This is a genomic window from Vibrio casei (assembly GCF_002218025.2).
In the GTDB taxonomy this organism is placed as follows: domain Bacteria; phylum Pseudomonadota; class Gammaproteobacteria; order Enterobacterales; family Vibrionaceae; genus Vibrio; species Vibrio casei.
In genome coordinates this window covers 1,326,442-1,557,127 of the sequence record NZ_AP018680.1, presented here as the reverse complement: position 1 = coordinate 1,557,127, position 230,686 = coordinate 1,326,442, and the positions used below count along the sequence as shown (strand labels likewise).

The following is a 230,686-nucleotide window of genomic DNA, read 5'->3' as shown; positions in this document are numbered from 1 at the left end:
CCGCAATTCTTGATTGTGAATTACGTCTGAGCGTTTACCCGTGGCCATATTGTGAAGTGACAATCACTTTATCTGATGCTCTTACTAAGGGATTAGACTTATCTGGGTATCAATCGGTGTACTTAGATTTGGATTATCAAGGACCAGATGAGGGGGCTCAGAGAGTAAGGGTGTATATTCGAAATTTTGAACCTAATGTTTATAATCCCAAAGACGATAACACCTTAAAATATAATGGCATTGAGTATAAGCCTGGCTACGGAAAAGGTGGTCGAGAAGTGGGTTTTGATAAGTTTCAAGTATTAACATGGTGGTTATTTGATTATCACGTTGAGTTAGAGAATTCGGGCGTAAATGTTAATAATGTTCCTATGATCCAGATTGCTAGTGACTCCGGTTCAACGCTTGGGCATCATCAAATTAGAGTGAATAGCATTATCTTTAAAGGAAACTATATCCAGCCAGTATGGTTTGCTGCTTCATTACTGTTTATTTGGGTGTTTGCTGCGATTATATATCTGCTTTTACAATTGATTGGCTATCGTAAGCGGGTAAATAAAATGGAAAAACACACTAAGCACTTAGATAAGTTAAATGAAACATTGGCAAATAAATACAGTCAAGCTGCGCAAATTGCTTTAAAAGATGAATTAACAGGGGCAAGTAATCGACATGCCATCCGTGAATGGCTTGATAAGATGGCGAGAAAAGTACGTTGGAAGATTTCAAGTCTTTCGATTATTTACTTAGATATTGATCACTTTAAAGCGGTGAATGACCATTTTGGGCACCAAGTTGGTGACCATATTTTGCGTGAGTTCGTTGAATTAGTAGGATCGCAACTGAGGGACGGGGACCACCTTGTCCGCTGGGGTGGGGAGGAGTTTATTATATTTTGCCCTGATGTCACTTTGGATGTTGCAATTAATATTGCGGAAAGAGTATGCAAAGCGATTGAAGTACATCAATGGCAAGAAGTCGGAAGCGTGACGTGCAGTCTAGGTGTGGTTGAGATGTCGCCGTCAGAACGAATTACAGAGGTAATTGCAAGAGCAGATGAAGCGCTTTATAACGCTAAAAATAATGGTCGGAATCGAGTAGAAGTATCTGTTAAATTAGACTAGTTACTGGGACTGGATATCTAGCAACTTTTCGTTAAAAGCATGAATTAACGGGACGATTCAAAATAAATTATTGGTTTAATTGGGCCTAAAAACTTAGGCTTAGAATCTAAAATGTAAAGGTCGAGAAAAGCTTTAGCACGGGCAAATACTTCTCTTAAGCGAATTTGAAAGCCTGAATCATTTTCCGGCCCAGGAACCGCTAAGCATTGAGCATTAATGTGGTTATATTGAGCAATATATAAAGCACGTTCACAATGAAAATCTTGTGTAATAATAAGAAAGTTATCGGCGAGAAAGATTTCTCTTGCTCGAATAATCGAATCCAATGTACGAAATCCTGCGTAGTCTAAATAAATGGCGCTTTCATCCACCCCTGCTTTTAACAAATCACGTTTCATTGTCCATGGTTCATTATAAGAACGATGTGCGTTATCTCCACTTAAAAGGAAAGATTTTACTTTACCCATTTGATGTAGTTCTATTGCGGCGTCTATACGGTGAGAGTAATAAGTATTAAGTGTGTGACCAATGTACTTGCTAGTACCTAATACCATCGCAACGTCGTACTTAGGCACATTAGCTACATCATGGTAGATGGCGTCCTGAGTTTTCCAGCTGATGATTCTGTCGATACAAAGAATGACAAGTAAACACAGCAGAAATAGAAATAATAAAGCGATAAGGCTTCTAGTAAACCATTTTATCAGTGGGTGTTTGATTTTAGGGGGCAATATCATGGCTTCCATTGATTAATCTATAAATCTTTCAAGCCAGAAAGAACAATGGCCATTTCCCATTGGTTGTGTGTTATTAATCATTGAATTCCCCAAAATCCTTTATGTAAGTGACATTTGATAATACCAGTCAACCGATAAGGTGAAAAACAAAAAAGCCTTCTTTAATGCAAATATTAAAGAAGGCTTACTGTGTCTTGTCAAAACTGTACGTTTTCTAACCTAGAAAGCGGTTCGTTTATAACGACGATATTCTGGTTGCCAAAAACCATTCTCAATCGCAGCTTCAATCGCTTCATCGGTAATTGACAGTGCAACGCCTTGTTCAATCGCTTTTTTTGCAACAGCAAAGGCTATTTTCTTCGATACGGAATGAATTTCTTCTAAAGGTGGCAACAATGCACCTTTGCCTTTTATTGCCAGTGGTGAGCATTCCGCTAACGCACGACTAGATTCCATTAACATCTCGTCTGTAACTCGTGAAGCTGAAACCGCTAAGACACCTAAACCTATACCCGGGAAAATGTAGCTATTATTACATTGCGCAATAGGGTAATCCTTACCTTCAAACTTCACTGGAGCAAACGGGCTACCTGTTGCAATCAACGCTTTTCCATTTGTCCATTCGAAAATGTCTTGAGGTGTTCCTTCAACGCGGCTTGTTGGATTAGATAGGGGGAAAATAATTGGGCGTTCACAGTTTGCATGCATCGCTTCAATAACTTCTTGGCTAAATAATCCTGGAACACCTGATACACCGATAAGAACGGTTGGTTTGGCATTGTGCATAACATCTAACAATGAGAATCCTTGTTCTTCGCCTTTCCAGCCAGCAATGTGCTTATTCTTTTGAACGAGCCTTTGTTGGAAATCGAGTAAGTTTTTCATGCCCTCTTGTAATAGTCCCCATCGGTCTACCATGTATACTTGAGAGCGAGCTTTCTCTTCACTTAAGCCTTCAGAAATCATTTGAGCAATTATAGCTTCAGCAATACCACAACCTGCAGAACCAGCACCAACAAAAGTGATACGTTGTGCCGATAACTGACTTCCCGCAGCGTGACAAGCGGCAATCAGTGAACCAACAGTAACCGCTGCTGTTCCTTGAATATCGTCGTTAAAGCAACAGACTTTATTTTTGTAGCGCTCTAATAAAGGCATTGCATTTTTTTGTGCGAAATCTTCAAATTGAATTAATGCGTCAGGCCAGCGGCGTTTAATACCTTGCATAAAATCATCGACAAATTTGTCATACTCGGCACCAGTAATACGAGGATGACGCCAACCCATATACATAGGATCGGCAAGGCGTTGAGGGTTATTCGTTCCCACATCTAAAACAATAGGAAGAGTATAAGCAGGGCTAATACCACCACAAGCAGTATATAGGGCTAACTTTCCGATTGGGATTCCCATACCACCGATGCCTTGATCACCAAGGCCTAAAATACGTTCACCATCGGTTACTACGATGACTTTGACATTTTGGCTAGTGGCATTGTTGACTAGATCATCAATGCGGTCACGGTTTGGATAAGATATAAATAAGCCACGACCGCGGCGATAAATATTGGAGAAGTTCTCACAAGCTGCACCTACCGTAGGAGTGTAAATGATAGGCATCATTTCTGAGATGTGGTTTTGTACAAGACGGTAGAATAGCGTTTCATTTGTGTCTTGAATATTACGAAGATAAATGTGCTTATCCATATCGCTTTCGAAAGCTTTATATTGTAGATAAGCACGTTCAACTTGTTCTTGTATTGTCTCTGAGGCTTCTGGCAATAAGCCTTCTAAATTGAATTCTTTTCTTTCTTCAAAGGTAAAGCCACTACCTTTGTTGAGAAGAGGGGTAGCCATTAAAACTGGGCCAGCATAGGTGATGTATAAAGGACGTTTATCGTTATTCATTTTCGGACTCTTTTTCTTCGGCGAGCAAGATATCATTTATAGAGGATTTCTATTTGAGTATAGGTATATCATAAAATTATCACTAATATTGTAAACAATTTTGATTTAATGTTTGGCTTTAGCGCACAAAAAAATACCTAAGTTTAAACGACATAAATTGAAAATGTTATAATTACTATTATTTCAACTTTAAAATCAATTGTTTATATTTTTTCTTGTTATTATGTCGAATAATAAATTTGATATTAAATCGATTGTTATTGTATACAATATTGGTGTTTATAGTGTTTATAGATGAAATGATTTTAATCAATAAATAGTGTGAGATAAATCATAACTTTGAATTTTTTTGATAATATAGGGGAGACTCAGGAAATTTCTGTGATTTTAATCTAATAAAAATACAAAAAGCCAGATATTATCTGGCTTTTTGAGGGAGCTGATGACTAAACGATCAAGTCATATTCATTTCGTAGTACATCAATAATTTCTTGTTTAGGATTATTGCTTAAAATGACTTTTTTTCCGGTCACTTTTTCTGCAATATTGAGATAGGTTTTAGAAATCTTCATTATCTCTTCTTGAGGCAGAGAATTGTGTTTGGCAAGTGCAAAACGTTCATCCATACGGTTCTTGTTTAAAAGAATATCAGGATCAGGAAAATAGTTTAGTAAGAATTGACGAAAACCTTCTTTTGAGTTTTCAACGATATTACCAGCTTGGTATTCTGTCTTGTCCCAGATACGAGAAGAGTCTGGTGTCCCAACTTCATCCATATAAATCAGTCTTTCATTACCAGTTGCATCGTTAACGTATCCAAATTCAAACTTGGTATCGACAAAAATTTGATCAACTCTATCTAGAGCTTCACTAATCACTTTAAAGCCATCCTTTAAGAGTTTCTCATAATGAGTAATATCTTCTACTTTTGAAAAGTTAAACGCTTGAAAGCTTGCTTCAATATTATCTCTAGACACATTTACATCATCAGCTTCAGGGACATTGGGAATACCTTTCAAAATGCCTTTTGTTGATGGTGTAATAAGAAGTTCAGGTAATTTTTTATCTTTTTCTAATCCTTCGGGAAGATTAATGCCACAAAACTTACGTTCGCCTTTTTCATAAGCGCGCCACATTGAACCAGTAATATATTGGCGACAGATTGCCTCAATCATGATAGGTCTAGCTTTTTGAACGATCCAAATAAATGGATGAGGAATATCGAGAATATGACTATCTGCAAGTTGGTTGTCTTTGAATAATTGAAACCAATGATTTGAAATTGCATTTAATGCAGCACCTTTTCCTGGTACCCCATTTAACCCACCTTCACCATGCCAAATACAATCAAACGCCGAAATGCGATCACTGATTACCATAATGGCTAATGGTGCATTGTCAGCAACATTGTAACCCTTTTGTTTTATAAGGCGATGGCTGTCTTCTTCGGTTAGCCAATAGACAGAACGCACTTTTCCGCTATGCACAGGTTTATCAGTACGAATGGGAAGGTCGTCATTCACGGCTAGTACTTGGTTAGCAATGCTCATTTCCATATTCCTAATTGAGGCTAGGCTTAAAAACAGGTATGAAGGTTACATACCAGAAAGCGGCATAATAACAGAACACGGCTTATTTCTTCCAGTTAAAAAGCAAACGTTTGCTCTCTATTTTTATGAATCGAATTATTTACGTAATTTCACCATAACAATGGATCTACTTTGAAACGATTAATGCAGATTTCGTGTCAAGGTTTGGCGAATATGTTGATCCATAAAAAAGATTTCACAACTCACTTGTTTTGCTTTGAGCGTTAACTCATTTTTTTCTTCCTCTGTGAAATTATCACCAGAGACGATAGCACTAGCATTCTGTGCCTTGAGGGCTTTTAAAATGATGTCTTTCTCTGACATTGAAGTGGACGCTTTAATTTTAATTACTTTATTCGTATCAATACCAAAGGCTATGAGTTCAGAGGTAGTTGGCAGAGTTGCTTCTGAAGTAAAGAGTAACCAACTCGGGCGTTTAGAAAGCATAGATAAACGAGATAATAGTGGGCTGCTGGCTGAGAACATATCTTCATTGGAAGCAAGCGTAGCTGATGAATGATTAAGTAAAGCTGTATTGTGAGTAAACATAATTAACTGTCCATATATCCATACTGTATAAATAAACAGTATATCTAGTTTGGTGTTAGATCAAGTCATTTATTGAGCGATTTATGATTAACTGTGATTAATGTCACTTTTAATTTATGGTTTTTAAAAACTGATGTAATAATTGATTACTTATAAATCATTAAAAATTAATAGTTTATAAAAAATGCAGCATAAGATGTCTTGTTTTTCCATATATGACTACTTATTTTGTGCTGTTTTAATTATGCGTAGTTCTCAATTACACACTATTGTTATTTTGGGATTAAATTCATAGGAATAAAAAATGAATAAATATTTAGCAGAATGTTTTGGTACGTTTTGGCTAGTACTTGGTGGGTGCGGTACTGGCTGCAGCATTTCCTGATTTAGGTATTGGTTTTGTCGGTGTTTCACTTGCATTTGGTCTAACGGTCTTGACGATGGCTTTTGCTATTGGTCATATTTCAGGTTGTCACCTAAATCCAGCAGTATCTATTGGTTTATGGGCCGGTGGTCGCTTCCCAGCAAATCAACTTTTACCTTACATTATTGCTCAAGTTGTTGGTGGTATTATTGCCGGTGGCGTACTTTACGTGATTGCATCAGGCCAAGCTGGCTTTGATCTTGCGGCAGGTTTTGCATCAAACGGCTATGGTGAGCATTCACCTGGTGGTTTCTCAATGATGTCTGCACTTGTGACTGAAGTTGTGATGACTATGATGTTCTTGATTGTTATCCTTGGCTCAACCGATAAACGTGCTCCTGCCGGTTTTGCTCCAATCGCAATTGGTCTATGTTTGACTCTAATTCACTTGATCTCTATTCCTGTAACGAATACGTCAGTAAACCCTGCACGTAGTACAGCAGTAGCTATCTACGTTGGTGACTGGGCTACTGCTCAGCTTTGGTTGTTCTGGGTTGCACCGATTGTTGGTGCAATTTTAGGTGCTATAGCGTATCGCTTTATTGGTTGTGAAAAAGCTGAGAATGCCTAACACTATATACATCTATCGTTAAAATACGTTGACGATATATATTAAGCCAGTAGCGATAGCCGCTGGCTTTTTTGTGCTTATCTTTCTGGTTATTTTGTTAGCCTTAGACATTATTGAGTACGAATGTATCAATTACTATCCTCATGCCTTCCAACAATAGCGGTTATCTGCATTTAAAACATCGTTGTCTATAAAAATAAAATACATTAAGTGAATTTACACATAATGTTGGTTTTATTATGAAGTGGATTTAGGGTATTTAAGGGGGGTAAATAAGTATAAAAAAAGCCTGAAGATAAAACTTCAGGCTTTAGCAGTATTGAATCAATAAATAAACTTAATCGCGGTTTGTAATGCCAAGAATGCTTAGCAAGCTGATAAAGATATTATAAATAGAAACATAAAGCGTAATCGTTGCCGATATGTAGTTTGTTTCTCCACCGCGAATAATGCTTTGGGTTGTTAGCAGAATTGCACCTGTTGAGAATAGGATAAACATTCCGCTTAATGCTAGGTGGAACATCGGAATTTGAATAAAGAAGCTTGCAACCATCCCAATGATCAATACAACAGCACCAGCCATCATAACACCGTTTAAAACGGATAAATCACGCTTAGTGGTCAGTGCATAAGCAGAAGCCGCCATAAAAGATAGTGCTGTGCCACCAAGAGCGGTAATAATCACATCCCCCATGCCTTCCGCTACATACATACTTAGAATTGGGCCTAAGCTGTAACCTAAGAAGCCTGTGAATAAGAAAGTGAAAACGAGACCTAAGCTTGAGTTACGGTTTTTCTCTGTTAAATAAAGCAAGCCATAGAAACCTACTAGCATCAGAATCAGTCCCGGGCGAGGCAAGTTTAATGCCATGGATACACCGGCAACAACCGCAGACCAAAGCAAAGTCATAGACAATAAAAAGTAAGTGTTGCGTAACACTCGGTTTGTTTGTACAACGCTTTCGCTTCTTGCTGAGCGTGATGTTAATGGACTATTCATAGTTTCCCTCGTTAATAACACTTTACTTAAGGATACATAAATTACTTAAGTTATTCTTACTAAGTACATAAATTGAGTCAAAAGTTCACTTTTTCAAGAGGCACTTAAAAAATATGTTAGTAATGATTCTACTTAATTGTAGCCTGACTACGACGGTTAAGTTGTAACATCATATGTGTGCGATTGATGGCCCAGTTAAGAAAGTAAAGATCTTTGAAATAACAGATATTATTCTTTCATGGTAACCCAGTCTAAATTGATGCTGCTATCCATTGATTGGAGGAATGGTAGCATTCTTTCAAGTGCTTCGAGTTGGGATGCATCTTCGCAATAATCACGAAGTACATGGTTAATTTGCTCTACGTCATGATAGGCCGAGGTGATTTCTTGAACTTGTGAGTAGGGGACTCGTGCAAACAAAAATGCTTCACCTAATTTTTGTTTCCATTGCAGGTTAATTGGTTTGTTATTGCCGTCGACCTCAAACGCGAGATATTGAGTTTCTTCATTAACCAACCTTGATACCGAATAACATAACTGTGTTTCTTTTCTTTGAGTTAATTTCTTGCAGCTGGATTCTATCCAAGCCTTGCTGTTAAAGCGTGACGCAATTTTCGATTGCCCAAATAGTGGTAAGCCAAACAAGTCGATAATGTATTTTCCTTTTGACTCGTTGAGCAGTTTTTCTAAAGATTGTTGCCAAAATAGAGCTTGATGATGAGGGTTTGATACATCGACATTTAAGTATTCCATTAGCATAGTTTCATTTAATGCATCTGGAATAGATTGCAAAATGGCCACGATATTATCACCAATTTCAAGAGTAGAAGAGGGTTCAAGTACGTCAAATTTTGAAAGATGGCGTGTTTCTTTGGCGTTTAAAATGGCAAAACAGTGCTCTTTTAAAGCCTGTGGTAATAAATAATCTAGAGACTCATCGATATATGCATACAACTTGCTCGGGGTTACAGGGACGTCACAAGCCACTTTGAAAAATCCAGTTTCTTCATCGTAGCATTTGCTAGAAAGAAGGTACTGAATAAAAGCATCATCTTTAATTGTGCAAACATTAAGTATTAAAGTAATACGTTTTGTTTTTAATTTCATCCGTTTATAACCTATCCCTATTTTAAAGAGGCGTCATTTTAGGTGTTAGTAAAATGACTGACTAGGAAGTAACTGAAAAAGAAAGTAAAAATGAGAGGGATGTTTTGTTATAGCGGTTAGGATTTCATCATGGTTTCACTATATTGAATCAATAAGAGGGTAATTTTATAGGGTGATAAATGTCTGCTTATTCACACTTTTATTTTTTATATTCGCAATACTACATTGTGGTAATGCGATTACTCGCAAAATAGATGAATGAGTAAACTTATCTCTGTATATAGATATCAACAAAACTATTCTCTAGATGTTAATTAAACACATAAGGAAATATTCTATGTTTAAGTTAAAACATCTGGCGATTGTCATTGGTGCATTCTCTTCAGCTCATGCAATGGCGGAGATGAATATTCAGCCAGATCCAACAAACCCAATCGGTTATGTGGTTTCAAAAGCGGATATACTCGCTTCTGAGCAAGCGAAAACATCTGACCCAATGTATGATACTTGGGCGAAAGCCTTACAAACGCGGTTAAATTCTGTTGTTGAGGCAATTGTACCGGGGTCATCATCTAATCCTGAAAATGTAAAACGAGTTGAACGTGTTTTTTCTCAGTCTGACTGGGACTACATGACTCAAATGGCCGCGCCAGAGTACACATATACTCGCTTTTTAAGAGCGATAGGTAAATTTTCTGCTTTTTGTGGTGAGTACACAGATGGACGTGATTCTGACGCAATATGCAAAAAATCGATTGTGACCGCATTTGCTCATTTCTCTCAAGAAACGGGTGGTCATATTTCGAAAGAAAATACATCAGACAACCCATTAGCACTTGAAGAATGGCAGCAGGCCTTAGTTCATGTCCGTGAAATGGGGTGGGTAGAAGGACAAGCGGGTTATACGACAGGTTGTGGGCAAGATGATTGGCAAAATAAACGTTGGCCATGTGCGGTTGGCGAGGGTTATTTCGGTCGTGGTGCAAAACAACTTTCTTACCATTTTAACTACGGTGCTTTTTCTGAAGTCATGTATGACGGAGATGCGACCGTCTTACTTAATAATCCGGGATTGGTCGCTGATTCTTGGTTAAATCTTGCTTCTGCAATCTGGTTCTTCTTGACACCACAAGCGCCGAAGCCTGCGATGTTGCACGTAATTGATCGCACTTGGGTACCGTCTCAACGTGAATTAGATGCTGGTATTGGATACGGTTTTGGTACGACAATCAATATTATCAATGGTGGTATTGAATGTGGTGAACAGAATAAAAATAAAGGCCAACCAGTTAATCGCATACGTTACTGGGAAGGTTTAGCGGCTCATTTTCAAATTCCGATTGAAAACGATGAAACAAATACTTGTTGGCAGCAGACACCTTATGGCAGTTTAAATCTTAATGGTGCTACTAATGTGCTGTACACCAACTGGGACGGTAACTGGAAATATTATGCCGATCGCCCTGGTGGTTATTCCTTTGAATGTGAATTAGTTGGTTTTCAAACAGCTTATTCAGCTTTGGTTGAAGGTGATTACGAAAAATGTGTGACCAATTTTTATGGATCCCACGCAGGGTGGCCAGAAGTGAGAGTGGTGGATAATTTAGATCCGATCAATCCAGATCCTGTAGACCCACCAGTCGGCGGTATTGCTTCTTGGGAATCTAATAAAGTTTATACGGCTGGTAATCAAGTTGGTTATGAAGGTGGCATTTATGAGGCTCAATGGTGGACTCAGGGTGACTTACCGACGGCTGGCGGAGCATGGAAACCTGTTTCGATAACCACTCCTACTGAGCCCGTACCTGCACCAGAACCGCTTTCTGAACCAACACCAGATCCTATAACGAACCCAAGTGATTTCATTGAATGGGTAGCAGGGCAAACTCAAGCTGGTGTTGGTGATAAAGTGACCTATAACGGTAAATGTTTTATGGCTAAAAATGCTCCCGGTATATGGGAAACTCCAGTCGAATCGAATTGGTTTTGGGATGAGATTAGCTGTCAATAATGTGGTGAATAGATAGCGGTTAAGTGGTCAATCCTATTTGCTATAAAAAATAACCCCAAGGTTAATTATTTAACGATTGGGGGTTATTTCAATAGATTATATACGGTGTCTAATTGAATTAGAAGTTTGCACTGCGTGGAGTACGAGGGAATGGGATCACGTCACGAACGTTGCCCATGCCTGTTACGTAAGAAACCAACCGCTCGAAACCTAAGCCAAAACCAGCATGAGGCACAGTGCCGTAACGACGTAAGTCGCGATACCAAGACATATGTTCAGGATCGATGCCCATTGCAATCATACGAGCATCAAGCACATCTAAACGCTCTTCACGTTGAGCACCACCGATAATTTCACCAATACCTGGAGCCAGTACATCCATAGCTGCAACCGTTTTACCATCATCGTTTAAGCGCATGTAAAATGCTTTAATGTCTTTAGGGTAGTTTTTCACGATAACAGGCGCTTTGAAATGCTCTTCAGCAAGGTAACGTTCATGCTCAGAAGACATATCGATTCCCCATTCCACATCAAATTCAAACTTACGGCCTGAATCTTTTAGAATTTGGATAGCATCGGTGTAGTCTACTTGCGCAAAATCAGCGTTAACGAATTGCTCTAGACGAGTGATCGCTTCTTTATCAATGCGAGAAGCAAAGAATTCAAGGTCATCACGACGCTCTTCAAGAACTGCAGCAAATACGTATTTCAACATGTCTTCGGCTAATTTAGCTGCATCATCAAGATCCGCGAAAGCGATTTCTGGCTCAACCATCCAAAACTCTGCAAGGTGACGACTGGTGTTTGAATTTTCTGCGCGGAAAGTAGGGCCGAATGTATACACTTTGCTTAGTGCACAAGCATAAGCTTCTGCGTTAAGTTGACCAGATACCGTAAGGAATGTTTCCTTACCGAAGAAATCTTCATTGTAATCAACGTTGCCTTTGTCATCCAAAGGGAGGTTGTTATGGTCCAATGTTGATACTCGGAACATTTCACCAGCACCTTCAGCATCGGATGCGGTAATCAATGGAGCCGATGTCCAGAAGAAGCCTTGTTCATGATAAAAACGGTGAATCGCTTGAGATAAACAGTTACGAACACGGGCAACCGCGCCAATCACGTTAGTACGTGGGCGAAGGTGCGCCACTTCACGTAAATATTCAATAGAGTGGCGAGTTTTGGCCATCGGATAAGTATCAGCATCTTCAACCCAACCGACGACTTTTACAGCGGTAGCCGCCAGTTCAAAATCTTGGCCTTTTGCTGGCGATTCAACGATGATTCCTGTGACTTCAACAGAGCAACCTGTAGTCAGTTTTAGAACTTCATCATTATAATTATTTAACTCATTAGGGACCACGGCCTGAATCGGGTCGAAACAAGAGCCGTCATAAATGGCAAGGAAAGAGATTCCAGCTTTGGAATCACGACGTGAACGGATCCAGCCGCGTACAGTTACTTCACTGTCTACGGGTAATTTTCCGTTTAATACGTCTGTTACAGGCGCGTAAGTCATGTTATGTGTATTCTCCATTAAATGCTCTTTAGATTCAGAAGGGTAATTAGGCTTCTAGCCACCATTTCATAAGAAATTCCTGAAAATGGGATGAGCAAACTATTTTATAATTTACCTAGTTTTATTATTCGTCTAGCACTATGTGATGAAAAAATATTCAATGTATTTCATAGTGACAGGTAATGACATATTACCTGTCATAGTTTCTGCTTCAACCTTTATTGTGTGTTTCATGGCATTTTTAATCGATTGAATTTGAATTGATGTGATAGAAAGTAAAAATAATAGGAAAAGGAAAAGAAATGAACGTTTTGTGGGGTTACAATAACTCTAAATGACGCCATCTAATGAAACCAAAAGCTTAACGTTGAGAACATCGTATGAAAACCTATTCTACAGTATTGGCTTTATCTATTACCTCTTTGCTAATGGGGTGCTCAAGTATCGGCGGGGATCAAGTCTCAGTAGGATCCGCGACTGATGTGAATGAAAATATAACGTATCAAATTGATCCAATCACGAAAAGTCGAGATTTACAAACGGCTTCTTATTGGGCTAAGTGTGATGAAAAACTTGATGGTGTAGGTTACCGTTACCGAACCTCGGTTTATCAAGATGGTCGCGAGCAAACAGAATTATATGTTCGCTTGAAATCATCAAGAGGAACATATGGCATCCATAAAGCGTTTAATCAACAAGGTCAAAGTTATAAGGTTAAGACTTATCAACCTGAAATAAAATCGGACTCGGTGGTGTATGAGCATATTGGTATTATTTTTTCACCTGAACAACTTCATCAAGCAAGCCAAACACCGATAAATTTGCATCTAATTGGAAACAACAATAATTGTACGATTATTGTTGAACAACCGGTTAGCTTCGCTTTTGAAGAAAATTTAAAAGCATTACTTGCACAAAAATAACACTTTATTTTCAACAATAAGATTTACCTCGGTATTTATTCATAATTAGGAGATAACATGGGGATCACCCGTATTAACCCATGCGAACGTTGGTCTGATGTAACGGTTTATAATGGCATTGCTCATTTTGTTGAAGTGGCTGATTCAGACACAAAGGCTGATATTCGTGGTCAAGCGCAACAAATTTTTTCTCAAGCCGAATCAATGTTAGCCAGTATTGGGAGTGATAAAAGTCGAGTGTTATCTTGCACTATTTATATAACTAACTTTGCAAATTTTGATGCATTTAATGACGAATGGGAAGCTTGGTTTCCTGAAGGCTGTGCACCAAGTCGAGCTTGTGTAAAAGCGGAGTTAGTGAATCCTGAATTGTTGGTGGAAATTGCTTTTGTTGCCGCCGCGGGGGAGTAATAGCTGAACATATTGTAAATCTTCGATGTTACCAGCTTCATCGCGTGAATATCGAGCAACAAAAAGGGCACACTGGTTTAGTCCGGTGCACCCTTTTTAGGCGAGCTTGTTCTTGATTAGAAGCTAGTGCATATAGAATCTAAACGGTATAAAAAACAAGTCTAGTTTCTAATTTTTTATTATTAACAGATGACTTTAATCGCTAATCCACCTTGAGAGGTTTCTCGGTATTTCGCGTTCATATCTTTTCCAGTTTCAAGCATGGTTTCGATGACTTTATCTAAAGAAACTCGAGGTTCCGATGAACGACGCATTGCCATGCGAGTGGAGTTGATCGCTTTAACTGCAGCAATACCGTTACGTTCGATGCAAGGAACTTGAACTTGTCCTGCTACTGGATCGCAGGTTAAGCCTAAATTATGTTCCATGCCGATTTCTGCAGCCATGCAAACTTGTTCAGGACTACCACCAAGTAGTTCCGCAAGACCAGCCGCAGCCATTGAACATGCCACCCCAACTTCACCTTGGCAACCAACTTCAGCGCCAGAAATAGAAGCGTTTTGCTTATAGAGGCCACCAATAGCACCAGAAGCCGCAAAATAACGAATATAATCTTTTTCTGTCACCGTTTGGATGAACTTATCGTAATAGGCTAAAACGGCAGGAATAATGCCACAAGCACCATTGGTTGGTGCTGTCACAACGCGACCACCTGCTGCATTTTCTTCATTTACGGCAAACGCATACATGTTAACCCAATCGATAACCGCCATTGGATCGGTAGAGGTATTTGATGAAGTTAATAACTGTTGGCGTAAAGCTGAAGCGCGACGAGGTACACGTAGTGGGCCCGGTAAGATCCCTTCAGTATTCATGCCTTTTTCCATGCAGTCACGCATGGTTTTCCAGATATTAGCGAAATAAGTACGAACTTCATCTTGTGAATGTTGGGCTGCTTCATTTTTCATTACTAATGTGCTGATTGATAAACCATGTTCTTTACATAGGTTAACCAGCTCACTGGCTGAATTAAATGGGTAAGGAACTTGAATCGCTGATTCTACTTTCTTACCAAACTGTTCTTCATCGACAATGAAACCACCACCGATAGAATAGTAGGTTTTAGATACCACTACTTCCTCACCAATCCACGCATGAATAGTCATGCCATTTTCATGCAAAGAAAGATTGGTTTTTTGGAAGTTCATTCCGCCTTCTTTTGGGAAATCTACTGTATGGCAATGCATGCCTACAGGTAAGCGTTCTGTTTCTTCCACACGAGCAATAAAGCTCGGAATGGCGTCAATATCTACGTGTTCTGGCGTGTTTCCTGCCAGCCCCATAATGATTGCAATATCAGTATGGTGACCTTTCCCTGTCAGTGATAATGAACCGTAAACATCGACAGTAATTTTTGTAATATCACGTAATTTACCTTGACCTCGAAGGTCATCAATAAATTGTTTACCGGCTTTCATTGGTCCAACGGTATGAGAACTGGAAGGACCAACACCAATTTTGTAGATATCAAAAACACTGATCATGTTATTACCTCTGATAAGCCTCTTTCAATTAAGAGGCTTTGATTTTTGCTGTTACAACGTACGCCCATTTTCTTGATATTGTGCGTTTAGAGCATAACATCAATGCTTGGGGCATAGGTATAACAGCTTTATTATATTGTTTCTGAGATTTTGTAATGATTAGCTAAATTATAGTTTAAAAATCTATATAGACAGCGTCATATATCAAAAGGAGGCGTAGATTACAGAAGTAATCGCTGCAACACCACAAATTGCTGTAAAGATTTGTGCAAAAGCGCTTGTTTTGAACTTCGACATAGCTGGCACTTTACGCATTGCATAAATTGGCATGATAAATAGGATTGCCGCAATCATTGGCGCGCCCATTGATTCGATCATACCTAAGATGCTTGGGTTGATGATTGAAATGACCCAAGTTGTTAGCACAATAAACAATAATGAAACTTTGTTAACTTTTGTTTCAGTCATGTTTGAGCGTGATTTTACTAATCCAACAAGGCCTTCATGCGCCCCGAGGAAGTGACCAAAGTAACTTGAAGTGATTGCAGCGAAAGCAACAATTGGACCTAAGTAAGAAATCATTGGAGACGAGTGAATGTTCGCTAGGTAAGACAATACACTGATATTTTGGGCTTGTGCTTGGCCTAATTGTTCTGGTGTTAAAGACAAAACCACTGAGAATACGAAGAACATAACAAATGCCATTAGCATGGTTGCTGCGCCACCCGTAATCATATCGGTTTTTTTCACCGCGTTTTCACCATAAACACGACGTTGCTCTTTCGCGAACTGGCTAATAATAGGGCTATGGTTAAATGAGAACACGATAATAGGAATAGCAAGCCAGATGATTTTTGGCATTTCACCCCAGTTTGGCGTGACTTCTGTCATGGATGTGTTCCATTCAGGTATAAGGAAGATGGAAAGTGCAAGTAGAATGAAAACAAGAGGGTAAACCATCAGAGAGGTTACTTTTAACATCAATTCTTTACCAAAAATTACACCACAGGTCATTGCAGTGATTAAAGCACCAGATAATAACCAGCGAGGAATCGTTTCCAATCCAAGTTGATTAACTAGAAAAGAATCGACGGTATTGGTAATGCCGACACCGTAAATTAACACAATAGGGTAAATAGCAAAGAAATAAGCAAAAGTAATGATGGTTGCTCCTGTTTTGCCAAAGTGTTCTTCAACCGTATCTGTAATATCGGCATTAGGATTTTTTGCAGACAGAACGAAACGTGCTAACCCTTTATGCGCCAACCAAATCATAGGCATAGCGATGATTGCGAGGATAACGAGTGGCCAAAAGCCGCCAGCGCCAGCCTTAATTGGAAGAAAAAGAACACCAGCACCAACGGCTGTACCGAATAGTGATAGTACCCACGAAAAATCTTTATAATTCCATTTGCTTGAGGTCGCGGTCGCGCCTTGAGCAGTATTTAGTGTGTTAGTTTGCATTATTAAATTCTCTTAATTTTGGGAACAGGAAGAATTGTGGAGGATTATCCTTATTTCGCGTCACAAAAACAGGATCAAAATCAATTAATATCGCTAACTTTGCAGAGTTGTTGCATAACTTGCGCTGCGTCACGAAAATGAAACGAGTCAGATAAGAAAAACTAATTAAAATTAGTAATAAAACTATTCCGATTGATGGTTATTCAATCACTGTACTTTTATTGGACGTAATTTGGATACAGGGGAGTAGATAATTGGTTTGCATTGATGGGGTGATGTTAAAATGATGGTTTGTTTTTTGTTAACGTATGAACAAAAGAGTAAGCGGCATAACAAAGGATATACTCGAGTCACTTTAAGGTGCTGAAATGGGCACCTTGAAGTGACTTGGGTATAAACATTATTCATAATAAAAATTATCTAGGTGATATTAGGTCTCGCTGGTTATCTATAGTGTTTTTAGTGATAGCAGAGCAATGCAGTTGGATTTGTAATGCTTGAATAATTTGAGCGGTAACTCCCCAAATAAAATGCTTTTGATAGTTAATGGCAAAGATGTGATGTTGTATGCCTTTAATGCACATTTTTTTTGTGAAAAGGTTGGTGGGGTCAAATAGGTAAGAGGCAGGCACTTCAAATAGATAGTCAACTTCATTAGGATCAATTTGGTATTCATATCGTTCATCCACGATGGCAACGAAAGGCGTAATGTTAAAGCGGCTTATTGTTGTAAGCGCTGGTAGTTGCCCAATGACTTGTACTTGAGAAGGAGGTAAACCGATTTCTTCTTGCGCTTCCCGTAGAGCGGTGTGCGTTAAACTTAGGTCTAATGCTTCAAATTTTCCTCCAGGGAAACTGATTTGCCCTGGGTGATTTTTCAAATGAGATGCACGTTTTGTTAGGATAACCGATAACCCCTCTTTTCGATCAACGCATGGGATCAATACCGCGGCTTTCTTTAACGACTTAGTTTGCAGGTGCGCCACGCGACTTAAGCTTTCTGGCTGATAATAACTTGGAATATTCAATGAAAACTGCCGTAATAAATCTTGTTTATTCATGCACATTCCTTAACTATTCGGTTAACTACTAATACTCGAAAGTACAGGTAGGATTCGGCTGACTTTATCGAGAGTTTCTTGGTATTCAGATTCTGCATTACTGTCAGCCACAATACCGCCACCGGCCCATGCATACAAATTTTGTTGATATGAGATCAGTGTTCGAATTGTAATGTTGCTGTCCATATTTCCACAACGACTAGAGTAAACAATACTGCCACAGTAGAGATTACGACGATGAGGTTCGAGCTCTTCAATAATGGCCATCGCGCGAACTTTTGGAGCACCAGTGATGGAGCCTCCTGGAAAGCATGCTCGTAATAAGTCACTAGAGTTTTGATCTTTATTGAGTATAGCACGTATGGTGCTGACTAAATGATGTACAGCAGGGAAGCTTTCGACTTCAAATAAAGCTGGAACGGAGACACTGCCTGGTTTGGCAACGCGACCAATATCATTTCTTAGTAAATCAACAATCATTAAATTTTCTGCCTGATCTTTTTCGGCGTGCTTGAGTTCGTGAGCCAGGTGTTGATCTTCTGCTTTAGATTTTGATCTAGGGCGTGTTCCTTTAATGGGTTTTGTTTCAATCTTATTATGATTGAGTTGTAAAAAACGTTCTGGAGAAATACTAATAACTGCTAATTCATCTGTACGAAGAAAAGCGGAAAAAGGAGCATGATTAGCCGATTCTAATGCTTGATAAGCTTGCCATTCACTTCCTTGATAATGTGCTTTGAATCGTTGGGCTAAGTTTATTTGGTAGCAGTCACCTGATCGTAAATACTCTTGAATTACATTGAATTTTTCAATGTAACTGTCTTTTGACATGTTAGCCTGCCAATTAGACGTGAGCGAGAACTTTGATTCTGTAAGTTTAGAATGAATCCTAATCTGTTCATCCAACCATGCTTTATGTTGTTCAATATTGTTCCCAACAAAATGTGCTTGTTTTTTTTGATGATCAACGATTAATGCCCATTCATATATACCAAATGCCATGTCTGCTGTTGGAATATCTTGCTGAGCGGTGGTTGGTAAAAATTCTATTCTACGGCCTAAATCATAACTAAGATAACCGAGCGCTCCGCCAATAAAAGGCATGTCTTCAATGGAGTCTAAAGTCGGTAATAGCGTTTGTTGATAATGATGTAATAAAGAAAAAGGGTCATCTTGCGAGGTGATATTGATCGATTCAGGGCCGTCTATCGAGATGATTGTCGTATCACCATGAGTGACTAATCGGGCAATTGGTTTAGCGACCAATATATCAAAACGGTTATTGGGGTGCCCTTCAGCGGCTGAGCGCAATAACATAGACCAAGGTAGTTGGTGTATTGATGTAAAAAAGTGTTTAGCTAGATCATGAGAATAAGGGTGAGACTCAATTGAAAGTTCATTTTGATGAAAAGTAGTCTGTTTTTGAGTCATAAGAGAAATATTTTTATTATTCATTCTGTAATTTGTGACAAAGGTTCAATAGTTACGTGGCATCCATTGGGGAGCAAGAGTATCATAAATCACAATTAAGCAATGAAATAGTATAAGTAAAGTGAGTCGATAACAGATTGGTTTATTCAAATCCTGCTTCCCAAAAGGATTTGCTGATGACTTAAGGTGACAATGTCACGTATTAAGTTATTCCAACCTGTGTCCTAATTATTATAATGTATAGAGGCATGTATGACCGTCATTCGTAAGCAAGATGTGATCAGCAGTGTTGCTGACGCCCTTCAATATATTTCTTACTATCACCCACTGGATTTTATTCAAGCGCTTGAAAAGGCCTACCATAAAGAAGAAAGCCAAGCGGCTAAAGATGCAATCGCTCAAATTTTAATTAATTCACGTATGGCAGCAGAAGGGCATCGACCAATCTGCCAAGATACTGGGATTGTAACTTGTTTTGTGAATATTGGTATGGAAGTGAGTTGGGATGAAACCGATATGACGGTCCAGCAGATGGTCGATGAAGGTATTCGTCAAGCTTACACGAATCCAGAGAATCCATTGCGTGCCTCCGTATTGTCCGATCCTGCTGGCAAACGTATTAATACCAAAGATAATACTCCTGGTGTTGTTCATATCAATATGGTTCCGGGCAACAAAGTTGATATTCAAATCGCAGCTAAAGGTGGCGGCTCAGAAAATAAAACGAAAATGGTGATGCTAAATCCATCCGATGATGTCGCTGAGTGGGTTGAAAAAACGTTGCCATTGATGGGCGCGGGTTGGTGTCCTCCAGGTATGCTTGGTATCGGTATTGGTGGTACGGCAGAAAAAGCAGCGGTGTTAGCGAAAGAATCGTTAATGGAACACATTGATATTGCAGAGTTAATTGAACGTGGCCCTGAAACAACAGAAGAAAAATTGCGTGTTGATATTTTTAATCGAGTTAACCGCTTAGGTATTGGTGCACAAGGTCTTGGCGGCTTAACTACTGTGGTTGATGTAAAAATCAAGACCGCGCCAACGCATGCGGCTTCTAAGCCGGTGTGCTTAATTCCAAACTGTGCGGCGACTCGTCACGTTCATTTTACATTAGATGGCTCTGGCCCTGCAGATCTTACACCACCTAAACTCGAAGATTGGCCACAAATTACTTGGGAAGCTGGCGCGAATACTCGTCGAGTGAATCTTGATACTGTGACAAAAGAAGAAGTTCAAGAGTGGAAAACTGGTGATACGGTTTTATTAACAGGTAAAATTTTAACAGGTCGTGATGCGGCACATAAGCGTCTTCAAGGCATGCTTCAAAGCGGAGACGGATTACCTGAAGGAGTTGATCTAAAAGGTAAGTTTATTTATTACGTTGGTCCAGTGGATGCTGTTGGTGATGAAGTTGTAGGGCCCGCGGGGCCAACCACTTCGACTCGTATGGATAAGTTTACCGACATGATGCTTGATGAAACGGGCATTATGGGCATGATCGGTAAGGCTGAACGTGGACCAGACACCGTGGAATCAATTAGAAAGCACAAAGCTGTTTATTTGATGGCAGTGGGTGGTGCTGCTTACTTAGTAGCAAAAGCGATTAAAAAAGCGCGTGTTGTCGCTTTTGAAGATCTGGGGATGGAAGCCATCTACGAATTTGAAGTGGAAGATATGCCTGTAACGGTTGCCGTCGATTCAACAGGGGCAAATGCTCATCAAATTGGCCCTGATACTTGGAAAGTGAAAATTGCTGAGATGGAAGGGTAAGCAATCCGCAATATAAATGGATCTGTTTTAAGGGAGCCTATTTGGCTCCCTTTTTCATGATCTTCTTTAAATAAACCAAGTGATACGAAAGGTTACTTGGTACTAACATAGATATTTATGTGAATAAATCCCTGACTAATGGCGTGAAATTGATTATAGTTTGATGAGTAGAATAGATAACAGGCTGAATATTTAGGAGATTTTATGCCACGTTTTGTACAGATTTTGCAGATACTTATTGCTGTAATTGTCGGTGGTTATGTTGGTGTGCAAATGATTCTGCACGGTATTGCTATCTTCAACACCAGTAACAATTGGTTTGCAGTAATGACGGTTGTACTTGGTTTATTACTAGAACTATCATTATTCATTATTTATAAGTTGATAGAAGAAGATTAAAGCAATTTATACAATAAAAAATGTAATTTAAAGGCTTGTACCCATATGGTGATACAAGCCTTTTTGCTTTTTTGATGATCGGTATATGATTGATTACTTAGTTGAAGTGACTTAGCAGAACCCTGATTAATCTCAAATATGGTATTCTAAGGGCGATGTATTGTCGCTTGGAATGAGCATTATGGAGTGATAAATGAAAATTCAGCAAGAAGTAAATGATTTGGTCAAACGCAGTTTAGATCGCCACTTACGGTTAGCCGTAACGGGGCTTTCTCGTGCGGGTAAGACTGCCTTTATTACGTCATTAGTGAATCAACTTCTTAACAGCTCCACTCAAGAGAATCTTCCTTTATTTGAACCGAGCCGTAACAAACAACTGCTTGGCGCAAAACGCATCCCTCAAACCAATTTAATGGTTCCTAGATTCGATTATGATATTGCAATTGAACAGCTTTATTCTAACCCACCTCGTTGGCCTGAACCGACAAAAGATGTGAGTGAAATACGTCTTGCGATTCGCTTTAAGCCCAAAAGAGGTGCTCGACGTTTGCTAAAAAGCACTTCTACTTTGTATTTGGATATTGTTGACTATCCCGGGGAATGGTTGCTTGATTTACCTTTACTAGGCATGAGCTTTGAGCAATGGTCACAAAATCAAATGGAATTGCTTAAAGGCGAGAAAGCTGGCAGCCAATTACGTTCTCAACTTGCTAAAGATTGGTTGGTGAAACTCAATCACTTTAATTGTTTTGATGTTGCCAATGAAAACCGTGTTGCAGAGCTTGCTAAAGCGTATACGCAATATCTTCATGCGTGCAAAGAAAATGGATTGCATTGGGTTCAACCAGGTAGGTTTGTTTTACCCGGTGAACTAGAGGGAGCGCCTGTTTTACAATTTTTTCCGGTTGATTTAGAGCTAGGTGAACATGGAAAACTGACCAAAGAGGTTAAACGCGATTCGGGTTATGCTATGTTGCGGTCACGTTTTAATGAGTACAAAAAGAAAATTGTAAAAGCTTTCTATCAGGAACACTTTGCAACGTTTGATCGCCAAATTGTGTTAGTCGACTGCTTGCAACCGCTCAATTCTGGTCATGATTCTTTCATGGATATGAGCGGGGCGATCAACCAGTTGATGCAGAGTTTCAAATATGGGCGTAATTCTATTTTGAAGCGTTTGTTTTCGGCAAAAATTGATAAAGTGTTATTTGCTGCGACTAAGGCTGACCATGTTACGCCGGATCAACACGTTAACTTAGTGTCCTTATTGCAGCAGTTAGTGCATGAAGCGTGGCAGCATGTGTCATATGAAGGGATTGAAATGGAGTGTATGAGTTTGGCTTCTATCCAAGCAACGATGCCAGGGTTTGCTTCTGCCGGTGATACTACATTGCAAGCCATTAAAGGCACCACTTTAGAAGAAGAAACTATCACGTTATTTCCTGGTGAAGTGCCGCCTAAGTTACCTCTACAAGAGTACTGGCAGCAGCATGGCTTTGAGTTTTATCAATTTAGGCCATTAAAGATTCCACACGATCAAGCGTTGCCGCATATACGAATGGATAAAGCCTTGCAATTTTTATTGGGGGATAAATTACGATGAGTGAATATAAAAACAAAGTCATATTCTCGAGTGATAAACCTGAAACCCGTGACGATAAATTAAAGCAACAGCAAGATAGCCAGAAGAAACAAACTGGCCCTGAGTATGATAGAGAACAACAAGACACATTGAACACACTAGGCGCTAAAATTACGTTTGATTCTCAAGCTGAATTTGTGCCAATGACACAAGCCCAACAGATTGATGCCAATGACTCGAATACGTTAGAAGATGGTATGGTGAAGATCATTCGCCCAAAATCAAAAGCTCGGTGGTGGCTGGTAGGCGGTGTCGCATCATTTACCGGTTTATTAGGCTGGCAGAGTGTTCATAATGTGGTGCTTGCATACCAACAAGGTGATTGGTTGTCGTTAGGCTGGACGGGTTTTATTGCGGCCTTAGCCAGTATCGGTATTGTTTTTACGGTCAAAGAATTATGGAAATTACGCCGCTTACGTCGACAATTGAGCAGCCAAGAACAAGCTATAGACCTAATACATTCACACGGCACAGGGAAAGGCGTTCCTTTTTGTGAAAACCTTGCCGAACAAGCAGGCGTAACTTTAGAGCATGTTGGGTTTGATCGCTGGAAAAAAACAGTCAATGCCAACCATAACGATGCCGATGTGATCGAACTGTACGATTCCATGGTGATTGCTCAGCAAGACAAACAAGCAAAGAAAATAGTCGCAACATACTCTACAGAAGCCGCGGTGCTGGTGGCGGTGAGTCCATTAGCGATAGCCGACATGTTCTTAGTTGCTTGGCGTAATTTTAAAATGATAGATGAACTGGGTAAAATATACGGTGTTGAACTTGGGTATTGGTCACGGATTCGTTTATTGAAATTAGTGTTTATTAATATGGCGGCTGCCGGGGCAAGTGAATTGATAGCGGATGTCGGTATGAATGTCATGTCAATGAATGTGGCCGGTAAAATTTCCACGCGTGCGGCCCAAGGCATTGGCATAGGAATGTTAACAGGGCGTTTAGGGATTAAAGCGATGGCGTTGCTAAGGCCATTACCTTGGCGTAAAGAACAGGCAGTACGTTTGAGTGAAATCCGTAAGTTAATTGTTGGTCGTGTGGTTGGGAAATCAGAAGGTAAAGAACTCTAGAGGTTGTTGCTCCTTAATTTACGGATCATTGTAATTCCCCTTAAACCTTTATAAAAGTGGAGCTTATGTCATTTCCTCCTTGCCCAAACTGTCAATCTGAATTTATTTATCAAGATCAAGCCTATTTGGTGTGCCCTGAGTGCGCTTATGAATGGAACCCTGAAGAGGTTGAAGAAGATTTCGTTGTAACAGATGCGAATGGGGCATTATTAAGCCAAGGTGATAAAGTCACGATGATAAAAGATTTGAAAGTGAAAGGCAGCTCTCTTAACATTAAAATTGGCACTAAAGCCGTGATTAAACGCATTATTGAGGGTAAAGATCATCAGCTAGACTGTAAAGTAGACGGAGCTGGCGAAATATTAGTGACGGCAAAATATGTCAAGCGAACCTGAGTGTATACCCAAGAAAACTGGGAGGATATAGTGCTGTAACTGGAATTTTCTTGACGAAAGATCTCCCTTCGGACACACTACTGTCAACTTTTCGTGACACTTAAGGATGCATTGTGCGCTTAGAAGTCCTTTGCCAAGATCGACTCGGTCTTACTCGGGAATTATTGGATATTCTCGTTTCAAAAAATATTGATTTACGCGGCATTGAATTAAGCAGTCGTGGTATTGAAGCGGGTGATATGGGCGTAATTTACCTTAATTGTCCAGATGTCGAATTTGAAACGTTTAGCCGTTTAATGGCGCAGATTCGCCTTATCAATGGTGTTGCGGATGTTCGAAAAATTCCGTTTATGCCAAGTGAACGCGAAAGCACGGAATTGAATGCGATTTTAGATACTCTACCAGACCCCGTTATTTCAATTAACCTGAAAGGGGATATTGAAATGGCAAACTTCTGTTCGTTGGCTTTGTTTAAAGTTACGGTTAAAGAAATCCAGTCGTATAGCATTTTTCACTACATTCCTAAACTTCAATCCGCCCCTTGGTTTAAAGCACTCGCGAATGGTGATGTCAAACCGAAGCAAGGTAAGTTTGATGAAGGGCTATTGCGCTTTCGAGATAAAGTCACCATTGAAGGTTTGAATTATTTAATGGATGTTATGCCCGTTATTATTTATAGCGACGCAGGCGAACCCATTTTAGCCAGTGCGGTGATCATGCTCAAACCTATTGTGCATTCAGAAACCAAACTAACGGCGATACCTGATTATAATCCACTTGGTTTTGAGCATTTCGTTGGGGTGTCGAATCATCATCAACGTTTGATCTCACAAGCAAAAAAGCTGGCCATGTTAGACCAACCTTTATTAATTGAAGGGGAAACCGGCACTGGCAAAGAAATGTTAGCAAGAGCTTGTCATAACCGCTCCTTACGCTCTAATGAACCCTTCTTGGTATTAAGTTGTGCATCGATGCCTGATGATGTCGCAGAAACTGAATTATTTGGTAATGCACCGGGGGCATTCAACAACGATGTTGGACATAAAGGCATTTTCGAGCAAGCGGATAAAGGCACGGTTTTCTTAGATGAAATTGGTGAGATGAGTTCACACCTTCAGATTAAATTGCTGCGTTTCTTACAAGATGGATCATTTCGTCGTGTAGGTGAAGAAAATGAAATGCATGTTAATGTTCGTGTGATTGCTTCAACCAAGCAAACCTTGTCTCAATTGACACAAGAAGGCAGCTTTCGAGAAGATCTGTATTATCGCTTAAACGTACTAAACTTGAGTATTCCAGCGTTACGTGAAAGAAGCAGTGACATACTTCCTTTGGTCGATATGTTTGTTGCGAAATACGCACAGCAACTTGGATTAAAGGTGCCTAGTTACGGTCAAAACTTGATAGAGCAACTTACTCTTTACCCTTGGCCAGGTAATATTCGACAGCTTGAAAATTCGGTATTGCGTGCCATGACTCAGTTGGATGACGATGTTTTGACCTTCGAGCATTTTCAACTGCCAACATTGCAAGCAAGCCGTTCGGCATTTGATTCGCCAATCGATAACTTAAGCTTGGATGGCTCACTTGACGAGATGATGCATAAATACGAAGCTCAAATACTTGAGCGTTTATACCAGTCATTTCCATCAAGTCGTAAATTAGCCAAACGTTTAGAAGTGTCACATACGTCGATTGCCAATAAGCTGCGCGATTATGGAATTAGAAAGTCTTAGGAGCTTGTAATAGACATCAACGGTGCATCTCGATACATTCTTAATGGTGGTCATTTTGATATTCATGACCACCGAGTTCGCTTGATTAGAAAAGGTGATGACTTGTTACTGTCGAATTTCTATCAGGTAAATAAACGGCATTTAACGCCTTGGGAGCCCGTTCGTTCACCTTCTTTTTATACTCAATCTGGTTGGTTTGATCGTATCGAGAACATCGTAACCATGCATGTAAAACAAACGGGATTCAGTTTTATTATCCTTAACCGTCATGAAACCCAAGTGTTAGGGACGGTGAACTTTTCCAATGTATCTCGTTATCCGTTATATGCTTGTTATCTTGGTTATGCCTTAGCAGAAGATTCCCAGAAACAAGGTATTATGCAAACTACATTACCGGTATTAATACAATGGATGTTTCAGAATCAGAATATGCATAGAGTCATGGCTGCTTATATTCCCGATAATATTTCCAGCGAGAAAGTATTGTTGAAGCAAGGGTTTGTTCAAGAGGGGACGGCAAAAGATTATTTGTTGATTAATGGGAAGTGGCAAACACATCACCTTATGTCTTTTACTAACCCTCACTGGAAATCCGAATAAGGATGTCGTAATGGATAGGTTAAACAAACAACTCGCATTGCTTATAGAGTTAGATAAATTAAAAACCGTGTTACGTCGTACACGAGTTAAATCGGCAGATGGTCGTTTAGAAAATACAGCGGAACACAGCTGGCATGTGGCTTTAATGGCGTTATTAATGGAAGAGCATGCGAATAAACCCGTTGATATTAGTAAAGTGGTAAAAATGCTGCTGTTACATGACATTGTCGAGATTGATGCCGGAGATACCTTTGTTTACGATACAGAGGCTTCTCAAGTGCAAGAAGAAAATGAATTGAAAGCTGCGGAACGTTTGTTTGGCATGCTACCAGAAGAACAAGGGCAAGAACTGATGGGGATATGGCTTGAATTTGAAGCCGCGCAAAGCCCAGAGGCGAAATTTGCCAAAGCATTAGATCGGATTATTCCAATGCTTCTAAACTATTATAACCATGGGCAAAGTTGGCAAGAACATGGCGTAACAAAAACACAAGCCTTAACCATTAATGCTCGAATTGAATATGGCTCGGAAGCGTTATGGGATAAAGCCCAACAAATGGTGGCAGACGCCGTTGAAAAGGGCTGGTTGAAAGATCAATAAAATCCATAGCCTCTTATTTTTATACCCAATATTTATACCCGGCGTGAAGGGTATTATCACTACTTAAAGCGGGACACTATGTCGTATATACCTTTGGACGAATACCAAAGAAAGTGGATTTTCACTCATCAGTCTTTACCTATTCCAGAAGAAGACTTGGTACATATTAAACCTATTTCTCAACAACGTGCCGCGCATTTGTGGATCGAAAATATCAGCAAACAAAGCCCAGACTCCGAACGTTTAAGCCCGTCAGATTGGCCCAGCAAAGTGGGTTGTTGGAAAGATGAAGTGGATTGGTCTGTAGCATGGGAGGCCGATGAATCTGAATTACCACAAGACATCCTAGAACATCTTGATTGGCAAGATGATGTGACGGTGTATTTTTGTTATGAAAAATACAACATCATTGAAACCAAATGGGCGATCTTCAAAAAGCATTGGAAGAACTTTTTATTTTTTGATGATGGCCCTATTTTGATTGGTCGTAGACGCTCAGAAGTTCTGTGGTTCAATACCAACGGAACGGTAAAATTAGGGCATCGTACTTAATCAAAAAATAGCTAATACACGATCGCCACAAACTTATTTTTGAAGATAGTTTGTGGCGTTTTTGTATGCTTGTTCATCATAAATCACGGCCAATATTCGCCAAATACATTAGAGCCAACTAAAGTTATAAAACTTGAAATACCGTTAGTGTATCTTATTACAAAAGGAGAATAGATATGGCTACTAATCCAGTATGTTGGTTTGAGATTTACGTTAATAATCTGCAAAGAGCGAAAACATTTTATCAAGCTGTGTTGGATGTTGAACTTACACTTTTAAGTGATCCAACAGAAAACCAAGATATAGAGATGTTAGCTTTTCCATCGAATATGGAAGAATATGGTGCTACCGGAGCTTTAGTTAAAATGGTGGGCGTTTCTGCTGGTGGAAACAGTTCGTTAGTTTATTTTTCTTGCCAAGATTGTGCGATTGAAGGCGCGAGAATTGAAGGTGCTGGTGGAAAAATTGAGCAAGAAAAAATGCCAATAGGTGAGCATGGCTTTATTGTGGTTGCGATGGATAGCGAAGGTAATATGTTTGGATTGCATTCATTAAAATAGTGTAATTAAAATATAGTATGGATGCAGGTCTCAGAGTATTTTTATAAGTATTGTGTACGGTAATAGAAATCGTTAATTTGTGTAATTCAAGATAGTTGGTTTACTTCGACCAAATAACGAATGGGTAATTATGCACAATATTAAAATTCATCAACAAAATGATACCGAACAACTAAAAAATATTATTCGTTATTATCCATTCGCCACTTTAGTGATGGAGACAAAATCTGGTCTTGAAATTGATCATTTTCCAGTGATTATTAAACATCAAGATGGTGTGGATGTGCTGCAAGGGCATATTGCTAAAGCCAATTATCTTTGGAAGCACATTGAAGAAAATCATCAAGCTACTCTGATTTTTCACGGCCCTAATTGTTATATTTCCCCTAACTATTATCCAACCAAAAAAGAAAATGGCAAAGCCGTTCCTACTTGGAATTATGTTGTTGTTCATGTGAAAGGAACCATCAAGGCGATTCATGATAATGAATGGAAGCTGAGCTTGCTTGAATGCCTAACCACCCAGCATGAAGCCGAGCAAAGTGAACCGTGGTCGATGCATGATGCACCAACGGAATATATTGAAAAAATGCTTCCCGCTATTGTCGGTTTAGATATTCAGATTGAATCCATTCAGGGGAAATGGAAAGTTAGCCAAGATAAGCCAGAAGTAAATCAACAGGGCGTGATTGAAGGATTAAGTCATAGTGCTGACACTCAGTTACTTCAAATGGCTGAATTGGTTAAAAAGTTCAGTATTAAGTAAATGCTATATTTTATCTCTGCATAACTGAAATCAACTAGACTTATGATCTGCAAGACATTTTTTAAAACCTTTAGTGATAAGGTTTTATGACATCCTAAAAAGGATCATGCTATGGATTTTCAGCTCTATCAAAAGATTCTTAACGATAGCAGCCAACAAGTGATGAATGTGATGCTGCAAAGTGCCACCTATATTCAGTTATTGTTGGTTTTACTAGTCTTTGGTTTTTCCTTTCTTATCGCAAATATGATTCGTAAAAACATTCCAACCCTAGATAAGCTACCTAAAAATGAAACGGTTAATCCATTAAGAAATATGACGGGTAAAGTAGGCAATTTGATTTACCCATTACTTGCCATCTTTATCATGAATTTTACGGTAGAGATCAGTCAAAAATTATTGGGACATTCATGGTTGGTTAGCACGGCTTTAACCGTGGCATTGTTACTAGTTTGCAATCGAGTTATTCATGATAACGTTAAATCACGTTTTATTGCTGTTGTGTTTCGTTGGATTGGTTTACCACTATTATTCCTTCATCTGGTTAATTTACTTAACCCTTTAGTCAGTATTTTGGATTCGATTGAGGTCGTTCTCGGAGATATTTCAATCTCTATTTATGATGTGATAAGCGTGCTTTTATTTGGTTCAATTTTATTTTGGCTTGGTCGCTTATCCAATATTACGGGGAAAGAGTTAATTCGACGCCAAGAACATCTGGATTTTAGAACCAAAGAGGTTGCCGCAAAGTTATTTGAAGTCACTGTTTTTATCCTTATCTTTTTATTATTACTTCGAATCATGGGAATAAATCTAACAGCTCTTGCGGTATTTGGCGGTGCGCTTGGTGTTGGGTTAGGTTTTGGCTTACAAGCTATAGCATCTAATTTTATCTCGGGCATTATTATCCTGCTTGATAGATCCATTTCGGTGGATGACTACATTGAGTTAGAGGATGGCCGAACTGGGGTGGTCCGTGAACTGACTTTACGCTCAACGACATTAGAAACCTTCGATGGTAAGGACATCATGGTACCGAATGAAAAGTTCGTTACCGAAAGCTTTACTAACTGGACGCATAAGAATAAGAAGCAACGTTACCGTGTCGATTTTTCTGTGGCGTATGATTCTGATATTCGAAAACTAGTGGAGATCATTAAAGTTACTGTCGCTTCTCATGAACAAGTAATCAGTGGAGAAGGTGTGCCATTTGAGGAACAACCAGATTGTGAAATCGACAGCTTTGGCGATTCAGGTGTAAACATGTTTGTCGAGTTTTGGATGGATGGTATTGATGACGGTAAAAATCGAGTCGGTGGCGATCTTCTTTTAATGATTTTTGAAGCCATGCGTGACAATGGGTTTACTATTCCGTTCCCACAAAGGGAAGTAAGGATTATTCATCGAGAAGATTTGGGAACACAAAGTGATGGTTAATTAAAATCGTTCTTAATTCCTCTAAATTCTCGCCACTGTTTATAAATGCCTTATCGTTATTGATTAGGTTCTTGGGCTTCTAGGGGGGAGCTTTTAATGCTTATATTATGGTGTTTGTATTCATTTAGTTTATTCATCATAAAATCTATAAAACGTTGGCTGGCTAAACTAATAAAGCGTCTTGAGGGATAAACAAGAAAATATTTTAGCTCGTAGGGACCAACTTCTTTAAATAGCATCTCTAATTTTCCATTATTGATACTTTCTTGTGCGAAATGTAGAGGTATCATGGATATTCCACGCCCCATTAATGTTGCTTCTAAGCAAGTTTCAGGGTTGTTCACACATAAATTACCTTTGAGTGATAATATTTTTCCTTCTTCAAAAGGAACTTTGTTAAAAACACGACCGTTGGGATAACGAAATAATATGGAATTATGATTAGGTAATTCGTCGATCGTGATGGGGATAGCTGTATTTTCAATGTATTTGGGGCTCGCGAAAAAATGGACCTTCTCATTGAAAATATGCCTCGCAACCATTTCATTTTCGTTAAAGGCATCTTCAAGCATAAAGGCGAGATCAATATTATTTCGGATCATATTTTGTGGTTCAGCACTGACTATAATCTCGACGGTAATTTCAGGATTTTGATCCATAAAGTCAAAGATGATATGAGTGATCCAAATCAGTTCAGGAATGGGGAAAATTAATATCCCTCTCTGTCAGACTAGTTGTCGCGCTTAATATTCAACCATTAAACAGAGGGCGTGGAGTAACAATGAAACATTATTCAGCGCAAAGCAAAGAGTCGGCTCTTCAGAAGATGATGCCTCCAAATAATATAGCAATAGCCCAATTATCAATCGAGATGGGGATTGGTGAATCAACCTTGTATAATTGGCGAAAACAAGCAATTGATAAGGGGCATTTAGTGCCAGGTGATGGAAAGAATGCTGAGCAGTGGTCATCAGCAAATAAATTCTCAGTCGTGTTGGAAACAGCCTCTTTAAATCAAGCTGAGTTAGCGGAATATTGCCGAGGCAAAGGTCTTTATGTGGAACAAGTATCGGCTTGGCGAAATGCGTGTATAGATGCAAACGCTAACGTTAAAGAGCAAGAAAAAGCCTTCTCCACCGAAACAAAGAAAGATAAAAAACAGATCAATCAATTAGAAAAGGAGCTACGTCGAAAAGATAAGGCACTCGCTGAAACCGCAGCACTATTGGTGTTAAGAAAAAAAGCAAATGCGATCTGGGGGGAAGCCGAGGACGAATGATCCTCGACTCAGCTCGCATTCAAGCAGTTAAACTAGTTAATGAAGCTGTGAGTTCTGGTGCGCCAAAGTTTAAAGCTTGCCGTGAACTTGGGATCAGTGTCCGGACGTATCAACGTTGGACTGTTGACGGGAACATAAAAACAGATGGTAGACCAATATCTCAGCGCCCTGAGCCAAAAAATAAGCTATCAAAAGCAGAGAGAGATAACATATTAGCCATCGTTAATAGCGATGATTTTAAGAGCTTACCACCAAGCCAAATCGTCCCTACATTAGCAGATGAGGGTATTTATCTTGCTTCTGAATCAACATATTATCGTGTTCTTCATGAAGAAAAACAGCAAAACGCTCGCGGACGTAGTCAGATAAAAGAGAGAAAAGTACCGACGACACACTGTGCTACAGGGCCAAACCAAGTGTGGTGTTGGGATATTACTTGGTTACCAGGCCCCGCTAAAGGGCTGCATTTTTATTTATATTTGATACTCGATATATTTAGTCGAAAGATTGTTGGATGGGAAATTCATGATGACGAATCAGCAGAAAATGCATCAATATTAATTAAGAAAGCTCATTTAAAAGAAGGAGTTAAAGATAATCCTCTGGTACTGCATTCGGATAATGGAAGCCCAATGAAAGGCTCATCAATGCTTGAAACACTTTATAGTTTAGGTGTCGTGTCGTCTTTTAATCGTCCTAGGGTGAGCAATGATAATGCTTATGCTGAGTCGATATTTAAAACGTGTAAATATCGCCCTGACTATCCGTATAAAGGGTTTTCAACAATTGATGAGGCGCGTAGTTGGGTGTTGAAATTTAGCCACTGGTATAATTTTAACCACAAACATAGTGGCATCAAATACGTCAGCCCACATCAAAGGCATTCAGGATTAGCGGGTGACATATTGGCTAATAGAAAAGAAGTTTATCAAGGTGCTAAAGATGCTCACCCTGAGCGCTGGAGCGGTAATATCCGTAATTGGGATTTACCAAAAGAAGTGTACTTAAACCCTGAACAAAATAGTGTCAAGGCTGAGAGTGCATAACGTAGTGATCGCGACAACTAGTTTGACAAACACCGATATCCTTAAATGCCCTGAAACTTCAGATTCTTGTCCCGTTAACTCTGACATGGTTTGCTCAAGAGTGGCTAACATTTTGGTTGTTTTAATATAAAAATGATTACCAGAAGCAGTTAGAGTCATCGTTCTGCTTTGGCGATGAAACAGTTTAACTTTCAATTCATTTTCTAATGTTTGTAAACGGCGACTTAAGGTTGACTTTGGTAGGTTGAGTATATCGGCAGCTTCCACCAAACTACCTGTTTCCACAATACGGTGGAACAGCGCGATATCTTCCGTTTTCATAACATCCCTTAAAAATTGATCAGATTTTTTTATATTGATAGTTTTACATAAAAATCCCATCTATCAAGTTAAATTGGTTTCATTATATGGAACTAACAGTTCCTAATCATTCCGTATTTATCGACCAATATGATTGCTATCTTTGACTCATTCACCATTCGTATTTAAATTGATATATGGAATTAAGTTTATGACTTTATTGTCAAAGACCGTTTCACTTATTGTGTTTGCTATTACCTTGATGGGGTGTGGCGTTGAATCAATAGAAGTGATCACACCAACCGTTCGTCCCGTAAAACTCGTTGAGATTACTGATGTTAATGAGGATTGGATTCGTATGTTTCCAGCTAAAGTTGCAGCCACTAAACGAGCTGACCTCGCTTTTAGACTGTCTGGCCATCTTGTTGATTTCTCTCTATCCGAAGGTGATAAGGTAAAAAAGGACACAGTTTTAGCTCGGCTCGATAGCCGTGATGCCCGGAATACGCTTTTACATCGAGAGGCTGATTATGAACTTGCTGCTGCTGATTTTAAGCGTAAGGATAAGCTGTTGCGTCGTAATCTCATTTCACAATCTGATTACGATTTAGCTAAAGCGCAAATTAAAGCAGCTAGAGCTAATTTATTCAGTGCTCAAGATCAATTGAGCTATACCGAATTAAAAGCCCCTTACGATGGTATTGTTGCCAAAGTATTTATTGATCACTTTCAAATGGTGCAGGCAAATCAATCTATTTTGATTCTACAGAAAGACCATAATATTGATATTGTCATTCAGGTTCCTGAATCATTAATTAGCCATCTTCCTCGCTTTAATTCACAAGCAAAAATTCAAGCTAGCGTGCGCTTTGCCATAAGACCAGATTTAGAGTTTCCCGTTACGCTCAAAGAGAACGCTACTCAGGTAACACTCGGAACGCAAAGTTATGAAGTTGTGTTTACGCTTCCTCAACCTAAAAGTATCTCGGTTTTTCCTGGAATGAGCGCTGAATTAACCGTCGATATGTCATCGGCTAAATCTAATAGTGTGATAGCCGTATTGCCAGCCAGTGCCATTATGAAACGAGATAATGACAGTAAAAGTATTGTCTGGGTTTTCGACTCTGACAATCGCAAAGTCAATTCTCGAGTTGTCACATTAGGAAGAGTTACTGCGACTGGTGTTGAAATCATTCAGGGGGTGAAAGTGGGCGATAAAGTGGTTATTGCGGGGGTGGGAGCTTTAGTTGAGGATCTTAATGTTAAGCCACTGCGTAAGCAACGAGGTGTGTAAATTATGCTACTTATTTCAAAAATAAGACGGAGCTTAATAGATGAATTTTGCTGAATATTCTATTACCCATAAAGTCATAAGTTGGATGTTTACTTTCCTGCTGCTTATTGGTGGTACGGTCTCATTCTTTAAATTAGGTCAATTGGAGCTTCCTGAATTTACCATCAAACAAGCATTGGTCATTACTGCTTATCCCGGGGCTTCGCCAGAGCAGGTGGAAGAAGAGGTAACACTTCCTATCGAAGATGCTCTACAGCAGTTAGAAGGTGTTAAACATATTACGTCGGTGAACAGCGCAGGTTTGTCTCAAATAGAAATCGAAATGGCAGAGAACTTTGGCCCTGATGAACTCCCCCAGATATGGGACGAAGTACGCCGTAAAGTGAATGATAATTTAGGCGCTTTACCGCCGGGAACAATGAAACCAAAAGTTATTGATGATTTTGGTGACGTTTACGGCCTTTTATTGAATTTGACAGGTGAGGGTTACAGTGACCGAGAATTGCAAAATTATAGTGACTTTTTAAGACGAGAGTTAGTGTTAATAGAAGGAGTAAAAAAGGTCACTATTTCTGGAAAAGTCATGGATGAAGTGGTCGTTGAAATATCTCAGGAAAAGCTTAATGTGCTTGGATTAGATCGAGGTTATATCTATAGCATCATTCAACGCCAAAATGTGGTCTCAAATGCTGGAAGTGTCCGTGTAGGCGATAACCGTATCCGTATTCATCCTACTGGAGAGTTTGACAATATAGCCGAAATGAAACGTTTATTGATTAGCCCTCCTAATAGTTCGAAACTGATTTATCTGGGTGATATCGCTAATATTTATAAAGATACAGAAGAAAAGCCAGATAATATTTACCATTCTTTTGGTAAAAAATCTTTATCGATAGGGATCTCATTTTCAAGTGGCATTAACGTCGTTGATGTTGGAACAGCCGTTAATAATCGCATAATTGATCTTAGTAATGAATTACCGATAGGAATGATGCTAAATACAGTTTATGACCAGAGTAAAATGGTTGATGAAACCGTAAGTGGTTTTTTAATTAACTTAGCAGAATCGATTGGTATCGTTATTGTTGTATTACTAATTTTCATGGGGTTACGATCTGGCTTACTCATGGGGTTGGTACTATTACTTAGTATCCTTGGTACTTTTATTGTGATGAACGTTCTCAATATTGAGTTACAAATTATCTCATTAGGTGCATTAATTATTGCTCTCGGCATGTTAGTTGATAATGCCATTGTGGTAACCGAAGGAATATTGATTGGCATTAAGTTAGGCAAAAGTCGTTTTGAGACCGCTAAGCAAGTCATTTCACAAACTCAATGGCCGTTGTTGGGGGCGACTATCATTGCCATTATGGCATTTGCTCCGATAGGCTTAACGGATACCGCGACGGGAGAATTTTGCCGTTCTTTGTTTCAAGTGTTATTTATTTCACTGTTTATCAGTTGGATTGTCGCCATGACGTTAACGCCTTTTTTCTGTTATCTCCTCTTTAAAGATGGCGTTGCTGATGAACAAAGTGATGATGACCCTTATAAAGGGTTACTGTTTATTATTTTTCGTCAAATATTAAACCTGACAATGCGTTTTCGTTGGATAACATTAGGGCTGATTGTTCTCTCGTTGATAACCGCTATCATTGGATTCGGGAATGTGAAACAAGTATTTTTTCCCGCTTCAAATACACCAATATTTTTTGTTAACGTGTGGATGCCTGAAGGTTCCGATATAAAAGCAACCGAACAACATGTATCGCGACTTGAAGCCGATATTATTCAGCAACAAGCGGATCATAATATAGGCCTAGTGAATTTATCATCCGTTATTGGTCAAGGAGCACAACGATTTAATTTGTCCTATATGCCTGAAAAAGCCTATAGCGCTTATGGTCAGATCATTATCGAGATGATGGATTTAACGGCGCTTAATACGTTTATGCGTAAATTAGAACGAGAATTGATCGCTAAATATCCACAAGCTGAGTATCGTTTTAAATATATGGAAAATGGTCCTGCTCCAGCGGCTAAACTTGAAGCTCGTTTTTTTGGTGACGAACCTAAAGTGCTCCGTCAACTTGCAGCTCAAACGACATCTATATTTGACGCAGAGCCTACTGCGGTAAGTGTACGTCATAATTGGCGTAATCAAGTTACTCTCATTCGTCCACAAATTTCCTTGGCTCAAGCTAGAGAAACGGGCATAAGCAAACGGAATATTGATGATTCATTATTGGTGAATTTTAGCGGTAAACAAATTGGGATTTATCGCGAAGGTAGTCATTTATTGCCTATTATTGCAAGAGCGCCTGCCAGTGAAAGGCTGGACGCTGACAGTATATCGAAAGTACAAGTGTGGAGTTCGAACTACAATGTTTTTGTACCGCTCACACAAGTGGTATCGAGTTTTGATACAGAGTGGGAAAACCCATTGATCATGCGTCGAGACCGAAAACGTGTGATTACCGTTTTAGCTGATCCTGTGAATGGTCAAGATGAAACGTCTGATTCGGTGCTCAATAGAGTAAAAGCCGACATCGAAGCTATACCTTTACCGGCTGGTTATGAATTTGAGTGGGGAGGAGAGCGCGAAATATCTCTTGAAGCCGAAGCTGGGGTGTTTAGTTCTATTCCCCTCGGGTTTCTTGCCATGTTTATCATCACGATTGTGCTGTTTAACTCATTAAAACAAGCTGTGGTAATTTGGTTTACTGTGCCATTGGCCATGATTGGTGTGACATCTGGCCTGTTGTTATTTAACGCCCCATTTTCATTTATGGCAATGCTGGGAGTATTAAGCCTTAATGGCATGATCATTAAGAATGGCATTGTATTGGTTGATCAAATCAACGTAGAATTGAAGAAGGGAAAACCGCCTTTGCAAGCAGTGATGGACTCTACCATAAGCCGCGTTCGTCCCGTATTAATGGCGGCAATAACAACCATGCTCGGTATGCTCCCACTATTAAATGATGCTTTTTTTGGATCGATGGCCATTACCATTATCTTCGGTTTAGGTTTCGCATCAGTATTAACATTGATCGTGTTACCGGTGGCTTATACTTTAATGTTTCGTATTCCGTCATATCTTGAACAAAGAAAGGTGTGATTGATAGTCTAAGTGATTATTTTGATAGACAATTACTTCAAATGGCGGAGTTAGTTAGGAATATACAAAGTTAACAAGGTTGCAGTGCCGTTTTTGCGAATAATAGTGTCAACTAAGGGAAGGTTGGTTAGGTGGGGGGCGTTGATTGTAATTGTTTGAATATTATAGGATTTACTATATTCAAGTGTTTCATTCCTGAAACGAGGTAGGAGTTGTTCGGAATCTTTCGCATCAATGAAAGTTACGTGAAAGCGAGACCCCGCATCTTCTTCGCCTAGGCTAATGTGACGGTGAGGGGGAAGCTCATTTATGCCCCATTCGGTGTTAACGTAACTACTCAGTGGCGGATCGTGCCACTGAAATCACCGTACTTTACTCATGGTTGCAACTAGCTGTGTGGTGAACGGAATCTCCCATTTCTTTCCATCTTCTAAGTTAACTCGTTTAAGACGAGTTCGGAATCACCATTCATTGCCAACTAGCTATTAACTGCTGCCTAATGTCTGCAATTACAGGAAAGACCGATAGCAATAACAAAACGGACATAGACATGTTAAACCAAATTAGATAGTTATTGTTTTTCAGTGTTTGTTGTAGGAAAGAACCAAACAGTAGCCATATCCCTACGCATGGAAACGAAACGAGGAAAAAGGTTGTAGCAATGGTCAGGCTTTGGGTTGTGTATTGTTCTCCTATCGTTGTGAATGAAGAAATCGCACCAATAGCAACTACCCATGCTTTGGCATTAACCCATTGAAAGATTGCTCCTTTTAGAAAGCCCAGCGGCTTGGCTTTTTGAGCGCTACTATCTACTGAACCACTTCTGGATATAAGCCAGGCCAAGTAAAGCAAATAGGCTGTCCCAACAACCTTTATGATTAAACTCAGTTGTGGAAACAGTGTAAAAAGGTGGCCGAACCCCAAGCTGACAACCAGTAGCATAACAGTAAATCCGACACAAATGCCTGTCAGTAGAGGCAGGCTCTTTCGCACGCCAAAGTTTAGTCCTGATGTCATAACCATAATGTTATTGGGGCCAGGAGTAACTGAAGCAGAAATAGCAAATAGCGCTATAGAAACCATGTATTCGAATTTAATTTCCTCTTAATACTTGATGTCCGCTTTCATTTCATGAATTACGACAAATGAACAAGCATTTTAATGAACGAGTGTTTTTTATATTGAACGAACAAGCTCGAATTGTCAAAAAAAACGATCGTTTGATATAATGAACATAAATTTTATAACGAACCTATCCTATGAATAGAAATGAACCACCTATTGCACAAATTGCAGCTACGTTAAATTCGGAAAGAAGACGTTCAGGGCTAAGCATTGCTGAGGTTGCCAGACAGGCAAAAATTGCAAAATCGACTTTATCTCAACTGGAAAACGGAGTTGGGAACCCAAGCATCGAAACGCTATGGTCTATTTGTATCGTATTAGGTATCCCAGTATCACGCTTGCTTGAATCACCGAAACAGGAAACGAAAGTTATTCGCCATGGCGAAGGAGTAACAGTCGCTTCAAAGCGTAACAATTACCACGCTACTTTGCTTGCAGCATGTCCGCCTAATGTAAGTCGAGATATATACTGGATTGAAGTTGAACCTGGAGAACCCCATTACTCGGAACCACACAATCAAGGCGTAATCGAGCACGTTGTTATTGCTACAGGAAAGGCTCGACTTGGTTTGGTTTCAGAAAGTTATGAGCTTAATGAAGGTGATTATATTTCTTACCCTGGAGATTTGCCGCATTTGTTTGAGGCTTTACAAGAAGGAACAAGAGCAATGCTGATTTCTGAGTACCGATAAAACTACTACTTTACGAGAGTGTTAGACACAAAAATACATGCAATTTAATAGCATTTAATTTTAAATAACCTTAGTAGTTCTAGGATAATGTTGTGCAAATTTCTGTCCATTTCCTGTCATTTCAGCCACCAGAGCAAGTGGTGGCCGATTGTATTTTGCGATACCAGAAGTTATCTGAAGGATAGAATCCGCCTGAAACGCCTAAATGATTTCTGCCCCCAAAATCGTTTAGTGATCCAAGGTTTAATTCACTATGGAGGTCGTCATCCCGGAAATGAGGAACGAATTATCCAGGATCTTTCACATTAATAATACTCAGTGAAAGCGAGATTTCGTACCTTCTTCGCTTAAGTTTATGTGAGGGATGACGGGGAGATAAACTCATTTATTGTCCAAAAACAATTTACACACCCACCAAGAAAAACACTAATCACACTCCGTTACCATTAACATGACGGCTGGAATCACACCACCATCTGCAATCCTGCTGGAATCGAATCGCCAAACACTTTCTTCGATTCATCTTCCGTTAGCTCTTTCACTTCACTGACTAGGTCAATCCAAGTTGGTGTCGCGCGACTGGCTATGAGTTTTTCAATCACTTTGGCGCGAATATCTTGCGAAATATCGATACTACGATCACCGGTTTTACGGCCCATCATTACCGCGGCAAAGCCAATCATGGATTCTTGCTTCCAATCCAGTTCAAGCATTTTCAATAGCCATTGATTAACTTGCGCCGCAGGGACGATGTTGTGCTGGCTGCCGTATAATTGGCTTCGTGATGCTAAGCGACCAAGAGCCCACCAATGTGCTTGAACGTGCTCGGTACTTTTCTGTGCGCGGTTTAAATACCAGTTTGACAGCAAAACTTTATCTTCGTTATCCAAATGTTCCAGTGAGGCAGATAGACTCACCATGGCTTCATAACCATGTTCGCTGGCTTCTTTTCCTGTGCCTTTGTTGCGATGTGCGCCGGGGTGCAGGTATTTGGCAATATCAGCCAAGATGGATTCTTGTTGATTGTGGTTCAAACCGCCAGCAATACGGCGCCAGAAAATCCACCAATCTGACCATGTTTGATGCGATGGAAATTGAATACCTTGTTGGTATAACGCCCAAGTTTGTTCGATACGCCATTCATCTGTGGGGTCACCAAAACCGGGGCGCAGAGTAAAGCCTGCCAAGCGTAACCATTGCTTTTCATGATCGCTTGAGCGGCGACGACGTTTTTTACCTAATGAGAAGGTATCAAACAATTGACGTAGAGTTGGGAAGTCCCATTGGTCACGTTTGCCTAATTGTTTTTCTAAATCTTTGCTTAGCGTTTTAATGTGCTTGTCGTTGTCGGCTTTTTTATTGGCAGAGTAGGCGACAGTGATGAATTCTTTGGCTTGCTCTAAGTGAGGATGCGTTTGCGCTTGTTCAAATTCTTCATGCTTACGGGTATCAAATTCCAGTAACCAACGTTTGTTGTCATTTTGGGTGCTGACACATTCAATCTTGAGGGTGCCTACTTCGGTCAGTTGACAGGCGAGAATCACTTCAACTCTGTCTTTTTGATTCGCTTGTAAAGATTCGCGAGCTTGGTTGCCTTCTAATGTGGCAATGTAAGGAGGCAGGGGTTTAAAGTCGGCTCGTTCAAGGTTACGTTGAACATTAAGTAATAAACTATTTTTTGGGGGCGTTAACGTGCCATTGGCATCGATGAATACTTCTTGAGTAGAGGTTAATAGATCAATTTGAATGGGTTCGCCAAGGGTAAGTAAAAATTGACGACCGTGTAATCGTATTTCTTGTCCCGCTTCAGTGCCTTTTGCTAGAACGCACAAGGCTTTAGAGGCTGACGTGTTCTTTTGCTTTAAATGCAAAAAGTAAGAACGAGCAGAACCGCCACCAATTTTAAGTTGTGATCCATGACGAGCTTTAGCATAAGCGACTGCGCCAAAGGCGACGGATAAATCGGGATTAGGATTATCCAGTAACGTAATAGGTGAGCCATGCCACTGACTTAATAGCTCGACCATGCGGCTTTCAACCAATTCGCTATTAAATACGCCACCATTTAATAATAAGGCAGTGGGGGTTTTAGCATCGGATGAGTGGTTTTGAATAAATTCAGCAATATGGCGACTGATCGCGGCATCAGCAGCATAAGGTAAACCAAACTCGACCACCGCAGTACGGCGTTGTAATGGCATGTCTTGTTTGTCGGTGAGTGGAAAGAAGCCATCTAACACAATATTATGAATTTCTTTTTTACTGATTGGCGCGCTTTTTGTTCCACCAATTAAGCGTGAACCACTGCCTAGTATGGAAATTTTCGCTTGTTCAGGCGCGTCGGGGCGCAATAAGTCTTCTTTTACTTTACGCGTTTGTTGAATAAGCTTCATCAGCGAAGCCGCATTGAGCTTTTTGTTTTGGCTTAAACGTTGCTCGGCCAAATGCGCTAATGCTAAATCAATGTTATCTCCACCAAGCATTAGGTGATCACCTACCCCAATACGGTTGAGGAATAAGCTATCTTGTTGATGCTCGGCTGAAATTAAACTGAGATCGGTGGTGCCACCGCCCACATCACACACTAAAATAGATGGGATATATTGCAGTTGTTGTGATGCAGAATCGAGATGACGGCTGTACCAGTCGTAACATACCGCTTGCGGTTCTTCTAATAAATGAATGTTAGCCAAGCCGGCAAGTTTTGCGGTTTTTAAGGTAAGGTTGCGCGCGGTTTCATCAAAAGAAGCTGGAATCGTCACCACCACTTCTTGATCCGCCAGTTTATGGTTCGGACTGTGGTGATCCCAGCTTTGACGCATATGATTTAAGTAGCTTGCACTGGCAAGTAATGGAGAAACTTTTTCGACATTATCAGCCGCCGACCAAGGCAATATGTCCGATTCTCGATCAACGCCATCATGCGATAACCAACTTTTTGCACTAGAGACTTGTCGGCCTTCAATTTGAGAGCCCAATTCACGCGCCCACTCGCCAATGATCACTTGATCTAATTCACCTTCAACTGGCTGTGTATCCCAAGGTAAACTCATATCTGAGTTTTGAAATTGGCTGTTTGTAGGATGAAAACGAAAAGAGGGCAATAAAGGTTTACGCACAACTTCACCTGGGCCTACCAATTGATCTATTTTGAAAATATTGACAGCACTTTGCGTCAAATTATCTTCAATTTCACAATACGCTAAAACGCTGTTGGTGGTACCCAAATCGATACCGATTAAATAACGAGCATTGTTTTTGTGAGGTGAGGTCATGTTAATCCCTAATATATACACAAAAGGCATTGAATAGATGGTTGAGTTCGATTCAATGCCTTTGTTTTAGTGTGTGCTGTTAAATCTATGGTTATTGACGAACACTGAACTCAACATGCCATTTTTGACCGTTGTCTTTCGCGATGGCTTCTAGCTCTAATGTCCCAATCTCGGTAATGGTTGCGGTAAGATTAACCACCACCACGTCACCAATATTACGGCCGTTGCTAGCATCGAGTGTTACGTGGATTTCCGGTAATTCTTCGAGTTCTTCTGGCATCCAAAAATCAAGATGAGTGCCGACTTCGTCATCTCGACGTGTCGTTGAACCATAGAATTGGAATTGTACTGGTTGACCAATTACAAGCCCAAAGTCTTGATTTGAGAGTTCAACATGACTGCCTTCCTCCAATCCAAATGGTGCAACGCAAATCGCTTCCATTGGAGGAGCCATGCCTGGAATTGCCGGCATGGCGCTTTCAATTCCTACATAGTAACTGCTAGCGATACCACCACGAATACGTACACCGCTGTTACCCGTTGTAAGGTTATGACGCACGTAACCGTAATAGCTAGCACCACGAGCTACCGCAAGGTCCAGATCAACGCCCGTTAATTCAGTTATGGGTGTACTGTGACTTGTCGCCAACCATGAATTAATAATACCAAGTAGGCGCTCTGAAATGAGTTCTGACTTTAATACACCACCGTTGAACAGTACCTTGTTTGGTTTCACAAATTCAGTTTGTTCATCTTGGTTCTGACGAGATAAAAATGCCGCAATATGGCGTGTAATGCCAGCGTCTTGAGCATAAGGAAGTCCAAGCTGGGTCAAGGCACTACGCGCAGATTGAACGGGGTGTTCAGAAACGGCAACCTTAGGGAAGAAACCTTCGAGTAAGGTTTGTTCGACATCTTGTTGAGTTAATTCTGTTTTTAATGTGCTGCCGAGTAATTTTGAACCACGGCTGGGCACCACAATAGGAACGGAAGTTAAGGTTTTGTCGTTAAGTAGTGCTTCTTTAGCGTCACGGCAAAGGTGCGCCATGGCTTGAACTTGCCAAGGTTGAAGTTGTTTACCTTGTTGGGCTAAATTCATTTTTAAACGATAAGCCAGCGCTAAGTCCATGTTGTCGCCACCGAGTAGGATATGCTCACCCACGGCGATACGTTCAAGTGACAAATTCCCTTCTTGTTCGCTAACTGAAACCAAAGATAAATCGGTGGTACCACCACCAATATCGACGACTAAGACTAAATCACCCAGCTCCACTTGGTCACGCCACGCATCATGGTTGCTGTCAATCCAGCTGTAAAGCGCCGCTTGAGGCTCTTCAAGTAGGGTGATGTGATTAAAACCTGTGTTACGAGCGGCTTCTGCAGTTAATTCTTTTGCCGCAGGGTCAAATGAAGCCGGAATCGTAATGGTAACTTGTTGATCGCGTAACGGTGCGTCTTGGTGTACGTTATCCCAAGCGTCCATAAGGTGTTTTAAATAAAATTCAGTGGCTTTTAATGGCGATACTTTTTGCACTTCGTCATCACTGCCTTGTGGTAAAAAGGCACTACGACGATCCACACCGCCGTGGCATAACCAACTTTTTGCACTCGCAATAAGGCGCATGGGGGTTTTATTACCCATGTTACGAGCAATGCTGCCAACCAATGTTTTGGTGTTGCCTTGTAATTGAGACGGCTGTGACCACGGAAGTGTCATATGATCAATTGCAATCTCACTTTCATGGGCTTGATACAAAAACGAAGGCAGTTGATTTAGTGATTGAACTTGGCCTTGTGCCACCAATTGTGGAATCGGAAAGACTTTCACTGTTGGTGTTACGCTGTTTTCAGCACCGTTAAGACTGTCTGTGTGATTAAGAATAGTGCAGTAAGACACTACGCAGTGCGTGGTACCGAGATCGATACCAATGAAAAATTGACTTGAATCCATTACAGTTCTACCTCTGCTGGCGCAAGAACAGAAGCATCGTAGTTTTCAGACAGTTTTGGTAGGGTTACGCTGTCCGCTTTCCAACCTTTATGAATTAAGGTGCCGGTGAATGGTGCTTGTCCTGACACATTACCTGTTAAACGAATTTCTTGAGCATTAAAGCCCTCAGGTACACTTATGCGTGTTTCTTCCTCTTCATTACGAATATTGGAAAGCGTAAAATGGTCAGTGAGTACTTTTTGCCCACCAATGTGGATAACACGTGCCGCCGCACCCACTTCTTCATCGCTAAAGCCCGTTAAGTCTTCAGAAAGAAAATCTAATAAACGCGCTTCTTGTTGGAAAATAGACATTAGTTGCAGCGCAGAATCAGTTGGAGAGGTTTTCAGCTTAGATTCTACTTCAACAATCTTCTCTACTACTTTTTCTACTTCAACGACTTTCTCTACCTCGATGATTTTCTCAACAGGCTTTTCAATTTCGACGATTTTTTCTACTGGTTTTTCGATAATTTTTTCGACGGTTTGGGTTCTCATCGAAAGGAACAGGAAAAGTACGGTGGTGATGGCAAGAATGATATGTAATATATCGAAGCTTGTTGGAAATGCGGTTAAATCAAAAGTCATGATGGTTTCTCTATACTATCAAGGATTCATTAGCCAGATGTTTGGGCATATTTGAATTTCACAAGAATAAAATAAAAATTATTGCGATATTTTATCACAACACCGACAAAATCGATTGAAAATCCTTAACTGAACTATGCTTATGAATAATAAATAGCCAGTTAACCTTATAAAATACAGTGTTTTATAAGTTGCTTTGCATAAAAAGGCCAACTTTTTGTGGCAAAGGTAAGGTATATTTTGTTAGAAAAGCAGAAAAACAGGAAGTCTTTCTATATGAACATGTTTTTTAAAGTGATGAATCGCCATTTTGCTGCTTTATGTACTTTCTTTTTAGCATCGGCGATAACTATTTTGAGTGTGAGTTATGTTTATAAAATGCATATGCATTTAGCTCTTAATCAATTAGATAATATGGCAACTATGAATACAGATCGACTCTCGGAACTCGTTAACCGAGATTTAAATGATATCGGTGCTGGGGCGAACTTCTATCATTCTACGGAGCCAAGTGATTGGCACCAATTTGCTACTTTTTCTAAAGTGCTGCTTTCACATTCTGATAGTTTAATTGGTTTGCAGTGGATGGAGAAAGTCGCTGTGAATGACATTCCTGACCATATTGAAAAAGTTCGAAAAACCTTTCCTAGTTATCAGATTTATACCGTACCTAAAGATGAAGGACGAGTTGAAGGTTATGTATTAAAAGGGATGAGCCGATTTATATTGCTACCGATATTTTCCCTAGAACCGAAGCTAATATTAACATCTTAGGTTTTTATTCGTCGCGAGAGCGTTTTGGCAGGATTATTGAACATATTCTCACTCACGGTAAGCCAAATTTGTCCGATAAAATTCGATTACTACAAGATAGCTTAGACAATAAAATGCCTAAAGACGGTATGTTGGTTTATTACCCAGTGTTTGATACCTATGAACAAAATCTTCTCGGAGTTATGATCGGAGTTATACGATTAAGTCAGTACTTTGATAAGTTAGTTAATGAAATCAATAAGGACAATCAACTATCAATACAAATTTTAGATACTGGTTTTGATGCTGAAGATGATCCTATTTTATTTCAAAGCGCCGACTGGGAAAGTAATGAAGGTGATGTGATCGAAAAGTTTGTGCATCTATCTAATCGCAATTGGGTGGTGAAGTTTAAGAAAAAAGTAGCGATTAGCAAAAGTAATGAATTGGCTTTAATTAGCATGGCGAGTGCTGGGATAATAATCACCTTGTTATTAACATTCATTGTCAGTTTGGTCACTCGAGAAAAAGTTCGCTTGGGTATCATTCTTGATGAAAAAACCCGTGAATTACGCTTTTTGGTTGAGCATGATACTTTGACAGGATTGTACAATCGCAGAGCATTTAATGATCGTTTAGCTCAGTTATTAGACGCTAAAAAAGGATTTAGTTTGCTCTCTTTCGACATTGATAAATTTAAGCTTATTAATGATGTTTATGGGCATCCAGCCGGTGATGTTATTTTGCAACATGTTTCCTATGTCGTGTCTCAGTGTTTACAACACGATGATATGTTTACTCGAATAGGTGGAGATGAGTTCTGTATTTTCACTTATATTAACGATAACAAAAGCCTACAAGATTACTGTAATAAAATTTGCCAACGTGTTGCTCATTCAGAATATAAAATGAATGGGAAAATTATTCATTGCACAATTAGTATTGGGGCGTGTGTTTGGCTAGGCGAGTCGGCGGAAGAGTTACAGCATAATGCTGATGCTGCACTATACGAAAGTAAAAAAGGGGGTAGAAACACTGCAACAGTGTTTAATCGGTGATATTTGTAGCACTTGAGAAGTGAAGAGGGAATTTAGGGGTGAGAATAAAACCATTCTCCGCTAAAATCATTTTCTTTTTTTGAAGGTTTGAGTTAACGATGAATTATAACAGAGTCGTATGTTTCGATTTAGAAATGTGCTGCTGGAATAATGATGGAGTTGGAACGACGGGTGAGATCATTGAAGTAGGTCTGGCCGAAATCGATCTAAGCCAAGGTGAAATCGTTAAACGTGCTCAATATTATGTAAAACCAGAGCAAGATGAAATATCAGGTTTTTGTTTTGAGCTCACTGGTATTACGCCTAAAAAAATACAAAAACAAGGTCGTCCGTTAGAACAAGTCATTAAGTCTATGATTAAGAATTTTGGTGGGCCTAATAAGATTTATGCTTCTTGGGGACGAGATGATGAAATTCTTCATCAAGAATGCAAAAACAAAGGCTTAGAGTTTCCATTTAAAGAATTCTTAAATTTGGCCACACTTTACCGGATAAAATATCGCCTTAAAGATAATCGTATTGGACATAAAGCCGCTCAAGAGCGATTGAATATAGAGTGGGAAGGCCGCCAGCATTCGGGTTATGTAGATGCTTATAATCTTGCTAAATTGGCGCTTGTTATACTATAAAAGTGTCTCCTCAATAATAGTCGCTCTATCTATATAGATTTACTTAACCAAAGTTCAGGTTAGTTAGATATAAAAATGCTCGCCTCACAATTTAATTGGAGCGAGCATTTTATTTTCGTATTTACATTATTATGCTGCTATATCTTCAAATTCTTTATTTATTTCTTTCTTGTTACCAAGTAAACGTGACGTGATAGTACCTGCAGCCATTGAGCCACTTACATTCAGCGCTGTTCGTGCCATATCAATAAGAGGTTCGATTGAAATAAGTAATGCCGCAATCGTTACGGGTAAGCCCATTGCTGGAAGGACAATCAATGCCGCAAAAGTCGCACCACCACCCACACCAGCAATACCAAATGAGCTGATAGTAATAATAGCGACTAATGACAGAATAAAATTCACATCCATTGGATTAATGCCCACAGTTGGGGCAACCATTACCGCAAGCATGGCAGGATAAATCCCTGCACAGCCATTTTGACCGATGGTTGCACCGAAAGTTGCCGCTAAATTTGCAATGGCTGGTGGTACTTTCAATTTAGTAATTTGTGCTTCTACATTCAACGGGATAGTTGCCGCTGAACTACGAGAAGTAAAAGCAAAGGTGAGTACTGGCCAAATACGTTTAAAGTATTCAACAGGGCTCACACCAACAAGAGAAACCAAGAAGCCATGAACTAAAAACATAAGGAAGATCGCGCAATACGAAGCAACAATAAACCCAATTAAACTGAGTATGTCACCCAAGCTTGAGGTTGCCACGACCTTAGCCATTAATGCTGCAATACCATAAGGTGTTAAAGCAATTATCATACGAACAAGGCGCATTACAATAGATTGAACTGCATCAACAAAAGTACGAATTGGTGATTCAAGCTCTTGTTTTTCTCTCATTACATGACGAGCAGAGATCCCAACTAGAATACCAAAAATAACCACAGCAATGATCGATGTCGAACGTGATCCTGTTAAATCGGCAAATGGGTTGGTTGGAATAAAGCTTACCAACATTTGCGGAATGGTAAGATCGGCGACGCTACCTATACGAGTTTCAAGCACTGCCATACGTGCCGTTTCACGAACACCTTCAGAAAGCCCTGCAGCCGATAAACCAAAGACTTGTGTCACTGCGATACCGATTAATGCAGAGATCATTGTTGTGAAAAGAAGAACGCCAATGGTTAGCCCACTGATTTTTCCTAAAGAACCTGAACTATCGAGCTTAACCACCGCTGAAATCATGGAAATTAGTACTAATGGCATGATGACCATTTTTAATAGGCCAACATATCCACTACCAACAACATTTACCCAATCGAGAGTTTGCTTTATAACAGGGTTGCCTTCGCCATAAAAAATGTGGATCAGTAGCCCATAAGCACTACCAAAAATTAATCCAAGAAAAACAAGTCTAGATAGTGTGTTGGTTTTTCTTTGCTGAATAAAGAGAAAGAAAAGTATGCACACAAATATCGCTAAGTTCACGATAACAGCAAGTGACATGTTGGTATCCTTAAAATGTGGTTTTAAAAAAGAGAGGTGGATAGTTGAGATATAACTATTTTTATTATCAATAGAATAATAAGGGCAATTTACAAGTAACGAGGGGAATTACAAAGCCAAATAGGGTATGAAATATTACATTTAGTTATAAGAACGTTTAATGATGAAGCAAGTTGAACGTTGTAATGACAAAACAGAGATTGGAAGCCGATTTGTCATTACGGTATAGACGATATCTTAATCGATTAAGATAAGCCATATTCCGACACCAACCATTAGTGTGCCAGCGATGCGATTCAAAAATCGAACATTGTCACCTTTACTTAAAAAGATTCGGAGACTTTTTCCTCCAGTGGCATAAGCCATCATAGAGATAAACTCAGTAGCTAATATGATGCTAATTAAAACCATCATTTGATGGGGCACAGATTTATCAACATTGATAAAAGGGGGAAGCAGCGAGATCATAAATGCCCAACCTTTTGGATTGGCAATGGCGGTAATGAACCCTTGGCTCATCAATTGAAAGCGTTCGGTTGGTTGGTCTGGATTATTTAAGTTTAAAGACATTTTGCCTTTATTTCGCCACATATTTATGCCTATCCAAATGAGATAAGCCCCACCTATCCATTTCAGTACAATAAATAGATTTGGATAATTTAGCATGATAGCAGCCACACCAATAACGGCAGAAGTGGCAACCAATGCAACCCCTGCTAATTCACCTATCATCATCCACATGGTTTTTTTAATGCCAATACTCATCCCTAGAGTGATCGCCAGTGTCATGCACATACCTGGTGTGATAGAAACAAAAAAGAAGGTTGGAATAAAAGCAGAAAGCAAAGCGTAATCAAGCACGTTATTATTATTCAACAGAAAAAGGGGTTTCAGTTTAATCAAAATAATAAAGCTTAGAAAGCATAAAAACTCCTATTTGTTAGAAGATAATGAAAAAGAATAAAAAAATTATTAGTATAATCAATACAACGACATTACTATCCCGTAATATCGTACTTCTACAGCGTATGCAAAAACAGTAAATATTGAATGGTGTTTAATTTCAGTCGGATAGAGCGATGACAAATATTCAAATTAGAGCGGCTAGAAGGGAGGACTTAAGGCAACTAGATGAATTGATGTATCAGTTGCATGATCATCATCATAAAGCGTCCCCAGAATTTTTTAAAACGGCTTCTGATATTGAACAAGAGAAAAGCATTGCTCGCTATTTAGATGATCCTGAGTGTTTGCTTTATGTTGCAGTAGTCGGGGAAGCCAACATTATAGGTTTTATTTCTGGGCACTTTTGTGAGTTAATTTCAACCGTTAGTAAGCCGTTACCAATGGGTAATATTGATGAATTTTTTGTTGTTGAAAAATATCGTCAATCAGGCGTTGCACAATCATTATTTAAACATATTGAATCGATACTATTTGATTATGGAGTTCAACAGATCTTTGTTGAAGTGTGGGCGTTTAATCAAGTAGGTCAATCTTTCTATCAAAAAATGGGCTTTAATCCCCATATTCATTGGTTACGTAAGTCTCTTGTATAATTTGGCATTAAATACGCCTAGATTGGTGGGAATTTGAAATTTTTATTTATTGTATTTATCTCGGTGTTTTCAGCACTTTATTCATATGTTGCCTCAGCAGAAAAAGTCTTATTAGAAAAATTAGCCCCGAATATAAAAGGTGCACTTTGTTATATTCAAGCGGATGATCAAGTTGTATTTGTTGATGAACTATTAACCAAACGTTTGTCATTACCCGGTGGAACGATAGAAGATAATGAATCTCCGAAAGTGACAGCGAAACGGGAAACATGGGAAGAGACGGGAATTATAGTATCAGTATTAGAAGAACTCGTTCAGACGGAAACCGCTGTTGTTTATCATTGTCAGCCAGATTCTGGTGTTGTTGCTTTTTCTGCCCAAAATGCGAAAGGATACCATGTGCTACCTGGTTGGTATGCTCCGTCTTACGGGCTCGAGGTGAGTCAAGTTTATTTAGCCAATCCCAATTATATTTCGAAGAAAGAATATCGTTATCCTGAGCAATTTAAATCACAAGTTTTGAATCATGATGTGAATAACGCCCCCGTTTATTATATTGAATCGGCGGTAAGTGCGGCCCCTTTTTATCATCAAATTGAATTACCTAAAATTCAGTTATTACAAAGTTGGATAAATGAATTATCTCCGATGTTAAAACACAGTTTTTTAAACGTTATTCATGGCTTAAATTCAAGTTCAAGTTTCTATATTTTGTTGTTGTTGCTGCCTATCATATATTTTTTCTTAGGAGCTAATTTCACTGTAAAGCTGAACTTTTTAATGTTGATAAGTTTTACAATCGTTGCCTTATTGCAACTGGGTTTAAAATTCCCAAGACCTTATGCTTATGATCCTAATCTAAACTTAGGTAGTTTATCCGGTTTTGGTTCGCCAAGTTTGCGATCAACGGTGGCTGTTGTTTGGTCGAGTTATATTTATCATCATCTTACTAAGTCGTATAAAGAATTTGGAAGATATAAATATTTATTAAGTCTACTATTGATAATCTTAGCTCAAGGCTTTTCTAGTGTGGCATTAGGGTTGAACTTTAGTTCAGATGTTGTTTTTGGTTATGTTTTGGGTGCTTTTATTGTCTCTAATTTTATACGTATAGAGTCTTTGGGGTACACTCAACTGCCTGTAATATTAGGTGATTCAAAATTTTGGTGGGGCTGCTTTATTATCTTAGTTGTATTGTCTTGGTACACACATTCATTGTTATTTGGATACATATCTGCTGCCACATTAGGATTCACAATGTCCCTTGTTTTTTTAAAGAAGGACAAAATGGAAGGATGGGGAGGGTTGTCGATAAAGCTCCCTCTTACGTGGTGTTTAATATTGATGGTGTCGTATTTATATCAGCATACTTTATTGAGTAATACTTACAGTTCATCCACGAGCTATTTTTTACAGTGTAGTGCTTGGTTCGCGATGACATTTATTGTGTTTACCTTCGGACGAATAAAGCAATATACACATTGAAAAATATACGTATTGAAAAAGGGAAAATAATGACATCTAAAGCAGTGGTAGTATTCAGTGGTGGTCAAGACTCCACAACTTGTTTGGTTCAAGCATTAAAAAAATATGATGAAGTGCATGCTATTACTTTTGATTATGGGCAGCGACACAAACTTGAAATAGAAGTAGCTGAAAAACTGTGCAAACAATTAGGTGTGAAAGCCCATAAAGTGATGGATGTTGGTTTACTTAATGAACTGGCGATTAGCTCTCTCACGAGAGACGACATTCCTGTTTCTCATGAATTACAAGAAAATGGGTTACCTAACTCTTTTGTGCCTGGGCGTAATATATTATTTTTAACCCTCGCAGGTATTTATGCCTATCAGATTGGTGCTGAAAGCGTCATTACGGGAGTTTGTGAAACGGATTTTTCCGGTTACCCAGATTGTCGTGATCAGTTCGTAAAATCAATAAACAATGCGCTTATTTTAGGGATGGATAGAGAGTTTAGCATTGAAACACCATTGATGTGGCTCAATAAAGCGGAGACATGGGCTTTAGCAGATCAAAATGATGCTTTAGAGTTAATCAGGAATGAAACATTAACGTGCTACAACGGTATTATTGGTGATGGTTGTGGGGACTGTCCATCTTGTGATTTACGTAGAGTAGGGTTAATGGATTACTTGAATAATCGCAATGAAGTGATGAATGAATTAAAGCAGAAACAACAGAATAACTAATTGTTATCAAATAATTAATTATCGGTAGGCTGGTAGTCATAACTTTGCGTTTGGTAAAGACGAAAGAAACCCAATTATTGTCTTGGGTTTCTTTCGTTGAGTTTTATACAAATTTAAACAATTAAGATTTATAGATACAGTTTTGCTAAATCACTTGGTTCAACTTCTTTACCTTCTAACTGCTCATTCCAGTTAGTACCAATTAATACGCCATCTTCAGATAATGTGATTAACCAATCTTCAACAAAGATATCTAATGGAATTTCTAATACTTCGAAATCTGACCATTCTTCAACATTATGTTTTTGAGCATCTTCCTTTGACGACCAGAAAGGCATTACTTCACTTTCTTCAAATTCTGAAGAATCACAAGCTAGCCAACCATCTACATTTTTCAGTCCCCAAACTAATTTAGATTGCTTGGTTTCTTGCACGAAAAGCTCAAGGTTAGCTTCAATATCTGCGGTTAATTTTGACATGTTATGCTCTCTAAATTATAGGTTTCTAGGATTTAAGTTTCTGTATTTACAAATATCAATGATTAAAAGGTAGCTGTTAGTTAACCTGACAGGCAAATCCTTTTAAATAAAAACCTTCTGGGTAAGCACTATCAACAGGGTGGTCGGCGGCTTGGCCAAAACGTTCTATAAATTGCATGCGACGACCTGCATCTAATGCGGCATCGGCTAAAATTTTCTGAAATAAATTTTGTTCCATTAAGCCAGAACAAGAATAGGTTAATAAGGTTCCGCCAGGTTTTAAAATCTGCATCGCGAGCATGTTTATGTCTTTATAACCTCGACATGCGCCATTTAATTGTGCTTTAGATTCAGCAAATTTTGGTGGGTCCATAATAACGACATCAAATTTTTTCCCATTATCTCTGTATTCCCGTAATAATTTGAATACATCGGCATTAAGAAACTCGGCTTTGTTGGTATCAAATCCGTTTAGTTCTGCATTGGCTTTTGCATTATCTAGAGCAGGTTGAGATACGTCAGCATTAATCACGTGTGATGCGCCACCTTTTAGAGCGTAAAGCCCAAATCCACCTGTGTAAGAAAAACAATTCAGTACCGTTTTACCATCAACGTATTTCATTGATAATTGACGACTGTCGCGTTGGTCAAGATAAAAGCCTGTTTTGTGACCAGACTTAATATCGACTTGAATGTGAACGCCATTTTCTTCAATCACAACGACACCGGGTGGAGTATCACCATGAAGCACACCTTGGCGTTCTTTTAACCCTTCTTTCTTACGAACGGATACATCTGAACGTTCATAGATCGAACAGGTAGGATAAACGTGCTTTAAGGCATCCAATAAAGATTCACGTTGTACTTCTGCGCCTGCGCTAAGAAGTTGGCAGACAAGAAAATTTTGGTAACGGTCAATGGTAATGCCCGGTAAGCCATCTGACTCCCCTGCAATTAATCGATATCCAGTTAAACCACCTCGCGCAATGATTGATTTGCGCATTGCTTGTGCTTCTTTTAAGCGTTTGATGAAAAATTCTGTATTTATGTCTTCTTTTTCAAAGCTCCATACACGGGCTCTAATTTGTGATTGAGGTGAGTATGCTGCTTTTGCTAGCCACTGACCTTGATTTGAATATACATCCACTGTATCGCCTAGCTCGGGCTGGCCTTCGACTCTTTGAATACCACGAGAAAAAATCCAAGGATGACGACGTAGTAACGATTTTTCTCTACCTTTAACAAGATATATAGCTGATGACATAGTGTTTGAATGGCCTGAAAAGAAATGAACGTCTATTTTCATAGAATGTGCTTGGGAAAGCAAATTTAACCGTCAATATTGCTAAAATTGTTGTTTGTTTAATGAATGAAAATAAAATAGAAGGGCATTTTATGTCTACAGTTAATCGTTTGTTCATTGTTTCTGGCATGGTTCAAGGCGTTGGCTTCCGTTATCAAACCGCTCATCATGGATTAAGCTTTGGCGTAACAGGGTATGCTAAGAATTTAAATAATGGTGATGTTGAAGTATTGGTTTGTGGTGAAGATGATAAAGTGAAGGCCTTTCATTTATGGTTGAAAAAAGGCCCAAGAACCGCGTATGTAGATTCGGTGGTTGAGCAGCCAACGGATAAATCAATAAAAGATGATTTTATGATCTTATAAACATTTTGCCGGCTTAGGAAGCCCTGCCAGTTTTGTTGCTTGCTTTGCTGGACCTTTTCGAAATAGGGTAAACAGGTATTTACTGCTTCCTTTTTCAGGGCCATGTTCTTTTTCCATTGCTTTGACTAGCATACGAACTGCTGGCGAAGTATTAAATTCGAGATAAAATGTGCGTACGAAGCGAATCACTTCCCAGTGCGGTTCTGTTAATTCTATTCCTTCTTGCTCTGCGATGATAGGCACTAAACCTTCACTCCATTGAGTATGGTCTAATAAGTAACCTTCCGCGTCAGTGTCGATGTCATTACCTTGGTATTGATACATAGTTTGTCCTGTGCTCAAAGCGATGGCAGAGCGGCCGTTGTTGGAAAAGGTAAGAGTATATGATTCAAAAATTCTCGCCAAGTTAAAGTGATTTATTCGATGAATATTCAACCAATCACTTTGGTTATCGCTATCAATATACTTTAATTAAATTTGTTCAGCCCTAAAGCTAAAAAGGCGCTCATTATTGAGTGCCTTTTTGTGGTGATGGTTTCGGGTATATTTAGTTTAACTTTGATTGTTTATCGCGTAATGCCTGCTCTGCAATATTAAACTGTCGAACATCAATGCGGGCAAAACCATGGCATTGGTGACAAGCATGATGACTAATACCATCGATATATTCTAATTTGATTAATTCGCCTACAACAAATTGTTTGCACCAATCACAAGTGCCTCGTGCGTTTTCCATTTTGGTTTCCTGTACTGCTCAAAATTATTTTTATTACTTACGATGTAACGAAACGGAGTGTAGCCAACTAAAGAGGTACTTTCGAATCTTATTGGAAGATGAAATGTGTATTTCGTCACATATATAAGTAATTAAATCTAAGTAAACGATTGCTTGTATATTGGCCGTATTTTTGAATAGTAAAAAATGCAAATTATTTGCTAAGACGTTTTTTCTGTTCAGCGCCATCAATTGGACGATTGACCGAAATACGTCGACCTTTTTTTAAGCCCACCTCGTAATCCGCAGTGAAATTTTTCATTGCTTCTCGAAGTTGTTGTTTAAAAGTTTCGCGATCAATATTTTCAAATTCTTTATCAATGTAGTTATTGATCTTCTGAGCGGAATCATCATCAGGAGCAATAAGAGGTAATTTCTCAAGTGCGCCTTCAATCCAACCAGATAAAAATGAATTTACACGGCGGGTCACTTCGGCGCTGCCAGTACCAGTGCCTGAAAAACTATTACGGAATTGTCCAGTTTGTTCATTCATTTCACGATAAACAATATCAAAAGCAAACGCCGCAAAAATTGCGCGGTCGGCCTCACCAATGAATTCAACACGTTTTAAGCCTTTATGGTTGAGCAATACGGCCTCAACACCGAAACGAGTGTTGATACCACGGATAATCCGAAGAAGGTTTGAACTGATATTCGCAGGTAAAAGATGACTAGACTGTGTCTTACCCAATTTAATGAAATCAATATCGTCCTTATCCAAACCATATTTAAGCATGAGACGATGGGCCATTCTAATCGCTTGTGCCGCTTCATTGACATTAGCGGAATTCCCCAACTCTAAGCATTTGGCGATTTTTTTAAGGGCTTTTTGTTTATCCATTAATCTTCTAACTATAGTAAAGGCGAATAAATGAGCCGCGTATACTACCGTTTTTTGCGCTTATTAGAAAGAACAACCCTCAAACTAAAAGGGAATATTTATGAAGCATCACTGATTATGCGCAATCGTTAACTTTCTATTCCTAAGGTTATGACAAATGTTGTAAAGTGATGGTCATCAAACTTTATGATGGCTATACCCAAGTAACTTCAAGGTGCGAGTTTCAGCAAGAATAAAACAAGCTTTAGGCAAGGCAAATTGAATTCTGCATCTTGAAGTCACTTAGGTATATAAACATCCCAAGCTGAAGGGATCAGCGAAGCAGGGGCATGAGGCGCAATGTTACCAAATAGCGATACATCAAAAACAACACCAAGCACACTTCCACTTTTGAATCAGCGTTTTGACGTTGATCCTGTGGTGGGTGCTTATCTTTCTGAGCTATCAAAAGCTGGATTTAGTGGCGATATTGAACAAACCTATGCTAGCCGTTTAGCGGTAGCCACCGATAACAGTGTATATCAACAGCTTCCCCAAGCCGTTGTTTTGCCGAGGAACAATCACGATGTTCAGTTAATTGGGCAAGTTGGTTCACAGCGTAAATATGACAGTGTCACTTTTTCACCTAGAGGTGGGGGCACAGGAACCAACGGACAGTCATTGACTAAAGGTATTGTGGTCGACATGTCTCGCCATATGAATAAAGTCCTTGAAGTGAATGAACAAGAAGGTTGGGTAAGAGCTCAATCTGGTGTGGTAAAAGATCAGCTTAATGATGTGGTTCGTCCATATGGTTACTTTTTTTCTCCAGATCTATCAACCAGTAATCGTGCGACGCTTGGTGGTATGGTGAATACGGATGCTTCTGGTCAGGGGTCATTAAAGTATGGAAAAACCTCTGATCATGTTTTATCACTTCAGGCTGTATTTTCTGATGGTTCGATGTATGAAACGGATGGCTCGGATGAAGTGCCAGCATTAGGTACGATTGCAAGTAGAGCCTTAGCAGAAACGGAACGTGTATGCCGTGAAAACCGAGCGGCCATTGACGCTAAATTTCCACCATTAAATCGATTCTTAACGGGTTACGATCTAAAAAATGCGTTGTCATTTCAGGCATCCAAAGTATCGCAAACAGAAAATGATAAAGGTGAATTTAATTTAGCGCGTGTATTGTGTGGCGCAGAAGGTTCATTAGCGTTTATTACAGAAGCAAAATTGAACTTAACCCCGATACCGAAAGCCAGAACTCTGGTGAATGTTAAATACAATTCGTTTGATTCAGCACTACGTAGCGCTCCTTTGATGGTGGAAGCTCAAGCTTTATCCGTTGAAACTGTTGACTCCAAAGTTTTAAATTTAGCTAAACAAGATATTGTCTGGCATACCGTGAGTGATTTATTGACGGATGTCGAAGGCAAGGATATGCAAGGTATTAATATTATTGAATTTGCTGGCGAAAGTGAAAGTGAAGTCGCATTTTTAGTGAATGATCTTGTTGCTCAACTTGAGGTTAAATTGGAAACCGAAGAAGGCGGTATTATTGGTTTTCAAGTTTGTAATGATCTTGCCGGTATTAATAAAATCTACAATATGCGGAAAAAAGCGGTGGGTTTATTAGGGGGGGCTAAAGGTCGGGCCAAACCGATTGCGTTTGCAGAAGACACTTGTGTGCCGCCTGAAAATTTAGCCGACTTTATTGTTGAGTTTCGTGAGTTGCTAGACAGTAAATCACTCAACTATGGCATGTTTGGTCATGTTGATGCCGGGGTTTTACACGTAAGGCCTGCATTGGATCTATGTGATCCTGAACAAGAAAAGTTGATGCACCAAGTGTCGGATGAAGTGGTTAAACTGGTTGCTAAATATGGCGGTCTAATGTGGGGCGAGCATGGGAAAGGTTATCGCTCTGAATACGGACCTGAATTCTTTGGTGATGAGTTATTTTTACAATTACGCCGAGTTAAAGCGGCGTTTGATCCGCTTAATAAGATGAATCCAGGTAAAATTTGTACGCCATTAGACAGTCAAGATGAACTTGTTAAAGTGTCTGATACTAAGCGTGCAACATTTGATAGACAAATTCCAATCACGGTTCGTGACAGTTTTAGACAAGCGATGGAATGTAATGGTAATGGCTTGTGCTTTAATTACGATGTGAATTCACCAATGTGTCCTTCCATGAAAATCACAGCCGATCGTCGGCACTCACCGAAAGGACGGGCGGGGTTAGTGCGCGAATGGCTTCGTCAATTAACCGCTAATGGCATTGATATTCTTGATTTAGAACAACAAGCATTAAATGGCAACAGCTCGATAAAGTTGATGATTGACCGAGTTCGTCACAGTATGAAAAAGAAGAGTGAATATGATTTTTCACATGAAGTATTTGAAGCACTGAATGGCTGTTTAGCTTGTAAAGCCTGTGCTAGTCAATGCCCAATTAATGTTGATGTACCTTCGTTCCGGTCTCGTTTTTTAAATGTGTATTACACACGTTATCAGCGTCCTGTTAAAGATTATTTAGTGGCCAACATTGAAAGCTTCTTGCCGATAATGGCAAGTACGCCAAAATTAGTGAACGGTATACTAGGAATGTCATGGATTCAAGGTTTGACTAAACGCAGTATTGGTTACATTGATGCGCCATTGTTGTCAGTCCCTACACTTAAGAAAACCTTAGAAAATAATGACTGGGACAGCCGGTTTAGCTTATCTCAGTTGCAGTTATTATCTGATGAACAACGGCAAGATTATGTACTGATCGTCCAAGACCCGTTCACGAGTTTTTATGATGCTGACGTTGTATCCGATTTTGTCGAATTAGCCATTAAACTAGGTAAAAAACCGGTCGTATTGCCATTTAAACCGAATGGTAAGGCACAACATGTAAAAGGTTTTTTAAAGCAGTTTGCTCAAACAGCCACCTCAACAGCTGAATTTTTGAATACACTAGTAAAATTAAACATTCCAATGGTTGGCGTAGATCCGGCAACCGTACTTTGTTACCGCGATGAATATCGTGAAGTATTAGGTGAAAAAGCGGGGAGCTTTAAAGTGCTCAGTGTGCATGAATGGCTACAACCAAACTTACATCAATTTAAGTTTACGGCTGTGGCATCGCAGCAATCGTGGAATTTGTTTTCACATTGCACTGAGAAAACCAAACTGCCTAATTCAGAAAAAGAATGGGGGCAGATTTTTACTCATTTTGGTGCCACATTAAATACTATTCCTGTTGGCTGCTGTGGTATGGCGGGAACGTTTGGACATGAAGCGGATAAGTTTGAAATGTCTCAAGGAATTTATCAATTAAGCTGGCAGCCGAATATGAATCGTTTAGACAAGGAATACTGTCTTGCTACCGGTTATTCATGCCGTAGCCAAGTGAAGCGTTTTGAGGGAGTGAAACCAAAACACCCACTTCAAGCTTTATTAGCTATGGTGCAATAACTAGCTATGATGCAAGAATTAACTGTGGTGCAATATTTGAAACCATTTAAAGTAATGGTTTCAAATCAAAGCTAAATACAGCTGAAAGAGAAAAGCCCAATTTGTATTGAATTGGGCTTTTTACATAAAAGTCTTGTTATTTTAAAGTAACCGTTTTCTCATATTAAGCACGAGATTATATTCACTTAATGGCTGCTTGACTCAAAAGATAAAACTTTTTTCTCTATCTGTCTAAATATAAGAGTCAGGGTGCCGTTTACTAGTAAGTAAAACGCTCCAGCAATACCAAACACCGTCAAGGTATCATAAGTTTGCGCGTTAATACGTTGAGCATAGCCCATTAGGTCCATTATCGTTATGGTGCTGGCGAGTGATGTCCCTTTGAAAACCAGAATGACTTCATTGGAATAAGCTGGAATCGCTCTACGAATAGCGTAAGGAAGAAGTACACCCAGTGTGGTTTTGGTATTCATACCTAATGCTCTACAAGCTTGCCATTGACCGGATGGAATGGCATCAAATGCTCCTTTGAATAATTGGGTACTGTAAGCTGCTGTATTGAGTGCTAAGGCTAACATGGCGCAAAACCAAGGTTGGCTTAGCCAGTTCCAAGCCAGACTGTTGCGAAGCCATTCAAATTGTCCAGGGCCATAATAAATTAAAAAAATCTGAACAAGTAAAGGGGTGCCTGTGAATAGGGTAATGATTATTCGACTAAGCCAATGAATAACAGGGATACGGATAATTAGGGTTGTCGTCATTAATAATGATAAGGAACAGCCTACTAGTAAGGCCGCAATGGTTAACTCAAGACTGATTTGTAATCCATCTAAAAGTTGCCAAATATGTTGTTCATTCATAGTTTGGCTCCAATGGCAGCTTTTTTACGAGGCTTCTTTTTTTGTGTCATGGTGGTTTCTTGCAGTTGGTATTTTTTATTTATTTTGGCAATTATGCGTTGGGTAATTAACGTTATGATTAAATAAACCGCCGCTGCGGTCGCATACCAAGTAAAACTTTGATGCGTTGCAGCAGATGTTAATTGGGCTTGCTTTAATAGATCTGTCACGCCAATTAAAGAAACTAATGCAGTATCCTTAAGTAGCACCAACCATTGGTTAGTTAAACCCGGAAGAGCATGGCGAATAGCTTGTGGTAACACAATTCTTACAAAAGATCGGCTCTTACTTAAGCCTAAAGCACTTGCGGCTTCACTTTGCCCTTTTGGAACGGCTTTTAATGCCCCACGTAATGTCTGTGCAGCATACGAAGCAAAGATTAGCGAGAGGGCAATGACACCAGAAAGGAACGGGCTTATTTCGATATATTCGCCCGTGATATAAAACAATACTTGGCCAGAACCAAAGAAAATAAATAATACAACGAGAAGTTCAGGTAACCCTCTAATGATAGTGACTAAAGTGGTCGTAGGCCATGCAATGACTTTAAAGCGAGACATTTCACCGCTCGCGAAAAGAATGGATAACACTAAACCCACTACAAGGCTGCTGAAAGCGAGCTCAATAGTAAGCCAACTTGCTTGTATTAATGCTAGAGAGTAACCTGAAAATATCACTGAATCTTTTTCACTTAACTACTTATTCGTGCCGAAGTACTTATCAAAAATAGCTTGATATTGGCCATTTTCTTTAACGGTTTCTAGTGCTTTATTAAGTTGGTCAACAAGTGCTTGGTTGTCTTTATTGACGGCGATACCAAAACCATTACCAAAATATTGCTTATTAGTTACCGGTTCACCTACGTAAGCTAATGTGTCATCTTTCTTGAACCATTCTGCCACAACGGCAGTATCACCAAAGACACTATCAATACGTCCATTTTGCATATCAATGAAAGCATCTTGGTAGCTTGCGTAAGGGACAGAGGTGACACCAGTCATTTGATCAACAAGAAAGCTTTGATGGGTTGAGCCGTTTTGAACTCCAACACGCTTGCCTTTTAAATCGGCTTGATCGGAAACTTTACCTTTTACAGAAACAAATGCAGCAGCATTATCATAATAAGCGTTAGTGAAGCTTACTTGTTTCAAACGAGCATCAGTGATATCCATCGCTGAGATTGCAGCATCGTAACGTTTGAATTTTAGGGCTGGAATTAGACTATCAAATGCTTGATTCTGGAATGTACATTTTGCTTTGATTTCTTGGCAAAGTGCGTTAGCAAGATCGATATCAAAGCCTTTGATTTGGTTGTTGTCATCCATGTATTCAAATGGGGCATAGGTTGCTTCAGTGGCAAACTTAATTTCTTCTTGTGCAAAGGCGTGAGTAGAAGCAAGGCCAATTAAACTAGCAAGTAGAATTTTTTTCATTGTATAACTCCATTTATATTGGTGAAATTTCACTATTCATTAAATTGTGTATTATCAGTGTTTTAAATAATCTGCAAAAGCTTTTGATTTTGGGTGAATAAAGCTGGAATTGTCGCCATATTCAACAACATGACCTTTTTCCAAATAGAGCAGATGACTGGCGATTTTTTTCGCAAAATCGACCTCATGCGTTACGATGATTTGGGTAATGCCGGTTTTACTGAGTTCTTTAATAATGGTTACTATCTGTGAGGTGATTTCAGGATCAAGCGCTGCTGTTGGCTCATCAAAGAGCAAAACATCCGGTTTCATCATTAAAGCTCGAGCTATGGCAACACGTTGTTGTTGGCCTCCAGATAATTTTAAAGGCCAAGCATCAACTTTATCTGAAAGCTGCAAAGTGGTAAGAATTTTTAATGCTTCTTTTTTTGCTTGTGTTTTTGACATACCTAAAACTTTTACGGGGGCTTCAATTAAATTATCCATTACACTCATATGAGGCCATAGATTATATTGTTGGAAAACCATTCCGACTTTTTTTCGTAGTACTAGGCCATCTTTTTCAGAAATTGAATTGCTAAAATCAAAAGATTCGTTTGAAATGGTGAGCCGACCGCTATCAGGTACTTCTAATAAGTTTAAAACTCGAAGTAATGAGCTTTTTCCAGCACCACTTGGGCCAAGTAATACCAAGGTATCACCAGTCTCACAGGTAAAACTCACATCATGAAGAACCTGGTTGGTACCATAGAATTTATTGATTGCATTTATTTGAATAGTCATGCTTCCATTCTGCATTAATTGTCACTAGGTGGATATACTAAACAGCGGGGTATATTATGCAAGAAAAATGTAATTAAAAACGATAACTGAGTAGATATATCTAAATCTAGCCTTTAATTTAGCTCTGAAGTATTGGCGGCATCAATGATTATACAGCGCTCATTAACCTGTTATTATGCGCCGATTCAATCGATGAACCATTTGTGTTGTGAATTTCAATTTATTGGGTGAGGTTGATTGAAAATGCTGGCGATAAAAAAGCCGAAGGATAAATTAAATACTTCGGCTTAGATAATGATTTCTAGAAGGTTAGTTATTGATTTTCAGATAAAAATTTATCTTTTCTTTGATTGAAGCGTGTTACTAAGTCATCAATATCCGTTTGTTCATAAGGCTTTAAGCCGCTTGCGACCATTTTTTTTACGCCAGTTCCAACCACCATTCCATCTTCTTTAAAATCGAAGTTTAATGTCACAACACCACGTTTGTCGGTAATATCGAAAGTTGCACCTGTGTAAACTACCTCTGGATGAGAAAGATCTAAACGGCAGAATTCGATGTCCATGCTTTCATAAATAACTAATGGACGCTGGGCATTAATCATCATTTGTTTCTCTTCCATAAGAGGAACCATGATGTGAGGGAAATTCATACCAGAGAATTGAACATAATTTGTGACAACATGAGCGATAAAGTCTTGGTTTTTGCTGACTTCACCTTCGTGGTGCATCAGTAAGTATTCTTTGCCATTTGCATCAATGACAGCGCTGTTATGCTCGCCTTTTTCTTCGACTTTAAGATCAATCCCTTCGCTTACCATACCTGAAAAACGAAAGCTCATTTTTTGGCTAATGCCTTCTTTTTGTAATAAAACAGCAAAAAGAAGATCGCCAGGAACACAGAAGCGTTTATTGTCTTCATCGTGTATAGGGTTGAAATCGCCTGCTATCTTTTTTGCAAAATGGCTTGCTTGTTGGCGAGTAAATGAGAAAGCATTGTCTTGAGTTGAAAAATAAGGTGTTAGAAACATAATTCACTACTAGTAGAAAAAACAGCTGCGATTATATATGACAATTGCTTACAATTGGTCGGTCCTGTCAAAAAAAATGTAATAAAATTGATTTGTGTGCAAATAAACCGTTATCTGGGGGGCGATTTTTATCCTTTTTAGCCAGAACGTTCAATAGGGTAAATATTGCAATATAATTCTTTTTCAAATTGACGTTCGAGTGTTTCTCGCCAGTTTTTAGAGTCATTGATTGAGATAAGGTAAAAATTTTCTCTTGCGGTATCTGTGACAAAAGCAATACCAAACTGCATGAGTTCATAATGCGTATCATGCACAAAATCTAGGTTAAACCCATGTCGGCCGGTTAAGCGATTAATATCCCGACGAGTTAAGCTTACTCCTTGTTTCTCATTAAGGAATTTATCTTTTAACCACCCCGCAAATTCTTTGGCACTTACCATGGCGATTCTTCCTCGTCGTAAGACTTAACGCAAGCTAATAAATATTCTAGACAATGAATTCTGAGTTCACCAGTTTATGGTACTTTTCAATTGCGGTTGAATGCTGAAAGTTATTGAAATAATAAACAAGAACTACCTGTAGCATTACATAGGTAGACTGATCGTTTAGTTTTATTATTTATACTCATTATAAGACTCCAAAGAAGAGGCAACACATCTACATTATGTATGGATTTAATCTTGAATAATTATCTTTGTATTGTCGTTTGTTCTTTCAATTTCATTCAGTTTCTTTAAAATGAGCAACTCTAATTTGGATTGCAATTTTGATTTGTACCAAATTAATGAATTCATAAATGTTTATTTTATTAACTGATTGTTTTTAAAGTAATAATAAACTCATCATGTGCTACTTGGTATGTGGCACCACTGAAAATAGGATATATCATGCCTGTAATTACTCTTCCTGATGGCAGTACTCGCCAATTCGACAACGCTGTTTCAACAATGGATGTTGCTCTATCTATCGGTCCTGGTCTTGCAAAAGCAACCATCGCGGGTCGTGTAGATGGTAACCGTGTTGATGCGTGTGATCTGATTGAAAATGATGCGAGCTTAGAAATCATCACTGCTAAAGATGAAGATGGTTTAGAGATCATTCGTCACTCCTGTGCTCACTTGCTTGGTCATGCGATTAAGCAACTTTTTCCAGAAGCAAAAATGGCGATAGGTCCGACCATCGACCGTGGTTTTTATTACGATATTGATCTTGAGCACTCTTTAACTCAAGAAGATTTAGACGCGATTGAAAAGCGTATGAAAGAGCTTGCGAAAACTAAATATCAAGTCGTCAAGAAGAAAGTGAGTTGGCAAGAGGCTCGTGACGCTTTTGAAGCACGTGGTGAAAGTTACAAAATTGAAATTTTAGATGAAAATGTTGCGCGTGACGATCGTCCTGGCCTATATCATCATGAAGAATACATTGATATGTGTCGTGGCCCCCATGTTCCAAATATGAGCTTCTGCCAACATTTCACATTATTAAATGTTGCTGGTGCATATTGGCGTGGTAATAGCGATAATAAAATGTTGCAACGTATCTACGGCACCGCATTTTCGGATAAAAAGCAGCTTAAAGAGCATCTTGTTCGTTTAGAAGAAGCGGCGAAGCGTGACCACCGTAAAATTGGTAAGCATTTAGACTTGTTCCACATGCAGCAAGAAGCGCCAGGTATGGTGTTCTGGCATCATAATGGTTGGTCTATTTTCCGTGAGCTAGAAGTGTTCGTTCGTGAGAAACTGACTGAATACGATTACCAAGAAGTAAAAGGGCCATTAATGATGGACCGTGTTCTTTGGGAACGTTCTGGGCACTGGGATAAATACGCAGATGCAATGTTCACTACGTCTTCAGAAAATCGTGAGTATGCAATTAAACCAATGAACTGCCCAGGGCACGTACAAATCTTCAACCAAGGTTTGAAATCTTACCGTGATCTTCCACTTCGTATGGCGGAATTCGGTTCGTGCCATCGTAATGAACCATCTGGCGCCTTACACGGGATCATGCGTGTACGTGGCTTTACTCAAGATGATGCTCATATTTTCTGTACAGAAGAGCAAATTCAAGATGAAGTGAAGCAATGCATCAAGATGGTTTATGACGTATACAATACTTTTGGTTTTGAAAATATTGTTGTAAAACTTTCAACACGTCCAGAACAACGCGTCGGTAGCGATGAAATTTGGGATAAATCAGAAAGCGATCTAAAACTGGCTTTAGAATCTATGGATATTCCATATGAAATTCAAGAAGGTGAAGGGGCATTTTATGGCCCCAAAATCGAATTCACACTCCATGACTGTTTAGATCGTGCATGGCAATGTGGTACAGTTCAGCTAGATTTCAACTTACCAAATCGTCTAGGGGCAACTTATGTCGGTGAAAGTAACGAGCGTTTAGTTCCTGTTATGATTCACCGTGCAATTTTAGGTTCACTAGAGCGTTTCATCGGTATCTTGATCGAAGAATATGCTGGTTTTTTCCCAACTTGGTTGGCACCGGAACAGGCTGTCATCACGGGAATTACCGATAAACAGGCTGATTATGTGCAACAAGTTGCACAAAAATTGCAAAAATCTGGCTTTAAAGTAAAAGCGGACTTGAGAAATGAGAAGATTGGCTTTAAAATCCGCGAACATACTTTAAAGCGTGTGCCTTATATGCTTGTTTGTGGTGACCAAGAAATGGAAGCTGGCGAAATTGCAGTACGTACACGAAAAGGCAAGGATCTCGGTAAATTCAAAGTTGAAGATTTCATTTCTTATCTTCACGCCGATGTTTCAAGCCGTAAGCTCAATCTGGAGGAATAACCTATTAAAGGCGGAAGAAAAGGCCAACAACCGGCCAAGCAAAACCAGCATCGTTTAAACGATGAAATTCGCGGCGTTAAAGAAGTACGTTTAACAGGTGCAGACGGTGAACCCGTTGGTGTAGTATCTGTTGAAGACGCCCTAGAAGCAGCTGTTGAAGCTGGTATGGACTTGGTAGAAATCAGTCCAAACGCTGAACCACCAGTCTGTCGTGTGATGGACTATGGTAAATTCCTCTTTGAAAAGAGCAAAGCTGCTAAAGAGCAGAAGAAGAAGCAAAAACAGGTCCAGATTAAGGAAATAAAATTCCGTCCTGGGACTGATATCGGAGACTATCAGGTAAAACTACGCAACCTGACAGGTTTCCTTGAAGACGGCAACAAAGTGAAAGTAACTATTCGCTTCCGTGGCCGTGAAATGGCCCACCCTGACATTGGCGTGGACGTTCTAAACCGTTTGAAAGCGGACACTGATGAGTTAGCAGTGGTTGAGTCTTTCCCAACGCGTATAGAAGGTCGTCAAATGATCATGGTATTGGCGCCGAAGAAGAAGTAATTAAAGGCCTACAAGTAATGAGACCTCACTGCCTACTGTAATAGGTTAGGTAGAGAGGTTTTATTCGCCCTAATTACATATTATTAACCGATATGTTTATTAACACTGCGTTTATTGAAGCTATTTTTAGCACGTAGAACGATTAATACATAACAATGCGGAGTTATTCATCATGCCTAAGATGAAAACAAACCGAGGCGCTGCGAAGCGTTTCAAAAAAACTGGTGGCGGCTTTAAATTCAAGCACGCTACAAAACGTCACATCCTGACTAAACGTACTACTAAAAACAAGCGTCAGCTTCGTCCAAACTCACTTCTTCCTAAATGTGAAGTAGCTGGTGTTGTTCGTATGCTTCCATACGCTTAATTTTTTTAGTTTATTTATTAGTTTAGGAGAAGCATAATGCCTCGCGTAAAACGTGGTGTACAAGCTCGTGCACGTCATAAGAAAGTTCTAAAGCAAGCTAAAGGTTACTACGGAGCACGTTCACGTGTTTACCGCGTAGCTTTTCAAGCAGTTACTAAAGCTGGTCAATACGCATACCGTGACCGTCGCAATAAAAAGCGTACGTTCCGTCAATTGTGGATTGCTCGTATTAACGCTGCATCTCGTCAAAATGGTCTATCTTACAGCCGTTTCATTAACGGTCTTAAGAAAGCATCTATCGAGATCGATCGTAAGATCCTTGCTGATATCGCTGTATTCGACAAAGTTGCATTTGCAGTACTCGTTGAAAAAGCGAAATCTGCTCTTTAATTAGAACAGTAGAAGCTATATTGAAAAGGCAGACTGTAGTCTGCCTTTTTTTATACCTGAAAATCATATTCTCTATCTCATCATTCTTTTTTGCTGCAAATCAATATGATTGTGGCAATATGAGTCAGTGAGATCTTGTTCGCTGAAGTTATCGTTTTTATATCACTAAAAGTGAGACTTGAAGCAGGGGACACACTGAGACAAATGATGAAGAACAGTGTAATCTTTTTATCATCAAGAAACGACTGTAACCCTATGGTTGGTTTTTATTTATAGATATTGAGCTATTTAAGATAGCGATATTAGGTGCAGATGAATGAGAGCCTTGGTGTAGATTTACATTTCATAGAGTTGGTTTTAAATTAATCTTGAGTAGTTGCATGTTTTATATTAAATAAATATGAATGAATTTTTTGTTTAATATGGAAGAGTGATTTGTATTTTTTATAAATATGTTTAAGAGGAAATATGAAAAACAGACCTGAAATAACAATATCTTCGTTGGATTCAGAACGATTATATAAGTTGATTGATTCTTTACCAAAAAATGATCTAGTAGGTGTTGAGGAGTTGGAAGCTGAATTAGCCCGGGCTAATGTTGTTGACCCTACTGATATGCCTTCGACCATCGTGACGATGAACTCTACTGTAAGGTTTTCTGTAAAGTCATCAAATAGTGAGTTTGAACGGACTCTTGTATATCCTAAGGACGTTGGTGTGAGCGGGAGTACGGTCTCAATTTTAGCCCCTGTAGGGAGTGCTTTACTTGGCCTTTCTCAAGGTGATGAAATTAACTGGCCAAAACCAGATGGAGGAGTAATTGAAGTGAAAATTATGGATATTACTTATCAACCAGAGAGGGCGGGTGAGTTTCAACGGTAGTAAAATTAATAAAATGATCTAATTATTAGATTTTAATTAAACGCTCGATAACAATGTTAATTATATTTATTTTTCTATAAGTATAGATTATTTTAGGGGCATGTTTTGAGCGTTTTTATACAAGCATAAACATAAATTTATAAGTAATACATTTTTCTCATTAATTGAGAGGACGAGATAAGTGATTTTTATAGGTAATGCATTAATTATCGATTTGATTAAGTAAAATTACTCTATTCTGTGTGTTAATAGAAAATAACGTAAATGCTTTTTGGAAAGAGATAGTAAATTTTCAGAAGAAATTTGATACTAAACCATGTAATTCACGGTTTTATTCGCGTAACATGCGACAATTAAACCTAATACAGTACCTTATGACTTTAAATATAAAAAATATTATCGAGCCTGTGCCTCATCCAGAGCTAACATGTTCAACTTGCCATGCATGCTGTTGTCGGCTGGAAGTGATGATAATTACGGACACTGGTGTGCCTGAGGAACATATTGCTTATGATAAGTGGGGTGGTGAAACCATGCTTCGACTTGATGATGGCTGGTGTTCCGCTTTAGATCGTGAAACCTATATGTGTACTATTTATGAAAATCGCCCATGGATTTGTCGTGAGTTTGAGATGGGCTCGTATGAATGTAAAACGGAACGTTCAGAACAGATGTAAATTGGTCAGTATTGTTCATGGTTCATTGCAATCTTTTGATTAAAATAAGATTTTAATTTTAACATCGTTGTAAAGGTCGATGATGGGTTGAATTATATCGGGTTGGTTTAAAAGCATTCTCTGATAATGTTGAATTGTTTTATGCAAGTACTGCTGTGCAATGGTTTGTTGCTGTTTTGTATATGCATGCCAAATTTTGTCTCCCACCAAACTCACCTGCTTTAGTTGTGTGTTAATTCCTGTAGCAGAACCAGAACCATTCGCCGGAGTTTGGTTAGAAAGTAATATGACCTCGTAAAAGCGTTGATTTTCTTCGATGAGCGCTTCATCTAGCAAGAGTAGATCCAATGTTTTGAGTTCTTTTCGAACAGTATATTGCTGATAAACAGGGCAAATTAAAAAATCGATATTCAATAGGGTATATTTTTTATGTAATGCATTCATAAATGTTGTTATCAAATCCCCACCTACACCGGCAATAATGATCAGATGTTTTCCGTCATAATGATCTAATGGCAAATTGGTGATATCTAAACAGTGTGTATACCAGGTTGATTTGGGGTTAGGGTAAAATTGCTGTAATTGAATCGTTACGTTTTGAATCAGTTTAGGCACAATATCAACAAAATGAATATTATCTGCGGCTTGCCTTTCTAATAAAGTCGCGCCAAGAAAGCCATGATCGCAGCAACAATCCCAAATATGATCATAATCACCGGTTACCATTTCATCAATTTTCTTTAGTCTTTTGCTTAATTTCACGTGCAATTCATTCAGTTGGAAAACGTAGATATTGTAATAGGTTTACTTCAATATGCGAAGTTAAATGGTTTTTCAATTACATGTCTTATGATCATGACTTCACATATTTGTCATATCAATTTTTAATTGTCTCATCTACTATCATTAAGTTGTTAATTTTCATCGCAATGATTAAAGGGAAGTGCATGATAAAGCAAATTGGAAATACAGATATTTTACTTAAACATAAAGCAACCTGCCATTGTGGAACCGTTGAATTAGAATTGAGTTTGCCAAATGGCATTGAGAAACCTAGGCGTTGTGATTGTTCTTTTTGTCGTCGTCGAGGAGCAATAGCTGCATCGGTGAAATTAGATGGAATCCGTATTGTAAAAGGGCAAGAAGCTTTACGTTTGTATCAATTCAATACACGGACTGCAAAGCATTACTTTTGTTCGGTTTGTGGGATTTATACGCACCATCAAAGACGTTCAGATACATCTGAATATGGTTTTAATATTGGTTGCCTTGAAGGCGTTAATCCATTTGACTTGGGTGACGTTGTCACTAGTGATGGGGTGAACCACCCATCAGACCGGTTGAATGGTTAAAATAAGAGGTTTTATCATGAAAGTAAATTTACAAAACTCTAATGTAAACGCGTTCATATTAGGGTTATTTATATTCCTAGGTTTGAGCGTGTTAGGTTATCAATTAGGTAGCGCAGCGATTAAATATAAACAGTTTGAACGTAGCGTTATCGTCAAAGGGTTAGCTGAAAAAGAAATGACGGCTGATGTAGTGATTTGGCCGATTCAGTTTACTGCTGCGAATAATGACCTTGAGGGGTTGTATAATGATGTTGATCGTAATACGGAAAAAATAAAAGCTTTTTTATTATTGAAAGGTATATCTCCGGATTCCATCAGTTTTAGTACACCTTCCATTATAGATAAGTCAGCACAGCAATGGGGAAATGATGCAAGAGCAGAGTTTCGCTATTCAGCTACGCAATCGGTAACCGTGTACTCGAAGAATATCGAAATCGTCAGACACGTGATGTCTGAGCTTTCTGAACTTGGTAAACAAGGGATTGTTTTTACTGGTGATAGTTATGCATCTCAGCCTGAATATATTTTTAGCGATTTAAATAAAATTAAACCGGTAATGATTGAAGAAGCGACCAAAAATGCTCGTGTTGTCGCGCAAAAATTTGCTAAAGATTCAGATAGTCAATTAGGTAAAATCAAAAGTGCTTCACAGGGGCAATTTACCATCGCATCTCGTGATAAGAATACACCGTACATAAAGAAAATTAGAGTAGTATCAACAGTTCAATATTACTTGTCTGATTAATATTTTTTATGGTTGTGTATTAGAATAAAAATGATCTTGATGCACAGATCATGAGACTTCAGTTATTGATTGATTTGTAAATTGTAATGGTGTTGTCAAATTTTTGTCGTAAATATTTAACATTATTTCTCCATAGTATTCAGGCCCTTCATTATGGGAGAGCTTGAATTTAATAAAATATAGGGAAAATAATGAAATTCACAAGGACTGGTCTTACAACTGCACTTTTTTTATCTGGTTTATCTTTTGTGCCATCAGCATCTGCATTGAATATCGTTTTAACGAACGATGATAGTTGGGAAACCACCAACATTAAAACACTTAAGGCTGAGCTTATCAAAGCAGGGCACAGTGTGGTGATGTCTGCACCTTGTGGCCCACAAAGTGGCAAAGGGGGCTCGATGATTTTTATGAAAGCAACGCCGGTTGATGAAAGAGTCGGTGCTGATGGTTCAACAGAATATTGTGTAGGTGAAACTGACGGCGATTTGGCTTTTGACGATTATGTGGAAGGTACTCCCGTGATGGCTGCATTATATGGTATTGATGTGGCTGCTAAAAAAGTATGGGGACAAGCCCCTGATTTGGTGATTTCAGGGCCAAATGAAGGTAATAACTTAGGCTTTATGAATAATAACTCTGGAACTTTAGGCGCGACAATGGCTTCTTTGAGCCGAGGGATCCCTGCGATTGCGGTGAGTGATGGTAAGCATGCTTCAGAAGAAGGGCAAGCAAAATTAGTTGGCGCAGCGATTGTTGATATCGTTAAAAGTCTCGAAGAAAATCGTCCCGCTGGCCAACCTTTATTACCTGCTTATACTGGTTTAAATGTTAATACACCGGCTGATATGACCGCTCATCTGGGATATAAGTTTACCGATGTTGGTTGGAATGCCGGAGGAACGTCGCTTGGGTTTACCGATGATCTTGGTGCAGACCCTGTAATGAAAGCCTACATTGTAGAAAATATGATGACTTCCTATGGCATGGATCAAGCTACAGCGGAAGCCACATTTAGTGCGAATTTTGACGGTAAAGCCGGTATGGCTTTCGGACAAGGTGATGCAGGTGATAGTAATGAAAATTCTGAAGGGGTTGCAGTACAAGAAGGTTACATTACGATTAGTACCATTGACGGCAATGTTCAGGCTTCTCGCGCTAAAGTTGCGATCGTAGTGAAGGTCAACTGAACTTATCAGAACAAATTGATGGTTTAGTTGAATTGAACCTTACTCAAGGTGATTGTGGTTTAGATACATTTCATGCTTATGGTCAGTTGATGGTAGATAACGATACTCTTTATAGCTTAAATGTTATGACGACATTGACTTCGTTTCCGAATACTTGGGTGAAGATAGATTAGTTTGCTTTTGAAAAACTAGAGTAATTGATACTTAAGAGTCCGTACTGATTAATACGGACTCTTTTTATCAGTTAAATATTTTGAAAATATGGGCTTATCATTGAGGCGCTAATTGATACAACTTTCCAGAATCCGTTGAGAAATAAATCAAGCCTTGCCCATCGACAGTAATATCTCGCACCCTTTCATTTAAATCTTCAACCAAACGAATTTCTTCTTTAACCTGATTATTTTGGGTAAATGAAATCATATTAATGTGAGTTTTTGCGAGAGCGCCAATCAATAAATTGCCTTGCCATTGGGGGAAAGCCGCACCTGTATAAATGCTCGCAGAACTTGGTGCGATAGAAGGGATGTAAACCATAATAGGTGTTTCGACATCAGGCAATGTTTTAGCGTCGCCGACATTTAATGGCCCCCAGTATTCCTTACCGTGTGAAGTTTTTGCCCAACCATAGTTGAGTCCGGGTTTGATGATATTAATTTCATCACCCCCACGTGGACCATGTTCAACCTCCCATAATATTTTTCGGTTTGAATCGTAAACTAGCCCTTGTGGATTTCGATGGCCGTAACTCCATATCGCTTCATTGCCTGATTTCGTTTTAATAAATGGATTGTCTTGTGGTACCGAACCATCGATGTTTAAGCGCAAAATAGCCGCAGCTTGGTTATCCATATTTTGGCCGTTATCTCGATTACCGCGATCGCCTACGCCAAAGAATACATGGCCATTTTGATCAAAAGTAATACGACTGCCGAAATGCTTACTGCTGTCATCGGCAGAATCGGTCACCAATAAATCTTGCCACTGGGTAAGTGCTTTATTGGTTACGTCTAATTGAGCGCGAGCAAGTGTGGTTGCCGAATGGCCGTCTTGCAGCGGTTTTACGTAGGTAAAGTAAAACCAAGTTTGCTTATTTGAATCCGTATAACGAGCGACATCTAACAGACCGCCTTGACCAGAAACTTTGACATCAGGCAGCCCAGATATTTCAGATTTTTGTTTGGTTGTGAGGTCGAGTAGGTAAACATGGCCACTACGGTCTGTCATCAAGAGTTGATTCTCATTTACCCAATCCATTCCCCAAATAACACCTAAATTTTCCGCCAGTATTTGGGTGGTGTAACTTTGCTGGTTTTCAGGTGTTTCTTGAGCGCTAGCTATGGTAGAAAAAGTGGCAATCGAGCTAAATAGCAGTAGTGAAGAGTAACGTTTGCATTGAGACAGTAAAGGTAACATTGGCATAATTCTCTCGATGTTGAATGAGGTGAATATTCATACTTTGGACATTAAATACATAAAAATCGAGCATGAAATCGTAAAAAGGGATGACAAAGTGAATGAACAGAAAAATAAAGAAGGTATTTACACGATTTCAATTTGGCTTTAGCGGTGCGTTTCATTACTATATAGGGCTATTTTCATCGGCTTTTGTCATGCCAAATTTTGATCATGATGAACAAGGGTGCCATTTTGCATAACTTTTTGATGCGTGAACATGATTCGCGTGAAAGACGTTGAGCAAAATGGCAGAGATTAAGCCAATTAGGAACTGAACTATCCACAGGACTACCGAATGGTAGGTGAGGAAACAATGCAATTAGAACAAATCATTGCCAATGCAACGGCAGCAATAGAGCAGTCTGAATCTGTCGCGGTACTAGAAGATGTCCGTGTTCAAGTTTTGGGTAAGAAAGGGGAACTAACCCTTCAACTACAAAGCTTGGGTAAACTTCCACCGGAAGAGCGTCGTAGTGCTGGTCAAGAGATCAACAAAGCAAAAGGTCTGGTACAACAAGCGATCGCAGCTCGTAAAGAAGCACTACAGCGTGCCGAGCTTGAAGCCAAACTTGCCGCCGAAACCATTGATATTTCTCTGCCGGGTCGCCGTATTGAAAATGGCGGTTTACACCCAGTGACACGTACTGTTGAACGTATTGAACAGTTCTTTGGTGAGCTTGGTTTTAGCGTAGAAGCAGGCCCTGAAATTGAAGATGCTTTTCATAACTTTGATGCATTGAATATCGCACAAGATCACCCAGCACGTACTGATCACGATACCTTCTTCTTTAACCCAGACCTTATGCTACGTACCCATACCTCAGGTGTTCAGATCCGTACTATGGAAAATGGCAAACCACCATTCCGTTTCATTGCTCCGGGTCGTGTATATCGTAACGATTATGACCAAACGCACACGCCAATGTTCCACCAAGTGGAAGGCATGCTGGTGGATGAAAACGTTAACTTTGCTCAATTAAAAGGCATCTTGAACGATTTCCTATGCAATTTCTTTGAAGAAGAAGTACAAGTGCGTTTCCGTCCTTCTTACTTCCCATTCACCGAACCTTCAGCCGAAGTTGACGTAATGGGTAAAAATGGCAAATGGTTAGAAGTACTTGGTTGTGGCATGGTTCACCCTAACGTACTTCGCAGTGTTGGCATTGATCCTGAAAAATACTCGGGTTTCGCATTTGGTATGGGCGTAGAGCGCTTAACCATGTTGCGTTACGGCGTAAATGATTTACGTGCGTTCTTTGAAAACGATCTTCGTTTCCTTAAACAATTCAAGTAACCGAGAGGATTAATCACAATGAAATTCAACGAATCATGGCTTCGTGAGTGGGTTAACCCTGCGCGTTCTTATGGACAAATAGCAACTGACGAGTTAACACATCAAATTACAATGGCTGGCCTAGAAGTCGATGACGTACTTCCAGTTGCTGGCAGCTTTACTGGCGTAAAAGTGGGTAAAGTAGTGGAGTGTGGTCAACACCCTGATGCTGACAAATTACGAGTCACTAAAGTTGATGTTGGCGCAGAAGAATTATTAGACATCGTTTGTGGCGCATCTAACTGTCGCCAGGGCATTAACGTTGCTGTTGCGACGGTTGGTGCTGTTTTACCAGGCGATTTTAAAATCAAGAAAGCTAAACTACGTGGTCAGCCATCACACGGCATGCTGTGTTCATTTACCGAACTCGGTATCGACGTAGAATCTGATGGCATCATGGAGTTGGCAGACGATGCTGTTATCGGTACGGATTTCCGTGAATTTTTAGGCCTTGATGATGTCACTATTGATGTTGATCTAACCGCAAACCGCGCAGATTGTTTCAGCGTTCGTGGTATGGCTCGTGAAGTTGGCGTATTAAACCGCGCTGATGTTATAGAGCCTTCAGTTAATGCAATTACTCCTTCGATTGACGATACCGTTTCAATTGAAGTAAAAGCACCAGTTGCCTGTCCACGTTACCTTGGTCGCGTGATTAAAAATGTGAATGCCAAGGCGCAAACGCCACTTTGGATGCAAGAAAAACTGCGCCGTTGTGGTATTCGCTCTATTGATCCTGTGGTTGATATCACTAACTTCGTTCTATTAGAGCAAGGCCAACCAATGCACGCATTTGATCTTACTAAGATTGAAGGCGGTATTGTGGTTCGCATGGCTGAGCAAGACGAGAAGCTAACACTACTTGATGGTACCGAAGCGAAATTAAACGCAGATACTTTAGTGGTTGCAGATCACAATAAAGCATTGGCGATTGCAGGTATCTTCGGTGGTGAAAAATCTGGCGTAACTGCTGAAACTAAAGATGTATTACTTGAGTGTGCCTTCTTCGCACCGGATCATATCCGTGGTCGCGCACGTAGTTATGGCCTACATACTGATTCTTCTATGCGTTTTGAGCGTGGTGTCGATTACGCACTGCAAGCAAGTGCAATGGAACGTGCAACTGAGCTGCTTGTTGAAATCTGTGGCGGTGAAGTGGCGCCTGTTGTAACGGTTGAATCTGAAGCAGATTTACCTAAGCCAAACAAAGTCGCATTACGTCGTACTAAACTAGACAACCTATTAGGCCATCACATTGCCGATAGCGATGTGGTTGAGATCTTAGAGCGTCTAGGTATGACAGTTGAAGCGACTTCTCTTGAAAACGGTGCTGAAGGCTGGACAGCGGTTGCTCCGACATGGCGTTTTGACATCGCGATTGAGCAAGATTTGATTGAAGAAGTCGGCCGTATCTACGGTTACGACAACATTCCAAATCAAGCACCGGTTGCTGCGCTTAGCATGAACGATCACAAAGAAGCGAATCTGCCTCTTAAACGCGTACGTAATCTTTTAGTTGACCGTGGTTTCCAAGAAGCGATTACCTACAGCTTCGTTGAACCTGAACAACAAAAACTGATTGTACCGGGTGTTGAGCCGTTAATTCTACCGTTCCCAATTTCAGTAGAAATGTCAGCGATGCGTCTTGGTTTAATCCAAGGTCTATTAAACACCGTTGTTCACAACCAAAAACGTCAGCAACCACGCGTTCGTTTATTCGAATACGGTTTACGTTTTATTCCTTGTGAATCTGCTGAAAATGGCATGCGTCAAGAGCCTATGCTGGCAGGTGTAATCGCAGGTACTCGTAGCGAAGAACATTGGGATATCGAAACTAACACGGTTGATTTCTTTGATCTTAAAGGCGATTTAGAAGCGGTTCTTGAACTGACTTCAAATGAAATAGCGTACAGTTTCGAGCCTGTAAGTCATCCTGCGCTTCACCCAGGTCAATCAGCAGCGATTGTTGTTGATGGCGAACCTGTTGGTGTTATTGGTACGGTTCACCCAGAGCTTGAGCGTAAGTTTGGCTTAAATGGTCGTACTATCGTATTTGAAATTGAATGGTCAGCGATTGATTCACGTGTGATCCCAGAAGCAGTAAGCTTATCTAAATTCCCAGCTAACCGTCGTGATATTGCGGTTGTTGTGAAAGAAGACGTGGCAAGCGGCGATATTGTTAACGCATGTCTTGCTAACGGTGGTGAACTTCTGACTGGCGCGAAACTGTTTGATGTGTACCGTGGTAAAGGTGTGGAAGAAGGTAATAAGAGTTTAGCGATTGCGCTTAGCCTTCAATCAACTGAGCGTACATTAGAAGATGCGGATATCGCGGCTTCTGTTGATGCCATTGTTGCCGCGTTAAGTGATCAATTTGGTGCGTCATTACGTGATTAAACGATACCAGTAATTGAGCTGTATTTCTAATCCGCTGTGTTTCGACATGGCGGATTTTTTTATGTCATAACCATATAAAACATTATTAAATCAAAGGTTTTATTGATGTTTATGTAACTCATCTCTCAGTTAATTAGTTTTAAACACGGTATAAAAGTATGGCAATTTTCATTAGGACGTTGAATGACTGTTAGCATTATGTTTATCGAACAAAGAGTCGAGGACATGATGTGATCTTGCTGTCTTTGAATACGATTTTAAATACGGCTTATAAAAAAGAATAAGGATATCAGATGCAAAAAATGACCAAGACACTATTAGCGACGACAATTAGCCTATGCCTTGCAGCGCCTACTTTCGCTGCGCAAGTTCCAGCGGGGGTTGATTTAGCTGATAAACAAGAAGTAGTTCGAGGGAATGGTGATGAAGTGCCAACCCTTGATCCCAACATGTCTTCAGATACGGCAAGTTCACGTGTGATAGCGGATATGTTTGAAGGCTTAGTGACAGAAGATCTACATGGCAATATTATCCCAGCTTTAGCGAGTAAATGGGATGTCTCTGAAGATGGAAAACAATATACTTTTCATTTACGTGACGCGAAATGGTCAAATGGTGATCCTATCACCGCCAACGATTTTGTCTTCAGCTTAAAGCGTATTGTTGATCCTAAAACGGGCGCGCCTTACTCGTGGTACATCGCGATGGCAAGTATTGTTAATGGCGATGAAATTACCAAAGGAGAGAAACCTGTAGATTCATTAGGCGTTAAAGCTCTTGATGATAAAACCCTTCAAATAACGTTAACCAAGCCAGTACCATATTTTACTAAGATGCTGGCGCATGAAAGCACTTTTGCATTACCAGAACAAACAGTAAACCAATTTAAAGAATCATGGACAAAACCTGAGCATATTGTGGTCAGTGGGGCGTATAAACTTTCTGATTGGGTTATAAATGAAAAAGTCGTTTTAGAACGCAATAAGCAATATTGGAATGACAAAGAAACGGTCATTAATAAAGTAACCTATTTGCCTATTTCTGATGTGAATGCGGAGTACAACCGTTTCCGGACAGGGGAAATTGATATTACCAATGTGGTTCCATTAGAGCTTTATCAAACCATAAAGAAAGATCGACCTGATGAATTGCTCACCATGCCTTCACTAGGGACATACTACTACTTGTTTAATATGGAAAAAAAGCCATTTGATGATCCAAGAGTTCGCAAAGCGTTAGCGTATTCACTCGATCGTGATGTCATTGTTGAGCGAATTCTAGGGCAAGGTCAATTACCAGCTTATACCAATACACCTCCTGCAGTCGCAGGCTTTGAAGTACCGAAGCTTGAATGGGCAGATATGTCCCAACAAGAAAGAAACCAAAAGGCTAAAGCTTTATTAAAAGAGGCTGGATTTGATAAGGAGCACCCACTTAAATTTGACCTGGGATATAACACCAGTGAAGCGCATAAAAAGTTAGCGATCGTTGCAGCCTCTATGTGGAAGAAGAATTTGGGTGCAGAAGTTGAGATTGCTAATCAAGAGTGGAAGACGTTTTTACAAACGCTGTCATCGAAAAACTTCTCGGTTGCACGTTATGCTTGGATTGGTGACTACAATGAAGCTTCTACTTTCCTATCATACTTTGATTCTTCAGGTTTAAATTATGGTGGTTGGAGTAATGCCGACTATGATTCGGCACTAAAAATGGCGTCATTAGCAAAAACAGAAGATGAGCGTAAGAAACTTTATCAGCAAGCAGAGAAAATTTTTGCGAAAGAAATGCCTGCTATTCCGGTCTACTTTTATACCCGTTCTGTTTTGAAGAATAAAAATGTAGGTGGGTATAGCAAAGATAATGCTTCAGATCGTAGATATACAAGAGATCTGTATATTACGAAATAAGGCGGGCGAGTGTAATTTAATTTACAAACATTATGTATTCATTTGACTGATTTGTTTTTTGTATTTAATCAATCAGGACTTTAATTCTTATATTGTTTAAATATTAAATAAGTTATTGAAAAGAATATATAAAGTGAATTATCTATTTATGTAATATTGTAGGTGTTTGATTTTTTGAAAATAAAGAGTAATTCTAAAATATATGGCAACTTACTCTGCTAATAAAAAGAAAGATCGACACCGATTTTTAAGGGTTTGCAAGACTTAACAGATAAGCTGAATTCTCGTCGTGATAGGCTGAACAAAGGGAAGGCGTTTAAGCTATGAGGTAGGGTTATAACATGATAATGGAATTTTTTTATTATCGGTTTGTCTTACTACCTGACAGTAAACAACGTAAAAACCACTGAATTTAAGTGGTTGCTTTTATTGGTGAAGTTGGTATAAAAGCGAAGATTTTTTGCTGTAGTATGAATTTTTAATGAATTTAATACGAATTACTTAACGTTAACAATTAGATTATAATGTCGCTGTTGGTGTTATAGGTGATTTAATTCACTGGTTATGTGGAATTGTTTGGTAATAAATATATCTTGATAAGGATTTTATAGTTTAAATTGAAACCTATCATTAACAAACCAAACTTAGCATGATTAAAAAAATTTGGCGAAAATCATAAGGTTGGCATACACTTTCGATGTTATATTCAGCTTTAAGCTTGCTGACAATGTTAATGCTATAAATGCCACATAATCAGTGGTAATAAATGAGGGATGTTTTATGGCGCTCACTAAGGCCGATTTGGCTGAAAACCTGTTTGAAAAACTTGGTTACAGTAAACGTGATGCTAAGGATACTGTAGAAGTGTTTTTTGAAGAAATTCGTAAAGCATTAGAGAAGGGTGAACAGGTTAAATTGTCTGGTTTTGGTAACTTTGATCTTAGAGATAAAAGTGAACGACCAGGACGAAACCCTAAAACTGGTGAAGATATTCCAATTTCTGCACGTCGGGTTGTCACATTTAGACCTGGTCAGAAACTAAAAGCTCGTGTTGAGAATATTAAGATAGAAAAATAACACACGCTAAGGTTGGAACCAAAGAAGGTCACTACGGTGGCCTTTTTCTTTTTGTGTTTTAAACATAGGCTGGAAGGTGAGAATGCAAGATCAAGAATTTTGGCACAGCCGTTGGGCGGAAAATCGTATCGGTTTTCATTTAGATGATGTTAATCCGCTATTACCAAAGTATTGGTCACAGGTAATACCAACTAAAGATCAATCTGTTTTAGTTCCATTATGTGGGAAATCCGAAGATCTGGTTTGGTTGGCTGGTTATCATACGTCGGTGACGGGAGTTGAACTAAGCAATATCGCCGTTCGTTCATTCTTTGCCGAGCACTTTTATACCCCAATGGTAACCTCTTTAAACGGGCAGCATGAGCTATACCAATTTGATGAACTCTCGATTTACTCGGGTGATTTTTTTACCGCTCCACTGGATACCTACGATTTAGTTTATGATCGTGCGGCCTTAATTGCACTGCCTCCTGAACTACGGATATTGTACGCAGAGCGAATTCGTCGTTTACTCAATTCAAACGGTAAGATTTTATTAGTTGGATTGGACTATGTTCAGAATGAAATGCAAGGCCCTCCATTTAGTGTGCCTGAAGAGGAAGTTTTTCAACTTTTCTCGGGGATGACAATTACGCGTTTAAAGCGAGATGAAGCGAAAGAAAGCCACCCTAAGCGACAAAATGGTTTGTCTCGTTTTGCAGAAGAAGTGTGGTTGATTGAAAGTTAATCATCGAATCCGATTTGGATAATGAAGTTTTTTCATCCAAATCGGACATTTAAATTACGATAACTTTAAAAATGTGCTGTGATTTTACTGGCTGAGTTTATAGCATCCTTTATGGCCGATTCGATAGAGTCTCGATGAGTAAGAGTGACTCCTAAACGCCGACGGCCAGCAATTTCAGGTTTGCCAAATAAACGAACTTGAGTTTGTGGTTGGCAAAGCGCATCTGCAACACCATCAAAAGTAATGGATGACGATGTCCCTTCAGCGAGTATCACGGCTGAGGCGCATGGCCCATATTGAGTAATATTATTAACGGGTAATCCAGTAAAAGCTCGTACATGAAGTGCAAACTCAGAAAGATCTTGAGAAATCAGAGTGACCATCCCTGTATCATGAGGTCGTGGAGATACTTCACTAAAAATAACATTGTCTCCTTTCACAAATAACTCGACACCGAAAAGACCAAACCCACCTAAAGCATTAACGATTTTTTCTGCCATTGCTTCAGCAGAGCGTAGAGCGCTCTCTGACATCACTTGTGGCTGCCAAGACTCTCTATAGTCGCCATCTTCCTGTCGATGCCCAATAGGTGCACAGAAATGGACACCATCCATCGCTCTTACGGTTAATAATGTGATCTCGTAATCAAAGTCAACAAAACCTTCGACAATGACACGCCCAGCGCCTGCTCGGCCACCTTCTTGTGCATATTGCCATGCGGCATCAATATTGGCTTCCGTTTGAATGATACTTTGGCCTTTACCTGAAGAGCTCATTATGGGCTTTACAACGCATGGCATAGAGACAAAATCAATAGCCGACTTAAATTCTTCAAAGGTATCGCAGAATCGGTAAGGTGACGTTTCAATCGATAATTTTTCAGCTGCTAATCGACGAATACCTTCACGGTTCATTGTGAGTTTTGCTGCATTGGCAGTCGGGACAACGTTAAAACCTTCTTTCTCCAGTTCAACTAATGCATCGGTTGCTATCGCCTCAATCTCAGGAACGATATAGTCTGGTTTTTCAGTTTCAATGATGGTTTTAATCGCATCACCATCTAACATATCTACGGTGTAGCTACGGTGAGCGACTTGCATGGCAGGGGCATGACTATAACGATCTAAGGCGATAACTTCTAAGCCTAGTCGTTGACACTCTATAGCCACTTCTTTACCAAGTTCTCCTGAACCGAGTAAAAGGACTTTTGTAGCAGAGGAGGTGGTAGCCGTTCCAAACATTTGTGGTTCCTATCATGACGAAGATTGATTCCTATAGGAAGGATTTTACCTCTCAAGCAATCGTTTGCGCAATGATTTGTGGCGAGTTTTTATAACGGCTGAACGATTACCCACCAATAATATTGGTGGGTAATATTTTATAAGGAAATATAAGTAATGCTGATGTCGGGATCGATCGCCTCTAATGTTGATTGTGTTTCGGCAAGATGGCTTATTGTCCCTTGTGAGTGTTCTACTAATACAGCGTTATCAATATCCTTTAAAACGTTCCCAGAAAGAAGGAGTAAATTAATGGCGACTTGAAGTGGGGGTAAGCTTGGATTGAACGCTGCATTTTCAGCGTAGCTACCATTAAATATGCTGCCATTTTTTAGCATTAATGCCACGCCACTATGGTTTTGTGTATAAGGGGCATGGCTTATATTCATGGCTTTAAGCGCTGATTTAACCAGTAGTGACTCATCGTTTAATTGATAATCTTGGGAAGTTTTGCCCATTAATCGAGCGTCGATATTGAGATCTTTAGGGCCAAAGGATTCGGGTAAAAGATCTTGTAACGTATAAGCGGGGCGATTGGGCAGTTGAATGGCTAAATTTTCGATTCCATTTAGTTCATTCATAAACTGGCGACAGTGACCGCAAGGCGTGTAGTTTATCGTAATGTTTTTAAGGCCAGTTTCCCCCTTCATCCATGCATGGCTAATCGCCGATTGTTCTGCATGAACGGTTTGCCCTAATTGAACCCCTTGAATTTCTATATTGGCACCAAAATACACGGCGCCCGAATTACCTTCTGCGATAGCTCCAACATGGAAATCTGAAATAGAACAATAAGCACGAGCAGCGGCAAGGGGAAGCAGAGCAAGTTTGAATTCAGTATCTGATAATGCCGATTGTGCTAATAAGCCTGAGTATTGCTCGGCGGTGAAATGACCATTAAAGTGTTCATTTTCCATTATTGCACTGATTGAGTCGGCAACATCCGCTGGCAAGTGGTTAAGTAATTCAGAGTCGATTGGCTTCATAGTCGTGGTTCTCTTTAAAAAATTCTTCGTCATCAAAGGTGACCTGATTCACAATTAAAATGTAAGTTTAAATTTAATTTCATATTAAACCAACTATTGATCAAATTATGAGGCCTGCTCGATGAATTTGATAATTATCTTAACCAAAACATTATTTGTGTCTAAAAACTAAAAACTAAAAACTAAAAACTAGAAACTAGAAACTAGAAACTAGAAAGGAGCCATTATCGGCTCCTTCCTTACTAGATCCAAGTCACTTAAATACATATTGAATTGGGTTATCCGATAAAACCACCAATCCATAAACAAAAGGCAAAAAAGGCAGGAGCGAGTATTGACGTGATAATGCCACAAGTGACTAATGCTAAAGAACTAAATGCAGCATCTTCGGCATTTTTTTCCGCACTTGTTGCTGTACCTAATGCGTGTGAAACTGTCCCCATCGTTAATCCTCTAGCGATGGGGTGCGTTACCCCTAAAGCCGTGTAAATCGGGTAGGCAAACACGGATCCAAAGACACCAACGATTAAGACCAATATAGCGGCAATTGCGGGTTCTCCGCCCAAGCTTTTTCCTATTTCCATTGCGATTGGCGTCGTAACCGATTTCCCCATAAGACTGGCGACTAAAGTTTGATCTGTATGAAGTGCCACGGCAATTAAACCAGCAGAAAGCATCGACATGCAACTACCAACCCCGCACGCCAAGAAAATAATTTTCCAGTTCTGCCTTATTTGAGGGAGTTGCTCATAAAGAGGGTAAGCCAGCGCGACAACGGCGGGTTGCAGCAAAAAAGTCATCCAATCATTTTGTGCATAATACACGTCATAAGGGACATCCAACGCCATCAGGATAGGAATAATAATGACAATACTAAGCAATAATGGATTCGCTAAAGGGCTTTGCACTTTTTGGGCAAACCAACGTACAGCAAAAAAGACGGCGAACGTAAGGAGTAACCACATGATCATGACTCCTTATCTGTTTTAAGCGTTAGAATTTTTTGTAGGCCTAACGCGAGTACAACCAATACCAAGGTAGTGGCACCAACACTGCTGGCGAATATGGATAAAGCGTTATCCACCAGTAAAGGGAGGTGGTCCATTAGTCCAACACTGATAGGAACAAATAAAATAATCATATAACGAATGAAAAGTTGTGCGCCTGGTTTTACCCAGTCTACTTTTACAAGCCCTGAAACTAAGAGAGCAAAGAGGATTAACATGCCAAAAATGCTGCCGGGTACCGACAGTAAAAAAAAGTGTTGAATGGCATTTCCTGCCCATAAGCACAACATGATGAGTGCAAGAGAAAGGGCATAATTTAAAATTTTCTTAGGCAAGTTGAACTCCTTGGAGAACAAGCAAATAAAATAAGCGCTCAAAATGAGAGTGAGCGCACGGCTATTCGTTTTTATCGTTAAGAGATTAAAGATTCGACATATTGATAAACAGATTTCAATATGTCTATTTTTGCGGCATCACTTTCATATTCATAGGCTAAGTTTTCTAGGTTTAGCATGTATTCTTCAATATTGCTTTCATAATACTCTCGACAGTGTGCAAGCCACTTTTGTTGCTCGGTTTCAGAGAGAGTCCATGGAAAATGACGCGCACGATAACGAAAGAGTAACGGTTCAATGCGAGCATCTTTTACCGATAAATCTAAAGTTCCTAATTTTTCAGGCGCGGTTTCCCGAATAATATCAATCGTTGCTTTATCGGCAGGTGAGAAAAAACCACTGTATAGCTGTGTATCGACATTATTATCTTGGGCATATTCCCGTTCAATATTGTAGATGGCGATGAGCTTTTCCCTTATCTCTGGATGTGATTTTAAAATCGCGAGATTATCTAAACATTGTTTGCGATCAATACCGATTCGATCGGCATTTTCAGCGGTAAGCGTTTTGGCTGGCGCGAGAACAGGGCACTTATTAAGATGCACAAGTTTAAGAGGAACCGGAAGTTCATTAGGCGCGAGATCATCACGTTTGGTGTACATGCGTTGATGTAGAGTTTCAGCATCTAGCTCAATCAGTGGCGTTGGATCCATTGCCAGGTTAACGGTTATTACCGCATTGTTATTGGTAGGGTGCCAAGCCATAGGCACGATCCAACTAATATTGGAACACTGAACACCAAACATGCCAGAAACATGCACGAGTGGCGTCATGTTAACAATATCGACTAGTTCATTGAGTTTACGCTTGTGGCGCATACTTAATAAGTAGTTAAACAGTTTCGGTTGGGCTTGCTTGATTTTTTTGGCAAGTTCAATGGTAGCAATAACATCGGCCATCGCATCATGCGCATTAGCGTGTTCAATGCCATTGGCAACGGAAAGGTGCTCTAATTTAAAGCTTGGGAAGCCTTCATCATTTTCTGGCCAGTTAATCCCTTCAGGTCGCAGCGCATAGCAAGTACGCATAATATCCAGTAAATCCCAGCGTGAATTGCCATTTTGCCAAGACCAGGCATACGGATCGTAAAAATTGCGATAAAGCGTATAACGAGTGACCTCATCATCGAAACGAATACTGTTATAACCTAATGACGTGGTATTGGGCTTGGCGAGTTGCTCATGAATCTGACGAATAAATTCCGGTTCGGGTAGCCCTTTTTGCACGGTAAGTTGAGGCTTAATGCCCGTGATTAATGCCGCTTCTGGAGAAGGAAGATAATCGCTAGGAGGTTGGCAATAAATCACCAAAGGTTCGCCAATAATATTAAAATCCATATCGGTACGAACGCCAGCAAACTGACTTGGTCGGTCTTTTGCCGGATTAACACCCCATGTTTCATAATCGAGAAAGAAAAAGGTAGGGGCGTTGTCGTTACTCATACGGACTTCCAAAAAGTTATTGTCTTTAATATCGGTATATTACCCCTAACTACCGCGTAAATAAATGGCTTCCAGTTTTTCGACTCGTTTTTAATCTATGGTTAACGACTGTGTAACCGATAACGGCTACCTTCTTTAACTTGCTATGCTTTACCAACTTGTAGTTCTGAATGCCGTAACGAGCTTGGAAAGGTACGAAATAAACGTAATAACAGTTACTGCTGGTTATATAACCAGTGCTTTCGTTTTTCTACCATTACGCAGACTAACTGGCAAAGTGCCGTATTTTCCAACTTACATCAAAGTAATGGTCTAAATAGTCATTATTATACAGAGTGTTAAAACCTTATTGATGTATAGTAAAAAATTAAACAGGCAAACGGCTGTCAGGAAAGGCGGCACTTTGCCGTCTAATAAGCGTTATGTTCTTAGGATGGTACTGTGGTTACTCCAATAATAATTCTTTTAATTCTTTCTTCTCCGTTAGGTCTCGCCTTTGTTTATTCAAAATTCAGAGGGGGGGCTGTGGATATTAACAAGTATGCTTGTTGGGGCTTAGTGATCCGCACCAGCAGTTTTGGACACCGAGTTAAGTGAGTACAATCACTAACGAGGTGAACCATGACAAGCAAGAAAAAACGTATTATCCATTCCCCTGAATTTAAAGCAGAAGCCCTGAAGCTAGCAGAGAAAGTGGGAGTAGCTGCGGCAGCGAGACAACTGTCGTTACACGAATCCCAGATCTATGGTTGGCGTAAGTCAGCTAAGAGCGACACCAGCACCAGTCAGCGGGAAAAAGATCTAGCCGCTGAAGTTGCCAAACTCAAACGACAATTGGCTGAGCAAGCTGAAGAGCTAGATATAGTAAAAAAGGCCGCCACCTACTTCGCGAAAAACCTAAAGTAGATTGCTACGAATTTATGCTCGAACACCTGCTGTGCTTCAGAGTTGCCCGCATGGCTAAGGTGTTCGGTGTTTCACGAAGTGGGTTTTATTACTGGATTAAGCATCGCCACAAGGCCATCCAGCGCGAGGTAACTCGGCAAGAGCTTGATACGAAGGTCAAAGAGGCTTTTGATAATAGCAAAGGTCGTGATGGCTCAAGGCGCATCCAGAAAGAGCTGGCTGAGAACGGTGATAGCCGTAATGTTAAAACCATTGCCGCCAGTATGAAGCGGCAGGATTTAACGCCGAAAGCGGCACGTAAGTTTAAGTGTACGACGGACAGCAAACATAAAATGCCAGTTGCTCCGAACCTGCTGGCTCAGGATTTTAAGGCAGAGGCTCCGAATCAAAAGTGGGCGGGAGACATCACCTATGTTGCGACAAGCGAAGGCTGGCTGTATTTGGCGGTAATCATTGACCTTTATTCCAGGCAAGTAGTCGGTTGGTCTATGGATACCAGAATGACGGCAACTCTGGTTTGCGATGCGTTATCAATGGCCTTGTTCCGTCGAGGGTTCCCTGAGCAGGTTATCGTTCATAGTGACCGAGGTAGTCAGTACTGCTCAAAAGATTATCGAGACATCATAACTGCTTATAATCTAAAGCAAAGTATGAGTAGGAAAGGAAACTGCTGGGATAATGCTTGTGTTGAGAGCTTCTTCCATTCATTGAAAGTTGAAGCGATCCAGTATGAGCCGATCATGACGCGAGACGAGATGCGCCAAACGATCTTTGAATACATAGAGGTTGATTATAATCGGACAAGAAGGCACAGTGCTCTTGGGTATCTAAGCCCAGTTAACTTTGAAAATCAAAATGTCGCTTAATGAAGTGTCCAGTCTGGCTGGAGCAGATCATAGGTCTGGCATTTATATTTTTCTTTATTGGTCACATTGTAAAAACTGACGGAATGGTTGAAATGCTGCCTTCTTGGGTACCTTTCAAAGTTACGTTAATATATTTTACAGGCGCTCTCGAATTAATAGTTGGTCTTGCTCTTTTTAAACCTAGTCTCCAGCCGATCGCAGCAAAATTTGGTATTCTCATTTTTATATTGTTTTTTCCTGCAAATATTTACGCTGCGTTAAATAGTGTTGGGCTAGGTGGTCACCAATGGGGATCTCTTTATTTGCTAATACGTACGCCATTGCAAATCATATTAATTGCTTGGGCATATTTTTTGTGTGTAAAGAACATAACAAGGCATTTAAACGGAACTAAAACAGTTGGTTAGGTTTCGCTACGCTCCACATTATAACCAACAATTTTAGTCCGCTTAATGCGGCGTTATATCAATTTAGAGATAGGTGCAAAAAATAATGAAACTATATGAGAATGTAGTTATTGGAAACTTTCTTTATGGATTAGGCTACTCTGTTGGTACTAAGAAAGGCGGAAATGAGGTTCTGTCGGTCGTAAACCTGCTTCAACAAACGCCAGCAGACAAAGAGTTGGGCGATGTACTTTTAGAATTTCCTGGAGTTGTAAAACTCATAGAGTTTAAAAACAAAGCTGGCAGCTTAAAAAAAGAGATGCAAAGACACTCTCAATTAAAGTCGGCATTGGGAGAAGACCATGCAAATATTTCTTTGTCTAAGAGTATTCACTGGTATGTTGAAACTGAGCCTTTTAATGATCTTTGTGTAAATAATATCAAACCTTATCTGGATGCTTTTGATAGTAGTGTTAACGATAGTTTTACATTAGAAACTTTTATTGAAAAAATTGTAGACGATGTATTTAGTAACGATACCACTTTTAGCGATGATGACTTTAAGGACTATTTGAGTTTGGTTGATCTGCTCCAGCCAGACTGGACACTTCATTAAGCGACATTTTGCTGTTCAAAGTTAACAGGGCTTAGATACCCAAGAGCACTGTGCCTTCTTGTCCGATTATAATCAACCTCTATGTACTCGAAGATCGTTTGACGCATCTGGTCTCTCGTCATAATCGGCTCATATTGGATCGCTTCAACTTTCATCGAATGGAAGAAGCTCTCAACACAAGCATTGTCCCAGCAGTTTCCTTTCCTACTCATACTTTGCTTTAGATTATAAACAGTTATGAGGTCTCGATAATCTTTTGAGCAGTACTGACTACCTCGATCACTATGAACGATAACCTGCTCAGGAAATTCGCGACGGAACAAAGCCATTGATAGAGCATCACAGACCAGCGTAGCCGTCATTCTGGTATCCATAGACCATCCGATTACTTGTCTTGAGTAAAGGTCAATAATTACTGCCAAGTACAACCAGCCTTCGCTTGTCGCAACATAGGTGATGTCTCCCGCCCATTTTTCATTCGGAGCCGCTGCGTTAAAGTTCTGAGCCAGCAAGTTTGGAGCAACTGGCATTTGATGCTTGCTGTCTGTCGTGCACTTAAATTTACGTGCCGCTTTCGGCGTTAAATCTTGACGCTTCATACTGGCCGCAATGGTTTTCACATTGTGGTTATCACCGCTCTCAGACAGTTCTTTTTGGATTCGCCTTGAGCCATCTCGGCCTTTGCTGTTATCAAAAGCTTCTTTGACCTTTGTATCAAGCTCTTGGCGAACTGCCTCGCGTTGGCTAGCCTTATGGCGATGTTTAACCCAGTAATAAAACCCACTTCGGGATACCCCGAATACCTTAGCCATACGTACAATATTGAAGTACATCAGGTGTTCGAGCATAAATTCGTAGCAATTTACTTTAGATTTTTCGCGAAGTAGGTGGCGGCCTTTTTTACAATTTCTAGCTCTTCTGCTTGCTCAGCCAACTGCCTTTTGAGCTTGGCAACCTCTGCGGCTAGCTCTTGTTCTCGCTGACTAGTATTGGTGTCTTTCTTCGAGTTCTTCCGCCACCCGTAGATTTGAGATTCATGTAAAGAAAGCTGCCTTGCAGCCGCAGCTACTCCCACTCTCTCTGCTAGTTTTAGGGCTTCTGCTTTAAATTCAGGGGAATGTTTAATTCTAGTTTTCTTAGTTGTCATTGTTCACCTCGTTAGTGATTGTACTCACTTAACTCAGTGTCCAAAACAGCTGGAGCGGATCAGGTTGCTAGGTGCCAAGGTACAGGAGAGGTAGGAACTGGAGGTATAATCATCGCAGTTTCTGAGAGTGGAATTAAGTATTTCCAGTTTACGGACATTATGCAGCTCAGGTTACAACATAAAGAATATGTGAATGAGATAAAGAATCAATTTAATAAAAGTATAGAGGCTAAAAAAAGTCTTAATAGAACCAAAGGTTTCGATAGGGGGATAAGTCGATAATGGAGAGGTTAGATAAGTTATTTGATGCAGCTGCTAATTTGCTTGCTGCAAGTGAGAAAAATGAACAAAGATTTTTAAATGCAATCACGTCAATTGAAAAGGCTAACCGGAGTGTTAGTAGAGTTGAGTCAGAGACTAAAAGAGCAATAAAAGAGTCTACCCAAAATGCATCAAGTGAAATAGCGGATAAGGTTTCGGAGCAATTATTTAAAAAACTTGAAAATGCGCATGTTAAAGCAGAACAAGCAGCGTCCAGGTATGAGAAAGCAAGCAGATACTCGGTGTTAAAACTATCTTTCATTATGCTTATATTATTAATTTGTGTTGCAATTAGTATTTGGTTCCTATTTGTCAAAGATATTCCCACTATAAATGAGATTAACGAGTTAAGAAGTGAGAAAGCGCAACTTCAAGCTCAGATAGAGAAGCTTAATCAGTATGGTCACATCACGAGTTGTGATGGTAAATTGTGTGTTTCTGTAGATAAAAATGACAGCTATAAATCTAGTGATGGTAAGGTTATTTATTATGTAATAGCCCCTCGAGATAGTAAAAATTGATATAACAAATAAGGATAGGTGTCGCGCAGCCGACACCTTATCTGGGTGTTGAACAAGTCCGAAGCTGCTTATTATTGTAAATTGGTCTATATTATTTTTCGGTAGGCAATAGATTCTGTTTTCCTTCAGACATGCTTAACCCTGATAAAATTAAAGTGTAATATTATCAATCGGTTAATTCCTTATTTATTGTCTTTCTTTGATTGTCTCTCCTTTGTTTAGTGGTCGCCATTATCCTTATATTTTAGCCTTTCGGCTACCTCGTTCGACTGATCCCAACGCATGACATTTCATGCTGACAGCAAGGGCAAAGCCGAAAGGCTTTGCTCCGTACAACATTGGATTCAGCTAACGATGGGGCTAAATTAGGAATGAATAACAGCTGGATTTTCCGCCGTAATGTTCTGGCATTACCTCGTAAAAAACCATAATCCCTCACGCGTTGTAACCCTTTTGGAAGGACATGCTGCAATATCAACCATAAAAACTTGAGCACAGGTAAGGTTCTTTGCTTCCAACGTTGATCTTGCCCATTTTGATATCTAAATGTCACGTTTGAATCGGTAATTCTTATGATGTCTTTATCGGCTAAAACACCACGATACAAATAACGTGAAAGGTATTTTAAGGCGGGTAATCCATACCCAATATGCCGACAATCAACCACCCAGTGTGGTGGTATCTTGGTTGGTAATCTTAGATTTGGGTGTTGAGCAATCGCCTCGATTAACCGAGCTCGCCATACTTTAGCAAGCGCAAATTCATTAAAAAGATAGCGACAATTACCCTTGTGCCATTGATGTTTTTTCTGATCATAAGTGCCCGAAGGCACGATGATATGTAAATGAGGATGAAGATCGCGCTGGCGATTGTGAGTATGCAATACCGCAGTAAAACCGATGTCTCTTTTGTGTTGTCGCTTGGCAAAGTCTTTTAAAACAGATGCTGCTATTTTAAACATCATTGGATATAAAATATCACTGTGGTATTGAGCAATGACGCGTAATTGGTAAGGCAAGGTAAAGGTTGCCATAAAATAATGCACAGGCAGTAACTTACTTCTTTGTCGCGCTAACCAATCGGATGTGGTGGTGTGTTGACATTGAGGGCAATGCCGATGTCCACAGGACATCGGTACACGGTCGTCATGCTGGCAGCGTTGGCAAAACCACTGTGAACACCCTTGTTGAACCGTTCGGCAACGAAGCATAGCGTATATCGCACGTTTGGATTCATGCGATAATTGATTCTGATAGGCCGCTAAAAAGTCATCATGATGTTGTTTTAAAATATCAATAAGTATGCTCACTTTGACCTCCAATCAATCTCTAGCTTAGAAGACAAAAGATTGAGGGCCACAATGGTATCTTTCTGCTTTAGTGGGGTAAGTTGAGTGTATCTTGCCGTTGTATTTAAACTGGCATGCCCGAGTAAATGTTGAAGTGAACGAAGATCAAGTCCTTGCTCAAGTAGATGAGTAGCAAAGCAATGGCGTAATGAGTGAGGGCTAATATGCTTATGTATTCGGCAATCTCTTAATACTTGTTTGAGGGCTTTTTGTATTCCACCGCGATCCATTGGACTATTGCGACCATTTCCCAAACCGGGAAAGAGCAAAGTGGGATGACGGTGTGTTTTCCAATAGTTTCGTAATGCATTAAGTAGCGGTGTTGATAGGGGGATCAGGCGGTCTTTACCGCCTTTACCATCCCGAATATGTACTTGCATTCCAGCGCTATCAATATCATGCACCGTTAAGCCAAGGCCTTCACCTAACCGTAAACCCATACTGTATAGAGTGAAAAAGAAGACTTGATAGCGATATTGATGCGTGTTGTTCAATAATAGGTTGATTTGAGAAGGTGTAAGCATATCGGGTAACCGTTTTACTTGTGGTGGCTTAACAATGTTTAACCATTCCCATTGTTTTTCTATCGTATAACGATAGAAAAACTGCAAACCATTTCGATCCAGTTTAACAGTGCTCCATGAGTGGGATTTGATTAATGCTTCGAAGTACTGTTTTAGATCTTGCGTGGTTAAGGTATCGGGCGGGCAATCAAAATAGGCGGATATACGACGTAGCGCACGAGAATACGCATCAATGGTGGCAGGTCGCTTCCCTTGCAGTGTTAAATTGCTAAGATGTTGTTGATAAAGAGAATCAAAGTGAGCTTGTTGTTTGATGTTCATGATTTTACTCCTGCTAGGTATTACGATGTGGTAATACATTCAGGAATAAGTATGGTGTTTTAGCTGTTCTGCCGCGCAGCGGCTTCGTTCAACAAGTCATTTAAACGGAAAATTAACAGTTGGCTATCGCTTCGCGATTATAGCCAACCATTAATTTCCGCTTAATGAGGCGTTAGGTGTTTAATCATGGATTTGAAATCATTAGCAGAATTTAAAGATGTTACTCAACGTTTTCATTCATCTTATCATTTGGCAAATATTGCATTGTCAGATCTCTCTGAAAATCTTTTATCTAAGGATAATAAGAGCGCCTATGATGATTTTATTATTAGAGATAAAAATAGTAATGAAGTAATTTCTAAAGTTTCTTACTTTCATACTTTAAAAGGACTAAAGCACGATGGTCCTATTAGCCAGGTTATTGCACATGGTTTTCTAAACTGGATTTATGCGGCATGGAATGATAAGTACCGTGAACTTATATCTAAGGAGCTAGGAGTGAACTGCAATGAAGTCATGTGTAATGTGATGGGGGATATTAGAATTCTTCGAAATTCTATTTCTCATGACTTTGGTTTTATTGAAGCTGACTTAATAAAATTAACAGAGTTAACGTGGTTTCCTAAAGGACGAATTATTCTGATGAGTGAAGATATCGGTGTTTGTCAAACTAGTTGTCGCGATCACTACGTTATGCACTCTCAGCCTTGACACTATTTTGTTCAGGGTTTAAGTACACTTCTTTTGGTAAATCCCAATTACGGATATTACCGCTCCAGCGCTCAGGGTGAGCATCTTTAGCACCTTGATAAACTTCTTTTCTATTAGCCAATATGTCACCCGCTAATCCTGAATGCCTTTGATGTGGGCTGACGTATTTGATGCCACTATGTTTGTGGTTAAAATTATACCAGTGGCTAAATTTCAACACCCAACTACGCGCCTCATCAATTGTTGAAAACCCTTTATACGGATAGTCAGGGCGATATTTACACGTTTTAAATATCGACTCAGCATAAGCATTATCATTGCTCACCCTAGGACGATTAAAAGACGACACGACACCTAAACTATAAAGTGTTTCAAGCATTGATGAGCCTTTCATTGGGCTTCCATTATCCGAATGCAGTACCAGAGGATTATCTTTAACTCCTTCTTTTAAATGAGCTTTCTTAATTAATATTGATGCATTTTCTGCTGATTCGTCATCATGAATTTCCCATCCAACAATCTTTCGACTAAATATATCGAGTATCAAATATAAATAAAAATGCAGCCCTTTAGCGGGGCCTGGTAACCAAGTAATATCCCAACACCACACTTGGTTTGGCCCTGTAGCACAGTGTGTCGTCGGTACTTTTCTCTCTTTTATCTGACTACGTCCGCGAGCGTTTTGCTGTTTTTCTTCATGAAGAACACGATAATATGTTGATTCAGAAGCAAGATAAATACCCTCATCTGCTAATGTAGGGACGATTTGGCTTGGTGGTAAGCTCTTAAAATCATCGCTATTAACGATGGCTAATATGTTATCTCTCTCTGCTTTTGATAGCTTATTTTTTGGCTCAGGGCGCTGAGATATTGGTCTACCATCTGTTTTTATGTTCCCGTCAACAGTCCAACGTTGATACGTCCGGACACTGATCCCAAGTTCACGGCAAGCTTTAAACTTTGGCGCACCAGAACTCACAGCTTCATTAACTAGTTTAACTGCTTGAATGCGAGCTGAGTCGAGGATCATTCGTCCTCGGCTTCCCCCCAGATCGCATTTGCTTTTTTTCTTAACACCAATAGTGCTGCGGTTTCAGCGAGTGCCTTATCTTTTCGACGTAGCTCCTTTTCTAATTGATTGATCTGTTTTTTATCTTTCTTTGTTTCGGTGGAGAAGGCTTTTTCTTGCTCTTTAACGTTAGCGTTTGCATCTATACACGCATTTCGCCAAGCCGATACTTGTTCCACATAAAGACCTTTGCCTCGACAATATTCCGCTAACTCAGCTTGATTTAAAGAGGCTGTTTCCAACACGACTGAGAATTTATTTGCTGATGACCACTGCTCAGCATTCTTTCCATCACCTGGCACTAAATGCCCCTTATCAATTGCTTGTTTTCGCCAATTATACAAGGTTGATTCACCAATCCCCATCTCGATTGATAATTGGGCTATTGCTATATTATTTGGAGGCATCATCTTCTGAAGAGCCGACTCTTTGCTTTGCGCTGAATAATGTTTCATTGTTACTCCACGCCCTCTGTTTAATGGTTGAATATTAAGCGCGACAACTAGTCTGACAGAGAGGGATATGGATAAAATACAGATAAAGATAAATCAGATGGTTGTTTATATAAAAAACACCTAACAAATAAGGATAGGTGTCGCGTAGCCGACACCTTATCTGGGTGTTGAACAAGCACGAAGCTTCTTATTATTGTAAATTGGTCGATATTAGTTTTCAGGAGGTATTTGACTGTTCTTTTCTTTAGATAATTTAACCGTGATAAAATTAAAGCACGATATTATCAATCAGTTAATTCCTATTTGTTTTTTTGAGCGTTTACTCGCAACGTGCAGACGCGAAGCTGGCATAAGATTGGGTAGAATTTAATGCAACCAACCTCGCGTGTTCTCCTATTGCCGTAAGAGGTTAACGAATCATCAGCCAAGCGCCTGGTGCAATTACATCAACGTACACATCAGCTGCTACAGCTTTATCCATGAGAACTGAGACAGGTTCAATAAACAGGTCGTAAGTTGAATGATGGATGGGTAGGGTTCGCTCTGGTTGTAGCTGCTCAATTGCCATCATGGCATCGTTGGAATCCATGGCAATTTTCCCTAGAGGCCCATAAACACCTACGGCACCAATATGAGGAATAAACAAATCAATGTTCCCTAATGGTGTTAAAGCCGCTAGAACTGAATTGGTAATGAAAGAATCTCCGCTCCAGTAAACAGTTTTTTTATAGTCGTCTTTTACAAACTCAAGCCAATAACCGTTACCAGCACCGAGCAATGATAATACTTTTGGATTTTCACTATGGAATGCAGGTAGGGTCGTTACGCTAACTTTAAAGCCGTTCTCGCTTACTTGCCATGTATCGCCCCAGTCAAGCAATGTTTGTTTGCTAAACCCTAGCTCTGTCAGTAATTCTTTGTCTGCGCTTGGTGCAATAATTGGCAGTTCTTTATCTAGGTCACGGCGTGCAACTTGATCAAAATGATCCTCATGACTATGGCTTAATAAAATGAAATCCCATTCTTTCGGTGTTATGGCTGGTAATGATTGCATTCTTCTATGGTCCTTCACCATTGGCCCAACACTAAGATCAAAATTTTCATTAGGGTCGGCCATGCGATAGGCTTTTTCGCCTACACCTAAAGCCGGATCGGTAATAATTTGAATGTCGCCGAATTCAAATATGAGGGTAGAAGCACCTAGCCACTGGATATTTAATGTGGTGGCGTTGGTTGGTACTGCGCTTATGAGTAATGTGCTGGCAAATGCCAATTTAACTGTTTTCTTCATTTCTAACTCCTGTTTGTGGAATAAGGGCTAGACTAGCAAATCTCAATTGTTAAACTAGAGTGTTCAAAAATAACTAGTTGTTTGGAATTTATTGACAATATGACTCATATAGAAACGCTTCGAACATTTTGTTTAGCCGCAGAGCTTAATAGTTTTTCGGCTTCTGCCCGTCACTTAAATCTACCTCGAGCGACGGTTAGCCAGAGGGTGTCGCAACTGGAGGACGCAGTAGGTGTGCGGCTGTTTAAACGAACGACGCGCAAGATAGAACTATCGCATGAGGGGAAGATTCTGTATAAGGCAGCCAAAACATCGCTGGCAATACTTTATGGCACCGTTGATGAAATTCAGCAGGAACAGGAGCTTACTGGTAGCATTCGTTTATCTGTACCGGCTCTTATGCCCAATAATATGATGTCTGGTTGGATACAAGAGTTTTCCTCCGATAACCCCAGGGTCAGTATTGAAATTATTGCTTCCGATAGTGTGAGTGATTTGGCTTTTGATAATATTGATATTGCGATTAGGGGAAGAAAGGTTACCTCGGATAAGCTTGTTTGTCGTCTCTGGCAATCTGTACCCATGTATTTAGTCGCAACGCCAGACAGTCTGAAATTTAGATCGATTGATGATCCAATAATGGATCCTCTTGGTTGTTATAAGCCTATTGGCAACGCTAAACCGCGGCAATCACAAATCAGTTCAAATGATTTACTGACGACATTAAAGCTTTGCTTAGCAAGTTATCATGCTGCATATTTACCAGCATCAATGGTATCTCACCACCTAGACCAAGGCGACTTACAAACAATCGAAGGACTCTGTGAGCTTAGCAACCTGGATATATATTTGGTTTATGAAGCCGTGCCGCTTCTATCACCGACAGCAAGATCAATGGTGATGTTCCTGCAAGAAAAGATGACTAAGGCTGGCTAACCAAATGTAATATGAGAATAACCAGACGAAGCCGGAAGTGCTAATAACGCTAATATTACTAGCCCTGAGTTACATTGTTATTCTGAAAAACTATTTTTCCGTTATGGATAGCTTAGCTCTAATGAACTCACTGTGGTTAACGTATAGCAATTCAGCAACTTTTCGAATAACGGCTTCTTCGATGGGATCAAGGTGATCATCGGCGTAAGCCACTTGCCACATAGCCTGAATTAATTCAAAGCGTTGTTCTTGCTCTAAATTACGTAACTGGTCGGTAAACTCATAGACTGACGCTGAGCTTTCCGAGCGAACTTGAGCTTCATTCAATAATTCTTGAGCTTCGGTATTAGTGATATCAATCAGTTTCATTAGCATATGAACTTGTGCGTTTTTTTCTTGTTCGTCAACAATGTGATCGGCTTGTGATACTTGACAAAGTAGGGCGGCAATTGCGAGATCGGCATTACCTGAAGGATTTGAGGCGTTTTCAGCGCCTTCAGTTAGCTGATTAATGAAGGCTTTTAAAGATTGAATCATAAATATCTCGCTATTGATGGTTATTTATCACCATATAGTTAGCTTTATGGGCACAAAGTTCAAGTAAAGAAAGACGTCGCTATTTCCATTTGTGTTAAATTTAAGCATCTAATGGATAAGAAAAACTATTTTAAGGGATGTTTACAAAATCTATATCACTGATTTTCAGTCTGAATTATGATTGTCCGTTTGACGTTAGGGGGAGTTGTTATGGCTGAATTGGATCACACAGTATTACTGGCAATGGGCATCATCTTTTTGGGCGCGTTCGTGCAAAGCGCGATCGGTTTCGGTTTGGCCATTGTTGCCGCGCCATTATTGTTTTTAGTTTCTCCCGATTATGTGCCAGCGCCAATCGTTATGGTTGCCTTGTTTAATTCTCTTTTTAATGCTTATAAGTACAGAAACAATATTGCCATAGGTGGATTGAAAATGGCGATTTATGGACGAGTTCCCGGGTCAATTGCTGGTGGTGTTTTACTTTTGTATGTTTCGAGTGCAGCTTTATCGTTATGGCTTGGCGGCATGGTGCTACTGGCGGTATTAATTAGTTTGTTGCCATTACGTTTTGAACCAACCCCCAATCGAATGGCGGTCGCAGGTTTTTTCTCTGGGTTTATGGGAACAAGTTCAAGCATTGGTGGGCCACCGATGGCATTGATTTTACAACATCAAGATGCTTCATCGTTACGTGGTAACTTGGCGGCGTTTTTTGTGTTCAGTTCGATTATCTCTTTGATTGTCCAATATTTCATTGGTTATCTTACTTGGCAGCACTTTGTTATGACGCTGCCATTATTACCTATGGGGTGGCTGGGCTATGTTGCCGCTCAAGTGGTGGTGAAATATGTTTCTAAACAGTGGATACGGATTTTCACCTTGGTGCTTTGCTCTGCCAGTGGTTTAACCGCTATCTTCCGCGCCTTTTCTTAACTTTCTTCCCCATTTGGGGCTGTGCTATCATAGCCCCAATTTTCCGTTACTTTATTCATCGAACTTGATGTCATAGCCTATCGACTCACCTCATTGTGTTGAGAGCAGCATAGTGTTGATGCAGTATATTGTTGGTAGAAAATAGGTAACGTGCATTCAAATATCAAATTTAATAGGACTTGCTTTGACCCAGTCTCCGCCTAATCAACCCAATTCTTCTTCTCAAGATATGTCGTTTAGCCAAGGAAATAGCGCTCATAGCCTTCGCTTAGCTTTAAAAGACTGCATGATTCGTGATCGTTTTCGTTTGAGTAAACGTATTCATGGTGCGAGTAAAATTAAAAATTTAGATGCTAAAGCGAAAGTGTTTGATGAAATCGCCATGGACATAGCGAAATCCATGATGGTGGTGCAAAACCGCAGCTTGCATAAACCGCATATCGACTATCCAGAAATTCTGCCCGTTAGTCAAAAGCGTGATGATATTGCTGAAGCGATTGCCAACCATCAAGTGGTGATTATTGCTGGGGAAACTGGTTCAGGTAAAACTACGCAAATTCCAAAAATTTGTAGCGAACTTGGCCGAGGCCGCACAGGCTTAATTGGTCATACTCAGCCACGCCGACTGGCGGCGCGCTCGGTTGCCAATCGTATTGCGGAAGAAATGCAAACGCCATTGGGTGAGTTTGTGGGGTATAAAGTTCGATTTAACGACCAAATATCCGATAACACCCAAATCAAATTGATGACCGATGGTATTTTACTGGCGGAAATTCAGCACGATCGATTTTTAGATCAATATGACACCATCATTATCGATGAAGCGCATGAACGTAGCCTTAACATAGATTTTATTATGGGGTATTTGAAAGAATTACTGCCTAAACGTCCTGATCTTAAAATTATTATTACCTCGGCTACCATCGATCCTGAACGCTTTTCTAACCATTTTGATAAAGCACCAATTATTGAGGTGTCTGGTCGAACTTATCCGGTAGATGTGCGTTATCGTCCGCTTAATTCAGATGAAGCCGATCAAGACCATGATCAGCTAGAAGGTATCTTCCAAGCGGTCGATGAACTGTGTGATGAACCGGGTTTAGGCGACATTCTGATTTTTATGAATGGCGAACGTGAAATTCGCGATACGGCTGATGCCTTAACCAAACGAGCATTGAATAATCGCAGCATGCGAGATACTGAAGTGGTGCCTTTGTATGCACGCTTATCTTCAGCGGAACAGAACAAGATTTTCCAATCACATACGGGGCGACGGATTATTTTGGCAACCAATGTGGCCGAAACCTCGCTTACCGTTCCGGGTATTAAGTATGTGATTGACCCGGGTACGGCACGTATCAGCCGTTATAGTTATCGTACTAAAGTTCAGCGTTTGCCGATTGAAGCGATTTCACAAGCCAGTGCTAATCAACGAAAGGGGCGTTGTGGTCGTGTTAGTGATGGTATTTGTATTCGTTTGTATTCCGAAGACGATTTTAATTCACGTCCTGAGTTTACCGATCCGGAAATCATTCGCACCAACCTAGCTTCCGTTATTTTGCAAATGACCTCTCTGGGGTTAGGGGATATTGATGCTTTTCCCTTTGTTGAAGCGCCAGATAAACGCAACATTCAAGATGGTGTACGTCTACTAGAAGAGTTGGGCGCGATAAATCCAGATTCGACCGATCCGAAAAAACGTTTAACCACCACGGGTCGAAAATTGGCGAAGTTGCCAATCGATCCACGCCTAGCTCGGATGGTACTGGAATCGGTTAAGTATAATTGTTTGAAAGAAGTGATGATTATTGCCGCGGCATTGTCTATTCAAGATCCGCGCGAGCGTCCATCGGATAAACAACAAGCCTCTGATGAAAAGCACAAACGCTTCTTCCATGAAGATTCCGATTTCTTAACGTTTGTGAATCTATGGGATTACGTGAAAGAGCAGCAACAAGCGTTATCGAGTAATCAATTTCGTAACTTGTGCAAGAAAGACTACTTAAATTATTTGCGCGTGCGTGAGTGGCAAGATGTGTATTTTCAAATCCACCAAGCGATGCGTGAAATGAACACCAAGCTCAATTCAGATCCTGCTAACTACGAAGCCGTCCATAGTGCGCTGTTAGTCGGTTTACTCTCTCATATCGGTATGAGAGATGCGGAAAAGAGCGAGTATCAAGGTGCGCGTAATGCTCGCTTTCATATCTTCCCAGCCTCTGGTTTATTTAAGAAACAGCCTAAATGGATTATGTCGGCAGAGTTGGTGGAAACCTCCAAGCTTTGGGGACGCATCATTGCCAAGATTCAACCAGAATGGATTGAACCACTGGCGCCACATTTAATTAAACGTAGCTATAGTGAGCCGCATTGGTCGAAGAAACAAGCGGCCGTCATGGCGCACGAAAAAGTAATGTTATACGGCATTCCGATTGTGCCGAAACGTACTATCAATTATGGCTCGATTGATCCGACGCTTTCCCGTGAGATTTTTATTCGCAGTGCATTAGTGGAAGGCGACTGGGAAACCAAGCATCATTTCTTTAAGCAAAACCGTCAACTGTTAAAAGAAGTGGAAGAGCTTGAGCATAAGTCCCGGCGCCGTGATATTTTGGTCGATGATGATGAGTTGTTTGATTTCTATGATCAACGAGTCAGTACTGAAGTGGTGTCTGGACGTCATTTTGATGCATGGTGGAAAATGGCGCGTCAAACGGAACCTGAATTGCTGAACTTTGAAAAAGCCATGCTGTTTAGAAACGATGCCAGCCATGTGACGGATCTTGATTACCCAAATTTTTGGCATCAAAATGGCTTGAAGTTGAAACTAAGCTATCAATTTGAACCCGGGCAAGCGGCTGTTGATCAAGATCGGGATGGTGTGACGGTTCATATTCCATTACCGATTTTAAATCAAATTAGCCAAGACGGTTTTGATTGGCAAATCCCGGGGCTGCGCCATGAATTAGTGGTGAGTTTGATTAAATCTTTGCCCAAAACGCTACGCCGTAACTTTGTGCCTGCACCAAATTATGCGGATGCTTTTTTATCAAGGGTTAACGCAATGGAATTACCACTGCTGGACGCTTTAGAAAAAGAATTACGTCGTATAACTGGCGTTGAAATTAAACGAGAAGATTGGCAACTTGAACAAATCCCTGATCATTTAAAAGTGACGTTCCGCGCCGTTGATCACCGCAAACGTAAGCTCAAAGAACATTATGATTTGTATGAGCTGAAAGAAAGCTTAAAAGAGAAAGTGCAAGAAACATTATCTCAAGTGGCGGATGATGATATCGAGCAGCAAGGGTTGCATACGTGGAGCTTTGGTGAACTGCCAACCGTGTATCAACAAAAGCGTGGTGGATTTGAAGTTAAAGCTTATCCGGCTCTAGTGGACACCAAAGACAGTGTTGAAATTAAATTATTTGAAACAGAGCAAGAACAGCACCAAGCAATGAAAGCGGGGCAACGTCGCTTAATCTTGCTGAATGTGCCATCTCCGATTAAATATTTACACAGTAATTTGCCCAACAAATCCAAACTCGGCTTATATTTTAATCCATATGGAAGAGTGCTTGATCTTATAGACGATTGCATAGCCTGTGGGATTGATAAGCTGATCGAACAAAAAGGTGGTTTAGTATGGCAACCGGAACAATTTGAAGAACTGAAAGAGTATGTTAGGGCTGAACTAGGCGATACCGTGGTCGATATTGCTGAACAAGTGGAAACTATTCTCACTACCGCGTTTAGCATTAATAAAAAGCTCAAAGGTAAAGTCGATTTCACCATGGCGTTTGCGTTATCGGATATTAAAGCGCAAGTGGAAGGTCTAATATTTAAAGGCTTTGCTACCGAATGTGGGTGGAAACGCTTACCGGATATTTTGCGTTATATGAAAGCTATTGAACGTCGGATGGAAAAATTGCCGATAGATCCTAATAAAGACCGATTGCACATGTTGAAAGTTGAATCGGTAGTGAAGGACTATAAAGAGCTGCTTAATAAAATTCCAAAAGGCGTTGAAATACCGGATAAGATTAAAGAAATTCGTTGGATGATTGAAGAATTACGAGTGAGTTTCTTTGCTCAGCAGTTAGGCACGCCATACCCAGTGTCTGATAAAAGAATTAAAAATGCGATTGATGCCGGTTAAGCTTTTATGAATGTATATTTAATCAGATTGAGACTAATGATTATATTTTCTTCATTTAGTGTAAAGAAATGTTAGAACTCTTTGTTGTGATGGATTTTTTACTTGATTTTGGAGGCCATCTCACTAATCATGCAGTAACTATTTGATGCATGGATGCTAAGGGAGTGCTTAGTTTCTGTGAATGTTATAATCGAAGGATTCGAAGGTATTACGATGAAAAAAACACTTTTAGCTTTAGCTTTAATGGGAGCGGCATCACCGGCGCTTGCGGACTCATGGCTTTATGCCGGAGTGAATTACGGTAGTGCTGATTATTCAGGCTCAAGTGCTGATAGCGATGGCACTTATGGTTTAAATATCGGTACAGGTATTTTACCTTTTATTGGTGTTGAAGCTGGTTACTGGGATCTTGGTAAAGCACAAGGTTCTGATTTAACCACTGTGTATGCGGCAATTAAGCCAAGTATCAACGTCGGTCCATTAGAGTTTTATGGCAAGCTGGGCGCAAATAAATATGATGTTGGCGCGGGTGATCATTTTAAAGACGATGATGGTTATGACTTTATGTATGGCGCAGGGGTTGAGTACACAGTTTTAGATGGTATTCCTTTAGGCTCTTTATCTCTAGGTTTGGCTTATAACCATTTTGGATTCGACAAACTTGATGCCAACACTTATACATTAAGTGCAACCTTCCACTTCTTATAAGTATTAGCGATAAGCATTATACCGAAATAAGATAAAGTAAAGCCTCGATATGTATGTATCGAGGCTTTTTCTATTAGTCTTAATATGACTGTATGAGTCTTCAATAAGGGGTAATTAATGTCATCTAGTTTATCATCAGAGGATTTGATCCAGTTACAAAAAGCGAAGCAATTATTGGAAAACCCTGGTTTAGCCGCCAAAATGTCGAATGCAATTGGTTCGCCGATAGAGCACGGATTGAAGTTATTGCCACAAAGCTGGAACAGCGGTATTAATGATGTGACTCAAAAAGCGTTATTAAAGGCATCTGATGCAGCAATTTATACAATGAAAGGCACTTCTGTGAGCCTGGCTTCAAATCGTATGCATAAGTTAGGTGTTGCGCTAACTGGCGGTATGGGGGGCTTTTTTGGAATAGCGGGGATTGCTGTTGAGTTACCTATTTCGACCACAATCATGTTGCGCTCAATAGCAGATATTGCTCGTGCTGAAGGGGAGTCACTTGATATTCTAGATACAAAGTTAGCTTGTTTAGAAGTTTTTGCTCTGGGTGGTAGGAGTAAATACGATGATGGTGCTGAAAGTGGTTATTATGCCGTAAGAGCGGCGCTGGCTAAGTCGGTACTCGACGCTTCTGAATTTTTAGCAAAGAAAGCGATTACCGATCAAGGTTCACCTATTCTTGTTAAGTTCACTGCTGAAATAGCCAAACGTTTCGGTATTCAAGTGACAGAAAAAGCTGTCGCTCAAGCAGTACCTGCAATAGGTGCAGCTGGTGGTGCTATTATTAATACTATTTTTATCGGTCATTATCAGGATATGGCGACAGGACATTTTATTATCCGCCGTTTAGAGCGTTCTTATGGAAAAGAGAAAATTGAAGAGGAATATAGCAAGCTAATAAGCTAACAGTAATTTTGAACGGCTACACTGAAATGTTATCGCTAGTTTTATGAAATTGAATAAGGATTTTGATGAAACCCCAACAACTTGAACAGCAGTTAGTGGATTTACAAAAACAGGTAGCCACGATGCAAAGTGAGATTCAGTCATTAACTTCTCAAATTAAGCGCCTTCAAACCGCTGAGTTTTTAGAAGAGGAAAAGACGGTATTCCAACCAGTGAAAGACTCTCGCCCAAAGAATGAATGGTTAAAGGTTGCGCTCATTCTTGGTGGGATTTTATTATGGCTTCTCTTAGAGAAGAATCACTTATTGTAATACTAGAAACCCTATTACCATAACCGGCCACAGGGCTTCTCTTTCTCCGAATTAAGCTTCTCAGAATCAAACGTCTTAGAGTTAAGCTATGTTCATAAATATCTAGATTTGAGGTGAGCTTTGAAATGTTCAGCATTTAATGTCTCACCAGTGGCCTGTTTAACCAGTTCATTGGTTGAAAATTGACTTGCTTTCTTCCAAATATTCTCGTCTAACCAGGCAAAGATAAGACTTAAATCACCTGATTCAATAACTTCCGATACATTGACTTGCTTACGCATGCTTGCCATGAATTGAGCTGCGTACATTGCACCAAGGGTATAACTTGGGAAGTAGCCAAAAGCACCATCTGTCCAGTGAATATCCTGCATACAGCCATTTTGGAAGTTATTTTTTGTAGAAAGCCCAAGGTAAGCTTGCATTTTATGATCCCAAAGTTCTGGTACATCTTGGAAAGTAATGTCGCCATTCATTAAATCACGTTCAATTTCATAGCGTAAGATGACATGCGCAGGATATGTCAGCTCATCTGCATCAACGCGAATAAAACCTTTTTCAACACGAGTATAAAGCTTACGGAAGTTCTCAGTGCTAAAAGCAAGGTCTTGATGAGCATTAAATTGTTGACTTGCCATCCTTGATAGATGGTTGATGAACTCAGGGCTTCTACCTAGCTGCATTTCAAAAAATAGAGACTGAGATTCGTGGATACCCATCGAACGTGCTTCTCCAATCGGCAACCCTGCTAGTGCTTTTGGCAAGCCTTGTTCATAGCGAGCATGACCCGTTTCATGAATGGTGCCCATTAAAGACTGAATAAAATCATTTTCATCGTACCGAGTGGTAATACGAACATCCGTTGGTACACCGCCACAAAATGGGTGAACACTCTCATCTAAGCGCCCATGATTAAAGTCAAATTTTAAAAATTGCATAATTTGCAAACCAAGTGATTTTTGGCTGGTAGTGCTAAATGACCCTGTAGGTTGAAGAACACATTCTTGATCTTGTTTATCGATGACACGATCGACAAGGTTAGGTAACCACGATTTTACATCATTAAAAACAATATCCAGAGATTCTGTAGTGGTGCCCGGTTCATAGAGAGTTAACATTGCATCATATGGCGTTGAATTATTTGCTTCAGATCGTATTTGAGCTTCTTGTTGAGATAAATTTACTACTTCTTGCCAGTTTTTAGCGTAGCCATTCCAATCGTTCTGTTTGCGTTGAGTGCGCCAAGCATGCTCACACTTTGAACCGGCTAACGATTTTGCTTGAACTAAATCTTGAGGTAATACATTAGCGTGTTGCCAACGTTGTTTCATTTCACGTAAGCTGGCTTTTTCTAATGGGCTTAAGTGTTCTTGTTCTGCTTCATTGAACCAATCTGATAATTGTGGCTGGGTATTCAGTTGGTGCAATAATACGGATAGCTCAGCCATAGCATTCGAACGTGCTTCATTACCACCACTAGGCATTACCGCAGCTTGATCCCATCCTGAGATGGCGGCTAGATGGTTAAAATTTGCGATTTTTTGTGCGTGCTGCACCAGTTTTTGATAGTGGCTCATGGCATTCCTATGTAAAAAATGATGTGGAAGAATTAACCCTCTCATCTTCATTGTCAAAGATCAACTGTCCTTAGCGTCGAAAAGAGAAGGTAAATATACGGGAATTATAGAGGAATAATAATTCTAATTACTTGAAGCATAGAAAGCTTTCTTTCTTGATTATTCGCTGATATAACAAATGGATGTAATTTTTTATTCCAGATAGGGAAATCATGGACTTTTATATCATGAATGGCGGTGCATTTTTAATCGCAATCACAATACTGACGTTAACACCTGGTCTTGACACTGCGTTGGTTATTCGTAATACGACACGCAGTGGTGGTGTCGATGGGTGTATCACAAGCCTAGGTATTTGTTGTGGGCTATTTGTTCATGCAACATTATCAGCAATTGGTATCTCAGCTATTTTATTGCAATCGGCTGAATTGTTTCATGTGATGAAACTCGTTGGTGCCGCTTATTTGGTGTATTTAGGTGTCGCTGGGCTAATTGCAGTATGGAAAGGTCAGGGGCATTTGGATGTCACTAGTGGGGCAGTTGGCAAGCCTTTATCGGTAAAACGGTCTTTTCGTGAAGGTCTTTTGTCTAATGTTCTCAATCCTAAAACCGCTGTTTTCTACTTGGCATTTTTACCTCAATTTATTAATCCTGAGCATTCTCCTTTGCTACAGTCTTTATTTATGGCCTCTATTCATTTTGTCATTGCTATGCTCTGGCAGTGTGGGATTGCTACAATGGTGCATTCAGCAAAAAATTGGATTCAAAATTCGTCTATGATTAAATGGATGGAAGGGGTTACAGGTGTAGTACTCATCGCACTGGGGTTAAAGCTAGCATTAGACCAGAATTAATAACACTCAAACAGAGAAAATCACATATTTACTCAACAGTTTAGAGATAAATGACGCTTAGGAAACAAAACTTGAGTTAGGCTAAGGTACTTTACGGTATAGGTGTTATTAGTCTTATACTTATACTTAAGCTTTAGCAATAATGCTTTGATGAAGACGAGATAATATTAGAAGGGATAACATGACTAGACTCATTGCTATCGTAATTTTCATCGCTCTCGCCTATTTATTAATTCGTTATCAAGCGAATGCGAAACTTCAGAAGTGGGCCGTGATTTCATTATCAGGGGCATTTTTGATATACCTTATGTATGTGGTAATTAGTGAATTGATACGATAAATAGAAAAATGGGTAAAGCCGTTATTTTCTATTTTGGTTTAAATTTAGGATGAAAAATGTCAACCTCAATCAATAAGATTCATGTCAGTATTGCGATGGTCATCGGGATCATTCTGGGCTCCTCTGTTACGTATGCAGCATTAAAATCAAATACTCAACTCTCTACAACTTTGCAGGTTCAGTTGAGCCAAGAAAATGATGAATTGCAATCTGAAGTTCAGAAAATGCAAGAAGACTTAGATCAACAGAAACAAAGCTCGCTGCAAGCGTCTCAAGAACAACAAGATCAAATTGAATCTTTAACTCAAGAGCTTAGTCAGCTTAATGAGCAAAAGAAAAAAGTAGAAAAGACTTTAGTGGTTCAAAAAAAGAAAGCGGTTGAGTTGAAAACAGAAAAGAAAGAATTAGAAAAAACAGCTGAGCTTCAAAATGATTTATATGATAAATCTCATGAGTTGTTTGAGAAACAAACGGCGTTAGAAGCACAGGTGAATAAGCTTTCTATAACTTATGATAAGTTGGCCTCTCAAACTGAAAAGTTTACGAAAGAATGTAAATTATTTAAAGAAGGTACAAGTTGGGACCCTAAATCTGATTCTTGCGATAAAGAGAAGTTAGCAAAAGAGCAGCTTGGTAAATTAAGAACAAGCATTGCTAAGAATAAAAAAGACTTGGTAGATGTTAATGCATTAATAGAGAAGTTAGGTGTTAAGCCAGAATAAACAACTTTTTATTTTGTTATGAACCAATAAAGCCACCTAGTTAGGTGGCTTTATTGGTTCATAAAGATTGGAATGATTAATCTTTAAAGTTATTAAACTGGAAAGGTTGCTCGAGCTCAGATTGGCGTATAACGCTCATTGCTTGCTGTAAATCATCTCGTTTTTTACCTGTTACTCGGACTTTATCGCCTTGAATAGAAGCTTGAACTTTTAATTTTGCTTCTTTAATAATCTTAACGACTTTCTTTGCAACATCGGTTTCAATACCTTGTTTAAAGCTTGCTTCCTGAGTATGGGTTTTACCCGTTTGCTCCGCTTTTTTTAAATCTACGGCGTTGGCGTCAACCCCGCGTTTAGCCAGTTGACCACGTAGCATCGTCATCATCTGGCCCAATTGATAGTCATTTTCAGCCGAAAGTTTAACAATGTCATTTTTGAACTCAAAACTCGCTTCTACATTACGGAAATCAAAACGAGTGTCCAGTTCACGGTTCGCGTTTTCAGCAGCGTTACGTACTTCTACGCTATCTACTTCAGAAATTATGTCAAATGAAGGCATGGTTAGTTCATCTCCGATGTTTTTTTAATTTGATTCTTAATAGCATTCGCAAGCATATCAAGCATAGTGACGGTATCCTGCCAACTTAGGCATGGGTCGGTAATCGATTTACCATAGGTTAGGGCATTCAGATCGTTCATTGGCTGATTACCTTCTTCAATAAAGCTTTCTGCCATAATTCCTGCGATATAAGTTGAGCCAGACTCAATTTGTTGGCAGATATCTTTTGCAACTTCTAGTTGCTTGCGATGTTCTTTTTGGCAATTCGCATGACTAAAGTCGACCACTAAGCGAGGTGTCAACCCAACGTCATCGAGTTGACGACAGGCTAATGCAACGGAATCTGAATCAAAGTTAGGGCCAGTATCACCACCGCGCAGGATGGTATGCCCATAAGGATTACCTGAAGTGCGATAAACGGTCATGCGCCCATTTTTATCTGGTGAACAGAAGTAATGAGAAGCTTGCGCCGCTCGAATAGCATCAGTAGATATTTTTACGTTGCCATTGGTGCCGTTTTTAAATCCTACAGGGCATGAAAGTGCAGAAGCCATTTCACGGTGGATTTGTGATTCAGTCGTTCGAGCCCCGATTGCCCCCCAAGAAATAAGATCAGCAATGTATTGACCGGTGATCATATCCAAAAACTCAGTGGCTGTGGCTAAACCTAGTGTATTAATGTCTAGCAACAGTTTACGGGCTTTATTTAAGCCAGCTTCAAGAGCGTAGCTACCATCTAAGTTAGGATCAGTGATTAAACCTTTCCAGCCAACAATCGTACGAGGTTTTTCAAAATAAGTACGCATAACGATAAAAAGTTGATCTTGATACTGTGCTTGTAGCGCATTTAAACGTTGAGCGTAGTCAAGAGCGGCTTCTGTGTCATGAACAGAACATGGGCCGACGACGACAAGTAATCTTGAATCTTGTCCAGATAGAATTTTTTCAATTTGACGACGTGATTGTTCTATGTGATCTGCTACTTTTTCTGAAAGCGGGTGAGCGTTCATGAGCTCCAGAGGTGTTGGCATTGGGCCTAACGCTTGGGTACGTAACTCGTCTGTTTTTACTAAAGGCATTTTGTCTTCATTCTTAAAGATACACTGAGTTAAGATAACGGAAATAGGGTATGGAATAAACGCTCTAAGCTATTTTTATTGTGCTTTTTTCGTAGAAATGAATTGTTTTGTTCGAATATTAAACGTCTAAACGTTTTTATGCTTGTTTTGTTGGGTGGAACTCAGTATTTTCGGAGTAAGTAATTTTTGACATTATATGGAGTTACCATGTCTCAAAGCCATCAAGGAAAGATTCCTGCGAATGCGTTGCTTGGTGATGTATTACCATCGCCGGCCTCAACTTACATTGATAGTGCCTCTCACTTATTTGTTTCTTTAAGTGAATTAGTTAAAGAAAATATTTCCTACCACCCTGAGATTGGTCAGCATCTCAATACCCTTAGTGATACTGATAAAGTTAACCTTGATAGTTTATTAAATGGTCAAACCGTTGATGAGCACTTTGTGTCAACGCTTGTCTGTTTGATTGAGGCAGCGATTAAGCCTCAACATCAACATGTCCGAATTTGTTTATCAGATACCGATAGTTATTCTTATTCGGCTTTGATTGGTGGGAATATTGAAAACACTGAAATCAATCCTGCAATGGGGTTACGTGGTGTTGCTCGTTTTGCCTCTAATGAATATCAGCATTCTTTTGAATTAGAGTGTAAAGTGATTGCGGCTTTACGTGATAAAGGTGTGGATGTTGAAATCGTTGTTCCTTTTGTTCGTAGCCTTAGTGATGCTGCATTGATCATCGATCATCTTGCTATTCAGCGCTTACCGAGAGGCTTGAATGGTCTGAAAGTATTGTATTGTTGTGATGCGCCTGCTGCCGTGTTGATGGCGGATCGTTTATTACAGTATTTTGATGGGCTAGTCGTGAATACCAGTAATTTAACGCAATTAACATTAGGCGTTGATCAGCAAAATGAATCATTAAATTCATTATTTAATCCAGAACATGACGCGGTATTAATGTTAATTTCTCAGGCGGTAAAATCGGCGAATAATGCAAACAAACCTTGTGTTGTCTATTGCCAAAATCTCGCGCAATATCCCAAAGTTAAGGCTAACTTAGCTGAATTAGATCAAATACAGGTCCTTGCTGCGATTTAATGATATTTTTATGTGTTTAAGTCACAGAAAACCGAACATTGCTTCGGTTTTTTTTATGCTTATAGCAACTTCAATCAACTCATATTGACTTAAATATTAATAGCGAGTTAACTGGTCGGACTTGAGTGATATAAAGGATGGAAACATGGATATTTTAGCGGCTGCAAATCAACATCTTCATTATTTCGGTGAAAAATTAGTCCCGATGATAGGTTATTGCGAACCCGAAATTATTAAAATGACGGAAGAAACGGTTGAAATAAAAATCCCGTTAACTCAAGCAACTAAGAACCATTTACATAGCATGTATTTTGGTGCTCTTGCCGTTGGTGCGGATGCAGCCGGAGGATTTCTTGCGATCAGTAAATCAGAGCAAATGGGAACAAAAATATCGCTTGCTTTTAAAGCGGTGAAAGCTGAATTTCTTGCTCGTCCAGAAGCGGATGTTGTTTTTGTCTGTAACGATGGCAAGCTAATTGATCAAATGTTAGCTGAAACAATCGAAACCGGCCTGCGTGTGAACCAACCTGTGACCATAACAGCATTATGCCCAAGTTTACATGGTGATGAACCGATGGCGATTTTTGAACTTACATTATCGGTTAAAGTGGTGAGTTAACTTTTTAGCTAGCCTGATTGATAGCCGACTTAAGGCCAAATAAGCAGCACTAATGACGATGCTGCTTTTTTGTATGCGTCTAATTCTTCAAATAATGAATAGAGTCTCTATATACAAGAAAGCATTTTTATGAGAAAACAGAGGCCTAGAAGTTTATTTGAAACCTGCATATGACTTCATTTCTTATATAACTCGGATTGGTTATTTTTTGTTTACTCAATGGAATTGATTACATGACTTATATTCATCAAACTATTTCTGGCTTACAACAGACAAGCCCAGCACAATCAGAATTTTATCAAGCAGTTGAAGAGGTTTTAGAATCGTTAGAACCGATTCTAAACAGTAGCCCAATATATCAGCAACAAGCGATTATTCAGCGTTTAATTGAGCCTGAGCGTCAAATCATTTTTCGGGTTCCTTGGGTTGATGATAATGGTAATGTTCAGGTTAATAAAGGTTATCGAATCGAATTTAATTCCGCGCTTGGTCCATATAAAGGTGGCCTTCGCTTTCACCCTAGTGTTAATGCCGGCATTATCAAGTTTTTAGGATTTGAACAAATCTTTAAAAATGCATTAACAGGTTTACCTATTGGTGGGGGGAAAGGGGGAGCTAACTTTAATCCTAAAGGTAAATCTGATGGCGAAATAATGCGTTTCTGCCAATCATTTATGACTGAACTTTATCGCCATATAGGCCCGACAACCGATGTGCCAGCGGGTGATATTGGTGTTGGTGCTCGCGAGATCGGGTACTTATTTGGTCAATATAAACGACTTACTGGCCGATACGAAGGAGTGTTGACCGGGAAAAGTTTATTGTGGGGCGGCTCATTAGTTCGTAAAGAAGCGACAGGGTATGGCGCGGTGTATTTTGCAGATTATATGCTTAAAGCTCGCGGACAAAGCTTAGAAGGCCAGCGTTGTTTAATTTCAGGTGCGGGTAATGTTGCTATTTATGCAATGGAAAAACTCTATCAACTTGGCGCGTTACCGGTGAGCTGCAGTGATTCTTTGGGGACTATCTACCATTCAAATGGTATTGACTTAAATTTAGTGAAAGAAATCAAAGAGCGTTCAAGAGGCAGTCTTGAATTGTATTTGAATACACACCAAGATGCCGAATACATTCCTGTTTCTCATTACCCTAAAGACGGCCATGCGGTATGGCATTTAGAGGGGCAAGTTGCCTTTCCATGTGCCACACAAAATGAATTAACATTAACGGATGCTGAGGCATTACTGAGCAACGGTTGTATTGCCGTGTCAGAAGGCGCGAATATGCCTTCGACTCAAGATGCCGTAAATGCGTTCATTGATGCTAAAATTGCTTACGGGCCAGGGAAAGCTGCTAATGCGGGGGGCGTGGCAACCAGCCAATTAGAAATGGCGCAAAATGCTAGTATGCAAAGCTGGACATTTGAAGAAGTTGATCAAAAACTCCAACGTATAATGAAAAATATTTTTAATACCGCCAATGATACCGCAACGGAGTTTGGGCAGCCTGGTAATTTGGTTCTAGGCGCCAATATTGCCGGTTTTAAGCGAGTAGCTGATGCGATGATCGAGCAAGGTGTAGTGTGAGCTCAGTGGCTTGTTCTCGTTAATAAATAATAACGCAGGCAAGCCAGAATTATATCGAGTATAATCAGCCGGTCATTTACGTTAAGAATAAGAGATTTCATGGTTCATATTGGTCAAGTCAATACCCTTAAAGTTACTAAACAAGCCGATTTTGGTTATTTCCTTGATGCTGAGGATTATGGGTCAGTATTGCTGCCTAATAAGTTTGTGCTTGAAGGTGTCAATATTGGTGATGATGTTGATGTAATGCTGTATTTTGATTCGGACAACCAGTTGTGTGCGACCACAGAAAAACCACTTGCTCAGGTTGGTGAGTGGTCAATGATGCATGTTGTGGGCGTGAACAATGTGGGCGCATTTGTTGATTGGGGGATTGATAAAAAAGATTTATTAGTGCCTTTTAGTAACCAACGAGTGCCATTAACCGAAGGTCAAAACATACTGGTTTATGTGTATTCCGATAGTGCTTCTGGTCGTATTGTCGGTACCACTAAGTTTAATAAATTGTTGGATAAAACACCGGCTAATTTTGAAGTTAACCAACAAGTTGAACTGTTGATTGCTGAGCGTACAGACTTAGGTTTCAAAGCAATTATTAATGAAACGCATTGGGGCGTGATCTTCAAATCTGACGTTTTCGGTAAACTATTTGTCGGTAAGCGTTTGAAAGGGTATATAAAAGCGATTCGTGAAGATGGCCGTATTAACTTATCATTACAGAAAGTTGGTGTGGCTAAAATGGATGATTTGAGCGAAAAAGTCATGCATGTATTAGAAACCAAAGGTGGTTTTTTACCCTTAAGTGATAAGTCTACTCCAGAAGCTATTTTTACTGTTTTCCGCACCAGCAAAGGTACGTTTAAAAAAACCATTGGTGGGCTGTATAAACAAGGTAAAATTCGAATAGAGCAAGATGGTATTTATTTGGCTTAGCAGAGCATAATTTTCAAGAAAAACGCATAACTGAGAGGTTATGCGTTTTTTTGTGTAATAAATAATCTATGTTATTCAATATGATAAGGGTTTAAGGAATACAAAATGGGAAAATATTTATGGGCTGTCATTTTTGTGGTGATGCTTATTTGGTCGGCTATTGATCCCAAAGATCGTTTTACGTGGATGTTGGAAGTTTTCCCTGCGATTATTGGCGCCGGAATTTTATTGATTACTTATAAGCGTTTCAAATTAACGCCGTTACTCTATGTCTTTATTCTTGTGCATTGTGTGATTTTGATGGTAGGTGGTCATTACACTTATGCTGAAGTCCCATTTTTTGAACAATTATTTGGTGCGGCAAGAAATAATTACGACAAGCTAGGACATTTTGCTCAAGGTTTTGTGCCAGCACTTATCGCAAGAGAGTTATTATTACGGTTAGATATCGTTAATGGGCGAGGCTGGATGAATCTATTTGTAGTTTCAGTATGCTTAGCGTTTAGTGCTTTTTATGAGTTGATTGAATGGTGGGTCGCTGTCGCGACTGGTGAAAATGCAGAGGCTTTCTTAGGTACGCAAGGGTATGTGTGGGATACACAATCTGACATGGCATTTGCTTTAATTGGTGCTATATGTTGTTTAGCTCTACTGGCTAGGTGGCATGACCAACAATTAAAAAATGTTTAACAGCATGATTCATGGTCGATAGTTCTAGTGTAAACAACGGCGACATATAAATTAATCAAATGTGTTTTTATCAAAAAACACACATGGTTTCTTATGTTTACTATATTCTTATAGAATTAAGAACTCAGTTCCTATTAAACAATGGATGTAAATACGAGCTATGTACAAATACAGAAAAATACTGAAAGCGAAATATTGTGTTTATATACTTTGTTCAATGTTAGCGTCTCATGCTGCGCAAGCTCGCACATGGAATGAGATTGAACAAAGTGGAACATTAAAAGTTGGAATGACCGGTGATTACTCGCCCTTGTCTTTTTACAATAAATTAGGTGCTCTTGCAGGGTTCGATGTCGATATGACAAAGCGCCTAGCAAAGTCATTAAATTTAAAAATTGAATTTGTTCAAACAAGTTGGCCAATGATTGGTCATGATCTTGCCTCTGACAAATTTGATATTGCTGCCGGTGGTGTCACCTACACAGAGAAAAGAGCGAAACAGTTCTCTTTTTCTAGCTCGGTTGCTAAAAATGGTAAAATCATTCTTTCCCACTGCAGTGAAGCCGCAAGGTTTGAGACACTTGAAGATATTGATAATCCGAAGGTGAGAGTAATTGTTAACCCCGGCGGAACTAATGAAATTTATGTAAACACTCATATTAAACAAGCTAAAATTATTCGAACTAAAGATAACTTCGCTAATTTGCAAGGTATTCGAAATAAAACAGCAGACGTTATGATCACTGATTTAATTGAAGGACATTTTTATCAGCTACATGAGAAAGGTGTATTTTGTATTTCATCTTCAAGTGTATTGGATGGTACACGAAGTTATAAAGCTTATATGATGAAGAAAGAAAATACTGAATTACTCGAGAAAGTAAACCAATGGCTAGCCGGTGATAGCAAATCTGTGTTGGCAAATCAGTGGCAAATTATTCAATAATGTCACCTTTATATCGATACGCAGAAAAAGCGAGTTAACTCAACTCGCTTTTTACTAGAATAAAAGGCAGCCTAAAATAAGTTTTTATCCCGCACAAGTTCTCTTGGAAGTCCATTTTTAATACGGTTACCTACCCATTTACCTAAACCGATAACCGCGCCAGAAAATCCTACAATGACTTCACCTTTACCTGGCGTTGGTATGACTCCCACTGTCAAGTAGAGCGCAAAAATTCTACCCAATTATTTGGGGCATTTTGTCTTTAAAAAGAGATAGTGTTAACGCATTGCTCAAGCAAGCACTTTCGTCGGTTATCATGCTGGTATTCGTAGATTACTCATCCTAAAGTGAGCAGAGCTTACCGTACTTATTCCGTCGTGGCACCTGTCTGCAGTCTATGCTCGTGGTTCAATGGCCTTTAGGCTATTGCCATCCTAACGCCGTCGGAGTTTATGCCACACCCGATGCTTGATGCGTTGCGTTAACACTAATTCATAATTCATGCGGGTAACCTTGCAATACGTTGGCGAGGATCGATGGGCGGTATCCCAACTTCTCGTGTGATTGCCCAAATGAAGGCCACCATTTCTCTTGCAATTGCCGTGACCACCACACTACGATGCTTGCCTAAAAACATCAGCCGTTGATAACGTCGGCACAACCTTAGTTGTGCTTGCCAAGCAATGTCGATAATTTCTTTCGAAAGACCTTCTTGCCGAATTTGTAATTCCGATGAGATGTTGGCTTTATGTTTATAAGAGTGCGCCCCCTCAATCAATAAACGCCTTGCGCGCGAGTTACCACACTTAGTGATACTGCCTTGCCGCCGCTTTTGTCCACTTGAGCTTTCAGAAGGGACTAATCCAAGGTACGACATCAGTTTTCTTGGATGGTCAAATCGTCGCAAATCCCCAAGTTCGGCAATCGTTCCTAAGGCCACCAGTAAGCGAATGCCTCGCATGGCTTGAATTGCTTTGACTACAGGATAATAACGCCAATTTTTAACTTGGTGGATAAGTTCATTATCCAGTCGTTGTAGGCGTTGCATTCGTTCAGAGATGATTTGAATCATCTCTTGCAGCACAATTTGTTGGCTATGATGGGGAAGGACAAGTTCGGTGAGCCAACGTAAATGCTTTTTAGACCAATTATCTTTCACGACAGTATTGATGTTGTTGCGAAGAAAGAAGCCTTTAAGTTGAAGCTTGGCATCTTTTAAATCTTTCATTGCGGTTTCACGAGATCGCGATAAATCGCGAATAGCTTCATCTTCGGCTTCAGGCACATAAATTGTGCTGAGCTCATCGGCTCTAAATAATCTTGCCAACTTTGCCGCATCCCGTTTATCGGTTTTCACTCTATCGCCAGGCTTTTTAGGAATAAGCGAAGGAGCCACAATATAGCAGTGGTAACCAAGGCTGGTTAAAAGGCGATAAATCCAATATCCACATGGCCCTGCTTCATAAATGAAGTGAATAGTGGCTTTAGGGAATTGAGATTGAATTTTTTGAGCCAGTTTAATCAGCGCGGATTTTGAAGTATCAATACGGCCATATGAAATCGGGGTTTCACCCCGATTATCTTTTAAAAGTGCGGCTTGAGTGAAGGATTTATGGGTATCTAACCCAATAAAAAGAGTGGTATCGTTATTCATGCTAGCCTCCTAATTTAGTTCTTTAGCAAACTAATTATGGCTCTGGCTTCGCTAACCCACGAAACTGGAGGCTAGCACCTTCGTGGGAGTCATTATGTCTATATCTAAACGGACATCACGGCCCATAAACCACTCGCGAGCATCGTCAATGGGTAAATCCACTAACAGTGGGTTATCCCCCTTAGCTAAGGCCATGACGGCTTCATGTTGCCAGCGAAACATCGGCCCAGCTTTCTTTGATACTTTAAGTGTCTCTGCCAGTTTAATGCCTATTCGACTAAAACGAAGTTCTCCTATCATGCTGACCATTGCTGTTGGGAATAACCAAACTTCTTTATCTCGAATCCATACCTGGCTGTCGTTAGGTAGGTTAAGTGCCAGTGTTTGGTATAACTCATTAGTAATTTGATCAATTAATTTATCATTTGCTTTTTCGAATGGGAATTTGCCTAAACGTTTCTTTACTTCTGGTGGTGGCACGGAAGTATTCTTCTTTAATTTAGCGACAAAAAAACCTTCACTGTCGAAAACCTGGGGATAAATGTGTAAAAAACCATGCTCTGTTATGGCTTTCTCTGCATTTTCAAAAAGATCACCAAGTGGTATGAATTCAACCGCATCTCCAAAGGTTTCTTTTACGTGTAAGCAGACATTTTGGTTTTCTTGTAAGTTAAGTGTGCAGGTTGAATATACTAATGTACCTCCGGGTTTCAAGGCATGAAATGCACTTTCGATGAGATCTTTTTGAGTCGCTGAAATATCGTTAATTGATTCTAAATCCCAGTTAGACATTGCATCAGGATCTTTACGAACCGTCCCTTCACCAGAGCAGGGTGCATCTAATAATATGGTATCGAATTGCTCTGGCAACCAGCTCCCAAATACGCGGGCATCGAAATTGGTTAGAGCGGTATTATGAACACCACAGCGCTGTATATTGGCACTGAGTACTTTTACTCGGCTGGCTGCATATTCATTCGCGACTAAAGCCCCATGATTATTCATGGCTGCCGCAATTTGTGTTGTTTTTGAGCCGGGTGCTGCAGCCATATCCAGTACAACATTCATGAATTCATTATTTTTTAATAAAGCGGTGACTGGCAACATGGAGCTGGCTTCTTGGATGTAGAATAAACCTGACAGATGCTCGGCAGTATTACCTAAAGGGACGCTTTCATCTTCTCTATTAATCCAAAATCCTTCTTTGCACCAAGGAATCGCAGATAAATGCCATTGTTTATTTATGGCTAAGCTACAGAATTCTTCAACAGTTATTTTTAAGGTATTAACACGAATACTACGCCTTAGTGGTCTTTGACATGCTTCAATGAATTCATCCATCGATAAATGGCTTGGCATAGTGGATTCCACTAACTGTAAGAATGCTTCTGGCAGCTTAACATTTGGATGCAAAAGGGTAACCTCGATAACATGAAATTTGAAGGGCGAATTTTATGCTTAAAAGATAAAAAATGCAGCTAAATAGCTGCATTTTATTACTTCAATTAATTTTGGGGGATAGCGGTTTGCCATTTTAACCATTCCTGCTGGGGTTCTTTATTGAGTAGGAATGTTGTTTTTTCTGATGCTTTCGGTTGTAGTTGACCATCTTCCGGAGTAGAAAACGATATACCACCTCTTAATATACTGTCGACGGTACCAGCTTTCACATTTGCACCAGATAAACCGATACTCACATTTACACCAGACACATCCCAAAATACAGAGTTTTTACGAATTAAATAAGCGTATTTAGGCTGAACTTGAAAGGTAGTCACGACTCTATCGGCTAGGTTACCTAGTTCGACATTCGTGACTCGACCGACTTCAAAATCGCGATAAAGGATAGGCGTACCTATTTTCAATGAGTCTTTATTCAAGCTCTGTAAATAGAAAGTAGTACCGGCAGCAATATGTGGCTGAATCCCTAATGCAAACCGAGACTGTGGTTTACCTGAGACTGATGGCTCAACTTGAATATAAGGACTTAATAACGTATCCATATTCTTAGCGCCTGTTAAGCTTATTTCTGGTGTTACCACCCAAAAGTGACTGTTCTCTTTGGCTATATTATTGATATATTCTGGAAATACTCGTGCACTAATTTCGACATTTTTATTTTCAAAATTAGGATGGACTAGGGTGACTTCTCCCACTTGCACCCCTTGGTATTTGATTGGCATGCCTTTAACCACACTCTTATTGATGGGCGTTAATAGCGTAATTTGACGTCCAAACTGACGAGCTGACTTATAATCATCATATAAAATCCAGTTAGTATTCAATTTGTTTTCGACTCCCGCTAGGTTATCAAAAGAAATCCCGCCTTTAATTAGACTTGATAAAGGTGACGCTGTCACCGAAAGGCCGTTAATACCAGCATCCACTTTAATACCAGAGTGATTCCAAAAAACCGTTTTATCGCTAAGTAGATGTTTGTAACGGTTTTCAATTCTAATATCGATCTTTACACCACCATCAACAAGGTAAAATTTAGATACTTTACCCACTTCAAGGTTTCTATATAGGATAGGGCTACCAATTGAAACTGGAGGAAGATTGGCGGCATAAAGCGTTAAACGGGTTGAACCGGATGTTTCATACTTAGCCAATTCAGCGAGTGATTTACTTGGGTATAAATGGTATTTATCCTTTATTTTGTTGTCACCAAGACTATCAAAGCTAATTGAGCCGGCAAGAAGACGTTTAATTGGCGGCATTGAAAGACTAACTCCAGAGCTACTTAAGTTTGCGTCAACACTGCCTGAAATAAAAAATCGGCTTTGAGATTTGATTAAGTATAAGTATTGAGTGTCAATTTGAGCATCGAATTGAACTTGTTCGTTTTTCAATTGCACTTTGTTAACGGTTCCAACAGCAATGCCACGATACAGTATTTGTGTACCTTCTTCTAAACCATAGGTATCGTCAGCAAAAAGAGTGATAGACCTTGTCATATTGGTTGCTCGTAATAGATCATTATTACGAATGACTTGGAAATGTCTTGTTTTAGGTCCAACTCCCGGTACTACGGAAAGAAAATTGCCGCGGATGAAATTCGATACATTTTTCATTTCAGTAAGGGACAATTTGGGTTCTTCTAATACAAATTGAGTGCCACGGTTTAATCCATCTAGAAAAGCGGGTTGAATAGCGGCTGACGCTTCCACTGATTTTTTATCTTCGGTTAAGGTAACCGCGGTAATTTGTCCTACTTCAATTCCTTTATACATAATAGGTGCATTGGCTGAAAGGTTACTGTCTTCCGGTAGCTTCATGGTAATGCGGATCCCCCGACCTGCAGTTTTTATATCGGGGTATAGTTTGTAGCTTTTATTAGGTTCAATTTTTTCACCACCTTCAGGCGAATCAACAGCAATAGCGCCCATAAGAAGGGCATTTAGGCTGTCTAATTGAACATCGATACCATTGAAGCCAATACTGGCATTTACGCCACTAACATTCCAAAAGCGACTATCAGAATTAATAATATGCGAATAGTCACGTTTAATAGAAACTTGAATTTTGACCGAGCTGGAATCGGGCGCTAATGTAAAGTTGGTGACTTCTCCAATTGGAATTTTTCGAAACATGATTTTGGAACCAACAGAAACGGAGCCTAAATCTTTAGATGTTAAGGTTAAATTAAATCCATTTTGTCCTCTTATATCGAGAGGCTCTTCTTTTAGAGCGGTATAATTTGTGGAGAAGGCCTGTTTCTTTTCGGTAAGATCGCCACTTTCTGGCTGAATGGCAATGTAATTTCCGGAAACTAAAGCATCAAGGCCTGTGATGCCGCTTAAACTTGCTTGTGGTTTTACTAACCAAAAGCGAGTGTTAGCAGAGAGTAATTTTGTCGCTTTGGGATAAATATCCGCACTAACATAAATATCTTTTAAGTTATCAGATAACGTGATTTTTTTGACAATACCCACTTCTAAGCCTTGATAGCGTATTGTTGTGCGTCCTTCAATTAACCCTTGAGCGTTAGAAAAATGAATTTTTACTCGTTGCCCCATGTCGGTATACGTTTTATATCCGAGCCAGCCCGCAAGGCATAATGCAATGATAGGAAGTATCCACAAAGGGGAAATTCTGCGGTCTTTTTTTATTTTTATGTCATTGTTTGGCTGAGAATCATTTTTCATAACTGGGTTCATTTTTATTGTTGGTTGTAGGGGGATTATCCCAAATGAGTCGGGTGTCAAAACTTTCAGCTGCAAGCATGGTAAATACAACCACGCCAGCAAACGCTAGAGCCGCAGGTCCTGGTGAAAAGTCAAGAATTTGGTCTCGATCAACCAGTGCGATGGTAATTGAAATTACGAATAAATCTAAAATTGACCATTTCCCAATCCATTTTACAAATAGATATAGCTTCATTTTTTGGTAGTGATCATTTAATGATTTGAATTTAATACAAACTAAAATGTAAACCAAGCCGATTACTTTTGCTATAGGAACTAAGATACTGGCAACAAAAATAATAATAGCAATCTCATACATGTTACCTTTTACCAGTGAAACAACACCAGAGAAAATCGTGTCTTCATAACGCTTGCCGTTACTGAATATGACGGATATTTCGAGAAAGTTCGCAGGAATCAAAAAAATGGATGCACAGATTAAATACGCCCATGTTTTTTGGATTGAAAGAGGTTTTCTTGTTGGTATGCGATGTCCACAACGTTGGCATGTTTGAGTTTTAGGTTGAGACAAATGGCAGTGGCTACAGTGAACATCGACATCGGAGAAATAAAAATTTTCAGCCTTCATCCAAGCTTGCCAATACCGACGAACACTGACTCTAGATATTAAGACAATCGCTAATGTTTGCGATAAAACAATACAGACTAAACCCATTTTTGGGGTAATGGTTGAATATTCTTGAAGCTTAAAGAAAGCGACCGCGATACTAAGTAGAAATACATCTAGCATGAGCCAATGTTTTAGTTTTTGATAAACAGATAAAGACCATTTAAATACAGAAAAGTGTTGTTTTTTTAGGGCCCAGTGAGCTGTGATAATGGAAGTGAAGACGAGTAAAGGAACAACAACACTACAAAAAAAGACAAGCATGCCAAGTAAAATAAACCCTTCGTTTATTAAGGCATACGATCCAGTCATCAGATCGGCGGAAAAGTTAACGTTAATTAGCCTAATCGTAACAAATGGAAGAAATAAAGTAGGAATGAAGAAAAATAAACCGCTGATAGCCAAAATGAAATTTCGGCTCAAGCGTGTTTCTTTACTGCGATAGAGCAGAGTATCGCAACGTGGGCAGTGGGCATTATTACCGGTAGGTAAATGACCGGTCGAAATTTTCAAATCACACCCCGGGCAAATAACCGTGAGTTGTTCAGGATGAAATAATGTGGCTGTCAATGAGTCATTGATAGTATCAGGAGTGTCTTGACTCTTCTCAGTTTGCGCGCACATATACCATCCTTATGATTAAATTGTTGTAGTAACAGAAGAGGCTGAATTTCCGTATAACGTTTGATAAAGCCCTTTTTGTTGAACCAATTCACCATGTGTTCCAGTTTGAATAACTTGTCCATCTTCTAATACGTAGATTAAATCAGCTTGTTGAACGGCAGAAAGACGGTGAGCGACAATTAAGGTGGTTCTTCCGGTCAAAAATCGATCCATTGCTTTATGAAGTTTTGACTCTGTTGCTGTGTCTAACGCAGATGTGGCTTCATCCAAAATGACAAATTTAGGATCAGATAATAGCATTCTAGCGATAGATAACCGTTGTCTTTGTCCACCGGATAACCGAACACCTTGTCGACCGACTTGAGTATCTAAGCCTTCTGATAACTGGCTGATAACATCATCAAGCTGAGCAATCTTAAGGACATTCCACAGTTCATCATCAGTATGTTGACCACCAAGTGTTAGATTTTGTCTTAAGGTGTCATTAAATAAAATAGGTTGTTGCAGTACAACCGATGTTTTCTCTCGAAGCAGCTCAAAGCCAATATCATCCGTATTAATATTATTAAATAGGATTTGCCCTGATTGAGGTCTATACATGCCTATCAATAATTGAATTAATGTGGATTTTCCTCCACCACTTGCGCCAACTAAGGCCACTTTTTTTCCTGCTGGCAGGGTTAAGTTTAAATCATTTAAGACTAAAGACTCATCATTGTAGGCGAAATTTAAATTCTTTACTTTAATATCAACAGCTTGATCCTTCTTAAAAGGAGAGTTCTGACAAGGTGAACGGTATTCTTCATCCATGACTAATAAATTATTAATACGCTGTAATGCCGCTTTAGCGCTATAGAATGAGAATTGTACACCCAATAGTTCTTGCACAGGTCCCAGCATAAACCATAGATAACCAAATACAGCGAAAATTTGCCCGATGGTGAGATCGCTAAACAATACCATTAGCATTGCTACGGCCCGAAATAATTCAAACCCCAATAGGAATAAAAGGAAAGAAAGCCTGCCAGCCGCTTCCGATTGCCAAGCAAATTTATCGGCATCATATCTAATATCATTGGCTTGTTGTTTTAATGACTCTAAATATATTCGTTCTTTATTCGCCGCGCGTAATTGATAAATGCCATCGAGAACTTCGATTAATTTATTTTGAAAACGCTCAAAAGACTGATTCTCTTTTTGTTTTAGATGTTTAACTTTGCTGCCTAATTTACGAGAGAAATAAATGACAAGAGGATTAACGAGTAAAATGAACAGACCAAGTCGCCACTCCAACCAAAGTAAAACAATTGCGGTACCTAAAACGGTTAGAAAGCTAATAATAAATTTACTGAGTGTAGTGCCGATGAACTTATCGATTGTTTCAATATCAGTGATAATATGTGAATTTATCCCACCACTTCCTTGTGTTTCATATTGCTGAATGCTGATTAAGCCGAGCTTATCAATCATTCGGCACCGGATCTTGTAAGTGATTGTTTTTGAAACAAGAGTAAATTGTCGGCTTTGTAAAATATTAAGGATCTGGCTAACCGCACGCATTAGTACAATTAATAAAAATGCTAAAGCAATGTAACCTGTAGGTGTTTGTAATGCTTCGGGTAGTATATGATTCATTGAATCGATGCCACTAGCAGGCTTGTTGAGCAATACTTCATCAACCATTAAAGGCATCATTAAAGGGATTGGAACACTGACAAATGTAGCGATAATAGCCACGATATTCGCGAAGATAAGTTTGCCTTTATGCTCTTTTATTTGAGAAATAAACCAGCTTTTATTGATAGTTTGAGAGTGATTGTTATCCATTGGCGATAATGATTCCTATTTGCAGAGCTTAGTATTGTACGTAAATTGAAAAAAGATGGAAGAAACACATGAGTTTAAAGATGTATCAGAGAATCACAGCCCAAGTGAATGCGTTAATTGAATCAGAACCTGACTTGATTGCTAACTTAGCGAATATTAGTGCTTTATTGAAATTAGAACTAGAAGACATTAATTGGGTTGGTTTTTATCTGTTGAAAAATGACGAATTAGTTTTAGGGCCATTTCAAGGTAATCCTGCTTGTGTTCGCATACCGGTTGGACGGGGAGTTTGTGGTACGGCAATATCAGAAAATAGGGTGCAACGTATTGAAGATGTGCATCAATTTGAAGGGCATATTGCCTGTGACGCGCAGAGTAATTCTGAATTGGTTATCCCTTTTTCAGTCAATAATCAACTCGTTGGTGTGATTGATATTGATAGCCCAACTATTGGACGATTCTCTGAAGTTGATGAAAAAGGGATGGTGGAATTGATGAAACAAGTTGAATTAGTGCTTCAAACACACATTTAGCGGTGTTATTTTACATGAGTTGGTGGTTTTTCCTTTCCATCTCACTATAATGGCCTGAATTATTTATATGAACACCCGTGCGTAAATGTGACGCACCAACCAGGAACCCTCATGGAAAACACTGAAAAGTTAAAGAACAGCAAAGAAGTCATTGCCTATATTGCTGAACGTTTCCCACAATGCTTTACTTTAGAAGGCGAAGCAAAGCCTTTAAAAATTGGTATCTTTCAAGATCTTGCTGAGCGTCTAACAGACGATGAAAAAGTCAGTAAAACCCAATTACGTGCAGCTTTACGTCAATATACGTCATCTTGGCGTTATCTTCATGGAGTGAAACTTGGTGCCACCCGTGTTGACCTTGATGGTAACCCATCTGGTGAATTAGAAGCTGAACATGTTGAACATGCTCAAGCAACATTGGCTGAAAGTAAGGCCCGTGTTCAAGCTCGTCGTAAAGAACAAGCTGATAAAAATCGTGAAGAACGAGCGGCTAAGGCAAAAGCAAAAGCGACGCCAAAAGCCCCTCGTAAGCCAAAAGCAGAAGCTAAAAAACCTGCAGCAAAAGTTGCGCAGATTGAAACTCGTGAGTTGAAATCTGATGAGATTCTCATTGGTAAAGATATCAATGTGAATATGGGCCAAGGCAATATGGCTGCAACGATTGTTGAAATTAATAAGGACGACGTACGTGTCCGCCTTGCAAACGGCTTACAAATGGTCGTAAAAGCGGAGCATTTACGCGTATAACAGGGATATTCCTACGCATGAATTGCCGATTTAAAGTATCATTACTTGCTGCTAGCTTAACGCTAGCGGCACATTCAGTTTTTGCAGCACAAGCGACGATCAGTGAGTCTCAAATACCGACTCTTACTCCGGAAGCTCAGCATGCAATAGCCAGCCAGCGTGTTGCTAATCGTTTTACACGATCTCATTATAAGCACTTTAATTTAGACGATGCCTTTTCTAAAGGTATTTTTGACCGTTATCTAGAATCTCTGGATTACAATAAAAATATTTTTACCCAAAGTGACATTGATAAGTTTAAACCTTTCGAGACTGAAATAGATGACCAGTTGAAATCTGGTGATACTAAGGCTGCGTTTGATATGTTTAACCTTTCAATGAAGCGTCGATACGAACGTTTTTCGTATGCGTTGACTTTACTTGATCATGAAATTAAGTTCGATGCAGATGAAAGCATGGAATTAGATCGCTCGAAATCGGCTTGGCCTAAAAATATTTCAGAAGTCGATGAGCTGTGGCGTCAACGTGTCAAATATGATGCACTAAATCTTAAATTGACAGGCAAGAAGTGGCCCGAAATTAAAGAGTTGCTGACTAAGCGCTACAACAATGCCATTAAACGTATTACTCAAGCGCATAGTGAAGATGCATTTCAAATTTATATGAATGCTTTTGCTCGTCAAATAGATCCTCATACTAGTTATTTATCGCCAAGATCAGCTGATGAATTCCAAGCCGAAATGAGCTTATCGCTTGAAGGCATTGGGGCAGTACTGCAATCAGAAGATGATTATACGATTATTCGCTCTTTAGTAACGGGTGGACCTGCGGCGACATCCAAAGAATTGACTGAAGGCGATAAAATTATTGGTGTTGGTCAAGATGGTAAGAAAATAGTTGATATCATCGGTATGCGACTAGATGATGTCGTGCAATTGATTAAGGGACCTAAAGGGACCAAGGTTAACTTGCAAATATTACCGGCGGGTAAAAATGCAAAAAGTCACGTTGTCACAATTGTGCGTGATAAAATTCGTTTAGAAGACCGAGCCGTTAAGTCTAAAGTCATCGAAAAAGAAGGCAAAAAAATTGGTGTACTTGAAGTGCCTAGTTTTTATGTAGGACTTTCAAAAGATACCGCAAAACTATTAGCAGAATTTAATAAAGATAATGTTGATGGTGTGGTGGTGGACTTACGAAACAATGGTGGCGGTGCATTAACCGAAGCGATAGGATTATCGGGATTGTTTATTAAACAAGGTCCAGTCGTTCAAGTTCGTGATAGTTATGATCGTGTTAATGTTGATAGTGATACTGACGGTATTGAAAATTATTCAGGTCCATTAACGGTATTGATTAATCGATACAGCGCTTCTGCTTCTGAAATTTATGCTGCGGCAATGCAAGATTATGATCGTGCAATTATTTTGGGTGAAAATTCATACGGTAAAGGTTCTGTGCAGCAACATCGTTCATTAACCCATATCTATGATACTTTTGATCAAGAGCTCGGTTATGTTCAGTACACGATCCAAAAATTCTATCGAATTAGTGGTGGTAGTACCCAAATGAAAGGCGTCTCTCCTGATATAGCTTTCCCATCGGCGATTGCGGCTGAAGATACAGGAGAAAGTGTAGAAGATAATGCATTGCCTTGGGACCAAATTCCTGCCGCAAAATATCAACAAGTCGAATCTGATTCGAAACATCAAGATCAGATCATTCAGCTTGCTAAAGAGCATGTTAATCGTATTGCGAATGATGTCGAGTTCAAGTTTATTGATCAAGATATTAAGAGATATCAACTTGAAAAAGATGATACGACTATTTCGCTCAATGAAAAACATAGAGAGTTAGAAGCAGATAAAGCGGATCAAGAAGCATTAAATCGCATCAATAAACGACAAAAATTAGCTAAAAAGCCGGTATTTAAAGCTTTAGATGATGTACCTAAAGATTATGAAGCACCGGATGCTTATTTAGATGAAGCGGTCTCAATTACGGCTGATTTATCTAAAATTTAGTATTAATTGTATGTTTATAAAATAAAATGAGGCCATTGAGCCTCATTTTTTATTGAAGAACAGCCTAAAACTGCTAAGCACTTGCCATTTCATTTTGCGGCTCACCTCACATAGAACTATGCTTTAGTTTATATAAAAACAGTTTATATAAGTAAGTTATGGATCTAGGGGAGGCGTAATGAAGAGTTTAGTCATGTTATTAAGCTGCTTAACGCTAGGAGCTTCTGCATTTGAAACACCTAAGAAATATGATATGCAATTGTTTGATCTTCCTTTTCTTATTGGACAATGGAAAGTAATTAACCCTTCACCAGAGACGATTCCTGATGATTTTTTGTCGATCAGTTTAAGCCTTGAATCTAACTATTTATTTGATATTCGTATTGAACGTAAAGATCGAACGATTGATTCTTGGCAGGGTGAATACAAGGCAGATAGACAAGATATTATTCTAGGCATTAACTCGGAAACACCTCAGCATTACACTTATGATGTGAATGCTAATCAACTGTATTTGAATGGTGTGGCTTTTCAAAAAGTGCAGCCTCAGTACTTATCTGGATTTTGGAAAAGCACGGAAGTGAAAGGACAAGATGTAGTATCCAGTCTTGTTTCTAATATCGATTTAACCTTATACCCGAATTTCTATTTCTCAATACAGTCTTATAACGCCAAAGGACGGCATAAATATAGAGATGGAATTTATTATATAGAGGATAATTTTATTTACTTTGTATATAACGATGGAGAGCAGAGTTCACAATATATTATCGATTCAAATCGTTTGGTTTTATCGAGTAGTGAGACGGACATGCATATCACTTTTCAGAGAAGCAGACTGAAATAGTGTGTGATTCTTAGGCATTTATTTTAATTTTGTACGGTATAGTAGGATTTTCATAGTCAGGTAATGGGAAATTCTGGTTGTATGTGTAAGAATAAATTTTATTTTCAGCCTTGTTTAAAATGTTAACCTCGAAGAGGCAGGGTTTTAAACAAGTTTGAGTGAAAGTAACGAGTTTATTAACTTTTCAACGTCAATAGCTCGTTCGAATGATGATTAAAAAGGATTGATAATGAGTCAGCAGCTGCAAGCTAAGTACCGCAAAGATTACACCTCACCAGAATTTATGATTACTGATATTGATTTAACCTTTGATCTTTTAGATGAAGATACAAAGATAACAGCCATATCAAAAGTAGTTAAACAAGGAACGAATTCAACATTAAGTTTAGATGGCGAGCACATGGAATTATTAAGTGTTCATATTAATGAAGAGCAATGGTCTGAATATGAAGTAACGCCATCACATTTATACATTCATGGCCTGCCTGAACAATTTGAATTACAGATTGTAACTAAGGTTAATCCTTCAAAAAATACGGCATTGGAAGGTTTATATAAATCAGGTGGTGCATTTTGTACGCAATGTGAGGCGGAAGGATTTCGACGTATTACTTACTTTTTAGATCGTCCAGATGTATTGGCTAAATACACAACAACGGTTATTGCGGATAAAGCAGAGAATCCTTATTTGTTAAGTAATGGTAATCGTATTGATAGTGGTGAATTAGAAGGGGGCCGCCATTGGGTAAAATGGATGGACCCACATCCAAAACCTTCTTATTTATTTGCCGTTGTCGCAGGGCAATTTGATGTGCTAAGAGATCAATTTGTGACTAAGTCTGGCCGAACAGTTGATCTTGAGATTTTTGTTGATCAAGGTAACTTGGATCGTGCTCCTCATGCAATGTCCTCGTTAATTAATGCAATGACATGGGATGAAGAGCGTTTTGGTTTTGAATATGATCTTGATATTTATATGGTTGTTGCCGTAGATTTTTTCAATATGGGAGCAATGGAGAACAAAGGTCTTAATATCTTTAACTCAAAATACGTTTTAGCAAATGACCAAACGGCGACTGATACCGATTATCTTGGTATTGAAGCGGTAATTGGGCATGAGTATTTTCATAATTGGACTGGAAATAGAATCACTTGCCGTGATTGGTTTCAATTAAGTTTAAAAGAAGGTTTAACGGTATTTAGAGATCAAGAGTTTTCATCGGATCTTGGTTCACGAGCTGTTAACCGGATTAATAATGTTCGTATTATTCGTGGTCCTCAGTTTTCAGAAGATGCTAGCCCAATGTCACATCCAATTCGACCAGAAAAAGTAATAGAAATGAATAATTTCTATACCTTAACGGTTTATGAAAAGGGCAGCGAAGTTATCCGCATGATCCATACGCTATTAGGTGAAGAAAATTTCCAAAAAGGTATGCAACTGTATGTTGAGCGTCATGATGGAACGGCCGCGACATGTGATGATTTTGTTGTGGCGATGGAAGATGCATCTGAAGTCGATTTAACGCAATTCCGTTTATGGTATAGCCAGTCTGGTACACCATTAGTTAAAGCTAAAACAGAATATAATCAAAGTGATAATACCTTTATTCTTGAATTAGAACAGACAACTGAGCCAACGTTAGATCAACCTGAAAAACAAGCCCTTCATATACCAATGAATGTAGAATTGTATTCTAAAAGTGGCAGCGTACTCCCATTGATTATTGACGGTGAAAGTATTGATAGCGTATTAGATTTTAAACAAGAATCTCAACGTTTTATTTTTGAAAATATCAATGAAGAGCCTGTTATTTCTTTATTAAGAGAGTTTTCTGCGCCGGTCAAACTCGAATACGATTATTCTGATTCTGATTTAATGTTCCTAATGGTGAATGCAAAAAATGAATTTGCACGTTGGGATGCAGGGCAGAATCTTATTGCTAAATACCTTCGTCGTAACATCACTTTATACCAAGCGAATCAAGATTTCGTCTTACCGGAAAATGTATTGGATGCTTTTAAAGGCATTCTACTCAGCGAGGTACTTGAACCTGCTTTTATTGCTGAGATGCTGACATTACCAAGCCAAAATGAAGTTGCTGGATGGTTTAAACCTGTTGATGTAGATGCTATCGCAGAAGCTTTAGGTTTTATGAAAAAAACGATTGCGGCAGAATTGTCGGATGAATTGACGGCGATGTACCATACATTAAAACAAGAAAATTATTCGGTTGATCATCCCTCTATTGGTCAGCGATCATTGCGTAATATCTGTCTATCTTATCTTGCAACGACTGAGAATGGTGACGCTTTGGTTGTCTCTCAATATCAATCAGCGACGAATATGACAGATACCATTGCCGCAATGAATTCAGCAAATCAAGCTCAACTTTCTTGCCGTGAAAAACTGATGAGTACATTTAGTGAAAAATGGACTCATGATGGTTTGGTTATGGATAAATGGTTTATGCTACAAGGTACGAATCCGGCAAAAGATGTTCTTTCTGTGATTAAAGAAACGATGTCTCACTCTGCATTTAGTTTAAAAAATCCGAATAGAACCCGCAGTTTGATTGGCGCGTTCTTTAATCAGAATCCAGTTAATTTCCATTCAATAGATGGTTCAGGGTATCAGTTTGCCAGTGAAATTCTGGTTACTTTAAACGAGAGTAATCCTCAAATTGCTTCACGGATGATTGATCCTCTTTTAAAGTATCGTCAATTTGATGAGACTAGACAAAACTTAATACGAACAGAATTAGAAAAGCTTTCTAAACTGGATAATTTAGCGAAAGATCTTTATGAAAAAATTGCGAAAGCACTCGAAGCATAAGTCTAAACGTAGAAAATTATGAATAAGAATAAAACAGCCTTCGGGCTGTTTTTTTATACGTCATTTTTAAATTCAATGATTTAATCCAAAAAATGACGTACAAAAAAACACTTAACAATCAATTAATCAGCTAATTGATTGGTCATATTTTATTAATACAGTCGTTTCATTCTTACATTTATTCTTTTGAAGTACTTCCAATAAGTACCTGAGTCACATATTCGACTTTTATCCTGTTTATCAAACGGAAAGGATTTAACTTTCTATCAATACTACTCTTACAATATGTATACTTTATAACGTGACTCGAGCAGGTGCTCTTGTCGATTATCTATGTACCCATTTTGTGGAGTGTAAAGATGCCATCTAGTGAAAAAGTGGTTCCTGTTTTACTTGAAAAAGTATATCAATTAATCCAGGAAAAGTTAGAACCAAAAACCAAACCCTTAGTCAGTAAGTTAGCAGAACATCTATACAGTAATATTTCGCAGGATGATCTTTTTCAAAGGAATGAATCGGATCTATATGGTGCTGTTGTGAGTTTATGGCAGCATATTTTAGAAAAAGACTCGGATATGATTTCAGTCCGAGTCTTTAACCCCACGTTAAGCCGTCAAGGTTGGCAATCTACTCATACAATTGTCGAAGTTGTTGTGCCAGATTCTGCATTTTTAGTTGATTCAATCAAAATGGCATTATCGAGATTAGACTTAACGAGTCACTTCATGGCTAATGCTCCAACTTTAGTGGAAAGAAAAGAAAAAGAAATTGTCGGTATCGGTGTTTGTCAAACTAGTTGTCGCGATCACTACGTTATGCACTCTCAGCCTTGACACTATTTTGTTCAGGGTTTAAGTACACTTCTTTTGGTAAATCCCAATTACGGATATTACCGCTCCAGCGCTCAGGGTGAGCATCTTTAGCACCTTGATAAACTTCTTTTCTATTAGCCAATATGTCACCCGCTAATCCTGAATGCCTTTGATGTGGGCTGACGTATTTGATGCCACTATGTTTGTGGTTAAAATTATACCAGTGGCTAAATTTCAACACCCAACTACGCGCCTCATCAATTGTTGAAAACCCTTTATACGGATAGTCAGGGCGATATTTACACGTTTTAAATATCGACTCAGCATAAGCATTATCATTGCTCACCCTAGGACGATTAAAAGACGACACGACACCTAAACTATAAAGTGTTTCAAGCATTGATGAGCCTTTCATTGGGCTTCCATTATCCGAATGCAGTACCAGAGGATTATCTTTAACTCCTTCTTTTAAATGAGCTTTCTTAATTAATATTGATGCATTTTCTGCTGATTCGTCATCATGAATTTCCCATCCAACAATCTTTCGACTAAATATATCGAGTATCAAATATAAATAAAAATGCAGCCCTTTAGCGGGGCCTGGTAACCAAGTAATATCCCAACACCACACTTGGTTTGGCCCTGTAGCACAGTGTGTCGTCGGTACTTTTCTCTCTTTTATCTGACTACGTCCGCGAGCGTTTTGCTGTTTTTCTTCATGAAGAACACGATAATATGTTGATTCAGAAGCAAGATAAATACCCTCATCTGCTAATGTAGGGACGATTTGGCTTGGTGGTAAGCTCTTAAAATCATCGCTATTAACGATGGCTAATATGTTATCTCTCTCTGCTTTTGATAGCTTATTTTTTGGCTCAGGGCGCTGAGATATTGGTCTACCATCTGTTTTTATGTTCCCGTCAACAGTCCAACGTTGATACGTCCGGACACTGATCCCAAGTTCACGGCAAGCTTTAAACTTTGGCGCACCAGAACTCACAGCTTCATTAACTAGTTTAACTGCTTGAATGCGAGCTGAGTCGAGGATCATTCGTCCTCGGCTTCCCCCCAGATCGCATTTGCTTTTTTTCTTAACACCAATAGTGCTGCGGTTTCAGCGAGTGCCTTATCTTTTCGACGTAGCTCCTTTTCTAATTGATTGATCTGTTTTTTATCTTTCTTTGTTTCGGTGGAGAAGGCTTTTTCTTGCTCTTTAACGTTAGCGTTTGCATCTATACACGCATTTCGCCAAGCCGATACTTGTTCCACATAAAGACCTTTGCCTCGACAATATTCCGCTAACTCAGCTTGATTTAAAGAGGCTGTTTCCAACACGACTGAGAATTTATTTGCTGATGACCACTGCTCAGCATTCTTTCCATCACCTGGCACTAAATGCCCCTTATCAATTGCTTGTTTTCGCCAATTATACAAGGTTGATTCACCAATCCCCATCTCGATTGATAATTGGGCTATTGCTATATTATTTGGAGGCATCATCTTCTGAAGAGCCGACTCTTTGCTTTGCGCTGAATAATGTTTCATTGTTACTCCACGCCCTCTGTTTAATGGTTGAATATTAAGCGCGACAACTAGTCTGACAGAGAGGGGTATCAATACTGGCAGAGGTGACATGCAATCGTTATTTCATATTGAGATTGATCGTATTAATGATAAAGATCGGATGGCTGAGCTCAAACAAGAACTATTAAGCGTTCTTAAAGATACGCGCTTAGTAGTTGAGGATTGGCAACCGATGACCGATAAACTACATTCGGTTATTGCTGATACAGAAAAAAATATTAAAAATATTCCTGTTGAACCTGAAAGGTTAGAAGAAGATTTAGCATTTTTAAAATGGCTAGGTGAACATAACTTCACTTTCATGGGGTATAGAGAATTTGATTTAAAAGCAAGAGCTGGTGATCTTGAGCTGAAACCTGCTGCAGATTCCAAACCATTAGGTTTATTGACTCAGTCGAACAGAGTAAGGTCATATAAATTATCAGAATTGGTTGAATCGGCTCGTATTGAAGCTCAAAAGCCAGAACTATTCGTATTGACGAAAGGCAGCACAGCATCAACGATTCATCGTCCAGCTCACACCGATTATGTCGGCATTAAAAAATTTGATACGAAAGGTAATGTCATTGGTGAACACCGATTCATTGGTTTATACACCTCAGCAGTTTACAACCAAAGCGTTCAAAGTATTCCACTGATCCGTGACAAAGTGATGCGTATTCTTAATGCCAGTGGCTACTTAAAAGGTTCTTATTCTTGGAAGGCTTTACATAATATTTTAGAAAACTATCCAAGAGATGAATTACTTCAAGCCAAAGAAACGGAATTACTTGAAGTAGGGATGGGAGTCGTGCAAATGCAAGATCGCGATCTTCTGCGTTTATTTGTTCGTAAAGACCCATTTGGCCGTTTTCTAAGTTGCATGGTCTATGTGACCAAAGAACGTTACAACACAGAGCTTCGGTTTAAGACCCAACAAATTCTAAAACGTTACTTTAATAGTGATCAAGAGGTTGAATTTACAACTTATTTCTCTGAAAGCCCATTAGCCAGAACACATTACATTGTTCGAGTGGATAATAATAATCAAGAAATTAATGTTAAATCGATAGAGAGAAATCTAATGGAAGCATCTTCATCTTGGGATGACCGATTAACTCAAGCCATTATGAGCAGCTTTGGTGAAAACAAAGGAACAACCTTAGCGAAAGCTTATAAAAATGCTTTCCCGCGTTCTTATAAAGAAGATACTTTAGCCGGTGGAACAGCGGTTGCTGATATTGAACTGCTTGAATCTTTAAATGATGATAATAAATTAGGCATGTTATTTTATCGTCCACAAGAGGAAAGAGCAGATTCCAAAGCGGTAAGATTAAAACTTTATCATCGTGATGAACCGATTCATCTTTCGGATGTTATGCCAATGCTTGAAAATCTTGGTTTAAGAGTGATCGGTGAGTCGCCTTATGAGATCCAAAAATCGGATGGAACGGTTTATTGGATCCTTGATTTCTCCATGTTGCATCGTGGCAATCAGAAAGTGGATCTTCGAGAAGCTCGTGATCGTTTCCAGCAAGCATTTGCGGCAATATGGTCTGGGAATTTAGAAAGTGATGGTTTTAACCGATTGATTCTATCGGCTGGATTAGGGGGGAGAGAGGTCACGATTCTTCGAAGTTATGCGCGTTATATGCGTCAAGTTGGTTTTCCATTTAGTCAGCAATACATTGAAGATACGTTGTCTAATCATCCAGAATTAGCTCAAATTTTAGTGAGCCTATTTGTGAAACGCTTTGATCCAAGTGTAAAAGCCAGAGAAAAAGCGGAAGATAAACTGGTCAAATCGATCAAAGAAAAGTTAGAAAAAGTAGAAAGCTTGGATGATGACCGAATTATTCGACGCTATATGGAAATGATCCGGGCGACTATCCGGACTAACTTCTATCAAACTGACGTAGAAGGTAATGCGAAACCTTGGTTAGCCTTGAAGCTTCAGCCAAGAAATATCCCCGAGATCCCTGCACCTGTTCCGGAGTTTGAAATTTTTGTTTATGCGCCCGATATTGAAGGTGTTCATTTACGAGCCGGTAAAGTTGCTCGTGGTGGATTACGTTGGTCGGACCGTCAAGAAGATTTCCGTACTGAAATATTAGGTTTGGTTAAAGCTCAACAAGTAAAAAACACCGTGATTGTTCCTGTTGGAGCGAAAGGTGGTTTTGTTTGTAAGCGTCAACAGAATTTCACGACCCGTGATGAAATTTTTGCAGAAGGACAACGCTGTTATCAACGATTTATCCGAGCATTGCTAGATGTATCCGATAATATTATTGAAGGCAAAGTGGTTCCACCTAAAAATGTGGTTCGTCATGATGTTGATGATGCTTATTTAGTGGTGGCGGCTGACAAAGGAACGGCAACGTTCTCGGATTTGGCGAACTCAGTCTCTGCAGAATATAATTTCTGGTTAGGGGATGCATTTGCTTCTGGTGGCTCAAATGGTTATGACCATAAAGCCATGGGTATCACAGCAAAAGGTGGCTGGGAGTCGGTAAAACGCCATTTCCGAGAAATGGGAATTAATACACAAACCACTGATTTTACTTGTATTGCTATTGGTGATATGGCGGGGGATGTTTTTGGTAATGGTATGCTGTTATCTAAACATATTCGTCTTCAAGCCGCATTTAATCACATGAATATTTTCATTGATCCAAATCCAGATTCTGCGGTTAGTTGGAAAGAAAGAGAACGCTTATTTAAATTACCAAGATCAAGTTGGGAAGATTACGATCAAAGTTTAATCTCGCAAGGAGGTGGGATCTTCTCAAGACGATCAAAGTCGATCACTTTAACGCCAGAAATACAGAAAATGCTTTCAACTCAAAAACAATCTGTAACACCAACAGAGTTGATGAAAATGATATTGACCATGCAAGTTGACTTGCTATGGAATGGTGGTATCGGTACTTACATTAAGTCTTCTTCTGAAAATAATACCGATGTTGGTGATAGAGCGAACGACAGCCTGCGTATTAATGGATCTGAATTAAAAGCTAAGGTAGTGGGTGAAGGTGGTAACCTTGGAATGACTCAGCTGGGCCGTATTGAATATGCTTTAACTGGCGGACGAGTGAATACCGACTTTGTTGATAACGTGGGAGGCGTAGATTGTTCTGATAATGAAGTTAACATAAAGATCTTTCTTAATACGCTTGTTGCTAACGGTGATCTTACGCTCAAGCAACGTAATGAAATACTCAATAGTATGGAAGATGAAGTTGGCGAGATTGTATTAGAAGATGCTTATTGCCAATCTGAATCTATTTCGGTTAGCGAGCATCAAGGTACGGCGCAAGTGAAGGAGCAAATTCGATTTATCCACACTTTAGAAAAGTTAGGTAAATTGGATCGTAGTTTAGAATACATTCCTGATGATGAAACCTTACTTGAACGAGAGAAGAAAGGGGAAGGTTTAACTCGTCCAGAGCTGTCAGTATTGATCGCTTACGCTAAAATGGTGTTAAAAGAACAACTGGCATGTGATGAAATTGCTAACGATCCCTTTAATGCTAAGTTACTCGTTCAATATTTCCCAGAAAGGTTACGCTGTAACTATTCTGAATTTATGATTCAACATCCACTTCGCCAAGAAATCATAGCAACTTCTCTTGCTAATCAAATGGTTAATGAGATGGGGTGTAATTTCGTAACGAGATTACAAGATGAAACAGGGGCAAGCGTTATTGATATTACCAATGCCTATGTGGCATCTCGTGTGATCTTTGATGCTGAGAAAATGTTTAATGATATTCGAAGTTTGGATAACATTGCGACGGCTAGTGTTCAATATGAGCTTTTAATGTCTGTTCGTCGAATATTACGTCGTTCAACTCGTTGGTTATTACGCAATCGTATGATGAAGTTGAATGTTAATGAGATCATTACTCATTATCTTGAAGATGTTCAGGTCATTCAAAATGGTATGGATGTTTTCTTAGTTAAAAACGAAGTTAAAGAGCACAACCAACAGGCGAATGATTGGATTAAGCAAGGTGTTACCGAAGAACTTGCGAAAAAAGTATCCCGATTAACCAGCTTATATTCGACATTGGATATTTCTTCCGTAGCGGCTGAGTGTGGGGTTGATATTGATAAAACAGCTAAGATGTACTTTACACTTGGAGATCGCCTGTCATTGCATTGGTTCTTGAACCAAATAAACAATCAACCGATTGATAATCACTGGCAAGCGCTTGCAAGAGCGACATTCCGTGAAGATCTTGATTGGCAGCAACGGCAATTAACTTTACAAGTGCTATCTTGTGCATGCCAAGATAATAAAAACTGGTCAGTAGAAGGTAGTTTAGAGCTGTGGATGGATACCAACAAGATCTCGCTTGAACGCTGGGAAAGCATACTTAATGAGTTTAAAGTTGGTTCTGCCCATGAGTTTGCGAAATTTTCAGTTGCATTAAGAGAGCTTGTTTTGTTGAATCTAAATTGTGCTGCAAATCAGTAGTTAACTAAAATAGCCGCCTCGGATTGCGGCTAGTATAATTCCTGATAGAAAGGTATACTTTGCCCCAATTTTTGGGGCTTTTTTGATCTAATTTTGGGAGGAAGTATGCTTTATCGTCTAGCTAGAACAGGCTTATTTAAATTCAGTGCAGAGACCGCACATGAATTAGCTATTAAGAATTTAAAAAGGCTTAATGGCACACCACTTGACTTTTTCTTCCGCCAAAATCTACCCACTCGTTCTGTTGAAGTGATGGGGTTAACCTTTAAAAATCCTGTTGGACTTGCTGCCGGTATGGATAAAAATGGAGAATGTATTGATGCATTTGGAGCAATGGGGTTTGGTTTTTTAGAAATTGGTACTGTGACACCACGTCCTCAACCAGGTAATGATAAGCCGCGTTGTTTCCGAATTGTTGAGGCGGAAGGCATCATCAATCGTATGGGATTTAATAATGATGGTGTTGATCAACTGATTGAAAATGTAAAACAATCTACTTTTGATGGCATCCTTGGGATTAACATAGGTAAAAATAAAGATACCCCAATAGAAAAGGGTACTGAAGATTATTTAATTTGTATGGAAAAAGTGTATCCATACGCGGGTTATATTGCAGCCAATATTTCGTCACCGAACACTCCGGGACTTAGAACACTTCAATATGGTGAAGCATTAGATGAATTACTTTCTGCTTTGAAAGATAAGCAAACAGAACTCGCTGAGCAATATGGGAAATATGTTCCATTGGCTTTAAAAATTGCACCGGATCTTAGTGATGACGAAATTATTCAAATTTGTCATTCACTGAAGAAATACGAAATTGATGGTGTTATTGCAACCAATACAACGTTAGACCGTTCTTTAGTTGATGGAATGAAAAATGCCAATGAAATGGGGGGTCTCAGTGGTCGTCCCGTGCAGTCTAAAAGTACTGAAGTGATTCGTCAGTTGTATAAAGAACTTGGTGATGACATTCCGATCATAGGAGTTGGCGGTATTGATTCTTATGTCTCAGCAAAAGAAAAAATGATGGCAGGGGCAAAACTAGTCCAAGTTTATTCTGGATTTATTTATCATGGTCCTGGTTTGGTTAAAGAAATCGTAAAAAATATATAAAAAACAGATCGAGTTAACAATTTCAGCCTGAAAAAGAGGAAAAAGTTTTCCTCTTTTTTTTTATCTATTCGTTTGTACAATCAAGGTACATCTAATCGATAGAAGGAAGCGAAGTGATTTTTTCGCTTTAATTTTAAGAGGCTGAACCCATGCTTAAACCGAGTGATACATGGAAATGGTATTACGATGAAACCAACAAGTCCCTTATGCTGGATCTTGGGCTGGACATGGTTTTTAGCGTAAATTTACCTGAAAAATTATTAATCAATAGTGCATTTCAAGAGAATCAATTTTCTGTAGATGATGCATCTAGTTACCATAAATTCAAACAACAAGTTGATAGTCTCCCTCTATCTGAGCCACGTAAAGCTGAGCTTTCACTTAATAGTGTTGCAGCAAGACGTTTTCACAAGCCGGTACAGCCAAAGAGTTGGTTCTTTTCGTGTCAAGGCGGTGATTTTACACCTAGAGAAGGTGAGATTGTGCATTTGAGAAACTGCTTCTCTGAAGGGCACTTCATGGTGGTTGAAGTTGGTGAGAGTGCGAGTATTTGTGTTTCTGTCTCTTTACGTGATTTCAGTTTAACAGAATCCAAGTCGTTGAAATTTGGCGAGCCGATTAAAGTCATGCATGACCGCTTTGCTAAAGCTAATATTCATACCACTATTGAAACTTATGCCATGGTGGGTTAATAGCCTATACATCAGCATAAAGATAAAAGTTCGTTCCTTGTTGTTCTTTCCGTCGGCCTTGTTGCCGACATTTTTTTGTCTTCAATATAACCCGATAACGGTGTTTGTCAAACTAGTTGTCGCGATCACTACGTTATGCACTCTCAGCCTTGACACTATTTTGTTCAGGGTTTAAGTACACTTCTTTTGGTAAATCCCAATTACGGATATTACCGCTCCAGCGCTCAGGGTGAGCATCTTTAGCACCTTGATAAACTTCTTTTCTATTAGCCAATATGTCACCCGCTAATCCTGAATGCCTTTGATGTGGGCTGACGTATTTGATGCCACTATGTTTGTGGTTAAAATTATACCAGTGGCTAAATTTCAACACCCAACTACGCGCCTCATCAATTGTTGAAAACCCTTTATACGGATAGTCAGGGCGATATTTACACGTTTTAAATATCGACTCAGCATAAGCATTATCATTGCTCACCCTAGGACGATTAAAAGACGACACGACACCTAAACTATAAAGTGTTTCAAGCATTGATGAGCCTTTCATTGGGCTTCCATTATCCGAATGCAGTACCAGAGGATTATCTTTAACTCCTTCTTTTAAATGAGCTTTCTTAATTAATATTGATGCATTTTCTGCTGATTCGTCATCATGAATTTCCCATCCAACAATCTTTCGACTAAATATATCGAGTATCAAATATAAATAAAAATGCAGCCCTTTAGCGGGGCCTGGTAACCAAGTAATATCCCAACACCACACTTGGTTTGGCCCTGTAGCACAGTGTGTCGTCGGTACTTTTCTCTCTTTTATCTGACTACGTCCGCGAGCGTTTTGCTGTTTTTCTTCATGAAGAACACGATAATATGTTGATTCAGAAGCAAGATAAATACCCTCATCTGCTAATGTAGGGACGATTTGGCTTGGTGGTAAGCTCTTAAAATCATCGCTATTAACGATGGCTAATATGTTATCTCTCTCTGCTTTTGATAGCTTATTTTTTGGCTCAGGGCGCTGAGATATTGGTCTACCATCTGTTTTTATGTTCCCGTCAACAGTCCAACGTTGATACGTCCGGACACTGATCCCAAGTTCACGGCAAGCTTTAAACTTTGGCGCACCAGAACTCACAGCTTCATTAACTAGTTTAACTGCTTGAATGCGAGCTGAGTCGAGGATCATTCGTCCTCGGCTTCCCCCCAGATCGCATTTGCTTTTTTTCTTAACACCAATAGTGCTGCGGTTTCAGCGAGTGCCTTATCTTTTCGACGTAGCTCCTTTTCTAATTGATTGATCTGTTTTTTATCTTTCTTTGTTTCGGTGGAGAAGGCTTTTTCTTGCTCTTTAACGTTAGCGTTTGCATCTATACACGCATTTCGCCAAGCCGATACTTGTTCCACATAAAGACCTTTGCCTCGACAATATTCCGCTAACTCAGCTTGATTTAAAGAGGCTGTTTCCAACACGACTGAGAATTTATTTGCTGATGACCACTGCTCAGCATTCTTTCCATCACCTGGCACTAAATGCCCCTTATCAATTGCTTGTTTTCGCCAATTATACAAGGTTGATTCACCAATCCCCATCTCGATTGATAATTGGGCTATTGCTATATTATTTGGAGGCATCATCTTCTGAAGAGCCGACTCTTTGCTTTGCGCTGAATAATGTTTCATTGTTACTCCACGCCCTCTGTTTAATGGTTGAATATTAAGCGCGACAACTAGTCTGACAGAGAGGGATAACGTTAATTCCTTCCTTTAATACTTCTGCTTTTTTCTTTCTATTTAAAGCTAATAGGGCAGTTCCCGTAAGTGCCTAAAAATAGAATGTGAAAATAAGTCATAAAATAATCATTTATTAATTAAAAAATAACCTCATTTCATTAGCATTTTTTCCTTATATAGACCTTATAATTCCTCTTTTCTCGCCATCTTGTAATAAATTTACACTGTAAAGATTCTCATGGTATAGTCCAGATTTCGATGGGCGCAAGTGTGAATAAGTATTCACTATCATTGTTTGGGCTTATTGGTTAATATTCCGTTTTTGCATATAATCGTTTTTCATGTTTAATCGAAACAATCCAGTAGTGAAAACTAAAAAATGAAGTTAATTCGCTTGGATTGAAGAGAAAGGGAGTAAATGAGCTAGCTTAGAGATATTTGTTTATTGAAAAGCTTGCTTTAATGGTGTGGGTGGTCGCATAACGGTGTGCTTTCGTTATATAATCGCGATCCATTTATTACGGTACTGAAAGTTATAATGAATCAATATTTAGCGATAACCTCGAACGGACTTGAAAACCTTCTAGCGGATGAGCTCAAGCAGTTAGGGATTACCGATGCTAAGCCAGTGCAGGCTGGTGTGCGTTTTACAGCCACAAATGCACAAGCCTATCGTTGTTGTTTATGGAGCCGTTTGGCTTCACGTTTTGTTTTAATTCTCTCTGAATTTTACTGCAATGATGATATGGACCTTTATTTATCAGCATCGGCTGTGAATTGGGCTTCTCATTTCTCTGTAGATAAACGATTGATTGTTGATTTCAATGGTACAAACCAAGAGATTCGTAATAGCCAATACGGCGCCATGAAAGTTAAAGATGCGATTGTTGATAGCTTCACTAAAAAAGACTTAGGTCGACCTGAGATCAGTAAAGATCAACCCGATCTTCGCATCCATGTCCGTTTACATCGTGATAGAGCAATACTCGGTATTGATATTGTTGGCTTAGGATTACATCAGCGTGGCTACCGAACTCAAGCTGGGGCTGCTCCTTTACGTGAAACACTGGCTTGCGCAATTATTACTCGAAGTGGGTGGGATGGCTCGCAAGTATTATTGGATCCTATGTGTGGTTCAGGTACCTTATTAATTGAGGCCGCATTAATGGCCGCTAATGTTGCCCCTGGTATTCAACGTTCTAAGTGGGCTTTTGAAGCATTACATAGTTTTGAAGCCGATGTTTGGGCTGAAATAAAAGCTGAAGCGAGTGTTCAGGGTCGTAAAGGCGTTAAGTCTTTAGAAGCGAATCGCTTCTTTGGTATTGATAATGATCAGAGGGTGCTTCAAGCCGCTAAAGATAATGCTAGGCGAGCAGGTTTGGGTGATGCTATCCAATTTAAGTTGGCTGATGCGGCTAAACTAGAAAAACCTCAAGGGTTTGATACTGGCATTATTATTTGTAATCCACCATATGGTGAGCGCTTAGGAACTGAACCGGGTTTGATTGCCTTGTATACTGCTTTTGGTGCGCAATTAAAGAGTGAGTTTGCAGGAAGCCATGCATCTATTTTCTCTTCAAGCGAAGAGCTGCTTAGCTGTTTACGCATGCGTGCTGATAAACAATATAAACTAAGCAATGGTGCGTTACCGTGTCACCAAAAAAATTATTCTATTACTGCTCGTGTGAATCCAAATGGTGAAACAATACGCCATTCTGAAAAGGAAGAAGCACAAATCGCACCAGACTTTGCCAATAGGGTCAAAAAGAATCTTGCTAAAATAGGTAAGTGGGCGAAACGCGAGCAACTCGATTGTTACCGTGTTTATGACGCCGACCTTCCTAATTATAATGTAGCAATTGATTTATACCTTGATCATGTAGTGATTCAAGAGTATGCCGCGCCTAAAACGATTCCTGAAGATGTCGCCAAACGTCGTTTGACCGATATTATTAGAGCGACCATTCAAGTTTTAAACGTGGATGCAAATAAGGTTGTGCTTAAAACTCGGGAAAAGCAGAAGGGGAAACGTCAATATCAAAAATTATCTCAAGATTCTGAATACCTTGAAGTGAATGAGTATGGCGTAAAACTACTGGTTAACCTGCAAGATTATCTTGATACTGGCTTATTTTTAGACCATAAATTGACCCGTCGTCGCTTAGGTGAGATGTCTTCAGGTAAAGATTTCTTAAATCTATTTGCGTATACCGGTAGTGCTAGTGTTCATGCTGCTGCGGGTGGAGCCAAATCGACAACGACGGTGGATATGTCGAATACTTATCTGCAATGGGCTCAGCGTAACATGGAGCTGAATGGCTTTGTTGGTGAGCATCATCAATATGAACAAGCGGATTGTTTACAGTGGTTAAAGCATGAAGATCGTACGTTTGATTTGATTTTCATTGATCCACCAACGTTTTCTAATTCAAAAAGAATGGAGCAAACATTTGATATTCAGCGTGATCACCTGATGTTGATGGAGAATTTAAAGCGTTTGATGAGAAAAGATGCTGTGGTTATTTTCTCGAATAATAAACGTTTGTTTAAAATGGATCTCGACGGCCTAGAACAATTAGGCTTACAAGCGGAAAATATCTCATCAAAAACCCTACCAATGGATTTTGCTCGTAATAAGCATATTCATAACTGTTGGGTTATTACACACCGCTAATAGAATAAAGTGTTAGCAAGGAATGTTGATATGTTGAAACTGTATTCCACTGTAGGTTGCCATTTATGTGAAATGGCATTTGAGCAGTTATCTAGTCTCAATCTTCAATCGCAAGTGGACGTTATCGATATCGCCTTTGACGACGAATTATTTAACCGTTACGGGGTCACAATACCAGTGATTTCACTTAAAGAAACGGACAAAAAGCACCAGATACAACCGGAAGAGTTGTTCTGGCCATTTAATATCAAAGAATTACAAGTGTGGTTAAAACAAAATGGCATTGATTACCCTTCATAACGCTCAATTGGCTTTTGGCGATCATCCTTTATTGGATAAAGCGGACTTTGCATTACAACAGAATGAAAGAGTATGCCTTGTAGGCCGTAATGGCGCAGGTAAATCGACCATGATGAAAGTCCTTGCGGGTGAAATCATTATGGATGATGGTAAAATTCAAGTCACACAAGATGTTGTGGTGTCTCGTCTAGAACAAGATCCACCACGTAATGCAGAAGGTACAGTATACGACTATGTTGCTGAAGGCCTTGCTGAAGTGGGGGAACTTCTTAAGCAGTATCAACATCAGTTAGATATTATGGCGGAAGATCCATCAGAAAAAAACATCAATCATTTATCTCGTATTCAAGAGCAATTGGATCACAATAATGGATGGCGTTTGGAAGAACGTATTAAAAATATACTGACATCGTTATCGCTTGATGAACATACACTGCTGACGAGTTTGTCTGGTGGTTGGCAACGTAAAGCGGCATTAGCACGAGCATTAGTATGCGACCCGGATGTATTGCTTCTCGATGAACCGACTAACCACCTTGATGTGACGACTATTGAATGGTTGGAATGCTTTTTGAAAGATTTCAGAGGTTCAATAATTTTTATTTCGCATGACAGAGCTTTTATTCAGTCAATGGCGACTCGTATTCTGGATTTAGATCGCGGTAAATTAAGTTCTTACCCTGGTAACTATGAACAATACCTGATCGATAAGGAAGAAGCATTACGCGTTGAAGAAATGCAAAATGCGGAATTTGATAAGAAACTGGCTCAAGAAGAAGTTTGGATTCGTCAAGGAATAAAAGCTCGTCGGACTCGTAATGAAGGACGTGTAAGGGCACTTAAAAAATTACGTGAAGAACGTTCTGATCGTCGTGAAGTACAAGGTAAAGCCAATATTCAAATTGATGAATCTAATCGTTCAGGTAAGATTATTTTTGAAGCTGAAAATCTATGTTACTCCATTGATGGTAAAACGATTGTCGATGATTTCAGCTTCAATATTATGCGCGGTGATCGAATTGCCTTAATTGGTCCAAATGGTTGTGGCAAGAGTACATTATTAAAATTATTACTTGGCCAGTTGCAACCTGACTCAGGTCGCTTACATTGTGGAACGAAGTTAGAAGTGGCTTATTTCGATCAATATCGCGAAATACTTGATCCTGAGAAAACGGTTATGGATAACCTAGCTGATGGTAAGCAAGAAGTGACTGTTGGTGGTCGAACTCGTCATGCATTAGGCTATCTCCAAGATTTCTTATTTGAACCTAAAAGGGCTCGTACTCCGGTTAAAGCATTATCCGGTGGTGAGAAAAACCGTTTGCTTCTTGCTCGATTATTTTTAAAATCAAATAATTTATTGATTCTAGATGAACCAACGAATGATTTAGATATCGAAACATTGGAACTTTTAGAAGAAATTCTTGCCAACTATCAGGGTACTTTATTATTAGTCAGTCATGACCGTCAGTTTGTCGACAATACCGTGATGAGTAGTTGGATTTTTGAAGGCAATGGTAAAATTGAAGAGTTTGTTGGTGGTTATCATGATGCGCAAGAACAACGCGCACAAGTTTTGCAATCTCGTGGTCTGAATGTGGCTGATGATATTGTGAAGCCAACAGAAAAAGTAACAGAGGAAGTGCCTAAACCTCAACCTGTCGAGAGTAAACCTAAAAAATTGTCTTATAAACTGCAGAGAGAATTAGAGTCTTTACCGCAGTTATTAGAAAAATTAGAAGCTGAAGTTGATGAGCTTCAAGAAAAGGTTAACCAACCTGACTTTTTTAACCAGAGTAGTGACGACACTCAAGCAGTATTAAACCGCTTGAACGCTACTGAACAAGAATTAGAAACTGCATTTGCTCGGTGGGAAGAACTTGAGTCTATGCAGGCCTAACGGATTAGATGTGAATGCCAAATAAAATATTTAAGTTAAGTGTTATTACTGCTTCATTATTAGCAACAAATTCAGTGACGGCTGCAATTTATAAAATTGTACCTGTTAACTCTAATGTGGATGCAAAGCAGACGTTTTCGAGCACGATAAGTGATTCATCGATAGAATCAGATACAAATCCATTAGGGTGTTTTGCAGACACTGTAAGCTGTTCTGATTCGAATTACTTACTTGGTGGAGATAGTCGACAAGGTTCCGATGGTTTTTCTTATCGTGATGAAGTGCCTTTTCGTATCGATAATCATTTTTCTTATTTAGATTATAATGATTTAAAAAGTTATTGTTATAACCAGTTAGGTTATTCTACTTGTGAGAGCTGGGCAAATCAGCAGTGGTTTGGTGGTCAATCAAGTAACGATACTGATGTTTGTGATACTAGCTTACAAGGGGGGTTATGTCATGAAAGACGAGCTTTTAATCAAGGTTACAATGGCCGAAATGCCGTTGCATTAATTAATGGGAGTGAAATCTCTGCGCCAGTTGAAAGTAGCTATACACCTCCTGGTGGTTCATTAATTACGGACTCTTCGAACAGCGTAGTTAATAAAGTACTTGCCGATGGCACGCCAATTGGTATTGCAAGCAGTGGTTATTATAGTGTTGGTAGTAATGAGCTTTTAACCTATCGTCAGCGTGGTTTTTATGGCACAACATACTTACTGCCGAAACAAGATGGTGCTTCAATAGTAAAACAAATGGGGCGTACCTTTGCGTTTGACTCCTTTGAATACCCTAAAGATAGTGGTTCTATTTATGTCGTTGGTTCAGCATCGATTGCACCTTTTAATAATAATGATGATAACAAAAATTATTTTGGTGACTTAAGCAAATGTACAGAGACCACTAATTATCCAAATCCAGTATTACTAGCCGATTGTCAAAACTTTGCTTTCGCTACACAAGCTTATGTTTGGGATACCGCTGACGCTAATGGTGCATCAGGAGCTGCTGTTTCAGAATGGTCAGGACAGGCTACATCGGAACCTAACCGCGATGATGCCAGTGCTCAAAGTAGTGCCCGAACATCGGTCATTGCTGAAACGAGCAATAGCTTATATGGAGATAAACCGGTACTTGGTGGGTTTAATACTTATCGTGATGATGATAGCTTATTGATGCAGGCTGCTATTTTTTATCCAGCATCATCATTTGACCCGTCAAAAGAAAACCAATGGCAGACAGCCTTTGTTAGAGGCGCTGAAATTAAGCAAGGTGATGATTATATTTACAGCAACAGCTTGGTTAAAGACATTAATAATCACTTGATTGCAATTGGAGAAGCCAAACGTAGCGGGCGTTACCCTGAGAATGGTGCTGCTAATAATCGCTTGTTCTATACGGACGCCTCAAAAGGTAGCCCAACATCGCCACCAACGGCTGTTTATTTATCGGGTGATATTTTCTTCAAAGGTGCGGGTGGTGAAGCGAATGCCATCAACAACTATAATGAAGTGGTAGGCTCCATTGATGCTGAAGATGATCGTGAAGTTAATGGTAAAGAACGTCGTCGTCGTGGCTTTATCGATCCGTTAAATTTATCTGGATACAATACTGAGCGTTTTGCTATCTTTCAAGGTAAGTCATGGTGGCTTGATAACTTAACCAATGATGGTGATGTATCGGGTAATAACAACCAATATCGCATTGTAAATGCGACAGGTATTAATGACGATGGTGTTATTTCTGCGACAGCTAACTTTTGTCAAGGTGGGTATGATTATGTTTCTCATAATTCATATTGTGGAGATGGGGCTGGCGTCGAGAAGTTGGTTGCCGTTAAGTTAATCCCTATTCCTGGCGCGACTTCTTCGGATATTCAAATAAGAAAAGCAGGTGATGCACCAGTTGAAAGATCGGGAGGGGGTAGCCTAGGTTATTTTGCTTTGACTATACTTGGCTTAATTGGTTTCAGACGAAGAAAAAACAAAATGTAAGATTGAACCGAGGCTCACAAAATTGAGCTTCGGTTTTTTTTTATCTTGAGAAAACCTCAAAGATGATCGATGCTTTACTTGTGGTGTAATAAAAGTGCCACAGATAGTCGTTTTCGTAAAATTTAAGAAAGAGGACTGAACTATGAAGAGACAGAAACGCGATCGCCTAGAAAGAGCGCAATCTCAAGGCTATAAAGCGGGTCTAAATGGGAGATCGATGGATGACTGTCCATTCCAGCAGATGGATGCAAAATCGAATTGGTTAGGCGGATGGCGAGATGCTAGAGAAGATCGCCAATCTGGACTTATAAAGTAAGATGTTTTTAATTTAGGCTCCAATTTGGGGCCTTTTATTTCAACATATGACGCACTATAACTAAATAACCATAAGAAAATAAATCAGCAAATAAGCTGATTTATTAAATCATATAAACAAATTCTAGAAAGAAGAAGTATCTTGGAAAAGACCTACTTTCAAATCTTTTGCTACATAAATTTCTTTTCCATCAACAAGGACTCGACCATCAGCAAGGCCCATAACCAAGCGACGATTTACCACACGCTTTATATTAATTTCATACGTTACTTTTTTAGCTGTTGGTAGGATTTGGCCTGTAAATTTAACTTCACCCACACCTAAAGCGCGGCCTTTACCTTCACCGCCAACCCAGCCTAAAAAGAAACCTACCAGTTGCCACATAGCATCAAGGCCTAGACAGCCAGGCATAACAGGATCACCAGGGAAGTGACAATCAAAAAACCATAGATCAGGAGTAATATCTAACTCTGCAACAATGATGCCTTTACCAAACTGACCTGTACCATCTTCATCAGTAATATTGACAATGCGATCCATCATAAGCATGTTAGGGGCTGGAAGTTGAGGACGACCAGGTCCAAACAATTCACCTTGGCTCGAAGCTAAAAGATCTTCACGAGTATATGAGTTACGTTTGTTTTGCATTATTTTTTCACTCCAGAAATAGTCTGTGTATCTTAGAGAACACGTGTAAGCTAAACAAGTCCGATCAGTGAATACCTATGATGTTTTTGATCTTATTCAAAAAACCACAAGGACTTAATTCATGTTTATCGAAATGCTCGATTCTCTCAGAAATTTTCTTCAAAATAGTTTCATCTTCGTCACCACGGAATGCTTTACCGAAAATGAGAGGAAGAGCTTCATCAACAGACTCTACTGACCATAGATGAAATTGTTCACTTTTCAAAGCTTGTACAACATCTTGATGTAAGGATAAATGTTTCAAATTAGATTTTGGAAGAACAACACCTTGTTGGCCTGTTAATCCGTGGTGCTGGCAAACATTGAAGAAACCTTCAATTTTTTCATTTAATCCTCCAACAGCTTGAACTCGACCAAACTGATCGACGGCCCCTGTAACCGCAATAGCTTGATTGATAGGGTATTCAGATAGGGCGCTGACTAATGAACATAGCTCAGCTAGCGATGCGCTATCACCATCCACTTCGGAATAAGATTGTTCAAAGACAATAGAGGCAGCAAAAGGTAATGGATCATCAAGATTTAATGCACTGCCAAGAAATGCTTGCATAATCATCATACCTTTCGCGTGTAAATTACCGCCTAACTCAGCTTTACGTTCAACGTCGGCTATATCGCCATCACCAAAGTGAATAACACAAGAGATACGAGCTGGCTCACCATAAGTGACAGGGTGACCAGGTATTTCTATCACGGTTAAGCCATTGACTTGTCCAACACGTTCACCTTGAGTTTCAATAATTACCTGACCCTCCAAAATATCGTCTAACGCTCTCAATGGCAGGTATGATTGACGATAATTTTTATGGTCTAAGGCTTGTTGTATATGTATAGCAGAAATATCGTTATGATTAGACTCAATGCTAGCTTCAGTCAGTAAACTCTTATGCCAAATTAAACATAAAGGCATACGCTCTTGATCTTCAGTTTCCCGAGCACCTTGAATTAAAAAAGATTCCCAAGCTTGTATGTTTTGTAAGCTTGGCAATTTATCATTTTGTATAATCCCTTTTACATAACCCAAATATTGCTTAAAGGATTGATCGCTAATTTTTAATTCAAGCTCAACTTCACCGAATAAACACATTTGACTCCGAATATCCGCATCAAACATATCAAGATCCGCTAATTGCATACGATCACCTACAATAACTAATTTAATATCATAGTATTTTTGGGGGGCGGAAGTGATTTGTCGGGGATCGGAGCTTAGTGGGGAGCAGGAGTCACCAAGAATCGCTGACTTTAATTTTGGCCAAGCTCTAGGATTAGCTAAAATTAAATTTGCTGAAATAATAAGGTAACCACGATCTGCTTTATCAAGTAAACCATCAGTAATGCTAACAATCTCTCCATTTTTAACTTGATATTGGCCAAATAAATCTTTGGGTTCAATAGAGTCACTGGTGATGACTGGAACTCGATCAATATGGTTTGAATGGATTAAATTTTGGTAACTTTGTTCTATTACCTGTCTATAAATGAAATTATCAGGGGCATTAATTACAAGAAAACGTGGGAAACTTTTTAATTGATCAAATCGAATGATTGACGACAGTAGTCTCGGCTGTAAATCGAGAAAAGAGAGTGGTTGTATTGCATCTACATGAGATAGCACATCTTCAAATTGATTAAAATTAGGGATTGCTGAATGCCAAGACTCTTTGATCATTATAAAAGTGTTCACTATGTGGTTAGAAGCTAAGAAGTATATAGAAAAATGTCCTAATCTTATACCTGTTTATAGGCCCACGTGGTTAAAGAATACTCAAGTAAACTGACGTGGGAGAAAATAGAGCTAATCTTAGATAGCTAAAATATAATGAAATAGTTGAGTTAACACTTGACTTTAGTTACACTGTCACTAGAAATTGTCAATAGGGAAGACGAATGAAGTATCAACAGCTTGAGAATTTAGAATGTGGTTGGAAATGGCAATATCTAATACGTAAATGGAAGGATGGCGCATCGATCACTCGATACCGAGATAGTAGTGAATCTTCAGCTGCTGTTGACGGTCTAAAAAAACTAGAACATCAACCTACCCAAGTGATTGAATGGATAGATGAACACATTAATCCAGAGCTAGATAACAAGCTTAAACAAGCTATTAGAGCTAAGCGTAAGCGACATTTCAATGCCGAACACACTCATACGAAAAAGAAATCGATCGATTTAGATTATGCAGTATGGGAAAAGCTTTCAGAACGGGCACAAGAATTAGGCTGCACATTGTCTGAAGCGATTGAATATTTAGTTTCTGAGGCATCTCGTAGTGAAATAGCGAGCAAAAAAGTGAATAGCATCAAGGCAGATTTGAGTAAGCTACTCGATTTTTAAACCTAAAATAAATTTAGGCTCTCTTGATAATTCGTGACTGAGCTTCCGTTTTTATGCACTTAATTTGGTTTAGGATAAGTTACAAGCTATTGTTGTGTACAATTATGTTCACACAATAAACTTAACTTATTACTAATGCGATGGAGTACACATGAAAAAACTCACATTCTTTACGCTTTGTTTACTACTTTCCTCAACGGCTTTTGCAGCAGATATTGCTGCTGGTAAAGAAAAAACCATGCTGTGCGCATCCTGTCATGGAGCCGATGGCATCGCTGTTATTCCTGGTTACCCTAATCTTAAAGGACAAGATGCAGCGTATATTGAGAAATCCATTAAAGCTTATAAAAGCGGAGCGAGAAAAGACCCCGTGATGTCACCTATGGCTGCAACAATTAATGATGCAGATATTAAAGATATTGCTGCATATTTTGAAAGTTTAAAATAAAAATTACAGTATTCAACGTGATACTTCTCTACAAAAACATTTCTACTTTCAAAAGCTTTGAATATTTCGCTAGAGCGCAGCTTAAGTCACATTCGCTTGGCTTAGTGCTTGCTCTGTACCAAAAAAGACCGCTCAATGGCGGTCAATTTATTATCATTTAAATATGACTGAAAAAAATCCATCCACCAACACCTATCAGTGTAGTGCCTCCAAATATCTCAGCTCTAGTGCCTAAAACGGCTCCTAAAGCTTGTCCTAGCATTATACCAATAGTTACCATAATGCAGGTTGCAGTTCCTATCAGTGCCGAGGCTATCCATATATTTACATTGATAAATGCCAAGCTTACACCAACAGTCATAGCATCAATGCTCGTACCAACAGCAGTGAATAGTACCTTGAACATAGATGGTTTTATTAACTTTTCATCTCCTAATTGACTCGGTTTTAGCCCCTCATAAATCATATGAGATCCTAAGCCAACTAATAGAATAAGTGCTATCCAATGATCCCAAAGGTCAACATAGGGAGAGGCGCTTCTACCTATAAGCCATCCTATCAGAGGAGTTATAGCTTCGACTGTACCAAAAATTAACCCCATTCTCAGGGCTTCGGATATTCGGGGATTTTTGAGGCTAGCGCCTTTACCTACTGCTGCTGCAAATGCATCGGTAGACATAGCAAAGGCTAGTAATAAAAGGGTAATTATGCTCACTTTATAATAATTTCCGGTCAGGCAGTTAAAACCACGATATATCCACACGCCCGACCAACAGGCATGAATATATCAATGGTCTCGCCAACCAAAAGGCGTTCGTACCATGGTCATTTGACCAAGTATGTTGACACGAACACTTTCGCAATTGAAAGTAGGCTACTCCCCAAGGAGGCGCAAATTTATCAAATGTGATTATCTCTTACAAGAAATTCTTGGTAACGATTTTTTAGCCTGAAGTCATTATTAACGCCAAATGAGTCTTATATACATTGCATGTATAGATAATATTAAACACAACCAATTCTTCAATCGGCGTGTTGAATCTACAGAGATAATTTAACTTTGATAAGAAGTGGCAATACTAAATGGGACCAACATTAATAGTGCGCATTATGTATATTATGTTAAATATAAGTGTGATTTGTATTTTACCTGAATAATGTGTGCCCTATACAACAAACTAATTACTTAAAATTAAAGTAATTAGTTTATTTGTATCCGTTTCAATGATAAAAGCGTTTTTATTTTCTAGATTGATAATAGAAAGATGTAATTCTTGTGATGTCGATAGATGTGTTCTTTCTAATTTTATCCCCTGTGAACTTAGCCAAATCGATTTTGTTATTTGATTTTCATTTTCCATTTTATTTTTAATAATTTGTAACGTAATTTTTAATTCTGAAGATGATACTTGATTAAATAAAATTGAGTAATCTGTTTCCAGATCTTTGAATTGGCATATTTGTTCTTTTTTACAGCTTATCTTTGTACTTATCTCCTCTCTATGCTCAATAGTTCGCCATGTAAATGCACTAACTAAAACAATGAAGATGAGCGTTATTTGTACAAGTCTTGCCTTTGTAAGTTTTTCTGCTGCCATTCCTTCACTTTCCTATGTAACTGACTTCAAATTATTAAGTAATAAGCCTGTATAACCTATTGGTATCTCAGGTATAGTGGGCAACGAAAATGTTGCTTTTATTTAAAGCTATTGTTACCAGTTTTAGAAACTAACTTTGGTAATCTGTGTTTGGGTGACATTACAACACTATTTTAGTGTTGATGCTATGTAGTTAATTATAAAGATTGGAAGCATTCAAGATGAGCCAAGAACATCAGCTTGAGCATAATTATAACTACACGGTCGTACGTCAATTTGCCTTAGTTACCATACTTTGGGGAATTGTAGGTATGAGCGTTGGGGTATTAATTGCTGCTCAATTAGTCTGGCCACAGCTTAACTTTGATACGCCGTGGTTGACGTACAGCCGTTTACGTCCATTACATACAAATGCGGTAATATTTGCATTCGGGGTAAGTGCCCTATTTACCTCTTCATACTATGTTGTACAACGAACTTGTAAAACCCGCCTTTTCGGTGGGCTGTTAGTTCCTTTCACCTTTTGGGGATGGCAAGCGATTATTTTGTCTGCAATCATCACCCTACCTTTAGGATATACAACAAGTAAAGAGTATGCAGAATTAGAATGGCCGATTGATATCGCTATTGCTATTGTGTGGGTAGCTTATGCTACTGTTTTCTTTGGTACTTTGATCAAAAGAAATACCTCTCATATTTATGTTGCAAACTGGTTCTTTGGCGGGTTTATCTTAACCGTTGCGGTTTTGCATATTGTAAATAGTATGGCCATACCGGTTTCTTTAGGAAAGTCTTACTCCATTTACTCTGGTGCAGTTGATGCAATGGTACAATGGTGGTACGGCCATAATGCGGTAGGTTTCCTATTAACGGCAGGTTTCTTGGGTATGATGTACTATTTTGTGCCTAAGCAAGCAGAGCGTCCGGTTTATTCATATCGTTTATCGATTGTCCATTTTTGGGGGTTGATTTCTCTATATATTTGGGCTGGCCCTCACCATTTACACTATACAGCCCTTCCTGATTGGACGCAGTCTGTTGGTATGGTGATGTCTATACTCCTATTTGTACCTTCTTGGGGTGGTATGATTAACGGTATTATGACCCTTTCTGGTGCTTGGCATAAACTGCGTTACGATCCAATCTTACGCTTCTTAATTGTTTCTTTGTCTTTCTACGGTATGTCTACCTTTGAAGGCCCAATGATGGCAATTAAAACAGTAAACGCCTTATCTCATTATACTGATTGGACCATTGGTCATGTGCATTCTGGTGCTTTAGGTTGGGTTGCTATGGTCACCATTGGTTCGCTTTACCACTTGATTCCAAAATTGTTCGGTCAAGAACGGATGTACTCTATTAAGTTAATTAATGTGCACTTCTGGCTTGCAACCATTGGTACGGTTTTGTATATCGTGGCTATGTGGATTTCAGGTGTTATGCAAGGATTGATGTGGCGTGCAGTGAATTCTGATGGAACATTAACATACAGTTTTGTTGAGACAGTTGAAGCTTCTCATCCATTCTATTTAGTCCGTTTCATTGGTGGTGTGATTATTGTCTCTGGTATGTGGTTGATGGCATATAATACATATAAAACAGTAACTTCACCTAAGAGTAGCCTTAAAGCTATTTCTCAACCGGCTTTATAGGAGGCTATAGTATGAGTTCTAATAAGAATCGCCATTCAATAGTCGAAAAAAACGTTGGATTATTGGCTATATTAATGGTTTTTGGTATTAGTTTAGGGGCATTGGTGGAAATTACTCCGCTTATCTTCCAAAAACAAACAACTGAACCTGTTGAAGATCTGAAACCTTATACTGCATTGCAGATGGAAGGACGCGATCTTTATATAAAAGAAGGCTGTCATGTTTGCCACAGCCAAATGATCCGTCCATTCCGCTCTGAAACTGAACGTTACGGACACTATTCAGTTGCGGGTGAATCGGTTTGGGAGCATCCATTTTTATGGGGTTCTAAGCGTACCGGTCCGGATCTTGCTCGTGTTGGTGGTCGTTATTCCGATGAATGGCACCGAGTGCACTTAATTGACCCTCGTGAAGTGGTTCCAGAATCGATAATGCCGGGTTATCCGTGGTTAGCTGAAAATAAACTAACGGGTGAATATACTGCTCAAAAGCTTCGTCTTTTCCGTGATTCATTTGGCGTACCATATACCGATGAACAAATCGCTAACGCTAAGTCTGATGTAGAAGGTAAAACAGAGCTTGATGCTTTGGTTGCCTATCTACAATCGCTTGGCCATGCCATGAAATAAGAGATGATAATATGGATATTATAACCCTTCATAGTATTTGGACCTTAGTATTGTTTATCAGTTTTTGTGGTGTTTTGTGGTGGGCCTGCGGCAAGAATCGCCAATCTCGTTTTGATGAAGCGGCGAATCTGATTTTTGATGATGAGCCGGAAGAATCGAGTAAAGAACAAAAACAGGGAGGAATGAAGTAATGACTACATTCTGGAGTGTCTGGGTAACAGTAATTACACTAGGTACCATTTTTGGTATTTTAGCCATACTGATCTGGTGTTTAAAAGATAAGATGGGAGTTGAAGAAGGTGCTGATATGGGTCATGAATACGATGGTATTCGTGAACTGAATAACCCGCTTCCCAAATGGTGGACTTATTTATTTTTCGCGGCGTTTGCCTTCTCGGCGGTATATCTTACTTTATATCCTGGCTTAGGTAACTTTCCTGGTCTTTTAGGTTGGACTAGTTCTCCACAACAAGTAAAATCTGTGGCAGAAATGAATGCTTCTATTAAAAGTGCTCAAGAAAACAGACAACTTGATGAATATTCAAAAGAGCTAGATGATGCCAATAAATTTTATGGTGAATCTTTCAAACGCTTAGCGAATAACGAGGCTGGGACTGGCTATAAAACAATACCCGAGATCGCAGCTGACCCTGCAGCATTGAGAGTTGGGCAGAATCTGTTTCTACAAAACTGTTCTCAATGCCATGGCTCTGATGCCCGTGGGCAAAAAGGTTTCCCTAACTTAACGGATAATGCTTGGTTGTATGGTGGTGAACCTGAAGCCATTCTAACCACGATTCGTCATGGTCGGGTTGGGGCTATGCCAGCTTGGGGAGAGACGTTTGGTGAAGATGGTGTGCACGAAGTTGTTAGCTACGTTCTGAATTTATCTGGACGTAAAGTCAATTCTCGTGAGGCTGCGGCAGGTAAAGTTCGCTTTGCTGCTTGTGCTGCTTGTCATGGGACCGACGGTAAAGGTAACCCAGCCTTTGGTGCGCCAGATCTTACTGACAATGATTGGTTATTCGGTGATTCTCGTGCCGATGTGACAGAAACGGTAATGTATGGTCGCCAAGGCGTTATGCCTGCGTGGGGAAATATTTTAGGTGAAGATAAAATCCACCTTGTTGCTTCCTATGTCTGGAGCCTCAGTAACCAAAGGTCACCTGAATCAGCTAACTAATTCTTAGTTTATGGTTTAACAGCCCCTTATGGGGCTGTTTTTTCTTCTATGTTATAAATTTTTAACTTGTGAGAATGTTATGAAAAAGCCTTGGTATAAACAGTTTTGGCCGTGGTTTCTTATTTTCCTCCCGATGTGTGCGGTCACTGGTAGCTTCATCACCCTTGGGATTTTCGCTCAAAATAGTGTGAATCTTGTTTCTGAAGATTACTATAAAGAAGGTAAAGGTATTAATGTTGATCTAACTAAAATACATGTTGCTAAAGGTTTTCAATTAAAAGCGACTGTGGTTTCGACTAGCACTGGGCTTCTTTTTCATTTAGATAAAGGTAAACTGCCTATTTATCCTGCTTTGCAAGTAAGCTTTACCCACCGTACTTTGCCTGATAGAGACTTCGAACGTACCATCAGCTCTGATGCAAATGGAAACTATCGAATTACTTTAGATGCACCTTTAAATGGACCTTGGTTCATCAAGTTTGAGCCTCATAATAAAGAGTGGATGATTCAAGGTAAGGTTGGTTTTCCTACTGACACTCCAACCATTTTATTGGATTAAGGGATTTTTTATAAATGTATCAATCATCGACGCAACAAGCGTGCTATCACTGTGGTGATGTTGTACCAGCTAAAGCTAGCTTTACCGTTGATATTCTAGGGCAGCAACGAGAAATGTGTTGTCTAGGATGCCAATCTGTCGCACAAACCATTGTCGAAAGTGGTCTAGATTCCTATTATCAATACCGAACATCTCCTGCGGAAAAAGTTGACCTTATTCCCGAGCAACTTCAAAAACTTATTCATTACGATAACATTGAAGTGCAGCAAGAATTTGTTAGGAATGATGATAATCTATCCGAGGTGACACTGTCACTCGATGGGGTCTCTTGTGCTGCCTGTGCATGGCTTATTGAAAAACAATTACATGCTGTTAAGGGTGTAATACTTATACGGGTAAATATCACAACTAACCGAGCCATATTAAAGTGGAATACTGAACAAACACGATTAAGTGATTTATTGCGTTCCATTCATCAATTAGGTTATAAAGCCGCCCCTTTCGAGCCTAACCAGCATGAAGAAGCGTATCACCAAATGATGAAGCAATATCTCTACCGCTTAGGCGTTGCAGGTCTTGCTACTATGCAAGTTATGATGCTAGCTATTGCTCTTTATTTTGAAGTTTTTTCAGACCTTGATACTGAATTCAAACAATACCTTCGCGTCGTCAGTTTAATTTTTGCAACACCAGTCTTGCTGTATTCTGCTCAGCCATTTTATTTGAATGCTTGGCGAAGTATCAAAGGCCGAACGCTTGGTATGGATGTTCCCGTTTCTATTGCCTTGATCTTTGCTTATGTTTCAAGTGTATGGGCAACACTGACAGGAACCGGCGAAGTCTTTTTTGAATCCATTTCTATGTTTACTTTCTTTTTATTGGTTGGTCGATTTCTTGAGATGCGTGCTAGGCGTAAGGCCGCTACCGCCAGCGCGAACCTTTTAAAACTAGTGCCAGCAATGGCTAGAATGAACAATGGTGAGCAAGTCCCAGTTCGAAGCTTAAAAATTGGCGATACCATTCAAGTTCTCCCTGGGGAACATATTCCTGCGGATGGAAAAGTGATTATAGGTTCGACGCAAGTCGACGAATCCATGCTAACGGGTGAGTCTATCCCGGTCTTTAAGCAACAATATGATTTTGTGTATGCAGGAACAATGAATGTAGGTGAATCTTTTGAATTAAAAGTCACCAGCCATAAAGCTGATTCTGTCATTTCTAATATTGTTCGCCTACAAGATGAAGCGCAATTATCGAAACCTAAAATTGCTGAAATAGCCGATTATGTCGCAAAATATTTTGTCGTTATTATTTTAATTATCGCTGCTGGTACTTGGTGGTATTGGCATCTACACCAACCAGACTCTGCATTTTGGATTATGCTCTCCGTTTTAGTTGCAACGTGTCCATGCGCCCTTTCATTAGCGACACCCACTGCTGTCACTTGTTCTACATCTCGGCTCGGTACATTAGGTATCTTATTACGTAAGGGACATGTATTTGAAACCTTATGCAAAATAAATCATATCGTACTAGATAAAACCGGTACCTTAACAGAAGGCAATATTGAAATTAGTCAATGTAGGGTATACGAAGGTTCAGAAATGAGTCAGTCTGAATGTTTCTCAGTTGCAGCAAGCTTAGAAAAACATGCTAACCATCCCATTGCAAATGCATTTTCCTCATACTATTCAGATAAAATAGTTATTAATAATGTGAAAAATGTTATTGGCTCAGGCTTAAGTGGCGAATATCAAAACAAAATTTGGAAAATTGGTACATTAAGTTTTGTAACCAAACATCCAAAGGAAACGGATGAGGCTTCAACCATTTATTTATCGTGTGATGACTCGCTAGTAGCCTGTTTTGAATACGTAGATCCGATCAGATCTGAAAGCCCTAATTTCATTAATAAACTTAAAGAAAAAGGCTTAAAAATTACGATACTAACGGGGGACTCTTTGCACAGCACCCAAAAGGTGGCCAATAAACTTGGTATTGAGGATTATCGATGTCAACTAAAACCTGCTGATAAATTACATTACTTAAATGAACTCAACCACACTTATATCACTTTAATGATTGGAGATGGTATTAATGATGCCCCTACTTTAGCTGGTGCTCATTTATCCGTTGCAATGGGTAGTGGTTCGGATGTAGCTAAGGCGTCGGCTGATATGGTGTTACTTGGTGACAAATTAAATAAAATACTTGAGGCAAGAAAACTAGCTCTACATACTAGACGTATTATTCGTCAGAATTTAGCTTGGGCACTTGGGTATAATGCATTAATTTTACCTTTAGCAGTAATGGGCTTTATCGCCCCATATTTTGCAGTTATAGGCATGTCCGCAAGCTCAATTATTGTGGTGACCAACTCTTTGAGGTTATTGAAATAGATGGAAAGCTTATATTTACTCATTCCTATCGCTATTATCTTTGTTTGTATAGCGGTTGCAGTATTTATTTGGGCGGTTAAAACAGAACAGTTTGATGATCTTGATCGGCAAGGACACAGTATTTTATTTGATGATAATGACGAGATAAAAACCAAGATTGAGAAAAAGGAAAAGCAATGACGAATGATTGGTTTGCTGCTTTTCTAATTGGATTATTAGGTGCAGGCCATTGCATGGGAATGTGTGGTGGTATTGCCAGTCTAATGAATATAGGCGAAATGTCGTCTAAGCGCTTATGGCTTAACCCCATCTTGTATAATGTAGGGCGCATTATTAGCTATACTTTGATTGGTGGTATTGTTGGTTCAACAATCTCAACCATAGCTGAATATTCAGGTGTAAATGCCCCACTAAATTGGCTTCGTCTTATTTCCTCTATTTTTATGATAATCTTGGCTTTATACATTGGTCAATGGTGGGCAGGGTTACTTTATATTGAGAAAACAGGGCAGCACATCTGGAAGTATATCTCTCCATTAGGGAAAAAGTTATTACCAATTAAGCATCCTTTTTATGCGATTCCTTTTGGTTTTATTTGGGGATGGTTACCCTGTGGGCTTGTCTATTCAATGTTAACTTGGTCTGCTGCCTCTGGCGGCGCCCCCCAAGGCGCTTTAATTATGTTTTCTTTTGGTTTAGGCACACTCCCTTTAATGCTATCCATTGGGTTAAGTACCACCAAACTAAATCAGTGGATAAAATCCATACTCTTTAGGCGCATTGGTGCAACCTTACTTTTGTTTTATGCCTTATTCCAGTTGTATCAAGGAGTTGTTAGATTAATGTGATGGTTATGTCTTAGACCTCCATTTACTACTGTCCTTTAGAGGTATGAACTGCTAAAATATTGATGTATATCAATTATAACTCATCGGTAATTTATGATTTCAGATAATGCGAAAATAAAACGTGCCCAGTCTGGCGGATGTGCTATCCATTGCCAAGACTGTAGCATAAGTCAATTATGCATTCCTTTTACATTGAATGATTCTGAATTGGATCAACTTGATGAAATAATTGAACGTAAAAAACCTATTCAGAAAGGACAAGAAATATTTAAGGCTGGTGATGAACTTAAATCTTTGTATGCTATTCGTTCTGGAACAATAAAAAGCTACACCATCACAGAGCAAGGCGATGAACAAATTACCGCTTTCCATCTTGCTGGTGATTTAATTGGTTTCGATGCTATAAATAACAGTTCACACCCTAGTTTTGCCCAAGCTTTAGAGACCTCAATGGTTTGTGAGATTCCTTATGAAACCTTGGATGAGCTTTCTGGGAAAATGCCAAAACTTCGTCAGCAAATCATGCGTTTGATGAGCAATGAAATAAAAGGCGACCAAAACATGATTCTACTCCTTTCTAAAAAGAATGCCGAGGAACGTTTAGCCGCATTTTTATTCAGTCTTTCTACGCGCTTTTCTCAGCGAGGGTTTTCACCCAGAGAGTTTCGTTTAACGATGACTCGTGGGGATATCGGTAATTACTTAGGCCTTACAGTTGAAACCATTAGCCGTTTGCTTGGTCGTTTTCAAAAAAGTGAAATTTTGAGTGTGAAAGGAAAGTATATTACGATTAACGATCATGATGCTTTACAGAAACTTGCCGGTGTCGTAGACGACTAATCACTGTTAATTCAAATAATTAAAAGCCGCTATTGTGATGATAGCGGCTTTTTTCTTTCTGAAATATTGGTTAGGTCACTAAAAATACTCTTCATATTCAGCTACAGTAATAGATAAAGTGATCTTCTGATTTAACGCAAATGTAGGGAGTTTCTATGAACGAATATAAAAATATTTTAGTCGTTGCAGATGTTAATAATGTTGAGCAATCGGCACTGGCTCGTGCCTTTCAAATTGTTCGAGATCTCCCCGATCCAGCATCAATTACTTTTTTCTTGTCTATTTATGATTTTTCATACGATATGACATCAATGCTTTCTTCTGATGAGCGCGATGCGATGCGTAAAGGTGTAATTCATCAGCGTGAAGCATGGATGCGTGAAGTGGCAGAGCCCTATCTAAAAAGTGACATTGAATTAAATATAAAAGTCGTGTGGCACCATAGACCATACGAAGCCATTATCGCAGAAGTATTTTCCGGTGAGCATGATATTTTGATTAAAGCCACTCGAAAACACGATGTATTAGAATCGGTATTCTTTACGCCAACAGATTGGCATTTATTACGTAAGTGCCCTTGCCCTGTATTGCTCGTTAAAAATCACGATTGGCCAGTAAATGGCAATATTATTGCGTCAGTACATGTTGGCTCTGAAAATACGACTCACACAGCACTGAATGAAAGTATGGTAAAGCAAGGTTTGAATTTTTCAAATCAACTGAATGCTGAACTATTTCTAGTTAATTCTTATCCAGTGACTCCGGCTAACGTAACGGTCGAATTACCTGAATTTGACCCTACGTCATATACCGATGCAGTAAGAGGTTTTCATTTAACGGCAATGAAGGCATTAAGACAAAAGTATGGTATCGATGAAGAACACACTCGTGTCAATGAAGGGTTACCGGAAGATATTATCCCGAAAGCCTCTAAAGAGCTTGACGCAGGCTTAGTGATTTTAGGCACAACAGGCAGAACCGGCCTTTCAGCGGTTTTTATTGGTAATACAGCAGAGCATGTAATTGATAAAATAAATTGTGATGTACTAGCATTGAAGCCAGCCGGTTTTATCAGCCCACTTGACCCAAACTAATCGATGAAGAATTAGTGATCGTTTGGTATAAAAGAGCAACCAACTGTGTTGCTCTTTTGTTTTTTGTCCGTATGATACGGCATTTATTTATCCGCATCTTCACGATGATTGATGCAGTAAGCATTAAAACATACCAATTATCACGATTTGCTATTTTGGTATCAGTTAAGGTTAAAGACAATGAATGTGAATCAAAGCACCATTACCGAATCCAAGCAACAAGCACACAAGAAAGCTGAACAATATAATTTTAACAAACTTCAAAAGCGGATTCGTCGTAATACTGGTCAAGCTATCGCTGATTTCAATATGATTGAAGATGGTGATCGTATCATGGTGTGTTTATCTGGTGGGAAAGATAGCTTTACTATGCTTGAAATTCTAATGAGCTTGAAAAAGAGTGCTCCTGTGAATTTTGAATTGATAGCGGTAAATTTGGATCAAAAACAACCAGGTTTTCCTGAACATATTCTCCCTACTTACCTTGAGTCTTTAGGTGTTGAATACAAAATTGTAGAAGAAGATACCTATTCAATTGTTTTGGATAAAATACCGGAAGGTAAAACAACATGTTCATTATGTTCTCGTTTACGCCGTGGTATTTTGTATCGTACTGCAAAAGAAATTGGGGCAACAAAGATAGCGCTTGGGCATCATCGTGATGATATTTTAGAAACATTATTCTTAAATATGTTCCATGGTGGAAAAATGAAAGCAATGCCACCAAAACTGGTTTCAGATAATGGTGAGCATGTTGTTATACGCCCATTAGCGTATTGTCGAGAGAAAGACATAATTAAATTTTCGGCGATGCGTGAGTACCCTATCATTCCATGTAATCTATGTGGATCGCAGCCTAATCTACAGCGTCAAAATATTAAACAAATGCTCAACGACTGGGATAAGCGTTTTCCTGGGCGTATTGAAACCATGTTCAAAGCGGTTCAAAACGTGGTGCCAAGCCATTTGGCTGATTATAACCTGTTTGATTTCAAATCAATTGATCGTAGTTCTGGCGTGATTAATGGTGGTGATATTGGGTTTGACAAAGAAGAGATGCCAACACCGCTACCTTCAGAGGGTGCAATGGAGTTTGATCCTAACTTACAATTAGATGTGACTAATCTATAACATCATTTTTTACTAAAAAGCCAAATTTTTTTGCTCATTCGCCGTTTAAAAGTTTGGCTTTTTATTTTTAGATTTAACTTGGCTATTTCTTACGTTTATTTTCCAAGTAGTGGTAGTACTCTAAACGTAGTTTGAGGGAAATCTAATACCGCCCCTTCTTTTAAATCAACCAGCTTGATCAACCCCTTTCCATTTTCGATATTGATCGATGCCCCATTAGAAACGGTAATTGAACCATTTCTAATAGACCTAAATTCTAAGGTCAGCCCGATAACTTCTGGTGAAAACCAACTTGAAAACATGCCACCCAGATCATCAAGCATTTTACTCATTTGAGGTAAAAGTGCTTTAATTTGAGTATAGGTAACTTGGCCTTGTAATGGCTTATTCGTCATCACTACCATTGAAAAATCGCAGAGTTTACCTTTCTCAGTATCAACATAAACAAGAGGTCCGACTTGGCGTAAATTGTTGTCAATAGGAACGACAAGCTCTTGGCTGTCAGGAATAGTAAACTCTTCATAATGTTCATCCTTTTCCATCCAAGCTTTATCAATATTGCAAATTCGAGAGGTTTCTTGTTCTTGAAAGAAAAATGCCACCTTTACATCTGGGTGTCCTTCTTTAAGGTTGTTTTTCATTTGAGTATAAAGTTTAGAATAATTAAATCGATACTGTTGCGCACTAACTTGCCCTGATAATAAACATGCAGTCAGTCCAAAGAGCCACCAATTGATCTTACTACCTATCATTGAGTCACCCAATAATCAGAGTTATGTTGAATCATGCTCTGTAAATCATCAACATAATCTTGACCACGTTCAGAGTAGCCTAATAAACCATTGGTTAGTGCGATTGCTGCATCTTCAGATTTTAAATTCTTACCTTCTTCAGTTAGTTTTGCTCGAATTTTACGCAATTTTTCATAAGCTGCATTGCGATTAACATTCATAAAATAGGCATGAATGGACTCTTGAGGCGAATCAAATTTTGCCACTTCATGAGTTGCACCTTCTACACGTTGTAATGGCACTAAGCCACACCCTTCGCTATAACACCACTGTCCAAAGAAATTATTGCCTTCTTTAGCAAAACGAGAAGTCCCCCATGCAGATTCATTTGCAGCTTGAGTCAATACTAATGATGGAGGAAGAACATCAACACGTAATAACATTTCATTTAGCCAAGCGTCATCAACACCACTTTCAGGCAATGCATAGTTGTAAGCATTTGATAAACGTAAAGCAATATTGAGCTGCTTACCATCTATTGTTTCTTTATCTGAAAGTAATGTTTTCATTTCAAGTAGCTGTGTACGTTCAGACTCGACACGCTTATTTTCTTTTTGCATTCCCGGCCATAATGCCGCAAAGAATTTTTCTTTCTTTGTGTTTAAATCAACTGCATCAACCTTCTGTGTCATTTCTTTCTTTTCTGGCTGAGGTTCTTTTACCATGTGATTTTGCACATAGTAAAATGTCCAGCAAGCTAAAACTACAGAAACAATTATAAATTTTTTCATCATGCGTCAAATACCTGAGACTGAGTTTTTTTACTATTCAGTGAGTTACCACCTGAATGGGTTACTTTTAATCGAATACCAAACATATCTCGATAAATAATGCCTTTGATATGAAAGTAAAATGGTAAAACGAAAATGAGGCCAATACCATAAAACAAAGCAGCGGCAAAAAACATCAGTAAAACTAATGCATAAACGGCTGTAATAGTTAGTATTTTTTTATTTACCCCACGTAGTGATAAAAGCAATGAACGCATTGGAGTGATACGCTTTTCACAAATTAATAGAACGGCATTACTGAATGCCATCGATAGATATAATGATAAGAAAGGTAACACCATTCCTGCAATACCTTGAAGCATTAATGCCATTAAAGTCATTAACATGATAGGAATTGTAAATTGAAAGCCTTTCAATATATGACGAATTTGAGTTTTGAATCCTGTGGCATGGCTCATCGCCATTAAACAAACGCCAGCAAACAATGGCGCGCTAATCACTTCATAGCTAAAGTTCGCGATCAAAACTGATTCAATAATATTTTGGACTTGTGCTGATTCAGCCGATTCTTCAAATATTTTAAAAATCACACTTGGATCGCCTAATTGCATTTTTAACGCGACAACAAAAATAGTAATTTGTAAAACGATAAGTAAGACGATTGTTGGTGAGAATGACAAAAAGTTTTTGATCGTCAATTGCCACGCTTCTTTAAGGATGTTGTTAGCCTTTAGTTCATATTGGCCAGATAACGCCGATTCAATGTTGCCACCAACATTAAATTCTTTTTCTAAATTGTCATTCATTTATTGGGATTCCAAACATCGTCAAATTTGCGTAATGAGGGAACATTATACTCATGAAGTATAAAGATGCGAGTTTACGGTATTTTAAATATGTCTAAATTTGTAAAATGCTTTTATTTTCAACATATTAATTTCTATATTGGATTCTTTTTTGTATCTATCCTCTTTATAACGGATAATTGAGCCATTGATTAAAAACAATGCCTGCTATTTATTGTTAAAAATGACTATGAATTACGGCTCATGACGACTATGATCCGCCCTCAATTTTTTGTGTGTAACAGCGCTTTCTATACTTTGGAGAAATACAGAAATTGGATGTTGAACAATCACAAGGCTCAACTGTCATTCAATTGACGGGTATAAGCAAAAGCTTCGATGGTAAGACTATCATCGAACATCTAGATTTAAGTGTAAAACATGGTGAATTTCTTACTATTCTTGGCCCTTCTGGCTGTGGTAAAACAACGGTCTTAAGAATGATAGCTGGGTTTGAAACTGTCGATTCCGGCTGTATTCTACTTGCTAATAATGACGTCACCAAACATCCCCCAGAGAAAAGACACGTCAATACAGTATTTCAAAGTTATGCACTCTTTCCTCATATGAGCGTATTTGAAAATGTTGCTTTTGGTTTACGAATGCAAAAAGTTGCACAGACTGAAATTGATACTAGAGTGTATGAAGTTTTAAAAATGGTTCGATTAGATACCATGGCGCAACGTAAGCCACATCAATTATCAGGCGGGCAACAACAACGTATTGCTATTGCACGCGCCGTTGTTAATAAGCCAAAGGTACTGTTACTTGATGAATCACTTTCTGCGCTGGATTACAAACTTAGAAAGCAAATGCAACTTGAGTTGAAACAACTGCAGCGCCAACTTGGTATTACCTTTATATTCGTAACTCATGATCAAGAAGAAGCATTGTCCATGTCCGATCGTATTATTGTAATGCGTGATGGGGTAATTGAACAAGATGGCTCACCTCGTGAAATTTATGAAGAACCAAGTAATTTATTTGTAGCCAGTTTTATCGGTGAAATTAACGTGTTTGAAGCTAAAGTCGTTCACCGACAAGATAGCAAGACTATTGTGGCCGAAATAGAAGGGATAGAATCAACGGTACACTACAAAAAACCGGTTGAAAGTGGCCAGCGTCTTAATGTGATGCTTCGCCCAGAAGATATTCGTATTGAAGAAATTAAAGAATCAGAAAATTTTGGCATTGTTGGTCATGTTACTGAACGAACCTATAAAGGCATGACGTTAGATTCCGTTGTCGAATTAGAATCAGGTATGCGAGTAATGGTCAGTGAATTTTTTAATGAAGATGACCCTGATGTGGATCATTCGATTGGTCAGAAAGTCTCTATCACTTGGGTCGAAAGCTGGGAGGTTGTACTGCCTTATGATAATAGCGTAGCCACAATAACTACAACAGTTAATGAGTAACGAGATGAAGAAGTTCAACCTGCAAAGTAGCATTGTACTCTTAATTGTATTTTGGTTAATGTTGTTTGTTTTCATTCCAAATTTGATGATCATTGTCACCAGTTTTCTCACCCGTGATGAAGCAAACCTGATTGAGTTGACATTCACATTAAGTAATTACACTCGATTACTCGACCCCCTGTATGCCAAAGTTATGCTTCATTCTCTTTATATGGCGATTGTTGCAACGGGTTTATGTTTAATTATAGGCTACCCTTTTGCTTATATTGTCGCAAAAATGCCACCTAAAATGCGCCCTATTATGCTGTTTTTAATCATTGTGCCTTTTTGGACAAATTCACTGATTCGGACATACGGTTTAAAAATTGTTTTAGGTACACAAGGCATATTAAATAAAAGCTTTATGGCAATTGGCCTTACTGATCACCCCATTCGTATTATGTATAGCGAAACTGCCGTGATGATTGGCTTAGTTTACATATTACTTCCATTCATGATTCTGCCTCTATATTCTGCTTTGGAAAAGTTGGATCGCTCATACATAGAAGCGGCACGAGATCTTGGTGCAAATAAAATTCAAACGCTACTAAAGGTCACTTTACCTTTAACAATGCCCGGAATTATTGGAGGTTGTTTACTAGTATTGCTTCCCGCTTTAGGGATGTTCTACGTGTCTGATTTATTAGGTGGTGCGAAAAATTTATTAATTGGTAACGTAATAAAGAGCCAAGTTTTGAATGCTCGGGATTGGCCATTTGGAGCCTCAACGAGCATTGCACTTACATTGGTAATGGCATTAATGATTTATGCTTATTATCGTGCAGGTAAGTTTATGAATAAGAAAGCGGAACTAGACTAATGAAGAAACCTATTGGTGCGAACATTGCCAAATCTAGCTTCATGAGTTTGGTATATTTATTTCTATATTTACCCATTATTGTCTTAATTGTGAACTCCTTTAATGCTAGTAAATTTGGTATTAAATGGGATGGTTTTACGACAAAGTGGTATTCAGCATTATTTAATAATGACAGCCTTATTCAAGCGGCCGGTCATTCGATTACTATTGCCATTTTATCTTCAACTGCGGCAACTGTTATCGGTAGCTTAACTGCCGTTGCTTTATTTCGTTATAAATTTAAAGTAAAACCTGCTGTTAATGGTTTATTGTTTGTAGTCATGATGTCGCCAGATATTGTTATGGCTATTTCACTATTAGCTTTGTTTTTGGTAGTTGGATTTCAGTTAGGTTTGATTACCCTATTGATTTCACACATTACATTTTGTTTACCTTTCGTCGTCGTCACAGTTTATAGCCGATTAAAAGGATTTGATGTCAAAATGTTAGAGGCGGCGAAAGACTTGGGGGCAAGCGAATGGACGATTCTTAAAAGAATCATATTTCCTTTAGCAAAACCTGCCATAGCTGCAGGTTGGTTACTCAGCTTTACCCTATCCCTTGATGATGTGATTATTAGCTCATTTGTGACCGGGCCAAGTTATGAGATCCTACCTTTGAAAATTTACTCTATGGTTAAAGTGGGTATATCACCAGAGGTGAATGCTTTGGCAACAGTAATGTTAGTTGTATCATTGATGCTAGTTATTCTTTCACTGCTACTCGCTAGAGACCGAATTAAGTAAATTCCAGCTTGTTTCGTCAGCTATTACGTCATCAAGCAGATAGAGACGAGCACCTTACAAATCATAAAACATCTTGATTTGTTATATGGAATAAAATTGATAAATGGTTTAAAAATGGATTTATCTGTCTATACTTCACACTATTTTGAAAATGATACTAATAACACCATTCAAACTGGGAGTCACCAATGAAAACATGGTCTAAGTTCCTTGTAGGAGCAACGCTTGCCACCTCTTTAACAGCAAGTTATGTTCAAGCTAACGACAAAGAACTCTATTTCTATAATTGGTCTGAGTATATTCCAAGTGAAGTACTTCAAGATTTTACAAAAGAAACGGGAATCAAAGTTATTTATTCAACTTATGAATCCAATGAATCCATGTATGCCAAGCTGAAAACCCAAGGTAAAGGTTATGATCTTGTTGTGCCTTCAACATATTTCATTTCAAAAATGCGTAAAGAAGGCATGCTAAGGGAAATAGATAAATCAAAGTTATCTCACTTTGCTGATTTGGATCCAAATTATTTAAACAAACCATTTGATCCAAATAATAATTACTCTATTCCTTATGTTTGGGGGGCAACGGGAATCGGTATCAACACCGATATGTTAGACAGATCTAGCATCGATAAATGGGATGATTTATGGGATCCTAAATGGGTTGGACAGTTAATGATGATGGACGACCCTCGAGAGGTATTCCAAATTGCCTTAACTAAATTAGGTTACTCTGGAAATACACAAGATCCTACGCAAATCAAAGAAGCCTATGAAGAACTAAAAAAATTAATGCCTAACGTATTAGTTTTTAATTCAGACTTTCCAGCTAATCCATACTTAGCCGGTGAAACCTCTTTGGGTATGCTATGGAATGGCTCGGCTTATGCTGCTCGTAAAGAAGGCGCTCCTATTCATATTATTTGGCCAGAAAAAGGTACTATATTTTGGATGGATAGCTTAGCGATCCCTTCGGGGGCTAAAAATGTGGATGCCGCTTATAAGATGATTGATTTCTTATTGCGCCCAGAAAACGCAGCTAAAATAGCTGTAGAAATTGGCTACCCTACACCAGTGAAAACCGCATATCCATTATTACCAAAAGATTTTTCTAACGATGACAACGTGTTCCCACCACAGAAAATATTGGACTCAGGTGAGTGGCAAGATGATGTTGGTGAAGCAAATGTTCTTTATGACGAATACTTTCAAAAGCTAAAGGTCAACATGTAATTCTATTCATGACCAATTATAAAACCCGCCACTTTTATTCATAAGCTGGCGGGTTTTATTTATAGTTTATACAAAGGCTTCCATATGCTCATGAAAGGAGTTCATTAACCAATTTAGGCACTTCTATACTGGCTTTACCATATCTTTTTTCTAAAAACTCACTTTGTACTGCACTTGGCTCTAAATTAATTTCGATGGTATGAGCACCATGCATTTTGGCATCGTGAACAAAACCAGCAGCAGGGTATACAACCCCTGATGTGCCAATAGACACAAACAGGTCGGCTTGTTCAATAATTGAATATATCTCTGCCATTTGTAGTGGCATTTCTCCAAACCAAACGATATGGGGACGTAAAGGATTTGGGATTTGACAACAATGGCATAAGTCTTCTACAGAAAGCCCTTCAATATGTTCGATAACTTGATTCGATTCAGGGCAACGTACTTTTAATAGCTCACCATGCATATGAATAATCCGTTCACTACCCGCTCGCTCATGTAGATTATCGATATTCTGTGTAATCACCGTCACTTTTCCATCTAACTTTTTCTCAAGCTCAGCTAGGGCAATATGTGCAGAGTTAGGTGCAAGACCGGGTTCATGTAAGCTAGCTCTTCGTTGATTATAAAATTCTTGAACTAATTTAGGATTTTCAATATAACCTTCAGGTGTCGCGACATCTTCAATTTTATGGTTTTCCCATAATCCATCTTGAGATCGAAAAGTTTGAATACCAGATTCGGCCGAAATGCCCGCACCAGTTAGTATTACAATATTTTGATAAGGAAAATGCATTCTAAGTCCTTTTATCATTTCATTTTATGTAGATGGATACCAAGCATGTTGATTTAACTCTTTCCTATAGACTTAATTTACCTTTTTTAAGCCCCATTTAATATTTCAAATTAAAAACTTATGGGTGAGATCGAAATTTGTAGCCATAATGAAATAAGTAAAGGATTATCTTAATACTGATTTAATTGCTTGTGGTTACCAGTCCAATGTCTTAAGTGCCACCCCAGTATAAAGGATGTGATAATGAAAACTTCAAGCTGCTATCAATCAACTTAGTATTGTATACTCGTTTACAAAAATAAGTCCATTCAACCATTTATAAGTGAAGTTTATGGGTCATACCATTCGAATAATGTTTATTCTGTTGATATTTGTCTCTCTATCTGCAAAGGCAGAATGGGAACCAAACAATCAATCCCAAATCCCGAAAGTAACACCAGCAGCTCAAAGAGTAGCCGAACAGGTTAATAAATTACCCGATCCTCTTTTCATGATTGAAGCTGATCATTCTCAGGTGGATGAACTATTATCCACCACCCTTTATCAAATTGATCTAGGCATTAAAGGGTTTGAGCAATCTTTAAAAAGCTATCGTACTTTGGGTGACCAGCGCTCTTGGTTCAGTGTTCAAGAATATTATTTGACGATGCATAGCTATAGCCAATCAAAACAAGATTTACTAAAATTAGCTCAAGCTCGTATTTATAATAAACTGACTGGATTTGGCCCTTATGGTGTAACTCAATTTAAGACCGAACTGCACTTAACTGAGTTGAATGCTCAATATTTGGTTTACTATCAAATACAGAGTTTTAAAGCCTTTATTAAAGACTTAACAATATCTCCTGTTCCAGTTATAGCAATGGTTGTGAAGTTATTTCTTATATACTTACTATTGTCTTGGTGGCTAAGAAATAGCAATGATATTATTCGACATTTTCGGAAAAATAAATTAGAAACTGCCTCTGCCCCTTCCATTTGGATCCGATTAATTTGGTATGTCAGTAAAGCAAACCGCCCTATTGCTTGGCTCATTGCGATTACAGTTTCCTTGGACATTTTATCAACACTCCAAAGTCTACAACACGTTAAATTCCTAGATATCTTTACCTGGTGGATTCTTGGTGGCTCAATAGCGGTTAAATTTATACTGGAGTTTGCTTATCGAAATAGTCGCTCTACCACCAAAGATATTACCGCCATACGTTTATCCACCATTCGCTATTACGTCTGGAGTGTCATTGGCGCAGGCGTTATTTTACAAATGGCTGAGACTACCATTGGTGAAGGGACGATTTATCACTGGATATCCAGCTTATTGTTTCTTTGGTTCATTTTTGTTTCTGTATTGGTACTACGAAAATGGAAACCGTATGTTTTCAGTGAGACAAATATAAGTCTTGAAATGCCAGTTTGGGCATCCTGGGCGGTAAGTAAAAAGAACTCTTTTGGTTTGTCGACAATTGCAACCGCAATTATGACTTTCTGGTTAATCACTAGAAACATAAAACAATTTGTGATCACCAATTTGTCTCAATATGCTTTTTTTAGCCAAGCACTGGCTTATCTATTCAGAATTGAAGTAGCCAAACAAAGTGATAATGGTGCACCAATACGAATCTAGTGAAATTGAAAGGTGATGACATATATAACTATGTTTTACCGGGCAAAGAAGATAGTGCATTAATTGGGTATGCGACGGAAGAAATTAAAGAGTTATCCCGCTACATTTTATCTGACAGCCCAGCCATGTGTGTCGTTTCTGGAGAGCGTGGTATTGGCACCACAACCCTAGTAAAGCAAATACTATATCGTGTGAACAATGCTGAAGCTATTTACTTGAATTGCCCAAATTCTGGATATTCTGACTTAGTATCAGAACTTGCGGTTCAAATAGGGTTAGATGCACAAGCTAGCGATATACAAGTACTGGCTTACCTTCGTAAAAGTGAAGTCAATTATCTTATTGCCGTTGATAATGCCCAACGTTTAGTCAAACCTATGGTTGGCGGTCTTACTGGATTAATGAAATTTACCAATTTAATGCGACGCTCTAAAAAGAACCATAGAATCTTATTAGCCATAGAGAAATCAAGCTGGCGTTTTGTCGATAGAGCAAGAGGTGAACGCTTATTGTTTGATTTGGTCACTTTTATGCCTCGTTGGTCTGAAGCACAAATTTCCGAGCTATTAAACTCTCGATTAAACCAAAATGTTGATAATCCAGTATCCTTTGATGACCTTTCTTTACCAAAGCAATGGGATCAAGATGATGTATCAGAAGAAGAACGTGCCCAACGAGGTTTCTATCGAATACTTTGGCATTATGCTGATGGAAATCCAACCGTTGCGCTTCGCTTCTTCAGGCTCTCTTTACGCCGTGATCAAAAAACCGAAAAAGTGGTGGTGCGTTTGTTCCAAGCGCCTCAAGCTGATGAATTGGAAAAAATGCCGAAACCAATGCTTGCTATATTACGCTCTATTGTTCAACTAGAGATGTCGACCCCTGAAGATCTATCTGAATGTACCCAACTCACCATTCCTGAGGTGATTGGTACCCTACGTTATTTTGAAAGCCGTGGGTACATTGAGTGGACCGGAGATAAAGCAAGAATTTCAGAACATTGGTATCGTTTCATTACCAATGCCTTACACCGCCAACATTTATTGGTAAAATAATATGAAAAAGATTTTATCCTTTTTATTGCTCATAACATTTAGCATCAATGTCTTTGCCAGCGTTGAAGACACCTCAGCTCACTTAGAAAATATCAGTCAATTTACCAGCCTTATTCGCTGGGGTGGTGTTGTATTTTCTTTTGTGATCATTTTAGCTTCTTGGATTTTATTACGTTTCACCAATAAGTTAGTTGAAACCTTTAGCTCCCAATTTGTGCAATACCGAATGGTGCTCCAAAAGCTTCAATCTTTCTTTCAATTTTTTGTTTATATGAGCGCGGGCCTTGTTGTTTTTATGGTCAGCTTTAGAATAAATGATCAAATTCTTACTTTAATTGGAGGAACATTAGCAGTTTCGATAGGCTTTGCATTGAAAGACCTTGCAGCGTCTTTTATTGCGGGTTTAACCGTTATGATTGATCGTCCATTTCAAGTTGGTGACCGCGTCACTTTTGAAGGTAACTATGGAGATATAATCACAATTGGATTGCGTTCTGTCCGGATGAGAACACCGACAGATGACATCATTACCATTCCCAATAATAAATTTTTAAGTGAAGTCACGATGAGTGGGAACTATGGTGCACTTGATATGCAGTGCGTTATCCCCTTTTATATTGGCATGGATCAAGATATTGACTTAGCTCGTAATTTAATTCAAGAAGCCGCCTCTTCAAGCCGTTACATCCACTTACCTAAACCTGTCGTAGTATTGGTTAGCCAAGATATTGCTGATAACTACCTTGCCATAAAGCTTACGTGTAAAGCTTATGTTGTGGATACAGCGTATGAAAAATTATTTGAGACTGATATTACCTTACGAGTAATGAAAGAGTTTAGAAAAAATAATATCCATCCGCCTATGATTGCCGTTCGTACCACTATGCAGCCATAGAGTTTCTTCGTGATATTTGTGTATTAAAAGGTATAATTATCCTATTGGCTCTTTAAAACAGTAGTATTTGCTTGCTACTGTTTTTTATTGGAATATTTTTATGTCTCGCACCATCGTTTACACATATAAAGACGAACAAAAGACACTACCGTTCAGCTATCGTGATTTTCATTCCATCCATGAGGCGGTTGCATCTCATGAAGGTATTGATATTCGCGATTACTTGAAAATGGAGCAATCAATTGAAGCCATTTCAGATACTAAAACCGTGCGTGAGTATCGAGATGCGCATTTTAAAAAGCTAGGATTTGGTAAGATAACATTAATACCGAAGGAAAATATTGGGATAGGCCAAAAAAAGAAATCATGACCAATATACATAGTAAATATGAATAATAAAAAGGGCTCACTTTACAATGAGCCCTTTTACCTATAACTCTGATACTATTTAATTAATATTCAAAAAAGCAGCACCTCGTACACCACCAGAGTCACCGTGTTTGGCTTTTAAAATCGTAGGTATTTTTCCAACGGAAAGCAGATACTTTGGAATTCGTTTTGGCATTTCTTCGTAAATTAAATCGAAATTGGATAAACCACCGCCAAGAACTACCACATTAGGATCAAAGGCAGTAAAAATATTCCCTAAACAAATCGCAAGAAGCTCCATGAATCGATCAACGTGTTCAACCGCTTTCTCTTCACCGCTCTGATGGTTGGTAATTATATCGATCGCTTTTATGTGTTCACCATAATAATGTTGGTATAACTGCTCGAAGCCTCGACCTGAAAGGTAATTATCAATGCAGCCTTTTTTATCACAACCACAGTCAAATAAAGGCGCATTAATTCCTTCTTTGCTGTCATTTAAATAAAACCAACCATCAATCGGCATACGTGTATGCCCTATTTCACCAGCAACATGACTTCGGCCTGATACCACATGGCCATTAATAACAATGCCACCACCAAATCCAGTCCCTAGAATTAACCCTAATATCGATTCTTTGCCTTGATGCTCTTCATCCCAAGCCTCTGACAAAGCGAAACAGTTGGCATCATTTTCGACTCTAACAGGGCGACCAACTAATGCTTCTAAATCGTCACGAAGTTTTTTACCTTTTGCTGCTGGAACGTTCGAGGTTAAAACGGCCCCATCATCAACACTTTCCATCCCAGGAATACCAATACCAATTGTCCCCTTAATGCCAAATTCACTATCGTATTTATTGACTAGCGCATGTAAAGCATGAAGCAAAGCTTGATAATCATCACCAGGTGTTGGCACTCGTTCCGTTGCCATACGTTCTAACTTATCGTTAAATGCACCAAACTCAATTTTGGTACCACCAACATCAAAACCGTAATACATCCCTATTCTCCACAACATCTAAATTAAAAATAAAACTAAAAGCATTATCCACAAACTGATTGCGCAAACTGTGATTAGCGACGAAGTTACTTATGAGTAAAATCTGTTTGCTCATTTATAAATCAATGACTTTTTTCATTTTGCACGTAATAGAAACTTTAACTTTATGTAAAACATCCTTTACTATCACACCGATGACCTTGAGTAATCGTCTATCATCGATTATAAAGGTGATGAATTCATGATTTTTAGGCGCTTTCGTTTATGAAAAAGACATCTCTATTTTTTATTTTCATATCCAGTTTCCTGGTTGGCTGCGCCTCCCAACCTCAAATACCGTTAGCGCTTACAACACCAACACAGTCCCCTCTCATGCAAGAAGAACAGCAGGAAGTAAGCGAGTTATACCAATCTTGGGAAGGTGTCCCTTATCAATTTGGCGGCGCAAGTAAAAAAGGCATTGATTGTTCCGCTTTTATGCAAGTTGCCATGTCTACAGTGTACCAATTGCATTTACCTCGTTCTACTGAATTACAAAGCAAGCAAGGCAAATATATCAGTGAAGAAAAAGCGACCTTTGGCGATCTCGTTTTTTTCAAAACGGGATGGAACCAGCGCCATGTTGGCCTGTACTTAGGTAATAAAGAGTTTATGCATGCTTCAACATCTAAAGGAGTTATTATCTCCCGTTTAGATAATCCTTACTGGGCTGATAAATTCTGGCAGTTCAGACGAGTGAATCCAAATATCTAACCAGCTAAAAGCGTTATTGATATCACAGACTATATTAATAGTGTTAACGCCTTATAGGTTAAAGTTATTTTTGCGAAATAGTTCTCTAATTTGAAAGTTAAGCTAAGCTAATGTCATGAACTGATAAATGGTAAAGGTCTGGAGGCTATATGTGGCATGCTATCGCTCAACAGTTATCAGAAGTTCTTGCATTTGATTTTATTATTCGAGAAAAAGAACGTTTAAGTGACGGGGATTGTAATACTTGTTACATGATTTCGGATGGTGAAGAACGTTATTTTGTAAAAGTGAATGACCGTGAGTTTTTTTCTAAATTCGAATCCGAAATTGATAATTTATCTACCTTGTTGTCCACCAGTACTATCCGAGTTCCCCAACCGGTGACTTGCGGTATGACCAAAACTCATGCTTTTTTAGTTCTCAATTATTTACCGACAAAACCTTTAGCTGAACCAAAAGATGCATTTGATTTTGGCCAACAGCTCGCCATGCTACATCAATGGGGAGAACAAAAAGAATATGGCTATGATGCTGATACCTACGTAGGTTTGAACCTTCAACCTAATGCTTGGCATAAGCATTGGGGATTTTTCTTTGCCGAATACCGAATAGGTTGGCAGCTTCAATTACTCAAAGAAAAAGGATTAGATCTTGGAGATATTGATCAAACTGTCGAGCTCGTTAAGCAAACTTTAGGTGCACATTCCCCAAAACCGGCTTTACTTCATGGCAATTTAACATCTAATAATTATGCATTATCAGTTTCTGGAGCGATCAGTTACGACCCATCTAGTTATTGGGGAGATAGAGAATGTGATATTGCTATTATTGAAGCATTCACTGACTTAGATGATGAATTTTTTAAGGGTTATAACCGTGTTTATCCAATTACAGAGGGATATGCCAATCGTAAGCATGTTTACCAGTTATATTATTTACTTTGCCGTTGTAATGAGCTTGGCGGCGACTACTTAGTGCAATGCTTAGATAAAATCAGCCAACTTGATTTATAACTCATAGTTAATTTATCAATTTAATTAACAACGCTTAAAACTGAGATTTCAGTCATATAAAAATGATAATAAAATACTATTCTTACATTAAAATCATAAGCAATGCGATTGAGATTTGAATCTCAATCATCTATTGATTAATTTACCAATAAGCATCAAATAAAAATCATCAATTCATCTTATAAGTTTGCTCTAATTCAATCTTTTCGCTTAATTTCAATCATGAACTAACTTGTAGGGTTATGATGAATGTAAGCCAAAATATTATTTTCATTCAACTTAATTTTGTAGTTCATAAGGCTTTACACGGGACGTATAGTGAGGGAAGCAATGATAAAATACACGGAAAAAAGAGCCCCTTGTCCGCATTGCGGGCATCAAATAGGAATGACAGTCGACTCATCCATTGGGAATCAAGATTTTTATGATGACTGTCCCGCATGTCGTCATGCTATTCACTTAGAGCTTAAAATCGACGACTCTCATGTGAAATTAACCATAGGTGCTGAAGACCATTCAATTTTTTAAAGGTTGTTCGTTAACCTTACTGTTTCTAAGCCCCTGTTCATGGGGCTTTTTTATTCTATATTATTTATATCGCTATAATAAAAGTAATCGCTATAATCTACTTCTAAATTTTAACGTTGTTAGGAGAATGTGTGCATCGTTATCGTAAAGAAAGTTCTATTCTCGTTAAGTTAGCGACCCCAGTTTTACTTGCCTCTGTCGCACAAACGGGTATGGGATTTGTAGATACCGTAATGGCTGGCGGCGTAAGTGCGACAGATATGGCCGCTGTTGCGGTTGCTTCAAGTATATGGCTACCTTCAATTTTATTTGGAATAGGCTTATTGTTGGCGTTAGTTCCCGTCGTTGCTCAATTGAATGGCTCGGGGCGTCAAACCCGAATTGCTCATGAAATTCAGCAAGGCTTTTACTTGTCTTTTCTCGTAGCGATCCCCATTGTGCTAGTGTTATCTCAAACTCAGCATATTTTGTCGATGATGAAGATAGAGCCAGTGATGGCAGCCAAAACAAACGGTTACATGTTTTCAATGATCTTTGCTGTGCCTGCTTTTTTGCTATTTCAAACATTACGCTGCCTTTCTGATGGTCTATCTTTAACCAAACCTGCCATGATTTTGGGCTTTATTGGGCTTGGATTAAACGTTCCTTTGAACTGGATTTTCGTATACGGTAAATTCGGAATGCCAGAGCTAGGGGCTGTGGGGTGTGGTGTTGCAACGGCTATTGTGTATTGGGTTATGTTTCTATGTATGCTTGGCTATGTCATCACAGCAAAAAGATTCAAGAATATTCATATCTTTACCGAGTTCCATAAACCTAATTTGCATTCATTAACACGCTTATTTCGCCTTGGTTTTCCAATTGCGGCCTCTATCTTTTTTGAAGTGACTTTATTTGCCGTTGTTGCCCTTCTTATAGCACCTCTTGGCCCTATTGTCGTTGCTGCTCACCAAGTGGCCATTAACTTTGCTTCCATGGTATTTATGCTACCAATGAGTATTGCTGCAGCCGTAAGTATCCGTGTAGGTCACCAATTAGGTGAGCATAATGTCGATGGAGCAAAAATATCTTCTCATGTTGGGTTAATTGTCGCGTTTGTGACGGCGTTAATGACAGCCGCATTAACGATTATTTTCCGTGAACACATCATTGAGCTATACACAGACAACAAAGAAGTATTGCAAATAGCATTGCACCTTTTATTTATGGCAGCCGTTTATCAATGTAGTGATGCCATTCAAGTAGTTGCTGCAGGTGCTTTGCGTGGCTATAAAGACATGAATTCGATACTAAGCCGTACCCTATTTTCATACTGGATAGTTGGTATGCCAGTTGGTTATATTCTTGGTATGACAGATTGGGTTACAGACAAAGCCATGGGAGTCGATGGTTTTTGGATTGGGATTATTCTAGGTTTAACCATGGCCGCTATTCTGCTTTCTGTCCGCCTCTATTGGTTACATAAACAAACCGATGAAGTTCAGTTGGAGTTCGCTGGTCGATAAATTAACGGAGCAAACTTAAAAGATATTCCCTCTATCTATAAAGGCTCGAGCGATTCGAGCCTTTATTATTTGTATCGATCTTTATTTGTAAATAAAATTAATCATGGCTATTATATATCGGTTCTTTGCTTAGTGAATCGAGCAAATCTTGGTAAGCCGGTATGAGTCAGTCCATTAAATCGAAAATTCACAACGCTACCTAAAGCGGGAGGGTCTTCTCGCAATTGATCGCTAAGCCCAGATCCAAGATAAAATGTTTTTCCCTCTTTCCACTTCACCCATAAAGATCCAACTTTGCCTTTGTATTTTCCATTTCCTGATTTGTAACCAATGACAATAGCTTCATCATCTTCGTAAGATTTAACTTTCAGTAAATCATCACTTCTACCCGATAGAAAAAGACTATGGATATTTCGCAACATAATGCCTTCCCCATTGCTGTGTTCAATGGTATCGAGCACTTTGTCCAGTTCCGAATGAGAAGAAATAGGATATTGCTTAACCAGTTGAATATTGATTGATTTCATTCCATGTAATAGCGATTTTAAATCCATGTAGCGAGTTGCATAGCGCTCACGACTGCTAGCAAGATCAAAAACCATAAATTGTATATTCTTCCAGTCTTCTGTATTTGGCTTAGTATCTAAAACGGTTTTTTGTACATGATTAAATTGGCCTCGACCAGCCCACAGCTCACCGTCTAATGCGATACTAGGCATTGATTCTATAAACCAATGCGGTGCAACAATCGGTTTGCCTTGTCGAGTATAAAACATGTCACCATTCCAATAGGCTCGAATACCATCATATTTTTCACTGTACCAGTAGTCTTGTAGTGAAATATTGTCTTTAAATTCATTGGCTAATGGCAATAATATTGAGCTGCTAGAAGAAGCTACTACATCTGGTTTTAATCGTGTTTCTGACGCTGCAGTGATGGTAGTTAATGTTAATCCTGCCACTAATATTGAAGGCGATATTTTTTTAACGTGCATATGAATAAACTTAAATTGCGATATATGTAGATTAAATTTATTACATGGACATACATACGCCACTTATTGCATAAAATGCTGCGAGGGTAACAATAAAATCATATCGGTAACAAACACATCAATTACAATTTTTCACCATCAATGTTGTTATTTTCAGTTTAAAACCTGCATGATAGTCTTGGTTATGATGTCATTATAAATTTTAAAGAGAGAAAACATGATTAAAGCTGCTGTGTTTGATATGGATGGTTTGATGATTGATTCCGAACCATTTTGGCAACAAGCCCAACTTGAAATTTTTCCTAAAGTCGGTGTTGAACTGACATTACAAGATACGATTGATACAACAGGGATTCGTATCGATCAAATCGTTGAGATTTATTACCGAAAATCGCCTTGGAATGACTTAAGTTGTGAAGAAGTGTGTGACCTAATACTTGCTCGTGTTATTGAATTGGTCAAAGAACACAAGCCTATGATGCCTGGTTTATTTCATGCTATGGAAACCTGCCAGCAACAAGGTTTAAAAATTGCACTCGCATCATCATCACCAATAGTATTGATTCAAGCCGCTTTAGAGGCACTAGAATTGAAGGATGTATTTGAGGCTGTATTATCGGCTGAAGGCCTTCCTTATGGTAAACCTCATCCAGAAGTTTATCTTAACGCTGCAAATGCATTAGACGTCTCTCCATTAGATTGTGTTGCCTTAGAAGATTCTTTCACGGGTTTACTCGCAGCAAAAGCCGCACAGATGAAAACCATCGTGATTCCAGAACATTCTCAACGAGAACAACCTCGCTTTGTGATTGCCGACCGTCAATTGACATCACTGGAACAAATTACCCCTGAGTTACTGCAAAGTTTGTAAGTAACAAGATTTGTAAGCGGTAAAGCTTATAAGTGACTAGACAATGCTCTTAAATAAAAGCGGCTGTCCACATAGCCGCTTTATTCTCGTCCTACCAATGTATTTATTGAGCCACTATTGTAATATTTGCGCTAACTTCGAAGCTTGAACTTTTCCAATAAGTTTTCCTGTTGAATCCATCACTGCTATAGGGAACTTACTTTCCAATACCCTAGACATCACTGACTCTAATGTATGATCACAGGTTACTGCACGATGAATCTCTATATCACCATCCCACTCATCAAGCGGTTCCATAACCGTACGCACCGTTAATGCCCTAGCTCGATTAATGTCTTTAACAAACGAAGCGACATAGTCCGTGGTTGGATTAAGTAAAATATCAATAGGAGAACCTTGTTGAACTAATTCACCATCTTTCAAAATGGCAATACGGTCCCCTAGTCTCAACGCTTCGTCAAGATCATGAGTGATAAAGATAATCGTCTTATTCAATTTTTGTTGTAAGTCTTTAAGCTGCAGTTGCATTTCACTACGAATAAGTGGGTCGAGCGCTGAAAATGCTTCATCCATGAGTAAAATGTCAGCATCTGTACATAATGCACGAGCTAATCCAACGCGTTGCTGCTGCCCACCAGACAGCTGATTCGGATACTGCTTTTCATAGCCTTTTAAGCCTACAATGTCGATCCAATGGGATGCTTTGTGATAACACTCTTCTTGGCTCAATTTTTGGATTCGTAAACCGTAAGCGACATTTTGAATAACCGTTCTATGCGGCAATAAACCAAAACGTTGAAAAACCATCGACATTTTATGCCGACGTAACGCTTGAATGCCTTTTGAGGACAAAGAGCAGATATCTTTTCCATCAAGCTCAATAACACCGGCAGTCGGCTCAATCAAACGATTGAAATGACGAATCAGGGTAGACTTGCCCGAACCAGAGAGCCCCATAACCACAAACGTTTCACCTTGATTGATATCAAGGTTGATATTATTTAAACCAACGCTCAAGTTAGACTCTTGCATGAGCTGCTCTTTACTTTTACCGCTTTGTAACTGTGCTATGGCGTCAGTGGCATTTTCGCCAAAAATTTTATACAGGTTTTTAATTCGAATATGGGGCACTTTTAAAGGTGATGGAGCGTTACTTGAAAGCGAATTTTTCATTACTTTGATCCCCCGAGGTGCTGCTGAGTACGTTTGGCATAGCTTTGTGTCACTCGATCAAAAATAATCGCTAATGCAACAATGGCTAAACCATTCAACAACCCAAGAGTAAAATACTGGTTCGTAATCGATTTCAAAACCGGTTGCCCTAGCCCTTTAACACCAATCATTGAAGCAATCACCACCATCGCCAATGCCATCATTATTGTTTGATTGATACCTGCCATGATATTTGGCATTGCCAATGGAATCTGCACACCAAATAAACGTTGAAAACGATTCGCACCAAAAGCAGTTGAAGCTTCTAATACTTCTTTATCCACTAAACGAATACCAAGATTGGTAAGCCTAATCACCGGGGGAATTGCATAAACTACCACCGCTATTAATCCTGGGATTTTGCCGATACCCAGTAACATCACAATGGGAATAAGGTAAACGAAAGCGGGCATGGTTTGCATGATATCAAGTAATGGCGTCACTATGCGTTGTATTCGGTTAGAGCTTGCCATCGCGATCCCCGTTGGAACACCGAGGACAATGGCCACAAACGTAGAAACCAAAATAATACTCATGGTTCTCATGGTGTCTTCCCACATTCCGAAATACCCAATTAAGAAAAAGGCAACAACAACACTTAATGACAACTTCCAAGAACGGCTTGCGATGAAAGATAATATCGCCAGTATGCCAATGACTAACCACCATGGAGTGGTCAATAATAACTTTTCAAACCCAACTAGAAAAGATAATAACGGGTGGAAAAAAGACTCTATGCTATCGCCATACTGACGAGAAAAATCACGATAAGCCGAATCTAACGTTCTTCTTATCCATAACAGGCTATCTCGATCTAATTCAGGAAACTCAGTGAACCAACTAGGAAAAGACATTCAACTTCCATTATTTAACATTTAATTTTACGAAACATGTAATAACCCCAATCGACACTTTTAAAATGAATTGTCGATTGGGGTTATTCTCATAACTGATTAACAGCAGATTCAACCGATTGTAAGGCTTGTCCAGTTAACCATGTTGACCAAATATCTTTGTGTTTCAACATAAATTCTTCCATGGCCATTTCACCATCAGCTTGATTATCTTCCATCCACGCTAGCATATTATTCATTTGCTTATTGGTGTAGGCCCTTTTACTTAAATAACTCATGGCATCAGGCGCTCGAGTAGCAAAAGATTCCGTTACGACGGTATCGACTTTTGAGGGTGGCCACATAATAGGTTTAGGGTTTTTACATTCAACTTGAGTAATACATTCTTGATAGTGCTTGGCATCGGTTCCCTTTCCAAACTCTACTTTTACCATTGGGTATTTGCCTAATACCGCCGTAGGTGCCCAATAATAACCAAACCAAGGTTCTTGCCGTGAATAGGCTTTGGCAATCGTCGCAGCAAGCGCCGCACCGGATCCGGGATCAACTTGTTCAAATCCTGACTTTTTCAACTGCAAAGCATCAAAAATGTGACCCGCTGAAATTTGACATGTCCAGCCAGCAGGACAAGTGTAAAAAGCATACTTACTGTCATCTTCTGGGTGCGTAAATAAGGTTGCATTTGCCTTGACCCCCTCAATGGTGGCAAGACTTGGATCTTTATCTACCATATATTGTGGTATCCAATATCCTTCTTCACCACCATCAGATAGGCTTTGAACAGCAAATCGAAGACGCTTTTCTTTTACTCCATTTTCGAGTAGTTCTTTAGCGGAGTTGCTCCACAATTCTGGTGCAATATCAGGCTCACCTTTTTCAACCATAGACGTTGTGGTTGGCACGGTATCACCTGGTACAAGTTCAACATCACAATGATAAGCATGTTCTAAAATAAATTTATCGACATGCGCCATGAGCGTGGCAGAACTCCAATTCATATCAGCAATTGAAACAGAGCCGCATCCAGAAGCAAAGCTTGGTAAAGGGAATGTTGACGCAAGCAAAAAAGTTGAAGCACAGAGTAATCTCTTCATGAACCTATCCTTATGGTTTTCATTGTTTTATTTATCGTACTATATTTGAAACATCGAATTTTAATCGATGTTTAAATTATAGATATAAAACAAGATAGTGCTTTTTTGTAAAGTAAGAGTTTATATCAAGCATTAAACAAACGGGCTATTTTGCTAAAAAATGAGTCAAGTTTAAGCTTGGATGTGGAATCCATCGCGAGATTAACCGATCTCGCAAAAGAATTACTGGAAAATAGTGCCAGTCTTGTTATAACAGGCATCATTTTCGCAAACTCCTTTTTTATAGAGATACATTATGCTAACACCAGAAAAAATTGATTGGGTAGTACTTGCAGGCGGCCAAGGATCTCGAATGGGCGGCGTCGATAAAGGATTAATTAAACTAAACGGTAAGCCTTTCATAGAGCATGTTATTGAGGCTCTTAAAACACAAACCTCATCCATTATTATTAATGCCAATCGTAGTCATGAAGAATATCAGGTTTATGCGCCTGTAATTTCCGATCACTTTGCCAACTACCAAGGCCCACTTGGTGGTATTCATGCTGGGCTTAGTTCCCCTGGTGATAATGATTGGGTTGGCTTCGTCCCTTGTGATAGCCCTAACATTCCAACTAATCTTGCTGAAACTTTTTGTCTTTCATGGAAAAGCGATGCCGATATATTAGTGGCACATGATGGTGATTTTTATCAACCTGTCTTTGCTCTCTTTCATCGTAGCGTTAAGGATAAACTCACTATGTTTTTAGAACGTGGCGATAGAAAAGCTATGTTATTTTATGCTGAATGTCAGGCGTACAAAGTAGACTTTTCTCATGCAAAAGAAACATTCATTAATCTCAACACCCCCGAGCAATTAAAAAGCTATTTAACTTAAGAGTCTATTTGTTATCGCCTTTTACCAGCGACTATTGATATAGCAGTCTAAATCACACGTCCATCAGTGTAAAAAAACACCACTCAGCCTATAAAGTCGACAAACACGCACAAAGTAAACATTTTCTTCTTGCAACCTTATGATAGCGTGGTTAATATCTTCCCCGTTCTAAGAATGCTTCAAAAATGCCCGCTTAGCTCAGTTGGTTAGAGTACTTGCATGACATGCAAGGTGTCACTGGTTCGAGTCCAGTAGCGGGCACCAATTTTTAAAGTGTTTTACCATATAGAACTACGCCCGCTTAGCTCAGTTGGTTAGAGTACTTGCATGACATGCAAGGTGTCACTGGTTCGAGTCCAGTAGCGGGCACCAATTGAAAGCCTGCTATTTATTTAGCAGGCTTTTTTTATAAGCTAAATCTTCCTCTTAATTGATTTTCTATTATTCTCTTATATTGATCTTTATAACAACATTAAAAGCTAATAATAGGCATAACCTTAGTGTTAATAATTTTTAAGTATGCATATATTAAGATAACAAGCCGCTAACATACTTACTTTGCACTTACAAATCACCCATTAAATGTGATCATCATCACGCAAGTTGAGCAAAGTTTGTTACAAAAAAATCGAAAATTGGAAATGTTCTGATACTCTCCTACCCACTTTGAAGTTCTACGAAGTAATTATATGGAGATCAGTTCATGACGAACGATAACAACAAGAACAAACGCTCACTCACAAGCCGAATTATTATCGGTATGGTTACCGGTATTCTTTGTGGTTTTTTAATCCGCACTTTCCTTTCTGGAAATGAAATTGTCGATGCTTATATCGTCAATGGCCTATTTGATGTTGGCGGTAAGATCTTTATTGCTAGCTTGAAGATGCTCGTTATTCCTCTTGTCTTTGTTTCTCTTGTTTGTGGTACCAGTTCTTTAAAGGACATCACAACCTTGGGCCGCTTAGGCGGTAAAACATTGGCTTTTTACATTGGTACTACAGCACTTGCTATTTCATTAGCGCTTGTTATGGGTATTTTCTTTCAACCGGGTTCAGGGGCCGATCTTACTTCTGCAACGACATTTAGTACGGCAGAAGCGCCATCACTAGGACAAGTTATTGTCGGTATGTTCCCAAGCAACCCTATGGCCGCAATGTCACAAGGTAATACACTGCAGGTGATCGTATTTGCGGTATTGTTTGGTATTGCCATCAGTCTTGCAGGAAAAGCAGGCCAGCGTGTTTCTGATTTCTTCAACGATGTGAACACTGTCATCATGAAGTTAGTCATGATTCTAATGGAAGTAGCACCTTACGGTATCTTCTTCTTGATGGCTAAGCTGTTTACTGGTCTTGGTTTGGATGCGATTGCTAATTTAGCGGCTTATTTCTTAGTATTAGTCGCGGCACTATTGATTCATGCTTTCATTACTTACAGTATCCTTCTGAAAGTATTGTCTGGATTAAATCCGATCATTTTCTGGAAGAAGATGAAAGATGCCATTATGTTTGCATTTTCTACCGCATCTTCTAACGCAACCATTCCTGTGACAATGGAAACCGCAACACACCGTATGGGAGTAAGTAATAAGATTGCTTCTTTTACGGTCCCTCTTGGTGCGACGATCAACATGGATGGTACTGCGATCATGCAAGGTGTCGCAACAGCCTTTATTGCTCAGGCATTTAATGTTGATTTATCCCTTGGCGATTACATGACGGTGATCTTAACCGCCACGCTAGCTTCTGTTGGTACGGCTGGTGTTCCTGGTGTTGGTTTAATCATGCTTGCTATGGTACTCAATCAAGTGGGTCTACCGCTTGAAGGGATTGCATTAATTATGGGTGTTGACCGCCTTCTTGATATGATCCGCACAGCGGTAAATATTACAGGTGACAGCGTTGTAACTTGTATTGTGGCCAAATCTGAAAATGAGTTGGATGTTGATACTTTCAATAACCCTAAAGCGGGTGAAATTAAGTTAGATTTAAAACATAAATCTGAATCTTTAAGCTAATACTCTTTCTCAGCTAAATCATAAAGCCCTAGTATATTCTGCTAGGGCTTTTTATTACCTAGATACTCACATGTCAGAGCAAGTAAATGGAATATCATCTATCTCTAAGTGATTTAAACACAAGATCTGGTATAAATTATTTTGCATGTTAAGCTAAAAAATCGCCTCACTATTGATAAGAAAAATAATGAATCAAGAAGCTAAAGCAACGCTAATATTAGTACTCACCACTGTGTTTGCTGGATTGGGTTGGATTTTTTCAAAACAAGCCATAGCGGGTCTTCCTCCTTTTGCTTTTATTGGTATCCGTTTTATTGCTGCGTCTGTTTTTCTTCTTCCTTTCTGCTATAAAACACTCTTCTTACTGTCCAAAAAGCAATTAATTAACGCTGCTTGTGTCGGGTTATTAATGTCGACTGCGCTTTTAACATGGGTCACTGCCATTTCAGTGACTGATACTCTTGCCGAAGGAGCATTTATTTCAAGTTTAGCCATGTTGTTTGCGCCCTTTGTCGCATGGGTACTATTTAAACAACGTCCTATTCGCATGTTTTGGATTTCTTTACCCTTTGCGATTTCGGGATTAGCGATGCTCTCTTTATCTAATGGTTATCATCATTCACCAAGCCAACTATGGTTTTTAATTTCAGCTATGCTGCTCGCCTTCCATTTTAATTTTAATGCTAAGTACGCCCAAAGTGTCCCAAGCCTAACTCTAGCCTGTATTCAATTATTTGTTGTCGGTGCAGTGGCGAGCATTGCATCGTTATGGTTAGAAAAATGGCCAAATGAAATCAGTGACATTACTTGGATGTGGTTAGCATTAAGTACTATTATTTCAACAAGTTTACGTTATGTTATGCAAACAGTTGGACAAAAACTAACGACCTCTGGCAACGCCGCCATTATCATGATTTTAGAACCTGTGTGGGCAAGTTCATTAAGTGTCGTGTTTTATGGTGACGATATGTCAGCAGGGAAAATAATGGGGTGTGGGCTCATTTTATGGTCTTTGTTTGTCTACCGTGGTGGGGCTAAATTATTAGAACGTAGAATCAAAAGAGACTCGTAAAACGTTCTAACGAATTTTAAGTTAACGATACTGATCGAGACCATATAAAGTTACTGTGTTTCAGATTTAATTAAAGCCACTAATTGAGCCGATGCTGCCTTAGGATCTTGCGCTGAAAAAATCGCGGAGACTAAGGCAATACTACCCACTTTAGTCTGTGCGATTCTGGCAATATTACCCTCGTCTATTCCACCAATTGCCACCAAAGGTAGCGCGCTACTCTTTACAGCTTGAGTTAACCCCTCAAGGCGCCATTCGTGCTTCGTATCACTTTTGGTTGCTGTATTAAAAATCGTGCTAATACCAAGATAATCAACTGGTAACATTTGAGCTTCAAGCAATTGTTGAGGCGTTTCGACCGTTAGCCCTAAAATCTTTTTCTCACCGATTAACTGCCTCGCCAATACTGCAGGCATATCACTTTGACCAAGATGGACCCCATCCGCTTCGACAGCAAGAGCAACATCAACGCGGTCATTGATGATAAAAGGAACATGAGTCTTCATGCCCATACCATCGACCCTTCGATTTAAATTAAATTGATCAATGACATATTTGACTGTTTCCGCCCTTTTAATAAAAGCCCGAATATCATTATCTTTATGTCTAAGCTGTACAATTGAAACACCACCGAATAAAGCCTCTCTTACAATATGAGCAAGTGTCTCGCCTGTACTGCGTTCATCTGAAACTAAATACAAAGGATAATCGAAAGTGGAGCCCTCTTGATGGTTTCTATTATCATTCATGAACATTCTTCACTGCTTAATGTGTATTCGATATCCCGGCTATTTAATAAATGTAATTGATCCAACACATTCATTTGCATTGAACCTGGCCCTTGGCTTTGTTTTTCTGCAAGCTCCCCTGCGACGCCTAACACCCCAGTTGCACATAATCCTGCATTGTCAAAATCTATAGCTGAAAATGCACCGGTTAAAGCCGTATGAGTACAGCCCATTCCCGTTACTTTCGGCATTAATGGACTACCATTACTTAATTTAATCACACTATCTTTATTCACTATAAAGTCATCTTTACCTGATATAACAACATGGTTTACGTGATACATCTCAATTAACTTTTTAGCTGCGATAACCGCGGACTCACTGCTATCTAAAGCATCTACGCCTTTCACTTGGCTTTGTACATTGGCCAATGCCATCACTTCAGAAGCGTTCGCTCGTATAATCAGTTTTTCGGCTAATTGACAAAATTCACGCGAGGTTTTGGTGCGTAATAGACTGGCACCACAACCGACAGGATCAAGTATGACAGGTTTACCACAAGTATTGGCTTGTTCAATAGCAAATCTCATACGTTCTATCCAAATAGAATCAAGCGTGCCTATATTCACCACCAAAGCACCTGAAAACGCCATTAGTTCAGCCATTTCTTGCCTGCTGTGTGCCATGATGGGAGAGGCCCCAATGGCAAGCAGAGCATTAGCTGTATTATTCATAACCACATAATTGGTCACACTCACCACTAATGGCCGTTGCTCACGTAAAGATTGCAGCGTATTCGCAATTTTTTGAGAAAGCGGAAAAGGGTGATGCTGCGTTTTTGATGTTTTCATAACCGGTGGATTCATAACAATACTCCGTAAATAAGCTCACAAGTATGGAACAGGTTGAAGAAAGAGATTTAACAAGGCAAATTATAAAAATGATGAACAGGCCCCGCTCCCTTCCCAACATTGAGCAAATCAGCTTGCACTAATGCATTAGAAAGATAAGTCTTAGCTAGGTCTATCGCTTGCGTTAATGGATAACCTTGCCCCAGATAAGAAGCAATCGCCGACGATAAAGTACAGCCAGTGCCGTGGGTATTTTTTGTGAATACCCTCTTATGGCTAAAAATCTCTACCATTTTTGGTGTCACTAACCAATCATTACTTTGCTCGCCACAAAAATGACCGCCTTTTAAGAGCACATTGATGTTATTAAGCGGTTCATGATCGCGAAGTTTTACAATGAAACCTTCAATCTCAGCTTCACTAGACGGCATATCACTGCCGATTAATAATGCCGCCTCAGGTAAATTTGGAGTAATCAAGCTCACTAAAGGAAAAAGCACCTCTTTCAGAGTTTCAATGGCTGATATTTGAATAAGTGGATCGCCACTGGTCGCCACCATCACCGGATCTAAAACCACAAATGGGGGTTGGTATTGTTTGATTTTCTCAGCAATCACCTTAATCACACTACAGTCATTAAGCATGCCTATTTTTACTGCAGCAATATCAATATCCTGAAATACCGCATCCAATTGCTGACCAATGAATTCTGCAGAAATAGAATAAATCCCACTCACACCCTGGGTGTTTTGCGCCGTTAATGCGGTAATAACGGAACAAGCATAACTTCCGGTTGCTGAAATCGCCTTAATATCGGCTTGAATACCTGCACCACCTCCAGAATCTGAACCGGCAATAGTAAGAATATTCACAATGTGAGAAATAGATGAAGATTGAGAGGTTGGCTTTTCAAGCATATTACTTCCTATTCAGGCAGCAGAAGTAATAATGCTAGAGTAATAAACCTAAAGATAGGAATAATGGATACACCAGCTTATTAGTTCCCTCCGCCAATGTTAATTGGATCAGGTTCAACGGGTCTCATCATGATCTCAGCTTTTCAGCTCCCCGACTAATAGGTGTAATTTAAAATGCCCATTACACAATGTAAAGTTTTTCTCTCATCATTAACCTCGGGGTGTGAATAAACCAAGGTTAACGACCAATACAATATAAACAATGACGTTGTAGAATATGACCATCGGGCAATTTAGGGTGATCAAAATCATTACGAGTATTTACCATGCCAATTTTACTCATGACTCGTCGTGAGGGGGAATTTTGTTTGGCAGTAAAAGCATAAACCGATTTTTGGTTTAATTCTGTAAAAGCATACTCTAATGCTGCTTTAGCCGCTTCTGGCGCAAAACCCTGCCCCCAGAATGGTTTGTTAATTCGCCAACCGATTTCAATAAATGGCGTACAAGGAAGATCATTTTCTACCGCATTTAAGCCAACGAACCCAATAAATTCTTTCGTTTCTTTTATTTCAACGGCCCAAAAACCCCACCCATTTTCGTCAATTAATGCCATAATCTTTTTCATTAAAGCTTCTGATTCATCTTGAGTTAAAACTGATGGAAAAAAACGCATAACATCAGGATCTTGGCCCATTTGAATAAATGGTGCCAAATCACTTTCATTCCATTGCCTGAGCAGTAATCGTGGTGTATTTATTGTCATGGTTTTCCCTTTTATACATTTTTTCGTTTCATAATCTATCACTAAGCTCGTCATCATTTATCGAAATAAAAACAGACGCATACAATTAAAGTCAAAATTAGCCAACGCAAGGCTTTGACAACGCAGTAGAAATAATCAACACACCCTGGTTGGTATAAAATGTCACTTAGGTAACAATACAGTATAGGAAATCAAGTTGTATGATGGATTTATTACTTGAAAATCAGAATATCATTCGGGTCAGTATCTTTATCACTGTTTTGTTTGTCATGGCATTATGGGAAATCAAATTGCCTAGAAAATCATTAACCCAGCCGAAATGGTATCGATGGTTAAATAATATGAGCTTAGTAGTGGTCAATGGATTGCTGTTGCCTATTGCCTTACCATTTTTAGCGGTTTCAACCGCTATTGTCGCTCAAGAAAAGCACATAGGACTTTTCAATCTTATCAATATGAATGCTGTACTGACCGGGGTGATATCCCTCATTCTTTTGGATGTGATTATCTACTGGCAACACAGAGTATTTCATAAAGTGCCGCTATTATGGCGATTACATCGTGTTCACCATACAGATCAAGACATTGATGTCACCACGGGTTCTCGATTTCACTTTATTGAAATTTGGTTATCTATGTTGGTTAAGATGATCATGATTCTTACTTTTGGCATTTCCCCCATCGCAGTACTATTATTTGAAATTTTATTGAATGCTAGCGCAATGTTTAACCACAGTAATATTCAAATCTCGTCAAACATAGATAACAAATTAAGAAAAATCATCGTAACGCCAGACATGCACCGTGTGCATCACTCCATTTATCGTAATGAAACCGACAGCAATTATGGCTTTTGTTTATCGGTTTGGGATCGTTGGTTTAACAGTTACATTAGCCAACCTAAAGATGGGCACCAATCAATGAAGATTGGCATCGATTTATTCCGACACTTGAAAGAACAGAGTTTGATAAAAATGTTAACTCAACCTTTTAGAAAACAATAATAATAATCTATAGCTAGATATCCAACACAAAAAAACATTAACTAGAAAAATCTCAACCACTTAAGTAAAAACAACTCGATTAGCAAGGTGACACCAAGGCCCGCACAAAACAAAGTAAACGCGGTTGGGCTATCAACACCCGGCATCCCACCAATATTAATACCCAGTAACCCGGTCAAGAAACCAAGAGGTAAAAATATTGCCGCTACAATAGTAAATAAGTAGGTATTTCTATTCATTTTTTCAGCTTGATCTTGCGCTATTTCTGACTTCATTACTTGAATTTGTTCTAGATAAAATTCCATCGACTCAGTCAATCGTGTACTGGTATCCAATACGTTCCAACTGTGTGTTTCAACCGAATTGATATCTGGAATATTCGCCTCAACAAGATCATTTAAAGCATAACGTTGGGGTTTTAAAAATCGACGAAGTTTTAAAATACGTTTATGGATTAAATGCAGTTCATTATCATCGTGTTCAACTTCATCTAATTCAAATAAGCGCTCTTCCGTTTGATTTAGGAATTTTTCAATATTCAGATTTAAACCTGCAATAATCGCCATAAGCAAGTGAGGCAAAGATTTAGGTCCATTACCTTTTAATAAAGCGCTTCGAATATTGCTAATGGTTCGAGACGATACTTTCCTTGTCGTTATAAGGCTGTTATCTCTCCAAAACAAACGAATACTGAGCATATCATCAGGCTTTGCCCCTTCATTAAGGTTGACCCCTCTCAAAATTAATAAAAAGGAACCATCTTCATAAAGTTCAAAGCGAGGTCTTGTATCATCTTTTAATAAACTATCAATGATGCCAGGTTCAATATCATTAAATTGCAGCCATTTTCGTAAACCTAAAGACTCTCGCTGACAGTGATACCAATTTCTCGGTTGCACTTTTGATTGATGTTCATCTTGTACTTTGATCTGCTGAGCGTCTACACCATTAAACTGCCATTGATCAATAAGAAAATTATCTGTCATTACTATTCTGCTCATCTTCAATCTAACTTTACCTGTTATTAATGCAGAGCTTTTATCAACACGCAAGCTTTTGTTCATGAATATAAACAGTTGGTATGGTTTTTCAAAACGTTTAAAGTATGACGTTATTCTTAGTACAAAAGAGTCGTTTTCATTATGAAAAAGCTGTTAATCAGAAAAATTAAAATTGGAATGCTGTTTGTTATTCCGTTAGTGATCGCCTGTTGGGTGGTTAATGCAGTAGTGACGTTCATGGATAAAACGGCAGGTTATTTTTTACCTGAGAGCCTACATCAGACCCTGAGCAATATATGGGGCTTTGGCCTAATGGCAGCCATCGTTTTAATGTTAATCGTTGGTATTATCTTTGACGGTAGTCTGCAGCAACGCTTTTACACTTGGCTATCGGATAAAACCATTAATCGTATTCCCGGCTTTGGTATCATTCATAATTCCACCAAGCAAATTATGGAAGCGTTAACCTCAGACGAATCACCTTTCAAAAAGCCTGCATTCAGCCGCTCTTGGTCTGGCCCCAATTCTAAAGAAATAGTGTTTGATCTCGGTCCAACCTGGATGATCCCAAATCAGAATGGAGAAATGTTTTTGGGCCCAGATGGCGAGTTCTACCCGGTGCCAGAAAAAGGTTACCGGGTGGTTTTTGTTCCACAAGCCATCAACCTATCTAATGGTTACGTTCGTTTTGAAAAACAAGAAGATTTACTGTACGTACCTCACCTTGCTGTCGAACAATTAACTGCAACGCTAATTTCATGTGGATTAACACTACCGAAAAGACCAGATGATGCGTTAGGAAAAGTATTAAAGAATGAGCAAGAAATGCAGCAAGCATTAGAAGAATGGAAAAACAAGCAAGACTTAGAATCCACTCAGGTCAAGAACCACAAATAAGATCACATATATAAAACCCATTTAAATCCGTTTTTAACGAATTTAAATATCGTTAAAAACGGATTTCTTATTGATTCGCTCCTTGTCGAATTAACGACAGAAAAAATGTCAATCCATAAACTTTTATTGAAATGTGGGACGCTCAGATAACTTTTCATGCCAAGCTTGAATATGTGGGTACATAGTTAGTGCTTTAATCTCTAATGCTTTTTCACATATTATGCCAACAAAAAGGAAACCGGTAATATCGGCAATACTAAGTTTCTCGCCCGCAACATATTCGTTATGAGTTAATTGCTTATCGAGTTTAGGTAAAAACTCTTGTACACGACGTTTTGATTCTTCGCCCCATTCAGGTACGCAGCGTTCACGGTCACTATACACACCAGATAAGTTACGAAATGCCTGAAAGCCCGCGTATAAACCATCAAACTCAACAATGCGTTGCCACATTTCTACTAGGCCCTTTTCTGCCGGTGTGGTACCAAACAGTGAGGTGTCATTATGTTGTTCTGCAAAGAAACGGCAGATCGCAATCGTTTCGCTGATGCAGGTACCATCATCAAGCTCTAACATTGGCACCTTACCATTCACACTTTTTTCTTGATATTCGGGCGTTAAATTCTCCCCTTCACGAACATTAAGTTGAACACGGTCAACCTCTACTCCTAATTCCTTCAAGAAGATCCCAACACGGCGTGAGCTTGGGTTCGCAGCAAATTCGTATATTTTCATCAATCACTTCCCTTTTCTGAATAGCATTAAAAATTTAAAATCACTCTGACAACATGAGCGGGTTAACTAGGTAAAATTTTCAAGCGCGGCCAGGTTTTTAACCAATCTTTTGAGTTTATTCGATGTTCAAAAATCTCGTAGCATCGTTTGGGGTTAAACGTGACTTCAAGTGCAAATAGCGAATCAAAGCCAAACGCTGAAATACATTCCACTTCATCATTCAGGTTCTTACGTATTGCCACCGCCGTTTCTTTTTCCGGCCAATACCTCATCGCATCAATCACGCTTAGGTATGGATGATCACCATTGCGTAGATGCATTATCGCTTGATTTCGCACTTGCCAATTAACATCAGGCATCATGTGTTTCAGTTTAGCTTCATAGATAAGATAAGCGTCACCATCAGTTTCTGTAGTATCAAAGTAGATAACATCAATGTCATTTAAAGGCGTTGACTCACGCTTATGATGTAATGCGTCCCAAACTAGATTACGCACAAAGCCTGCCGCAATATAACCTTGCGGTAAGTCTAGCAAAGCAACACATTCCAGTGCCTTTAATCTCAACGTATCTTGATTGATTAATTCGACTATTTTATCCATCACAATACTCATCGTACTTAAAACTCATTCAGCCAGAGTAGAACAAAAAAATGGCAGACTGATGAAAGTGATTAACCTTTATCATGTCTGCCATTGTCTGGTCTGATATTCAAATATTAAAAGTGAATTACCACATCAAATCATCAGGAACCACGAAGTCTGCGTATGGATCATCTTCATCTTGCTCTTCTTGAGTCAGAACATTATTCAAGACAATGCTTTCTTCATCACGTTGGAAGATTTTGTCTGCCACACTTGCCGGAATAATCGCGTAACCCTCTAGGTAACGAGCAATTGCTAAACGACCTTTGGTTAATTGGTCTTGTGTTGGCTTATCAACATAAAGCTTTTTCACTAATGAGCCGTCTGTGAAGTTATAACCGATATCACCGTCGGCAATTTCAATACGGTTCATCTCAATCAATTGCTTCACTTGTGCTTTCAATTCTTTGGTTAATTGCTGTTTTTTCTGCTCAGCATTTAACGCTTTGTCACGCTCTAGTTGCGCTTTTTTATTCGCTTCAACCGCTTCTCTTGCTTCACGAGCTTGAACACGGGATTTCTTGGAAGATTTCTTAGCCTTCTCCAGCTTTTTACTGTTAACTAAACCCGCTTTAAGCATTTGCTCTTGTAATGTCAGTTTTGCCATGATGCTCTCTTTACACTCTATTCTTTAGCTAGATTATACCTTTAAAAAGATCCAATTTGCGAGACAGTTATGTGATAGAATCCGCCGCAAATAATAAGCTTATAAGTAGCAGCCTTATAAATAACCATTTCATCAATCATCGGTGTGAAATCTCAAATGTCAGCATCTTCTCTTCCTAGTCATGTAGAAATTGAATCTCAAATAGAACAGTGGCTACTGGATGTGGTAATTGGACTGAATTTATGCCCTTTTGCCGCAAAACCGCAACGTAATGATCAAATTAAGATAACGGTTTCTGAAGCTACGGTCGAAGAAGCATTACTTGAAGACGTTTTTCAAGAATTCACCACGCTCGTTAATACGCCAGTTTCAGAATTAGAAACCACATTAGTTGTTATTCCTCACATGCTACAAAATTTTGACGACTATAATTTCTTCTTAGATTGGATTGACGCACTGATTAAACAAGAACAATGGGAAGGCACATTCCAAGTGGCAACCTTCCACCCAGATTATTGTTTCGCTGGTGCCGATCCTGATGATGCTGAAAACTTAACTAACCGCGCACCCTATCCAGTACTTCACCTTATTCGTGAAGAAAGCATGGAAAAAGCGGTAAAACATTATCCAAACCCAGAAGCGATTCCAGATACCAATATTGCTCGGGTAGAAGGCTTAACGAAAGAAGAAAGGCAGCAGCTTTTCCCTTATCTGTTTAAAGCCAAGTAGCCTTCTCAGCTATATTTAAGCAGATAACGACACAAATTTAATAAAAGTATAAAAAGATAATCACTATGAAACGAGTAGTCTTATATGTGGGTGACAAATGCCCACACTGTAAAGCCGCTAAAATGTATTTAGATTCAAAAGGCATTAAGTACCGTTTGTGTAATGCCAAGATGCAACGCGGACGCAAAGAACTTGAAGCGATGGGCGCACGTGGCGTACCCGTTTTGAAGATCGGCGATCGTATGATGGCAGGATGGAATGCCGCCGACTTCGACAAAATTTATAACAGCTAAACTCTATCCCTAGAAAACTGGAGCCATCGCTTCAACGACTGTTGCTTCAAATACCAGGGTAAACAAATTTATAGAGTAAGCCGAAGATAAGCTTGCTCTTCCTTTAAGGAAATCATTTTGACTACAAACACCAATACTCCTGCGAACACCGCTTTTTCTAGCCTTGCATTAGATCCCGCGCTAATCGAAAACTTAACCTCGATGGGTTATGAATCCATGACGCCGATTCAGGCTGATAGCCTACCATTAATGATTGCGGGTAAAGATGTGATTGGCCAAGGCAAAACCGGCTCAGGTAAAACTGCGGCATTTGGCTTAGGATTATTAGCCAATTTAAACGTGAAGCGTTTTCGTGTGCAATCTTTAGTCCTTTGCCCAACTCGTGAATTGGCAGACCAAGTCGCCAAAGAAATTCGTAAACTGGCACGCAGCATCCACAACATCAAAGTATTAACGCTTTGCGGTGGTATGCCATTTGGCCCACAAATAGGTTCACTAGAACATGGCGCGCACATTTTAGTTGGCACGCCGGGTCGTATTCTTGATCACCTAGATAAAGGCCGTATTGATTTATCAGAATTAAACACTCTAGTACTTGATGAAGCCGACCGCATGTTAGACATGGGCTTTCAAGATGCATTAGATGCCATCATTGAACAAGCACCAAGCGAGCGTCAAACTTTGCTATTTAGCGCCACTTTCCCACCGGAAATTAAAAAGATCGCTAACCGCATCATGCGTAACCCTGAACTTGTGAAGGTAGAAAGCCAACACACCAACTCAAGTATTTCTCAGTTCTTTTATAAAACCAATTCATTTGAAGACCGTTTGAAAGCGACTCAGATTTTACTTTTACAACACAAACCTGAATCATCAGTGATCTTCTGTAACACCAAGCGTGAAACACAAGAAGTAGCCGATGAACTGCACTACAAAGGTTTTGATGTGATTGCCCTACACGGTGATTTAGAGCAACGCGACCGTGACCAAGCCCTACTACGTTTTGCAAACAAGAGTGCGTCTATTCTAGTTGCAACCGATGTGGCCGCTCGTGGTCTTGATGTTGAAAACCTAGATGCGGTAATCAACTTCCAACTAGCTCGTGATGCTGAAGTTCACGTACACCGCATTGGTCGTACTGGCCGCGCTGGTAGTAAAGGCATGGCGTTTAGCTTATTTGCTGAAAAAGAAATGTTTAAAGTGGCTCAAATTGATGAGTACATGGACATTGAAATTTCACCATCTACCCTACCTTCAGACAGCGTGTTAACTGACACTCCATTTGAATCTAAAATGGCGACCATTCAAATTGATGGCGGCAAAAAACAGAAAGTTCGTGCTGGTGACATTCTCGGCGCACTCACTGGTGGCGATAACGGCGTAGATGGCAAACGCGTTGGTAAGATCCACTTATTCGATATGCGTGCTTATGTTGCAGTTGAAAAAGGCATTGTTAAACAAGCTTTGAAGAAAATTTCAAACGGTAAAATGAAAGGTAAAACCTTCCGCGCTCGCATTCTTTAGGCGCTGAATTTAAAATATAACACCTTGCCTTGAAGTGATTTGAGGCAAGGTTTTTTTATACAAAATCAATACACGGGATTTCACAACTTACTTGGTAAAGGACTGAACTTCAATGTCAGTCAAGTAACGCCACTGCCCAACATCAATATCAAGATAAACCGTCCCAATAGCTTCACGATGAAGAGACACAACACGATTACCAACAGCAGAAAACATCCGTTTTACCTGGTGAAATTTCCCTTCAGTGATCGTTAACAGAACCTCTTTGGGGCCGATAACCTCTAAAGCTGCTGGCCGTGTTAATTGCGGCTCACCTTGAAGTTGAATACCGTCTCTGAACTTAGCTTCTACATCATCCGAAACTGGGCGAGACAACCCCACACGATAAACTTTACTGCACTCCTTCATTGGAGTGGTGATATTAAACGACCAGCGTCCATCATCAGTAATTAATACCATACCGGTGCTATCAACATCCAAGCGACCAGCGATGTGAAGTTCAGAAATATTATCAACGTTTAAGCGGTTGAAGAGAGAAGGATAAACCTCATCAATATTAGAACAAATAGTACCCTCAGGTTTATGCATGAGAATATAGCGGAAATCACGAGCTTTTAACTTAATGCCATTCAACAATATCGTATTATTTTCATGAACCTGAGTCGCTTCATTCGTGACAACATCGCCATTAACACAAATCTGCCCCGTGCTAATTCGCTGAATAGCTTCAATTTTTGTTAACTCAGTGCTTTTACACACAAATTTATCAAGACGCATTATCAACAACATTCAGAGTAAAAAAGAGTCAAACATTATCCTTTCTCACTAAAAATTAGCAACGATTAACACCTTGTAGCTTATTTTATTGCGTTCCCTGCTCCACAAAAATCAACTCACTCACATCAAAGCCCTTCTCTTGGCTCATTTTAATGAATTGCTGCTTGACTGAATCACCGACGGTTGGGGTTCGAGATAATAGCCAAAGGTAATCGTGATCCGGGCCGGAGATAAAAGCATATTGCCCAGCCGGATCTAGATAGAAGATAACGTATGAGCCATAAAAAGGCCCAAAGAACGAAACTTTTAAGTAACCTTCATTGGGCTCGTTAACAAAATACGCTTTTCCTTCCGCTTGTTGCCATTCGCCCTCTGCGGCTGAATAGCCACGGTTAATCACTTTAACGCCACCATCTTCTTTTAATGAGTAGTCAGCGGTGACTTGTGTTAAACCGCGTTCAAAGGAGTGATCGAGACGAGCGATTTCATACCATGTGCCTAGGTATTGGTTTACATCAAACTCTTGAATGGGAGTGACGGATTTCGGCATGCCTAAGCAGCCAGTCAGAAGTAGCGCAGTGAAAAGCGGGAGTATTCTTGAAATATATTTGAATAATGTCATACAACGTCCTTGTTTTAGATTCATCCATGACTTTACGTATCCAAGTGAAACTCAGATCAAATTAATGTCCACCCGTTTTTGAGAATACATTAATTACAAATACGCCGAGTAAAATCAGCCCCATACCTAGCATTGCCGGTAAATCCAACTTTTGACCAAAAACCATCCAACCTACCGCAGCAATCAACACTATGCCGAGACCCGCCCAAATAGCATAGGCAATGCCGACTGGAATTGTTTTTAATGTTAAAGATAAAAAATAAAACGCTGCTACGTAGCCAACAACCACAATTAATGACGGAATTAGCTTAGTAAAGCCTTCACTAGATTTCATCGCTGAAGTAGCAATAACTTCAGACACAATCGCGGTACCTAAAAATAACCATTGCTTCATCATCTTTCCTAATTCAAATTATTATTTTTCAGATTCTACTTACTAAACGCTTTATTTTACTCATTTTATTTTCATTTATTTACATAAAAATTTTGATTTTGATCTCTATTTTTTTTCTAGCATTATTTAATAACTTTTATGCTGCATTTATTTAACATATTTAGAGTTTTACTCTGCTAATTATTAAAATACAAAGCACCATTCTCTCAATATTAGAATAAAATCAGATTTATTCAATGCTCACATTTAAGTGTTAAAAGGATGATTATGCATATTACGGTTTTAGGTGGTGGTGTATTAGGCGTTGCAACTGCATGGTATTTGGCCAATTCTGGGCATCAGGTAACTGTTATTGATCGACAAGATAGTGTGGCTGAAGAAACTAGCCATGGCAATGCCGGCATGATCTCTCCGGGATACAGTTCGCCTTGGGCAGCTCCGGGTGTGCCTTTCAAAGCAATTGGTTGGATGATGCAAGACTTGTCACCATTTATGATTAACATGAAAGAACTGGATGGTTATACCCTTTCATGGATGAGCAAAATGCTAGCTAACTGCAATACCAAAAGCTATCAAGTGAATAAAGCTCGTATGCTACGTGTCGCTGAATATAGCCGAGATTGTTTTATTGCTCTTCGTAAAGAACTCAACCTTAATTACGATGGACGCCAAAAAGGCACATTACAGCTATTTCGTAAACAAAAACAAATTGACGCACTACAAAAAGACATTAGCGTTCTCAAACAACTAGGGATTGAACACCAAGCTTTAGACATGCAAGGTTGTATTGAACACGAACCCGCCCTTGCGAATGTAAAAGATAAGTTTGTCGGTGGTTTGCGCCTACCGGGTGATGAAACCGGCGATTGTTATAAGTTTACCACCGAACTTGCTGCGCAATGTGAAGCGCTTGGGGTGACGTTTATGCTCAATACCAATATTGAACACTTAGTAGAATCCAACGGCAAAATCGTTAGCGTCAAAACCGATAAAGGCGTTGTTAAGGCCGATACCTTTGTCTGCGCACTAGGGAGTTACTCGCCTAAATTGATGAAACCACTGGGAATCGATTTGCCTATTTATCCAATCAAAGGTTATTCACTCACCCTACCGATTGAAGATGAATCACGTGCGCCCCAATCGACCATTATGGATGAGACGTATAAAGTAGCAGTTACGCGTTTTGAAGATCGCATTCGAGTCGGTGGTACTGCAGAAATTGCATCGTTTAACTTAGAGCGTCCATTGAAACGCAGAGCCAGTATTGATTTTGTTATTCAAGACATGTTCCCAGGCGCAGCCGATGTCGCCAAAGCGGAATTTTGGTGTGGACTACGTCCAATGACGCCCGACAGCACGCCGATACTCGGTGGTACTAAGTACTCCAATCTATACATGAATACTGGTCACGGCACTTTAGGCTGGACAATGTCACTCGGCTCTGCCAAATTCGTTGCAGATATCATCAATAACAAACAGCCGGATATTAACCCAGAAGGCTTATCTATCGAGCGCTACTATGGCTAGACCAACCAAAGCAAGCATTGATCTTGCTGCATTTAGACATAACTATCGCGTGGCGAAAGCGCAATCTCCGAACTCACAAGCGGTAGCGATCATCAAAGCCGATGCTTATGGCCATGGCGCTGTGAAATTGGCGCACGCGCTACAAGAAGCCGATGCCTTTGGTGTTGCCTGTATTGAAGAAGCAATAGAGTTACGTGAATCGGGCATCAAACAACCTATTCTTTTGTTAGAAGGCTTTTTTGAAGAATCTGAACTTGAACTTATTCAGCAACATAACTTCTGGACAGCGGTGCATAGCCAAGCACAAATTGAAGCGATTAAACGTCAACCTCAATCTTCTCAATTTAAGATTTGGTTAAAGCTTGATAGTGGCATGCATCGTTTAGGGTTTTCGCCACAAGACTACCCTGCGGCTTTTGAGCAATTAAACGCGTTGCCGCAAGTCGATAATATCGTTCACATGACCCATTTTGCTTGTGCTGATGAACTCGATAAATCGATGACACAAAGCCAGTTAGAGCTTTGTATATCTACTCTAGAAAAATTAGATTCTAAAACGAGCAGTTTTGCCAATAGCTCGGCGACGTTAGCTCACCCTTCAACTCATAGCGAGCAATTTAAGGGTTACACGCGTCCGGGTATTTTGCTGTATGGTGCAGACCCACTTTCACACCCAAACTCAGCTTCAGAACAACTGATTCCAGTGATGACGCTAACCTCAAAAATCATCGCCATACGTGAAGTGAAAGCGCAAGAATCCGTTGGTTATGGTGAAAGGTATCGTTGTGAACGTGATATGAAGATAGGCACGGTTGCGATTGGTTATGCTGATGGTTATCCAAGACATGCGAAAGACGGCACACCTGTGATGGTCAATGGCGTTCGTACCCAGCTTGTGGGACGTGTTTCGATGGATATGCTGACGATAGATTTAACAGACATTCCAAATGCTGAAATCGGCTCTACCGTCGAGTTATGGGGCAAGAACGTAAAAGCGGCTGAAGTTGCCGACTGCTGCGATACGATTCCCTACACCTTGTTTACCGGTATTACTCGTCGAGTGCATAAAGAATATATCGACTAGGCTTGTGTCGATTACTTGTCACGACCTATCGCAGCGGGTAAAGCTTGCTTGGTGAATTCCATAAAGGCTTTATCCGCCAACGATAAATACCCTGTTTTACGCCAAGCCATACCTATTTTGAGCGTGATTGGTTGATCAAATGGAATGCCTATCACACCTTTTTCTTGTTCGGTGACTAATTTCAATAATGCTCCAATCGCAAAATCTTTTTGTACCACTTTTAAAATCATCGGGATCAAATTGGTCTCAATAGAAATGTTCGGTTCCAAGCCATGCTCAATGCATAACTTATCGACCATTTCGCGGTGAAAGTACCCTTTCTTAAACATGATTAATTCTTGGGAGAAAAACTCGGTGATAGAAATCGAGCGTTTAGTGGCAAACTCATGTTCAGGACTCACTACCACCAACATGTCATCTTCCACTAATGGTTCAATTGCCAGAGAGTCCGGCACATTTTCATTGAGGATCACACCAAGATCCAGCTCTCCATCGAGCAGCATTTTTCGAATCGATTGAGTGCCAGCATCAATGATAGTCAATTTCAAATCTGGATACTGCTGCTTAAAGGCCATCAAAATATCGGGGAAAAAGTACGAGCCCATCATGCTAGGTACGCCTAACCTCACTTCGCCTTTGACCAATCCTTTAAGCTCTTGCATTTCGAGCGCAGCATCCTCTAATTTTTGCAGGATTTCTTTAGCGTGCTTATATAAACGCATACCTTCGTCAGTCAATTGAACACCTTTATCGTGACGGTGTAACAGTGTTAATCCTATTGATAATTCGAGCTTTTTAATCGATACGCTTAACGCTGATTGTGCGATATGTAAAACCTCGGCTGCTCGACTGAAACTTTTCATTTCAACAATAGTGACAAAATACTTTAATGCTTTGGTATTCATAGGATTGTCGATTCTCTAATAACATAGGGAAACGTAACCTCACAGTGAGGTTACTTGGGTTTGTAGATCATAAATAGATGGATACTATTAATTTAATATATTTTATATATAACATGAGTATTGGTAAAATTCTATTATCTAACTTACTTGAGCACCGTTAATGTCTACTACCTCTTTCCAAAAGAATGCACACCTACCAGTGAATGACTCGACACAGAGTGAGCCAGTAGATAACAACAATCCAAAGGCTCTGAAAAAAGTCACCTTTGGGCTTTTTATCGGCTCTTTTATTTCATTCTGCAATTTATATTTATTCCAACCTTTGTTGCCATTGATTGCTGAGCATTATCAAGTCACTGCGGCGCATGTTAACTGGGTTTTAGCGGCGGCTACCTTAACACTGTCTTTATCACTACTGCCTTGGGCTATTTATTCTGAAAAGATTGGTCGGCGCAAAATCATGCTGTTCAGTTTGTATGCCTCACCTGTTGTTGGTTTATGTATTTTATTTTCCGATCAGCTTGGATTATTAATTGCTTCGCGCGCACTGATGGGAATTGCCTTGGCGGGTTATATTTCAGTGGCAGTGGCCTACATGGCAGAAGAATTTAGCCCTAAAGTGTTTTTACTCGCGGTAGGTTCGTATATTGGTGCCAATTCATTAGGCGGAATTACCGGCAGAATTTATGGCGGTGTGATTGGCGAATGGCTTGGATGGCAAACGGCTGTCATTGGTATGGCGCTGTTGAGCCTTTCCATCGCGATATTGGTGACACTTTGGGTGCCTGCTCAGAAAAATTTCATCACTAAGGAGACATCTTTAACTAATCATTTAAAAGATGCTATGCACCACCTACACACACCAAAACTATGGCTTGCCATGCTAATTGGTGGGTTAAATTTCGCTCTATTTGTTAACCTTTATACGGTCATGGGGTTTCGCTTAGTCGGTGAACCTTTTTCGCTTCCTGTCGGCTTGGTGTCGTTGATTTTCCTGTGTTATCTAACGGGAACGTTAACTTCTAAACTCAGTGGACAATGGAGCTTACGCTTTAAGCCCACCAGCGGCATTGTGTTAGGTACGGTAGTCAGCTTAATCGGAATGCTCACTGCACTCATTCCAAATCTATATGCTATGTTTATTGCGCTAATTTTGATCAGTGGTGGCGCTTTCTTTACTCACTCGCTAGCTTACGCATGGGTCAGCTCGAAAGCCCATCAAGCAAAAGCCAGTGCAACCGCTTTATATTTGGTTCACTACTACGCTGGCGGTAGTTTAGGTGGGTTTTATTTGATCTATTGCTGGCAACATGGTGGCTGGAGTTCGGTCGCCTTAGGTGGCAGCTTGTTATATATCGTGATTCTAGCCCTTACTTACAAATTAAACACAATTGAAGAAGAGACTGGAGAGACGAATTGATCATGACTGGAATAGGGATTATTTGTTATCATCTGCCGCAACTTTTATTCACGAGGCAATGACATGCAATTTACCCTACTTTCGACGGAACTTTATCAGCACTTATATCGTGATATTACGGAATTTCGTTCAACGTTTGATCTCCCTGTCGCAAACTTAACCTCCCTCGACGACAAAGCCGATACTTTGCATACCTCGCTTGCCATTGAAGAGCTTACTGAACTTGCCGAAGCTGATTGTAAAACCGAACAAGCGGATGCGATTATTGATACGGTTTACGTTTTGATGGGCCGTTTAGTTCACCGTGGTGACGACCAAGTAACCAGTAATGTTGGTATTAGCTACATCATCGAATTATTACTGCATGTCGCTAAAAACCGCGGCATTGAATTCCTATCATGTTGGGATGAAGTTCATTCAAGCAATATGAGCAAAGTATGTCGTAACGAACAAGAATTCACGGAAACTCAAGCCTTCTACGCTAAACAAGGTGTGCAACTTGAAGGCGTGAAAAAAGGCGAATACATCATTGCCAAATGCGCTAAAGATGTAGAGATGCAAGGCAAAACCGTTCGTAAAGGAAAAGTATTGAAATCGGTTTACTACCGCCCTGCGGATTTAGAAAAACTGACCCAATAACCTAAGTTTGAAAGATAGGTTTCAACGATAAAAAAAAGCCTGTCTCAGATGAGGCAGGCTGTGTGTTTTGTGCTTGGCTTAACGCCATTTCAGCTAACACAATAGGACGAGAATGTATCACTCTCATTAATGCCATTACTGTGCCAACTTTATAAAGTTACACTTAATTAATTTTTAAATCATTGTTTTTAAAAACATTAAAATTAAAACAATCTCTATTCAGAACGATATTCACTTTAATGCTAAAGCGGTAACGTTGCACGTATATTGTCATCAACGCCCTAAAATGACTCATTAGTCAAAAAGTAAATATGGCATATTTTCATGGGTAACCATTTTCACCTTGGTATTGAAAACGTTTGATAACAGAGCTTCATTCATCACATCTTGTGTAGCCCCCATCGCTTGTACAACACCACCCTTTAATACCAATACATGATCAGAATGACGTAAAGTACGGTTTAGATCATGATTTGCCATCACCACTGCCAAGCCTTTAGCCGCCATCAAATCAATTAAGCGATAGAGCAAACTTTCTTGTCCAACGTCTAGCGGTGCTGCAGGCTCATCAAGTAATAAAACTTGCCCATAAGGATTAAGAGTCGGCCATACTTGGATACAAATACCGGCGAGCCGAACCCGTTGCCATTCCCCACCCGATAACTGGTGAATAGAACGCTCTAACTTATCTTCGATAGACAATAAATGAGTGATTTCTTTTACTGCATCGGGAATATCAATTTGATTAGCCATAGCAGGGATAGACAACGATAAATAATGAAAAACCGACATCGAAAAGGCTGGTCGACCACTTTGAGGTAAATAAGCGCGTTTGTGCGCCAAGTCTGCTAAAGAAAGCGTTGTGATAGATTGACCTGAAAGTAAAACTTCCCCTTCATATTTGAGTAATCCCGAGGCAGCTTCTAATAACGTGCTTTTACCACTACCGTTTGGGCCAATGATATGCAAAATTTCACCTTGCTGAACAGTCAGATTCAACGGCAATAATCGAGGTGGTATCGCGATATTCTTAATGTCGATCATAATTGCGTAACAACATCCATATAAAGACTGGTGCTCCGATACTGGTTGTCATGACGCCCAGAGGTAACTCCGCAGAAGGCAGTGATACTCTTGCTAATAGATCCGCAACAACGAGTAATGTGGCCCCGCAAAGCGCAGACATGGGTATCAAATACTTATTTTCAGACCCAAAAAGCAAACGGATCAGGTGTGGTATCACTAAACCAACAAAGCTGATAACCCCCCCAATAGCCACCGAACCACCGACTAAGACTGAAACCAGTAAAATAAGCTTCCAGCGAAGTTTATGAACATCTAAACCCAATTGTTGTGCATGACTTTCACCCACCATGAGAAGATCCAGAAATTTTGTCTTCGAACATAACCAAATAATACCTGGCAACATCACAAGCCCCAAGGAAATTTGAGTCCAAGTTACCCCACTAATGCTCCCCATTAACCAGTACATCAAAATTCGTAAATTTAAATTATCACTAAAATAGAATGCCCAAGTCACTAAGGCACCAGACAAAATTCCTAATGCGACACCAATCAGCAATAACCTTGCCGTGGTTAATCGCATCGCTTTTGCCATCATGACAATAATCAAAGTAAAAATAAGTGAGCCACTAATTGCAACAAACATTGCGCCGTATGGCGTCATTAAGAATGGAAAGAAGAACAGTGCGATCACCATGGCAAGGCTTGCACCACCTGAAATGCCTAACACTCCCGGCTCCGCTAATGGATTTCCTAGTAATACTTGAAGCGTTGCACCAGACACCGCTAATGATGCCCCAAGTAGAATAGCAGCTAACAGACGAGGTAATCTAAGATTAACAATGACTTGTTGTTGAAAATCATTCAGTGGCGACAACAACGAAAGCTTTATATCGCCAACAGATAGGTAAGCGATACACGACATACACAATAATACCCCCATTATGATAAACGGAATACGCCATTTTTTCTGCTTATACAAAATTAACTGATTAAATTGCATGAACTCTAAACCTAAGCTTTCTTAGTCATGATAACCAACACTTACTCCGCGATCTTGATGAGTAATTGGTTGCCCATCAATAATTTTAACTCTATTGAAGTACTGTCTTTTTCAATGAAGATACAAACACGTTGCTTATCAGATTGCGCTTGTTTGATTAACGAAGCTAAATGATTAGTGTCCTGAAATTGCTCACGTTCCGCATCTCGACGACATAGATCTACAAATTCAAAAGGACAACTTGCAGGATATAACACCAATTCCGATTCTTGCATAAGACGTAAACTTTTAATGGGGAGCATTTCTACGTCTTGTCCGAATTCAATCCAAATTTGTGACCCAGTTACCTCTTCGGTGTTGCTTAAAATCGACTGATATAACACTTCAAGTTCAGAGCGGTCATCAATAGTGGTGATTTTCGAGGAGGAAAAAAAACGTTCCCAAAACTTACGACGCTCATCAACTGATGCTAGTTCTGATTTAATACTATTACGCTTAGAGGCGCCAAAATCGGCCAATAGCGCTAAGTTTTGGGGAAGTATCGATTCTAACTTTTCTCGTAAGTAACGAATTAAAACTGGTGAAGCGCCGCCACTTGATACGGCAATTTGAATGCGTCCACGATTGATCATAGAAGGCGTAATAAAATCACAATATGGCTTATCATCCACCACATTAACCATGATGTTTTTCTGTTTAGCATCATCATGCACACGATGATTTAATTCAGGGTTATCGGTTGTCGCCCAAACCTGTACATAATCTGTCAACATGTCACTTTGATAAAAAGATTTGATCCATAACAGAATTTCATCTTGAGCTAATGTCTGCAAGTGTGAATGCACTTTTGGTGAAACAACCGTCACTTTTGCGCCCGCTCTTAGCAACATATCAATTTTACGGCAAGCAACATCGCCACCGCCAACAACCAGTACCGGCTTATTATTTAAATCTAGAAAAATGGGAAAATAACGCATTCCATACCTTTTTGTGATGTGTGACTCACGAGCGATACTACCAAATTTGTGCATAGAGGAAACATAGGATCTCCATCACAAACAATTTTACTTCGAAGTTAACGGCCTTTAACTGTAATTACTCTGATTTAAACCTAAAAAATAGCCATTTAATTTTGTTTAAGACCAAATTTACAGACAATTACATCAAAAGCTCAACATTGGTGCGAGATTGCACTATTTACAAAACCATAACAATTATTCATTCTAAATTTACTTAAGAATTTGTGATTACACTCAAACACATATTGGATGTTGTGTTTGTTTAATTCAAATTCTTACCTACTCTTAAAAGGGCAGGTTGTGAGCTGGATATAAAAATAACGACCAGCTATTCACAATGAAATTATTAATGTAACACAACATTTGCTTAATCATTCACAGACAAACGAATTCAATCAACATTGATTTCAACGGACGTATACAGGAAGGATACACATGCCTAAAACAATGAAAATTCTAGCTTCAGTTGTTGCTGTTTCGGCAGCAATGATTGCCAACTCTGCATCCGCCGGTACATTGCAAGATGTGCAAAAAGCGGGTGAATTAAAATGTGGTGTCAGTACTGGCCTAGCGGGTTTTTCTAACCCGAATGCAAAAGGACAATGGGAAGGGCTTGATGTTGAATATTGCCAAGCAGTAGCCGCCGCGGTTCTTGGTGATAAAACAAAGATTAAATATGTTCCACTTAATGCTAAAGAGCGTTTTACTGCATTGCAATCGGGGGAAGTCGATGTACTTTCACGCAACACAACTTGGACACTTCAACGCGATGGTTCATTAGGCTTAAACTTCGTAGGAACGACTTACTACGACGGACAAGGCTTTATGGTGAAAAAAGATCTTGGCGTGAAAAGTGCTAAAGAGCTTGATGGTGCCTCAGTTTGTGTTCAAGCTGGTACCACAACCGAGCTTAACTTAGCGGACTACTTCCGTTTACAAGGCATGTCTTACAAACCAGTGGTTTTTGACACCATGGACCAAACAGCGAAAGGCTTCGACTCTGGTCGTTGTGACGTATTAACTTCTGACCAATCACAACTTTACGGGCTACGTCTTAACCTAAAAGATCCAAACTCTGCAATGGTATTACCAGAAATCATTTCTAAAGAACCTTTAGGCCCTGTTGTACGACAAGGTGATGACCAGTGGTTTAATGTTACAAAATGGACATTATTTGCCATGATCAATGCTGAAGAATATGGCATTACGCAAAAGAACGTAGACGAAATGAAAAAGTCTAACGATCCAAACATAAAACGTATTCTTGGACTTGATGGACCGAAAGGCGAAGGATTAGGGCTTAAAGATGATTGGGCTTACCAAATCGTCAAACAAGTCGGTAACTACGGTGAAATGTTTGAACGCACCGTTGGCCAAGGTTCCCCTCTAAAAGTTGACCGTGGCGTGAACAAACTGTGGAATGCTGGTGGCTTCCAATACGCTCCACCAATTCGTTAATACGACTAACTTCCAAATAAATGACTCTGGGCGGTTTTAAGCCGCCCTTTTTCTAAGTAGATTTTGAGGTTACGCAGTATGAAACCCACCGAATCAGGAAAGACAATCAATCAGAATAAAACTGGTAACTCGTTTTCCCATCTTTTTTATAACCCACGATTTCGCTCTGTTATTTTCCAGCTTATTACAGTGGCTTTATTGGGGTATTTTTTCTACGTTATTATTAATAACACAATGACAAACCTAAGTGATCGAGGCATTTCTACAGGCTTTGGTTTTTTAGATAGAGAAGCTGGCTTTGGTATCAGCTTAACGTTAATCGAATATAACGAAACTTACTCTTTTGGTCGCACTTTCTTTGTTGGCTTACTGAATACTGTATTGGTTTCCGTTCTCGGTATTATTCTCGCAACAATTCTTGGATTTGCTGTTGGTATAGCTCGGTTATCATCCAACTGGATGGTAAATAAACTTGCTGCAGTATTTATTGAGATTGTTCGAAATGTTCCCCCTCTTCTACAAATACTTTTTTGGTATTTTGCTGTACTACAAGCTCTTCCTTCCGCTCGACAAAGCTTAAGCATTGGCGAAGCCATATTTTTAAACATTCGTGGCCTCTATATTCCTAAGCCTGTTTTTGAAACCGGTAGTTGGTTAATTGGCGCTGCGGCAATTTTAGCCGTGATATTAAGTGTTGGTGTTTATATTTGGGCTAGAAATAAACAGCGTTTAACCGGTATTCAAACTCCCGTTGGACGTATTGTTGTTGGTTTATGTTTGGGCTTACCGCTGATTGCTTATTTCCTTATGGGGATGCCCGTCTCTGCAAATTACCCTGAATTAAAAGGGTTTAACTTTAGTGGTGGTATTACCGTATTACCAGAGTTATTCGCGCTGTGGATTGCACTCGGTATTTTCACCGCAGCATTCATCGCTGAAATTGTTCGTTCCGGTATTGAGGCGGTTAACCATGGTCAAACAGAAGCAGCAATGGCGTTAGGTTTATCGCGTTCAAAAACATTGAAGCTGGTCGTGATACCTCAAGCAATGCGTATTATCGTCCCCCCTCTCACCAGTGAATATTTAAACTTAACCAAAAATTCATCTTTAGCGATGGCGATTGGTTATCCCGATCTTGTTTCAGTTTTTGCAGGAACTACGCTCAACCAGACTGGACAAGCAATCGAAATCATATTCATGACAATGGGTGTGTACTTAGGTTTGAGTCTCTTTACCTCTTGGGTAATGAATATTTATAACCGCAAAGTCGCATTAGTCGAACGATAATTAAGGAGGTTAGCAGATGAAACAACATCAATTTCAACCAAGCCTACCGCCTCCTGCCAACACTGTTGGTATTGTTGGCTGGTTACGCAAAAACTTATTCAGCACCCCTTTAAATAGTATTTTAACGCTTGTGATGGCTTATTTTGCTTTCACCATGATCTGGTCTTTTACTGATTGGGGGCTGTTAAATGCCAACTGGATTGGTACGACTCGTGATGCGTGTACTGATACGGGCGCCTGTTGGGTATTCATCAGTGTTCGTTGGGATCAATTCATGTTTGGTTTTTATCCCAGCCAGGAGCTGTGGCGTCCAAAACTGTTCTACTGGACACTCGCTATTCTTGTTGCCTTGATGGCTTATGAAAAAACGCCAAAACGAACATGGATATTCATCTTCTTTGGGAGTGCTTACCCGATTTTAATGGCAGGCTTGCTTGAAGGTTCTATGTTTGGTTTGCCAGTGGTTGATACTCACCAATGGGGCGGGTTATTAGTTACCCTTATCTTAGCAACCATAGGTATTGTGGTTTCATTGCCTATTGGCGTGGTTCTCGCTCTGGGAAGACGATCAGAGATGCCCATCATAAGTAAGCTAAGTATTGCTTATATTGAAATATGGCGTGGCGTTCCATTGATTACGGTTTTGTTTATGGCTTCAGTCATGCTGCCACTCTTCTTTTCAGAAGGCGTGCAAACCGATAAATTAATCCGAGCACTCATTGGGGTTGTGATGTTCTACTCTGCTTATATGGCGGAAGTGGTTCGTGGTGGATTACAAGCCATCCCTAAAGGTCAATATGAAGCGGCCGATTCGTTGGGTCTTTCTTATTGGCAAAAAATGGGGCTCGTTGTTTTGCCTCAAGCACTTAAAATCACTATCCCTTCAATTGTGAATAACTTTTTATCACTATTAAAAGATACCAGCTTAGTATTAATCATCGGCATGTATGATGTATTAGGTATTGGGCAATCGGCTAATAATGATCCAGATTGGCTTGGATATTCAACTGAAAGTTATGTTTTTGTCGCACTTGTATTCTGGGTCTTTTGTTTTGGGATATCACGATATTCCATTTATCTAGAAAACAAACTCAATACTGGTCACAAAAGATAGTAAGTAGCTCAAGGACGTATTATGACTCAGCAACAAGATTATATGATTGAAATTCAAGACATGAACAAGTGGTACGGAGAGTTCCACGTTCTAAAAAATATTAACCTTAAAGTGAAAAAAGGAGAAAAAATTGTTATTTGTGGCCCTTCGGGGTCAGGTAAGTCCACCATGATTCGTTGCATCAACCACCTTGAAGAGCATCAACAAGGTCGAATTGATGTTGCTGGTACAGAACTTACTGAAGACTTGAAAAATATTGAGATCATCCGTAAGCAAGTGGGGATGTGTTTTCAACACTTCAATTTATTCCCACATTTAACGGTATTAGAAAACTGTACTCTTGCCCCTATTTGGGTAAAGAAAATGCCTAAAAATGAAGCCGAAAAAGTGGCGATGAAATACTTAGAGCGCGTAAAGATCCCCGATCAAGCAGACAAATTTCCAGGTCAGCTTTCTGGTGGTCAGCAACAACGTGTAGCGATAGCACGTTCTTTATGTATGAACCCACAAGTTATGTTATTTGACGAGCCAACATCAGCTCTCGACCCTGAAATGGTGCGTGAAGTGCTGGACGTAATGGTTGAATTAGCTGGCGAAGGCATGACCATGCTTTGTGTTACTCACGAAATGGGTTTTGCAAAAGAAGTCGCTGATCGGGTGATTTTTATGGATGCAGGAGAAATCATTGAAGAAAACAATCCAAAAGAGTTCTTTGAAAATCCTCAATCAGACCGAACTATTAACTTTTTGAGTCAGATTCTTCACCATTAATTTCGCCACTCTTCATTAATCATACCTTAAAATAAATACCCCCATATTGGTCATCCAACTGGGGGTTATTTCGATGCAATCAACGGTTTTTTTAACCTTGTTCTACATTAGATATAGAAGGCTTCAACCGTTCCTTTCAAGGTGACTAGCATAGGTTGACCAAAGCGATCTTTCGCTTTAGGAGAAGCAATCTTAACCCATCCTTCACTAATACAATATTCTTCAACATCAGTACGTTCTTTACCGTTAAAACGAATTCCTACTTGATGATCAAAGCATTCCGCTACGAAATGAGGGCTGCGAGAATTTCCAGAAAGACGATCGGGTAAAGTAGGTTTTGAGTGAGTATCGCTCATGCTTAAGGCCTGAAATAAATAAAAAGTACATCATTGTAGACAATACCGTCCTCTCGCTCAAGAACTGTGAGGCCTTTCAATCTAAATAGCTGACTTCTTGATGCTAAACAAGAACAAGACTGAAAACCTATTTATCGAATAACGGTATTACGCCCAGCCAATAATCCTATTATTCCAGAGCACACACAAAAAATAACGATCATCAAAATAACCTCATGCCATCCGTTTTGTAGCCCATGTAAATACCCCGCAAGCATAGGACCAATTGCCGCTAATGAATAACCAATAAATTGTGCCATTCCAGAAAGCGTTGTTGCCTGCAATGGGCTGCTGGTTCTTAAACTGATAAAAGACAAGCCAAGGATAAACCAAGCACCGGAGCATAGCCCTAACAAGAAAGACCAAATATATGAAAATTGCGGTAAATATAATAAACCAATAGAACACACTCCGGCGATAAAACAAATACTAAATGCAGGCAACCGTTGATCATGTAATTTAGCCATAAGTGGAATAATGAAAATACCCGGTAGAGCAGTTCCTATCTGAAAGACCCCGTGTACGATCCCGGCTTCTTCGGAACTAAACCCAGTTTGTGCCAAGATACTCGGTAACCACGCAATAATCGTATAGGTGAAATACGAACCTAAGCCAAGGTACAGCGATACCTGCCACGCTAATGCTTTATCCCATAAATTGGTAGACTTAACGCCCGTATGACTAATGGCCGTCGGTTTACTGTTGTGGCGTAATTGTGGCGTCCAAAAAATCATGGCGATAACGGTTAAAACACAGAGTGCGGCCAATGCACCTTGCCAACCTAATTGATAATCATTAGCTAATGGGATAGAAAATGCCGACGCCGCCCCTGATGCAATCCCCATAGCAAGTACATAACTAGATGTTAACATTGCCACTTTCATTGGAAAATCACGTTTAACCACAATTGGCAGTAAAACATTACCTATGCTTACTCCTATACCTATTAATGCCGTACCAATAAATAAGGTACTGACACTCCCTAAAGAACGAAAGAGTAGCCCGGAAGCAATAAAAATAAGTGCGACAAAAATGGCATACTCTAAACCCAGTTTTTTCGCTAAGTAAGATGACGGCGGTGCAAACAAAGCAAACGCAATAAGCGGTAATGTTGTTAGCATCCCAGCTTGAGTAGCTGATAATTGGAAAGATTGAGAAATCAAATCAATCATAGGTGCAATACCCGTAACGGGCGCTCGCAAGTTTGCCGCAACCAACAGTACGCCAATCACTAACAACATAGTTTTGTTTTTATTGCTCATAGCTGACTTTGAGGTTGTAGAAGAAATTGACATGATGTTCTCGTTATTAAATATTATTTGAGAGAATGAAACCTGAATATTGAAGCGTTTAAATCGGCGGTAGAATTATTTCATAATAACGTTTCACATGGGTTGTAATTTTTCCCCAAGAGGAAGCTTTAACTCTTATTTGATGAGATTCAAATGAGTTTTTATCTGCAAATTCTTCATAGACATTAAATTTATTTGGGATTATTTTACATTGGCTTACTTCAAAAGTGAGGCAACCTGGTTCCGCTTTCGTTAAACGTTTATGGTTTACCAACTCATTTTTTACGGCGGCAAGATCTTCATCTGAAACAAGAATATGCCCTTTCAATATCACTTTAGACATCCACTCTCCTATACGATAAACCAAACATATTTTGAGTTAACATGATCCTATTTCCCACCAGCAATATCAATGAAAGATCCAGTGACATAGGAAGCGTCCTCTGAAAGTAACCATACTATCGCATTAGCCACTTCTTCTGCTGTCCCACCTCTTTGCAATGGAATTTGTGACGATAAACGATCAACTCTATCCGGCTCACCACCATCAGTATGCATGTCAGTATGAATAAATCCCGGTCGTACCGCATTCACTCGAATGCCTTGCCCAGCAAGCTCTAGAGATAAACCTTTTGTTAGGCTATCCATCGCCCCTTTTGACGCCGCATAATCAATATATTCAAAGGGGGCACCACTTCGGGAGGCCGCAGAAGATACATTGACAATCGCACCATTAATTAAACTGCCATCTAAGGCTAAAATTCGTTGGATATACTCACGAGAACATAAAAAACAACTAATGACATTAGCTTGAATCACCTTATTGAATCGTTCTAGATCCATATTCATCAACGACGATTGCTTAAATAATATGCCTGCGTTGTTAACCAAGTGTGTCACCGAACCAAACCGCTGTTCTACTGAGTCAAACAATGCAATAACTTCCCGCTCTTTCGACACATCGGCTTGATATGCAAAGGCTTTACCGCCTTGTTCAATAATGTCTTTCACCACCTTATTAGCCGCGCTGACATTATTTAAATAATTCACACAAACATTATACCCCAGAGCACCCAGCTTTTTAGATGTTGCCGCTCCAATGCCTCGGCTACCACCTGTCACAATCACGATTTTATTCATTACAATGCCTTATGGATAAACTTTTTTGAATCGTTCACATACCAATATCATGCTTTCATCAAACACAATGTCTTCCTGTTGACACTCTTTTTGAAAAAACTCGATATGGCTAGCTTTCCAGTATTCAAGGCTTTTATCACCTTCACCTTCTTGAAAGGCAAACTCAGGAGTCACCGCATGAAATGGTATTTCAAACACCTCTGTAGTCTCAATAATACATTGAGGTTCATCTTGCCAGTTCAGAACAACTTGTAAGTGGCCAATAGCTGGCGTTGGTTCGTCTGCGACTTCGTACCAATGCTTTAAACTACATGTTGCGGTTTTATCTCCTTTTACCACTAAATCAGCACAAATATTTGCATCTTTTTCCGTCGCACAAAAATAATCAGCATGAAAAGATGTGTAGCGGCGACGGAAACTTTCATTGAGAGAAAAGAGGTAATGATTTAAATACGACTTTGCTTGTGACTTCATAATCCTAATCCTTGGTTTATTCTACTAAGTAGGATAAACACAAGTTAATAAAGTGTCATGACGTTATGATGATTTAGCCCTCAAACTGTTAACACAAACAACAAACACTTAATTTTTACTTAGTTGACGGTAAATACGATATAAACACCCCAAAATAAAACAAGCTAACCCAGGAAATAAAAGTGTAAAAACGCCATAGAAAGCAAACAAGACATTGCCTAAAATACCACCAGATAAGAACCCTAAAATAATCACAATATACATAACACACTTTCTCTTATCTAATGGCTCTCCTTTGATTACTCGACCAAACATGATGCCAAGGTCAGTAAAAATCCCCGTTAAATGTGTTGTTCGTATTACTGCACCGCTGTAAGTCGTTGCAAACGCATTTTGCAAACCGCACGCCATAGAGGCAAAGCATAGACCAACCGTCATATATTGATTTAATAACAATGCAGACACCAGCAATAAACCCGATTCAATAAACAAAAGAACATCATAATATCGACCAAGCTTTAACGATTCCCCAGAAATAAGCAGCCCTGAGATTGACGAGCCAATAATGAAACTAATAATAATCATCATTAGATTCAATGCCATTGGTATGTTGCTGGGCAATGAGACGCCTAAAAGAGTCACTGAACCTGATAAATGAGAAATGGCTTTATGTTCAAACCCCAATAAACCAACAGCATTAATGAGTCCCGCAATTAACGATAAAGTAAATGCGCCATACTCAACCCATCTTGGTAGTTTTGTGAACATTTTCTCTCCTCTTTTATCGAATTTCACAGTATAAGACGTTTTTAACTAAGATTTTCTGATGCTCATCAACTCCACTTTACATACAGAAATTGCCTGACGAGAAAATATCCATATTGATGAAAATCTTTGGTTTAGTTCATTTTCTAGAATCATGACTCATAACAACAAAAATATTTTACGTTAATCCACCATCAAGTACCGATTTACGGTTGTAACCGTAAGCCGATGACGGTATAAATAATCGAATTATTTACTCATTTACATGGATGGAATTATGTTTGAAAAAGTACCTGCTGCGCCTGCCGACCCAATTCTGGGCTTAACAGAAGAATTTAAAAATGATCCTCGTGATAACAAGATCAATTTAGGTGTAGGTATCTACAAAAACGAAGAAAGCCAAACTCCTGTTCTTGCAACAGTGAAAAAAGCTGAAGCTATGTTACTGGAATCTGAAAAAACCAAATCTTACCTTACCATTGAAGGGACGGTTGAATATGGTCTAGCGGTACAAAAACTGCTGTTTGGTGCAGATTCAAAAATAGTAACAGAGAAACTAGCAAAAACAGCTCAAGCACCTGGTGGTACTGGTGCTCTTCGTGTAGCAGGTGAATTCATCAAGCGTGAATTAAATACATCGAAAATTTGGATAAGTAACCCAACATGGGCAAACCATTTTAGTGTTTTCGAAGCTGCAGGAATTGCAACCGCCCAATACAACTATTACAACGCAGAAACGCACGACAAAGATTTCGATGCAATGCTAACTAGCCTTCAAGAAGCACAAACTGGTGATGTGGTTCTGCTTCACGGCTGTTGCCATAACCCAACAGGTATCGATCCTACGGCGGCTGAATGGGAACAACTTGCTGAGCTTTGCGCAGATAGAGGATTGCTTCCAATGTTTGACTTTGCTTATCAAGGCTTTGCAAAGAGTGTTGAAGAAGATGCATCTGGCCTTCGTATTTTCGCCAAATATTGTGATGAGATCCTTGTAGCAAGCTCTTTCTCTAAAAATTTTGGTTTGTATAATGAACGTGTAGGTGCATTTACATTAGTTGCTGCTACACATGAAACAGCGACAACCGCTTTTTCGCAAGTGAAGAAAATCATTCGTTCAATCTACTCTAATCCACCAGCACACGGTGCAGCTGTCGTCACCCACATTCTAAACAATGAAGCACTTCGCGCAGAATGGGAACAAGAAGTAGCAGAAATGCGCGATCGTATTCAAGAAATGCGTACCCTATTCGTACAAACATTAAAAGATGAAGGGGTGACTCAAGACTTCAGCTTCATTGAAGCTCAAAACGGAATGTTCTCGTTTTCTGGTTTGAACAAAGATCAGGTTGCTCGTCTAAAAGATGAGTTTGCCATCTACATCGTAGGCTCGGGCCGTATCAGCGTTGCAGGTATGACCAAAAACAATATGGGCCCATTATGTAAAGGTATTGCAGCAGTTTTATAAGCACCCTCAGCATTTATATCTATGCCCAAGTGACGTCAAGGTACTTGTCTAAAAAGTATTTTGGCGTTCTCTGGGAAAGTTAGAGATCTCGTCGAACCCTTCACAAAGCCCAATGCTTGCTGGTCTATAACCCTATCTATTTTTATACCAGTATTAGGTTCCATATTGTTCTAACTATAATATACGGCTGACCCCTCATCACACTACCAACCACTTCAGCGTAAGAAATGTCTGAAACTATATTATTATTAATCAACAATGCAGAAAAAAATTCGAAATCGTGTGAAAGTTTTATACTTAAATATCTTTCTAATCTATTAAACCATCCACTTTTTTCTGATTTAACGACACCTTATTGGATTACCTATGCTAAAAAAAGCGATAATACTTACAACTGCCATTTTACTTATTGGGTTATTTTTCGCCTTTAATTTGCATCAAGTTTTAACCTTAGATGGGTTAAAAGCTCGTATGGATGAGTTTCGCAACTGGCAACAGAATTCCCCTGCCTTGGTTGCGGTGGGCTTTTTTCTTATTTATATTTTAGTAACAGCCCTCTCTTTACCAGGCGCGGCAATACTGACTCTCGCCGCAGGTGGATTATTTGGCCTAGTTACAGGTTTAATCATCGTTTCTTTTGCATCCACGATTGGTGCGACTTTGGCTTTTCTTGTGTCGCGTTATTTACTTCGAGAATCAATAGAAAAAAAGTTCTCCAAACGCTTAAAGCCAATCAATGAAGGGATAGAAAGAGATGGTGCTTTTTATTTATTCACACTTCGCCTAGTTCCTATTTTTCCCTTCTTCCTCATTAATTTATTAATGGGCCTCACCAAGATAAAAACACTAACTTTTTATATAGTAAGTCAAATTGGAATGTTCGCCGGTACTATTGTCTATGTTAATGCTGGTACTCAGTTAGCACAGCTGGACAGTTTAAAAGGTATTTTATCGTTCAATTTACTTCTTTCTTTTGCGTTATTAGGCTTTTTTCCTCTTATTGCAAAATCCATTATTTTTTCAATCAACAAACGTCGAGTCTATGCCAAATGGACAAAGCCAAAGCAGTTTGATCGCAACATGGTCGTTATTGGTGGTGGCGCGGCAGGTTTAGTAAGTAGCTATATAGCAGCAACCGTTCGAGCAAAAGTCACATTAATCGAAACCCATAAAATGGGTGGGGACTGCCTAAATTATGGTTGTGTACCAAGTAAAGCTATCATCAAAAGCGCTAAAATAGCGGAGCAGTTTCGTCATGCTGAGCATTATGGATTAGATAACCATAACCCAACATTCTCTTTTAAAAAAGTGATGCAACGCGTGCATGGTGTCGTGGCCCAAGTAGAGCCTCATGACAGTATTGAGCGTTACACAGGATTAGGCGTAGAAGTCAAAACCGGTTACGCCACAATTATTGATCCGTGGACGGTTGAAATCAAAACACAAGATGGTGCCACTGAACGTTTAACTACTCGCAGTATTATTATCGCAACCGGTGCTCGTCCGTTTGTTCCACCGTTGCCTGGTTTGAAAAAAGTCGGCTATGTCACTAGTGACACGCTATGGGAAGCCTTTGCTCAGCTAGATACACCACCTAAACGTCTTGTTGTACTTGGTGGAGGTCCTATTGGTTGTGAATTATCACAAAGTTTTGCACGTCTTGGTTCAAACGTCATTCAAATTGAAATGGCCGAGCGCATTATGCTACGTGAGGACCAAGACGTATCTGAATTAGCGCACAAAGAATTAACCGAAAATGGTGTTGAGATCCTAACAAGCCACAAAGCATTACGGTGTGAATTAAAAGATAAAAAGAAAGTCATTATTGTTGAACATGATAATCAAGAAATTGAAATCGAATTCGATCAACTGCTTTGTGCCGTCGGTCGTTCTGCTCGCTTAGAAGGCTACGGATTAGAAACGCTCGGTATTGAAACCAACCGTACCGTACAAACGAACGATTATTTAGAAACACTTTACCCAAATATCTTCGCCGCAGGCGATATAGTCGGGCCATATCAATTTACTCACGTTGCTGCGCATCAAGCCTGGTTTGCTGCCGTCAATGCTCTATTTGGGACTTTTAAAAAGTTTAAAGTCGATTACCGGGTGATCCCATGGACAACCTTCATTGACCCTGAAATTGCACGGGTTGGTTTAAATGAAACCGAAGCCAAACAACAAGATATTGATTATGAAGTTACGCGTTTTGAATTTGAAGAACTGGATCGTGCCATTACAGAAAGCAATACCAAAGGCTTCATTAAAGTCATTACCCCTAAAGGAAAAGACACTATTCTTGGCGTGACAATTGTTGGCCAACAAGCGGGAGATTTAATTGCCGAGTTTGTTCTTGCCATGAAGCATAATTTAGGTCTAAACAAAATTCTTGGTACTATTCACGCTTACCCAACTTGGGCTGAAGGAAATAAATATGCAGCCGGTGAGTGGAAGCGTAATCATGCTCCTCATACGATTCTAAATTGGTTAAAAAAATACCACGCTTGGCGTCGTGGGTAAAAATCCCACTTTATTTAAGGTTGGGGGGAAGCTCCCCCCCCACATTAAGATCTCATCGCTTCTTCTACTTCACAAGTGACCGATACTTTATCAATTACAATACTTTTAAAGATTAATGCTTTAGTTCCGTTTCTTGATTGCCTATAGTTACACCAAATCCTTAAAAAAGTAGTAGCAATCCCATGGAAGCTGAATTACAAGAAATACAAAATTTCCTCTCTCAATACCCCCCTTTTGATGCCCTGCCAGAAGATAAGTTAGCCTATGTTGCAAATAACACGGAAATTGCTTATTACCGTGAGAATACTCCCATTATTAAATTTGGTGATCACATTACAGATTTATACATGGTGAGATCTGGCGTCGTTGAAATTTATCGTCGTAAGGGGGAGCTTTATAACCGTTTAGATGAAGGTGATATCTTCGGGCAAATGGGATTACTGATGAATGGTAAAGTTCGCCTACCCGCCACGGCAACCATGGATTCATTAATTTACTGCATACCTTCTGACGTTTTTAATGAACTTTATGAAAGTGAAGATACCTTTGCAGACTTTGTCGAAGTGGAAAACAATACCCGACTTCGCCAAGCTATTTCGGATAATAAAAACGCGAATGATTTAACAACATCAAAAGTTAAAACCCTAATTACTCGCGAAGCCTTTATGTTGGATAAAACCCAAACTATTCAAAGTGCTGCAAAATTAATGGCAGATGAAAATATTTCAGCATTATTGGTTGTTGATGAAACAATAAGCATTGATGAGGAAAATGACAGTCAAGTGATAGGAATCATCACTGATCGTGATTTATGTACCCGCGTTTTGGCCGAAGGTCTCGATCCGAGTAGTTCTGTCAGTGAAGTCATGTCTCATGAACTTATTTCTCTGGATCATAACGCTTATATCTACGAAGCCATGCTTGCAATGTTACGATGTAACGTCCACCACTTACCGATATTAAAAAATAAACAACCCATAGGTGTTATTGAAGTCGCAGATATCATCCGCTACGAATCACAAAATAGTTTATTGTTAGTGAATCAAATCTTTCATCAACAATCCATTGACGACCTTGTCATCATTTCTGAGCAAGTAAAGGATTGCTTTGTTCGCTTAGTTCATGAAGATGCTAACTCCCACATGGTGGGAAGTGCTATGGCTGTTATTGGGCGGAGCTTTAAGCAACGCATTATTGAGCTCGCAGAAGAACTACTTGGCGAACCGCCTATTCCCTATTGTTTTCTCGCTTTAGGATCGATGGCCCGTGATGAACAGTTGATTGTAACGGATCAAGACAATGCCATTATTTTAGACAATAGCTATGACGAAAATTTACATGGCGAATATTTTGCCAAGTTATCAGAATTCGTTTGCCAAGGCTTATCTCGCTGTGGCTATCTTTTGTGTACTGGCGATATCATGGCAACCAATCCGATGTGGCGTATGACTCGCAAAGAATGGGAGGAGTGCTTTGCCGATTGGATTGACAACCCAAACCCTAAAGCTCTGCTTAATAGCTCTATTTTCTTTGACTTAGACGGTGTATATGGCCGAGTGAAATGGGCAGAAAGCTTAAACGGTTTCATTGTTCGTCGTGCACGTAAAAATAATAAATTTCTCGCGTGTCTTGCCCGAAATGCCATTAGTCGAACCCCTCCATTGGGTTTCTTTAAGGAATTCGTGATGGAAAAAGATGGTCGCCATAACAACTCAATCAATTTAAAACGTCGTGGAACTGCCCCACTTGCCGATTTGATACGAGTGCATGCTTTAGCCGTAGGATCGCGCTCACAGAACTCATTTGAGCGCTTAGATGACATTATTGAGGCTGGGATTTTGCCAAAAGGTCGAGCAGAAGATTTACAAGATGCTATGGAGTATATTTCTATGGTTCGTATTCGACACCAAGCTTTGGATGTTGAAAGTGAAATTGAACCAGATAACAATATCGAACCTGAAAATATGTCGGATTTTGAGCGCCGAAATTTAAAAGATGCTTTTCAAATTCTTAGTAATGCTCAAAACTTCATAAAGTATCGTTATCATGGTAATTCATTTAAGAACACCCTGCCTCCAGCGAATAAAACCACCCCGCTCCGTCGTAAACGTTAATTAGGTGTAAAGATGAAAAATAGACAATCTTTAGTTCAACTTGATCCTGCTCTTAATTGGCAAAAATATTTTGAACAGCAATACCAATCCGTTGAAGATGAGCGATTAAAACAATTCTATCAAATTGGGGTGATTGACCCAGAAACGCCCTTGTCTGATGTTGAATTTGTTGCTTTAGATTTTGAAACTACGGGACTAGATGTCGACAAAGATGGCATTATCAGCATTGGATTGATTCCATTTACGCTAAAGCGAATTTATTGCAAACACAGTAAACATTGGCTGGTAAAACCAAGAAAGCCACTCAATGAAGATTCCATCGTCATTCATGGGATTACTCACAGTGACTTATCTAATGCTCCAGATTTACGTCGGATATTAAACGAAGTACTCGACTCATTAGCCGGTAAAATTGTCGTTGTGCATTATCAATATATTGAACGTCAATTTTTTAATCGCGCCCTAACAGAAAGATTAAATGAAGGCATTCTGTTTCCCATGGTTGATACGCTTGCGATTGAATCTAGAATTCAAAATAAAGCGGTAAAAGGTTGGTGGAATAGATTACGAGGTAAGAAGCCTGAGTCAGTTCGGTTAGGTACTAGTAGAGCTCGTTACAATCTACCACCTTACCAACCACACCATGCATTAGTCGATGCAATTGCAACCGCAGAATTGCTTCAAGCACAAATACTTCATCACTATAGCCCTGACACACCAATTAAAGACTTATGGTGCTAAAAACACTTGATGTTTTTAGCAACAAAAAAGGTTGGCATTTAGCCAACCTTTTTTACTTAATATCTTTTTCAAGACTATTTTTTCAATGCTCTTGGTTCAGTTCTCATACCAAGTACTAAGCTAATACACATTATAATCAATACAAAAACAAACGGTAACGCTGTCGAAATGGCTGCAGCTTGAAGCGCACCAATCGCATTTGAGCCACCTACCCACAATAATGCAATAGCAACCGCACCTTCAATAAAAGCCCAGAACATGCGTTGTGGAACTGGCGCATCAACTTTACCACCCGCGGTAATACTATCAATGACTAATGAACCGGAATCAGAAGAACTAATAAAGAAGACCAAGACCAAACAGACTGCAATCAAAGAAATAATTTTACTAAATGGTAAAGCATCAAACATTTGAAACATAGCCATTGTTGCATCATTAAAGCCTTGTTGTCCAAGTGCTCCTACTTCATTAATCAGTTGATCGATACCTACACCACCAAAAGTTCCCATCCAAACGATGGTAATAATCGTTGGGATCATTAATACTGCAATAATGAATTCACGGACAGTACGTCCACGAGATACACGAGCAATAAACATACCAACAAACGGTGACCAAGACATCCACCATGCCCAATAGAACACAGTCCAACCATGCATCCAACCTTCATCTGGGCGGTTAAATGGATTGGATAATGGAATGATATTCTCCGCATAACTTATTAATGTTTCTGGAATAGAAACCGAGACAATAGAAAAACTGACTACTATCACGAACACTAATAGAATAAAGGCAACAATCATATTGATATTACTGACTAACTTAACACCGCCATCAATACCACGATATACAGAAATACCCGCAAGTAAGGTCACAACGGCAATCACCGTAATTTGCAATCCAACCCCGGATTCAATACCAAATATATGGCCTATCCCACTCGCCGCCTGTTGTGCACCGAAGCCAAGTGATGTTGCCAAGCCAAATAAAGTTGCTAATACAGCAAGAATATCAATAACATGTCCAGCCCAACCCCATGTTCTATCACCCAAAATAGGATAAAAAACAGAGCGAATTGAAAGTGGTAAGCCTTTATTATAAGTAAAGAATGCTAAAGACAGCGCCACAACTGCGTAGATCGCCCAAGGGTGTAGACCCCAGTGATACATCGTTGCACCAAGTGCCATACGCGCTGCTTCTGGTGTATTCGCCGCAACGTTTAATGGAGTACCAAACCAATCGGTATAATAAGCCGCAGGTTCTGCTACGCTCCAAAACATCAGTCCAATCCCCATACCAGCAGCAAAGAGCATTGCCAACCAGGATAAATAGGAGTGCTCAGCCTTGGCATCTTCACCACCTAAACGAATTTTTCCGAATGGAGATACCACCATAAACAAGCAAAAAAGCACAAAAAAGTTACCCGCTAAAATGAATAACGAGTCAAAATTGTTAATGATGGAGTTCTTGACTCCATCTAAAGCACTTTTTGCTGTTAAAGGGTCTAAAAGAAGTACTGCAATAATAAAAAGAATTGTTAGCCCTGCACTTGTGACGAATACAACGTTATGAACATCAAATCCCCACTTTTGGACATTATCTTGCCCAATCGTATAGTCGGTACTGTCTATACTGTATTTATCTATACCTTTTGTCATAAAACCTCATCCATCTGTGACATAAACATGTTTACCTTTCGCGAAAATACTTCGCCCACTAAACAAAAAAAAGATTAAACACATATAATATATATGGCTAAATCCTAACGTTCACATGAAAAATATCCACTAAAAAGTGGATTTCCACCTCTTAATCGACCAAAAAACACACAATTGGTTTAAAAAACTAACCTTTTCTTTCAATTTATTCACTCACCAATGACACGTAAATTTTATTTTGATCACTAAACATTGACAAATTAAGACGATAAAATGCCTTTTTCAACAGCGTATTTTGTTAGCCCAGCAGTCGTATATAAATCTAGTTTGTGCTTAATGTTTTGTCGATGAGTTTCAACTGTTCGATAACTAATATTAAGTGATTTTGCTATTTTTTTACTGCTCTCTCCTTGCGCCACCATCTTTAATATCATGTCTTCACGGCGACTTAATGGGTTCACTTTCTGTGTAATAGCTTGTACGGACTGTGTGAATAATGTTTGAGTGACTGACTCACAAAAATACGTTGAACCTTGATAAACTGTTTTAATTGCTTGGATAAGCTTATCTGAAGAAATATCTTTTAACATGTAACCTACGGCTCCAGCCTGCA

Annotated in this window: 204 protein-coding genes, 2 tRNA genes, 7 pseudogenes and 2 riboswitches (2 of these 215 running past the window's edge); of the genes and pseudogenes, 123 read left to right on the top strand and 90 right to left on the bottom strand. The window is 39.3% G+C overall.

Annotated elements, in window-relative coordinates; all coding sequences use genetic code 11:
• Nucleotides 1-1,124: the 3' portion of a GGDEF domain-containing protein gene (locus tag VCASEI_RS07445; RefSeq protein ID WP_089110124.1), read on the top strand. It extends 196 nt beyond the left edge of the window; the window shows 1,124 of its 1,320 coding nt (coding positions 197-1,320); the start codon falls outside the window, past its left edge; it ends in the stop codon at nt 1,122-1,124.
• Between the two features lie 44 nt (nt 1,125-1,168).
• Here VCASEI_RS07445 and VCASEI_RS07440 read toward each other — a convergent pair whose 3' ends face one another.
• The 4 genes from VCASEI_RS07440 to VCASEI_RS07420 form a co-directional block, all read right to left on the bottom strand.
• Nucleotides 1,169-1,870, bottom strand: a complete 702-nt coding sequence (locus tag VCASEI_RS07440; RefSeq protein WP_089110123.1) for a SanA/YdcF family protein — start codon at nt 1,868-1,870, stop codon at nt 1,169-1,171.
• A gap of 210 nt (nt 1,871-2,080) precedes the next feature.
• The gene (locus VCASEI_RS07435; RefSeq protein WP_089110122.1) at nt 2,081-3,769 is read right to left on the bottom strand and encodes an NAD-dependent malic enzyme; all 1,689 of its coding nucleotides are present in this window, start codon (nt 3,767-3,769) and stop codon (nt 2,081-2,083) included.
• 446 nt (nt 3,770-4,215) lie between these two features.
• Nucleotides 4,216-5,319: a phosphoribosylaminoimidazolesuccinocarboxamide synthase gene (locus tag VCASEI_RS07430; RefSeq protein WP_089110121.1), complete on the bottom strand. Its 1,104-nt coding sequence runs from the start codon at nt 5,317-5,319 to the stop codon at nt 4,216-4,218.
• 180 nt (nt 5,320-5,499) lie between these two features.
• Nucleotides 5,500-5,907, bottom strand: a complete 408-nt coding sequence (locus tag VCASEI_RS07420; protein ID WP_086963220.1) for a hypothetical protein — start codon at nt 5,905-5,907, stop codon at nt 5,500-5,502.
• A gap of 304 nt (nt 5,908-6,211) precedes the next feature.
• On the opposite strand from VCASEI_RS07420, the pseudogene aqpZ reads away from it, so the two are divergent.
• Nucleotides 6,212-6,902, top strand: a pseudogene (gene aqpZ / locus VCASEI_RS07415) (aquaporin Z).
• A gap of 337 nt (nt 6,903-7,239) precedes the next feature.
• Here the strand turns inward: aqpZ and VCASEI_RS07410 are convergent.
• Together VCASEI_RS07410 and VCASEI_RS07405 are read right to left on the bottom strand one after the other, a co-directional pair.
• Nucleotides 7,240-7,902, bottom strand: coding sequence for a Bax inhibitor-1/YccA family protein (locus VCASEI_RS07410; RefSeq protein ID WP_086963222.1), 663 nt, complete (start codon nt 7,900-7,902; stop codon nt 7,240-7,242).
• Between the two features lie 228 nt (nt 7,903-8,130).
• Nucleotides 8,131-9,009, bottom strand: a complete 879-nt coding sequence (locus tag VCASEI_RS07405) for a hypothetical protein (RefSeq protein ID WP_089110120.1) — start codon at nt 9,007-9,009, stop codon at nt 8,131-8,133.
• Between the two features lie 337 nt (nt 9,010-9,346).
• On the opposite strand from VCASEI_RS07405, the gene VCASEI_RS07400 reads away from it, so the two are divergent.
• Nucleotides 9,347-11,020, top strand: coding sequence for a glycoside hydrolase family 19 protein (locus VCASEI_RS07400; protein WP_089110119.1), 1,674 nt, complete (start codon nt 9,347-9,349; stop codon nt 11,018-11,020).
• Between the two features lie 118 nt (nt 11,021-11,138).
• On the opposite strand, the gene asnS is transcribed toward VCASEI_RS07400, so the two are convergent.
• The gene (gene asnS, locus VCASEI_RS07395) at nt 11,139-12,539 is read right to left on the bottom strand and encodes an asparagine--tRNA ligase (RefSeq protein ID WP_086963357.1); all 1,401 of its coding nucleotides are present in this window, start codon (nt 12,537-12,539) and stop codon (nt 11,139-11,141) included.
• A 380-nt stretch (nt 12,540-12,919) separates the two neighbouring features.
• On the opposite strand from asnS, the gene VCASEI_RS07390 reads away from it, so the two are divergent.
• Together VCASEI_RS07390 and VCASEI_RS07385 are read left to right on the top strand one after the other, a co-directional pair.
• Complete coding sequence (locus tag VCASEI_RS07390) at nt 12,920-13,462, top strand: hypothetical protein (RefSeq protein WP_086963229.1); 543 nt, start codon at nt 12,920-12,922, stop codon at nt 13,460-13,462.
• A gap of 57 nt (nt 13,463-13,519) precedes the next feature.
• Nucleotides 13,520-13,873: a RidA family protein gene (locus VCASEI_RS07385; protein ID WP_086963231.1), complete on the top strand. Its 354-nt coding sequence runs from the start codon at nt 13,520-13,522 to the stop codon at nt 13,871-13,873.
• Nucleotides 13,874-14,055: 182 nt separating this feature from the next.
• Here VCASEI_RS07385 and VCASEI_RS07380 read toward each other — a convergent pair whose 3' ends face one another.
• The 4 genes from VCASEI_RS07380 to pabB all read right to left on the bottom strand — a co-directional run bounded on the left by VCASEI_RS07380 (nt 14,056) and on the right by pabB (nt 19,397).
• Complete coding sequence (locus VCASEI_RS07380) at nt 14,056-15,417, bottom strand: L-serine ammonia-lyase (protein ID WP_086963233.1); 1,362 nt, start codon at nt 15,415-15,417, stop codon at nt 14,056-14,058.
• A 204-nt stretch (nt 15,418-15,621) separates the two neighbouring features.
• Nucleotides 15,622-16,881: an aromatic amino acid transport family protein gene (locus VCASEI_RS07375; RefSeq protein ID WP_089110118.1), complete on the bottom strand. Its 1,260-nt coding sequence runs from the start codon at nt 16,879-16,881 to the stop codon at nt 15,622-15,624.
• 416 nt (nt 16,882-17,297) lie between these two features.
• Entirely contained in the window at nt 17,298-17,948 is a 651-nt protein-coding gene (locus VCASEI_RS07370) for a CoA pyrophosphatase (RefSeq protein ID WP_086963237.1), read from the bottom strand.
• 15 nt (nt 17,949-17,963) lie between these two features.
• Nucleotides 17,964-19,397: an aminodeoxychorismate synthase component I gene (gene pabB, locus VCASEI_RS07365; protein WP_162621035.1), complete on the bottom strand. Its 1,434-nt coding sequence runs from the start codon at nt 19,395-19,397 to the stop codon at nt 17,964-17,966.
• A 228-nt stretch (nt 19,398-19,625) separates the two neighbouring features.
• On the opposite strand from pabB, the gene VCASEI_RS07360 reads away from it, so the two are divergent.
• The 12 genes from VCASEI_RS07360 to VCASEI_RS07305 all read left to right on the top strand — a co-directional run bounded on the left by VCASEI_RS07360 (nt 19,626) and on the right by VCASEI_RS07305 (nt 30,910).
• Nucleotides 19,626-21,143, top strand: a complete 1,518-nt coding sequence (locus tag VCASEI_RS07360; protein ID WP_086963239.1) for a fumarate hydratase — start codon at nt 19,626-19,628, stop codon at nt 21,141-21,143.
• Nucleotides 21,144-21,347: 204 nt separating this feature from the next.
• Nucleotides 21,348-21,542 carry a hypothetical protein gene (locus VCASEI_RS07355; protein ID WP_086963241.1) on the top strand — a complete coding sequence of 65 codons (195 nt, stop codon included), beginning with the start codon at nt 21,348-21,350 and terminating at the stop codon, nt 21,540-21,542.
• A gap of 193 nt (nt 21,543-21,735) precedes the next feature.
• Nucleotides 21,736-23,145 carry a YcjX family GTP-binding protein gene (locus VCASEI_RS07350; RefSeq protein WP_086963243.1) on the top strand — a complete coding sequence of 470 codons (1,410 nt, stop codon included), beginning with the start codon at nt 21,736-21,738 and terminating at the stop codon, nt 23,143-23,145.
• Nucleotides 23,142-24,263 (top strand): YcjF family protein, encoded by a 1,122-nt coding sequence (locus VCASEI_RS07345; protein ID WP_089110117.1) that lies wholly within the window; start codon nt 23,142-23,144, stop codon nt 24,261-24,263. Before VCASEI_RS07350 ends, VCASEI_RS07345 begins: the two co-directional genes overlap by 4 nt.
• A gap of 65 nt (nt 24,264-24,328) precedes the next feature.
• Entirely contained in the window at nt 24,329-24,658 is a 330-nt protein-coding gene (locus VCASEI_RS07340; RefSeq protein ID WP_086963247.1) for a zinc ribbon domain-containing protein YjdM, read from the top strand.
• A gap of 113 nt (nt 24,659-24,771) precedes the next feature.
• Nucleotides 24,772-26,394 (top strand): transcriptional regulator TyrR, encoded by a 1,623-nt coding sequence (gene tyrR, locus VCASEI_RS07335; RefSeq protein ID WP_086963249.1) that lies wholly within the window; start codon nt 24,772-24,774, stop codon nt 26,392-26,394.
• 102 nt (nt 26,395-26,496) lie between these two features.
• Nucleotides 26,497-26,994 carry a GNAT family N-acetyltransferase gene (locus tag VCASEI_RS07330; RefSeq protein ID WP_226983254.1) on the top strand — a complete coding sequence of 166 codons (498 nt, stop codon included), beginning with the start codon at nt 26,497-26,499 and terminating at the stop codon, nt 26,992-26,994.
• A 10-nt stretch (nt 26,995-27,004) separates the two neighbouring features.
• Nucleotides 27,005-27,595, top strand: coding sequence for an HD domain-containing protein (locus VCASEI_RS07325; protein ID WP_086963253.1), 591 nt, complete (start codon nt 27,005-27,007; stop codon nt 27,593-27,595).
• Nucleotides 27,596-27,673: 78 nt separating this feature from the next.
• Entirely contained in the window at nt 27,674-28,147 is a 474-nt protein-coding gene (locus tag VCASEI_RS07320) for a DUF2947 domain-containing protein (protein ID WP_086963255.1), read from the top strand.
• 176 nt (nt 28,148-28,323) lie between these two features.
• Entirely contained in the window at nt 28,324-28,707 is a 384-nt protein-coding gene (locus tag VCASEI_RS07315; RefSeq protein ID WP_086963257.1) for a VOC family protein, read from the top strand.
• A 130-nt stretch (nt 28,708-28,837) separates the two neighbouring features.
• The gene (locus VCASEI_RS07310) at nt 28,838-29,473 is read left to right on the top strand and encodes an FMN-binding negative transcriptional regulator (RefSeq protein WP_086963258.1); all 636 of its coding nucleotides are present in this window, start codon (nt 28,838-28,840) and stop codon (nt 29,471-29,473) included.
• Between the two features lie 111 nt (nt 29,474-29,584).
• The gene (locus VCASEI_RS07305; protein WP_086963260.1) at nt 29,585-30,910 is read left to right on the top strand and encodes a mechanosensitive ion channel family protein; all 1,326 of its coding nucleotides are present in this window, start codon (nt 29,585-29,587) and stop codon (nt 30,908-30,910) included.
• A 56-nt stretch (nt 30,911-30,966) separates the two neighbouring features.
• Here VCASEI_RS07305 and VCASEI_RS07300 read toward each other — a convergent pair whose 3' ends face one another.
• On the bottom strand, nt 30,967-31,593 hold the full coding sequence (locus VCASEI_RS07300) for a substrate binding domain-containing protein (protein WP_337589337.1): 627 nt from the start codon (nt 31,591-31,593) through the stop codon (nt 30,967-30,969).
• A gap of 98 nt (nt 31,594-31,691) precedes the next feature.
• Here VCASEI_RS07300 and VCASEI_RS07295 point away from each other — a divergent pair.
• A protein-coding gene (locus VCASEI_RS07295) for an IS3 family transposase (RefSeq protein WP_110957763.1) occupies nt 31,692-33,235 on the top strand; the annotation gives its coding sequence in 2 pieces (ribosomal slippage) (nt 31,692-32,157 and nt 32,157-33,235; 1,545 coding nt in all).
• Here VCASEI_RS07295 and VCASEI_RS07290 read toward each other — a convergent pair.
• The gene (locus tag VCASEI_RS07290; protein ID WP_197709568.1) at nt 33,194-33,556 is read right to left on the bottom strand and encodes a LysR family transcriptional regulator; all 363 of its coding nucleotides are present in this window, start codon (nt 33,554-33,556) and stop codon (nt 33,194-33,196) included. The two genes, VCASEI_RS07295 and VCASEI_RS07290, sit on opposite strands and share 42 nt — an antisense overlap.
• A gap of 190 nt (nt 33,557-33,746) precedes the next feature.
• On the opposite strand from VCASEI_RS07290, the gene VCASEI_RS07285 reads away from it, so the two are divergent.
• Nucleotides 33,747-34,829, top strand: coding sequence for an efflux RND transporter periplasmic adaptor subunit (locus VCASEI_RS07285; RefSeq protein WP_089110631.1), 1,083 nt, complete (start codon nt 33,747-33,749; stop codon nt 34,827-34,829).
• 40 nt (nt 34,830-34,869) lie between these two features.
• The gene (locus VCASEI_RS07280; protein WP_089110632.1) at nt 34,870-37,953 is read left to right on the top strand and encodes an efflux RND transporter permease subunit; all 3,084 of its coding nucleotides are present in this window, start codon (nt 34,870-34,872) and stop codon (nt 37,951-37,953) included.
• Nucleotides 37,954-38,421: 468 nt separating this feature from the next.
• On the opposite strand, the gene VCASEI_RS07275 is transcribed toward VCASEI_RS07280, so the two are convergent.
• Complete coding sequence (locus VCASEI_RS07275) at nt 38,422-39,036, bottom strand: LysE family translocator (protein ID WP_089110633.1); 615 nt, start codon at nt 39,034-39,036, stop codon at nt 38,422-38,424.
• Nucleotides 39,037-39,212: 176 nt separating this feature from the next.
• Here VCASEI_RS07275 and VCASEI_RS07270 point away from each other — a divergent pair, with 176 nt between their 5' ends.
• Nucleotides 39,213-39,770: a helix-turn-helix domain-containing protein gene (locus tag VCASEI_RS07270; protein WP_077313899.1), complete on the top strand. Its 558-nt coding sequence runs from the start codon at nt 39,213-39,215 to the stop codon at nt 39,768-39,770.
• Nucleotides 39,771-40,234: 464 nt separating this feature from the next.
• Here the strand turns inward: VCASEI_RS07270 and VCASEI_RS07265 are convergent, their stop codons facing one another.
• The 3 genes from VCASEI_RS07265 to VCASEI_RS07255 form a co-directional block, all read right to left on the bottom strand.
• Nucleotides 40,235-43,045: an Hsp70 family protein gene (locus tag VCASEI_RS07265; protein WP_089110634.1), complete on the bottom strand. Its 2,811-nt coding sequence runs from the start codon at nt 43,043-43,045 to the stop codon at nt 40,235-40,237.
• 91 nt (nt 43,046-43,136) lie between these two features.
• A complete protein-coding gene (locus VCASEI_RS07260) occupies nt 43,137-44,996 on the bottom strand; it encodes an Hsp70 family protein (RefSeq protein ID WP_086963270.1) in 1,860 nt (619 codons plus the stop codon).
• A complete protein-coding gene (locus tag VCASEI_RS07255) occupies nt 44,996-45,622 on the bottom strand; it encodes a DUF2760 domain-containing protein (RefSeq protein ID WP_086963272.1) in 627 nt (208 codons plus the stop codon). The genes VCASEI_RS07260 and VCASEI_RS07255 overlap by 1 nt, the downstream gene beginning before the upstream one ends.
• 276 nt (nt 45,623-45,898) lie before the next feature.
• Here VCASEI_RS07255 and VCASEI_RS19760 point away from each other — a divergent pair.
• The 3 genes and pseudogenes from VCASEI_RS19760 to VCASEI_RS07245 form a co-directional block, all read left to right on the top strand.
• A pseudogene (locus VCASEI_RS19760) lies at nt 45,899-46,638 on the top strand (CHASE domain-containing protein); the annotation flags it as partial.
• Nucleotides 46,639-46,836: 198 nt separating this feature from the next.
• Nucleotides 46,837-47,433 (top strand): GGDEF domain-containing protein, encoded by a 597-nt coding sequence (locus VCASEI_RS19865; RefSeq protein ID WP_226983419.1) that lies wholly within the window; start codon nt 46,837-46,839, stop codon nt 47,431-47,433.
• 98 nt (nt 47,434-47,531) lie between these two features.
• Nucleotides 47,532-48,062: a 3'-5' exonuclease gene (locus tag VCASEI_RS07245; protein ID WP_086963275.1), complete on the top strand. Its 531-nt coding sequence runs from the start codon at nt 47,532-47,534 to the stop codon at nt 48,060-48,062.
• Nucleotides 48,063-48,191: 129 nt separating this feature from the next.
• Here VCASEI_RS07245 and VCASEI_RS07240 read toward each other — a convergent pair whose 3' ends face one another.
• A complete protein-coding gene (locus VCASEI_RS07240) occupies nt 48,192-49,568 on the bottom strand; it encodes an L-cystine transporter (RefSeq protein WP_089110635.1) in 1,377 nt (458 codons plus the stop codon).
• Between the two features lie 237 nt (nt 49,569-49,805).
• Nucleotides 49,806-50,444, bottom strand: coding sequence for a LysE family translocator (locus VCASEI_RS07235; protein ID WP_226983418.1), 639 nt, complete (start codon nt 50,442-50,444; stop codon nt 49,806-49,808).
• 203 nt (nt 50,445-50,647) lie between these two features.
• On the opposite strand from VCASEI_RS07235, the gene VCASEI_RS07230 reads away from it, so the two are divergent.
• The 3 genes from VCASEI_RS07230 to queC are packed head-to-tail and all read left to right on the top strand — an operon-like array spanning nt 50,648 to nt 53,337.
• Nucleotides 50,648-51,127: a GNAT family N-acetyltransferase gene (locus VCASEI_RS07230; RefSeq protein WP_086963280.1), complete on the top strand. Its 480-nt coding sequence runs from the start codon at nt 50,648-50,650 to the stop codon at nt 51,125-51,127.
• Nucleotides 51,128-51,160: 33 nt separating this feature from the next.
• Nucleotides 51,161-52,612 carry a bifunctional NUDIX hydrolase/phosphatase PAP2 family protein gene (locus tag VCASEI_RS07225; RefSeq protein ID WP_086963281.1) on the top strand — a complete coding sequence of 484 codons (1,452 nt, stop codon included), beginning with the start codon at nt 51,161-51,163 and terminating at the stop codon, nt 52,610-52,612.
• Between the two features lie 29 nt (nt 52,613-52,641).
• The gene (gene queC / locus VCASEI_RS07220; protein ID WP_086963283.1) at nt 52,642-53,337 is read left to right on the top strand and encodes a 7-cyano-7-deazaguanine synthase QueC; all 696 of its coding nucleotides are present in this window, start codon (nt 52,642-52,644) and stop codon (nt 53,335-53,337) included.
• 128 nt (nt 53,338-53,465) lie between these two features.
• Here queC and VCASEI_RS07215 read toward each other — a convergent pair whose 3' ends face one another.
• Nucleotides 53,466-53,816: a DUF2750 domain-containing protein gene (locus VCASEI_RS07215; RefSeq protein WP_086963285.1), complete on the bottom strand. Its 351-nt coding sequence runs from the start codon at nt 53,814-53,816 to the stop codon at nt 53,466-53,468.
• Nucleotides 53,817-53,892: 76 nt separating this feature from the next.
• Complete coding sequence (locus tag VCASEI_RS07210) at nt 53,893-55,080, bottom strand: class I SAM-dependent methyltransferase (RefSeq protein WP_086963364.1); 1,188 nt, start codon at nt 55,078-55,080, stop codon at nt 53,893-53,895.
• Between the two features lie 131 nt (nt 55,081-55,211).
• Here VCASEI_RS07210 and yccX point away from each other — a divergent pair, with 131 nt between their 5' ends.
• Complete coding sequence (gene yccX, locus VCASEI_RS07205) at nt 55,212-55,484, top strand: acylphosphatase (protein WP_086963365.1); 273 nt, start codon at nt 55,212-55,214, stop codon at nt 55,482-55,484.
• On the opposite strand, the gene VCASEI_RS07200 is transcribed toward yccX, so the two are convergent.
• The 3 genes from VCASEI_RS07200 to VCASEI_RS07190 all read right to left on the bottom strand — a co-directional run bounded on the left by VCASEI_RS07200 (nt 55,479) and on the right by VCASEI_RS07190 (nt 57,100).
• Nucleotides 55,479-55,808, bottom strand: coding sequence for a TusE/DsrC/DsvC family sulfur relay protein (locus VCASEI_RS07200; RefSeq protein ID WP_086963286.1), 330 nt, complete (start codon nt 55,806-55,808; stop codon nt 55,479-55,481). The genes yccX and VCASEI_RS07200 overlap by 6 nt on opposite strands.
• A 223-nt stretch (nt 55,809-56,031) precedes the next feature.
• Nucleotides 56,032-56,220 carry a hypothetical protein gene (locus VCASEI_RS07195; protein ID WP_086963288.1) on the bottom strand — a complete coding sequence of 63 codons (189 nt, stop codon included), beginning with the start codon at nt 56,218-56,220 and terminating at the stop codon, nt 56,032-56,034.
• Between the two features lie 193 nt (nt 56,221-56,413).
• A complete protein-coding gene (locus VCASEI_RS07190; RefSeq protein WP_086963289.1) occupies nt 56,414-57,100 on the bottom strand; it encodes a DUF2786 domain-containing protein in 687 nt (228 codons plus the stop codon).
• A 339-nt stretch (nt 57,101-57,439) separates the two neighbouring features.
• On the opposite strand from VCASEI_RS07190, the gene ydiJ reads away from it, so the two are divergent.
• On the top strand, nt 57,440-60,553 hold the full coding sequence (ydiJ, locus tag VCASEI_RS07185) for a D-2-hydroxyglutarate dehydrogenase YdiJ (RefSeq protein ID WP_086963291.1): 3,114 nt from the start codon (nt 57,440-57,442) through the stop codon (nt 60,551-60,553).
• 185 nt (nt 60,554-60,738) lie between these two features.
• Here the strand turns inward: ydiJ and artM are convergent, their stop codons facing one another.
• From artM to VCASEI_RS07155, 6 genes are all read right to left on the bottom strand, one after another.
• Nucleotides 60,739-61,413 (bottom strand): arginine ABC transporter permease ArtM, encoded by a 675-nt coding sequence (gene artM / locus VCASEI_RS07180; RefSeq protein ID WP_086963293.1) that lies wholly within the window; start codon nt 61,411-61,413, stop codon nt 60,739-60,741.
• On the bottom strand, nt 61,410-62,129 hold the full coding sequence (gene artQ / locus VCASEI_RS07175; protein WP_086963295.1) for an arginine ABC transporter permease ArtQ: 720 nt from the start codon (nt 62,127-62,129) through the stop codon (nt 61,410-61,412). Before artQ ends, artM begins: the two co-directional genes overlap by 4 nt.
• An 18-nt stretch (nt 62,130-62,147) precedes the next feature.
• Nucleotides 62,148-62,885, bottom strand: coding sequence for an arginine ABC transporter substrate-binding protein (locus VCASEI_RS07170; RefSeq protein ID WP_086963297.1), 738 nt, complete (start codon nt 62,883-62,885; stop codon nt 62,148-62,150).
• A 54-nt stretch (nt 62,886-62,939) separates the two neighbouring features.
• The gene (gene artP, locus VCASEI_RS07165; protein WP_089110636.1) at nt 62,940-63,668 is read right to left on the bottom strand and encodes an arginine ABC transporter ATP-binding protein ArtP; all 729 of its coding nucleotides are present in this window, start codon (nt 63,666-63,668) and stop codon (nt 62,940-62,942) included.
• Nucleotides 63,669-63,981: 313 nt separating this feature from the next.
• Nucleotides 63,982-64,698, bottom strand: coding sequence for a DUF3581 family protein (locus VCASEI_RS07160; protein WP_086963301.1), 717 nt, complete (start codon nt 64,696-64,698; stop codon nt 63,982-63,984).
• A 137-nt stretch (nt 64,699-64,835) separates the two neighbouring features.
• Nucleotides 64,836-65,144: a hypothetical protein gene (locus VCASEI_RS07155; RefSeq protein WP_162621060.1), complete on the bottom strand. Its 309-nt coding sequence runs from the start codon at nt 65,142-65,144 to the stop codon at nt 64,836-64,838.
• A gap of 441 nt (nt 65,145-65,585) precedes the next feature.
• Between VCASEI_RS07155 and thrS the strand changes: the two genes are divergently transcribed.
• From thrS to VCASEI_RS07125, 6 genes are all read left to right on the top strand, one after another.
• Complete coding sequence (gene thrS / locus VCASEI_RS07150) at nt 65,586-67,511, top strand: threonine--tRNA ligase (protein WP_086963304.1); 1,926 nt, start codon at nt 65,586-65,588, stop codon at nt 67,509-67,511.
• Between the two features lie 3 nt (nt 67,512-67,514).
• On the top strand, nt 67,515-68,066 hold the full coding sequence (infC, locus tag VCASEI_RS07145; protein ID WP_086963306.1) for a translation initiation factor IF-3: 552 nt from the start codon (nt 67,515-67,517) through the stop codon (nt 68,064-68,066).
• A gap of 172 nt (nt 68,067-68,238) precedes the next feature.
• The gene (rpmI, locus tag VCASEI_RS07140; RefSeq protein ID WP_086963308.1) at nt 68,239-68,433 is read left to right on the top strand and encodes a 50S ribosomal protein L35; all 195 of its coding nucleotides are present in this window, start codon (nt 68,239-68,241) and stop codon (nt 68,431-68,433) included.
• 36 nt (nt 68,434-68,469) lie between these two features.
• Complete coding sequence (rplT, locus tag VCASEI_RS07135) at nt 68,470-68,823, top strand: 50S ribosomal protein L20 (protein WP_017025036.1); 354 nt, start codon at nt 68,470-68,472, stop codon at nt 68,821-68,823.
• A gap of 468 nt (nt 68,824-69,291) precedes the next feature.
• Nucleotides 69,292-69,705: a nucleoside diphosphate kinase regulator gene (gene rnk, locus VCASEI_RS07130; protein WP_089110638.1), complete on the top strand. Its 414-nt coding sequence runs from the start codon at nt 69,292-69,294 to the stop codon at nt 69,703-69,705.
• A 374-nt stretch (nt 69,706-70,079) separates the two neighbouring features.
• Nucleotides 70,080-70,382, top strand: coding sequence for a YkgJ family cysteine cluster protein (locus tag VCASEI_RS07125; RefSeq protein ID WP_086963314.1), 303 nt, complete (start codon nt 70,080-70,082; stop codon nt 70,380-70,382).
• Nucleotides 70,383-70,421: 39 nt separating this feature from the next.
• Here the strand turns inward: VCASEI_RS07125 and VCASEI_RS07120 are convergent, their stop codons facing one another.
• Nucleotides 70,422-71,144, bottom strand: a complete 723-nt coding sequence (locus VCASEI_RS07120) for a tRNA (adenine(22)-N(1))-methyltransferase TrmK (protein ID WP_086963316.1) — start codon at nt 71,142-71,144, stop codon at nt 70,422-70,424.
• Between the two features lie 185 nt (nt 71,145-71,329).
• Between VCASEI_RS07120 and VCASEI_RS07115 the strand changes: the two genes are divergently transcribed.
• From VCASEI_RS07115 to VCASEI_RS07105, 3 genes are all read left to right on the top strand, one after another.
• Complete coding sequence (locus VCASEI_RS07115) at nt 71,330-71,734, top strand: GFA family protein (protein ID WP_086963367.1); 405 nt, start codon at nt 71,330-71,332, stop codon at nt 71,732-71,734.
• Nucleotides 71,735-71,750: 16 nt separating this feature from the next.
• Nucleotides 71,751-72,479, top strand: a complete 729-nt coding sequence (locus VCASEI_RS07110) for an SIMPL domain-containing protein (RefSeq protein ID WP_086963318.1) — start codon at nt 71,751-71,753, stop codon at nt 72,477-72,479.
• A 191-nt stretch (nt 72,480-72,670) separates the two neighbouring features.
• Nucleotides 72,671-73,669, top strand: a complete 999-nt coding sequence (locus tag VCASEI_RS07105) for a 5'/3'-nucleotidase SurE (RefSeq protein WP_089110639.1) — start codon at nt 72,671-72,673, stop codon at nt 73,667-73,669.
• Between the two features lie 270 nt (nt 73,670-73,939).
• Here the strand turns inward: VCASEI_RS07105 and VCASEI_RS07100 are convergent, their stop codons facing one another.
• Nucleotides 73,940-75,091, bottom strand: a complete 1,152-nt coding sequence (locus VCASEI_RS07100; RefSeq protein ID WP_086963321.1) for a PQQ-dependent sugar dehydrogenase — start codon at nt 75,089-75,091, stop codon at nt 73,940-73,942.
• Nucleotides 75,092-75,440: 349 nt separating this feature from the next.
• Between VCASEI_RS07100 and pheS the strand changes: the two genes are divergently transcribed.
• The 5 genes from pheS to VCASEI_RS07075 all read left to right on the top strand — a co-directional run bounded on the left by pheS (nt 75,441) and on the right by VCASEI_RS07075 (nt 82,568).
• A complete protein-coding gene (gene pheS / locus VCASEI_RS07095) occupies nt 75,441-76,421 on the top strand; it encodes a phenylalanine--tRNA ligase subunit alpha (RefSeq protein ID WP_086963370.1) in 981 nt (326 codons plus the stop codon).
• A gap of 18 nt (nt 76,422-76,439) precedes the next feature.
• Entirely contained in the window at nt 76,440-78,857 is a 2,418-nt protein-coding gene (gene pheT, locus VCASEI_RS07090; RefSeq protein WP_086963323.1) for a phenylalanine--tRNA ligase subunit beta, read from the top strand.
• Nucleotides 78,858-79,150: 293 nt separating this feature from the next.
• On the top strand, nt 79,151-80,764 hold the full coding sequence (locus VCASEI_RS07085) for a peptide ABC transporter substrate-binding protein (protein ID WP_089110640.1): 1,614 nt from the start codon (nt 79,151-79,153) through the stop codon (nt 80,762-80,764).
• Between the two features lie 780 nt (nt 80,765-81,544).
• Nucleotides 81,545-81,841, top strand: a complete 297-nt coding sequence (gene ihfA, locus VCASEI_RS07080) for an integration host factor subunit alpha (protein WP_086963327.1) — start codon at nt 81,545-81,547, stop codon at nt 81,839-81,841.
• An 82-nt stretch (nt 81,842-81,923) separates the two neighbouring features.
• A complete protein-coding gene (locus VCASEI_RS07075; RefSeq protein WP_086963329.1) occupies nt 81,924-82,568 on the top strand; it encodes a thiopurine S-methyltransferase in 645 nt (214 codons plus the stop codon).
• Nucleotides 82,569-82,633: 65 nt separating this feature from the next.
• On the opposite strand, the gene purT is transcribed toward VCASEI_RS07075, so the two are convergent.
• The 5 genes from purT to sbcB all read right to left on the bottom strand — a co-directional run bounded on the left by purT (nt 82,634) and on the right by sbcB (nt 87,678).
• Nucleotides 82,634-83,809, bottom strand: a complete 1,176-nt coding sequence (gene purT / locus VCASEI_RS07070; protein WP_089110641.1) for a formate-dependent phosphoribosylglycinamide formyltransferase — start codon at nt 83,807-83,809, stop codon at nt 82,634-82,636.
• A 137-nt stretch (nt 83,810-83,946) separates the two neighbouring features.
• Nucleotides 83,947-84,834, bottom strand: coding sequence for a cytidine deaminase (gene cdd, locus VCASEI_RS07065; protein ID WP_089110642.1), 888 nt, complete (start codon nt 84,832-84,834; stop codon nt 83,947-83,949).
• Nucleotides 84,835-85,112: 278 nt separating this feature from the next.
• On the bottom strand, nt 85,113-85,799 hold the full coding sequence (locus VCASEI_RS07060; RefSeq protein ID WP_086963334.1) for a CidB/LrgB family autolysis modulator: 687 nt from the start codon (nt 85,797-85,799) through the stop codon (nt 85,113-85,115).
• Between the two features lie 2 nt (nt 85,800-85,801).
• Entirely contained in the window at nt 85,802-86,176 is a 375-nt protein-coding gene (locus VCASEI_RS07055; protein ID WP_089110643.1) for a CidA/LrgA family protein, read from the bottom strand.
• 77 nt (nt 86,177-86,253) lie between these two features.
• Nucleotides 86,254-87,678, bottom strand: coding sequence for an exodeoxyribonuclease I (sbcB, locus tag VCASEI_RS07050; protein WP_089110644.1), 1,425 nt, complete (start codon nt 87,676-87,678; stop codon nt 86,254-86,256).
• A 621-nt stretch (nt 87,679-88,299) separates the two neighbouring features.
• On the opposite strand from sbcB, the gene VCASEI_RS07045 reads away from it, so the two are divergent.
• From VCASEI_RS07045 to VCASEI_RS07035, 3 genes are all read left to right on the top strand, one after another.
• A protein-coding gene (locus VCASEI_RS07045) for an IS3 family transposase (RefSeq protein WP_110957751.1) occupies nt 88,300-89,450 on the top strand; the annotation gives its coding sequence in 2 pieces (ribosomal slippage) (nt 88,300-88,543 and nt 88,543-89,450; 1,152 coding nt in all).
• Nucleotides 89,450-89,857 (top strand): DoxX family protein, encoded by a 408-nt coding sequence (locus VCASEI_RS07040; RefSeq protein ID WP_197709567.1) that lies wholly within the window; start codon nt 89,450-89,452, stop codon nt 89,855-89,857. Before VCASEI_RS07045 ends, VCASEI_RS07040 begins: the two co-directional genes overlap by 1 nt.
• Before the next feature lie 85 nt (nt 89,858-89,942).
• Nucleotides 89,943-90,452 (top strand): hypothetical protein, encoded by a 510-nt coding sequence (locus VCASEI_RS07035; protein ID WP_238321371.1) that lies wholly within the window; start codon nt 89,943-89,945, stop codon nt 90,450-90,452.
• Here VCASEI_RS07035 and VCASEI_RS07030 read toward each other — a convergent pair.
• Nucleotides 90,449-91,599 (bottom strand): IS3 family transposase gene (locus VCASEI_RS07030; RefSeq protein WP_110957783.1). Its coding sequence is split into 2 segments (ribosomal slippage): nt 90,449-91,356 and nt 91,356-91,599, totalling 1,152 coding nucleotides; the frame shifts between segments, so codons are not numbered across the junction. The genes VCASEI_RS07035 and VCASEI_RS07030 overlap by 4 nt on opposite strands.
• A 281-nt stretch (nt 91,600-91,880) precedes the next feature.
• Between VCASEI_RS07030 and VCASEI_RS07020 the strand changes: the two genes are divergently transcribed.
• Nucleotides 91,881-92,441, top strand: a complete 561-nt coding sequence (locus tag VCASEI_RS07020; protein ID WP_086963344.1) for a hypothetical protein — start codon at nt 91,881-91,883, stop codon at nt 92,439-92,441.
• Nucleotides 92,442-92,697: 256 nt separating this feature from the next.
• Here the strand turns inward: VCASEI_RS07020 and VCASEI_RS07015 are convergent, their stop codons facing one another.
• Both VCASEI_RS07015 and VCASEI_RS07010 read right to left on the bottom strand, forming a co-directional pair.
• The gene (locus VCASEI_RS07015) at nt 92,698-93,750 is read right to left on the bottom strand and encodes an IS91 family transposase (RefSeq protein WP_110957782.1); all 1,053 of its coding nucleotides are present in this window, start codon (nt 93,748-93,750) and stop codon (nt 92,698-92,700) included.
• Nucleotides 93,747-94,634, bottom strand: a complete 888-nt coding sequence (locus tag VCASEI_RS07010) for a site-specific integrase (protein WP_086958505.1) — start codon at nt 94,632-94,634, stop codon at nt 93,747-93,749. The genes VCASEI_RS07015 and VCASEI_RS07010 overlap by 4 nt, the downstream gene beginning before the upstream one ends.
• Nucleotides 94,635-94,820: 186 nt before the next feature.
• On the opposite strand from VCASEI_RS07010, the gene VCASEI_RS07005 reads away from it, so the two are divergent.
• On the top strand, nt 94,821-95,345 hold the full coding sequence (locus VCASEI_RS07005) for a hypothetical protein (RefSeq protein ID WP_110957788.1): 525 nt from the start codon (nt 94,821-94,823) through the stop codon (nt 95,343-95,345).
• On the opposite strand, the gene VCASEI_RS07000 is transcribed toward VCASEI_RS07005, so the two are convergent.
• Both VCASEI_RS07000 and VCASEI_RS06995 read right to left on the bottom strand, forming a co-directional pair.
• Nucleotides 95,326-96,869, bottom strand: a protein-coding gene (locus VCASEI_RS07000) for an IS3 family transposase (RefSeq protein WP_110957763.1) whose coding sequence is annotated in 2 segments (ribosomal slippage) — nt 95,326-96,404 and nt 96,404-96,869 — 1,545 coding nt in all. Because the reading frame shifts where the segments join, the coding sequence is not laid out codon by codon here. The genes VCASEI_RS07005 and VCASEI_RS07000 overlap by 20 nt on opposite strands.
• Nucleotides 96,870-97,278: 409 nt before the next feature.
• Nucleotides 97,279-98,160, bottom strand: a complete 882-nt coding sequence (locus tag VCASEI_RS06995; RefSeq protein WP_089110762.1) for an MBL fold metallo-hydrolase — start codon at nt 98,158-98,160, stop codon at nt 97,279-97,281.
• A gap of 99 nt (nt 98,161-98,259) precedes the next feature.
• On the opposite strand from VCASEI_RS06995, the gene VCASEI_RS06990 reads away from it, so the two are divergent.
• Nucleotides 98,260-99,096, top strand: a complete 837-nt coding sequence (locus VCASEI_RS06990) for a LysR family transcriptional regulator (RefSeq protein WP_086958499.1) — start codon at nt 98,260-98,262, stop codon at nt 99,094-99,096.
• Between the two features lie 90 nt (nt 99,097-99,186).
• Here VCASEI_RS06990 and VCASEI_RS06985 read toward each other — a convergent pair whose 3' ends face one another.
• Nucleotides 99,187-99,633 (bottom strand): tellurite resistance TerB family protein, encoded by a 447-nt coding sequence (locus VCASEI_RS06985; RefSeq protein WP_086958497.1) that lies wholly within the window; start codon nt 99,631-99,633, stop codon nt 99,187-99,189.
• 210 nt (nt 99,634-99,843) lie between these two features.
• Between VCASEI_RS06985 and VCASEI_RS06980 the strand changes: the two genes are divergently transcribed.
• The 5 genes from VCASEI_RS06980 to VCASEI_RS06960 all read left to right on the top strand — a co-directional run bounded on the left by VCASEI_RS06980 (nt 99,844) and on the right by VCASEI_RS06960 (nt 106,653).
• Nucleotides 99,844-100,566, top strand: coding sequence for a sulfite exporter TauE/SafE family protein (locus VCASEI_RS06980; RefSeq protein ID WP_086958495.1), 723 nt, complete (start codon nt 99,844-99,846; stop codon nt 100,564-100,566).
• Between the two features lie 229 nt (nt 100,567-100,795).
• Entirely contained in the window at nt 100,796-104,725 is a 3,930-nt protein-coding gene (gene hrpA, locus VCASEI_RS06975) for an ATP-dependent RNA helicase HrpA (protein WP_226983460.1), read from the top strand.
• 213 nt (nt 104,726-104,938) lie between these two features.
• The gene (locus VCASEI_RS06970; RefSeq protein WP_086958492.1) at nt 104,939-105,433 is read left to right on the top strand and encodes an outer membrane beta-barrel protein; all 495 of its coding nucleotides are present in this window, start codon (nt 104,939-104,941) and stop codon (nt 105,431-105,433) included.
• 117 nt (nt 105,434-105,550) lie between these two features.
• Nucleotides 105,551-106,342, top strand: a complete 792-nt coding sequence (locus VCASEI_RS06965; RefSeq protein ID WP_089110760.1) for an EcsC family protein — start codon at nt 105,551-105,553, stop codon at nt 106,340-106,342.
• Between the two features lie 65 nt (nt 106,343-106,407).
• Nucleotides 106,408-106,653 (top strand): hypothetical protein, encoded by a 246-nt coding sequence (locus tag VCASEI_RS06960; RefSeq protein ID WP_086958488.1) that lies wholly within the window; start codon nt 106,408-106,410, stop codon nt 106,651-106,653.
• Between the two features lie 92 nt (nt 106,654-106,745).
• Here VCASEI_RS06960 and VCASEI_RS06955 read toward each other — a convergent pair whose 3' ends face one another.
• Nucleotides 106,746-108,227: a carboxypeptidase M32 gene (locus tag VCASEI_RS06955; protein WP_089110759.1), complete on the bottom strand. Its 1,482-nt coding sequence runs from the start codon at nt 108,225-108,227 to the stop codon at nt 106,746-106,748.
• Between the two features lie 212 nt (nt 108,228-108,439).
• Between VCASEI_RS06955 and VCASEI_RS06950 the strand changes: the two genes are divergently transcribed.
• Both VCASEI_RS06950 and VCASEI_RS06945 read left to right on the top strand, forming a co-directional pair.
• The gene (locus VCASEI_RS06950) at nt 108,440-109,081 is read left to right on the top strand and encodes a LysE family translocator (protein WP_086958485.1); all 642 of its coding nucleotides are present in this window, start codon (nt 108,440-108,442) and stop codon (nt 109,079-109,081) included.
• A 396-nt stretch (nt 109,082-109,477) separates the two neighbouring features.
• Nucleotides 109,478-110,143: a hypothetical protein gene (locus VCASEI_RS06945; protein WP_089110757.1), complete on the top strand. Its 666-nt coding sequence runs from the start codon at nt 109,478-109,480 to the stop codon at nt 110,141-110,143.
• Nucleotides 110,144-110,219: 76 nt separating this feature from the next.
• On the opposite strand, the gene VCASEI_RS06940 is transcribed toward VCASEI_RS06945, so the two are convergent.
• Both VCASEI_RS06940 and VCASEI_RS06935 read right to left on the bottom strand, forming a co-directional pair.
• Nucleotides 110,220-110,702, bottom strand: coding sequence for a YajQ family cyclic di-GMP-binding protein (locus tag VCASEI_RS06940; protein WP_086958479.1), 483 nt, complete (start codon nt 110,700-110,702; stop codon nt 110,220-110,222).
• A 2-nt stretch (nt 110,703-110,704) separates the two neighbouring features.
• Nucleotides 110,705-111,781 (bottom strand): 3-deoxy-7-phosphoheptulonate synthase, encoded by a 1,077-nt coding sequence (locus VCASEI_RS06935; protein ID WP_089110756.1) that lies wholly within the window; start codon nt 111,779-111,781, stop codon nt 110,705-110,707.
• 207 nt (nt 111,782-111,988) lie between these two features.
• Here VCASEI_RS06935 and VCASEI_RS06930 point away from each other — a divergent pair, with 207 nt between their 5' ends.
• The 6 genes from VCASEI_RS06930 to VCASEI_RS06905 all read left to right on the top strand — a co-directional run bounded on the left by VCASEI_RS06930 (nt 111,989) and on the right by VCASEI_RS06905 (nt 117,656).
• The gene (locus VCASEI_RS06930) at nt 111,989-112,882 is read left to right on the top strand and encodes a putative PEP-binding protein (RefSeq protein WP_086958475.1); all 894 of its coding nucleotides are present in this window, start codon (nt 111,989-111,991) and stop codon (nt 112,880-112,882) included.
• Between the two features lie 145 nt (nt 112,883-113,027).
• Complete coding sequence (locus tag VCASEI_RS06925; protein WP_089110755.1) at nt 113,028-113,501, top strand: DUF4442 domain-containing protein; 474 nt, start codon at nt 113,028-113,030, stop codon at nt 113,499-113,501.
• A gap of 233 nt (nt 113,502-113,734) precedes the next feature.
• Complete coding sequence (gene gdhA / locus VCASEI_RS06920; protein ID WP_086958471.1) at nt 113,735-115,087, top strand: NADP-specific glutamate dehydrogenase; 1,353 nt, start codon at nt 113,735-113,737, stop codon at nt 115,085-115,087.
• A 99-nt stretch (nt 115,088-115,186) separates the two neighbouring features.
• The gene (locus VCASEI_RS06915; protein WP_089110754.1) at nt 115,187-116,020 is read left to right on the top strand and encodes a CvfB family protein; all 834 of its coding nucleotides are present in this window, start codon (nt 115,187-115,189) and stop codon (nt 116,018-116,020) included.
• Nucleotides 116,021-116,125: 105 nt separating this feature from the next.
• Nucleotides 116,126-116,710, top strand: a complete 585-nt coding sequence (locus tag VCASEI_RS06910; protein WP_086958465.1) for a DUF2238 domain-containing protein — start codon at nt 116,126-116,128, stop codon at nt 116,708-116,710.
• Between the two features lie 217 nt (nt 116,711-116,927).
• The gene (locus VCASEI_RS06905) at nt 116,928-117,656 is read left to right on the top strand and encodes a transporter substrate-binding domain-containing protein (RefSeq protein ID WP_238321370.1); all 729 of its coding nucleotides are present in this window, start codon (nt 116,928-116,930) and stop codon (nt 117,654-117,656) included.
• A 71-nt stretch (nt 117,657-117,727) separates the two neighbouring features.
• On the opposite strand, the pseudogene VCASEI_RS06900 reads toward VCASEI_RS06905, so the two are convergent.
• The 6 genes and pseudogenes from VCASEI_RS06900 to VCASEI_RS06875 all read right to left on the bottom strand — a co-directional run.
• A pseudogene (locus VCASEI_RS06900) lies at nt 117,728-117,847 on the bottom strand (methyltransferase RsmF C-terminal domain-like protein); the annotation flags it as partial.
• 308 nt (nt 117,848-118,155) lie between these two features.
• Nucleotides 118,156-119,310 (bottom strand): IS110 family RNA-guided transposase, encoded by a 1,155-nt coding sequence (locus tag VCASEI_RS06895; protein ID WP_089110753.1) that lies wholly within the window; start codon nt 119,308-119,310, stop codon nt 118,156-118,158.
• A gap of 102 nt (nt 119,311-119,412) precedes the next feature.
• A pseudogene (gene rsmF, locus VCASEI_RS06890) lies at nt 119,413-120,723 on the bottom strand (16S rRNA (cytosine(1407)-C(5))-methyltransferase RsmF); the annotation flags it as partial.
• Between the two features lie 92 nt (nt 120,724-120,815).
• The gene (locus VCASEI_RS06885; RefSeq protein ID WP_086958461.1) at nt 120,816-123,458 is read right to left on the bottom strand and encodes an MlaD family protein; all 2,643 of its coding nucleotides are present in this window, start codon (nt 123,456-123,458) and stop codon (nt 120,816-120,818) included.
• Nucleotides 123,448-124,749 carry a paraquat-inducible protein A gene (locus VCASEI_RS06880; protein ID WP_086958460.1) on the bottom strand — a complete coding sequence of 434 codons (1,302 nt, stop codon included), beginning with the start codon at nt 124,747-124,749 and terminating at the stop codon, nt 123,448-123,450. The genes VCASEI_RS06885 and VCASEI_RS06880 overlap by 11 nt, the downstream gene beginning before the upstream one ends.
• A 15-nt stretch (nt 124,750-124,764) precedes the next feature.
• A complete protein-coding gene (locus VCASEI_RS06875) occupies nt 124,765-126,576 on the bottom strand; it encodes an ABC transporter ATP-binding protein (protein WP_089110751.1) in 1,812 nt (603 codons plus the stop codon).
• Nucleotides 126,577-126,644: 68 nt separating this feature from the next.
• Here VCASEI_RS06875 and VCASEI_RS06870 point away from each other — a divergent pair, with 68 nt between their 5' ends.
• The 6 genes and pseudogenes from VCASEI_RS06870 to VCASEI_RS06845 form a co-directional block, all read left to right on the top strand.
• The gene (locus tag VCASEI_RS06870) at nt 126,645-127,109 is read left to right on the top strand and encodes a GAF domain-containing protein (RefSeq protein WP_086958457.1); all 465 of its coding nucleotides are present in this window, start codon (nt 126,645-126,647) and stop codon (nt 127,107-127,109) included.
• A 111-nt stretch (nt 127,110-127,220) separates the two neighbouring features.
• Nucleotides 127,221-127,856, top strand: coding sequence for an RNA chaperone ProQ (proQ, locus tag VCASEI_RS06865; protein ID WP_086958455.1), 636 nt, complete (start codon nt 127,221-127,223; stop codon nt 127,854-127,856).
• Between the two features lie 17 nt (nt 127,857-127,873).
• A complete protein-coding gene (prc, locus tag VCASEI_RS06860) occupies nt 127,874-129,880 on the top strand; it encodes a carboxy terminal-processing peptidase (protein ID WP_089110750.1) in 2,007 nt (668 codons plus the stop codon).
• Nucleotides 129,881-130,058: 178 nt separating this feature from the next.
• Nucleotides 130,059-130,727 (top strand): hypothetical protein, encoded by a 669-nt coding sequence (locus VCASEI_RS06855; protein WP_089110749.1) that lies wholly within the window; start codon nt 130,059-130,061, stop codon nt 130,725-130,727.
• A 229-nt stretch (nt 130,728-130,956) separates the two neighbouring features.
• Nucleotides 130,957-133,563 (top strand): aminopeptidase N, encoded by a 2,607-nt coding sequence (pepN, locus tag VCASEI_RS06850; protein ID WP_086958450.1) that lies wholly within the window; start codon nt 130,957-130,959, stop codon nt 133,561-133,563.
• A 359-nt stretch (nt 133,564-133,922) separates the two neighbouring features.
• A pseudogene (locus VCASEI_RS06845) lies at nt 133,923-134,342 on the top strand (hypothetical protein); the annotation flags it as partial.
• Between the two features lie 34 nt (nt 134,343-134,376).
• On the opposite strand, the gene VCASEI_RS06840 reads toward VCASEI_RS06845, so the two are convergent.
• A protein-coding gene (locus VCASEI_RS06840) for an IS3 family transposase (protein WP_110957763.1) occupies nt 134,377-135,920 on the bottom strand; the annotation gives its coding sequence in 2 pieces (ribosomal slippage) (nt 134,377-135,455 and nt 135,455-135,920; 1,545 coding nt in all).
• Between the two features lie 82 nt (nt 135,921-136,002).
• On the opposite strand from VCASEI_RS06840, the pseudogene VCASEI_RS06835 reads away from it, so the two are divergent.
• From VCASEI_RS06835 to VCASEI_RS06825, 3 genes and pseudogenes are all read left to right on the top strand, one after another.
• Nucleotides 136,003-140,418, top strand: a pseudogene (locus VCASEI_RS06835) (NAD-glutamate dehydrogenase); the annotation flags it as partial.
• A gap of 105 nt (nt 140,419-140,523) precedes the next feature.
• The gene (gene pyrD / locus VCASEI_RS06830; RefSeq protein WP_086958447.1) at nt 140,524-141,534 is read left to right on the top strand and encodes a quinone-dependent dihydroorotate dehydrogenase; all 1,011 of its coding nucleotides are present in this window, start codon (nt 140,524-140,526) and stop codon (nt 141,532-141,534) included.
• Between the two features lie 149 nt (nt 141,535-141,683).
• Nucleotides 141,684-142,226, top strand: a complete 543-nt coding sequence (locus tag VCASEI_RS06825) for a cell division protein ZapC (RefSeq protein ID WP_086958446.1) — start codon at nt 141,684-141,686, stop codon at nt 142,224-142,226.
• Nucleotides 142,227-142,359: 133 nt separating this feature from the next.
• Here the strand turns inward: VCASEI_RS06825 and VCASEI_RS06820 are convergent.
• Nucleotides 142,360-143,903 (bottom strand): IS3 family transposase gene (locus VCASEI_RS06820; RefSeq protein ID WP_110957763.1). Its coding sequence is split into 2 segments (ribosomal slippage): nt 142,360-143,438 and nt 143,438-143,903, totalling 1,545 coding nucleotides; the frame shifts between segments, so codons are not numbered across the junction.
• 589 nt (nt 143,904-144,492) lie between these two features.
• Between VCASEI_RS06820 and rlmKL the strand changes: the two genes are divergently transcribed.
• From rlmKL to rmf, 5 genes are all read left to right on the top strand, one after another.
• Nucleotides 144,493-146,628: a bifunctional 23S rRNA (guanine(2069)-N(7))-methyltransferase RlmK/23S rRNA (guanine(2445)-N(2))-methyltransferase RlmL gene (gene rlmKL, locus VCASEI_RS06815; RefSeq protein ID WP_086958445.1), complete on the top strand. Its 2,136-nt coding sequence runs from the start codon at nt 144,493-144,495 to the stop codon at nt 146,626-146,628.
• Between the two features lie 30 nt (nt 146,629-146,658).
• Nucleotides 146,659-146,928 carry a glutaredoxin family protein gene (locus VCASEI_RS06810; protein ID WP_086958444.1) on the top strand — a complete coding sequence of 90 codons (270 nt, stop codon included), beginning with the start codon at nt 146,659-146,661 and terminating at the stop codon, nt 146,926-146,928.
• Nucleotides 146,906-148,828 carry an ABC transporter ATP-binding protein gene (locus VCASEI_RS06805; protein ID WP_086958443.1) on the top strand — a complete coding sequence of 641 codons (1,923 nt, stop codon included), beginning with the start codon at nt 146,906-146,908 and terminating at the stop codon, nt 148,826-148,828. Before VCASEI_RS06810 ends, VCASEI_RS06805 begins: the two co-directional genes overlap by 23 nt.
• Before the next feature lie 14 nt (nt 148,829-148,842).
• On the top strand, nt 148,843-150,822 hold the full coding sequence (locus VCASEI_RS06800) for a DUF3466 family protein (RefSeq protein WP_086958441.1): 1,980 nt from the start codon (nt 148,843-148,845) through the stop codon (nt 150,820-150,822).
• 142 nt (nt 150,823-150,964) lie between these two features.
• A complete protein-coding gene (gene rmf / locus VCASEI_RS06795; RefSeq protein ID WP_017025600.1) occupies nt 150,965-151,138 on the top strand; it encodes a ribosome modulation factor in 174 nt (57 codons plus the stop codon).
• Between the two features lie 123 nt (nt 151,139-151,261).
• Here rmf and fabA read toward each other — a convergent pair whose 3' ends face one another.
• Both fabA and VCASEI_RS06785 read right to left on the bottom strand, forming a co-directional pair.
• Complete coding sequence (gene fabA / locus VCASEI_RS06790) at nt 151,262-151,786, bottom strand: bifunctional 3-hydroxydecanoyl-ACP dehydratase/trans-2-decenoyl-ACP isomerase (protein ID WP_089110946.1); 525 nt, start codon at nt 151,784-151,786, stop codon at nt 151,262-151,264.
• Nucleotides 151,787-151,850: 64 nt separating this feature from the next.
• Nucleotides 151,851-153,518 (bottom strand): AAA family ATPase, encoded by a 1,668-nt coding sequence (locus VCASEI_RS06785; protein WP_089110945.1) that lies wholly within the window; start codon nt 153,516-153,518, stop codon nt 151,851-151,853.
• 218 nt (nt 153,519-153,736) lie between these two features.
• Between VCASEI_RS06785 and matP the strand changes: the two genes are divergently transcribed.
• Nucleotides 153,737-154,186 (top strand): macrodomain Ter protein MatP, encoded by a 450-nt coding sequence (gene matP, locus VCASEI_RS06780; protein WP_089110944.1) that lies wholly within the window; start codon nt 153,737-153,739, stop codon nt 154,184-154,186.
• Nucleotides 154,187-154,337: 151 nt separating this feature from the next.
• On the top strand, nt 154,338-154,634 hold the full coding sequence (locus VCASEI_RS06775; protein WP_089110943.1) for a c-type cytochrome: 297 nt from the start codon (nt 154,338-154,340) through the stop codon (nt 154,632-154,634).
• 157 nt (nt 154,635-154,791) lie between these two features.
• Here the strand turns inward: VCASEI_RS06775 and VCASEI_RS06770 are convergent, their stop codons facing one another.
• Both VCASEI_RS06770 and VCASEI_RS06765 read right to left on the bottom strand, forming a co-directional pair.
• Entirely contained in the window at nt 154,792-155,397 is a 606-nt protein-coding gene (locus VCASEI_RS06770) for a manganese efflux pump MntP (RefSeq protein ID WP_238321369.1), read from the bottom strand.
• Nucleotides 155,359-155,529: riboswitch (yybP-ykoY riboswitch) on the bottom strand. Its footprint overlaps the gene before it by 39 nt.
• 283 nt (nt 155,530-155,812) lie before the next feature.
• A complete protein-coding gene (locus tag VCASEI_RS06765) occupies nt 155,813-156,232 on the bottom strand; it encodes a hypothetical protein (protein ID WP_086958429.1) in 420 nt (139 codons plus the stop codon).
• Nucleotides 156,233-156,453: 221 nt separating this feature from the next.
• Here VCASEI_RS06765 and ccoN point away from each other — a divergent pair, with 221 nt between their 5' ends.
• The 11 genes from ccoN to ttcA all read left to right on the top strand — a co-directional run bounded on the left by ccoN (nt 156,454) and on the right by ttcA (nt 166,567).
• Nucleotides 156,454-157,884, top strand: coding sequence for a cytochrome-c oxidase, cbb3-type subunit I (gene ccoN, locus VCASEI_RS06760; RefSeq protein WP_086958427.1), 1,431 nt, complete (start codon nt 156,454-156,456; stop codon nt 157,882-157,884).
• Nucleotides 157,885-157,895: 11 nt separating this feature from the next.
• Nucleotides 157,896-158,513, top strand: a complete 618-nt coding sequence (gene ccoO, locus VCASEI_RS06755; protein WP_086958425.1) for a cytochrome-c oxidase, cbb3-type subunit II — start codon at nt 157,896-157,898, stop codon at nt 158,511-158,513.
• An 11-nt stretch (nt 158,514-158,524) separates the two neighbouring features.
• Nucleotides 158,525-158,704, top strand: coding sequence for a cbb3-type cytochrome oxidase subunit 3 (locus tag VCASEI_RS06750; protein ID WP_086958423.1), 180 nt, complete (start codon nt 158,525-158,527; stop codon nt 158,702-158,704).
• Nucleotides 158,704-159,696, top strand: a complete 993-nt coding sequence (gene ccoP / locus VCASEI_RS06745; RefSeq protein ID WP_086958421.1) for a cytochrome-c oxidase, cbb3-type subunit III — start codon at nt 158,704-158,706, stop codon at nt 159,694-159,696. The genes VCASEI_RS06750 and ccoP overlap by 1 nt, the downstream gene beginning before the upstream one ends.
• 79 nt (nt 159,697-159,775) lie before the next feature.
• Nucleotides 159,776-160,255, top strand: a complete 480-nt coding sequence (locus tag VCASEI_RS06740) for a FixH family protein (RefSeq protein WP_086958419.1) — start codon at nt 159,776-159,778, stop codon at nt 160,253-160,255.
• A gap of 14 nt (nt 160,256-160,269) precedes the next feature.
• Nucleotides 160,270-162,654, top strand: a complete 2,385-nt coding sequence (locus VCASEI_RS06735) for a heavy metal translocating P-type ATPase (protein WP_086958417.1) — start codon at nt 160,270-160,272, stop codon at nt 162,652-162,654.
• Nucleotides 162,655-162,834 carry a cbb3-type cytochrome oxidase assembly protein CcoS gene (gene ccoS, locus VCASEI_RS06730; protein ID WP_086958415.1) on the top strand — a complete coding sequence of 60 codons (180 nt, stop codon included), beginning with the start codon at nt 162,655-162,657 and terminating at the stop codon, nt 162,832-162,834.
• On the top strand, nt 162,831-163,502 hold the full coding sequence (locus VCASEI_RS06725) for a sulfite exporter TauE/SafE family protein (protein ID WP_086958412.1): 672 nt from the start codon (nt 162,831-162,833) through the stop codon (nt 163,500-163,502). Before ccoS ends, VCASEI_RS06725 begins: the two co-directional genes overlap by 4 nt.
• A 93-nt stretch (nt 163,503-163,595) precedes the next feature.
• Entirely contained in the window at nt 163,596-164,342 is a 747-nt protein-coding gene (locus VCASEI_RS06720) for an FNR family transcription factor (protein ID WP_086958410.1), read from the top strand.
• A gap of 155 nt (nt 164,343-164,497) precedes the next feature.
• Complete coding sequence (uspE, locus tag VCASEI_RS06715) at nt 164,498-165,436, top strand: universal stress protein UspE (RefSeq protein WP_086958408.1); 939 nt, start codon at nt 164,498-164,500, stop codon at nt 165,434-165,436.
• A 180-nt stretch (nt 165,437-165,616) separates the two neighbouring features.
• Nucleotides 165,617-166,567 carry a tRNA 2-thiocytidine(32) synthetase TtcA gene (gene ttcA, locus VCASEI_RS06710; protein WP_086958406.1) on the top strand — a complete coding sequence of 317 codons (951 nt, stop codon included), beginning with the start codon at nt 165,617-165,619 and terminating at the stop codon, nt 166,565-166,567.
• A gap of 95 nt (nt 166,568-166,662) precedes the next feature.
• Here the strand turns inward: ttcA and VCASEI_RS06705 are convergent, their stop codons facing one another.
• From VCASEI_RS06705 to VCASEI_RS06695, 3 genes are read right to left on the bottom strand one after another with little or no spacing between them, the layout of a single operon-like run.
• Entirely contained in the window at nt 166,663-167,319 is a 657-nt protein-coding gene (locus tag VCASEI_RS06705; protein WP_089110942.1) for a DUF2987 domain-containing protein, read from the bottom strand.
• Nucleotides 167,316-168,089, bottom strand: a complete 774-nt coding sequence (locus tag VCASEI_RS06700; protein WP_394347156.1) for a glucosaminidase domain-containing protein — start codon at nt 168,087-168,089, stop codon at nt 167,316-167,318. The genes VCASEI_RS06705 and VCASEI_RS06700 overlap by 4 nt, the downstream gene beginning before the upstream one ends.
• The gene (locus tag VCASEI_RS06695; protein WP_089110940.1) at nt 168,089-168,895 is read right to left on the bottom strand and encodes a DUF2189 domain-containing protein; all 807 of its coding nucleotides are present in this window, start codon (nt 168,893-168,895) and stop codon (nt 168,089-168,091) included. The genes VCASEI_RS06700 and VCASEI_RS06695 overlap by 1 nt, the downstream gene beginning before the upstream one ends.
• A 314-nt stretch (nt 168,896-169,209) precedes the next feature.
• Here VCASEI_RS06695 and potA point away from each other — a divergent pair, with 314 nt between their 5' ends.
• From potA to VCASEI_RS06675, 4 genes are all read left to right on the top strand, one after another.
• Nucleotides 169,210-170,352: a spermidine/putrescine ABC transporter ATP-binding protein PotA gene (gene potA / locus VCASEI_RS06690; protein ID WP_089110939.1), complete on the top strand. Its 1,143-nt coding sequence runs from the start codon at nt 169,210-169,212 to the stop codon at nt 170,350-170,352.
• A gap of 4 nt (nt 170,353-170,356) precedes the next feature.
• Nucleotides 170,357-171,211 carry a spermidine/putrescine ABC transporter permease PotB gene (gene potB, locus VCASEI_RS06685; RefSeq protein WP_089110938.1) on the top strand — a complete coding sequence of 285 codons (855 nt, stop codon included), beginning with the start codon at nt 170,357-170,359 and terminating at the stop codon, nt 171,209-171,211.
• Nucleotides 171,211-171,996, top strand: coding sequence for a spermidine/putrescine ABC transporter permease PotC (gene potC, locus VCASEI_RS06680; RefSeq protein ID WP_374700981.1), 786 nt, complete (start codon nt 171,211-171,213; stop codon nt 171,994-171,996). Before potB ends, potC begins: the two co-directional genes overlap by 1 nt.
• A 188-nt stretch (nt 171,997-172,184) precedes the next feature.
• Entirely contained in the window at nt 172,185-173,228 is a 1,044-nt protein-coding gene (locus VCASEI_RS06675) for an extracellular solute-binding protein (protein WP_089110937.1), read from the top strand.
• Nucleotides 173,229-173,316: 88 nt separating this feature from the next.
• Here VCASEI_RS06675 and cobB read toward each other — a convergent pair whose 3' ends face one another.
• Nucleotides 173,317-174,027 (bottom strand): Sir2 family NAD+-dependent deacetylase, encoded by a 711-nt coding sequence (gene cobB / locus VCASEI_RS06670; RefSeq protein ID WP_086958394.1) that lies wholly within the window; start codon nt 174,025-174,027, stop codon nt 173,317-173,319.
• 331 nt (nt 174,028-174,358) lie between these two features.
• On the opposite strand from cobB, the pseudogene VCASEI_RS06665 reads away from it, so the two are divergent.
• The 3 genes and pseudogenes from VCASEI_RS06665 to VCASEI_RS06655 all read left to right on the top strand — a co-directional run bounded on the left by VCASEI_RS06665 (nt 174,359) and on the right by VCASEI_RS06655 (nt 177,971).
• A pseudogene (locus VCASEI_RS06665) lies at nt 174,359-176,706 on the top strand (AAA family ATPase).
• A 1-nt stretch (nt 176,707) separates the two neighbouring features.
• Nucleotides 176,708-177,601: a mechanosensitive ion channel family protein gene (locus VCASEI_RS06660; protein ID WP_086958392.1), complete on the top strand. Its 894-nt coding sequence runs from the start codon at nt 176,708-176,710 to the stop codon at nt 177,599-177,601.
• 100 nt (nt 177,602-177,701) lie between these two features.
• The gene (locus tag VCASEI_RS06655; RefSeq protein WP_086958390.1) at nt 177,702-177,971 is read left to right on the top strand and encodes a DUF2960 family protein; all 270 of its coding nucleotides are present in this window, start codon (nt 177,702-177,704) and stop codon (nt 177,969-177,971) included.
• Nucleotides 177,972-178,049: 78 nt separating this feature from the next.
• On the opposite strand, the gene nagK is transcribed toward VCASEI_RS06655, so the two are convergent.
• Nucleotides 178,050-178,973 (bottom strand): N-acetylglucosamine kinase, encoded by a 924-nt coding sequence (gene nagK / locus VCASEI_RS06650; RefSeq protein ID WP_086958388.1) that lies wholly within the window; start codon nt 178,971-178,973, stop codon nt 178,050-178,052.
• Between the two features lie 264 nt (nt 178,974-179,237).
• Between nagK and VCASEI_RS06645 the strand changes: the two genes are divergently transcribed.
• The 4 genes from VCASEI_RS06645 (at nt 179,238) to VCASEI_RS06630 (ending at nt 182,772) form a co-directional block, all read left to right on the top strand.
• Nucleotides 179,238-179,726 (top strand): NlpC/P60 family protein, encoded by a 489-nt coding sequence (locus VCASEI_RS06645; protein ID WP_086958386.1) that lies wholly within the window; start codon nt 179,238-179,240, stop codon nt 179,724-179,726.
• Between the two features lie 149 nt (nt 179,727-179,875).
• Complete coding sequence (locus tag VCASEI_RS06640) at nt 179,876-180,739, top strand: fructosamine kinase family protein (protein WP_086958384.1); 864 nt, start codon at nt 179,876-179,878, stop codon at nt 180,737-180,739.
• 330 nt (nt 180,740-181,069) lie between these two features.
• Nucleotides 181,070-181,267, top strand: a complete 198-nt coding sequence (locus tag VCASEI_RS06635) for a CPXCG motif-containing cysteine-rich protein (RefSeq protein ID WP_086958382.1) — start codon at nt 181,070-181,072, stop codon at nt 181,265-181,267.
• 131 nt (nt 181,268-181,398) lie between these two features.
• Nucleotides 181,399-182,772, top strand: a complete 1,374-nt coding sequence (locus VCASEI_RS06630) for an MATE family efflux transporter (RefSeq protein WP_086958379.1) — start codon at nt 181,399-181,401, stop codon at nt 182,770-182,772.
• Nucleotides 182,773-182,882: 110 nt separating this feature from the next.
• Here the strand turns inward: VCASEI_RS06630 and VCASEI_RS06625 are convergent, their stop codons facing one another.
• The gene (locus VCASEI_RS06625; protein ID WP_089110936.1) at nt 182,883-183,767 is read right to left on the bottom strand and encodes a DNA ligase; all 885 of its coding nucleotides are present in this window, start codon (nt 183,765-183,767) and stop codon (nt 182,883-182,885) included.
• A gap of 217 nt (nt 183,768-183,984) precedes the next feature.
• On the opposite strand from VCASEI_RS06625, the gene hxpB reads away from it, so the two are divergent.
• Entirely contained in the window at nt 183,985-184,638 is a 654-nt protein-coding gene (hxpB, locus tag VCASEI_RS06620) for a hexitol phosphatase HxpB (protein ID WP_086958375.1), read from the top strand.
• A gap of 114 nt (nt 184,639-184,752) precedes the next feature.
• On the opposite strand, the gene VCASEI_RS06615 is transcribed toward hxpB, so the two are convergent.
• From VCASEI_RS06615 to VCASEI_RS06605, 3 genes are all read right to left on the bottom strand, one after another.
• Nucleotides 184,753-185,811, bottom strand: a complete 1,059-nt coding sequence (locus VCASEI_RS06615; RefSeq protein ID WP_086958373.1) for a quaternary amine ABC transporter ATP-binding protein — start codon at nt 185,809-185,811, stop codon at nt 184,753-184,755.
• Nucleotides 185,811-186,704, bottom strand: a complete 894-nt coding sequence (locus VCASEI_RS06610) for an ABC transporter permease (RefSeq protein WP_086958371.1) — start codon at nt 186,702-186,704, stop codon at nt 185,811-185,813. The genes VCASEI_RS06615 and VCASEI_RS06610 overlap by 1 nt, the downstream gene beginning before the upstream one ends.
• 89 nt (nt 186,705-186,793) lie before the next feature.
• The gene (locus tag VCASEI_RS06605; RefSeq protein ID WP_086958369.1) at nt 186,794-187,798 is read right to left on the bottom strand and encodes a glycine betaine ABC transporter substrate-binding protein; all 1,005 of its coding nucleotides are present in this window, start codon (nt 187,796-187,798) and stop codon (nt 186,794-186,796) included.
• Between the two features lie 295 nt (nt 187,799-188,093).
• On the opposite strand from VCASEI_RS06605, the gene mobA reads away from it, so the two are divergent.
• The 5 genes from mobA (at nt 188,094) to VCASEI_RS06580 (ending at nt 191,767) form a co-directional block, all read left to right on the top strand.
• The gene (gene mobA / locus VCASEI_RS06600) at nt 188,094-188,675 is read left to right on the top strand and encodes a molybdenum cofactor guanylyltransferase MobA (protein ID WP_086958367.1); all 582 of its coding nucleotides are present in this window, start codon (nt 188,094-188,096) and stop codon (nt 188,673-188,675) included.
• Nucleotides 188,676-188,862: 187 nt separating this feature from the next.
• Nucleotides 188,863-188,939, top strand: a tRNA-Val gene (locus VCASEI_RS06595).
• A gap of 31 nt (nt 188,940-188,970) precedes the next feature.
• Nucleotides 188,971-189,047, top strand: a tRNA-Val gene (locus VCASEI_RS06590).
• A 331-nt stretch (nt 189,048-189,378) separates the two neighbouring features.
• Entirely contained in the window at nt 189,379-190,695 is a 1,317-nt protein-coding gene (locus tag VCASEI_RS06585; RefSeq protein ID WP_086958365.1) for a dicarboxylate/amino acid:cation symporter, read from the top strand.
• A 187-nt stretch (nt 190,696-190,882) separates the two neighbouring features.
• On the top strand, nt 190,883-191,767 hold the full coding sequence (locus VCASEI_RS06580; RefSeq protein WP_086958363.1) for a DMT family transporter: 885 nt from the start codon (nt 190,883-190,885) through the stop codon (nt 191,765-191,767).
• A 50-nt stretch (nt 191,768-191,817) separates the two neighbouring features.
• Here the strand turns inward: VCASEI_RS06580 and thiE are convergent, their stop codons facing one another.
• The 4 genes from thiE to VCASEI_RS06560 form a co-directional block, all read right to left on the bottom strand.
• Nucleotides 191,818-192,516, bottom strand: a complete 699-nt coding sequence (thiE, locus tag VCASEI_RS06575) for a thiamine phosphate synthase (RefSeq protein WP_086958361.1) — start codon at nt 192,514-192,516, stop codon at nt 191,818-191,820.
• Complete coding sequence (thiM, locus tag VCASEI_RS06570; RefSeq protein WP_226983374.1) at nt 192,513-193,361, bottom strand: hydroxyethylthiazole kinase; 849 nt, start codon at nt 193,359-193,361, stop codon at nt 192,513-192,515. Before thiM ends, thiE begins: the two co-directional genes overlap by 4 nt.
• A gap of 53 nt (nt 193,362-193,414) precedes the next feature.
• Nucleotides 193,415-194,263 (bottom strand): bifunctional hydroxymethylpyrimidine kinase/phosphomethylpyrimidine kinase, encoded by an 849-nt coding sequence (gene thiD / locus VCASEI_RS06565; protein ID WP_086958359.1) that lies wholly within the window; start codon nt 194,261-194,263, stop codon nt 193,415-193,417.
• A 68-nt stretch (nt 194,264-194,331) separates the two neighbouring features.
• Nucleotides 194,332-194,427: riboswitch (TPP riboswitch) on the bottom strand.
• A gap of 74 nt (nt 194,428-194,501) precedes the next feature.
• Nucleotides 194,502-195,029, bottom strand: coding sequence for a GNAT family N-acetyltransferase (locus tag VCASEI_RS06560; RefSeq protein WP_086958357.1), 528 nt, complete (start codon nt 195,027-195,029; stop codon nt 194,502-194,504).
• Between the two features lie 200 nt (nt 195,030-195,229).
• Here VCASEI_RS06560 and VCASEI_RS06555 point away from each other — a divergent pair, with 200 nt between their 5' ends.
• Nucleotides 195,230-196,033: a sterol desaturase family protein gene (locus VCASEI_RS06555; RefSeq protein WP_086958355.1), complete on the top strand. Its 804-nt coding sequence runs from the start codon at nt 195,230-195,232 to the stop codon at nt 196,031-196,033.
• Between the two features lie 41 nt (nt 196,034-196,074).
• Here the strand turns inward: VCASEI_RS06555 and VCASEI_RS06550 are convergent, their stop codons facing one another.
• Nucleotides 196,075-197,019, bottom strand: coding sequence for a CorA family divalent cation transporter (locus VCASEI_RS06550; RefSeq protein ID WP_086958529.1), 945 nt, complete (start codon nt 197,017-197,019; stop codon nt 196,075-196,077).
• A gap of 156 nt (nt 197,020-197,175) precedes the next feature.
• Here VCASEI_RS06550 and VCASEI_RS06545 point away from each other — a divergent pair, with 156 nt between their 5' ends.
• On the top strand, nt 197,176-197,931 hold the full coding sequence (locus VCASEI_RS06545; RefSeq protein ID WP_089110935.1) for a DUF502 domain-containing protein: 756 nt from the start codon (nt 197,176-197,178) through the stop codon (nt 197,929-197,931).
• Nucleotides 197,932-198,054: 123 nt separating this feature from the next.
• Here the strand turns inward: VCASEI_RS06545 and VCASEI_RS06540 are convergent, their stop codons facing one another.
• The 3 genes from VCASEI_RS06540 to VCASEI_RS06530 form a co-directional block, all read right to left on the bottom strand.
• Nucleotides 198,055-198,666: a glutathione S-transferase family protein gene (locus tag VCASEI_RS06540; RefSeq protein WP_086958351.1), complete on the bottom strand. Its 612-nt coding sequence runs from the start codon at nt 198,664-198,666 to the stop codon at nt 198,055-198,057.
• 62 nt (nt 198,667-198,728) lie between these two features.
• Nucleotides 198,729-199,268: a nucleotidyltransferase family protein gene (locus VCASEI_RS06535; protein WP_086958528.1), complete on the bottom strand. Its 540-nt coding sequence runs from the start codon at nt 199,266-199,268 to the stop codon at nt 198,729-198,731.
• Nucleotides 199,269-199,395: 127 nt separating this feature from the next.
• Complete coding sequence (locus VCASEI_RS06530; protein ID WP_086958349.1) at nt 199,396-199,917, bottom strand: DUF2058 domain-containing protein; 522 nt, start codon at nt 199,915-199,917, stop codon at nt 199,396-199,398.
• Nucleotides 199,918-200,073: 156 nt separating this feature from the next.
• Here VCASEI_RS06530 and VCASEI_RS06525 point away from each other — a divergent pair, with 156 nt between their 5' ends.
• From VCASEI_RS06525 to dbpA, 3 genes are all read left to right on the top strand, one after another.
• On the top strand, nt 200,074-200,646 hold the full coding sequence (locus tag VCASEI_RS06525; RefSeq protein ID WP_086958347.1) for a DUF1415 domain-containing protein: 573 nt from the start codon (nt 200,074-200,076) through the stop codon (nt 200,644-200,646).
• A gap of 65 nt (nt 200,647-200,711) precedes the next feature.
• Nucleotides 200,712-200,939 carry a glutaredoxin family protein gene (locus tag VCASEI_RS06520; protein WP_086958345.1) on the top strand — a complete coding sequence of 76 codons (228 nt, stop codon included), beginning with the start codon at nt 200,712-200,714 and terminating at the stop codon, nt 200,937-200,939.
• Between the two features lie 117 nt (nt 200,940-201,056).
• Complete coding sequence (gene dbpA, locus VCASEI_RS06515) at nt 201,057-202,463, top strand: ATP-dependent RNA helicase DbpA (protein WP_086958343.1); 1,407 nt, start codon at nt 201,057-201,059, stop codon at nt 202,461-202,463.
• A gap of 87 nt (nt 202,464-202,550) precedes the next feature.
• Here the strand turns inward: dbpA and VCASEI_RS06510 are convergent, their stop codons facing one another.
• The 3 genes from VCASEI_RS06510 to VCASEI_RS06500 form a co-directional block, all read right to left on the bottom strand.
• Nucleotides 202,551-203,240: a pseudouridine synthase gene (locus tag VCASEI_RS06510; RefSeq protein ID WP_086958527.1), complete on the bottom strand. Its 690-nt coding sequence runs from the start codon at nt 203,238-203,240 to the stop codon at nt 202,551-202,553.
• Between the two features lie 85 nt (nt 203,241-203,325).
• Nucleotides 203,326-203,844 (bottom strand): lipocalin family protein, encoded by a 519-nt coding sequence (locus VCASEI_RS06505; protein ID WP_086958525.1) that lies wholly within the window; start codon nt 203,842-203,844, stop codon nt 203,326-203,328.
• Nucleotides 203,845-203,923: 79 nt separating this feature from the next.
• Nucleotides 203,924-204,256 carry an SMR family transporter gene (locus VCASEI_RS06500; RefSeq protein WP_086958341.1) on the bottom strand — a complete coding sequence of 111 codons (333 nt, stop codon included), beginning with the start codon at nt 204,254-204,256 and terminating at the stop codon, nt 203,924-203,926.
• Between the two features lie 231 nt (nt 204,257-204,487).
• Between VCASEI_RS06500 and VCASEI_RS06495 the strand changes: the two genes are divergently transcribed.
• Together VCASEI_RS06495 and alr are read left to right on the top strand one after the other, a co-directional pair.
• Nucleotides 204,488-205,783, top strand: coding sequence for a D-amino acid dehydrogenase (locus VCASEI_RS06495; RefSeq protein WP_337589335.1), 1,296 nt, complete (start codon nt 204,488-204,490; stop codon nt 205,781-205,783).
• Nucleotides 205,776-206,867, top strand: coding sequence for an alanine racemase (gene alr, locus VCASEI_RS06490; RefSeq protein ID WP_086958337.1), 1,092 nt, complete (start codon nt 205,776-205,778; stop codon nt 206,865-206,867). Before VCASEI_RS06495 ends, alr begins: the two co-directional genes overlap by 8 nt.
• An 11-nt stretch (nt 206,868-206,878) precedes the next feature.
• Here alr and VCASEI_RS06485 read toward each other — a convergent pair whose 3' ends face one another.
• Nucleotides 206,879-207,772 carry a LysR family transcriptional regulator gene (locus tag VCASEI_RS06485; RefSeq protein ID WP_086958335.1) on the bottom strand — a complete coding sequence of 298 codons (894 nt, stop codon included), beginning with the start codon at nt 207,770-207,772 and terminating at the stop codon, nt 206,879-206,881.
• A 160-nt stretch (nt 207,773-207,932) separates the two neighbouring features.
• Here VCASEI_RS06485 and VCASEI_RS06480 point away from each other — a divergent pair, with 160 nt between their 5' ends.
• A complete protein-coding gene (locus tag VCASEI_RS06480; RefSeq protein WP_086958333.1) occupies nt 207,933-209,192 on the top strand; it encodes an MFS transporter in 1,260 nt (419 codons plus the stop codon).
• A 63-nt stretch (nt 209,193-209,255) separates the two neighbouring features.
• The gene (locus VCASEI_RS06475) at nt 209,256-209,831 is read left to right on the top strand and encodes a nucleoside triphosphate pyrophosphohydrolase family protein (RefSeq protein ID WP_089110934.1); all 576 of its coding nucleotides are present in this window, start codon (nt 209,256-209,258) and stop codon (nt 209,829-209,831) included.
• 294 nt (nt 209,832-210,125) lie between these two features.
• On the opposite strand, the gene btuD is transcribed toward VCASEI_RS06475, so the two are convergent.
• The 3 genes from btuD to VCASEI_RS06460 are packed head-to-tail and all read right to left on the bottom strand — an operon-like array spanning nt 210,126 to nt 212,834.
• The gene (btuD, locus tag VCASEI_RS06470; protein ID WP_086958330.1) at nt 210,126-210,875 is read right to left on the bottom strand and encodes a vitamin B12 ABC transporter ATP-binding protein BtuD; all 750 of its coding nucleotides are present in this window, start codon (nt 210,873-210,875) and stop codon (nt 210,126-210,128) included.
• On the bottom strand, nt 210,862-211,857 hold the full coding sequence (gene btuC, locus VCASEI_RS06465; protein WP_086958328.1) for a vitamin B12 ABC transporter permease BtuC: 996 nt from the start codon (nt 211,855-211,857) through the stop codon (nt 210,862-210,864). The genes btuD and btuC overlap by 14 nt, the downstream gene beginning before the upstream one ends.
• Before the next feature lie 41 nt (nt 211,858-211,898).
• The gene (locus tag VCASEI_RS06460) at nt 211,899-212,834 is read right to left on the bottom strand and encodes a precorrin-2 dehydrogenase/sirohydrochlorin ferrochelatase family protein (RefSeq protein ID WP_086958326.1); all 936 of its coding nucleotides are present in this window, start codon (nt 212,832-212,834) and stop codon (nt 211,899-211,901) included.
• Between the two features lie 477 nt (nt 212,835-213,311).
• On the opposite strand from VCASEI_RS06460, the gene VCASEI_RS06455 reads away from it, so the two are divergent.
• The 4 genes from VCASEI_RS06455 to VCASEI_RS06440 all read left to right on the top strand — a co-directional run bounded on the left by VCASEI_RS06455 (nt 213,312) and on the right by VCASEI_RS06440 (nt 217,506).
• Nucleotides 213,312-214,334 carry an amino acid ABC transporter substrate-binding protein gene (locus VCASEI_RS06455; RefSeq protein WP_086958324.1) on the top strand — a complete coding sequence of 341 codons (1,023 nt, stop codon included), beginning with the start codon at nt 213,312-213,314 and terminating at the stop codon, nt 214,332-214,334.
• Nucleotides 214,335-214,412: 78 nt separating this feature from the next.
• Complete coding sequence (locus VCASEI_RS06450; RefSeq protein ID WP_086958322.1) at nt 214,413-215,621, top strand: amino acid ABC transporter permease; 1,209 nt, start codon at nt 214,413-214,415, stop codon at nt 215,619-215,621.
• Nucleotides 215,622-215,637: 16 nt separating this feature from the next.
• Nucleotides 215,638-216,735, top strand: coding sequence for an amino acid ABC transporter permease (locus tag VCASEI_RS06445; protein ID WP_086958320.1), 1,098 nt, complete (start codon nt 215,638-215,640; stop codon nt 216,733-216,735).
• Between the two features lie 21 nt (nt 216,736-216,756).
• Nucleotides 216,757-217,506, top strand: a complete 750-nt coding sequence (locus VCASEI_RS06440) for an amino acid ABC transporter ATP-binding protein (protein WP_086958318.1) — start codon at nt 216,757-216,759, stop codon at nt 217,504-217,506.
• Between the two features lie 107 nt (nt 217,507-217,613).
• Here VCASEI_RS06440 and VCASEI_RS06435 read toward each other — a convergent pair whose 3' ends face one another.
• The 6 genes from VCASEI_RS06435 to VCASEI_RS06410 all read right to left on the bottom strand — a co-directional run bounded on the left by VCASEI_RS06435 (nt 217,614) and on the right by VCASEI_RS06410 (nt 221,575).
• Complete coding sequence (locus tag VCASEI_RS06435) at nt 217,614-217,862, bottom strand: DUF3297 family protein (RefSeq protein ID WP_086958316.1); 249 nt, start codon at nt 217,860-217,862, stop codon at nt 217,614-217,616.
• 131 nt (nt 217,863-217,993) lie between these two features.
• A complete protein-coding gene (locus VCASEI_RS06430) occupies nt 217,994-219,196 on the bottom strand; it encodes an MFS transporter (RefSeq protein WP_086958314.1) in 1,203 nt (400 codons plus the stop codon).
• 55 nt (nt 219,197-219,251) lie between these two features.
• Nucleotides 219,252-219,536: a putative quinol monooxygenase gene (locus VCASEI_RS06425; RefSeq protein ID WP_086958312.1), complete on the bottom strand. Its 285-nt coding sequence runs from the start codon at nt 219,534-219,536 to the stop codon at nt 219,252-219,254.
• Nucleotides 219,537-219,583: 47 nt separating this feature from the next.
• A complete protein-coding gene (locus VCASEI_RS06420; RefSeq protein ID WP_086958310.1) occupies nt 219,584-220,333 on the bottom strand; it encodes an SDR family oxidoreductase in 750 nt (249 codons plus the stop codon).
• Nucleotides 220,334-220,342: 9 nt separating this feature from the next.
• Entirely contained in the window at nt 220,343-220,807 is a 465-nt protein-coding gene (locus tag VCASEI_RS06415; RefSeq protein WP_086958308.1) for an ASCH domain-containing protein, read from the bottom strand.
• A gap of 108 nt (nt 220,808-220,915) precedes the next feature.
• Nucleotides 220,916-221,575: a YoaK family protein gene (locus tag VCASEI_RS06410; protein WP_086958306.1), complete on the bottom strand. Its 660-nt coding sequence runs from the start codon at nt 221,573-221,575 to the stop codon at nt 220,916-220,918.
• A gap of 274 nt (nt 221,576-221,849) precedes the next feature.
• Here VCASEI_RS06410 and VCASEI_RS06405 point away from each other — a divergent pair, with 274 nt between their 5' ends.
• The 4 genes from VCASEI_RS06405 to VCASEI_RS06390 all read left to right on the top strand — a co-directional run bounded on the left by VCASEI_RS06405 (nt 221,850) and on the right by VCASEI_RS06390 (nt 228,415).
• Nucleotides 221,850-223,040: an amino acid aminotransferase gene (locus tag VCASEI_RS06405; RefSeq protein ID WP_086958304.1), complete on the top strand. Its 1,191-nt coding sequence runs from the start codon at nt 221,850-221,852 to the stop codon at nt 223,038-223,040.
• Between the two features lie 366 nt (nt 223,041-223,406).
• On the top strand, nt 223,407-225,560 hold the full coding sequence (locus VCASEI_RS06400; RefSeq protein ID WP_086958302.1) for an FAD-dependent oxidoreductase: 2,154 nt from the start codon (nt 223,407-223,409) through the stop codon (nt 225,558-225,560).
• 182 nt (nt 225,561-225,742) lie between these two features.
• Complete coding sequence (locus VCASEI_RS06395; protein WP_086958300.1) at nt 225,743-227,674, top strand: putative nucleotidyltransferase substrate binding domain-containing protein; 1,932 nt, start codon at nt 225,743-225,745, stop codon at nt 227,672-227,674.
• Between the two features lie 12 nt (nt 227,675-227,686).
• Nucleotides 227,687-228,415, top strand: a complete 729-nt coding sequence (locus VCASEI_RS06390) for a 3'-5' exonuclease (RefSeq protein WP_086958298.1) — start codon at nt 227,687-227,689, stop codon at nt 228,413-228,415.
• Between the two features lie 74 nt (nt 228,416-228,489).
• Here VCASEI_RS06390 and VCASEI_RS06385 read toward each other — a convergent pair whose 3' ends face one another.
• Nucleotides 228,490-230,073 (bottom strand): BCCT family transporter, encoded by a 1,584-nt coding sequence (locus VCASEI_RS06385; RefSeq protein ID WP_086958296.1) that lies wholly within the window; start codon nt 230,071-230,073, stop codon nt 228,490-228,492.
• A 260-nt stretch (nt 230,074-230,333) separates the two neighbouring features.
• Nucleotides 230,334-230,686, bottom strand: partial view of a response regulator transcription factor gene (locus VCASEI_RS06380; protein WP_086958294.1) — the 3' portion only. Its footprint extends 289 nt past the window's final position; 353 of the gene's 642 nt are visible here — the last part of the coding sequence; its start codon lies beyond the right edge, outside the window; it ends in the stop codon at nt 230,334-230,336.

Excerpts from the sequence above, each read along its gene's own strand:
- VCASEI_RS07410 (WP_086963222.1), bottom strand. The coding sequence starts at position 7,902 with ATGAATAGTCCATTAACATCACGCTCAGCAAGAAGCGAAAGCGTTGTA.
- VCASEI_RS06540 (WP_086958351.1), bottom strand. The coding sequence starts at position 198,666 with ATGAAAATATACGAATTTGCTGCGAACCCAAGCTCACGCCGTGTTGGG.
- VCASEI_RS06750 (WP_086958423.1), top strand. The coding sequence starts at position 158,525 with ATGGATATTATAACCCTTCATAGTATTTGGACCTTAGTATTGTTTATC.
- VCASEI_RS07355 (WP_086963241.1), top strand. The coding sequence starts at position 21,348 with ATGCCACGTTTTGTACAGATTTTGCAGATACTTATTGCTGTAATTGTC.
- VCASEI_RS07440 (WP_089110123.1), bottom strand. The coding sequence starts at position 1,870 with ATGGAAGCCATGATATTGCCCCCTAAAATCAAACACCCACTGATAAAA.
- VCASEI_RS06905 (WP_238321370.1), top strand. The coding sequence starts at position 116,928 with ATGTTAGCGTCTCATGCTGCGCAAGCTCGCACATGGAATGAGATTGAA.
- VCASEI_RS06705 (WP_089110942.1), bottom strand. The coding sequence starts at position 167,319 with ATGATAGGTAGTAAGATCAATTGGTGGCTCTTTGGACTGACTGCATGT.
- VCASEI_RS06400 (WP_086958302.1), top strand. The coding sequence starts at position 223,407 with ATGCTAAAAAAAGCGATAATACTTACAACTGCCATTTTACTTATTGGG.
- VCASEI_RS06555 (WP_086958355.1), top strand. The coding sequence starts at position 195,230 with ATGATGGATTTATTACTTGAAAATCAGAATATCATTCGGGTCAGTATC.
- rpmI (WP_086963308.1), top strand. The coding sequence starts at position 68,239 with ATGCCTAAGATGAAAACAAACCGAGGCGCTGCGAAGCGTTTCAAAAAA.
- VCASEI_RS06810 (WP_086958444.1), top strand. The coding sequence starts at position 146,659 with ATGTTGAAACTGTATTCCACTGTAGGTTGCCATTTATGTGAAATGGCA.
- pheT (WP_086963323.1), top strand. The coding sequence starts at position 76,440 with ATGAAATTCAACGAATCATGGCTTCGTGAGTGGGTTAACCCTGCGCGT.
- VCASEI_RS07085 (WP_089110640.1), top strand. The coding sequence starts at position 79,151 with ATGCAAAAAATGACCAAGACACTATTAGCGACGACAATTAGCCTATGC.
- VCASEI_RS06990 (WP_086958499.1), top strand. The coding sequence starts at position 98,260 with ATGACTCATATAGAAACGCTTCGAACATTTTGTTTAGCCGCAGAGCTT.
- rlmKL (WP_086958445.1), top strand. The coding sequence starts at position 144,493 with ATGAATCAATATTTAGCGATAACCTCGAACGGACTTGAAAACCTTCTA.
- ccoO (WP_086958425.1), top strand. The coding sequence starts at position 157,896 with ATGAGTTCTAATAAGAATCGCCATTCAATAGTCGAAAAAAACGTTGGA.
- VCASEI_RS06615 (WP_086958373.1), bottom strand. The coding sequence starts at position 185,811 with ATGAAAAATTCGCTTTCAAGTAACGCTCCATCACCTTTAAAAGTGCCC.
- VCASEI_RS07035 (WP_238321371.1), top strand. The coding sequence starts at position 89,943 with ATGAAACTATATGAGAATGTAGTTATTGGAAACTTTCTTTATGGATTA.
- rmf (WP_017025600.1), top strand. The coding sequence starts at position 150,965 with ATGAAGAGACAGAAACGCGATCGCCTAGAAAGAGCGCAATCTCAAGGC.
- VCASEI_RS06535 (WP_086958528.1), bottom strand. The coding sequence starts at position 199,268 with ATGGATAAAATAGTCGAATTAATCAATCAAGATACGTTGAGATTAAAG.
- queC (WP_086963283.1), top strand. The coding sequence starts at position 52,642 with ATGACATCTAAAGCAGTGGTAGTATTCAGTGGTGGTCAAGACTCCACA.
- VCASEI_RS06395 (WP_086958300.1), top strand. The coding sequence starts at position 225,743 with ATGGAAGCTGAATTACAAGAAATACAAAATTTCCTCTCTCAATACCCC.
- uspE (WP_086958408.1), top strand. The coding sequence starts at position 164,498 with ATGAACGAATATAAAAATATTTTAGTCGTTGCAGATGTTAATAATGTT.
- ihfA (WP_086963327.1), top strand. The coding sequence starts at position 81,545 with ATGGCGCTCACTAAGGCCGATTTGGCTGAAAACCTGTTTGAAAAACTT.
- VCASEI_RS06940 (WP_086958479.1), bottom strand. The coding sequence starts at position 110,702 with ATGCCTTCATTTGACATAATTTCTGAAGTAGATAGCGTAGAAGTACGT.
- pheS (WP_086963370.1), top strand. The coding sequence starts at position 75,441 with ATGCAATTAGAACAAATCATTGCCAATGCAACGGCAGCAATAGAGCAG.
- yccX (WP_086963365.1), top strand. The coding sequence starts at position 55,212 with ATGTCTACAGTTAATCGTTTGTTCATTGTTTCTGGCATGGTTCAAGGC.
- VCASEI_RS06910 (WP_086958465.1), top strand. The coding sequence starts at position 116,126 with ATGGGAAAATATTTATGGGCTGTCATTTTTGTGGTGATGCTTATTTGG.
- pyrD (WP_086958447.1), top strand. The coding sequence starts at position 140,524 with ATGCTTTATCGTCTAGCTAGAACAGGCTTATTTAAATTCAGTGCAGAG.
- VCASEI_RS06430 (WP_086958314.1), bottom strand. The coding sequence starts at position 219,196 with ATGTCAATTTCTTCTACAACCTCAAAGTCAGCTATGAGCAATAAAAAC.
- VCASEI_RS06880 (WP_086958460.1), bottom strand. The coding sequence starts at position 124,749 with ATGTGCGCGCAAACTGAGAAGAGTCAAGACACTCCTGATACTATCAAT.
- VCASEI_RS06700 (WP_394347156.1), bottom strand. The coding sequence starts at position 168,089 with ATGAAAAAATTTATAATTGTTTCTGTAGTTTTAGCTTGCTGGACATTT.
- VCASEI_RS06410 (WP_086958306.1), bottom strand. The coding sequence starts at position 221,575 with ATGTTCACAAAACTACCAAGATGGGTTGAGTATGGCGCATTTACTTTA.
- VCASEI_RS06485 (WP_086958335.1), bottom strand. The coding sequence starts at position 207,772 with ATGAATACCAAAGCATTAAAGTATTTTGTCACTATTGTTGAAATGAAA.
- VCASEI_RS06530 (WP_086958349.1), bottom strand. The coding sequence starts at position 199,917 with ATGGCAAAACTGACATTACAAGAGCAAATGCTTAAAGCGGGTTTAGTT.
- matP (WP_089110944.1), top strand. The coding sequence starts at position 153,737 with ATGAAGTATCAACAGCTTGAGAATTTAGAATGTGGTTGGAAATGGCAA.
- VCASEI_RS07290 (WP_197709568.1), bottom strand. The coding sequence starts at position 33,556 with ATGAAAACGGAAGATATCGCGCTGTTCCACCGTATTGTGGAAACAGGT.
- thrS (WP_086963304.1), top strand. The coding sequence starts at position 65,586 with ATGCCTGTAATTACTCTTCCTGATGGCAGTACTCGCCAATTCGACAAC.
- VCASEI_RS06785 (WP_089110945.1), bottom strand. The coding sequence starts at position 153,518 with ATGATCAAAGAGTCTTGGCATTCAGCAATCCCTAATTTTAATCAATTT.
- VCASEI_RS07210 (WP_086963364.1), bottom strand. The coding sequence starts at position 55,080 with ATGTCATCAGCTATATATCTTGTTAAAGGTAGAGAAAAATCGTTACTA.
- VCASEI_RS06935 (WP_089110756.1), bottom strand. The coding sequence starts at position 111,781 with ATGCCTTTAGTAAAAACAGACGAGTTACGTACCCAAGCGTTAGGCCCA.
- VCASEI_RS06740 (WP_086958419.1), top strand. The coding sequence starts at position 159,776 with ATGAAAAAGCCTTGGTATAAACAGTTTTGGCCGTGGTTTCTTATTTTC.
- VCASEI_RS06640 (WP_086958384.1), top strand. The coding sequence starts at position 179,876 with ATGTGGCATGCTATCGCTCAACAGTTATCAGAAGTTCTTGCATTTGAT.
- VCASEI_RS06420 (WP_086958310.1), bottom strand. The coding sequence starts at position 220,333 with ATGAATAAAATCGTGATTGTGACAGGTGGTAGCCGAGGCATTGGAGCG.
- VCASEI_RS07110 (WP_086963318.1), top strand. The coding sequence starts at position 71,751 with ATGAAAGTAAATTTACAAAACTCTAATGTAAACGCGTTCATATTAGGG.
- VCASEI_RS06675 (WP_089110937.1), top strand. The coding sequence starts at position 172,185 with ATGAAAACATGGTCTAAGTTCCTTGTAGGAGCAACGCTTGCCACCTCT.
- ccoN (WP_086958427.1), top strand. The coding sequence starts at position 156,454 with ATGAGCCAAGAACATCAGCTTGAGCATAATTATAACTACACGGTCGTA.
- gdhA (WP_086958471.1), top strand. The coding sequence starts at position 113,735 with ATGACTTATATTCATCAAACTATTTCTGGCTTACAACAGACAAGCCCA.
- VCASEI_RS07245 (WP_086963275.1), top strand. The coding sequence starts at position 47,532 with ATGAATTATAACAGAGTCGTATGTTTCGATTTAGAAATGTGCTGCTGG.
- VCASEI_RS06995 (WP_089110762.1), bottom strand. The coding sequence starts at position 98,160 with ATGAAGAAAACAGTTAAATTGGCATTTGCCAGCACATTACTCATAAGC.
- ccoS (WP_086958415.1), top strand. The coding sequence starts at position 162,655 with ATGGAAAGCTTATATTTACTCATTCCTATCGCTATTATCTTTGTTTGT.
- VCASEI_RS06775 (WP_089110943.1), top strand. The coding sequence starts at position 154,338 with ATGAAAAAACTCACATTCTTTACGCTTTGTTTACTACTTTCCTCAACG.
- VCASEI_RS06805 (WP_086958443.1), top strand. The coding sequence starts at position 146,906 with ATGGCATTGATTACCCTTCATAACGCTCAATTGGCTTTTGGCGATCAT.
- VCASEI_RS06445 (WP_086958320.1), top strand. The coding sequence starts at position 215,638 with ATGAAACAACATCAATTTCAACCAAGCCTACCGCCTCCTGCCAACACT.
- VCASEI_RS07430 (WP_089110121.1), bottom strand. The coding sequence starts at position 5,319 with ATGAGCATTGCTAACCAAGTACTAGCCGTGAATGACGACCTTCCCATT.
- VCASEI_RS07400 (WP_089110119.1), top strand. The coding sequence starts at position 9,347 with ATGTTTAAGTTAAAACATCTGGCGATTGTCATTGGTGCATTCTCTTCA.
- VCASEI_RS06635 (WP_086958382.1), top strand. The coding sequence starts at position 181,070 with ATGATAAAATACACGGAAAAAAGAGCCCCTTGTCCGCATTGCGGGCAT.
- VCASEI_RS07280 (WP_089110632.1), top strand. The coding sequence starts at position 34,870 with ATGAATTTTGCTGAATATTCTATTACCCATAAAGTCATAAGTTGGATG.
- VCASEI_RS06885 (WP_086958461.1), bottom strand. The coding sequence starts at position 123,458 with ATGAAAAATGATTCTCAGCCAAACAATGACATAAAAATAAAAAAAGAC.
- VCASEI_RS07010 (WP_086958505.1), bottom strand. The coding sequence starts at position 94,634 with ATGAACATCAAACAACAAGCTCACTTTGATTCTCTTTATCAACAACAT.
- VCASEI_RS06825 (WP_086958446.1), top strand. The coding sequence starts at position 141,684 with ATGCTTAAACCGAGTGATACATGGAAATGGTATTACGATGAAACCAAC.
- VCASEI_RS06450 (WP_086958322.1), top strand. The coding sequence starts at position 214,413 with ATGAAACCCACCGAATCAGGAAAGACAATCAATCAGAATAAAACTGGT.
- potB (WP_089110938.1), top strand. The coding sequence starts at position 170,357 with ATGAAGAAGTTCAACCTGCAAAGTAGCATTGTACTCTTAATTGTATTT.
- VCASEI_RS07345 (WP_089110117.1), top strand. The coding sequence starts at position 23,142 with ATGAGTGAATATAAAAACAAAGTCATATTCTCGAGTGATAAACCTGAA.
- VCASEI_RS07310 (WP_086963258.1), top strand. The coding sequence starts at position 28,838 with ATGCACAATATTAAAATTCATCAACAAAATGATACCGAACAACTAAAA.
- mobA (WP_086958367.1), top strand. The coding sequence starts at position 188,094 with ATGCTAACACCAGAAAAAATTGATTGGGTAGTACTTGCAGGCGGCCAA.
- cobB (WP_086958394.1), bottom strand. The coding sequence starts at position 174,027 with ATGCATTTTCCTTATCAAAATATTGTAATACTAACTGGTGCGGGCATT.
- VCASEI_RS07285 (WP_089110631.1), top strand. The coding sequence starts at position 33,747 with ATGACTTTATTGTCAAAGACCGTTTCACTTATTGTGTTTGCTATTACC.
- VCASEI_RS07265 (WP_089110634.1), bottom strand. The coding sequence starts at position 43,045 with ATGACCTCACCTCACAAAAACAATGCTCGTTATTTAATCGGTATCGAT.
- VCASEI_RS06625 (WP_089110936.1), bottom strand. The coding sequence starts at position 183,767 with ATGCACGTTAAAAAAATATCGCCTTCAATATTAGTGGCAGGATTAACA.
- VCASEI_RS07075 (WP_086963329.1), top strand. The coding sequence starts at position 81,924 with ATGCAAGATCAAGAATTTTGGCACAGCCGTTGGGCGGAAAATCGTATC.
- VCASEI_RS06645 (WP_086958386.1), top strand. The coding sequence starts at position 179,238 with ATGAAAAAGACATCTCTATTTTTTATTTTCATATCCAGTTTCCTGGTT.
- VCASEI_RS07260 (WP_086963270.1), bottom strand. The coding sequence starts at position 44,996 with ATGGATTCAAGTCAATTTTTCATTGGTATCGATCTCGGTACCACGCAC.
- VCASEI_RS06520 (WP_086958345.1), top strand. The coding sequence starts at position 200,712 with ATGAAACGAGTAGTCTTATATGTGGGTGACAAATGCCCACACTGTAAA.
- VCASEI_RS06500 (WP_086958341.1), bottom strand. The coding sequence starts at position 204,256 with ATGAAGCAATGGTTATTTTTAGGTACCGCGATTGTGTCTGAAGTTATT.
- VCASEI_RS06895 (WP_089110753.1), bottom strand. The coding sequence starts at position 119,310 with ATGAATAACGATACCACTCTTTTTATTGGGTTAGATACCCATAAATCC.
- VCASEI_RS07100 (WP_086963321.1), bottom strand. The coding sequence starts at position 75,091 with ATGCCAATGTTACCTTTACTGTCTCAATGCAAACGTTACTCTTCACTA.
- VCASEI_RS06440 (WP_086958318.1), top strand. The coding sequence starts at position 216,757 with ATGACTCAGCAACAAGATTATATGATTGAAATTCAAGACATGAACAAG.
- VCASEI_RS07435 (WP_089110122.1), bottom strand. The coding sequence starts at position 3,769 with ATGAATAACGATAAACGTCCTTTATACATCACCTATGCTGGCCCAGTT.
- VCASEI_RS07405 (WP_089110120.1), bottom strand. The coding sequence starts at position 9,009 with ATGAAATTAAAAACAAAACGTATTACTTTAATACTTAATGTTTGCACA.
- VCASEI_RS07105 (WP_089110639.1), top strand. The coding sequence starts at position 72,671 with ATGAAATTCACAAGGACTGGTCTTACAACTGCACTTTTTTTATCTGGT.
- VCASEI_RS06875 (WP_089110751.1), bottom strand. The coding sequence starts at position 126,576 with ATGGATAACAATCACTCTCAAACTATCAATAAAAGCTGGTTTATTTCT.
- VCASEI_RS06510 (WP_086958527.1), bottom strand. The coding sequence starts at position 203,240 with ATGCGTCTTGATAAATTTGTGTGTAAAAGCACTGAGTTAACAAAAATT.
- VCASEI_RS06580 (WP_086958363.1), top strand. The coding sequence starts at position 190,883 with ATGAATCAAGAAGCTAAAGCAACGCTAATATTAGTACTCACCACTGTG.
- nagK (WP_086958388.1), bottom strand. The coding sequence starts at position 178,973 with ATGTATTACGGTTTTGATGTTGGTGGTACCAAAATTGAGTTTGGTGCA.
- VCASEI_RS07270 (WP_077313899.1), top strand. The coding sequence starts at position 39,213 with ATGAATAGAAATGAACCACCTATTGCACAAATTGCAGCTACGTTAAAT.
- thiM (WP_226983374.1), bottom strand. The coding sequence starts at position 193,361 with ATGAATCCACCGGTTATGAAAACATCAAAAACGCAGCATCACCCTTTT.
- VCASEI_RS06460 (WP_086958326.1), bottom strand. The coding sequence starts at position 212,834 with ATGCGTTATTTTCCCATTTTTCTAGATTTAAATAATAAGCCGGTACTG.
- VCASEI_RS06385 (WP_086958296.1), bottom strand. The coding sequence starts at position 230,073 with ATGACAAAAGGTATAGATAAATACAGTATAGACAGTACCGACTATACG.
- VCASEI_RS06980 (WP_086958495.1), top strand. The coding sequence starts at position 99,844 with ATGGCTGAATTGGATCACACAGTATTACTGGCAATGGGCATCATCTTT.
- VCASEI_RS06525 (WP_086958347.1), top strand. The coding sequence starts at position 200,074 with ATGTCAGCATCTTCTCTTCCTAGTCATGTAGAAATTGAATCTCAAATA.
- VCASEI_RS07255 (WP_086963272.1), bottom strand. The coding sequence starts at position 45,622 with ATGACTTTTGATTTAACCGCATTTCCAACAAGCTTCGATATATTACAT.
- ydiJ (WP_086963291.1), top strand. The coding sequence starts at position 57,440 with ATGTTACCAAATAGCGATACATCAAAAACAACACCAAGCACACTTCCA.
- artP (WP_089110636.1), bottom strand. The coding sequence starts at position 63,668 with ATGACTATTCAAATAAATGCAATCAATAAATTCTATGGTACCAACCAG.
- VCASEI_RS07200 (WP_086963286.1), bottom strand. The coding sequence starts at position 55,808 with ATGTATCAATACCAAGGTAATGACATCGACACTGACGCGGAAGGTTAC.
- VCASEI_RS07315 (WP_086963257.1), top strand. The coding sequence starts at position 28,324 with ATGGCTACTAATCCAGTATGTTGGTTTGAGATTTACGTTAATAATCTG.
- VCASEI_RS06610 (WP_086958371.1), bottom strand. The coding sequence starts at position 186,704 with ATGTCTTTTCCTAGTTGGTTCACTGAGTTTCCTGAATTAGATCGAGAT.
- VCASEI_RS06955 (WP_089110759.1), bottom strand. The coding sequence starts at position 108,227 with ATGAGCCACTATCAAAAACTGGTGCAGCACGCACAAAAAATCGCAAAT.
- VCASEI_RS06585 (WP_086958365.1), top strand. The coding sequence starts at position 189,379 with ATGACGAACGATAACAACAAGAACAAACGCTCACTCACAAGCCGAATT.
- VCASEI_RS06925 (WP_089110755.1), top strand. The coding sequence starts at position 113,028 with ATGGATATTTTAGCGGCTGCAAATCAACATCTTCATTATTTCGGTGAA.
- VCASEI_RS06405 (WP_086958304.1), top strand. The coding sequence starts at position 221,850 with ATGTTTGAAAAAGTACCTGCTGCGCCTGCCGACCCAATTCTGGGCTTA.
- VCASEI_RS07325 (WP_086963253.1), top strand. The coding sequence starts at position 27,005 with ATGGATAGGTTAAACAAACAACTCGCATTGCTTATAGAGTTAGATAAA.
- VCASEI_RS06550 (WP_086958529.1), bottom strand. The coding sequence starts at position 197,019 with ATGACAGATAATTTTCTTATTGATCAATGGCAGTTTAATGGTGTAGAC.
- VCASEI_RS07275 (WP_089110633.1), bottom strand. The coding sequence starts at position 39,036 with ATGGTTTCTATAGCGCTATTTGCTATTTCTGCTTCAGTTACTCCTGGC.
- VCASEI_RS07170 (WP_086963297.1), bottom strand. The coding sequence starts at position 62,885 with ATGAAAAAAATTCTACTTGCTAGTTTAATTGGCCTTGCTTCTACTCAC.
- VCASEI_RS06800 (WP_086958441.1), top strand. The coding sequence starts at position 148,843 with ATGCCAAATAAAATATTTAAGTTAAGTGTTATTACTGCTTCATTATTA.
- VCASEI_RS07195 (WP_086963288.1), bottom strand. The coding sequence starts at position 56,220 with ATGGAAAACGCACGAGGCACTTGTGATTGGTGCAAACAATTTGTTGTA.
- rnk (WP_089110638.1), top strand. The coding sequence starts at position 69,292 with ATGAAAAACAGACCTGAAATAACAATATCTTCGTTGGATTCAGAACGA.
- VCASEI_RS06435 (WP_086958316.1), bottom strand. The coding sequence starts at position 217,862 with ATGAGCGATACTCACTCAAAACCTACTTTACCCGATCGTCTTTCTGGA.
- VCASEI_RS07305 (WP_086963260.1), top strand. The coding sequence starts at position 29,585 with ATGGATTTTCAGCTCTATCAAAAGATTCTTAACGATAGCAGCCAACAA.
- thiD (WP_086958359.1), bottom strand. The coding sequence starts at position 194,263 with ATGCTTGAAAAGCCAACCTCTCAATCTTCATCTATTTCTCACATTGTG.
- sbcB (WP_089110644.1), bottom strand. The coding sequence starts at position 87,678 with ATGAGTAACGACAACGCCCCTACCTTTTTCTTTCTCGATTATGAAACA.
- VCASEI_RS06660 (WP_086958392.1), top strand. The coding sequence starts at position 176,708 with ATGAAAAAGATTTTATCCTTTTTATTGCTCATAACATTTAGCATCAAT.
- ttcA (WP_086958406.1), top strand. The coding sequence starts at position 165,617 with ATGAATGTGAATCAAAGCACCATTACCGAATCCAAGCAACAAGCACAC.
- VCASEI_RS07385 (WP_086963231.1), top strand. The coding sequence starts at position 13,520 with ATGGGGATCACCCGTATTAACCCATGCGAACGTTGGTCTGATGTAACG.
- VCASEI_RS06480 (WP_086958333.1), top strand. The coding sequence starts at position 207,933 with ATGTCTACTACCTCTTTCCAAAAGAATGCACACCTACCAGTGAATGAC.
- VCASEI_RS06695 (WP_089110940.1), bottom strand. The coding sequence starts at position 168,895 with ATGAATGACAATTTAGAAAAAGAATTTAATGTTGGTGGCAACATTGAA.
- VCASEI_RS06965 (WP_089110760.1), top strand. The coding sequence starts at position 105,551 with ATGTCATCTAGTTTATCATCAGAGGATTTGATCCAGTTACAAAAAGCG.
- VCASEI_RS19865 (WP_226983419.1), top strand. The coding sequence starts at position 46,837 with ATGGCGAGTGCTGGGATAATAATCACCTTGTTATTAACATTCATTGTC.
- VCASEI_RS06560 (WP_086958357.1), bottom strand. The coding sequence starts at position 195,029 with ATGACAATAAATACACCACGATTACTGCTCAGGCAATGGAATGAAAGT.
- VCASEI_RS07375 (WP_089110118.1), bottom strand. The coding sequence starts at position 16,881 with ATGCAAACTAACACACTAAATACTGCTCAAGGCGCGACCGCGACCTCA.
- VCASEI_RS06425 (WP_086958312.1), bottom strand. The coding sequence starts at position 219,536 with ATGTCTAAAGTGATATTGAAAGGGCATATTCTTGTTTCAGATGAAGAT.
- VCASEI_RS07005 (WP_110957788.1), top strand. The coding sequence starts at position 94,821 with ATGGATTTGAAATCATTAGCAGAATTTAAAGATGTTACTCAACGTTTT.
- VCASEI_RS06720 (WP_086958410.1), top strand. The coding sequence starts at position 163,596 with ATGATTTCAGATAATGCGAAAATAAAACGTGCCCAGTCTGGCGGATGT.
- VCASEI_RS06605 (WP_086958369.1), bottom strand. The coding sequence starts at position 187,798 with ATGAAGAGATTACTCTGTGCTTCAACTTTTTTGCTTGCGTCAACATTC.
- rplT (WP_017025036.1), top strand. The coding sequence starts at position 68,470 with ATGCCTCGCGTAAAACGTGGTGTACAAGCTCGTGCACGTCATAAGAAA.
- VCASEI_RS06455 (WP_086958324.1), top strand. The coding sequence starts at position 213,312 with ATGCCTAAAACAATGAAAATTCTAGCTTCAGTTGTTGCTGTTTCGGCA.
- VCASEI_RS06930 (WP_086958475.1), top strand. The coding sequence starts at position 111,989 with ATGTCTCAAAGCCATCAAGGAAAGATTCCTGCGAATGCGTTGCTTGGT.
- VCASEI_RS07360 (WP_086963239.1), top strand. The coding sequence starts at position 19,626 with ATGACCGTCATTCGTAAGCAAGATGTGATCAGCAGTGTTGCTGACGCC.
- VCASEI_RS06870 (WP_086958457.1), top strand. The coding sequence starts at position 126,645 with ATGAGTTTAAAGATGTATCAGAGAATCACAGCCCAAGTGAATGCGTTA.
- VCASEI_RS06390 (WP_086958298.1), top strand. The coding sequence starts at position 227,687 with ATGAAAAATAGACAATCTTTAGTTCAACTTGATCCTGCTCTTAATTGG.
- pepN (WP_086958450.1), top strand. The coding sequence starts at position 130,957 with ATGAGTCAGCAGCTGCAAGCTAAGTACCGCAAAGATTACACCTCACCA.
- artM (WP_086963293.1), bottom strand. The coding sequence starts at position 61,413 with ATGAATGAACAACATATTTGGCAACTTTTAGATGGATTACAAATCAGT.
- VCASEI_RS07350 (WP_086963243.1), top strand. The coding sequence starts at position 21,736 with ATGAAAATTCAGCAAGAAGTAAATGATTTGGTCAAACGCAGTTTAGAT.
- hxpB (WP_086958375.1), top strand. The coding sequence starts at position 183,985 with ATGATTAAAGCTGCTGTGTTTGATATGGATGGTTTGATGATTGATTCC.
- VCASEI_RS07115 (WP_086963367.1), top strand. The coding sequence starts at position 71,330 with ATGATAAAGCAAATTGGAAATACAGATATTTTACTTAAACATAAAGCA.
- hrpA (WP_226983460.1), top strand. The coding sequence starts at position 100,796 with ATGTCGTTTAGCCAAGGAAATAGCGCTCATAGCCTTCGCTTAGCTTTA.
- VCASEI_RS06960 (WP_086958488.1), top strand. The coding sequence starts at position 106,408 with ATGAAACCCCAACAACTTGAACAGCAGTTAGTGGATTTACAAAAACAG.
- purT (WP_089110641.1), bottom strand. The coding sequence starts at position 83,809 with ATGTTTGGAACGGCTACCACCTCCTCTGCTACAAAAGTCCTTTTACTC.
- fabA (WP_089110946.1), bottom strand. The coding sequence starts at position 151,786 with ATGCAAAACAAACGTAACTCATATACTCGTGAAGATCTTTTAGCTTCG.
- VCASEI_RS07160 (WP_086963301.1), bottom strand. The coding sequence starts at position 64,698 with ATGTTTCTAACACCTTATTTTTCAACTCAAGACAATGCTTTCTCATTT.
- alr (WP_086958337.1), top strand. The coding sequence starts at position 205,776 with ATGGCTAGACCAACCAAAGCAAGCATTGATCTTGCTGCATTTAGACAT.
- VCASEI_RS06475 (WP_089110934.1), top strand. The coding sequence starts at position 209,256 with ATGCAATTTACCCTACTTTCGACGGAACTTTATCAGCACTTATATCGT.
- thiE (WP_086958361.1), bottom strand. The coding sequence starts at position 192,516 with ATGAATGATAATAGAAACCATCAAGAGGGCTCCACTTTCGATTATCCT.
- asnS (WP_086963357.1), bottom strand. The coding sequence starts at position 12,539 with ATGACTTACGCGCCTGTAACAGACGTATTAAACGGAAAATTACCCGTA.
- VCASEI_RS07390 (WP_086963229.1), top strand. The coding sequence starts at position 12,920 with ATGAAAACCTATTCTACAGTATTGGCTTTATCTATTACCTCTTTGCTA.
- VCASEI_RS07340 (WP_086963247.1), top strand. The coding sequence starts at position 24,329 with ATGTCATTTCCTCCTTGCCCAAACTGTCAATCTGAATTTATTTATCAA.
- VCASEI_RS07020 (WP_086963344.1), top strand. The coding sequence starts at position 91,881 with ATGGAGAGGTTAGATAAGTTATTTGATGCAGCTGCTAATTTGCTTGCT.
- VCASEI_RS06545 (WP_089110935.1), top strand. The coding sequence starts at position 197,176 with ATGAAAAAGCTGTTAATCAGAAAAATTAAAATTGGAATGCTGTTTGTT.
- VCASEI_RS06415 (WP_086958308.1), bottom strand. The coding sequence starts at position 220,807 with ATGAAGTCACAAGCAAAGTCGTATTTAAATCATTACCTCTTTTCTCTC.
- cdd (WP_089110642.1), bottom strand. The coding sequence starts at position 84,834 with ATGAAGCCAATCGACTCTGAATTACTTAACCACTTGCCAGCGGATGTT.
- VCASEI_RS07380 (WP_086963233.1), bottom strand. The coding sequence starts at position 15,417 with ATGATCAGTGTTTTTGATATCTACAAAATTGGTGTTGGTCCTTCCAGT.
- VCASEI_RS07060 (WP_086963334.1), bottom strand. The coding sequence starts at position 85,799 with ATGTGGTTACTCCTTACGTTCGCCGTCTTTTTTGCTGTACGTTGGTTT.
- btuD (WP_086958330.1), bottom strand. The coding sequence starts at position 210,875 with ATGATCGACATTAAGAATATCGCGATACCACCTCGATTATTGCCGTTG.
- ccoP (WP_086958421.1), top strand. The coding sequence starts at position 158,704 with ATGACTACATTCTGGAGTGTCTGGGTAACAGTAATTACACTAGGTACC.
- VCASEI_RS07240 (WP_089110635.1), bottom strand. The coding sequence starts at position 49,568 with ATGTCACTTGCTGTTATCGTGAACTTAGCGATATTTGTGTGCATACTT.
- VCASEI_RS06985 (WP_086958497.1), bottom strand. The coding sequence starts at position 99,633 with ATGATTCAATCTTTAAAAGCCTTCATTAATCAGCTAACTGAAGGCGCT.
- VCASEI_RS06950 (WP_086958485.1), top strand. The coding sequence starts at position 108,440 with ATGGACTTTTATATCATGAATGGCGGTGCATTTTTAATCGCAATCACA.
- VCASEI_RS06725 (WP_086958412.1), top strand. The coding sequence starts at position 162,831 with ATGACGAATGATTGGTTTGCTGCTTTTCTAATTGGATTATTAGGTGCA.
- VCASEI_RS07370 (WP_086963237.1), bottom strand. The coding sequence starts at position 17,948 with ATGTGCATGAATAAACAAGATTTATTACGGCAGTTTTCATTGAATATT.
- VCASEI_RS07320 (WP_086963255.1), top strand. The coding sequence starts at position 27,674 with ATGTCGTATATACCTTTGGACGAATACCAAAGAAAGTGGATTTTCACT.
- VCASEI_RS07420 (WP_086963220.1), bottom strand. The coding sequence starts at position 5,907 with ATGTTTACTCACAATACAGCTTTACTTAATCATTCATCAGCTACGCTT.
- VCASEI_RS06655 (WP_086958390.1), top strand. The coding sequence starts at position 177,702 with ATGTCTCGCACCATCGTTTACACATATAAAGACGAACAAAAGACACTA.
- VCASEI_RS06735 (WP_086958417.1), top strand. The coding sequence starts at position 160,270 with ATGTATCAATCATCGACGCAACAAGCGTGCTATCACTGTGGTGATGTT.
- VCASEI_RS07125 (WP_086963314.1), top strand. The coding sequence starts at position 70,080 with ATGACTTTAAATATAAAAAATATTATCGAGCCTGTGCCTCATCCAGAG.
- VCASEI_RS06945 (WP_089110757.1), top strand. The coding sequence starts at position 109,478 with ATGTCAACCTCAATCAATAAGATTCATGTCAGTATTGCGATGGTCATC.
- VCASEI_RS06765 (WP_086958429.1), bottom strand. The coding sequence starts at position 156,232 with ATGGCAGCAGAAAAACTTACAAAGGCAAGACTTGTACAAATAACGCTC.
- VCASEI_RS07230 (WP_086963280.1), top strand. The coding sequence starts at position 50,648 with ATGACAAATATTCAAATTAGAGCGGCTAGAAGGGAGGACTTAAGGCAA.
- VCASEI_RS06970 (WP_086958492.1), top strand. The coding sequence starts at position 104,939 with ATGAAAAAAACACTTTTAGCTTTAGCTTTAATGGGAGCGGCATCACCG.
- VCASEI_RS07215 (WP_086963285.1), bottom strand. The coding sequence starts at position 53,816 with ATGTCAAAATTAACCGCAGATATTGAAGCTAACCTTGAGCTTTTCGTG.
- VCASEI_RS06915 (WP_089110754.1), top strand. The coding sequence starts at position 115,187 with ATGGTTCATATTGGTCAAGTCAATACCCTTAAAGTTACTAAACAAGCC.
- pabB (WP_162621035.1), bottom strand. The coding sequence starts at position 19,397 with ATGAATAATAAAAATATTTCTCTTATGACTCAAAAACAGACTACTTTT.
- proQ (WP_086958455.1), top strand. The coding sequence starts at position 127,221 with ATGGAAAACACTGAAAAGTTAAAGAACAGCAAAGAAGTCATTGCCTAT.
- prc (WP_089110750.1), top strand. The coding sequence starts at position 127,874 with ATGAATTGCCGATTTAAAGTATCATTACTTGCTGCTAGCTTAACGCTA.
- VCASEI_RS06855 (WP_089110749.1), top strand. The coding sequence starts at position 130,059 with ATGAAGAGTTTAGTCATGTTATTAAGCTGCTTAACGCTAGGAGCTTCT.
- VCASEI_RS07040 (WP_197709567.1), top strand. The coding sequence starts at position 89,450 with ATGAAGTGTCCAGTCTGGCTGGAGCAGATCATAGGTCTGGCATTTATA.
- btuC (WP_086958328.1), bottom strand. The coding sequence starts at position 211,857 with ATGCAATTTAATCAGTTAATTTTGTATAAGCAGAAAAAATGGCGTATT.
- VCASEI_RS07190 (WP_086963289.1), bottom strand. The coding sequence starts at position 57,100 with ATGGATAAACAAAAAGCCCTTAAAAAAATCGCCAAATGCTTAGAGTTG.
- potC (WP_374700981.1), top strand. The coding sequence starts at position 171,211 with ATGAAGAAACCTATTGGTGCGAACATTGCCAAATCTAGCTTCATGAGT.